Origin of the sequence: uncultured Paracoccus sp. (assembly GCF_947496875.1) — a bacterium.
GTDB lineage: Bacteria > Pseudomonadota > Alphaproteobacteria > Rhodobacterales > Rhodobacteraceae > Paracoccus.
In genome coordinates, this window is the sequence record NZ_CANMEH010000001.1 from 227250 (window position 1) to 454826 (window position 227577).

At 66.7% G+C, this 227577-nt stretch carries 217 protein-coding genes, 1 tRNA gene and 3 pseudogenes (2 of these 221 running past the window's edge); 126 read left to right on the forward strand and 95 right to left on the reverse strand.

What is annotated here, in order from left to right; all coding sequences use genetic code 11:
* The 3 genes in view from zwf to pgi are tightly spaced (at most 50 nt apart) and all read left to right on the forward strand, a layout consistent with a single transcriptional unit that may run on beyond the window.
* Positions 1–1358, forward strand: partial view of a glucose-6-phosphate dehydrogenase gene (gene zwf, locus Q0938_RS01065; protein WP_299358238.1) — the 3' portion only. Its footprint begins 94 nt before the window's first position; the window shows 1358 of its 1452 coding nt (coding positions 95–1452); its start codon lies off the left edge, out of view; its stop codon occupies positions 1356–1358.
* Between the two features lie 7 nt (positions 1359–1365).
* Positions 1366–2037, forward strand: a complete 672-nt coding sequence (gene pgl, locus Q0938_RS01070; protein WP_299358240.1) for a 6-phosphogluconolactonase — start codon at positions 1366–1368, stop codon at positions 2035–2037.
* A 50-nt stretch (positions 2038–2087) separates the two neighbouring features.
* Positions 2088–3743 carry a glucose-6-phosphate isomerase gene (gene pgi / locus Q0938_RS01075; protein ID WP_299358242.1) on the forward strand — a complete coding sequence of 552 codons (1656 nt, stop codon included), beginning with the start codon at positions 2088–2090 and terminating at the stop codon, positions 3741–3743.
* Positions 3744–3781: 38 nt separating this feature from the next.
* Here pgi and Q0938_RS01080 read toward each other — a convergent pair whose 3' ends face one another.
* Together Q0938_RS01080 and Q0938_RS01085 are read right to left on the reverse strand one after the other, a co-directional pair.
* Entirely contained in the window at positions 3782–4750 is a 969-nt protein-coding gene (locus tag Q0938_RS01080; RefSeq protein WP_299358244.1) for an alpha/beta hydrolase, read from the reverse strand.
* Between the two features lie 22 nt (positions 4751–4772).
* Positions 4773–5057 carry an SCP2 sterol-binding domain-containing protein gene (locus Q0938_RS01085; protein WP_299358246.1) on the reverse strand — a complete coding sequence of 95 codons (285 nt, stop codon included), beginning with the start codon at positions 5055–5057 and terminating at the stop codon, positions 4773–4775.
* Between the two features lie 107 nt (positions 5058–5164).
* Here Q0938_RS01085 and Q0938_RS01090 point away from each other — a divergent pair, with 107 nt between their 5' ends.
* Genes Q0938_RS01090 through fdxA form a run of 4 tightly spaced genes read left to right on the forward strand, consistent with a single transcriptional unit; the run spans position 5165 to position 9557 of the window.
* The gene (locus Q0938_RS01090; protein ID WP_299358248.1) at positions 5165–5689 is read left to right on the forward strand and encodes a hypothetical protein; all 525 of its coding nucleotides are present in this window, start codon (positions 5165–5167) and stop codon (positions 5687–5689) included.
* Positions 5689–8811: a helicase-related protein gene (locus tag Q0938_RS01095; protein ID WP_299358249.1), complete on the forward strand. Its 3123-nt coding sequence runs from the start codon at positions 5689–5691 to the stop codon at positions 8809–8811. The genes Q0938_RS01090 and Q0938_RS01095 overlap by 1 nt, the downstream gene beginning before the upstream one ends.
* A gap of 27 nt (positions 8812–8838) precedes the next feature.
* Positions 8839–9186, forward strand: coding sequence for an RNA-binding S4 domain-containing protein (locus Q0938_RS01100; RefSeq protein ID WP_299358250.1), 348 nt, complete (start codon positions 8839–8841; stop codon positions 9184–9186).
* Between the two features lie 32 nt (positions 9187–9218).
* Complete coding sequence (gene fdxA / locus Q0938_RS01105) at positions 9219–9557, forward strand: ferredoxin FdxA (RefSeq protein ID WP_299358251.1); 339 nt, start codon at positions 9219–9221, stop codon at positions 9555–9557.
* Positions 9558–9635: 78 nt separating this feature from the next.
* On the opposite strand, the gene Q0938_RS01110 is transcribed toward fdxA, so the two are convergent.
* Both Q0938_RS01110 and Q0938_RS01115 read right to left on the reverse strand, forming a co-directional pair.
* Positions 9636–10337 carry a hypothetical protein gene (locus Q0938_RS01110; RefSeq protein WP_299358253.1) on the reverse strand — a complete coding sequence of 234 codons (702 nt, stop codon included), beginning with the start codon at positions 10335–10337 and terminating at the stop codon, positions 9636–9638.
* Between the two features lie 47 nt (positions 10338–10384).
* The gene (locus Q0938_RS01115; RefSeq protein ID WP_299358255.1) at positions 10385–10849 is read right to left on the reverse strand and encodes a hypothetical protein; all 465 of its coding nucleotides are present in this window, start codon (positions 10847–10849) and stop codon (positions 10385–10387) included.
* Between the two features lie 142 nt (positions 10850–10991).
* Here Q0938_RS01115 and Q0938_RS01120 point away from each other — a divergent pair, with 142 nt between their 5' ends.
* The 10 genes and pseudogenes from Q0938_RS01120 to Q0938_RS01165 all read left to right on the forward strand — a co-directional run bounded on the left by Q0938_RS01120 (position 10992) and on the right by Q0938_RS01165 (position 20439).
* Complete coding sequence (locus tag Q0938_RS01120) at positions 10992–11729, forward strand: cytochrome c biogenesis protein CcdA (protein WP_299358257.1); 738 nt, start codon at positions 10992–10994, stop codon at positions 11727–11729.
* Between the two features lie 189 nt (positions 11730–11918).
* Positions 11919–12410 (forward strand): sulfur oxidation c-type cytochrome SoxX, encoded by a 492-nt coding sequence (soxX, locus tag Q0938_RS01125; protein ID WP_299358259.1) that lies wholly within the window; start codon positions 11919–11921, stop codon positions 12408–12410.
* 42 nt (positions 12411–12452) lie between these two features.
* Entirely contained in the window at positions 12453–12947 is a 495-nt protein-coding gene (gene soxY / locus Q0938_RS01130) for a thiosulfate oxidation carrier protein SoxY (RefSeq protein WP_299358261.1), read from the forward strand.
* Positions 12948–12992: 45 nt separating this feature from the next.
* Complete coding sequence (soxZ, locus tag Q0938_RS01135; RefSeq protein WP_299358263.1) at positions 12993–13322, forward strand: thiosulfate oxidation carrier complex protein SoxZ; 330 nt, start codon at positions 12993–12995, stop codon at positions 13320–13322.
* Between the two features lie 122 nt (positions 13323–13444).
* The gene (soxA, locus tag Q0938_RS01140; protein WP_299358702.1) at positions 13445–14308 is read left to right on the forward strand and encodes a sulfur oxidation c-type cytochrome SoxA; all 864 of its coding nucleotides are present in this window, start codon (positions 13445–13447) and stop codon (positions 14306–14308) included.
* Between the two features lie 93 nt (positions 14309–14401).
* On the forward strand, positions 14402–16096 hold the full coding sequence (gene soxB, locus Q0938_RS01145) for a thiosulfohydrolase SoxB (protein ID WP_299358265.1): 1695 nt from the start codon (positions 14402–14404) through the stop codon (positions 16094–16096).
* Positions 16097–16143: 47 nt separating this feature from the next.
* Complete coding sequence (soxC, locus tag Q0938_RS01150) at positions 16144–17469, forward strand: sulfite dehydrogenase (RefSeq protein WP_299358267.1); 1326 nt, start codon at positions 16144–16146, stop codon at positions 17467–17469.
* 412 nt (positions 17470–17881) lie between these two features.
* Positions 17882–18460, forward strand: a pseudogene (locus Q0938_RS01155) (cytochrome c); the annotation flags it as partial.
* 102 nt (positions 18461–18562) lie between these two features.
* Complete coding sequence (locus tag Q0938_RS01160; protein WP_299358269.1) at positions 18563–19489, forward strand: MBL fold metallo-hydrolase; 927 nt, start codon at positions 18563–18565, stop codon at positions 19487–19489.
* Between the two features lie 2 nt (positions 19490–19491).
* A complete protein-coding gene (locus Q0938_RS01165; RefSeq protein ID WP_299358271.1) occupies positions 19492–20439 on the forward strand; it encodes an MBL fold metallo-hydrolase in 948 nt (315 codons plus the stop codon).
* 110 nt (positions 20440–20549) lie between these two features.
* Here Q0938_RS01165 and Q0938_RS01170 read toward each other — a convergent pair whose 3' ends face one another.
* The 3 genes from Q0938_RS01170 to Q0938_RS01180 all read right to left on the reverse strand — a co-directional run bounded on the left by Q0938_RS01170 (position 20550) and on the right by Q0938_RS01180 (position 23494).
* Positions 20550–21608, reverse strand: coding sequence for a YeeE/YedE family protein (locus Q0938_RS01170; RefSeq protein ID WP_299358273.1), 1059 nt, complete (start codon positions 21606–21608; stop codon positions 20550–20552).
* Positions 21609–21791: 183 nt separating this feature from the next.
* Entirely contained in the window at positions 21792–22211 is a 420-nt protein-coding gene (locus Q0938_RS01175; RefSeq protein ID WP_299358275.1) for an OsmC family protein, read from the reverse strand.
* A 101-nt stretch (positions 22212–22312) separates the two neighbouring features.
* Positions 22313–23494 (reverse strand): deoxyguanosinetriphosphate triphosphohydrolase, encoded by a 1182-nt coding sequence (locus Q0938_RS01180; RefSeq protein WP_299358277.1) that lies wholly within the window; start codon positions 23492–23494, stop codon positions 22313–22315.
* Positions 23495–23580: 86 nt separating this feature from the next.
* Between Q0938_RS01180 and Q0938_RS01185 the strand changes: the two genes are divergently transcribed.
* From Q0938_RS01185 to Q0938_RS01195, 3 genes are all read left to right on the forward strand, one after another.
* Positions 23581–23907 (forward strand): iron-sulfur cluster assembly accessory protein, encoded by a 327-nt coding sequence (locus tag Q0938_RS01185; protein ID WP_299358279.1) that lies wholly within the window; start codon positions 23581–23583, stop codon positions 23905–23907.
* A 3-nt stretch (positions 23908–23910) separates the two neighbouring features.
* On the forward strand, positions 23911–25176 hold the full coding sequence (locus Q0938_RS01190; protein WP_299358281.1) for a hemolysin family protein: 1266 nt from the start codon (positions 23911–23913) through the stop codon (positions 25174–25176).
* Between the two features lie 256 nt (positions 25177–25432).
* On the forward strand, positions 25433–26137 hold the full coding sequence (locus Q0938_RS01195; RefSeq protein ID WP_299358283.1) for a fumarylacetoacetate hydrolase family protein: 705 nt from the start codon (positions 25433–25435) through the stop codon (positions 26135–26137).
* Between the two features lie 126 nt (positions 26138–26263).
* Here Q0938_RS01195 and Q0938_RS01200 read toward each other — a convergent pair whose 3' ends face one another.
* The 13 genes from Q0938_RS01200 to Q0938_RS01260 form a co-directional block, all read right to left on the reverse strand.
* A complete protein-coding gene (locus Q0938_RS01200) occupies positions 26264–27583 on the reverse strand; it encodes a TRAP transporter large permease (protein ID WP_299358285.1) in 1320 nt (439 codons plus the stop codon).
* Entirely contained in the window at positions 27580–28083 is a 504-nt protein-coding gene (locus Q0938_RS01205) for a TRAP transporter small permease (protein ID WP_299358287.1), read from the reverse strand. The genes Q0938_RS01200 and Q0938_RS01205 overlap by 4 nt, the downstream gene beginning before the upstream one ends.
* A gap of 51 nt (positions 28084–28134) precedes the next feature.
* Positions 28135–29157 (reverse strand): TRAP transporter substrate-binding protein, encoded by a 1023-nt coding sequence (locus tag Q0938_RS01210; RefSeq protein WP_299358289.1) that lies wholly within the window; start codon positions 29155–29157, stop codon positions 28135–28137.
* On the reverse strand, positions 29154–30470 hold the full coding sequence (locus Q0938_RS01215; protein WP_299358291.1) for a lyase family protein: 1317 nt from the start codon (positions 30468–30470) through the stop codon (positions 29154–29156). The genes Q0938_RS01210 and Q0938_RS01215 overlap by 4 nt, the downstream gene beginning before the upstream one ends.
* Before the next feature lies 1 nt (position 30471).
* Positions 30472–31329, reverse strand: coding sequence for a 3-keto-5-aminohexanoate cleavage protein (locus tag Q0938_RS01220; protein WP_299358293.1), 858 nt, complete (start codon positions 31327–31329; stop codon positions 30472–30474).
* Positions 31330–31338: 9 nt separating this feature from the next.
* Complete coding sequence (locus Q0938_RS01225) at positions 31339–32043, reverse strand: protocatechuate 3,4-dioxygenase subunit alpha (protein WP_299358295.1); 705 nt, start codon at positions 32041–32043, stop codon at positions 31339–31341.
* Between the two features lie 2 nt (positions 32044–32045).
* Positions 32046–32768 (reverse strand): protocatechuate 3,4-dioxygenase subunit beta, encoded by a 723-nt coding sequence (pcaH, locus tag Q0938_RS01230; protein WP_299358297.1) that lies wholly within the window; start codon positions 32766–32768, stop codon positions 32046–32048.
* A complete protein-coding gene (gene pcaC, locus Q0938_RS01235; protein WP_299358299.1) occupies positions 32765–33184 on the reverse strand; it encodes a 4-carboxymuconolactone decarboxylase in 420 nt (139 codons plus the stop codon). Before pcaC ends, pcaH begins: the two co-directional genes overlap by 4 nt.
* The gene (gene pcaD / locus Q0938_RS01240; protein ID WP_299358301.1) at positions 33171–33965 is read right to left on the reverse strand and encodes a 3-oxoadipate enol-lactonase; all 795 of its coding nucleotides are present in this window, start codon (positions 33963–33965) and stop codon (positions 33171–33173) included. Before pcaD ends, pcaC begins: the two co-directional genes overlap by 14 nt.
* Positions 33965–35134 carry a 4-hydroxybenzoate 3-monooxygenase gene (pobA, locus tag Q0938_RS01245; RefSeq protein ID WP_299358303.1) on the reverse strand — a complete coding sequence of 390 codons (1170 nt, stop codon included), beginning with the start codon at positions 35132–35134 and terminating at the stop codon, positions 33965–33967. The genes pcaD and pobA overlap by 1 nt, the downstream gene beginning before the upstream one ends.
* 326 nt (positions 35135–35460) lie before the next feature.
* Entirely contained in the window at positions 35461–36867 is a 1407-nt protein-coding gene (locus Q0938_RS01250; RefSeq protein WP_299358305.1) for an AI-2E family transporter, read from the reverse strand.
* 101 nt (positions 36868–36968) lie between these two features.
* A complete protein-coding gene (locus tag Q0938_RS01255; protein WP_299358307.1) occupies positions 36969–38201 on the reverse strand; it encodes a saccharopine dehydrogenase family protein in 1233 nt (410 codons plus the stop codon).
* Positions 38202–38279: 78 nt separating this feature from the next.
* A complete protein-coding gene (locus Q0938_RS01260) occupies positions 38280–39380 on the reverse strand; it encodes a carboxynorspermidine decarboxylase (RefSeq protein ID WP_299358309.1) in 1101 nt (366 codons plus the stop codon).
* A 204-nt stretch (positions 39381–39584) separates the two neighbouring features.
* Between Q0938_RS01260 and grxC the strand changes: the two genes are divergently transcribed.
* From grxC to Q0938_RS01275, 3 genes are read left to right on the forward strand one after another with little or no spacing between them, the layout of a single operon-like run.
* Positions 39585–39845 (forward strand): glutaredoxin 3, encoded by a 261-nt coding sequence (gene grxC, locus Q0938_RS01265; RefSeq protein WP_299358311.1) that lies wholly within the window; start codon positions 39585–39587, stop codon positions 39843–39845.
* 3 nt (positions 39846–39848) lie between these two features.
* Complete coding sequence (locus Q0938_RS01270; RefSeq protein WP_299358313.1) at positions 39849–40760, forward strand: carbon-nitrogen hydrolase family protein; 912 nt, start codon at positions 39849–39851, stop codon at positions 40758–40760.
* Positions 40757–41206 carry a MarR family transcriptional regulator gene (locus tag Q0938_RS01275; RefSeq protein WP_299358315.1) on the forward strand — a complete coding sequence of 150 codons (450 nt, stop codon included), beginning with the start codon at positions 40757–40759 and terminating at the stop codon, positions 41204–41206. The genes Q0938_RS01270 and Q0938_RS01275 overlap by 4 nt, the downstream gene beginning before the upstream one ends.
* A 19-nt stretch (positions 41207–41225) precedes the next feature.
* Here Q0938_RS01275 and ubiG read toward each other — a convergent pair whose 3' ends face one another.
* Positions 41226–41969, reverse strand: coding sequence for a bifunctional 2-polyprenyl-6-hydroxyphenol methylase/3-demethylubiquinol 3-O-methyltransferase UbiG (gene ubiG, locus Q0938_RS01280; RefSeq protein WP_299358317.1), 744 nt, complete (start codon positions 41967–41969; stop codon positions 41226–41228).
* A gap of 51 nt (positions 41970–42020) precedes the next feature.
* On the opposite strand from ubiG, the gene pip reads away from it, so the two are divergent.
* The 5 genes from pip to infB all read left to right on the forward strand — a co-directional run bounded on the left by pip (position 42021) and on the right by infB (position 48657).
* The gene (gene pip, locus Q0938_RS01285; RefSeq protein ID WP_299358704.1) at positions 42021–42995 is read left to right on the forward strand and encodes a prolyl aminopeptidase; all 975 of its coding nucleotides are present in this window, start codon (positions 42021–42023) and stop codon (positions 42993–42995) included.
* Positions 42996–43192: 197 nt separating this feature from the next.
* The gene (rimP, locus tag Q0938_RS01290) at positions 43193–43852 is read left to right on the forward strand and encodes a ribosome maturation factor RimP (protein ID WP_299358319.1); all 660 of its coding nucleotides are present in this window, start codon (positions 43193–43195) and stop codon (positions 43850–43852) included.
* Positions 43853–43855: 3 nt separating this feature from the next.
* Positions 43856–45484, forward strand: coding sequence for a transcription termination factor NusA (gene nusA, locus Q0938_RS01295; protein WP_299358321.1), 1629 nt, complete (start codon positions 43856–43858; stop codon positions 45482–45484).
* Positions 45485–45500: 16 nt separating this feature from the next.
* On the forward strand, positions 45501–46136 hold the full coding sequence (locus Q0938_RS01300; RefSeq protein WP_299358323.1) for an RNA-binding protein: 636 nt from the start codon (positions 45501–45503) through the stop codon (positions 46134–46136).
* On the forward strand, positions 46126–48657 hold the full coding sequence (infB, locus tag Q0938_RS01305; RefSeq protein ID WP_299358325.1) for a translation initiation factor IF-2: 2532 nt from the start codon (positions 46126–46128) through the stop codon (positions 48655–48657). The genes Q0938_RS01300 and infB overlap by 11 nt, the downstream gene beginning before the upstream one ends.
* Before the next feature lie 191 nt (positions 48658–48848).
* Here infB and Q0938_RS01310 read toward each other — a convergent pair whose 3' ends face one another.
* The 4 genes from Q0938_RS01310 to Q0938_RS01325 all read right to left on the reverse strand — a co-directional run bounded on the left by Q0938_RS01310 (position 48849) and on the right by Q0938_RS01325 (position 51797).
* Entirely contained in the window at positions 48849–48977 is a 129-nt protein-coding gene (locus tag Q0938_RS01310; protein WP_299358327.1) for a hypothetical protein, read from the reverse strand.
* Between the two features lie 143 nt (positions 48978–49120).
* A complete protein-coding gene (locus Q0938_RS01315; protein ID WP_299358329.1) occupies positions 49121–49543 on the reverse strand; it encodes a (deoxy)nucleoside triphosphate pyrophosphohydrolase in 423 nt (140 codons plus the stop codon).
* 44 nt (positions 49544–49587) lie between these two features.
* Positions 49588–50949: a bifunctional glutamate N-acetyltransferase/amino-acid acetyltransferase ArgJ gene (gene argJ, locus Q0938_RS01320; protein ID WP_299358330.1), complete on the reverse strand. Its 1362-nt coding sequence runs from the start codon at positions 50947–50949 to the stop codon at positions 49588–49590.
* 8 nt (positions 50950–50957) lie between these two features.
* Positions 50958–51797, reverse strand: a complete 840-nt coding sequence (locus Q0938_RS01325) for a peptidylprolyl isomerase (protein ID WP_299358332.1) — start codon at positions 51795–51797, stop codon at positions 50958–50960.
* Positions 51798–51989: 192 nt separating this feature from the next.
* On the opposite strand from Q0938_RS01325, the gene secA reads away from it, so the two are divergent.
* Entirely contained in the window at positions 51990–54695 is a 2706-nt protein-coding gene (gene secA / locus Q0938_RS01330; protein WP_299358334.1) for a preprotein translocase subunit SecA, read from the forward strand.
* Here secA and Q0938_RS01335 read toward each other — a convergent pair.
* Complete coding sequence (locus Q0938_RS01335) at positions 54667–55002, reverse strand: glycosyltransferase (protein WP_366942717.1); 336 nt, start codon at positions 55000–55002, stop codon at positions 54667–54669. The genes secA and Q0938_RS01335 overlap by 29 nt on opposite strands.
* A 184-nt stretch (positions 55003–55186) precedes the next feature.
* On the opposite strand from Q0938_RS01335, the gene Q0938_RS01340 reads away from it, so the two are divergent.
* The 3 genes from Q0938_RS01340 to Q0938_RS01350 all read left to right on the forward strand — a co-directional run bounded on the left by Q0938_RS01340 (position 55187) and on the right by Q0938_RS01350 (position 57451).
* Entirely contained in the window at positions 55187–55669 is a 483-nt protein-coding gene (locus Q0938_RS01340; protein WP_299358336.1) for a YsnF/AvaK domain-containing protein, read from the forward strand.
* A gap of 39 nt (positions 55670–55708) precedes the next feature.
* Entirely contained in the window at positions 55709–56566 is an 858-nt protein-coding gene (locus tag Q0938_RS01345; protein ID WP_299358338.1) for a YsnF/AvaK domain-containing protein, read from the forward strand.
* A 156-nt stretch (positions 56567–56722) separates the two neighbouring features.
* Positions 56723–57451, forward strand: coding sequence for a Crp/Fnr family transcriptional regulator (locus Q0938_RS01350; protein WP_299358340.1), 729 nt, complete (start codon positions 56723–56725; stop codon positions 57449–57451).
* Here the strand turns inward: Q0938_RS01350 and Q0938_RS01355 are convergent, their stop codons facing one another.
* Together Q0938_RS01355 and Q0938_RS01360 are read right to left on the reverse strand one after the other, a co-directional pair.
* Positions 57452–58351, reverse strand: coding sequence for an extensin family protein (locus tag Q0938_RS01355; RefSeq protein WP_299358349.1), 900 nt, complete (start codon positions 58349–58351; stop codon positions 57452–57454).
* Positions 58351–59934, reverse strand: a complete 1584-nt coding sequence (locus tag Q0938_RS01360; RefSeq protein WP_299358352.1) for a L,D-transpeptidase family protein — start codon at positions 59932–59934, stop codon at positions 58351–58353. Before Q0938_RS01360 ends, Q0938_RS01355 begins: the two co-directional genes overlap by 1 nt.
* A 192-nt stretch (positions 59935–60126) precedes the next feature.
* On the opposite strand from Q0938_RS01360, the gene Q0938_RS01365 reads away from it, so the two are divergent.
* Positions 60127–60957, forward strand: coding sequence for an oxepin-CoA hydrolase, alternative type (locus Q0938_RS01365; RefSeq protein WP_299358354.1), 831 nt, complete (start codon positions 60127–60129; stop codon positions 60955–60957).
* A gap of 24 nt (positions 60958–60981) precedes the next feature.
* On the opposite strand, the gene Q0938_RS01370 is transcribed toward Q0938_RS01365, so the two are convergent.
* Positions 60982–61743 carry a GntR family transcriptional regulator gene (locus Q0938_RS01370; protein ID WP_299358356.1) on the reverse strand — a complete coding sequence of 254 codons (762 nt, stop codon included), beginning with the start codon at positions 61741–61743 and terminating at the stop codon, positions 60982–60984.
* 327 nt (positions 61744–62070) lie between these two features.
* Here Q0938_RS01370 and Q0938_RS01375 point away from each other — a divergent pair, with 327 nt between their 5' ends.
* From Q0938_RS01375 to Q0938_RS01385, 3 genes are all read left to right on the forward strand, one after another.
* A complete protein-coding gene (locus Q0938_RS01375; protein ID WP_366942723.1) occupies positions 62071–63189 on the forward strand; it encodes an MFS transporter in 1119 nt (372 codons plus the stop codon).
* 194 nt (positions 63190–63383) lie between these two features.
* Positions 63384–63980 (forward strand): ribonuclease HII, encoded by a 597-nt coding sequence (locus Q0938_RS01380; protein WP_299358708.1) that lies wholly within the window; start codon positions 63384–63386, stop codon positions 63978–63980.
* 86 nt (positions 63981–64066) lie between these two features.
* Positions 64067–65236: a site-specific DNA-methyltransferase gene (locus Q0938_RS01385; RefSeq protein WP_366942718.1), complete on the forward strand. Its 1170-nt coding sequence runs from the start codon at positions 64067–64069 to the stop codon at positions 65234–65236.
* Between the two features lie 139 nt (positions 65237–65375).
* Here Q0938_RS01385 and Q0938_RS01390 read toward each other — a convergent pair whose 3' ends face one another.
* The 10 genes from Q0938_RS01390 to Q0938_RS01435 form a co-directional block, all read right to left on the reverse strand.
* Positions 65376–66383, reverse strand: coding sequence for an alkane 1-monooxygenase (locus Q0938_RS01390; RefSeq protein WP_299358360.1), 1008 nt, complete (start codon positions 66381–66383; stop codon positions 65376–65378).
* A 459-nt stretch (positions 66384–66842) separates the two neighbouring features.
* The gene (locus tag Q0938_RS01395) at positions 66843–68054 is read right to left on the reverse strand and encodes a cysteine desulfurase (RefSeq protein WP_299358362.1); all 1212 of its coding nucleotides are present in this window, start codon (positions 68052–68054) and stop codon (positions 66843–66845) included.
* Positions 68051–68641, reverse strand: coding sequence for a YIP1 family protein (locus tag Q0938_RS01400; RefSeq protein WP_299358364.1), 591 nt, complete (start codon positions 68639–68641; stop codon positions 68051–68053). The genes Q0938_RS01395 and Q0938_RS01400 overlap by 4 nt, the downstream gene beginning before the upstream one ends.
* Positions 68638–69132: a hypothetical protein gene (locus Q0938_RS01405; protein ID WP_299358366.1), complete on the reverse strand. Its 495-nt coding sequence runs from the start codon at positions 69130–69132 to the stop codon at positions 68638–68640. Before Q0938_RS01405 ends, Q0938_RS01400 begins: the two co-directional genes overlap by 4 nt.
* Positions 69133–69134: 2 nt before the next feature.
* Positions 69135–70499, reverse strand: a complete 1365-nt coding sequence (locus Q0938_RS01410) for a SufD family Fe-S cluster assembly protein (RefSeq protein WP_299358368.1) — start codon at positions 70497–70499, stop codon at positions 69135–69137.
* Positions 70499–71254, reverse strand: a complete 756-nt coding sequence (gene sufC, locus Q0938_RS01415; protein ID WP_299358370.1) for a Fe-S cluster assembly ATPase SufC — start codon at positions 71252–71254, stop codon at positions 70499–70501. The genes Q0938_RS01410 and sufC overlap by 1 nt, the downstream gene beginning before the upstream one ends.
* A 159-nt stretch (positions 71255–71413) precedes the next feature.
* Positions 71414–71734, reverse strand: a complete 321-nt coding sequence (locus tag Q0938_RS01420) for a heavy metal-binding domain-containing protein (protein WP_299358711.1) — start codon at positions 71732–71734, stop codon at positions 71414–71416.
* Between the two features lie 47 nt (positions 71735–71781).
* The gene (sufB, locus tag Q0938_RS01425; protein ID WP_299358373.1) at positions 71782–73320 is read right to left on the reverse strand and encodes a Fe-S cluster assembly protein SufB; all 1539 of its coding nucleotides are present in this window, start codon (positions 73318–73320) and stop codon (positions 71782–71784) included.
* A 2-nt stretch (positions 73321–73322) separates the two neighbouring features.
* Entirely contained in the window at positions 73323–74372 is a 1050-nt protein-coding gene (locus Q0938_RS01430) for a cysteine desulfurase family protein (protein WP_299358374.1), read from the reverse strand.
* Complete coding sequence (locus Q0938_RS01435; RefSeq protein WP_299358376.1) at positions 74369–75643, reverse strand: bifunctional phosphopantothenoylcysteine decarboxylase/phosphopantothenate synthase; 1275 nt, start codon at positions 75641–75643, stop codon at positions 74369–74371. The genes Q0938_RS01430 and Q0938_RS01435 overlap by 4 nt, the downstream gene beginning before the upstream one ends.
* Positions 75644–75767: 124 nt before the next feature.
* Between Q0938_RS01435 and Q0938_RS01440 the strand changes: the two genes are divergently transcribed.
* Positions 75768–77282 (forward strand): YifB family Mg chelatase-like AAA ATPase, encoded by a 1515-nt coding sequence (locus Q0938_RS01440; RefSeq protein ID WP_299358378.1) that lies wholly within the window; start codon positions 75768–75770, stop codon positions 77280–77282.
* Between the two features lie 153 nt (positions 77283–77435).
* Here Q0938_RS01440 and clpX read toward each other — a convergent pair whose 3' ends face one another.
* The gene (gene clpX / locus Q0938_RS01445; protein ID WP_299358380.1) at positions 77436–78701 is read right to left on the reverse strand and encodes an ATP-dependent Clp protease ATP-binding subunit ClpX; all 1266 of its coding nucleotides are present in this window, start codon (positions 78699–78701) and stop codon (positions 77436–77438) included.
* A gap of 154 nt (positions 78702–78855) precedes the next feature.
* On the reverse strand, positions 78856–79482 hold the full coding sequence (locus tag Q0938_RS01450) for an ATP-dependent Clp protease proteolytic subunit (RefSeq protein ID WP_299358382.1): 627 nt from the start codon (positions 79480–79482) through the stop codon (positions 78856–78858).
* Between the two features lie 148 nt (positions 79483–79630).
* Between Q0938_RS01450 and pth the strand changes: the two genes are divergently transcribed.
* Both pth and Q0938_RS01460 read left to right on the forward strand, forming a co-directional pair.
* Entirely contained in the window at positions 79631–80377 is a 747-nt protein-coding gene (pth, locus tag Q0938_RS01455; protein ID WP_299358384.1) for an aminoacyl-tRNA hydrolase, read from the forward strand.
* Positions 80377–80763 carry a DUF2237 domain-containing protein gene (locus Q0938_RS01460; protein WP_299358386.1) on the forward strand — a complete coding sequence of 129 codons (387 nt, stop codon included), beginning with the start codon at positions 80377–80379 and terminating at the stop codon, positions 80761–80763. The genes pth and Q0938_RS01460 overlap by 1 nt, the downstream gene beginning before the upstream one ends.
* 112 nt (positions 80764–80875) lie before the next feature.
* On the opposite strand, the gene Q0938_RS01465 is transcribed toward Q0938_RS01460, so the two are convergent.
* From Q0938_RS01465 to Q0938_RS01505, 9 genes are all read right to left on the reverse strand, one after another.
* Positions 80876–81592, reverse strand: a complete 717-nt coding sequence (locus tag Q0938_RS01465) for a hypothetical protein (RefSeq protein WP_299358388.1) — start codon at positions 81590–81592, stop codon at positions 80876–80878.
* A 96-nt stretch (positions 81593–81688) separates the two neighbouring features.
* A complete protein-coding gene (gene trpB, locus Q0938_RS01470) occupies positions 81689–82915 on the reverse strand; it encodes a tryptophan synthase subunit beta (RefSeq protein ID WP_299358390.1) in 1227 nt (408 codons plus the stop codon).
* A gap of 29 nt (positions 82916–82944) precedes the next feature.
* Positions 82945–83388: a GNAT family N-acetyltransferase gene (locus tag Q0938_RS01475; protein WP_299358392.1), complete on the reverse strand. Its 444-nt coding sequence runs from the start codon at positions 83386–83388 to the stop codon at positions 82945–82947.
* Complete coding sequence (locus Q0938_RS01480; RefSeq protein WP_299358393.1) at positions 83385–84026, reverse strand: phosphoribosylanthranilate isomerase; 642 nt, start codon at positions 84024–84026, stop codon at positions 83385–83387. Before Q0938_RS01480 ends, Q0938_RS01475 begins: the two co-directional genes overlap by 4 nt.
* Positions 84023–84499: a LapA family protein gene (locus tag Q0938_RS01485; RefSeq protein WP_299358395.1), complete on the reverse strand. Its 477-nt coding sequence runs from the start codon at positions 84497–84499 to the stop codon at positions 84023–84025. Before Q0938_RS01485 ends, Q0938_RS01480 begins: the two co-directional genes overlap by 4 nt.
* A gap of 97 nt (positions 84500–84596) precedes the next feature.
* Positions 84597–84881, reverse strand: coding sequence for an integration host factor subunit beta (gene ihfB / locus Q0938_RS01490; RefSeq protein WP_299358397.1), 285 nt, complete (start codon positions 84879–84881; stop codon positions 84597–84599).
* 169 nt (positions 84882–85050) lie between these two features.
* The gene (rpsA, locus tag Q0938_RS01495; RefSeq protein WP_299358399.1) at positions 85051–86730 is read right to left on the reverse strand and encodes a 30S ribosomal protein S1; all 1680 of its coding nucleotides are present in this window, start codon (positions 86728–86730) and stop codon (positions 85051–85053) included.
* 216 nt (positions 86731–86946) lie between these two features.
* Positions 86947–87540 carry a (d)CMP kinase gene (locus tag Q0938_RS01500; RefSeq protein WP_299358401.1) on the reverse strand — a complete coding sequence of 198 codons (594 nt, stop codon included), beginning with the start codon at positions 87538–87540 and terminating at the stop codon, positions 86947–86949.
* A gap of 89 nt (positions 87541–87629) precedes the next feature.
* A complete protein-coding gene (locus Q0938_RS01505; RefSeq protein WP_299358403.1) occupies positions 87630–88802 on the reverse strand; it encodes an FAD-binding oxidoreductase in 1173 nt (390 codons plus the stop codon).
* A gap of 158 nt (positions 88803–88960) precedes the next feature.
* Between Q0938_RS01505 and Q0938_RS01510 the strand changes: the two genes are divergently transcribed.
* Complete coding sequence (locus Q0938_RS01510; protein ID WP_299358405.1) at positions 88961–89344, forward strand: NADH:ubiquinone oxidoreductase subunit NDUFA12; 384 nt, start codon at positions 88961–88963, stop codon at positions 89342–89344.
* Positions 89345–89375: 31 nt separating this feature from the next.
* Complete coding sequence (locus tag Q0938_RS01515) at positions 89376–89870, forward strand: DUF2155 domain-containing protein (protein WP_299358407.1); 495 nt, start codon at positions 89376–89378, stop codon at positions 89868–89870.
* On the opposite strand, the gene aat is transcribed toward Q0938_RS01515, so the two are convergent.
* The 9 genes from aat to Q0938_RS01560 form a co-directional block, all read right to left on the reverse strand.
* Positions 89858–90511: a leucyl/phenylalanyl-tRNA--protein transferase gene (gene aat / locus Q0938_RS01520; protein ID WP_299358409.1), complete on the reverse strand. Its 654-nt coding sequence runs from the start codon at positions 90509–90511 to the stop codon at positions 89858–89860. The genes Q0938_RS01515 and aat overlap by 13 nt on opposite strands.
* Positions 90512–90566: 55 nt before the next feature.
* Entirely contained in the window at positions 90567–91913 is a 1347-nt protein-coding gene (gene accC, locus Q0938_RS01525; protein ID WP_299358411.1) for an acetyl-CoA carboxylase biotin carboxylase subunit, read from the reverse strand.
* A 1-nt stretch (position 91914) separates the two neighbouring features.
* Complete coding sequence (locus Q0938_RS01530; RefSeq protein WP_299358413.1) at positions 91915–92466, reverse strand: acetyl-CoA carboxylase biotin carboxyl carrier protein subunit; 552 nt, start codon at positions 92464–92466, stop codon at positions 91915–91917.
* Positions 92467–92511: 45 nt separating this feature from the next.
* The gene (locus Q0938_RS01535; protein ID WP_299358415.1) at positions 92512–93510 is read right to left on the reverse strand and encodes a lauroyl acyltransferase; all 999 of its coding nucleotides are present in this window, start codon (positions 93508–93510) and stop codon (positions 92512–92514) included.
* 1 nt (position 93511) lies between these two features.
* Complete coding sequence (locus Q0938_RS01540) at positions 93512–94447, reverse strand: DMT family transporter (RefSeq protein WP_299358417.1); 936 nt, start codon at positions 94445–94447, stop codon at positions 93512–93514.
* A 79-nt stretch (positions 94448–94526) separates the two neighbouring features.
* Positions 94527–96548, reverse strand: coding sequence for a transketolase (gene tkt, locus Q0938_RS01545; RefSeq protein WP_299358419.1), 2022 nt, complete (start codon positions 96546–96548; stop codon positions 94527–94529).
* A 198-nt stretch (positions 96549–96746) separates the two neighbouring features.
* Positions 96747–97721: a tyrosine recombinase gene (locus Q0938_RS01550; protein ID WP_299358421.1), complete on the reverse strand. Its 975-nt coding sequence runs from the start codon at positions 97719–97721 to the stop codon at positions 96747–96749.
* Positions 97722–97863: 142 nt separating this feature from the next.
* Complete coding sequence (locus Q0938_RS01555; protein ID WP_299358423.1) at positions 97864–99630, reverse strand: hypothetical protein; 1767 nt, start codon at positions 99628–99630, stop codon at positions 97864–97866.
* 28 nt (positions 99631–99658) lie between these two features.
* A complete protein-coding gene (locus tag Q0938_RS01560) occupies positions 99659–99883 on the reverse strand; it encodes a hypothetical protein (RefSeq protein ID WP_299358425.1) in 225 nt (74 codons plus the stop codon).
* A gap of 137 nt (positions 99884–100020) precedes the next feature.
* Between Q0938_RS01560 and Q0938_RS01565 the strand changes: the two genes are divergently transcribed.
* Entirely contained in the window at positions 100021–100557 is a 537-nt protein-coding gene (locus Q0938_RS01565; protein WP_299358427.1) for a shikimate kinase, read from the forward strand.
* Positions 100554–101654, forward strand: coding sequence for a 3-dehydroquinate synthase (gene aroB / locus Q0938_RS01570; RefSeq protein WP_299358429.1), 1101 nt, complete (start codon positions 100554–100556; stop codon positions 101652–101654). The genes Q0938_RS01565 and aroB overlap by 4 nt, the downstream gene beginning before the upstream one ends.
* Positions 101655–101657: 3 nt before the next feature.
* Here the strand turns inward: aroB and Q0938_RS01575 are convergent, their stop codons facing one another.
* The 4 genes from Q0938_RS01575 to edd form a co-directional block, all read right to left on the reverse strand.
* On the reverse strand, positions 101658–103304 hold the full coding sequence (locus Q0938_RS01575) for a CTP synthase (protein WP_299358431.1): 1647 nt from the start codon (positions 103302–103304) through the stop codon (positions 101658–101660).
* A 154-nt stretch (positions 103305–103458) separates the two neighbouring features.
* Entirely contained in the window at positions 103459–104058 is a 600-nt protein-coding gene (gene secG / locus Q0938_RS01580; protein WP_299358433.1) for a preprotein translocase subunit SecG, read from the reverse strand.
* A 119-nt stretch (positions 104059–104177) separates the two neighbouring features.
* A complete protein-coding gene (gene hisA / locus Q0938_RS01585) occupies positions 104178–104894 on the reverse strand; it encodes a 1-(5-phosphoribosyl)-5-[(5-phosphoribosylamino)methylideneamino]imidazole-4-carboxamide isomerase (protein WP_299358713.1) in 717 nt (238 codons plus the stop codon).
* A 184-nt stretch (positions 104895–105078) separates the two neighbouring features.
* The gene (gene edd, locus Q0938_RS01590) at positions 105079–106881 is read right to left on the reverse strand and encodes a phosphogluconate dehydratase (protein ID WP_299358715.1); all 1803 of its coding nucleotides are present in this window, start codon (positions 106879–106881) and stop codon (positions 105079–105081) included.
* 204 nt (positions 106882–107085) lie between these two features.
* Between edd and Q0938_RS01595 the strand changes: the two genes are divergently transcribed.
* From Q0938_RS01595 to Q0938_RS01610, 4 genes are all read left to right on the forward strand, one after another.
* A complete protein-coding gene (locus Q0938_RS01595) occupies positions 107086–108366 on the forward strand; it encodes a glycerate kinase (RefSeq protein WP_299358435.1) in 1281 nt (426 codons plus the stop codon).
* 99 nt (positions 108367–108465) lie between these two features.
* Positions 108466–109758 (forward strand): adenylosuccinate synthase, encoded by a 1293-nt coding sequence (locus Q0938_RS01600; protein WP_299358437.1) that lies wholly within the window; start codon positions 108466–108468, stop codon positions 109756–109758.
* On the forward strand, positions 109758–109964 hold the full coding sequence (locus Q0938_RS01605) for a DUF2842 domain-containing protein (RefSeq protein ID WP_299358439.1): 207 nt from the start codon (positions 109758–109760) through the stop codon (positions 109962–109964). The genes Q0938_RS01600 and Q0938_RS01605 overlap by 1 nt, the downstream gene beginning before the upstream one ends.
* The gene (locus tag Q0938_RS01610; protein WP_299358441.1) at positions 109961–110623 is read left to right on the forward strand and encodes a thiamine diphosphokinase; all 663 of its coding nucleotides are present in this window, start codon (positions 109961–109963) and stop codon (positions 110621–110623) included. Before Q0938_RS01605 ends, Q0938_RS01610 begins: the two co-directional genes overlap by 4 nt.
* A 21-nt stretch (positions 110624–110644) precedes the next feature.
* Here the strand turns inward: Q0938_RS01610 and Q0938_RS01615 are convergent, their stop codons facing one another.
* The 3 genes from Q0938_RS01615 to Q0938_RS01625 form a co-directional block, all read right to left on the reverse strand.
* Positions 110645–111571, reverse strand: coding sequence for an ABC transporter permease (locus tag Q0938_RS01615; protein ID WP_299358717.1), 927 nt, complete (start codon positions 111569–111571; stop codon positions 110645–110647).
* Positions 111572–111647: 76 nt separating this feature from the next.
* Positions 111648–112655 carry an ABC transporter permease gene (locus Q0938_RS01620; protein ID WP_299358443.1) on the reverse strand — a complete coding sequence of 336 codons (1008 nt, stop codon included), beginning with the start codon at positions 112653–112655 and terminating at the stop codon, positions 111648–111650.
* Between the two features lie 210 nt (positions 112656–112865).
* On the reverse strand, positions 112866–114566 hold the full coding sequence (locus Q0938_RS01625) for a peptide ABC transporter substrate-binding protein (protein ID WP_299358445.1): 1701 nt from the start codon (positions 114564–114566) through the stop codon (positions 112866–112868).
* A gap of 250 nt (positions 114567–114816) precedes the next feature.
* Between Q0938_RS01625 and Q0938_RS01630 the strand changes: the two genes are divergently transcribed.
* Together Q0938_RS01630 and Q0938_RS01635 are read left to right on the forward strand one after the other, a co-directional pair.
* Positions 114817–116655 (forward strand): ABC transporter ATP-binding protein, encoded by a 1839-nt coding sequence (locus Q0938_RS01630; protein WP_299358447.1) that lies wholly within the window; start codon positions 114817–114819, stop codon positions 116653–116655.
* 86 nt (positions 116656–116741) lie between these two features.
* Positions 116742–117908 carry a M20 aminoacylase family protein gene (locus Q0938_RS01635; RefSeq protein ID WP_299358449.1) on the forward strand — a complete coding sequence of 389 codons (1167 nt, stop codon included), beginning with the start codon at positions 116742–116744 and terminating at the stop codon, positions 117906–117908.
* A 69-nt stretch (positions 117909–117977) separates the two neighbouring features.
* Here the strand turns inward: Q0938_RS01635 and lpdA are convergent, their stop codons facing one another.
* The 5 genes and pseudogenes from lpdA to Q0938_RS01660 form a co-directional block, all read right to left on the reverse strand.
* A complete protein-coding gene (lpdA, locus tag Q0938_RS01640; protein ID WP_299358451.1) occupies positions 117978–119369 on the reverse strand; it encodes a dihydrolipoyl dehydrogenase in 1392 nt (463 codons plus the stop codon).
* Between the two features lie 48 nt (positions 119370–119417).
* On the reverse strand, positions 119418–119990 hold the full coding sequence (locus Q0938_RS01645; RefSeq protein ID WP_299358719.1) for a DUF924 family protein: 573 nt from the start codon (positions 119988–119990) through the stop codon (positions 119418–119420).
* Positions 119991–120047: 57 nt separating this feature from the next.
* A pseudogene (locus Q0938_RS01650) lies at positions 120048–121247 on the reverse strand (MFS transporter); the annotation flags it as partial.
* Positions 121241–122302 (reverse strand): tRNA preQ1(34) S-adenosylmethionine ribosyltransferase-isomerase QueA, encoded by a 1062-nt coding sequence (queA, locus tag Q0938_RS01655; protein ID WP_299358453.1) that lies wholly within the window; start codon positions 122300–122302, stop codon positions 121241–121243. The pseudogene Q0938_RS01650 and the gene queA, both read right to left, overlap by 7 nt.
* A gap of 80 nt (positions 122303–122382) precedes the next feature.
* A complete protein-coding gene (locus Q0938_RS01660) occupies positions 122383–123069 on the reverse strand; it encodes an HAD-IA family hydrolase (RefSeq protein ID WP_299358455.1) in 687 nt (228 codons plus the stop codon).
* Positions 123070–123177: 108 nt separating this feature from the next.
* On the opposite strand from Q0938_RS01660, the gene glmU reads away from it, so the two are divergent.
* The 3 genes from glmU (at position 123178) to Q0938_RS01675 (ending at position 127023) form a co-directional block, all read left to right on the forward strand.
* Positions 123178–124521: a bifunctional UDP-N-acetylglucosamine diphosphorylase/glucosamine-1-phosphate N-acetyltransferase GlmU gene (glmU, locus tag Q0938_RS01665; protein WP_299358457.1), complete on the forward strand. Its 1344-nt coding sequence runs from the start codon at positions 123178–123180 to the stop codon at positions 124519–124521.
* A 1-nt stretch (position 124522) separates the two neighbouring features.
* Positions 124523–126340 (forward strand): glutamine--fructose-6-phosphate transaminase (isomerizing), encoded by a 1818-nt coding sequence (gene glmS, locus Q0938_RS01670; RefSeq protein WP_299358459.1) that lies wholly within the window; start codon positions 124523–124525, stop codon positions 126338–126340.
* A gap of 104 nt (positions 126341–126444) precedes the next feature.
* Positions 126445–127023 carry a phosphatase PAP2 family protein gene (locus Q0938_RS01675; RefSeq protein ID WP_299358461.1) on the forward strand — a complete coding sequence of 193 codons (579 nt, stop codon included), beginning with the start codon at positions 126445–126447 and terminating at the stop codon, positions 127021–127023.
* Positions 127024–127077: 54 nt separating this feature from the next.
* Here Q0938_RS01675 and Q0938_RS01680 read toward each other — a convergent pair whose 3' ends face one another.
* Positions 127078–127614 carry a hypothetical protein gene (locus Q0938_RS01680; protein WP_299358463.1) on the reverse strand — a complete coding sequence of 179 codons (537 nt, stop codon included), beginning with the start codon at positions 127612–127614 and terminating at the stop codon, positions 127078–127080.
* A gap of 129 nt (positions 127615–127743) precedes the next feature.
* Here Q0938_RS01680 and moaA point away from each other — a divergent pair, with 129 nt between their 5' ends.
* The 28 genes from moaA to aroA all read left to right on the forward strand — a co-directional run bounded on the left by moaA (position 127744) and on the right by aroA (position 156065).
* Positions 127744–128772 (forward strand): GTP 3',8-cyclase MoaA, encoded by a 1029-nt coding sequence (gene moaA / locus Q0938_RS01685; protein ID WP_299358721.1) that lies wholly within the window; start codon positions 127744–127746, stop codon positions 128770–128772.
* A gap of 158 nt (positions 128773–128930) precedes the next feature.
* On the forward strand, positions 128931–131840 hold the full coding sequence (gene uvrA, locus Q0938_RS01690) for an excinuclease ABC subunit UvrA (RefSeq protein WP_299358465.1): 2910 nt from the start codon (positions 128931–128933) through the stop codon (positions 131838–131840).
* Positions 131841–132006: 166 nt separating this feature from the next.
* Positions 132007–132372 (forward strand): NADH-quinone oxidoreductase subunit A, encoded by a 366-nt coding sequence (locus Q0938_RS01695; RefSeq protein WP_299358467.1) that lies wholly within the window; start codon positions 132007–132009, stop codon positions 132370–132372.
* A gap of 74 nt (positions 132373–132446) precedes the next feature.
* The gene (locus Q0938_RS01700) at positions 132447–132989 is read left to right on the forward strand and encodes an NADH-quinone oxidoreductase subunit B family protein (RefSeq protein ID WP_299358723.1); all 543 of its coding nucleotides are present in this window, start codon (positions 132447–132449) and stop codon (positions 132987–132989) included.
* A gap of 5 nt (positions 132990–132994) precedes the next feature.
* Positions 132995–133642 carry an NADH-quinone oxidoreductase subunit C gene (locus Q0938_RS01705; protein ID WP_299358469.1) on the forward strand — a complete coding sequence of 216 codons (648 nt, stop codon included), beginning with the start codon at positions 132995–132997 and terminating at the stop codon, positions 133640–133642.
* On the forward strand, positions 133642–134880 hold the full coding sequence (locus tag Q0938_RS01710; RefSeq protein ID WP_299358471.1) for an NADH-quinone oxidoreductase subunit D: 1239 nt from the start codon (positions 133642–133644) through the stop codon (positions 134878–134880). Before Q0938_RS01705 ends, Q0938_RS01710 begins: the two co-directional genes overlap by 1 nt.
* Positions 134881–134930: 50 nt before the next feature.
* On the forward strand, positions 134931–135806 hold the full coding sequence (gene nuoE / locus Q0938_RS01715; RefSeq protein WP_299358474.1) for an NADH-quinone oxidoreductase subunit NuoE: 876 nt from the start codon (positions 134931–134933) through the stop codon (positions 135804–135806).
* Between the two features lie 7 nt (positions 135807–135813).
* Positions 135814–136569, forward strand: coding sequence for a hypothetical protein (locus Q0938_RS01720; RefSeq protein ID WP_299358476.1), 756 nt, complete (start codon positions 135814–135816; stop codon positions 136567–136569).
* The gene (locus tag Q0938_RS01725) at positions 136566–136796 is read left to right on the forward strand and encodes a DUF5337 domain-containing protein (RefSeq protein WP_299358478.1); all 231 of its coding nucleotides are present in this window, start codon (positions 136566–136568) and stop codon (positions 136794–136796) included. The genes Q0938_RS01720 and Q0938_RS01725 overlap by 4 nt, the downstream gene beginning before the upstream one ends.
* Before the next feature lie 13 nt (positions 136797–136809).
* Positions 136810–138105, forward strand: coding sequence for an NADH-quinone oxidoreductase subunit NuoF (nuoF, locus tag Q0938_RS01730; RefSeq protein WP_299358480.1), 1296 nt, complete (start codon positions 136810–136812; stop codon positions 138103–138105).
* A 16-nt stretch (positions 138106–138121) separates the two neighbouring features.
* On the forward strand, positions 138122–138583 hold the full coding sequence (locus tag Q0938_RS01735) for a TM2 domain-containing protein (protein WP_299358481.1): 462 nt from the start codon (positions 138122–138124) through the stop codon (positions 138581–138583).
* A gap of 119 nt (positions 138584–138702) precedes the next feature.
* Positions 138703–139125: a DUF5333 domain-containing protein gene (locus Q0938_RS01740; protein WP_299358483.1), complete on the forward strand. Its 423-nt coding sequence runs from the start codon at positions 138703–138705 to the stop codon at positions 139123–139125.
* A gap of 71 nt (positions 139126–139196) precedes the next feature.
* Positions 139197–141230: an NADH-quinone oxidoreductase subunit NuoG gene (nuoG, locus tag Q0938_RS01745; RefSeq protein ID WP_299358485.1), complete on the forward strand. Its 2034-nt coding sequence runs from the start codon at positions 139197–139199 to the stop codon at positions 141228–141230.
* 5 nt (positions 141231–141235) lie between these two features.
* A complete protein-coding gene (locus tag Q0938_RS01750) occupies positions 141236–142027 on the forward strand; it encodes a hypothetical protein (RefSeq protein WP_299358487.1) in 792 nt (263 codons plus the stop codon).
* 18 nt (positions 142028–142045) lie between these two features.
* Positions 142046–143110, forward strand: coding sequence for an NADH-quinone oxidoreductase subunit NuoH (nuoH, locus tag Q0938_RS01755; RefSeq protein ID WP_299358489.1), 1065 nt, complete (start codon positions 142046–142048; stop codon positions 143108–143110).
* 3 nt (positions 143111–143113) lie between these two features.
* Positions 143114–143290: a hypothetical protein gene (locus Q0938_RS01760; RefSeq protein ID WP_299358491.1), complete on the forward strand. Its 177-nt coding sequence runs from the start codon at positions 143114–143116 to the stop codon at positions 143288–143290.
* Position 143291: 1 nt separating this feature from the next.
* Positions 143292–143783, forward strand: coding sequence for an NADH-quinone oxidoreductase subunit NuoI (gene nuoI / locus Q0938_RS01765; RefSeq protein ID WP_299358493.1), 492 nt, complete (start codon positions 143292–143294; stop codon positions 143781–143783).
* Between the two features lie 65 nt (positions 143784–143848).
* Positions 143849–144256 carry a carboxymuconolactone decarboxylase family protein gene (locus tag Q0938_RS01770; RefSeq protein WP_299358495.1) on the forward strand — a complete coding sequence of 136 codons (408 nt, stop codon included), beginning with the start codon at positions 143849–143851 and terminating at the stop codon, positions 144254–144256.
* The gene (locus Q0938_RS01775; protein ID WP_299358497.1) at positions 144253–144855 is read left to right on the forward strand and encodes an NADH-quinone oxidoreductase subunit J; all 603 of its coding nucleotides are present in this window, start codon (positions 144253–144255) and stop codon (positions 144853–144855) included. Before Q0938_RS01770 ends, Q0938_RS01775 begins: the two co-directional genes overlap by 4 nt.
* Positions 144856–145049: 194 nt before the next feature.
* A complete protein-coding gene (gene nuoK / locus Q0938_RS01780; RefSeq protein WP_299358499.1) occupies positions 145050–145355 on the forward strand; it encodes an NADH-quinone oxidoreductase subunit NuoK in 306 nt (101 codons plus the stop codon).
* 6 nt (positions 145356–145361) lie between these two features.
* Positions 145362–147551, forward strand: a complete 2190-nt coding sequence (gene nuoL, locus Q0938_RS01785) for an NADH-quinone oxidoreductase subunit L (RefSeq protein WP_299358501.1) — start codon at positions 145362–145364, stop codon at positions 147549–147551.
* Position 147552: 1 nt separating this feature from the next.
* Positions 147553–149100, forward strand: coding sequence for an NADH-quinone oxidoreductase subunit M (locus tag Q0938_RS01790; protein ID WP_299358503.1), 1548 nt, complete (start codon positions 147553–147555; stop codon positions 149098–149100).
* Between the two features lie 10 nt (positions 149101–149110).
* On the forward strand, positions 149111–150604 hold the full coding sequence (nuoN, locus tag Q0938_RS01795) for an NADH-quinone oxidoreductase subunit NuoN (RefSeq protein ID WP_299358505.1): 1494 nt from the start codon (positions 149111–149113) through the stop codon (positions 150602–150604).
* Between the two features lie 88 nt (positions 150605–150692).
* Positions 150693–151433 (forward strand): biotin--[acetyl-CoA-carboxylase] ligase, encoded by a 741-nt coding sequence (locus tag Q0938_RS01800; protein ID WP_299358725.1) that lies wholly within the window; start codon positions 150693–150695, stop codon positions 151431–151433.
* A 1-nt stretch (position 151434) separates the two neighbouring features.
* Complete coding sequence (locus Q0938_RS01805; RefSeq protein WP_299358507.1) at positions 151435–152214, forward strand: type III pantothenate kinase; 780 nt, start codon at positions 151435–151437, stop codon at positions 152212–152214.
* Entirely contained in the window at positions 152207–153880 is a 1674-nt protein-coding gene (locus Q0938_RS01810; protein WP_299358509.1) for a ribonuclease J, read from the forward strand. Before Q0938_RS01805 ends, Q0938_RS01810 begins: the two co-directional genes overlap by 8 nt.
* Before the next feature lie 70 nt (positions 153881–153950).
* Positions 153951–154646 carry a tRNA (guanosine(46)-N(7))-methyltransferase TrmB gene (locus Q0938_RS01815; protein WP_299358511.1) on the forward strand — a complete coding sequence of 232 codons (696 nt, stop codon included), beginning with the start codon at positions 153951–153953 and terminating at the stop codon, positions 154644–154646.
* Positions 154647–154733: 87 nt separating this feature from the next.
* Positions 154734–156065, forward strand: a complete 1332-nt coding sequence (gene aroA / locus Q0938_RS01820; protein WP_299358513.1) for a 3-phosphoshikimate 1-carboxyvinyltransferase — start codon at positions 154734–154736, stop codon at positions 156063–156065.
* Positions 156066–156096: 31 nt separating this feature from the next.
* Here aroA and Q0938_RS01825 read toward each other — a convergent pair whose 3' ends face one another.
* The 3 genes from Q0938_RS01825 to Q0938_RS01835 form a co-directional block, all read right to left on the reverse strand.
* A complete protein-coding gene (locus tag Q0938_RS01825) occupies positions 156097–157023 on the reverse strand; it encodes an AEC family transporter (protein ID WP_299358516.1) in 927 nt (308 codons plus the stop codon).
* A 99-nt stretch (positions 157024–157122) separates the two neighbouring features.
* Positions 157123–159018, reverse strand: coding sequence for a propionyl-CoA synthetase (locus Q0938_RS01830; RefSeq protein ID WP_299358518.1), 1896 nt, complete (start codon positions 159016–159018; stop codon positions 157123–157125).
* Positions 159019–159144: 126 nt separating this feature from the next.
* On the reverse strand, positions 159145–161427 hold the full coding sequence (locus tag Q0938_RS01835) for an NADP-dependent malic enzyme (protein WP_299358519.1): 2283 nt from the start codon (positions 161425–161427) through the stop codon (positions 159145–159147).
* 122 nt (positions 161428–161549) lie between these two features.
* On the opposite strand from Q0938_RS01835, the gene Q0938_RS01840 reads away from it, so the two are divergent.
* From Q0938_RS01840 to upp, 4 genes are all read left to right on the forward strand, one after another.
* Positions 161550–161951, forward strand: a complete 402-nt coding sequence (locus tag Q0938_RS01840; protein WP_299358521.1) for a cytidine deaminase — start codon at positions 161550–161552, stop codon at positions 161949–161951.
* 150 nt (positions 161952–162101) lie between these two features.
* Positions 162102–163280 (forward strand): phosphopentomutase, encoded by a 1179-nt coding sequence (locus Q0938_RS01845; RefSeq protein ID WP_299358523.1) that lies wholly within the window; start codon positions 162102–162104, stop codon positions 163278–163280.
* Between the two features lie 40 nt (positions 163281–163320).
* Positions 163321–164286: an adenosine deaminase gene (locus tag Q0938_RS01850; RefSeq protein ID WP_299358525.1), complete on the forward strand. Its 966-nt coding sequence runs from the start codon at positions 163321–163323 to the stop codon at positions 164284–164286.
* A 55-nt stretch (positions 164287–164341) separates the two neighbouring features.
* On the forward strand, positions 164342–164980 hold the full coding sequence (gene upp / locus Q0938_RS01855) for a uracil phosphoribosyltransferase (protein WP_299358526.1): 639 nt from the start codon (positions 164342–164344) through the stop codon (positions 164978–164980).
* 218 nt (positions 164981–165198) lie between these two features.
* Here the strand turns inward: upp and Q0938_RS01860 are convergent, their stop codons facing one another.
* From Q0938_RS01860 to Q0938_RS01870, 3 genes are all read right to left on the reverse strand, one after another.
* Positions 165199–166236, reverse strand: coding sequence for a hypothetical protein (locus Q0938_RS01860; protein WP_299358527.1), 1038 nt, complete (start codon positions 166234–166236; stop codon positions 165199–165201).
* A gap of 246 nt (positions 166237–166482) precedes the next feature.
* Positions 166483–167388, reverse strand: coding sequence for an RNA polymerase sigma factor RpoH (gene rpoH, locus Q0938_RS01865; RefSeq protein ID WP_299358528.1), 906 nt, complete (start codon positions 167386–167388; stop codon positions 166483–166485).
* Between the two features lie 56 nt (positions 167389–167444).
* The gene (locus Q0938_RS01870) at positions 167445–168479 is read right to left on the reverse strand and encodes an RluA family pseudouridine synthase (protein WP_299358529.1); all 1035 of its coding nucleotides are present in this window, start codon (positions 168477–168479) and stop codon (positions 167445–167447) included.
* Between Q0938_RS01870 and Q0938_RS01875 the strand changes: the two genes are divergently transcribed.
* Positions 168478–168819 (forward strand): DUF6476 family protein, encoded by a 342-nt coding sequence (locus Q0938_RS01875; protein ID WP_299358530.1) that lies wholly within the window; start codon positions 168478–168480, stop codon positions 168817–168819. The genes Q0938_RS01870 and Q0938_RS01875 overlap by 2 nt on opposite strands.
* A gap of 17 nt (positions 168820–168836) precedes the next feature.
* Here the strand turns inward: Q0938_RS01875 and Q0938_RS01880 are convergent, their stop codons facing one another.
* Positions 168837–169130, reverse strand: a complete 294-nt coding sequence (locus Q0938_RS01880) for an accessory factor UbiK family protein (protein ID WP_299358531.1) — start codon at positions 169128–169130, stop codon at positions 168837–168839.
* A 174-nt stretch (positions 169131–169304) separates the two neighbouring features.
* On the opposite strand from Q0938_RS01880, the gene lgt reads away from it, so the two are divergent.
* The 7 genes from lgt to Q0938_RS01915 all read left to right on the forward strand — a co-directional run bounded on the left by lgt (position 169305) and on the right by Q0938_RS01915 (position 174652).
* Positions 169305–170177: a prolipoprotein diacylglyceryl transferase gene (gene lgt / locus Q0938_RS01885; protein ID WP_299358532.1), complete on the forward strand. Its 873-nt coding sequence runs from the start codon at positions 169305–169307 to the stop codon at positions 170175–170177.
* A complete protein-coding gene (locus Q0938_RS01890; protein WP_299358533.1) occupies positions 170174–171232 on the forward strand; it encodes an SAM-dependent methyltransferase in 1059 nt (352 codons plus the stop codon). Before lgt ends, Q0938_RS01890 begins: the two co-directional genes overlap by 4 nt.
* Positions 171216–171980, forward strand: a complete 765-nt coding sequence (pgeF, locus tag Q0938_RS01895; RefSeq protein WP_299358534.1) for a peptidoglycan editing factor PgeF — start codon at positions 171216–171218, stop codon at positions 171978–171980. The genes Q0938_RS01890 and pgeF overlap by 17 nt, the downstream gene beginning before the upstream one ends.
* Before the next feature lie 272 nt (positions 171981–172252).
* Positions 172253–172327 (forward strand) — tRNA-Gln (locus tag Q0938_RS01900).
* Entirely contained in the window at positions 172327–173415 is a 1089-nt protein-coding gene (locus Q0938_RS01905) for a DUF6538 domain-containing protein (protein ID WP_366942719.1), read from the forward strand. Before Q0938_RS01900 ends, Q0938_RS01905 begins: the two co-directional genes overlap by 1 nt.
* A complete protein-coding gene (locus Q0938_RS01910) occupies positions 173355–173822 on the forward strand; it encodes a hypothetical protein (RefSeq protein WP_299358536.1) in 468 nt (155 codons plus the stop codon). Before Q0938_RS01905 ends, Q0938_RS01910 begins: the two co-directional genes overlap by 61 nt.
* A 95-nt stretch (positions 173823–173917) precedes the next feature.
* Positions 173918–174652: a hypothetical protein gene (locus tag Q0938_RS01915; protein WP_299358537.1), complete on the forward strand. Its 735-nt coding sequence runs from the start codon at positions 173918–173920 to the stop codon at positions 174650–174652.
* Here Q0938_RS01915 and Q0938_RS01920 read toward each other — a convergent pair.
* Both Q0938_RS01920 and Q0938_RS01925 read right to left on the reverse strand, forming a co-directional pair.
* Complete coding sequence (locus tag Q0938_RS01920) at positions 174630–174872, reverse strand: hypothetical protein (protein WP_299358538.1); 243 nt, start codon at positions 174870–174872, stop codon at positions 174630–174632. The two genes, Q0938_RS01915 and Q0938_RS01920, sit on opposite strands and share 23 nt — an antisense overlap.
* A 276-nt stretch (positions 174873–175148) precedes the next feature.
* The gene (locus Q0938_RS01925; RefSeq protein ID WP_299358539.1) at positions 175149–175865 is read right to left on the reverse strand and encodes an FCD domain-containing protein; all 717 of its coding nucleotides are present in this window, start codon (positions 175863–175865) and stop codon (positions 175149–175151) included.
* A gap of 80 nt (positions 175866–175945) precedes the next feature.
* Here Q0938_RS01925 and Q0938_RS01930 point away from each other — a divergent pair.
* Positions 175946–176695 (forward strand): annotated as a pseudogene (locus Q0938_RS01930) (sulfite exporter TauE/SafE family protein).
* 299 nt (positions 176696–176994) lie between these two features.
* Positions 176995–177555 (forward strand): hypothetical protein, encoded by a 561-nt coding sequence (locus tag Q0938_RS01935; protein ID WP_299358540.1) that lies wholly within the window; start codon positions 176995–176997, stop codon positions 177553–177555.
* Between the two features lie 257 nt (positions 177556–177812).
* Here Q0938_RS01935 and Q0938_RS01940 read toward each other — a convergent pair whose 3' ends face one another.
* Positions 177813–179288, reverse strand: coding sequence for a PLP-dependent aminotransferase family protein (locus tag Q0938_RS01940; RefSeq protein WP_299358541.1), 1476 nt, complete (start codon positions 179286–179288; stop codon positions 177813–177815).
* Positions 179289–179430: 142 nt separating this feature from the next.
* On the opposite strand from Q0938_RS01940, the gene Q0938_RS01945 reads away from it, so the two are divergent.
* The 9 genes from Q0938_RS01945 to pta all read left to right on the forward strand — a co-directional run bounded on the left by Q0938_RS01945 (position 179431) and on the right by pta (position 188946).
* The gene (locus tag Q0938_RS01945) at positions 179431–180441 is read left to right on the forward strand and encodes a TRAP transporter substrate-binding protein (protein WP_299358542.1); all 1011 of its coding nucleotides are present in this window, start codon (positions 179431–179433) and stop codon (positions 180439–180441) included.
* Positions 180442–180528: 87 nt separating this feature from the next.
* Positions 180529–181089: a TRAP transporter small permease gene (locus tag Q0938_RS01950; protein ID WP_299358543.1), complete on the forward strand. Its 561-nt coding sequence runs from the start codon at positions 180529–180531 to the stop codon at positions 181087–181089.
* On the forward strand, positions 181089–182429 hold the full coding sequence (locus Q0938_RS01955) for a TRAP transporter large permease (protein WP_299358544.1): 1341 nt from the start codon (positions 181089–181091) through the stop codon (positions 182427–182429). Before Q0938_RS01950 ends, Q0938_RS01955 begins: the two co-directional genes overlap by 1 nt.
* Positions 182430–182442: 13 nt before the next feature.
* The gene (locus tag Q0938_RS01960) at positions 182443–182940 is read left to right on the forward strand and encodes a universal stress protein (protein WP_299358545.1); all 498 of its coding nucleotides are present in this window, start codon (positions 182443–182445) and stop codon (positions 182938–182940) included.
* Positions 182941–182952: 12 nt separating this feature from the next.
* Positions 182953–183345, forward strand: a complete 393-nt coding sequence (locus tag Q0938_RS01965) for a nuclear transport factor 2 family protein (RefSeq protein WP_299358546.1) — start codon at positions 182953–182955, stop codon at positions 183343–183345.
* Positions 183346–183378: 33 nt separating this feature from the next.
* Positions 183379–184764, forward strand: a complete 1386-nt coding sequence (locus Q0938_RS01970; protein WP_299358547.1) for an FAD-binding oxidoreductase — start codon at positions 183379–183381, stop codon at positions 184762–184764.
* Between the two features lie 12 nt (positions 184765–184776).
* The gene (gene xsc / locus Q0938_RS01975) at positions 184777–186558 is read left to right on the forward strand and encodes a sulfoacetaldehyde acetyltransferase (protein ID WP_299358548.1); all 1782 of its coding nucleotides are present in this window, start codon (positions 184777–184779) and stop codon (positions 186556–186558) included.
* Between the two features lie 300 nt (positions 186559–186858).
* Positions 186859–187872 (forward strand): putative sulfate exporter family transporter, encoded by a 1014-nt coding sequence (locus Q0938_RS01980; RefSeq protein WP_299358550.1) that lies wholly within the window; start codon positions 186859–186861, stop codon positions 187870–187872.
* Positions 187873–187875: 3 nt separating this feature from the next.
* Positions 187876–188946: a phosphate acetyltransferase gene (gene pta / locus Q0938_RS01985; RefSeq protein WP_299358552.1), complete on the forward strand. Its 1071-nt coding sequence runs from the start codon at positions 187876–187878 to the stop codon at positions 188944–188946.
* A gap of 344 nt (positions 188947–189290) precedes the next feature.
* Here the strand turns inward: pta and Q0938_RS01990 are convergent, their stop codons facing one another.
* From Q0938_RS01990 to Q0938_RS02005, 4 genes are all read right to left on the reverse strand, one after another.
* A complete protein-coding gene (locus Q0938_RS01990) occupies positions 189291–190400 on the reverse strand; it encodes a TRAP transporter substrate-binding protein (protein ID WP_299358554.1) in 1110 nt (369 codons plus the stop codon).
* A 78-nt stretch (positions 190401–190478) separates the two neighbouring features.
* Positions 190479–191798 (reverse strand): TRAP transporter large permease subunit, encoded by a 1320-nt coding sequence (locus Q0938_RS01995; RefSeq protein WP_299358556.1) that lies wholly within the window; start codon positions 191796–191798, stop codon positions 190479–190481.
* Entirely contained in the window at positions 191795–192352 is a 558-nt protein-coding gene (locus tag Q0938_RS02000; protein WP_299358557.1) for a TRAP transporter small permease subunit, read from the reverse strand. Before Q0938_RS02000 ends, Q0938_RS01995 begins: the two co-directional genes overlap by 4 nt.
* Before the next feature lie 164 nt (positions 192353–192516).
* Positions 192517–193293 carry an IclR family transcriptional regulator gene (locus tag Q0938_RS02005; protein WP_299358559.1) on the reverse strand — a complete coding sequence of 259 codons (777 nt, stop codon included), beginning with the start codon at positions 193291–193293 and terminating at the stop codon, positions 192517–192519.
* Positions 193294–193453: 160 nt separating this feature from the next.
* Between Q0938_RS02005 and Q0938_RS02010 the strand changes: the two genes are divergently transcribed.
* The 8 genes from Q0938_RS02010 to Q0938_RS02045 all read left to right on the forward strand — a co-directional run bounded on the left by Q0938_RS02010 (position 193454) and on the right by Q0938_RS02045 (position 203542).
* Entirely contained in the window at positions 193454–195052 is a 1599-nt protein-coding gene (locus Q0938_RS02010; RefSeq protein ID WP_299358561.1) for a choline dehydrogenase, read from the forward strand.
* A gap of 414 nt (positions 195053–195466) precedes the next feature.
* Entirely contained in the window at positions 195467–197062 is a 1596-nt protein-coding gene (locus Q0938_RS02015; protein WP_299358563.1) for an ABC transporter substrate-binding protein, read from the forward strand.
* Positions 197063–197096: 34 nt separating this feature from the next.
* Positions 197097–198071 (forward strand): ABC transporter permease, encoded by a 975-nt coding sequence (locus tag Q0938_RS02020; RefSeq protein ID WP_299358727.1) that lies wholly within the window; start codon positions 197097–197099, stop codon positions 198069–198071.
* Positions 198068–198952, forward strand: coding sequence for an ABC transporter permease (locus Q0938_RS02025; protein ID WP_299358565.1), 885 nt, complete (start codon positions 198068–198070; stop codon positions 198950–198952). Before Q0938_RS02020 ends, Q0938_RS02025 begins: the two co-directional genes overlap by 4 nt.
* A complete protein-coding gene (locus Q0938_RS02030; RefSeq protein ID WP_299358567.1) occupies positions 198952–199947 on the forward strand; it encodes an ABC transporter ATP-binding protein in 996 nt (331 codons plus the stop codon). The genes Q0938_RS02025 and Q0938_RS02030 overlap by 1 nt, the downstream gene beginning before the upstream one ends.
* Positions 199944–200939, forward strand: coding sequence for an ABC transporter ATP-binding protein (locus Q0938_RS02035; RefSeq protein ID WP_299358569.1), 996 nt, complete (start codon positions 199944–199946; stop codon positions 200937–200939). Before Q0938_RS02030 ends, Q0938_RS02035 begins: the two co-directional genes overlap by 4 nt.
* A gap of 48 nt (positions 200940–200987) precedes the next feature.
* Complete coding sequence (locus Q0938_RS02040) at positions 200988–202634, forward strand: amidohydrolase (RefSeq protein ID WP_299358571.1); 1647 nt, start codon at positions 200988–200990, stop codon at positions 202632–202634.
* Positions 202634–203542: a GTP-binding protein gene (locus Q0938_RS02045; protein ID WP_299358573.1), complete on the forward strand. Its 909-nt coding sequence runs from the start codon at positions 202634–202636 to the stop codon at positions 203540–203542. Before Q0938_RS02040 ends, Q0938_RS02045 begins: the two co-directional genes overlap by 1 nt.
* 646 nt (positions 203543–204188) lie before the next feature.
* On the opposite strand, the gene Q0938_RS02050 is transcribed toward Q0938_RS02045, so the two are convergent.
* The 5 genes from Q0938_RS02050 to Q0938_RS02070 all read right to left on the reverse strand — a co-directional run bounded on the left by Q0938_RS02050 (position 204189) and on the right by Q0938_RS02070 (position 209415).
* Positions 204189–205385, reverse strand: coding sequence for an MFS transporter (locus tag Q0938_RS02050; RefSeq protein ID WP_299358575.1), 1197 nt, complete (start codon positions 205383–205385; stop codon positions 204189–204191).
* A gap of 333 nt (positions 205386–205718) precedes the next feature.
* A complete protein-coding gene (locus Q0938_RS02055) occupies positions 205719–206519 on the reverse strand; it encodes an enoyl-CoA hydratase-related protein (protein ID WP_299358577.1) in 801 nt (266 codons plus the stop codon).
* Positions 206516–207403: an acyl-CoA dehydrogenase family protein gene (locus Q0938_RS02060; RefSeq protein ID WP_299358579.1), complete on the reverse strand. Its 888-nt coding sequence runs from the start codon at positions 207401–207403 to the stop codon at positions 206516–206518. The genes Q0938_RS02055 and Q0938_RS02060 overlap by 4 nt, the downstream gene beginning before the upstream one ends.
* Complete coding sequence (locus tag Q0938_RS02065) at positions 207400–208569, reverse strand: acyl-CoA dehydrogenase family protein (RefSeq protein WP_299358581.1); 1170 nt, start codon at positions 208567–208569, stop codon at positions 207400–207402. Before Q0938_RS02065 ends, Q0938_RS02060 begins: the two co-directional genes overlap by 4 nt.
* Positions 208570–208644: 75 nt before the next feature.
* A complete protein-coding gene (locus Q0938_RS02070) occupies positions 208645–209415 on the reverse strand; it encodes an IclR family transcriptional regulator (protein ID WP_299358583.1) in 771 nt (256 codons plus the stop codon).
* A 184-nt stretch (positions 209416–209599) separates the two neighbouring features.
* Here Q0938_RS02070 and Q0938_RS02075 point away from each other — a divergent pair, with 184 nt between their 5' ends.
* The 15 genes from Q0938_RS02075 (at position 209600) to Q0938_RS02140 (ending at position 224207) form a co-directional block, all read left to right on the forward strand.
* Positions 209600–210820: a CoA transferase gene (locus tag Q0938_RS02075; RefSeq protein WP_299358585.1), complete on the forward strand. Its 1221-nt coding sequence runs from the start codon at positions 209600–209602 to the stop codon at positions 210818–210820.
* Between the two features lie 13 nt (positions 210821–210833).
* A complete protein-coding gene (locus tag Q0938_RS02080) occupies positions 210834–212000 on the forward strand; it encodes an acyl-CoA dehydrogenase family protein (protein ID WP_299358587.1) in 1167 nt (388 codons plus the stop codon).
* A gap of 31 nt (positions 212001–212031) precedes the next feature.
* A complete protein-coding gene (locus Q0938_RS02085) occupies positions 212032–213306 on the forward strand; it encodes an acetyl-CoA hydrolase/transferase C-terminal domain-containing protein (protein ID WP_299358589.1) in 1275 nt (424 codons plus the stop codon).
* Complete coding sequence (locus tag Q0938_RS02090) at positions 213299–214474, forward strand: CaiB/BaiF CoA-transferase family protein (protein WP_299358591.1); 1176 nt, start codon at positions 213299–213301, stop codon at positions 214472–214474. The genes Q0938_RS02085 and Q0938_RS02090 overlap by 8 nt, the downstream gene beginning before the upstream one ends.
* Complete coding sequence (locus Q0938_RS02095) at positions 214475–214930, forward strand: MaoC family dehydratase (RefSeq protein ID WP_299358592.1); 456 nt, start codon at positions 214475–214477, stop codon at positions 214928–214930.
* Positions 214930–215787: a CoA ester lyase gene (locus Q0938_RS02100; protein ID WP_299358594.1), complete on the forward strand. Its 858-nt coding sequence runs from the start codon at positions 214930–214932 to the stop codon at positions 215785–215787. Before Q0938_RS02095 ends, Q0938_RS02100 begins: the two co-directional genes overlap by 1 nt.
* Positions 215788–215821: 34 nt before the next feature.
* Positions 215822–216406, forward strand: coding sequence for a TRAP transporter small permease (locus tag Q0938_RS02105; RefSeq protein ID WP_299358596.1), 585 nt, complete (start codon positions 215822–215824; stop codon positions 216404–216406).
* Positions 216403–217686, forward strand: coding sequence for a TRAP transporter large permease (locus Q0938_RS02110; protein ID WP_299358598.1), 1284 nt, complete (start codon positions 216403–216405; stop codon positions 217684–217686). The genes Q0938_RS02105 and Q0938_RS02110 overlap by 4 nt, the downstream gene beginning before the upstream one ends.
* A 40-nt stretch (positions 217687–217726) precedes the next feature.
* A complete protein-coding gene (dctP, locus tag Q0938_RS02115; protein WP_299358600.1) occupies positions 217727–218827 on the forward strand; it encodes a TRAP transporter substrate-binding protein DctP in 1101 nt (366 codons plus the stop codon).
* Between the two features lie 116 nt (positions 218828–218943).
* On the forward strand, positions 218944–220230 hold the full coding sequence (locus Q0938_RS02120) for an MFS transporter (RefSeq protein WP_299358602.1): 1287 nt from the start codon (positions 218944–218946) through the stop codon (positions 220228–220230).
* Entirely contained in the window at positions 220227–220682 is a 456-nt protein-coding gene (locus Q0938_RS02125; protein ID WP_299358604.1) for a MaoC family dehydratase N-terminal domain-containing protein, read from the forward strand. The genes Q0938_RS02120 and Q0938_RS02125 overlap by 4 nt, the downstream gene beginning before the upstream one ends.
* A gap of 3 nt (positions 220683–220685) precedes the next feature.
* Positions 220686–221432 (forward strand): nitroreductase, encoded by a 747-nt coding sequence (locus tag Q0938_RS02130; protein WP_299358606.1) that lies wholly within the window; start codon positions 220686–220688, stop codon positions 221430–221432.
* A 647-nt stretch (positions 221433–222079) separates the two neighbouring features.
* Complete coding sequence (locus Q0938_RS02135) at positions 222080–222760, forward strand: cupin domain-containing protein (RefSeq protein WP_299358608.1); 681 nt, start codon at positions 222080–222082, stop codon at positions 222758–222760.
* Between the two features lie 302 nt (positions 222761–223062).
* Positions 223063–223623 carry a DUF6538 domain-containing protein gene (locus Q0938_RS19345; protein ID WP_366942720.1) on the forward strand — a complete coding sequence of 187 codons (561 nt, stop codon included), beginning with the start codon at positions 223063–223065 and terminating at the stop codon, positions 223621–223623.
* Between the two features lie 422 nt (positions 223624–224045).
* Positions 224046–224207, forward strand: a complete 162-nt coding sequence (locus Q0938_RS02140; RefSeq protein ID WP_299358610.1) for a hypothetical protein — start codon at positions 224046–224048, stop codon at positions 224205–224207.
* 239 nt (positions 224208–224446) lie between these two features.
* On the opposite strand, the gene Q0938_RS02145 is transcribed toward Q0938_RS02140, so the two are convergent.
* The 4 genes in view from Q0938_RS02145 to Q0938_RS02160 are tightly spaced (at most 31 nt apart) and all read right to left on the reverse strand, a layout consistent with a single transcriptional unit that may run on beyond the window.
* The gene (locus Q0938_RS02145) at positions 224447–225322 is read right to left on the reverse strand and encodes a DUF1989 domain-containing protein (protein ID WP_299358612.1); all 876 of its coding nucleotides are present in this window, start codon (positions 225320–225322) and stop codon (positions 224447–224449) included.
* Positions 225323–225336: 14 nt separating this feature from the next.
* Positions 225337–226044, reverse strand: a complete 708-nt coding sequence (locus tag Q0938_RS02150; RefSeq protein WP_299358614.1) for a GntR family transcriptional regulator — start codon at positions 226042–226044, stop codon at positions 225337–225339.
* A gap of 31 nt (positions 226045–226075) precedes the next feature.
* The gene (locus tag Q0938_RS02155; RefSeq protein ID WP_299358616.1) at positions 226076–226459 is read right to left on the reverse strand and encodes an ectoine synthase; all 384 of its coding nucleotides are present in this window, start codon (positions 226457–226459) and stop codon (positions 226076–226078) included.
* A gap of 14 nt (positions 226460–226473) precedes the next feature.
* Positions 226474–227577 carry the 3' portion of an amidase family protein gene (locus tag Q0938_RS02160; RefSeq protein ID WP_299358618.1) on the reverse strand. It continues 219 nt past the right edge of the window, so only the last 1104 of its 1323 coding nucleotides appear in the window; the start codon falls outside the window, past its right edge — the gene reads right to left on this strand; the stop codon is at positions 226474–226476.

The following is a 227577-nucleotide window of genomic DNA, read 5'->3' on the forward strand; positions in this document are numbered from 1 at the left end:
TCCGGCGCTTCGTGGCCGGGCAGATGCCGGACGACGCCCGGATCATCGGCAGCGCCCGCACCCGCATGGAGGCCGGCGAATTCCGCGATCAGGTCCGCGCGGCCATTGCCGCGCATGATGGCCCGCGCATCGATCATCCGCAGCTCGACGCGTTCCTGCAGCTCCTCGACTACGTTCCGCTGGACGCGGGGGCGCCGGATGGCTGGGCCGATCTGCGCGGCCGGCTGCGGCCCGATGTGGTGCGGGCGGTGTATTTCTCGGTGGCGCCATCGCTGTTCGCCACGCTCGTGCAGGGGATGTCCGAACAGGGCCTGGCGGACGCGGACACGCGGATCGTCGTCGAAAAGCCCTTCGGTCACGATCTGGCCAGCGCCCGCGCACTGAACGAGATGCTGTCGCAGCATTTTTCCGAGGCCCAGATCTACCGGATCGACCACTATCTGGGAAAGGAGACGGTGCAGAACCTGATGGCCGTCCGCTTTGCCAACATCCTGCTGGAACCGCTGTGGAACGCCCACTACGTCGACCACGTCCAGATCACGGTGGCGGAAACCGTGGGGGTTGCGGGGCGCGGCGGGTATTACGACGATGCCGGGGCGATGCGCGACATGGTCCAGAACCACCTGATGCAGCTGCTGTGCCTGATCGCGATGGAGCCGCCGGTCCGCTTCGATCCCGATGCGGTCCGCGATGAGAAGCTGAAGGTGCTGCGCGCCCTGGCGCCGGTCGCCCCCGACGACATCGTGCGGGGCCAGTACCGCGGCGCCGGCGCCATCGCCGGTTATGCCGAAGACGTCGACAACCCCGACAGCCGCACCGAAAGCTTTGTCGCGCTGAAGGTGCGGCTGGTCAACTGGCGCTGGCAGGGCACCCCGTTCTACCTGCGCACCGGCAAGCGGCTGCGCGCCCGCGCCAGCGAGATCGCCATCGTGTTCCGGATGCCGCCGCATTCCATCTTTGACACGCCCGAGCTGCCGCGGGCCAACGAACTGGTGATCCGCCTGCAGCCGGACGAGGGCATGGACCTGAAGATGATGATCAAGGAACCGGGGCCCGGCGGCATGCGCCTGGTCCCGGTGGCGCTGGACATGTCCTTTGCCGAGGCCTTGGGCGAGGATGGGGTGGACCTGCCCGACGCCTATGAACGCTTGATCATGGACGTGATCCGCGGCAACCAGACCCTGTTCATGCGCGGGGACGAGGTCGAGGCCGCCTGGGCGTGGACGGACCCGGTGGTCGACGCGTGGGCGGCGGGAACGGCGCGGCCGGAGCCCTACGACCCCGGCTCTGCGGGGCCTGATGCGGCCACGCAGCTGATGCAGCGCGACGGACGCCGCTGGCGCGACATGCGGAACTGAGGACGGGATGAAACTGATCGAATACCCCGACCGGGAGGCGCTGGTGCTGGCCCTGTCCAACGACATCGGCGGCCGGCTGCGGCAGGGGCTGAAATCCGACGAGCAGGTCACCCTGTGCCTGCCGGGCGGCACCACGCCTGAACCGCTGCTGTCGCAACTGGCGGCGCTGGCGCTGGACTGGGACCGGGTGGTGGTGTTTCCGGGCGACGAACGGTGCGTGCCGCCGGATGACCCCCGCTCGAATGCCGGCCTGCTGCGCCGCCATCTGCTGCAGGGCGAGGCCAGCGCCGCACGGCTGATCCCGCTGTGTTCGGGTGCGGACGCGCCCGAACAGCAGGCGGCGCAGGCCAGCGAGCAGTTGACGCCGGTGCTGCCCATCACCGTGCTGCTGCTGGGCATGGGCGAGGACATGCACATCGCCAGCCTGTTTCCCGGCGGCGAGGGCACCGAGGCTGCCTTGGCGGCGGATGCCCCCCCCGTGGTCGTGGTCCGGGCCGATGCCGCAGCCGAACCCCGGCTGACCCTGACAGCGCCGGTGCTGAAGGGCGCGCTGGACATGCATCTGATGATCTTCGGCGCGGCAAAGCGCGCCGCGCTGGACCGGGCCGCGCGCCTGTCCCCGCGCGAGGCGCCGGTTCGCGCGGTCTGGGGCGACCTGATCGTTCACTGGGCAGAATAGCGGTCGGGCGGCAGGCTTGCCCGACGGCCCGCACTGACAGGAGAATGGCGATGACCACATGGGACGATCTAGCAGCGCATCGCCGCGATACGGCGCATCGGCGGATCGAGGCGCTGTTCGAAGCCGAACTGGATCGTGCCACCTGCCGGGCCACCCCGGCATGCGGGATGGTTCTGGACTGGTCCAAGACCGCGCTCGACGACCGCGCGGTCGACCTGCTGCTCGACCTGGCGCAAGTGGTGCCGGCCCGGCGCGACGCCATGTTCGCGGGCGAGCGGATCAACGAGACCGAGGATCGGGCGGTGCTGCACACCGCCCTGCGCCGCCCGGCCGGCCCCGATCGCGGGCCGGTCATCGTCGATGGACGCGACGTGATCCCGGGGGTGGAGGACACGCTACAGCGGATGCGCCGCTTTGCCGATGACGTGCGCAGCGGCCGTGTCGGCGGTCAGGGCGGCCGCTATACCGATGTGGTGAATATCGGCATCGGCGGGTCCGACCTGGGACCGGTGATGGCGACGCTGGCGCTCGCCCCCTATCACGACGGACCGCGGGTCCATTTCATCTCGAATATCGACGGGGCCGACGCCCATGACACCCTGCAGGGGCTGGACCCGGAGCGGACCCTGGTGATCGTCGCGTCAAAGACCTTCACCACGGTCGAGACGATGACGAATGCGGCGACGGTGCGGGCGTGGATGGAGCGGGTGGTGCGGCATCCGGCCGGGCAGTTCGCGGCCGTGTCGTCAGCGCTGGGGCGGACGGCGCAGTTCGGGATCGATGGCGACCGGGTCTTCGGCTTCGAGGACTGGGTCGGCGGGCGGTATTCGGTCTGGGGCCCGATCGGGCTGTCGCTGATGCTGGCGATCGGGCCGGACCGGTTCGACGCGTTCCTGGCCGGCGGGGCGGCGATGGACGCGCATTTCCGGAGCGCGCCGCTGGCCGAGAACATGCCCGTGATGCTGGCGCTGGTCGGCATCTGGCACCACCAGATCTGCGGTTATCCGACCCGTGCCGTGCTGCCCTATGATCAGCGGCTGCTGCGGCTGCCCGCCTATCTGCAGCAGCTCGAGATGGAATCGAACGGCAAGCGGGTGGCGATGGACGGATCCGATCTGCCACGCCCGTCGGGCCCGATCGTCTGGGGCGAGCCCGGCACCAACGGCCAGCATGCCTTCTATCAGCTGATCCACCAGGGCACCGCGGTCGTCCCCTGTGAGTTCATGGTGGCGGCGAGGGGGCATGAGCCGGAACTGGACCATCATCACAAGCTGCTGGTCGCGAACTGCCTTGCCCAGTCGCAGGCGCTGATGCGCGGCCGCTCGCTGGAGACGGCCCGGTCCATGATGGCCGCAAAGGGCTTGGACGGCGCCGAACTGGACCGGCAGGCGCGGCATCGGGTGTTCCCCGGCAACCGACCGTCGACCACGCTGATGTTCCCCCTTCTGACCCCGTTCACCCTGGGCGCGATCGTGGCGCTCTACGAGCATCGGGTGTTCGTCGAGGGGGTGATCCTGGGCATCAACAGCTTCGATCAGTGGGGTGTCGAACTGGGCAAGGAGTTGTCCATTGCCATCGCCCCGCTGCTGGATGGCGAAGCGTCCGCCGGTCAGGACGCATCGACGGCGCGCCTCGCGGCCCTGATGCGGCAGATGCGGGACCGGCCCGTCGACCCGTCCGGCCCGTCAGACCGCGCGCCCGGCTGACCTGCGACTCCCCGCCCGCATTCCCGTCAAAAGCTGCGTCAGCCATCGCCTCCGGAGAAATGGTCAAGCGCCGCCTGCATGAAGCGGTCGCGGCGGTCTGGTGTCTCGAACATCACCTCGTGGCGCGCGCCCGGAACCTCCAGCAGGCGGGCCGCCGGCCAGCCCGCCACCCGGGTTCGGATCGCGGCCGGCGACACCACCCGTTCGAGGCCGCCCAGCGAGACCAGCACGCCCCGCTCGGGGGTCGGCATGTCCGCTGCGGGAACCGCCTGCAAGCGCGCGCATTCCGCCAGCGCCGCCCCCAGCCAGCCATAGCTGGCCCCGCCCAGGGTCAATTCGGGCCAGGCCACGGCCTCGGCCACCAGCCGTCCCCAGCTTTGCCCGTCGCCGGTCAGCAGGTTGTCGTTGAAGGCGCAGTCCAGCACGAAACTCCCGCGTCCGCCCGTCCCCGGCGCGGGCATCCCGCTGCGGCCCAGCCGACCGGCCGCCAAGGCGAGGCCGTTCGCCACGGTGCGGGTCAGGCGGCGCGGCACGATGCCCCACATGGGCGCGGAAAACACTGCCGACCGGACCGGCAGATCGTTCAGCAGGGCGGCAAGCCCGATCGCGCCGCCCATCGAATGGGCCAGCAGGTGCCACGGTTGCGGCAGGTCCATCTCATGGGCGGCCACGACCATCTCGACCACGTCGCGCTGGTAATCGGAAAACGCCACCACATGCCCGGGGCGCGGGTCCGCCTGCAGCCGGTCCGACATGCCCTGGCCGCGCCAGTCGATGCCGAGGACCGCGAAGCCGTGCGATGCGAAGGCCGCGCCGATCGCTGCGTATTTCTCCAGATACTCGGTGCGGCCGGGAAACAGGAAGATCGTGCCGCGCCGCTCCGGTCTCGCTTCGTCCGGGGACCAGCGGGCCATGCGCAGCCGCACCCCGTCCTCGGCCCGTGCCCAGAAGGCGCGGGCCGGGGCGGGCGGGTCGCCCGGCAGCCGATGGAACGAGGCTGGCGTCACGACGCGCTGCGGGCTGTCGGGATCAGGACAGGGCGGCGCCCAGCTTCATCGCCACGGGCAGATCGCCGTCCACCTTCAGCTTGCCGGACATGTACGCCATTGTCGCATTGGTCGTCCCGTCCAGGATGCCCTCGAATGTCTCGCGGCTGGCGGTCAGCGTCACCTCTGCAGCCTCGTCACCGGGGCGGGCGCCGTTTTCGTCGATGATGATCGATCCTTCGCCCTCGATGATGAACTTGGCGGTCGAATCGAAGCTGCCGAGCTTCTGGTTCAGTGCCGCGACGGCTCCGTTGACGACATCGCTCATTCAAGTCTCCCTACGTGCTTTCGCTGGCACAGCGCGCGGCGAAAAGTTACACCCCCCTTATGCGCGGGCTTACCCTCCGGTTCCATCCTGTCGTCGCGGCACTGTTAATGGCGTGGTCGGTGATGGCGTCGGTGACGGTCGCTTCGGCGCAGTCGCCGGACCAGATGGATGACCTGTTCGCCGAACTCGCCCAGACCGAGGGCGAGGGCTGGGCCGCGGCCGAAAGCGACATCCTGCGGGCATGGTCCCGGTCCGGGTCGGCCACGGCGGATCTGCTGCTCAAGCGCGGCTATGCGGCGCTGGACGCCGGCGACACGGCGGCGGCGATCGGCCACTTCACCGCGCTGACCGACCATGCGCCCGACTTTGCCGCGGGCTGGGCCGCGCGGGCCGAGGCGTTCTACCTGGCCGACCAGCTGGGCCCGGCGGCGGCCGACCTGGCCCGCACCCTGCAGCTGGAGCCGCGCCACTGGCCCGCCCTGACCCAGCTTGCCGCGATGCTGGAACAGACCGGCGCCGACCGGCGCGCCCTAGCGGCCTATCGGCAGAGCCTGGAGATCAATCCCCACCAGCCCGAGGCCGAGGACGGCGTCGCCCGCCTGACCAGGGCGGCGGAAGGGCTGGGCATCTGATGGCCGGCACGATGAGCGCGGCGGTGCCGCAGGCCCGGGTCACGGCGGTGCTGGGGCCCACCAACACCGGCAAGACCCATTATGCGATCGACCGGATGCTGGCGCATCGCACCGGGGTGATCGGCCTGCCGCTGCGGCTGCTGGCGCGCGAGGTCTATGACCGGATCGTCAAGGCGCGCGGCCCCTCGGTCGTGGCGCTGATCACCGGCGAAGAGCGCATCGTTCCCGAACGCACCGCCTACTGGATCGCCACCACCGAGGCGATGCCCGAGGTGCTGGCCGATTTCGTCGCCATCGACGAGATCCAGCTGGCCGCCGATCCGGAACGCGGCCACGTCTTCACCGACCGGCTGCTTCACATGCGGGGGCTGCACGAAACCCTGCTGCTCGGGTCGGACACGATGCGGCCGGCCATCGCGGCGCTGGTGCCGGGCGTGCAGTTCATGCGCCGCGACCGGTTTTCCACCCTGACCTGGGCGGGGTCCAAGAAGCTGTCGCGGATGCCCGCGCGCTCGGCGATCGTGGGGTTCAGCGTCGACGACGTCTATGCCACCGCCGAGCTGCTGCGCCGGCAGAAGGGCGGCTGCGCGGTGGTGATGGGCGCGCTCAGCCCGCGGACCCGCAACGCCCAGGTGGCGATGTACCAGGCCGGCGAGGTCGACTACCTCGTCGCCACCGATGCGATCGGCATGGGGCTGAACCTCGACATCCGGCATGTCGCGTTCGAGGCGGTGCACAAGTTCGACGGCCGCCGGATGCGGCCGCTGTTTCCGCACGAGCTGGGCCAGATCGCCGGCCGCGCCGGGCGCCATACCGAACCGGGCACGTTCGGCGTCACCGGCGAGGCGCAGCTGCTGGACGAGGGGCTGATCGACGCGATCGAGAACCACCGGTTCCAGCCGATCAGCCGTCTGGTGTGGCGCAATTCCGCGGTGGAATTCGGCACCGTCGACCGGTTGGTCGCGTCGCTGGAACAGCCATCGGGCAGCGAATGGCTGGGCCGCGGCCGCGAGGCCGACGACCTGCACGCGCTGAAGGTGCTGCGCGAGCTGCCCGAGATCCGCGACCGGATCACCCATCCGCGTGACGTCCGGCTGCTCTGGGATGTGTGCCGGGTGCCGGATTTCCGCGGCATCTCGCCGGCCGAACACACCACGCTGCTGACCCGGATCTTCGGTTTCCTGCAGGACGGCGGCATCCCCGCGGACTGGATGACGCGGGCCATCGCCCGGATCGACCGCACCGAGGGGGATATTGACGCGCTGTCCAAGCGGCTGTCCTATATCCGAACGTGGACCTATGTGGCGCAGCGCAGCGGCTGGGTCCGCGACGAAGGCCATTGGCGCGAAGAAACCCGCGCAGTAGAAGACCGCTTGTCCGACGCGCTGCACGCGGCGCTGACCCAGAGATTCGTGGACCGGCGCACCTCTGTCCTGCTGCGCCGGCTCAAACAGAAGGAGAGCCTGGTGGCCGAGGTGACTGACAAGGGCGAGGTGACGGTCGAGGGCGAGTTCGCCGGACGCCTGGACGGGTTCCGGTTCCGCACCGACCCGGCGGCGACGGGCGACGAGGCCCGGATGCTGACCCGCGCCGCCTACGAGGCGCTGCGCCCCGAGTTCCACCTGCGGGCCGACCGGTTCTACAACGCGCCCGACACCGAACTGGACTTCACCGAGCAGGGCGGGCTGATGTGGGGCAGCGCGGCGGTCGGCAAGCTGGTCAAGGGCAGCGATGCGCTGAAACCCGAGGTGCAGGTCTTCGTCGATGAAGAGGCCGGGCCCGACATCGCGGACAAGGTGCGCCGTCGCCTGCAGCATTTCATGGATCGCCGGATCGCCGCCGGGTTCGAGCCGCTGATCACCCTGCGCGACGACGAGAGCCTGAGCGGGCTGGCCCGCGGCGTCGCCTTTCGGCTGGTCGAGGCGCTGGGGGTCCTGCCCCGCGACAGCGTCGCCGCCGAGATAAAGTCGCTTGATCAGGACGCCCGTGGCACCCTGCGCAAGCACGGGGTCCGGTTCGGCCAGTACACCATCTTCCTGCCGGCGCTGCTGAAACCGGCGCCGACGCGGCTGCGGCTGCTGCTGTCGGCGCTGTGGGACGGCGCCGACGAATTCCCGGAAAGCCCGCCCCCCGGGCTGGTCACGATCCCCAACTTGCCCGACGTGCCGCGCCGCTATTACACCCTGTCCGGCTATCACCCGGCGGGCGAACGGGCGATCCGCATCGACATGCTGGAGCGCCTGGCCGACCTGCTGCGCGGCCAGGACAGCCGCGGCGGTTTCGAGGCGACGCCCGACATGCTGTCGATCACCGGCATGACCCTGGTGCAGTTCGCCGACCTGATGGGCGGACTGGGCTACCGGGCCGAACGGAACGAGCGCCCGAAGACAAAGGCCGCGGCGGCAGAACCCGCGCCGGCGCCGGCGGCGGAACCCGCCGCATCGGACGCGCCGATGACCGAAGAGGAAAGCGTGCTCGCCGCCGAGACCCGGGCCCGCTGGGAAGCCGAGCAGGCCGAGCGCCGCGCCGCCGAGGCCCGCGCCGCCGAGGCGGCCGAAGCCGAGGCCCGTCTGGCCGCCGCCGCTGGCGGAGAGGACGGACCCCTGGTCGTGAGCGATGCGGCCGGTGAAGCAGCTGCCGGTCCGGGCGACGAGACCGGCGCGGCGCCCGACACGGCGCAGGATGCAGCCCCGGCCGAGACCGAGACCTTCTTCGTCTTCACCTGGGCGCCGCGCCCCCGCGGCGGCCCCCGCCGCCATGCCGGTGACGGCGAAGGTCGGGGCGGCCGCCGGCCGCAGGGGGGACGATCCGGCGAAGGCACGGCTCAGGACGGCGCGGCCGCTGCGCCGCGCGAGGGGCAGGGCCGACCGGGGCCACGCCCGCGCCGGCCGAAAACGGCAGAGGGCGGGGCCGGCCCCGACCGGTCGAACAAGCCGCATGACGGTTCCTCGCGCGAGGCGGCGCGCTCCGGCGGCCCGGGCAAGGGGCCCAAGGGCAAGGGCCCGCGCAAGGGAAAGCCGGAGGGCGCGCGCAGTTTCGAGGCGCATCCCCCCCGCCCCGAAAAGCCGGTCGACCCGGCCCATCCGTTTGCCGCGCTCGCCGCGCTGAAGAACAAGACGTGAGCGGCCGGCGGGCGGGAACCCGGTGAGGTGACGGGCAGCCGCGATACCCCATCCCCCGACGCCGGGGCCGAGGCCATCCGGCTGGATCGCTGGCTGTACCACGCCCGCGTGTTCAAGACCCGCACCCTCGCGGTCGAACGGATCTGCAAGGGCGGGGTGCGGCTGAACGGCCGCCCCTGCCAGAAACCGGGGCAGTCGGTGCGCCCGGGCGACGTGGTCACGGCAGCGGTCCCGGGCGGTGTCCGGGTGCTGCGGGTGCGCGCCCCGGGCGAACGCCGGGGCCCCGCGGCCGAGGCGCAGCTGCTGTTCGACGACCTCACGGCCGAGGCCCCGACGCCGGGCGGGGCGCTTGAACCGCCCAGCCCGAAGGTCTAGGTGCAGGGCGACCGGGAAAAAGGGATGCCCTCATGACCTATGTCGTCACCGACAACTGCATCATGTGCAAGTACACGGATTGCGTCGAAGTGTGCCCGGTGGACTGCTTCTACGAGGGCGAGAACACGCTGGTCATCCACCCCGACGAGTGCATCGACTGCGGTGTCTGCGAACCGGAATGCCCTGCGGACGCGATCCGCCCGGACACCGAGCCGGAGATGGAAAGCTGGGTCGAGTTCAACCGCAAGTACTCGGAACAATGGCCCGTCATCACCCGCAAGAAGGATCCGCTGCCCACGGCAGAGGAGATGGACGGGGTGGCCGGCAAGCTGTCCAAGTATTTCTCCGAGGCGCCGGGCGAAGGCGACTGAGCTTGGCGCAGGCGGGGATGCGGAAAAGGCCCGGCACAGGCCGGGCCTTTGTCGGTCACGGGGTGTGATGCGGGCGAATCAGTCGGCCGCGGTGTCCACCAGGGCGGTCAGCATGCTGTTCACGCCGGCCATCGATTCGCCGGGATAGATGTTGTGGCCGATGGTGATCTTGCCCGGCTCCGCGACGGTCTCGTAGACGAAGACCGTGTAGGGGCAGAATTCGATGTTGGTGATGTCGGCTTCCATCGCCTTGCGCGACTCGATCGCCGAGCAGAAGCTGAACACGTCGGCCTGGGTATAGAGATCCTGCGCGCCGCCGATGTCACCCTTGGTCCGCGAGAGCATCTCGCCGACGTGACTGGTGCTGTCGATGACCAGCCCGGCATTGGTGATGGCCTGTTCGACCGAGAAGGCGACATCATCGAACGCGCCGTCCACCACCTTGCGGTAGGAGTTTTCCCCCGCACCGCCAGCGGCCGGTCCGTCTGTCGAGGCCGCCGCGGCGGCATCTCCGCCGTCCGTCACCGGCGCGACGCTGCCGTCCGCCGGCGCCGCATCCGCCGAGGCCGCGTCGGTTTCCGCGGCGGCGGCGTCGCCGGAAGCTGCGGAGTCGGCCGCAGCGGCACCGCCCGTTTCGGCCGCCGGCATGGCGGCAGTGTCCGCGGCCCCGGATGCGTCGGCGGGCTTGGCCGCCGGTGTGCTCTGCGCCGCGGCAGAGGTCGCGCCGACTGCCAGCAGGGTGCACAGGGCCAGTCGGCTGATGGTCAGAGAGAAGGTCATGGTCGTCCTTTCGTGCTCAGGGGTAATGGTCGCGACATCGTGTCGCATCAGTCTGCTGCCGGACTGGCCGACGGGGCCGGTTCGGCCGGTGCTGTTTCGGGCGAGGCCCCGGCCGCGGCGGACGGGGCAGGGGCATCGGGATCCCACCCGGCCTTTTCCAGCAGCTCGTCCAGCAGCACCCAGAAGAACTCGTCGCCGGCATAGCCGACCAGCCTGCCCACCTCGGTGCCCTCGTCGGTCAGCACGAAGGTGGGCGTGAAGGTCGGCGGTCCGCCGGTCAGGGTGGTGCCCTCGGGCAGCGGCGCGCGCAGATCGGTCCGCTTCAGCGGCGCGGCCGCCCCTTCGCTGGTTTTGGGATAGATCGGTCCCACTTCCTCCAGCCAGCGGGCGCAATAGCTGCAGCCGTCCTGTTCGAACATCAGCAACTCCAGGTGATCCGCGCCCAGGGCGGGGGCACCGAGCCCCAGAAGGGCGGCACATGCAAGCAGGGGACGGAAACGGCGGAGGGGCATGGGCAGTCCCGATTGACGATGGCGTGTCTGTGACGCAGCTTGGGGCGGTCGGGTCGGAATGTGTACCGCCTAACGCTGGTGCCGATCCGCCAACGTGTCAATCCACCCGCCGGTTTCAGACGGGTCGATCAGGGATCAGACCATGTTCGAGATTTCCTATGGCGGCGCCATCCTGGCGGGGCTGCTGTCGTTCCTGTCGCCCTGCATCCTGCCGATGGTGCCGTTCTATCTTTGCTATCTGGCCGGTGTCTCGATGCAGGAACTGCGCGCGGATGGCGGGTTGCAGCCGGGCGCCCAGGGGCGGCTGGTGCTGGGCGCGATCGCCTTCGCGCTGGGGGTGACGACGATCTTCGTCCTGATGGGGCTGGGGGCCACCGCGCTGGGGGGGCTGTTCGCGCAGTACCGGACCCAGGTCTCGTGGGTGGCCGCGGCGATCCTGTTCACCTTCGGCCTGCATTTCCTGGGGATCGTGCGGATCCCGCTGCTGTACCGCGAGGCGCGGCTGGACAGCACGGCCGAGCCGACCTCGATCCTGGGCGCCTATCTGATGGGGCTCGCCTTCGGCTTCGGCTGGACCCCCTGCGCCGGCCCGGCGCTCGCCGCGATTCTCTACATGGCCAGCCAGTCCGGCAGCCCTTGGCACGGCGGCACGCTGCTGCTGGTCTACGGGCTGGCGATGACCCTGCCATTCGTCCTCGCGGCGTTCTTCGCCCGGCCGTTCCTCGGTTGGGTCGGCCGGCACCGGTCGCTGCTGGGCCACGTGGAAAAGGCGATGGGGGTGATGCTGATCCTGTTTGCGATCCTGATCGTCACAGGCTCGGTCAACCGGATCGCGCAGGCGATGCTGGACCTGGGTGACTGGTCAGCTGTGACGCTCTGATCGGGGCGTGCGCGGTACCGCACGCAGAGGCATGTTGACAACCGGGCCGGGTTTGCGCCCTGTTTGAAGGATGCCGGACGATCGAAGCGGGGTGGAAAAAAACCGCCGTCGTGCCGGATTTCCGCATGTGAGGCGTTGCTTCACGTCGGAATGTTTGCATATTTGACGTGAATAAGGGAGGGAAACCGCATGCAACGACCTGCCACCATGCCGCTGACGCTGGCAGCCATGATCCTTGCCGCGACTGCTGGTGCAGGCCTGGCCGCAGACCCACCGGCCCCGTCGGACCTCACCTGGAACGAGGGTGCGATCGACCAGTCGCTGACCGGCCAGCCCGGCGACCCGGCGGCGGGCGCCGAGGTGATGACCACCAACGCGCTGGGCAACTGTGTTGCATGCCACCAGATCTCGGCGATGCCGGATGTCCCGTTCCAGGGCGACATCGGCCCGATGCTGGATGGCGTCGCCGGCCGCTATACCGAGGCACAGTTGCGTGGTATCGTTGCCGACGCAAAGAAGACCTTCGAGGGATCGATGATGCCCGGCTTCTACAAGGGCGAGGGATTCATCCGACCCGGTGACGGTTATACCGGAAAGGCGGCCGAAGAGCCCCTGCCGCCGATCCTGACCGCCCAGCAGGTCGAGGACGTCGTCGCTTACCTGGTCACCCTGAAAGAATGATGATCCACGCCCCGCGTGGTGACGAGATCTGAGGAGAACATGATGGAATTGAACAGACGCAAGGCGATCGCACTGGGTGCCGGTGGTGCAGCGGTCGTGGCCTTCGCCGGCTCGGCGCTGGCCCAGGCGGCGACCGATGCGGCCGCCCCTGCCGCGGACGCCGCGGTCAACACGGCAGCAGCCCCGCAGACCGAGGCGAAGACGGTCGAGCAGTGGATCGAGGAATTCACCGGCGGTGCCGAGGTGACCGAGGGTGGGATCACCCTGACCGCGCCCGAGATCGCCGAGAACGGCAACACCGTTCCGATCGAGGTCGATGCCGAGGGCGCGTCCGAGATCCTGGTGCTGGCGACCGGCAACCCGACCCCCGGTGTCACCATCACCAAGTTCGGCGAGGCCGCAGGTTCGCGCAAGATCGCGACCCGCATCCGCCTGGCCGAAACTCAGGACATCACGGCGATCGCCAAGATGGACGATGGCAGCTTCAAGCAGGCGACCTCGAACGTGAAGGTCACGATCGGCGGCTGCGGCGGCTGATCGCGCCAGTCTCTGGCATCTGCAACGATTTTCAGGAGTTAACACATGGCCGAAAACGTCAAACCCCGTGTGAAGGTGCCGAAATCGGCATCCGCCGGCGAGGTGATCACCATCAAGTCGCTGATCAGCCACCCGATGGAATCGGGTCAGCGCAAGGGACCGGACGGCAATCTGGTCCCCCGTTCGATCATCAACCGCTTCACGGTCGAACTGAACGGCAAGAACGTCATCGACATGCAGCTGGAACCGGCGATCTCGACGAACCCCTATATCGAATTCGACGCCAAGGTCGACGAGGCGGGCGAGTTCAAGTTCACCTGGTACGACGACGACGGGTCGGTCTACGAAGAGACCGCCGAGATCGAGATTTCCTGACGAATTGCGCCGGGCCGCCGCCGTTGACGGCCCGGCACGCCGCCGATCAAGCTGAACAACAAAGCCAGACAAGGCAGGGGGGAACCGCAATGACCATGATCGAACGCGCTCGGAAGCGCCGGATGCACCGCAACCTCGTCGCCGGCGCCGTGGCCGCGACCCTGTCGTGGACCGTGGCACCCGGTGCCATCGCCGATCCCGTGGACGAGCCGACGATCGAGGTGAATGGCGGCGAGTTCAGCCTGCCCACGCGGGTCGAACCGGCCGACCACGTCAAGGACGCCCTGCCCGAGGTGATGTCGGGCTGGCTGTTCCGGGATGCCGACACCCGCGCCATGCAGCTCGACGATTTCGAGAACCAGGGCATGATCTTCGCCGACAGCGGCGCCGAGGCCTGGGACACCGTCGAGGGCACCGAGGGGAAATCCTGCGCCAGCTGCCACAACGACATCGAGTCGATGAAGGGCGTGCGCGCCTCGATGCCCAAGATGAACGAGGCCGGCGACGACCTGTGGTCGATGGAGAACTTCATCAACGACTGCCGCGTGAACCGCATGGGCGCCGAGGAATGGGCGTGGAACTCGCAGCCGATGAAGAACATGACCGCGGCAATCTCGGTCCAGTCGCGCGGCCTGCCGATGGATGTGGCGATCGACGGTCCTGCCCAGTCCTGGTGGGAAAAGGGCAAGGAAATGTACTACACCCGTTTCGGCCAGCTGGAAATGTCCTGCGCGAACTGCCACGAGGACAATTACGGCAACATGATCCGCGCCGACCACCTCAGCCAGGGCCAGATCAACGGCTTTCCGGTTTACAGGCTGAAGGATTCCAACGTGGTGTCGATCCATCAGCGCTTCGTTGGCTGCGTCCGCGACACCCGCGCCGAGACCTTCAAGGCCGGATCGGAAGAGTTCCGGGCGCTGGAGCTTTACCTCGCCTCGCGCGGTGAAGGCCTGCCCATCGAGGGCGTTTCCGTCCGGCACTGACCGGACCATCATCAGGATCAGCAAGGGCGGGCCCACCGGGTCCGCCTGAAAAGTAGACTGCGTCCCCCGGCGCGGCCCTGAAAGGTGTACGCAATGATAAGCAAACGTGAATTCCTGCAGGCAACACTGGCCACCACGGCCCTGTGGGGGCTGTCGGGCTATGGCAACTGGGGCCGTCTGGCCGCCCAGCAGGCGCTCACCCAGGACAAGCTCCTCGAATTCGACAGCTTCGGGAATGTCACCCTGATCCATGTCACCGACATCCACGCCCAGTTGAAGCCGGTCTATTTCCGCGAGCCCGAGGTGAACCTGGGGGTGGGCGACGCCAAGGGGCGCCCGCCGCATGTCACCGGCAACGACTTCCTGCAGATGTTCAACATCGCCCCGGGGTCGCCCGACGCCTATGCCCTGACGCACGAGGATTTCGTCGCCCTGGCCGGGACCTATGGCCGGATGGGCGGGCTGGACCGGGTCGCCACGGTCGTCAAGGCGATCCGCGCCGAGCGTCCGGACAGCATCCTGCTGGACGGTGGCGACACCTGGCAAGGTTCCTTCACCTCGCTGAAGACCAAGGGCCAGGACATGGTCAACGTGATGAACGCCCTGGGCGTCGAGGGGATGACCAGCCACTGGGAATGGACCTTTGGCACCGACCGGGTGATGGAAATCGTGGAATCCCTGCCGTTCCCGTTTCTGGGCGCCAACATCTTCGACGCGGAATGGGACGAGCCGGCGTTCGAACCCTACAAGGTCTTCGAAAAGGGCGGGGTCAGGATCGGGGTGATCGGTCAGGCCTTCCCCTACATGCCGATCGCCAACCCGCGATGGCTGTTCCCCGAATACAGCTTCGGGATCCGCGAGGAACGGATGCAGGAGGTCGTCAACGAGCTGCGCGAGAGCGAGGGCGTCGACCTGGTCGTCTGCCTGTCGCACAACGGGTTCGACGTCGACTACAAGATGGCGAGCCGGGTCGCCGGCATCGACGTGATCCTGACCGGGCATACCCATGATGCGGTGCCCGAGCCGGTGCTGGTCGGGGAAACCATCATGATCGCCTCGGGATCGCACGGGAAATTCGTCAGCCGGATCGACCTGGACGTGCGGGACGGCAAGATGATGGGCTTCCGCCACAAGCTGATCCCGATCTTCTCGGACGTGATCACCCCCGACGCCGACATGGCCACGCTGATCGACAAGGAGCGCGAGCCGTTCAAGGCGGAACTGGAAGAGGTCATCGGCAAGACGGAGTCGCTGCTCTACCGGCGCGGCAACTTCAACGGGACCTGGGACGACCTGATCTGCGACGCGATCATGGAGGAACGCGACGCGCAGATCGCGCTGTCCCCCGGGGTGCGCTGGGGCACGTCGCTGCTGCCGGGCGACGACATCCGGCGCGAGGACATCCACACCGTCACCTCGATGACCTACGGGAAGGTCTACCGCAACGAGATGACCGGCGAGACGCTGAAGACGGTGATGGAGGACGTGGCCGACAACCTGTTCAACGCCGATCCCTACTATCAGCAGGGCGGCGACATGGTGCGGGTCGGCGGCATCTCCTATGCGATCGACGTCACCAAGCCGATCGGCGAGCGGATCTCCGACCTGACGGTGACCGCGACGGGCGAGGCGATCGATCCGTCCAAATCCTATACCGTCGCCGGCTGGGCCAGCGTGAACGAGGGGACCGAGGGTCCCAAGATCTGGGACGTGGTGGAAAGCTATGTGCGCAAGAAGGGCACGATCAAGCTCGAGCCGCGGACGACCGTGACCGTGACCGGGATCTGACGATGGCCCCGGACAGCGAAATGACATCTGCAACGACGAGGTCCGACATGACCGACCGACCTATAGGGTCCGCCAGGACCGAAAGTCCGATCACGCCGGACGCGCTGAAGAACGGCAGCCGGCGCCGTTTCCTGACCACGACGCTGGCGACCGGGGGCGCCCTGGCGACCACCGCGCTGGTCCCGGCGACCGCCCGCGCCCAGGGCGAGCCCGATCCGCTGATCACCGAGGTCCAGCCCTGGGCCAGCGGGTTCGGCGACGGCGTGGATGAGACGCCCTACGGCTTGCCGATCCATTTCGAGGACCACGTGGTCCGCCGCACGGTCAGCTGGCTGACCGCCGACACGATCTCCTCGATCAACTTCACCCCGATCCACGCGCTGGACGGCACCATCACCCCGCAGGGCTGCGCGTTCGAGCGCCACCACTCGGGCGCGATCGAGCTGAGCAAGGCCGATTACCGGCTGATGATCAACGGCATGGTCGAGAAGCCGCTGGTCTTCACCTACGAGGATCTGGAACGCTTTCCCCGCCAGAACGTGACCGCCTTCCTGGAATGCGCCGCGAACTCGGGGATGGAATGGGCCGGTGCGCAGCTGAACGGCGCCCAGTTCACCCACGGCATGATCCACAACATGGAATACACCGGCGTGCCGCTGCGGCTGCTGCTGGAAGAGGCCGGGATCAAGCTCGAGGCCACCTGGGTGCTGGCCGAGGGCGCCGACGCCTCCTCGAACGCCCGCAGCTTCCCGCTGGAAAAGATGCTCGACGACGTGCTGGTGGCGTTCAAGGCCAATGGCGAGGCGCTGCGCAAGGAACATGGCTATCCCGTCCGCCTGGTGGTTCCCGGCTGGGAAGGCAACATGTGGGTCAAGTGGCTGCGCCGCATCGAACTTGGCGACCAGCCGTGGGAAACCCGCGAAGAGACGTCGAAATACACCGATACGCTGGCCGACGGCACGTCGCGCAAGTGGACCTGGGTGATGGACGCCAAGTCGGTGGTCACCTCGCCCTCGCCGCAGGCGCCGATCACCCACGGCAAGGGGCCGCTGGTCATCACCGGCATGGCATGGTCCGGCCGCGGCGGCATCAAGCGGGTCGACGTCACCGTCGACGGCGGCAAGACCTGGAAGGAGGCGCGGCTGGTGCCGAACGCCAATCCGATGTCGCTGCACCGGTTCTACCTGGAACATGACTGGGACGGATCCGAGATGCTGGTCCAGTCCCGCGCGATCGACGAGACCGGCTATGTCCAGCCCACCAAGGACGCCCTGCGCGGCTTCCGGGGTCTGAACTCAATCTATCACAACAACGCAATCCAGACCTGGCTGGTCAAGGCGAACGGAGAGGCGGAAAATGTCGAGATTTCCTGAGATCGCACTGAGCTTCGCCCTGGCCGCCGCCATGCTGACGCCGGCGGCTGCCCAGGATACTGCGATCCCGGTCGACCCGGCCGAGGCCGCGCAGGCGGACGTCACCGTCGCCCCGCCCGAAGTCGCGTCGGATCTGGCCGAAACCCCCGCGGGGGACGAGCCCGCGCCTGACGCCCCCGCTGCCGCCGAGCCGGCCGAGGCGGTCGACGCGGCCCCCGACGTCGCCCCCACGCCGGGTGCCTCGGCCGCGTCCGACACCACCGTCCAGCAGGAAGGCGCGGGCGAGATCCCGGTCGAGGCCGAGCCCGAGACCGTGGCAGAACCCGGTGCCGACCAGGCCGATGCCGAGCCGGCCGCCGAGGATGGCGAGGCCGCCGAGACCGGAACCGCCTCGGCCTATCCCGGCGCCGGCATGGTCCACCAGCTCGGCCGCGAGGCGCTGCCCGAAGAGGTTGCGGCGTGGGACACCGACGTCCGGCCGGACGGGCAGGGCCTGCCCGAGGGGTCGGGCGACGTGGAAACCGGCGAGACGCTGTTCGCCGACTACTGCGCCTCGTGCCACGGCGACTTTGCCGAGGGCGTCGACAACTGGCCCAAGCTCGCCGGCGGCATGGACACGCTGGACCGGGAAGACCCGCTCAAGACGGTCGGCTCGTACTGGCCGTACCTGTCCACCGCCTGGGACTACGTGCATCGCTCGATGCCGTTCGGGTCGGCCCAGATCCTGACGCCGGACGAAACCTACGCCATGGTCGCCTACATCCTCTATTCGAACGACCTGGTCGACGACGACTTCGTCCTGAATCGCGAGACCTTCGCCGAGGTCGAACTGCCGAATGTCGACGGCTTCATCGAGGACGACCGCGACACCGTCGAGCTGCCGGAGTTCACCAAGGAAGCTTGCATGGAAAACTGCAAGGAGACGGTCGAGATCACCCGGCGCGCCACGATCCTCGACGTCACACCGGGGTCTCCGGATGACGCGGATGCGGGTGACGACGCCCCGATGATGGACTAGCATCGGACACTACCCTGCAGGGCGCGGCAAGGCCGCGCCCTTTGCATATGGGCCGACTGACAGGAGGAGTTGAGGATGAAGATCACCCGCCGCTTCGTGCTGGCCGCCGCCCCGGCCACGCTGGCCCTGGCCGCGCTGCCGCTGACCGCCCGCCGGGGCTGGGCCGTGACGACGCTCGTACTGGGCGATCTGCGGATCGACAGCGTGTCCGACGGCTGGATGGAACTGCCCGCAGATTTCACCACCGCAGGCATCCCCGAGGACTCCCGCGACGAGGTGATCGCCCAATTCGACCTGCCGACCGAGGGGATGGTGGAAAGCCCGCTGAACGTCACCCTGCTGCGCCAGGGCGACCGCGTGGTGCTGTTCGACGTCGGCTCGGGCCCCGACTTCATGCCCACCGCCGGCAAGCTGACCGAGGCGCTGGACGCCGTCGGCATCGCGCCCGAGGACGTCACCGACGTCGTCTTCACCCACGCCCATCCCGACCACCTGTGGGGCGTCCTGGACGAGTTCGACGAGCCGCTCTTCGCGAATGCCGCCATGCAGATGGGCCGGGCCGAACACGAATACTGGTCCGACCCGCAGATCCTCGACACGATCCGCGAGGACCTGCAGTCCTTCGCGGCCGGTGCCTCGCGCCGGATCGAGGTGCTGGGCGACAGCCTCACCCTGTTCGAGGACGGCGCCGAGGTGATCCCCGGCGTCACCGCCGTCGCGACCCCCGGCCACACGCCGGGCCACATGTCCTTCGCGATCGGGACGCCAGAGCAGGGCGTCTTCGTGACCGGCGATTTCGTCACGACGCTGCTGGGCTTTGCCCGGCCGGATATCGGCGCCGGCACCGACTCCGATCCCGAACTCGCCGCCCAGACCCGTGCCGCGATGCTCGCCCGGCTGGCCGAGGAGAAATGGCCGATCATCGGCTATCACCTGCCGGATGGCGGGATCGGCCGCGTCGAAGCGGATGGCGAGGCCTACAAGTTCGTCGCCGAGGGCTGACGATGCGCACCACCCTGATCCTGCTGGCCGGCCTGCTGCCCGGCATCGCCTTCGCCGACGACACCCCCGACAAGTACCCGGACTCGGTGCTCTACGACAAACCGGTCGAGGTCGCGCCGGGCGTCTACAGCGCCATCGGCGCGACGCAGCCGCCCACCTACGAGAACGCCGGGCACAACAACAATCTCTCCTTCGTCGTGACCGGCGACGGCGTCGTGGTGATCAACGGCGGCGCCTCGTGGAAACTGGCCGAGGCGCTGCACGAGGAGATCAAGGCGGTCACCGACCAGCCCGTCAAGCTGGTCATCAACGAGAACGGCCAGGGCCACTCGATGCTGGGCAACAGCTACTGGGCGTCGCTGGACGTGCCGATCCTCGCCCATGAGGACGCGGCCAAGGATTTCCTGCAGCACGAGGGGCCGAGCGGGCTCGAGTCGCTGAAATCCTACGCGCGCGAGAATGCCGAGGGCACCAGCATCGTCCCGCCCACCGAGACGTTCAGCGACCGCAAGGACATCGAGATGGGCGACACCCGGATCGAGGTGCTGCATCTCGGCCCGGCCCATTCGCCGGGCGACACGCAGGTCTGGCTGCCCGACCAGAAGGTCCTGATCGCCGGCGACATCGCGTTCAGCGAGCGCATGCCGCCGATCTTCGAGGGCACCTGCACCAGCTGCTGGATCGAGACCTTCGAGGGGCCGCTGGCAGAACTGGGCGCCGAAAAGGTCATCCCCGGCCACGGCCAGCCCACCGACATGGCGACGGTCCGGCACGGCACCGTCGAGTATCTGGAGGATCTGCGCGCCAAGATCGCCGAGCATCTCGAGAACGGCGGCGATCTGGCCAGCGCCTACTACGTCGACCAGTCCGCGTGGGAGGATCTGGACACGTTCGAGGAACTGGCGACCAAGAACGCCGGCGTCGTGTTCTCGGAAATGGAATTCGAGTAGGCGGCCCTCGAAAAGACGGGCAGGAAGCGGCCTCGACCGCTTCCGCCTTCCCGCGCAGACGATTCACGCGCGGCTGGTCTTCCCGGTCCCGACCGGATCAGGACGCCGGATCAGGAGGCGGGGGCCGCTCCGCGATCCAGCAGCCAGTCTGTGGCAATGCCGCCGACCCACATCGCGGTCAGGGCAACCCAGGCGGTTCCGGCGAACAGCGAGCTGCCGCTGACCCCGTTGCCGATGGAACAGCCGCCCGCCAGCATGCCGCCGAAGCCCATCATGCAGGCGCCCAGCATCGCACGGCGCGTGTTGGTGGTGTTCTCGAATGTCTGGAACTGCAGCTCGCGCGCCAGCGCCGCGGCGATGAACGACCCGATGAACACGCCCGGCACCAGCCCCACGTCGAAGCTGAATCCCTCGCCGGGGACCAGGAACAGCATCAGCGTGTTCGCCGACGGCCCGGTAAAGGTGATCGAGGTGACGCTGACCGGATCGAACGAGATCTGCGACATGCTGTAGGTCAGGAAGAACCCGGCCGCGACCATCACCCCGACGCCGGCGCCAAAGATCAGCCGGGACGGCGCGATCCGGTTGCGCCGCGCCACGTACAGCGCCAGCGCCGCGGTGAACAGGCCGAGGTAAAGCCCGCTATGGGGGGGCAGGCCGATGGCGGTCATCACGTTGACATTGCGCCCGCCGGGCGTGGTCCACAGGGTGGCCAGCCAGGTCCGGAACGGGGCCAGCCAGCCATGCAGCGCCATCTGCGCGAATACCGCAAAGATCAGTCCGGACAGGATCGACCGCAGGTTGCCGGTCGCCGCCAGGACCAGCAACCGGCCCGGGCAGCCGCGCGCCATGATCATCCCGGCGCCGAAGATCAGCCCGCCGATGATCGCGCCGCTCCAGCTGCCGGGAACCGCCATCATCCGCGCCTCGGCGGGGTTGAACCAACCCATCAGGGCGGCGCCCTGCACCCACACCGCCGCCGACGAGAAGGTCAGCAGCCACACCGCCATCCGCGGCCCGAACCGTCCCCGCGAGAATTCGACGGTCGCCGCCCGCAGGCAGAAGGCCGAGCGCTGTGCGGCGGCACCGAACAGGATGCCGACGAAAAGTCCGAGCGACACCGCCGTCAGCGGCTCGCCGATCCGGTCGGTAAGGAGGGTCAGGTCCATGGCGCGTTCCAGGGTCAGGATGCGGAACTGCAGGTTGTCGCATCCCCACACTTAACAAGGGAGCACGCGCCTGCAAACCGCCGATCCGGCGGTCCCGGCCCAGCGGCGCATCGTCGCACCCTCGCCGCACGGGCGAAATCGCCCGTCGCGGATCGCCCTTGCTGCCCCCTGACCGGCCCGGCGCTAGCCGACGGTCAGGTCCATCGTCACCTCGGCATTCAGCAGCTTGCTGACCGGGCAGCCGGTCTTGGCCCGCTCGGCCGCCTGGCGGATCGCGTCGTCATCGCCCTGCCCGGACACGCGGGTGGTCAGATGCGCCTTGGTGATGGTGAACCCGCCGCCCTTCTGTTCGATCGTCACCGCGGACGAGGTCTCGATGCTGCCGCCGCTGACCCCGGCCTCCTCCAGCTCCTTGGACAGCGCCATGCTGAAGCAGGCGGCGTGGGCCGCGCCGATCAGCTCCTCGGGGTTGGTGCCCTTCTCGTTCTCGAACCGGTTGCTGAACCCGTAGCGGGCGTCCAGCACCCCGGATTCCGTCGAGACATGTCCGGTGCCGTCCTTGATTCCGCCCTGCCACCGTGCCGATCCGGTTCTGGTAAACATCGCAACCTCCCTGCGTCTGGTTCGACCGCCAACGCGCGGCCCGGGCACCGGGTTCACTTTCGCGGGCCTCGCCCGCCGCTCACCCCGACAGACGCTCCGCCTCAGCGGACCAGCCGCTCGTATTCCTTGATCGCGAAGCGGTCGGTCATCCCGGCGACGTAGTCCAGCACCAGCCGGGCCCGGGCGGTGTCGTCGCGCGCCGCCAGCGCCTCGGCCTGCCAGTCCGCGGGCAGCAGCCCTGGGTCGTCCATCAGCAGCGGGAACAGCTGCTGCAGGATCGCGGTCACCCGGGCGCGTTCCTCCATCACGCTGGGGGCGCGGTACATGCGGACGAACAGGAACGACTTGATCGCCCGCAGGTTCTGGAACAGCGGCTTGGAAAACCGGATGATCGGCCCGTCCATGCCGCGGATGTCGGCGGCGCTGCCGGGCTGCAGGGCGGCGATCCGCTGCCGCGCCACGGCGATCACGTCCTCGACCATCAGCCCGAACACACGGCGCAGCGCCTCGTGCCGGCGCCGCATCGGCCCCAGCCCCGGATACAGCCGATCGACTTCGGCAAAGGCATCGCCCAGCACCGGCAGCCCGGCCAGCTCGGCCTCGGTGAACAGCCCGGCGCGCAGCCCGTCATGCAGGTCGTGGTGGTTATAGGCGATGTCGTCCGCCACCGCCGCCACCTGCGCCTCGGGGCTGGCATTGCCGTCCAGCTCCAGGTCCCAGGCCGCATTCACCTCGGCCAGCGCATAGGGCAGGGGATCGGCTACCGCCTCGCCGGCCGCGCCCTTCCCGACCACCGGGCCATTATGCTTGGCGATCCCTTCCAGCGATTCCCAGGTCAGGTTCAGCCCGTCGAAATTGGCGTAATGCCGTTCCAGCCGGGTCACGATCCGCAGCGCCTGGGCGTTGTGGTCGAACCCGCCGAACGGCGCCATCAGCGCCGCCAGCGCCTCCTCGCCGGTATGGCCGAACGGCGGGTGGCCCAGGTCATGGGCCAGCGCCACCGCCTCGGCCAGGTCGGTGTTCAGCCCCAGCGCCCCGGCGATGGTGCGCGCCACCTGCGCCACCTCGATCGTGTGGGTCAGCCGGGTCCGGAAATAATCGCCGCGGTAATCGTCGCCATCCTGTTCGACGAACACCTGGGTCTTGTGCTTCAGCCGGCGAAAGGCGCTGGAATGGATGATCCGGTCGCGGTCCCGCTGCCACGGGCTGCGAAACGTCGACAGGCTTTCGGGAAACAGCCGGCCGCGGCTGTCGGCCGGATCAGAGGCATAGGGAACGGTCATTCAGTCTCCCGGACCTTGACGCTTCCTTGCGACGGCCCGGCACCAAGCCTATATTTGCGGCTGCGTCATCGAAACGGGAACGCCCCATGAACCTGCCCCCCAAGGTCACGCCGCGCGCCTTCGACCGGCTGGCCCTGATCAACGCCGACGCGGCCGAGGCTCAGGCCCTGCGCGTCGCGGTCGAGGGCGGCGGCTGTTCGGGGTTCCAGTACGACATCCGCATGGACCAGCCCGCCGCCGACGATCTGGTGATCGAGGGGCAGGGGCAGAAGGTCCTGATCGATCCCGTGTCGCTGCCGTTCCTGGCCGGCGCGACCATCGACTGGTCCGAGGAACTGATCGGCGCCCGCTTCGTGATCGACAATCCCAACGCCGGATCCTCGTGCGGGTGCGGGACCTCGTTCTCCATCTAGACAATGCTCCTCGAAATCCTGCTGATCCTCGTCCTGACCGTCATGAACGGGCTGCTCGCCATGTCCGAACTGGCGGTGGTGTCGTCGCGCTCGGCCCGGCTGCAGGGGATGGCCGAACGGGGCCACAGGGGCGCCCGGGTGGCGCTGGACCTGATGGCCGAACCGGGCAAGTTCCTGTCCGCCGTGCAGATCGGCATCACCCTGGTGGGCGTCATGACCGGCGCCGTGTCGGGGGCCACCCTCGGCGTGCGCGCCGCCGCCATGCTGGCTGCCATGGGGGTGCCCTATGCGGTGGCCCAGACGCTGGGCGTCGGGCTGGTGGTCGCCGCCATCACCGGCCTGTCGGTGATCGTCGGCGAGCTGGTCCCCAAGCAGATCGCCATGTCCAATCCCGAAGCCATTGCCGCGCGGGTCGCGCCCGGGATGCGGACCCTGGCCCGGGTCGCCGCGCCGCTGGTCTGGGTGCTGGATACGACCGGGCGGCTGCTGCTTCGGCTGCTGGGCATCGGCACCAGGTCCGACCGGTCGATCACCGACGAAGAGGTGCGGATGACCATCGCCGAGGCGACCCAGGCCGGGGTGCTGATGGAAGGCGAGCGGGGGATGATCGCCGGGGTCATGCGGGTGGCCGACCGCACCGCCCGCGCGATGATGACCCCGCGCCGCGATGTCGAGATGATCGACGTCAGCGACAGTTTCGAGACGATCCTGGAAAAGGCCCGCGCGGCGCGGTTTTCCCGCCTGCCGGTGACCGATGGCAGCGCCGACGAGATGCTGGGCGTGGTTGCGCTGCGCGACCTGATCGGGGTGACCGAGCCCGACCTCAAGGCGCTGCTGCGCGAGGCGCCGACCGTGCTGGATGCGGCCGACGCGCTGTCGGTGATCGAGATCCTGCGCAACACGCCGTCGCGCATGGTGCTGGTCTATGACGAATACGGGCATTTCCAGGGCATCATCACCGCGATGGACCTGCTCGAGGCGATCACCGGCGACTTCGTTGACCCGGACGGCGACGAACCCGACATCGTCCAGCGCGCCGACGGATCCTGGCTGGTTGCCGGCAGCGAAAGCGCCGACGAGTTCGCGGGCGAGACCGGCTTTCCGGTGCCCGAGGGCGACTTCAACACGGTGGCCGGGATGGTGCTGTCGATCATCAACCGGATCCCCCGCACCGGCGAGGTCTTCACCCATGAAGGCTGGACCGTCGAGATCGCCGACATGGACGCGATGCGGATCGACCGGCTGATTGTCAAGGCGCCGGCCGCCTGACCGCAGCGGACCGCCCCGGACCGCCCCGGACCGGGGCCGCCTGATCGGGGCGCCCCTCCGGATGCCGCCCGCCCCGATGCCGTCCCGGTGCCGCCCGTCCCGATGCCACCCGTCCCGTTGGCATCCGCCCGATGGGGTGGCGGCCGCGGACCCGCACCGGACCGCGCGGCGTTGTCTGCCGCCGGTCCCGATCCGCCCTCGACAGCCCCCGCCGCTCTGTGGTCTGTCTGGCGCCGGATCATCGGAAAGGCATGACATGACCGACACCCTCTTTCCCGCGCCGGACTGGCCGCGCATCGCCGTGCAGGACGCGCAGGGCAGCTTTCCCGTCCGCCGCGTCTTCTGTGTCGGGCGCAACTATGCCGCGCACGCGGCCGAGATGGGGAACGAGGTCGATCGCGCCGCGCCGTTCTATTTTACCAAATCGGCCCTCGCGGTGCTGCCGTCGGGACGCAGCGTCCCCTATCCGCCCGGAACCTCGGACTATCACCACGAGATGGAATTCGTCGTGGCCCTCGGCGGGGCCGCGTTCCGGGTCACGCCCGACCGGGCCATGGACGCGGTGCTGGGCTATGCCTGCGGGCTCGACATGACCCGCCGCGACCTGCAGGCCCGGGCCAAGGACAAGCGCCACCCTTGGGACTTGGCCAAGGACGCCGAGAATTCGGCGGTGATCGGCCCGATCACCCGCAAGGACCGGTTCGGCGCGATCGCCGACCAGTCGATCCGGCTGACGGTGGACGGGGAACTGCGCCAGCAGGGGAAACTCTCGGACATGGTCTGGTCGGTGCCCGACCTGATCGCCGACCTGTCGCGCTATTACCACCTGCAGCCGGGCGACCTGATCTTCACCGGCACGCCGTCCGGGGTGGGCGCGGTCGACCCCGGCGCGGTGCTGCGGGGCGAGATCGACGGGCTTGCGCCGGTCGAACTGACCCTCGGTCCGCCCGAAGCGTCCTGAAAACGGACGGATGGTCCGAAAATCGGGCGGAACAATGCATGAAAACTGCATGAACTGTGCATGAACATCGCCTTTTCCGTGCCATCCTGATCAGCCGCCGGCCGCGCGCCTGCGGCTGCCGCCGGGTCAGCCGGACCCGCCCACCAGCGCCAGGGTAATCGCCGGAAACGCGATCAGCAGCGCGATCCGGATCATGTCGCTGATCAGGAACGGCAGCACCCCGCGAAAGCTCTCGATCATCGGCACGCCCTTGGCCAGGCCGTTGATCACAAAGACATTCATCCCCACCGGCGGGGTGATCAGCCCGACCTCGACGACCACCACGGCGAGGATCCCGAACCAGATCAGCGTGTCTTCCCGGCTCATCCCGAAATCGAGCCCGGCGACGATCGGATAGAAGATCGGGATGGTCAGCAGCAGCATGGACATCGAATCCATGACGCACCCCATCGCCAGATACAGCCCCAGAATCGCCAGCAACACCATCACCGGCGACAACCCCCCCTCGATGATCGCCTGCGACGCCAGCATCGGCGTCTGGGTGGCGGACAGGAAGGCGTTGAACATCTCGGCCCCCAGCATGATCAGGAAGATCATGGCGGTGGTGCGGGCGGTGCCCTGCAGGCACGCGATCAGCCCCTCCAGCCGCATTCCGCCATGCAGCACCGCCAGGACGAACGTCCCGAACGCGCCGACGGCCGCCCCCTCGGTCGGGGTGAACCAGCCCCTGTACATGCCGACGATCACCAGCGTGAAGATCAGGATGATCGACCATGTCTCGCGCAGCGCCAGCAGCCGTTCGGACCGGCCGGCCCGGGGCGCCGCGGGACCGGCTGCGGGGTCGTAGCGGACAAAGATCGCGACGGCGAGCATGTAGCCCAGTGCGGCCAGAATCCCCGGCACCATCGCGGCCACGAACATCTTGGCGATGCTCTGTTCCGTCATCAGCGCGTACAGGACCAGGATGACCGAGGGCGGGATTAGGATGCCCAGCGTTCCGCCGGCGGCCAGCGATCCGGTCGCCAGCGCCCCCGAATAGTTGTAGCGCTTCATCTCGGGCAGCGCGACCTGCCCCATCGTGGCGGCGGTCGCCAGGGACGATCCGCAGATGGCGCCAAAGGCGGCACAACCGCCGATCGACGCCATGGCCAGCCCGCCGCGCCGGTGCCCCAGAAACGCCGCGGCGGCGCGGAACAGCGCCCGGCTCATCCCCGCATGGCTGGCGAACTCGCCCATCAGCACGAACAGCGGGATGACCGACAGCGAATAGGTCGAGAACTGGTAGTAGGTCGAGGTTTTCAGATAGGCGAGCAACGGCATCCAGCCATTGACCAGCCCATAGCCGACGATGCCCGTCGCCAGCATCGCCACGCCGATCGGGATCCGCACCGCCATCAACGCCAGCAGCACCCCGAACCCGGTCAGCCCCGCGGCGATCCCCGTCACCTCCGCGCGCCCCTCAGATGGCCGATCATGGTGAAGAAAGTCGTGACGATCAGCAGCAGCATCGCCGGCATGATGATCGTGAAGCTCCACCAGGTGGGCAGGCGCAGCACCATGGAATTCTCGCCAAAGCTGCGAAACTCCATCGCGCCGTGGAACATCCGCCAGGTCAGCAGCAGCGCGATCAGCAGGTAGATCAGATCACCCAGCGCCTCCAGCAGATGGTTGGTGCGCGCCCCGGCCTTCATCGTGAAGAAATCAACCACCACGTTGCCCGAGGAAATCTGGCACCAGGGCAGGAAGCAGAAGACGGTGATCGCCGAGCCGATCTCGACCAGCTCGAAGTCGCCGGGGATGGGCGCCCCCAGCAGGGTGCGCCGGGTCACGCTGAACACCGTCATCAGCATCATGGCGACCAGCACGGCGCCGCCCACCACGGCGACCCACCGGCACAGGGCGACCAGCCAGCCGGGCACCGGGACCGGGTGGGCATGTTCGGTCAAGGATCCGGCCTGCGCCATGTCGCCCTGCGTCCTGCTCCCTTGGCTTCGGCCCTACTGCGACGAAGTTTCCAGCATGGATTTCGCGTCGTCCAGCATGGCCTGGCCGTCCAGGCCCTGTTCGGTCATCGCCTCGACCCACGCGTCGACGACCGGCTGGGTGGCCTCGCGCCACGGGTCCAGCTGGTCTGCGGGGATCACGTTGATCTTCGCGCCCGCGTCCAGGTACTTCTGCCGTTCCTCCGCCTCGGTCCGGTCGAACGCCTCGCCGGCCAGGCGCGCCAGGTTGTCGCCCGAATTGTCGTCGATGACCTGTTTCAGATCGTCGGGCAGCCCTTCGTACTTGGCCTTGTTCATCACCAGCGCCATGACAGCCGTCGACATGCCGCCATTCTCCGACCCGATCTCGGAATGCGCGTTGGTGATCTCCTCGACGCGCAGCGAGCCGACGACCTCCCACGGGATCTGGGCCCCGTCGATCACGCCGGTGGTCAGGGCCTGCGCCACCTCGGGCACCGGCATGCCGACCGCGGTCGCCCCCAGCGCGTTCAGCGCGTCGGTCATCGCTCGGGACGGTGCGCGGATCTTCTTGCCCTTCAGGTCGTCCATCGTCTCGATGGGCCCTTCGGTCATGTGGAACTTGTAGCCGGCAGGTGCGTGCAGCACCAGCGGATGGACCTGGCCCAGCTCGTCGCCAAGGTACTTTGCCTGGAACTCCTGCAGCGCCATGGTGGTCTGCAGCGCCGTGCCTGACATGAACGGCAGCTCGTAGACCTCGGCAATCGGGAACCGGCCCGGGGTGTAGCCCAGCAGCGTCCAGGCCACGTCCACGATCCCGTCACGGGCCTGATCGAACAGCTGCGGCGGCTTGCCGCCCAGCTGCATCGACGGGAACAGCTGCACGTCGATCCGCCCGCCCGACTGCTCCTCCACCGCCTGCTCCCACGGCACCAGCACCTCGGTGTGCATCGGCGCCTCGGCGGACAGGAAGTGGTGCACGCGCAGGGTGACGTCCGCGGCATTGGCCGCGCCCGTCATCGACAGCGCCGCCACCGATGCGATCAGAAAATGCTTCATGGGATCTCCTCCGTTGAACCTGATTGCCGGGCGTGGCGCGGGGCCTCGCCCAGATATGCCTGCGGCCGCAGGGTTTCGGCCCAGTCGGTCTGCGGCACTAGCCGCGACAGCGCGCCGGCCAGGGTCATGGCGCGGTCGCCGTCCATTTCCCGCAGCGCCTGTCCCACGATATCCAGCGCTGCAGCGCGGGGCATGCTGCGCGACAGCGCGAAACCCGCGGCCTCGGCCATCATCGCGCCGCGGTCCTGGGCAAAGCTCGCAGCGATCCGGTCGGGTTTCGGCACCAGCGTCGCGGCCAGGTCGCGGGCCAGCCGCAGGGCCGCGCCGGTGCGGTCCAGCATGTCCGGCAGGGTCAGCCATTCGATCCCGAGCGCGGATCCGTCGCGTTCCAGCGCGTGGATCAGCGCCTGGTGCAGGGTGCCGACCGCACCGGCGTTCAGCCGGGCCAGGCTGACCAGGGCCTCGGCCGCGACCGGGTTCGATTTCTGCGGCATGGTCGAGGACCCGCCGCCGGTCCCCGCACGGACCTCGCCAATCCCGGACTGGCCCAGCAGGATCAGGTCCAGCCCCATCTTGCCGAGGCTGCCTGTGACCAGCGACAGCCAGCCGCCCAGTTCGGCGATGCCGTCCCGGCAGGCGTGCCAGGGCAGGTCGGGGGCCGACAGCCCCAGCTCGGCCGCCAGGGCCTGTCGCGTCTCGGCCATGCGATACCCCAGCGCGGCGCCGGTTCCAGCCGCGCCGTGCAGCGACACGGTCAGCAGCCGCGGCGTCAGGTCATCCAGCCGGTCGAGATGGCGCGACAGCGGTGCCGCCCAGATCGCCAGCCTGGCGCCGAGGGTGGTGGGGGCGGCGATCTGGAACCGGGTGCGAGCGGGAACCGGCAGGTCGGCGTGGTGCGTCGCCTGATCCTGCAGCACATCGCGCAGATCACGGATCCGGTCGCGCAGAACGGGCAGGATCGCCTTCAGTTGCAGCGCCAGCGCGGTGTCGGTGATGTCCTGCGAGGTGGCCCCGAAATGGGCATGCTGCCCATGCGGGCCCGCCGCCTGCCGCAGCGCCGCGATCAGTGGCTGTGCGGCGATGCCGGCGCGGGCGACATCATCGGCCAGCGCTGCGGGATCGGGCTGCAGCGCCGCCGCGGCCTGCGCGATCGCCTCTGCCGCGGCGGCTGGGATCAGCCCCATCCGGCCCTGGACCCGCGCCAGGGCCGCCTCGACCCGCAGCATCGCGCCGAGCATTGCCCGGTCGTCCAGCAACGCCGCGATCGCGACATCGCCGTAGAGCTTGCCGAGCAAGGGTGGGGTTCCCCGCATGTCAGGCCGCCGCCAGTCCCAGGATCGAGCGGGCCTGTGCAGGGCTGGCGACGGGGCGGTCGTATCTCTCGCACAGCTCGACCGCGCGCTGCACCAGCGCCGCGTTCGACGGCGCCAGCGTGGTGCGGTCCAGGCGCACGTTGTCCTCCAGACCGGTACGGGCGTGACCCCCCGATGAAATCGCCCAGTCGTTCAGCACGATCTGGTTGGCCCCGATCCCGGCCGCGCACCAGGGCGCGTCGGCGCCGAACAGCCGCCGGACCGTGTGGATGTAATAGTCGAACACGTCGCGGTCGGCCGGCATGGCGTTCCTGACCCCCATGACGAACTGCACGTAGGGGGTGCCGGCAAGGCGGCCGTCGTCGGCCATGATCTTGGCCTGCAGGATGTGGGACAGGTCGAACGCCTCGATCTCCGGCTTGACGCCGTAGCTCAGCATTTCCGCCGCCAGCCAGTTCACCAGATCGGGCGGGTTCTCGTAGACGCGGGTCGGAAAGTTGTTCGACCCCACCGACAGCGAGGCCATGTCCGGACGCAGCGGCAGCATCCCGCCGCGCGCCTTGCCGGCGCCCGACCGGCCGCCGGTGGACAGTTGCACGATCATGCCGGGGCAGTGCCGTTCGATGCCCTCCTTCAGCCGCGCGAAGCGCTCGGGATCGCTGGTCGGCTGCCCTTCGTCGTCCCGCACGTGGCAATGGGCGATGCTGGCCCCTGCCTCGAACGCCGCCTGCGTGGACTCGATCTGCTCGGCAATCGTGATCGGCACGGCGGGGTTGTCGGCCTTGGTCGGCACGCTGCCGGTGATCGCCACGCAGATGATGCAGGGCTTGCCCGCGACGGGCTGTCCGGTGTCGGTCATGGTTGCCCCTCAGATGTCAAAGAACACGGTTTCGCCGTCGCCCTGCAACCGGATGTCGAATCGATAGACCGGCAGATCCCCCCGCAGGGAGCGGCTGGCGATCAGGGTGGCGCGGCGGTTTTCCCACTCGATCAGGTTCAGCACCGGATCGGCGGCGTTCGCCTCGGCCTCGTCGCCGAAATACATGCGGGTATTCAGGCCGATATTGATGCCCCGCGCAACGATCCACAGGTTCAGATGCGGCGCCATTGGCGCGTGCGATTCGTCCGCCCGGCCCTGCCAGTCGGGATGCGTGTCGCGCACTGCCTCGGACACGCCCGAGGTCATCTTGCGGCGCGCCCTCACTGGGCCGGGCTTGATCGTGTCGAACCCCCATTCGCCCGTCTCGAAATCGGTGATGACCCGACCCCAGCCGCGAAAGCCGTCCTCGACCTCGCCCCCGCCCTCGGGATGCGCGTAGATCCCGTCGGCGTTCGCCTGCCAGATCTCGATCAGCACGTCCTTGACCGGGCTTCCGGTGCCGTCGGTCACCACCCCTTCGACCCGGATGCGTTCGCCGCGGGCGTTCGGTCCGGCGATGTCCCACCCCAGTTCACGGCGGAAAATGGCGAAGCCCGCCGCACCCGGCGCCAGCCCGATGTGGACATAGGGGCCGGCGGTCTGCGAGGGCGTTTCCCTGAGCCGATGCGGTGTGTTGAAGCCGCTGGGTGTCATTCTCAGTTCCCCTCCAGCCGGTTCTCGAACAGCGTCGACCGGCGGCCGCGCAGAACGATGTCGAACCGATAGGCGATCGCGTCCAGCGGCACGGTCGCGTTCAGGTCCAGCCGGGCGATCAGCCGGTCGATCGCGTCCGGATCGGGAATGGTATTCACGATCGGGCAATGCGGGATCAGCGGGTCGCCCTCGAAATACAGCTGGGTGATCAGCCGCTGGGCAAAGCCGCTGCCGAACAGCGACAGGTGGATGTGGGCGGGCCGCCAGCTGTTCACCCAGTTGCGCCACGGATAGGCGCCCGGCTTGACGGTGCGGAAGAAGTAGTAGCCGTCCCCGTCCGTCAGGGTCCGCCCGCAGCCGCCGAAATTCGGGTCGATTGGCGCCAGATAGCTGTCCTTGCGGTGGCGATAGCGGCCCCCGGCATTGGCCTGCCAGATTTCCACCAGCGTGTTCGACACCGGGCGCGAATCCTCGTCCAGCACCCGACCGTGAACGATGATGCGTTCGCCGACCGGGTCGCCGGTCGTGGCAAAGTTCTTGATCAGGTCGTTGTCGATCGGATCGATGTCGTGCTGGCCGAACACCGGTCCGGTGGTCTCGGAGAGCGATCCCAGCAGGCTGATCAGGCTGAACCGCGGTGACCGGGAGACCGAGGTCTTGTAGTCGGGGGTGAGCGCCGGCGGATGGATCGTACGGTCCCGCTGATAGTATTCGGCAGGTTTCATCCCCCATCCTCCATGTCCGCATAGGTCTGGCGGGCAATCTTCAGCGCATGATTGGCTTTCGGCACCCCGCAATAGATCGCCACATGCTGAAAGCATTCCAGAACGTCGCGCTGGCTGGCGCCGGTGCGCGCCGTGGCCCGGATATGCATCGGGATCTCGTCGAAATTGCCCATCGCGGCCAGCAGCGCCAGCGTCAGCATCGATCGTTCCCGGAGCGATATGCCGTCGGATGCCCAGACCGTACCCCAGGCAGCCTGGGTGATCAGGTCCTGGAACGGAGCGTCGAAATCGGTTCGGGCAGCTTCGGCACGGTCGACATGGGCGTCGCCCAGGACCGCGCGCCGGATGGCGGTGCCCCGATCCTGCCGGTCCTTGTCGTGCCCCGCGGCAGGGGGCGCAGGATCAGCCCCGGACATGATCGACCTCGGTCATGAAGCGCATCAGCAGGTCGGCGAAACGCTGCGGCGCCTCGACACAGGGCAGGTGGCCCACGCCCTCGATGACATCCATCCGCGCGCCGGGGATCAGCCGCGCGGTTTCGCCCACCAGATCGGGCGGGGTCGAGCCATCCATGCTGCCGGCGATCATCTGCACGGGCAGCGTCAGTCCGGCGGCCTCGGCCCGCAGGTCGGCCCCCGCGATCGCGGCGCAGCAGCCGAGATACCCCTCGACCGGCTGGCGTTCCAGCATCCGCTGCCACGGCGCGGCCTGGCCGCTGGCCCGGAAGCCGGGCGAAAACCAGCGCTCCATTGTCGGGGCCGAGATCGCCTCGATGCCGCCGTCCCGGATCGCGGCCATGCGGTCATCCCACAACTGCGGCGTGCCGATCCGGGCGGCGCTGTTGGAAATCACCAGCCCGCGCAGCAGATCGCCGTGGCGCGCGGCCAGCGCCAGTGCGATCAGCCCGCCGATCGACAGGCCGACGAAGATCACGTCGCGCAGCCCAAGCTGGCGGATCAGGCCGGCCGCGTCGTCGGCCAGCCGGTCGATCGCATAGGGCCCGGGCGTGGTCTGGGTCAGGCCGTGCCCCCGCTTGTCATAGCGGACCAGCCGCAGCCCGGTGGGCAGCAGCGGCAGCACCGCATCCCACAGCCGCAGGTCGGTGCCGAGCGAGTTGGCAAAGACCAGCGCCGGCCCGTCCTGCGGCCCGGCGTCGGTATAGTGGACGCCCAGCCCGTCGATCACTGCATGTCGCATCAATATGGCAGCCCCACATAGTTTTCGGCAAAGGCCCGCTGCTGCGCTTCGTTGTCGCGCAGGAACGAGATCTCGGCCGCCTGCATCTTCAGGTCGAACTCGCTCTGGTAAGGATAGCGGTGAAGCAGCGAGCTGAACCACCAGGAAAACCGCTCGGCCTTCCAGACCCGCAGCAGGGCGCGCTCGGAATAGCGGTCAAGCGCGTCGTCGTCGCCGTCCCGGTAATGATCGCGCAACCCGTGATACAGGTAATGGACGTCGGACGCCGCGGTGTTCAGCCCCTTGGCGCCGGTGGGTGGCACGATGTGGGCGGCATCGCCGCACAGGAACAGGCGGCCCCAGCGCATCGGCTCGGTCACGAAGGACCGCAGCGGCGCGATCGACTTCTCGATCGCCGGCCCGGTCACCAGCCGCTCGGCCGCCTCGTGCGGGATGCGCCGCTTCAGTTCCTGCCAGAAGGCCGCGTCGGTCCAGTCCTGCGGATGATCGCTGAGCGCGCACTGGATGTAATAGCGCGACAGGTTGCGGTTGCGCATCGAACACAGCGCAAAGCCGCGTGGCGAACTGGCATAGATCAGCTCGTCATCGACCGGCGGGGTCTCGGACAGCACCCCCAGCCAGCCGAACGGATAGGTCTTCTCGTATTCCCGACGCACGCTCAGGGGAATGGTTTCCCGACTGACCCCGTGGAACCCGTCGCACCCGGCCACAAAGTCGCAGTCGATCCGCACCGGCGCGCCATGCACCGACAGGGTGACATGCGGGTGTGCGCTGTCGGCATCGTGGATCACCACCTGTTCCGCCTCGAACAGGATCGGCGCGCCAGCCGCGCGGCGTGCGTCGTACAGATCACGCGTCAGCTCGGTCTGCCCGTAGACGATCACCGGCTTGCCCGTCAGCGCGCGGAAATCGACGTGGAACATGTCACCCGCGAACGCGATCCGGGTGCCGTCATGGACGAAGCCTTCGGCATGCAGACGATCGGCGACGCCGGCCTGTTCCATCAGGTGGACCAGCCCGGTCTCCAGGACCCCCGCGCGGATCCGGCCCAGCACATGGTCCCGGGTCTTGCGTTCGACCACGACGCTGTCGATCCCCTGACGGTGGAGCAACTGCCCCAGCAGCAGACCCGACGGCCCGCCGCCGATGATGGCGACCTGTGTACGCATGTGCCCCCTGTGACGGTGAAAGGATGGGACATGGACTCCAGCAGGTAAAGGAAATTAGCGGGCCTGATACGTGACTGTTGAGGCAGGTCGTGAGGACCATACCGGAGCCCGGCGCCCGCTTTCGGGCTTGGAGGAGTTCGCCTGCGCAGCATTGCAGGCGGGCGCGTTGCCAACGAGATCGCCGCCGCACGGACGGTGGGCTGCCGATTGGCATCGTCTCTGCGCATGCCGGTGACAGACCCAACTGGACCGACGATCGGCCACCCCGAACCGCCGAGGGCGTTGAAGGTTCGACGATCTGCCCTCGCGACAGCCCGCACGGCCGATCAGGCGCGGGGCACCGGCGATGTGTCGGGCGGCTCCTCTACGGCCTCGGCGGTCAGCACCGTGGCGTCGGCCGAGTCCGCGGCGTGGTCGCCGGCCTCGACGATGTCGCGGGCGCTGTCCTCGTCCTCGTCCTCCAGCGCCGGGGGGGCTTCGCCCGCCAAAAAATTCCCCAACTTCTCCATGCCGGGGATGTGTTCGCACAGCACCCGCACGACCACGAGCACGGGAACCGCCACGACCATCCCCAGCACCGACCACAGCCACGCCCAGAGGGCAACCGTGGCGAACACCACCACCTGGTTCAGCCGCAGGCGGTTCGAGACGAAAAGCGGAGTGACGAACTGCCCTTCCAGCGAGGTCAGCGCCAGGAAGGTCAGGCCGATCATCATCGGATACCACAAGTCGTCATAGACCAGCAGCGCCACCACGGCGCCGGTCACGGTGCCCAGCATCGCGCCGATGTAGGGGATGTAGTTGAGCACGAATCCCGCGATTCCCCACAGCAGCGGGTTCGGCATGCCCCAGGCCCACATCGCCAGTCCGATCGCGACGCCCAGGCCCAGATTGATGATCGTGATCGAGCCGAGATACCGGCCCAGGCTGTCCTCGATCTCGCGCAGCGCCAGGTAGGCGTGGCGCTTGTCCTTCATCGAGTCGAAGCTTTGCACGATCTTCAGGTACATCAGGTCGCCGGAGCTGAGGAGGAAGAACAGCAGCACCAGCGTGAAGACGATCTGGCTGATGATCTCGGGGCCCAGCGTCACCAGCTGCTGCATCGTGGTGGGGCCCGCCGTAGCATCGACCTTGACCTCGATGTCCTGCTCGGTCCGTACCGTGCCGTCCGGCTCGGGGACTGCCGGGGTGGTCGTCATGGTTGCCGAGGCAGCAGGACCGTCGGAGGTCTCGACCACCGTCGTCGCGGCGTCGTTGGTGGTGACGCGGGTTGCGGGGGCGTCCTCGCCATCCTTCGTATCGCCATCGGCAAGCTCGTCGATCTTGGCGGCCGCTTCCTCGATCCCGCGGAAATTCTCGCGGATCGCCTGCATCCGCTCCTCGAGCCGCGCACCGATCTGGTCGCTGCTCTGGACCAGTGACCCGATCGGACCCGAGATGGCATAGCCCAGGCTGATCACCGTCAGCAGCAGCCCGAAGGTGACGATCACCGCCGCACCGGACGGTCCGATCCCGACCCGTGACAACAGTCGCCGGAACGGCACGAACACGAAGAACAGCAGCAGCGCCAGCGTCGCAGGCATCAGAAACGCCCGCGCCTCGGCCAGAAAGCCGAAGGCCAGGATCACGAAGATGCCGACAACCGCCCAGCGGGGAACCGACGGCCGCGCCCGCGACCTGTCGGGCGATCTCCCGGGAAACAGTGAAACCGCCTTGTCTTCGCTCCGCGCCACGCCGCCATCTTCCGTGCTGTCCGTTGGCGCCGAACGGGCAGGAGGCAGCGGGGTTCCCGTCCTGCGCCTACAAGTTTAACTGAACGCTGCGCGAAATCCGGTCAGATCGGGTGGTCGCCCCTGGCGTCGATGACGCGACTGGGCAGCCCCATCTCGCCCAGCAGGTCGAGGAACGGACGCGCGGGCAGGTCCTCGACATTGACCATGCGCTTCACGTCCCAGGTGCCGCGTGCGATCAGGATGGCCGCGGCGACGGGCGGCACGCCGGCGGTATAGCTGATCCCCTGGCTGCCGACCTCGTCGAAGGCATCCCGGTGGTCCGCGACGTTGTAGATGAAGACCTCGGCCGGCTGCCCGTCCCTGGTCCCCTTGACCAGATCGCCGATGCAGGTCTTGCCGGTATAGTCCGCGGCCAGGCTGGCCGGATCGGGCAGAACCGCCTTGACGACCTTCAGCGGCACGACGCTCTGGCCTTCGGCGGTCGTCACGGGATGCTCTGACAGGAGGCCCAGCGACTTCAGCACCGTGAACACGTTGATGTAGTGCGGGCCGAACCCCATCCAGAACCGGACATCGGCCTGGCTGTAGCGGGCCGACAGGCTGTGGATCTCGTCATGCCCGGACAGATAGGCGGTCTGGGTCCCGACCACCGGCAGGTCCCACTGGCGGCCGACCTCGAACATCCGGTTTTCCTGCCACGCGCCGTCCTGCCAGGAATAGACGGTCCCGGTGAACTCGCGGAAATTGATCTCGGGGTCGAAATTCGTGGCGAAGTAGCGGCCGTGACTGCCTGCGTTGATGTCGACGATGTCGATCGAGGTGATCTCGTCGAAATACTCGTCCTCGGCCAGACGGGCATAGGCATTGACGACGCCGGGATCGAAGCCTGCCCCCAGGATCGCCGTCACGCCCGCCCTTTCGCAGGCCTCGCGCCGCTTCCATTCATGGTTGGCGTACCAGGGCGGCGTTTCGCAGATCTTGTCCGGCTCTTCGTGGATCGCGGTGTCGATATAGGCCGCACCCGTGTCGATGCAGGCGGCGAGAACCGACATGTTGATGAAGGGCGAGCCGACATTGATGACGATCCGGGCCCCGATCTGGCGGATCAGCCCGATCAGCGCGTCCGTGTCGGTCGCGTCCAGCGCATGGGTGGTGATGGTCAGGCCCTGCGCCCGTCCCTTGTCGCGGATGCTATCGACGATGGCGTCGGCCTTGTCCCGGGTCCGGCTGGCCATGTGGACGTCGCCGAATTCGGCCGACCACTGCGCCACCTTGTGGGCGGTCACCTGGGCGACGCCCCCGGCACCGATGATGAGGACGTTGGGCTTTTCCACCGCAGCGGTCTCCTTCTTCTCAGGGCAAGTCTGGCTTTTCAGGGCAGGTCCGGGCTTTTCAGGGCCGGTCTGGACGGATCAGGACAGCGCGTCCCGGTAGTCATCATAGCCGAAGGTGCGCAGCGTGCGGATGGTCCCGTCCTGTTCGCGGACGCAGATCGCCGGCATCGCGACCCCGTTGAACCAGTTCTTCTTGACCATCGTATAGCCGCCCGCATCCTCGATGCTGATCCGGTCGCCGATGTGCAGCGGCCGCGCGAATCGCGCGTCGCCGAAGACATCGCCCGCCAGGCAGGATTTTCCGGCGATCTGATAGGCGTGGGCGCCGGTCTGCGGCAGCCGCGCGTCCTGGCGGTAGATTAGCAGGTCCAGCATGTGCGCCTCGATGCTGGAATCGACGATCGCGACCTCCTTGCCGTTGTTCAGGATGTCCAGCACCGTCACCTCCAGCGTGGTGGTGCCGGTGATCGACGCCTCGCCGGGCTCCAGGTAGACCTGCACCCCGAACCGGTCCGCGAACCGCGCCAGCCGGTCGGCCAGATCGTCCAGCGGATAGCCGTCGCCGGTGAAATGGATGCCGCCGCCCAGACTGACCCAGTCGAGCCGTTCCAGGACCGCGCCGAACTCGGACTCGATCCGGTCGAGCTGGGCGCCGAACAGGTCGAAATCGGCGTTCTCGCAGTTGTAGTGGATCATCACCCCGTTGATACGGTCCATCGCCCGTTCCAGCCGGCTCAGATCCCATTCCCCCAGCCGGGAAAAGGGCCGGGCGGGGTCGGCCAGGTCGAAGCCGCTGGTCGAGAAGCGGGGATTGAGCCGCAGGCCGCGGGCGATGCCCGAGGCCCGGTCCGCGAACTGGTCCAGCTGCCCCAGGCTGTTGAAGATGATCTTGTCGGCATAGCCCACCGCCTCGTCGATCTCGTGATCGGCCCAGGCGACCGAATAGGCGTGGGTTTCGCCCCCGAACTTTTCGCGCCCCAGCCGCAGCTCGTTCAACGAGGACGAGGTGGTGCCGTCCATGAACCGGGCCATCTGGTCGAACACGCCCCAGGTCGCAAAGCACTTGAGCGCCAGCAGGGTCTGCGCGCCCGACCGCTCGCGCAGGCGCACCATCTTGTCCATGTTGGCCTGCAACCGGTCCCGGTCGATCAGGTAGAACGGGGTCTGCGGGTCGGACATGGGCGAAGCCTCGGGCAGGCAAGGGAAAGTCGCGATATAGGGGCGGCGCACCGGTGCCGCAAGCAATCCTGTCCGCGCCGCGCCGGCGGGGCCGTGCGACAGGGGCCTGCACCGGCGATGATCGCTGCGTCGCGCGCGACGCCACGCTCTGGACCCTCGCGTACCCCGACCCCATGTTGCACCCCACGCAACAAGGAGAGACCCATGACGGCCCGTGTCGAGATCTATGCCACCCAGAGCTGCCCCTATTGCTACCGCGCGCGCGGCCTGCTGGACCGCAAGGGCGTGCAGTACGAGCTGATCGACGTCGGCCGGGCTCCGGAACGGCGGGCCGAGATGACCCAGCGCGCCAATGGCCGCCGCACGGTCCCGCAGATCTTCATCGACGGACAGTCGATGGGCGGGTCGGACGAGATCCATGCCCTAGATCGCGCCGGCAAGCTGGATCCGCTGCTGGGCCTCTAGGCCGTGGCACTGCCAGCCGATCCCGCCGGTGGGTCCAGCGTCCTCACGGCCGCGCTGGTCCAGCTCACCGTGGGGGACGACCCCGAGGCCAACCTGCCGGTCACGCGCGACCTGGTGTCGGCCGCGGCCGGGCAGGGGGCGCAATTGGTCTGCACCCCCGAGGTGACCAACCTGCTGACCCCCGATCGCCGTCGCCAGGCAGCGTTGCTGTGCCGTGAGGACGCCGATCCCACGCTGGCCGCGTTGCGCGATGATGCCGCCCGGCTGGGCGTGTGGCTGTCGATCGGGTCGCTGGCGCTGAAGCCCGACGATCCGGACGACCGGCGCTTCGTGAATCGCAGCTTTCTGATCGGCCCCGCCGGCGACATCGTCGCGCGCTACGACAAGATCCACATGTTCGACGTGACCGTCTCGGCCACCGAGAGCTATCGCGAAAGCGCCGCCTTTCGCCCCGGCGACCGCGCGGTTGTGGCCCGCGGCCCGGTGCCGATAGGCGTCACGATCTGCTACGACGTGCGCTTTGCGCATCTGTATCGCCGTCTGGCCCGGGCCGGCGCCCGGATCCTGACGATCCCGGCGGCCTTCAACGACACCACCGGGGCCGCGCACTGGGAGGTGCTGCTGCGCGCCCGCGCCATCGAGACCGGCTGCTTCGTCCTGGCCGCGGCGCAATGCGGGACCCACCCCGCCCCGCACAGTCCGGACCGGCGACCCCGGCACAGCTACGGCCACTCGATGGCGGTCGCGCCGTGGGGCGAGGTGTTGGCCGATGGCGGGACCACACCCGGCGTCACCATCGTGCCGCTGGACCTGGGCCGCGTCGACGACGCCCGCCGCCGCGTGCCCGCCTGGCGGCACGATCCGGTGATCCACGGACCGGACCTCACCGTGCCCGGCGCGCCGCGGCGCGGATGACCGAGGACGCGGCCACGCGGGCGCTGGCTGCGGCCCTTTTCGCCGAGCTGATGAACAGCGAGCAGCTGGCGCGCAGCATGGTCACCCGGGTGCTGCCCGGCGGCATGCAGCTGTCGCATTTCTCGGTCCTGAACCTGCTGGCGCATCTGAATGGCGAACGCACCCCGGCAGAGCTGGCCCGCGCCTTTCACGTCACCCGCGGTGCCATGACCAACACCCTGGCCCGGCTGGAATGGGCGGGCTACGTCCATATCCGTCCCGATTGGGACGATGCCCGCCGCAAGTTCGTCGCGATCAGCCCGACCGGGCGGGCGGCACGCGACGCGGCGCTTGCGGCGCTGATGCCGCGCCTCGCCGGGATCGTGCACGACCTGGGACCGGACGAGGTGCGTGCCGCCCTGCCGGTGCTGCGCCGCCTGCGCGAGCGGCTGGAGGACGAGATCTAGCCAGGCGCAGCCCCGTCGGTCAGGACCGGATGCCGGTCATGAGATAGTTGACTGACAGGTCCCGCCGGGACAGCGACCAGTCCCAGCGCACCGGGTTGAAGACCATGCCGGCGCGGTCCACGACCCGTGTGCCGGCTGCGTCGAGCATCGCCGCAAGCTCATCGGGGCGGATGAAGCGGCGCCAGTCATGGGTACCCCGCGGCAACCAGCGGATCACCCACTCCGCGGCAACAATCGCCGCGGCAAAGCTTTGCGGGGTGCGGTTCAGGGTGGACATGATCAGCATCCCGCCCGGCCGCAGCAGCCGCGTGCAGGTGGTCGCGAACTCCTGCGGATCGGCCACATGCTCGACGATCTCCAGCGCCAGCACCACGTCGAAGGACAGGTTTTCCGCCAGCAGGGTTTCCGCCGCGTCGGCGCGATAGTCGATGTCCAGCCCCGACTGATCCGCATGCAGCCGCGCCACCGCGATGTTGCGGTCGGCCGCGTCGGCGCCGGTCACCGTGGCCCCCAGCCGCGCCATCGGTTCGGTCATCAGCCCGCCGCCACACCCGATATCCAGCAGCCGGATCCCGTCGAACGGCCGGGCCCCGTGCAGGTCGCGCGAGAATTCGGCCGCGATCTGCCCGGTGACATAGTCCAGCCGGACAGGGTTCAGCATGTGCAGAGGCTTGAACTTGCCGGCCGGGTCCCACCACTCGGCCGCCATCTCCTGGAACTTCTGCACCTCGGCGGGATCGATGCTGGACTGCGTGTTCGCCATAGTCTTACCCCTCGGCTGGCCTGTCATGCGGGGACCATGTATACCGGCAGCATGGATCGGCCGTCAGGGCAAATCGTTGCACCGTCTTCCCCCGGGCGGCTTCATCCGCTGGTGGAGCCGTTTGCCCGACGGATGATCGCCGTCGGCGACGGTCATGAACTCTATGTCGAATCCTGCGGCAATCCGCAGGGGCGTCCGGTGATCGTCCTGCATGGCGGGCCGGGCGGCGGCTGCAGCCCGCTGATGCGCCGCTTCTTCGATCCGGACCACTGGCATGTCGTCCTGTTCGACCAGCGAGGCTGCGGACGCTCGCGGCCCCATGCCGAGGTGACGGCGAACACCACGGCGCACCTGATCGCCGACATCAACCGGATCATGGACGAGCTGGGTCTCGGCCCAGCCGCCCTGTTCGGCGGCAGCTGGGGGGCGGCGCTGGCGCTGGCGTTCGCACAGGCGGCGCCCGATCGGGTCAGCGCCCTGGTGCTGCGCGGCGTCTTCCTGGGCCGGCAGGAGGAACTCGACTGGTTCTACGGCGGCGGGGCAGGGCGGTTCTGGCCCGAGCTATGGGCCCGGTTCCGCGAAGCCATTCCCGAGGACGAGCGGGGCGACCTGATCGCCGCCTACAACCGGCGACTGTTCAGCGGCGACCGGGCGACGGAAACCCGGTTCGCGATCCCGTGGCTGGCCTGGGAAAACGCGCTGGCCGGTCTGGACAACCCGACCACCTGCAGCGCGCCGCCGGATTATGCCCGTGCATTCGCGCGGCTGGAAAACCACTATTTCGCCCATGGCTGCTTTCTGGACGAAGGTCAGTTGCTGGCCGGACGCGACCGGATCGAGCATCTGCCCGCCGTCATCGTGCAGGGACGCTATGACATGGTCTGCCCGCCGAAGGCCGCGCATGAGCTGGCGAAGGGCTGGCCCCGCTGCGACCTGCGCATGGTCCCCGCGTCGGGCCACGCGCTGAACGAGCCGCGGATCATGGCCGAGTTGGTCCGGGTGGTGGACCAGATGGCGTCGAGCTAGGCGAAATCATCGGGCACCGGCGTCGTGCAATGGCGATGGTTCGTTCGCATTCCTGTTGCACCTGAATGAGACCTTGCAAAGGTCGAGGGGCAGGTCTATGTGACCTCGTGACAGCGGCGCAGGCTTCCACCCCCTGCCCATCCGACGAACGACGCACGGGCCGCTACGGGCCCGTTTTTCATTTCTAGGATCGGATCATGCCCGACCTCATTGCAAAGACCGCCATCGACCGCCGCCTCGCCGAGATCATCCAGCCGGTGATCGAAGATCTGGGGTTCGAACTGGTGCGCCTGCGCCTGCAGGGCGGCAAGACCGCGACGCTGCAGATCATGGCGGACCGGCCCGAGGGCGGCATCAATGTCGACGACTGCTCCGACATCTCGGTTGCGGTCAGCGCGACGCTGGACGTCGAGGACCCGCTTGAGGACGCCTATCACCTGGAGGTGTCCAGCCCGGGGATCGACCGGCCGCTGACCCGGCTGAAGGACTTCGCCACGTTCGAGGGCTATGACGCCCGGCTGGAAACCAACCAGCCGATCGACGGCCGCAAGCGGTTCAAGGGCGTCCTGGCCGGCGTCGAGGGCGACGAGGTCCTGCTGAACATCACCGAGGGCGGCGAGGTGCAGACCATCGGCCTGAACTTCGACCTGCTGTCCGATGCCAAGCTGCTGCTGACCGACGAACTGATCGCGATGATGCTGAAGACCCGCAAGGAGGCAGGGACCCTGCCCGAGGGCGCCGAGGGGGGCGCGGGGATCGGCGACGGGCGGATGACCGATCTGGACGATGCCGCCTTCGACGGCGTCGAGACCGAAACCGACGAAGACGGCGACGACGCCGACCTGCTCAAGGAGTGATTGATGGCCATCACCTCTGCCAACCAGCTTGAACTGCTGCAGACCGCCGAGGCAGTCGCGCGCGAGAAGATGATCGACCCCGATCTGGTGATCGAGGCGATGGAGGACAGTCTCGCCCGTGCGGCCAAGTCGCGCTACGGCGCCGAGATGGACATCCGGGTCAAGATCGACCGCAAGACCGGCAATGCCCGGTTCACCCGCATCCGCACCGTGGTCGAGGATGACGCGGTCGAGAACTATCAGGCCCAGGTGACCGCCGAGCAGGCGCGTCCGTATCTGGACGATCCCAAGGTCGGCGACGAGATCGTCGACGAGGTGCCGCCCGTCGAGCTGGGCCGGATCGCCGCGCAGTCGGCCAAGCAGGTGATCCTGCAGCGGGTCCGCGAGGCCGAGCGCGACCGCCAGTACGAGGAATTCAAGGATCGCGCCGGCACGATCATCAACGGGATCGTCAAGCGCGAGGAATACGGCAACATCATCGTGGACGTCGGCCGCGGCGAGGCGATCCTGCGCCGCAACGAGAAGATCGGCCGCGAGAGCTATCGCCCCAACGACCGAATCCGCGCCTTCGTGAAGGACGTGCGCCGCGAGACGCGCGGGCCGCAGATCTTCCTGTCGCGCACCGACCCGCAGTTCATGGCCGAGCTGTTCAAGATGGAGGTGCCGGAAATCTATGACGGCGTCATCGAGATCAAGGCGGTCGCCCGAGACCCGGGCAGCCGCGCCAAGATCGCGGTGATTTCCTACGACAACTCGATCGATCCGGTCGGTGCCTGCGTCGGGATGCGGGGCAGCCGCGTGCAGGCCGTGGTGGGCGAGCTGCAGGGCGAGAAGATCGACATCATCCCGTGGTCCGAGGATCAGGCGACGTTCCTGGTCAACGCGCTGCAGCCGGCCGAGGTCGCCAAGGTCGTCGTCGATCCCGACGCGACCCGCATCGAGGTCGTGGTCCCCGAGGAACAGCTGAGCCTGGCCATCGGCCGGCGCGGCCAGAACGTCCGGCTGGCCAGCCAGTTGACCGGCCTCGACATCGACATCCTGACCGAGGAGGAGGAATCCAAGCGCCGGCAGGCCGAGTTCAACGCCCGCACCCAGCTGTTCATGGACACGCTGGACCTGGACGAGTTCTTTGCCCAGCTGCTGGTCGCCGAAGGGTTCACCAACCTGGAAGAAGTCGCCTATGTCGAGCAGGGCGAGCTGCTGGCGATCGACGGCGTGGACGATGGCACCGCCGAGGAACTGCAGGCCCGGGCCCGCGACTATCTGGAGGCGCAGAATGCCAAGGCGCTGGAGAACGCGCGCGAGCTCGGCGTCGAGGACAGCCTGATCGGGTTCGAGGGGCTGACCCCGCAGATGCTCGAGGCGCTTGCCAAGGATGACGTCAAGACGCTGGAGGACTTCGCGACCTGCGCTGATTGGGAACTGGCCGGTGGCTGGACCAGCCAGAACGGGCAGCGGGTCAAGGACGACGGCATCCTGGAGCCCTTCGGCATCTCGCTGGAAGAAGCGCAGGACATGGTGATGACGGCCCGCGTCATGCTGGGCTGGGTCGACCCCGACGAGTTGCACCCGCTCCGCGACGATGCGGGCACCGAGGAGACCGCCGAAGCCAACACGGAGGCCGGGGTGTAACGCCCCGGATCATGGCGTGACGCGCGGGGGTCGGGACAAGGACCGGGACGTGGCCGAGCGGCGCTGCATCGTCACCGGTGAGGTGCAGCCAAAGGCCGGACTGATCCGGTTCGTGGCCGATCCGGACGGGAATGTCGTGCCGGATCTGGCCGAACGGCTGCCCGGGCGTGGATTCTGGGTGACGGCGGACCGGTGGGCATTGCAGAAGGCGGTCGACAAGGGGCTTTTTTCCCGCGGCGCGAAGGCCCATGTAAGGGCACCTGACGATCTGGTCGCCGGGCTCGAGTCGGCGCTGGCGCGACGGGTCGTGGAACTGATCTCGCTGTCGCGCAAGGCGGGCCATGCGGTGGCCGGATTCGAGAAGGTCAAGGACTGGCTGGCAGCCGGCCGCGCCAAGGTCCTGTTCCAGGCCAGCGACGGGTCGGAGCGCGGCAAGGGCAAGCTGTGGACACCCACCGGCGGACGCTGGTTCGGGTGCCTGACCGCTTCAGAATTGGGTTTGGCTTTCGGCCGCGCGCATGTCATACACAGCGCGCTTGCGCCAGGGGGCCTGACCGACAAGGTGATACGGGACGCCGCACGACTGAAAGGTCTGCGCGGGCATGACGGCATTTCGATTGCCGGGAAGGATTCGAGAGCGGATGAGCGATAAAGACGGAAAGAAACCACTGGGGCTTGGCAGCGGGCGCTCGGGTCAGGTGAAGCAGAGCTTCAGCCACGGCCGGACGCATAACGTGGTGGTCGAGACCAAGCGCAAGCGCGTCGTGGTGCCCAAGCCGGGCAGCGCGGGTGCGGCGGGCGGTCCTGCGCCGCGGCCGAATTCGCCCGCAGCCGTCGCGTCGGATCCGTCCAAGCGTCCCGCCGGGATTTCCGAGGCCGAAATGGAGCGCCGGCTGAAGGCGCTGGCCGCGGCTAAGTCGCGTGAAGTCGCCGAGAACGCTGCCCGCGCCGCCGAGGAAAAGGCCCGCGAGGAAGAACGTGAGCGCCGCCGCGCCGAAATCGAGGCCAAGGAGCGCGAGGATCGCGAGCGCGAGGAAGCGCTGCGGGCCCGCGCCGAGGAAGAGGCGCGCAAGGCCGAAGAGGCCCGCGTCCGCGCGCAGAAAAAGGCCGAGGTCACCGCCAAGCCCGCGCAGGCCGGCCCCGCCGACCGCGCCGCCGTCGAGGCGACGGCCGCGCGCGCCGAAACCAAGGGCGTCACGACGGCCCGCCGTCCCGCGGAACGCGACCGGCCCGATGCCGATCGTGATTCGCGCAGCAAGGCGCGCGGCGACTCGCGCCGCGAGGGCAAGCTGTCGCTGACCCAGGCGCTAGCAGGCGGCGAGGGCGGGCGGCAGCGGTCGCTCGCCGCGATGAAGCGCAAGCAGGAAAAGGCCCGGGCGAAGGCGCTAGGCCAGGCGCACCGGGCCGAGAAGCAGGTGCGCGATGTCCAGTTGCCGGAAACCATCGTGGTCAGCGAGCTCGCGAACCGGATGGCCGAACGGTCAGCCGACCTTATCAAGGCGCTGATGAAGATGGGAATGATGGTCACCGCCAACCAGACCATTGACGCCGACACTGCCGAACTGGTGATCGAGGAATTCGGCCACCGCTCGGTCCGGGTGAGCGATTCCGATGTCGAACAGGTGCTGCACACCGAAGATGACGCGCCCGAGAGCCTGCAGACCCGGCCGCCGATCATCACGATCATGGGCCATGTCGACCACGGCAAGACGTCGCTTCTGGACAAGATCCGTCAGGCCAACGTCGTCGCCGGCGAGGCGGGCGGGATCACCCAGCATATCGGTGCCTACCAGGTGAGGACCGAAAGCGGCGCGCTGCTGACGTTCCTGGACACACCCGGTCACGCGGCCTTCACCTCCATGCGGGCGCGCGGCGCCAACGTGACCGACATCGTGGTGCTGGTCGTGGCTGCGGACGACGCGGTCATGCCGCAGACCGTCGAGGCGATCAATCACGCCAAGGCGGCGAACGTGCCGATGATCGTGGCGATCAACAAGATCGACAAGCCCGCGGCCAACCCGCAGAAGGTCCGCACCGACCTGCTGCAGCACGAGGTCGTGGTCGAGGCGATGTCGGGCGACGTGCAGGACGTCGAGGTGTCGGCCCATACCGGGCAGGGGCTGGACGAGTTGCTGGAAGCCATCGCGCTGCAGGCCGAGATCCTGGAACTGCGCGCCAACCCGGACCGCGCCGCGCTTGGCGCGGTGATCGAGGCCAAGCTGGACGTGGGACGCGGCCCGGTCGCGACCGTTCTGGTCCAGAACGGCACGCTGAAGCAGGGCGACATCTTCGTTGTCGGCGAACAGTGGGGCAAGGTCCGGGCGCTGATCGACGACAAGGGCGAGCGGGTGTCCGAGGCAGGGCCGTCGGTCCCGGTCGAAGTGCTGGGCCTGAACGGAACGCCCGAGGCGGGCGACGTGCTGAACGTCGTCGAGACCGAGGCACAGGCCCGCGAGATCGCGGACTACCGGTCGCAGGCCGCCAAGGACAAACGCGCAGCGGCCGGTGCGGCGACGACGCTGGAGCAGCTGATGGCAAAGGCCAAGGCCGACCAGACAGTGGCCGAACTGGGTGTCGTCGTGAAGGCGGACGTGCAGGGCTCGGCCGAAGCAATCGTCCAGGCGCTGGAGAAGGTCGGCAACGAAGAGGTGCGTGTCCGGGTGCTGCATTCGGGCGTGGGCGCGATCACGGAAAGCGATGTTGGCCTGGCCGAGGCGTCGAATGCCCCGGTGATCGGCTTCAACGTGCGGGCCAACGCGCCCGCGCGCAATTCGGCCAACCAGAAGGGGGTCGAGATCCGCTACTACTCGATCATCTACGATCTGGTGGACGACATCAAAGCCGCGGCCTCGGGGCTGCTGTCCGCCGAGGTGCGCGAGAACTTCATCGGTTATGCCGAGATCAAGGACACCTTCCGCGTCACCGGCGTGGGCAACGTGGCCGGCTGCCTCGTCACCGAAGGGGTGGCGCGGCGTTCCGCCGGCGTCCGTTTGCTGCGCGACAACGTGGTGATCCACGAGGGCACGCTGAAGACGTTGAAGCGCTTCAAGGATGAGGTCCGCGAGGTTCAGTCCGGGCAGGAATGCGGCATGGCGTTCGAGAATTACGACGACATCCGCAAGGGCGATGTCATCGAGATCTTCGAGCGCGAAGAGGTCGAGCGGAAGCTGTGACATCTGCCGCCTGGTCGGCGCCGCGGTCGAGACCGGACCAGTTCTGCCAATGAAACGACGCCCGCGCGATCTACGCGGGCGTCGTTCGTTCCGCTTGTGGTGAAAGGCTCCGGGCGGATCCGGAATGCTCGACGACACGTCTCCCGATCGGTGGGAAACGGGCTCAGCCGAGAGCCAGCACCCCGCTCACCTCAGCGGCTGACCGGCTTGCCCTGATAGGTCTGCTGACCCACGCGCACGACGATGTTGCCGTTGCCCAGATCGGTTTCGAACTGCCCCTGAATGGAGATGCAGCTCCCGACCGTGATTGTTCGAATCATGATGTCCCCTCCGCTTTTTATGCCTCAAGTATGATCCGATCATCGCGCCAGGAAAGTTGAGAACTGCCTAATCGGGCGCCCCGACTGCCCTCCCGCGCAGCATTTTGGCCGAGTGTTGCGTCAGGGGCACAACCGCTGGTAGATCACGGCAGCCAGTCGCGCAGGATGGGAACCAGCGGCACGTCTGCCGGCGGCATCGGATAGTCGCGCAGCCGTTGCGCGCGAACCCAGGCCAGCGCCTGACCTTCCTGCCCGCGGGGCACCCCCGACCAGCGGCGGCAGGCGAACAGCGGCATCAGCAGATGCACATCGTCGTAGGCGTGGCTGGCGAATGTCAGCGGGGCGAGGCATGACTGCCAGGTCTGGATTCCCAGTTCCTCGTCCAGTTCGCGGATCAGGGCGGCTTCCGGGGTCTCGCCGGGATCCACCTTGCCGCCCGGAAATTCCCACAAGCCCGCCATGTCCTTGCCCGGGGGACGCTGCGCCAGCAGCACCCGCCCGTCCGCGTCGATCAGCGCCACCGCCGCCACCAGCAGCAGGCGTTTGCCGGGCGCTGGATCAGGCACCGCAGCCGTCTGTCGGTCCTGCGCCCCGCCGAGGACAGGGCTGCTCACGAGCGGTAATCGGCGTTGATGTCGATGTAGCGGTGGGTCAGGTCGCAGGTCCAGACGGTGCGCGAAAACCGCCCCAGCCCGAGATCGATGCCGATCACCAGCCGGTCGTTCCGCATGTAGGCGCTTGCCGCGGCCTCGTCATAGCTCGGCGACCGCCAGCCGTTTTCGGCCAGCACCATGTCGCCGAAGCGGATCGACAGCCGGTCGCGATCCGCCTGTGCACCGGACTTGCCGACGGCGGCGACCACCCGGCCCCAGTTCGCGTCCTCGCCGGCAATCGCGGTCTTGACCAGCGGCGAGTTGGCGACCGCCATGGCGACACGATGCGCGTCGTGGCGGGACACTGCCCCGGTGACCCGCACCTCGACAAACTTGGTCGCCCCTTCGCCGTCCATGACGACCTGCTGCGCCAGATCGCGCATCACCTGCCCTAGCGCGGCCGAAAACTCCCGCGCGGGCCTGGCGCGCAGGTCGGTGATCGGGCGGGCGGGGGACGTGCCGGTCGCCGCCAGGATCAACGCGTCGCTGGTCGAGGTGTCGCTGTCCACGGTGATGGCATTGAAACTGTCGTCCAGCTGCCGGGACAGCATCCGCTGCAGCAGCTTGGGGGCGATCGCCGCATCCGTGAACAGATAGACCAGCATCGTCGCCATATCGGGCGCGATCATCCCGGAGCCCTTGGCGATGCCGACGATGCGGATCGGACCACCGTCGCCCTGCAGTTCGGCCGCGGCCCCTTTCGGAAAGGTGTCGGTGGTCATGATCGCCCGGGCGGCCCTGTCGATGCCGCCGGGGTCCAGACCCGCCACCAGATCATCGACGATGCCGGTGATGCGCTCGGCGGGCAGCGGCTCGCCGATCACCCCGGTCGAGTTTGAAAACACGCGCTTGGCCGGGATGTCCAGCGCCTGCGCCACCGCGGCCGTCACGCTGTCCACCGCATCCTGCCCCTGCGCGCCGGTAAAGGCATTCGCGTTGCCGGAATTGACGATGATCGCGGCACCCTGGTCCGCGATCTGCGTGCCCCTCAGCTTGGCCTGGCAATCCAGGATGCAGGCGGCCCGCGTCGATGAGCGGGTGAAGGCGCCAGCGATGGCGGTGCCGGGCGCCAGCCGCACCAGCATCACGTCGGTGCGTCCCTGGTAGCGGACCCCCGCCGCGCCGGCGGCGAACGCCACGCCATCGATTGCCGGCAGGTCGGGAAACCGTTCAGGGGCAAGCGGCGACACGATGACCTGCTTGACCGGGGTGGCGCCCTTGGCGGGCGCGCCCGTGTCCGGCTTCGCCTTCTTGTCCTTGCGGTCCTTCTTGCCGGCCTTGCCCGCCTTCTTGTCGGCTTTCTTCCCGTCCCTGGCCATGGCCTGCCTCACTTGTTGAGCATGTCCGTCTTGTTCAGCAGCGAAGCATCAAGGTCCGGGGTCTTTTCGACCGTCGCCTCGGCAGTCAGGCGCTGGATCTCGGCCTCGACCCGCTCGCGGCGGATCTGCGTCGCCAGCTGGTCGCGCACGGCGTCGAACTCGGGCGGCTGCTGGACGCGCTGGTCGATCAGCTTGACCACGTGCCAGCCGAACTGCGACTGCACCGGGGCAGATACCGCCCCCTTCTCCAGCGCGACAACAGCGTCGGCAAACGGCTTGACCATCTGGTCGGGGGTGAACCAGCCCAGATCGCCCTTGTTCTGGCCCGAGCTGTCGGTCGACTTCTCCGCGGCGAGGGTGCCGAAATCGGCGCCCTTGCCCAGCTCGTCGACGATCGCCTGCGCCTCCTCCTCGGTCGCGACCAGGATATGCGCGGCATTGTATTCGGTCTTGGGCGCGGCATCGGAGCCGTACAGCCGGTCATAGGCGGCCTGCAGTTCTTCCTCGGTGGGCTCGGGCGCGGCCACCCGTTCCAGCGCGGCACCGGCCAGATACGCGCGACGATCGATCTCGATGGCGGCGGTGTCGCGGGCGGTCATGGTGCTGGCCCCCAGCTGCGACACGGCGGTCTGCCGGATCATCTGGTCCAGCATCAGATCCCACAGCGCCTTGTCCGGCATGCCGCCGGTCTGCTGCTCGTTCAGGGATGACCGCATGGCGATCATCTGGCCCAGGGTGATCTCTTCGCCATTCACGGTGGCAACCACGGTTTCGGCGTCCTGCGCCAGGACAGGGGTGGCCAGCGGGGACGCGCACAGGGCGATTGCGGCAAGCATCGGACGGATCATGGGTTTCCTTTCGGGCATGGCGCGCATGACGGGCAGTTGACCCGGCGCCGGCGTTGACAGGGCAGCGGGTGGGGCATACATCCGGCGCAACCGAAATCTGCGCGCCCGCCGCCGCTTTTCCGGCCTGTGATAGGGCAAGGGCCTCGGTGCGGGCAAGTGGCAACACCTGCGCGTTCCCCGACGAAGGACATCATGCTCGGCATCGGCAATCTGGCGAAAATGGTCTTCGGCACCCCGAATGACCGCAAGGTGAAATCTGTCCGGCCGCTGGTGGCGCAGATCAATGAGCTGGAGGTCCAGTTCCAGGCGCTGTCCGATGACGACCTGATCGGGAAAACCCGCGAGCTGCAGGGGCGCGCGCAGTCTGGCGAACCGCTGGACAGGCTGCTGCCCGAGGCGTTCGCGAATTGTCGCGAGGCCGCGCGCCGTGCCCTGGGCCTGCGCGCCTTCGACACGCAGCTGAAGGGCGGGATCTTCCTGCACCAGGGCAATATCGCCGAGATGAAGACGGGCGAGGGCAAGACCCTGGTGGCGACCTTTCCCGCCTATCTGAACGCGCTGGCCGGCAAGGGCGTCCACATCGTCACCGTCAACGACTATCTGGCCAAGCGCGATGCGGAATGGATGGGCAAGGTCTTCAGCCATCTTGGGATGACCACCGGCGTGGTCTACCCGTTCCAAGGGGACGAGGAAAAGCGCGCCGCGTACAAGGCCGACGTGACCTATGCCACCAACAATGAGTTGGGCTTCGATTACCTGCGCGACAACATGAAGGCGACGATCGAGGAAATGACCCAGCGCGGCCATTTCTACGCCATCGTGGACGAGGTCGACTCGATCCTGATCGACGAGGCGCGCACCCCGCTGATCATTTCCGGCCCCAGCCAGGATCGCAGTGAACTGTACAAGGTGCTGGACCAGTTCATTCCCGAACTGACGGAAGAGCATTACAAGCTGGACGAAAAGGCCCGCAACGCGACCTTCACCGAGGAAGGCAACGAGTTCCTGGAAACCCGCCTGCAGGAGGCGGGGGTCCTGCCCGAGGGGCAGACGCTGTACGATCCGGAATCCACGACAATCGTCCACCACGCCAACCAGGCGCTGCGCGCGCACAAGCTGTTCCGCCGCGACCAGAACTATGTCGTGAAGGACAACGAGGTCGTGCTGGTTGACGAATTCACCGGACGAATGATGGCGGGACGGCGTCTGTCCGACGGGTTGCACCAGGCGATCGAGGCCAAGGAGGGCGTGGACATCCAGCCCGAGAACGTCACCCTGGCCAGCGTCACGTTCCAGAACTATTTCCGTCTATATAACAAACTGGCGGGGATGACCGGTACGGCCGTCACCGAAGCCGAGGAATTCGCAGAGATCTACAAGCTGGGTGTCGTCGAGGTTCCGACCAACCGCCCCATCGCGCGTGTCGATGAACATGACCGCGTGTATCGTACTGCTGCCGAAAAATACGCCGCCGTGCTGGAGGCGATCAAGGAAGCGCATGGCCGCGGCCAGCCGATGCTGGTGGGCACCACCAGCATCGAAAAGTCCGAGATGCTGTCCGAGATGCTCAAGGCCGAGGACATCCCCCACAACGTGCTGAACGCTCGTCAGCACGAACGCGAGGCCCATATCGTGGCCGAGGCGGGCAAGCCCGGTGCCGTGACCATCGCGACGAACATGGCCGGTCGGGGGACCGACATCCAGCTGGGCGGCAATGTCGAGATGAAGGTCATGCAGGCGCTGGCCGAGAACCCCGAGGCGCATCCGGATGAACTGCGCGCCCGGATCGAGGCCGAACACGCCGCCGACCGGCAACGGGTGCTGGACGCCGGGGGGCTGTTCGTTCTGGCGACCGAGCGCCATGAAAGCCGGCGCATCGACAACCAGCTGCGCGGCCGGTCCGGCCGGCAGGGCGACCCCGGGCGGTCGCTGTTCTTCCTGTCGCTCGAAGACGACCTGATGCGGATCTTCGGATCCGAACGGCTGGACAAGGTCCTGTCCACGCTGGGCATGAAGGAGGGCGAGGCGATCGTCCACCCGTGGGTGAACAAGTCGCTGGAACGCGCCCAGGCCAAGGTCGAGGCGCGCAACTTCGACATCCGCAAGCAGCTGCTGAAGTTCGACGACGTGATGAACGACCAGCGCAAGGCGATCTTCAGCCAGCGCCGCGAGATCATGGAATCGGCCGACGTGGGCGAGATCACCGCCGACATGCGCCACCAGGTCATCGATGACCTGGTCGATACCTACATGCCGCCGCGTGCCTATCCGGAACAATGGGACCTGCCGGGGCTGAAGGCCGCGGTCGTGGAGCGGCTGAACATGGACCTGCCGATCCCCGACTGGGGCAACGAGGACGGCGTGGACCAGGAGAGCCTGCGCACCCGCCTGGTCGAGGCGACCGACCGCTACATGGCCCAAAAGGCCGAACAGTTCGGCGTGGACAGCATGGCGCAGATCGAGAAGCAGGTCCTGCTGCAGCAGATCGACGCGAAGTGGCGCGACCATCTGGTGACGCTGGAACATCTGCGCTCGGTCGTCGGCTTTCGCGGCTACGCGCAGCGTGACCCGCTGTCGGAATACAAGACCGAAAGCTTCCAGCTGTTCGAATCGCTGCTGGACGGGCTGCGCGGCGACGTGACCCAGAACCTTGCCCGGATCCGGCCGCTGACCGACGCCGAACGCGAGGCGATGATGCGACAGTACCAGGACCAGGCCTCACGCCAGCAGGAGAAGCTGGAGCCAAAGCACGACGAGGCGCAGGCGGGCGGGGCGTCGGCCGCGGTCCCCGGATTCGATCCGGATGACCAGGCCACCTGGGGCAACCCGTCGCGCAACGACCCGTGTCCCTGCGGATCGGGCGCCCGGTTCAAGAACTGCCACGGCCGGCTGAGCTGACGGGGCAGGGCGCGGTGGCAGGGCCCTTGGCGCCGCGCTGCCTCAGTTGCCCACCCGCAGCCGGCCCGCCAGCGCGGCGGCCAGCAACGCGGCGAAGCGGGCAAACGATGTCGCGGGTGGTATCGGTCGAGCCGTCGTCCGAGACCACCAGCCGCCACCGTGGCAAGGTCTGCGCCGTCAGGCTGTCAAGCTGCGCACCCAGGAACCGCGCGCCGTTATAGCTGCCGAGTGCTATCATGACGCTGGCGGAGGCATCGGGGGTAGCGGGGGGCATGGTGTGCAACTGGGGCAGGTCAGGACAATACATGGGCCTGCGCTAATCAATCCGGGCAGCACTTGCCAGCCGCCGCGCCGAGGCGGGGGAAGAGGCCGGGAAACTCGTCCCGGGCGATCGAAACTTGGAACCTTTGGGCGAAGGTCCGGGTTGGATGGGCAGCGCAGGGAAATGTGATCCTGCCGGTTGACGATCATCTGTTTTTCGAGGAGCGGCCATGCCCGATGTCAGCGACGACAAAGGTCTTCCGGACACGGGCATGGCCGCCTCCGAGCGTCCTGACGGGGATCGCCAGACCTTGGAGATCGCGCAGGAATTCGCCAGTGTCGGCGTGGTTCGGGAAGAGGTCGGCTCCGTCCGCGTCAGAACCGTCACGGACGTGTTCGACAGCGTCGTGCCTGTCACCCTGCGCGCCGAGGCGATCGAGGTGACGCGGCACAGGATCGACCGCGAAGTCGACGCCGCGCCAGAGCCCAGGATCGAGGGCGAGCTGACCATCATCCCGGTGGTCGAAGAGCGCGCCGTCGTTGTCACTCGTCTGTTCGTGACGGAAGAGATCCATATCCGCCGCAAGGTGGAGGAAGAAACCGTTGAACTGCCGGTCAGCCTGCAGCGCCAGCGCGCCGTCGTCGAACGGTTCGACCCGGACGGCGCGCCCAGGCCCGCCCAGCCCGGGGATGAACCGGATGCGACCAGCTGATCACACGACACCCCTCTAGTAACGATTGGAAAGTTAACAATGGCTATGGAACATGTGTATGAATCCGGTTCGAACCGCAGCCTGTCGGCGATGTTCGACACGCGCGCCGAAGCGGATCGTGCGGTCTCGCGTCTGCGCGAAGTCGGCATTGCCGATGTCGTTCTGACCGGCGAGGACAACCCCGGTTACGGCGCGACCAGCCGTGCCGACACCACCCGCGACGACGATCGCGGCTTCTTCGAATCGATCGGCGATTTCTTCTTTCCCGAAGAGGACCGCCACACCTACGCCGAGGGTCTGAACCGCGGCGGCTTTCTCGTGACCGTGTCCAACGTCCCCGCGGAGCTGTATGACCGTGCCCTGGACATTCTGGACGACGAAGGTGCCATCGACCTGGACGCCCGCGAAAGCGAGTGGCGGTCGGAAGGCTGGGCCGGTGTGCAGACCTTCGGATCCGAGCGGGCCGATCTGGACCGCCGCGACGTCACCGGCGACGAACACATCGACGTCGTGGAAGAGCGGATGTCCGTCGCCAAGCGGGAAACCGACGCCGGTCGCGTCCGGGTCCGGTCCTATGTGCGCGAGGTTCCGGTCGAGCAGGAGGTCGAACTGCGCAGCGAAAGCGTCAACATCGAACGTCATCCGGTCGACCGCCCCGCCGGCGCCGATGCGTTCGAGGAGCGCAGCATCGAGGGCCGCGAATACCGCGAAAGCGCCGTCGTGCAGAAGGACGCCCGCGTCGTCGAGGAGATCGACGTGCACAAGGACGTCGAGTCGCATACCGAAACGGTGCGCGACACGGTTCGCAAGACCGAGGTTGAGATCGAGGATGATCGCGACACCGTGGATCCCACGATCAATCCCGGGGTCACGGGCCGTGACGACATCAACCGCTGAGCACGCGGCGTGACCGGATTTCAATGACCAGAGACAGGGCAGCCTCTCGGGGCTGCCCCTTTTTTTGGCGGTGCGCCGCACGACCGTCCCCGCAGTCCCCGACGCGTCGTGCGTCGGAAACCAGGCAGCGGCCATAGAGCAGAACGAGACACGCGCATGGCATTGACGGAGTACTTCATCCGGTTCCTCCAGCGTCGAGATGTGCTGCAGCCCGAGGACCTGGAACGGCTGAAGAGCATTCCGACAACCATACGGCGCTACGAGTCGGGCGAAGAGGTCGTGCCGGCGGGCAACCGCCACCGCAGCTGCATGATGCTGCGCGGCATGACCGGACGGGTGCACAGCCTGCCGGGTCGATGCGCCACGAAGGCGATTACCGCGCTGCATGTGCCGGGCGACTTCGTCGATCTGCACAGCTTCGTGCTGAAGGGGCTGACCCATGTGGTGGTGGCGTTCGGTCGGGCCGAGGTCGAGTTTGTCGACCACAAGGACCTGCGCGCCATCACCGAGGACTTCCCCCACCTCACCCGCATGCTGTGGATGGCCACCGCCATCGACGCGGCGATCCATCGGCAGTGGCTGGTGGCCAGCGCGTCGCTGCGGGCCAGTCCGCACCTGGCCCATCTGCTGTGCGAACTCTACACCCGGATGTCGCTGGTCGGGGCCGCGCGCGACGGGAACATGTCGCTGCCCTTGCTGCAGCGTGAACTGGCCGACACGCTGGGCTATTCGCCGATCCACATCAATCGCGCCGTCCGGGACCTGCGCGACCGCAAGCTGGTGCGCTGGCAGGGAACGGAAATCGAGATCCTGAACTGGGACGGTCTGGTGCAGCTGGCGCGGTTCGACCCGACCTACCTGGAAATCGAACGCCAGCGGCGGTGATCACTGGCACAGGCGATAGCCGCCGTTGCGCTGCTTGATGTCCAGGTGCAGGTGGTCGTCATGCGCCGCATTGGACCCCGGCCCCAGAACGGTGGTGAACTCGACGCAGGCGGTGGCCTGGACGGCAGCCTGGAACACCGCGGGCAGGTCGCCGTGATCCTGCCGGGGCGCGATCTGCAGCGGTTCGGCATCGGCGAACCGGAACCCGGCGATATCGATGGCGTTGCCGAATGCATGCTCGGACTGGCGCGCCGTGCTCTCGGTCCCGATGACCGGACGGCAGTCATAGGTCGTTCCCAGCATCATCCCTGACAGCCGCGGTGCACCGGGCAGGCGCGACGCCGCCGGCAGCACGAAGTCGCGGGTCCAGTGGGCCAGGGCGCGTGCGGTGTCGCAGCGCATCTCGGCGCCGCCGTCCAGCGTGATCCCCGGCAGGATCTCGGTCAGGTGCAGGGGACGCTGGATACCGCAGTCCCTGTCGTCCGGGTCGGTGACCGGCGCGCTGTCGCGGTACCGGGCGCCGAGCATGGTCAGTTCCAGCTTGCAGGCCGCGAGGTCGAAATCGCTTTCCCGCAGCAGTTCCGGCATTGGGGGGCCGACGGGGACCGTCTCGATCGGGGGTGTGAGGGCAAGGCCGGCGGGCTGGGCCGGCGGTGTCGAGAGATCGGTCGCGTCGGGTGCGGATGGGGCGAGCGGCGTGGGCGCTGGCGACGGCGCCGAAGGTTCGAGCTCCGGTCGGGCAGGCGGGCGCTGTGCCGGGACCCGCACCGGCGGGGGCTCGTCTGCCGGGCGCTCGGGCGGTGGCTGCTGCGCATGTGCGGACATCCCCAGCGTGCTGCTGAACAGCAGCATAAGCAGACCGGCACGGAATGATCCCCCGCCGGTGCCTGTCCGCTGCATCAGCGGCTCAGCGTCGGCGTGTCCGGCATTTGCAGGCCTTCACCCGACCGTCCTGCCGGGTCTTGCGGTGTGTAAGTGGCTGGGGGCTGCACCTGGACCGGCTGCTGGTTTGCCGGCACCGGCGTGGCCGGCACAACGGTCAGCTGCGTCGCCGCGGGCGGCAGCACAAAGCCGCTTGTGGTCTGTCCGTCCATTCCGGTCCGCCCCTCGCTGCCGCTCAGCTGATCGAGCGGCAGCACAGCAGCTTCGGCCGGCGGAGGCAAGTCGGTGCCATCGGTTGCAGTACGTGACGGGTCAGTTGTGGTCGCCGTCATCGCCGCGCGACGCAGCGGGTTCATGCCTGGCCGCTGCGCCCCGAGCAGAACCGGCGCGTCCGCCGCCTGCGAGTCCGCGGCCGGCATGGCGCCGCTGGCCGAGACACCCGAGGCCAGGGCCTGTGCGACGGCGGCGTCGGTCCCGGTGAGAGGGCCGGTGGCGTCCGCAGCTGCGGTGAGCGGCTGCGGGTCCGGCTGCGACGCCGTCCCCGCCGCGGCGCTGCCGACGATCGTCGCGGCCGCGCCCGCGACATCTGCAATGCGAACCCCCGGCGGCAGGAATTCGACGATGGTCGTGCCGGGCTGGACCATGTGTGCCAGTTCCTGCGCGTCCCAGTTCGTCAGCCGCACGCAACCGTGCGATTCCTGCACGAACAGGCGCGACGGGGTCGCGGTGCCATGGATCCCGTAGGTCGGCTGGCTCAGATCGATCCAGACATTCCCGACCGGACCGTTCGGACCCGGCGGCACGACCAGCACCTTGTCGTTGTCGCCCTGCTTGAAGTTCTTGTTCGGATCGTAGGTATAGGTCGGATTCAGGGCGATGGCCGTGACACTGTGCGTACCGTGCGGCGACGGCGTCGCATCGGACCCGATCGTGGCGGGGTAGTCGACGACCATCCTGCCGGCCGCATCATAGGCCGCCACGCGATGCGCGTCCTTGTCGATGAGGATACGGGCGACCTTGGCCTTCAGCGGTTTCGCGGGAACGGTCACCCGGATCGTTTCGCCGGGCACAAAGGCGGCTGCGGGGTTCAGCTGGGCCAGGAACTTGTCGTCCATGTGGAACCGCTCGGCCAGCCGTTCGACCACCGAGGTGTAGCCCTGTGTCTCCATCGCCGCCTTTTCGGCGTAATCGGTGGGGATGTGGTCGACCAGGTCCTGCGCGTCGGCCTCGGTGATGGTGTAGTCCATTGTCATCGGGGCAGCGGCATGGGCGTGCAGCAATTGCCAGATGGTCGGATCCATCATCCCGTCCATGGGCAGCCCGTGTCCCCGTTCGAACGCCAGGATCGCGCTTTCGCTCATCCCGCCCTTGAACCCGTCAACGACACCCGGCGACACGCCCGACCGGTCCAGCAGGATCTGCACCTTGGCGGTCAGGGCCGACTGCCCACTCGGCAGGTCGCCGCCTGCATATTGGGCGGCCTCGATATCCTGCGACATGATCTGGACGCGTCCCGATTGTGCAGCGCCCTGCGACGGGGACAGCGCGATAAGCGTGCCCGACGCGACAAGGCCGAGGATGAGGGAGCGGGACGACGTCATTATGCCTCCGGGGAACGAACTGGATTGCCGCATGTCATGTGTCTGCGGGATCACCCGGTCAGGCAAGGCAGGCGTATTCACTTAAGGTTGAATCGCTCGGCAGTTGTGTCCGGGACAGCTGGCGATACGGGCTTGCAGGCGCTGCGCCTTCGGGGCGATGGTCCGGGGACACCGATGGACCAGGGGACCGGCATGAGCACGCATTGCGAGATCCAGGACAAGGGCGACCGGCTGGTTGTCATCAACCGCAATGCGGCCCGCCGCAATGCGCTCAGCCCGGATTTCACCGCCGGGCTGCGCAGCGCCCTGGCGCAGGCGACGGCAGCGCCGCGGATCGCGTCGGTCATCGTGACGGGAGAGGGCGGGTTCTTCTGCGCCGGCGGCGACCTGACGGTGCTGCAGAACGCGGGCCAGATGACCGAGGCGCAGCGGCGCGGGCGCATCGCCGATCTGGCACAGCTGATGCGCGAGGTCATGGGCTGCGCCCGGCCGGTGATCGCGGCGGTGGACGGGGGCGCTGCCGGTGCCGGGTTCTCGCTGGCCTTCGCCTGCGACCTGATCGTGGCGGCGCGCGACGCGAAGTTCACGGCCGCCTACGTCAATGCCGGGCTCGTCCCGGATGGCGGCCTGACGGGCAGCCTGATGGCGGCCCTGCCGCCGGCGCTGGCCAGCGAGATCGCACTGACCGGGCGCCCTGTCGGTGCCGAACGTCTGCACGCGCTGGGCGCGATCAATGAGCTGACCGAGCCGGGGCAGGCGTTGGAGGCGGCGAACGCACTTGCCGACAGGCTGGCCCAGGGACCGGCCGAGGCGCAGGCTTCCATCAAAAAGCTGATGGTGGGGGCACGGGCCCAGTTGATGGAACAACAGTTCGAGGCAGAGACCCCGCACATGGCGCGCGCGCTTGCCGGATCCGAGGCGGCCGAAGGGATGGCCGCGTTCCTGACCAAGCGTCCCGCCGAATATGCCCGTCTGCGCCTGGCGGCCGGAGGCGGCGCGGCACCTTCCGAGACCGCGAACTGACCCGCCCTGCCATGGGACGACAGCTCAGGGGCTGATCGGAACCCTGCGGCCCGGCGTCAGCGTGTGCTGGACGTAGGTGACTGGCCGCATGCCCATCCATGCGCAGGTGAGAAAGCTCAGCACCGGGCTTGCCGCGTCGGCCCCCATGTATTCGGCACAGCCGGCATCCCCCGCGGTGGTCGCATCGACCACGGTCTCGATCCGGTCGAGATTGACGTTCCCGACCAGCCATTCATTCGCGCCGATGGTCTCCAGCACCTCCTGCGTCAGTTGCTGCGCCACCGGCTGCCGTGTCCAGCGCCGCTCGTGACATGTGGGCAGGTCGTCGGAATACATCATCGCCTTGGATTCCAGAACCGTCTCGTCCCTGTCCAGCAGCAGCGCACGGGCAATCGCATCGGGCGGGCTGACCCAGCCGCTCTCAAGCAGGCGATAGCCGTAAACCCCGCCCGCCCGCTCGATGTGGTGGCGCATCAAATGGTCGAGATCCGGACCGGGTGCGGTGTAGATATTCTCGGCGACGCGCGTCCCGACCTTTCGCCGCCGGATCAGGATGCCGCGGGCGGCCAGTTCGGTCAGGGCACGGTTCACCGTCGCACGTGCGCAGCCCAGCTCGGCGGCCAGCTGCTGTTCGGTCGGGATCAGCTCGCCGACCCCATAGCGTTCGGTCCGGATGCGATGCAGCACTTCGTTCATCACCGACTGCCAGGTCGTGTGACGGCGGGATGTCTCCGTCCCGCCGGCAAAGATCGCCGTCCTCACCCGTTCGCGTTCATTCGCCGTCATGAGGTCCCGCGATCTGAGAGTGCTTGGAGTGCCTGGAACATAGTGGGCGTGCGCTCACTCAACAGATGTCCATTTCGTCAGGGTTGCGACCATATCTGGGTGCGCCGGCACAGCGGATCAACCATGCGGCGCAGGCTGGGGTGGCCCTCGGCCTCCCTGGGACGTTGACAATCCTGCTGCGGCGGCGCCCTTTCGGGCCATAGCATCCCAGGCCGCCTTGCAAGTAGATCGACCGTGCCCCCGACCCTGAGCAGTCCCGCCGCAGCCCTCCGTCCCGCCGCTTCGACCACCGCCTGGTCGGTGCTGTGGGCGATCAGCTTGTGTCACATGATCAACGACGTGATGCAGTCGCTGCTGTCGGCGATCTATCCGCTGCTGCGGGCCGAGTTCGACCTGTCCTATGCGCAGGTCGGCATGATGACCTTCGCGTTCCAGGTCACCGCGTCGATCCTGCAGCCGGCGGTCGGCCTGGTCACCGACCGGCATCCGATGCCGCGATCGCTGGCAGTGGGGATGCTGGCGACCTTCAGCGGGGTCGCGCTGCTGTCGCAGGCGCCCAGCTATGGCTGGTTGCTGGTCGGGGCGATGCTGATCGGGTCGGGATCGGCGGTCTTTCACCCGGAAAGCTCGCGTGTCGCCCGGATCGCGTCCGGCGGACGGTTCGGCACCGCGCAGTCACTGTTCCAGCTGGGCGGCAATGCGGGCCAGGCGGTGGGTCCGCTGCTGGCGGCGTTCCTGGTGGTGCCGCTCGGGCGGCCGGTGATCGGCTGGGTGGCCCTGTTCGCCCTGGCCGGCGCGGCAACCCTGTGGCGGGTCGGCGCCTGGGCCGAGGGTCGCAGGCGCGCGTCGGTCGCCACGACCCCGCCCCGGCCGGCGCTGGCGCGGCGCCGGATCGTCGGCGCGATCGCCGTTCTGGCGCTGCTGGTGATGACCAAGAACTTCTACACGGCCAGCCTGTCCAGCTACTACACGTTCTTCCTGATCGAGAAGTTCGGGCTGAGCGCGCAGGCGTCGCAGGTCATGCTGTTCCTGTTCCTGGGGGGAATGGCCGCCGGGGTGATGCTGGGCGGCATCGTCGGCGACCGCGTGGGTTCCCTGACGGTGATCTGGGTGTCGATCCTGGGGATTCTGCCGCTGACCCTGGCGCTGCCGCATGTCGGCCTGATCCCGACGGGTATCCTGTCGGTGCTGATCGGGCTGATCCTCGCCTCTGCGTTCCCGGCCATCGTCGTCTATGCGCAGGAACTCGTCCCCGGACGGACCGGGCTGATCGCGGGGCTGTTCTTCGGCTTCGCCTTCGGCATGGGTGGTGTGGCCGCGGCGCTGCTGGGCCGGGTCGCCGACGTGCGGGGGATCGAGTTCGTGTACCAGCTGTGCGCGTTCCTGCCGCTGCTGGGCCTCACGACCATCCTGCTGCCGCGCCGGCGCGATCTCGTCCCTCGCTGATCCGGCCGCTCGTAGGTGGTCTGGTCCGGACGCGCCGGGGTTCCGGCGGCCCGTGGGGCAGGGTAGGGTGCCGGTGTGATCCAGGGATTGGCACGCACATGAAAGACCTGTTCGGGCCTCAGCTGCACGATCCCCTGCCTCGACCGCGGGCCCGGTCAGGGCAGAAATGCGGCCTGCGCCACGAACGCGAGGCGATGGCCGACGGGGCGATGCTGGTCTGCGGTGTCGACGAGGTCGGGCGCGGTCCGCTGGCGGGTCCGGTCACGGCCGCGGCGGTCATCCTGCCCAGCCGCGGGGTTCCGCGCGGGCTGGACGATTCGAAGAAGCTGACAGCCGCCGCGCGGGACCGTCTGGCCGCCCGGATCATGGACAGTGCGATCTGGGCCGTGGCCCACGCCAGTGTCGCCGAGATCGACGAGCTGAACATCTACCACGCCGCCCATCTGGCGATGTGCCGCGCGGTCGCGGCGCTCGGCGCGCGCCCCTGCGTGGCGCTGGTCGACGGCAATCGCATTCCCCGCGGGCTGGGCGTGCCGGCCCGCGCCATCGTCGGCGGCGACGCGCAAAGCGCATCGATCGCGGCCGCCTCGATCCTCGCCAAGGTGACGCGCGATCGGATCATGGTTGATTTCGCGCAACAGCACCCCGGCTATGGCTGGGAGGTGAATGCCGGTTACCCGACTCCGGCCCACAAGAAAGCCCTGCGGGAACTGGGTGCGACCCCGCTCCATAGACGCGGGTTTGCCCCAGTCTACCAGATGTTGTGTAAAGAGCAAAGCCTAACTCCCTGATCTAATTAAAGATTTGACCGGGAATCGCCCGTGACTCATCATCCGGGGGCACAAGATCGGCACCAGACCGACGACCCGAGGCAGTGATGACAGACAGCGTTCCGAACCCACACGACCTTTCCGCGGCCATCCCGCCCGACCCCCGCCGCGCGGGACTGAGCAGGCTTCCGCTGGACAGCATCCTAGCCGGGGACTGCATCGACCAGATGCGGTCCTTGCCGGAATCCAGCATCGATCTGATCTTTGCGGATCCGCCCTATAACCTGCAGCTGCGCGGCGACCTGCACCGCCCCGACAATTCGCGGGTGGATGCGGTCGACGAACAGTGGGACCAGTTCTCCGGCTTTGCCGCCTATGACAAATTCACCCAAGACTGGCTGGCCGCGGCACGGCGGGCGCTGAAGCCGCACGGAGCCATCTGGGTCATCGGCAGCTATCACAACATCTTCCGCGTCGGCGCCGAACTGCAGAACCAGGGATTCTGGATCCTGAACGACGTGGTCTGGCGCAAGTCGAACCCGATGCCGAACTTTCGCGGCAAGCGGCTGACCAACGCGCACGAGACGCTGATCTGGGCGTCAAAAACCGAAGGCGCGAAATACACCTTCAACTACGACGCGCTGAAGTCGCTGAACGAAGGCGTGCAGATGCGTTCGGACTGGACGCTGCCGATCTGCACGGGGGGCGAACGGATCAAGGGTGCCGATGGCACCAAGGCCCACCCGACCCAGAAGCCCGAAAGCCTGCTGCACCGCATTCTGGTGGGCACGACGAATCCCGGCGACGTGGTGCTGGACCCGTTCTTCGGCACCGGCACCACGGGTGCGGTCGCCAAGATGCTGGGACGCCACTGGATCGGGATCGAACGCGAGGAGCGTTATCGCGAGGTGGCGCTGCGCCGGCTCGCGCGCGTGCGGCGACTGGACGCCACGGCGCTTGCCACCACGACAGGCAAGCGCGCCGAACCGCGGATCCCCTTCGGCCAGGTCGTCGAGCGCGGCATGCTGCGCCCGGGTGAGGAGCTGTGGTCGTTCAATGCGCGCCACAAGGCCAAGGTCCGCGCCGACGGGTCGCTGATCGGAAACGACGTCAAGGGGTCGATCCACCAGGTCGGTGCCGCGCTGGAGGGCGCGCCCAGCTGCAACGGCTGGACCTACTGGCATTTCCGGCGCGAAGGCCGGATGGTCCCGATCGACCTGCTGCGCCAGCAGATCCGGGCCGAGTTGTCGGACAGACCCGCCGGCCTTTCCGACTGACAGCATTCCCAGTTCGCCGAGGTCCTGCAGCCGCGGTTCGGCCGCAGCGCAGGACGAACTGCCCCGTCGTGCCCCGGCACGACGGGGTCTTTTCATGGATTGGTGTCAGCCGCCGTCCGGGCGTGACGCGGCGGCTGGGTCAAAGCGCGCCGCGGGGCAACGGCAACTCGCCACGGTCATAGGCCGTCCAGTCGGTTACACCGGGATAGAACTGCCGCCGCCAGGCGCGCACGCGCGGGTTCATCCGCCGGCGCCACAGCCCGGGGATCATCGCGACGAATGTCATGAGCGGATAGCCGAACGGCAGCTGCGGCGCCTCGTCCGCGCCATAGGTCTGCAGCAGCGGAAAGCGCCGGTCGGGCTTGTAGTGGTGATCCGAGTGGCGCTGCAGGTTGATCAGCAGCCAGTTCGACGCAGTGTGGCTGGTATTCCAGCTGTGCCGCGGCAGGACGTGTTCATAGCGGCCGCCGCCGAAATGCAGGCGGGTCAGCCCGTAATGCTCGAGATACCAGACGGGCCGCCCGGCCCGGGCCAGCAGGCGCCGTTCGGCGCGCCAGGCGGATCGGGGACAATCCAGCAGGACCCGCGGAAAGAACCGCCAGAAGCTTTCGTCATAGCGGGCCGACACGGCATCGCGCGGGGTGCCGACCCAGGCGTGGTGGACCAGCAGATGCTCGGACCGGAAATGCGCATAGAGGGTGGAGGCCAGCAGCAGATCGCCCATCCAGCGTTCCCAACGGGGGCGCTGGTGCAGCAATTCGTGGGCATAGACGATGCCGATGGTCCCCGACATCACCCCGATCCCGAAGAACAGGCCGATCTTTTCCCACCCGGTCAGATGGCCGGCGTGGGTGACGAACCAAATCGCGCCAAAGATCACCGTGGCCTGGATCGGAAACCAGATCGCGGTGATCGCCCGATGCCAGAACAGATGGTAGGCCGAAGTCTCGGGGTCGAGGTTGGCCTTGTTCAAGCCCAGTACCGCGTCGAGTCCCGTGACAGGGTACCAGGCATAGGCCGGCATCAGGACAAACCACCACTCGCCCCGCCACGCCGCGATGATCGCCAGCGGCACGAGCCCGAGCGACATCCAGAAGGGCAGGGCGGAACGGGCGTGGCGGACCATGCGGAAATCTTGAAGCAGCATCGCGGCCTGTCCAGCAGCTCTGCGCGGCAGCATCTTGCCCAGCCCGCGGCGATTGGGCACAAGGGCAGGGCGTCGCCTCACGTGGCGAAACTGGTAAACGCAGCGGACTTCAACGGAGTGCCCGCGCGGAAACGCGCGGTGCAGAACGGCTCAAATTCGGGGAAACCTCACGGGTCGCGCCGGTGGCAATCCCGAGCCAAGCCCCTCGGCCGGCGCGCCGATGGGAAGGTGTAGAGACTAGACGGGCCGCAGCTGCCGGCCGCCCCGAGACCAACCGGCGCCGCGGCGGTCATGCTGAAGGGATAGTCCAGCCCACGAACGCCGCGCCTGCGGCGGCGGCGGAAGCCGAAGTGGGACGAAAATCCGCCGCCTTCGGGCTTCCCGGTTCGATCCCGGGCGTGAGGACGCAAATACCCGAATTTTCGGGCCGCAGCGGGGCGCAACGACGCGGCCCGGCGATCAGCCGAACAGTTCGCGGCAGAAGGACAGCCCGTCGATGAGGGCGTCGACCTCGTCCATCGTGTTGTACATGGCGAAGCTGGCCCGGGCCGATGCGCTCAGCCCGTAATGCTGCATCAGCGGCATGGCGCAATGTGTGCCGGCCCGCACCGCGATGCCGCGCTTGTCCAGCACGGTCGCGATGTCATGTGCATGCGCCCCCTGCATGGTCAGCGAAAAGATCGCCGCCTTGTCCGGCGCGTCGCCCTGCACGTCAACCCAGTTCAGTTCGCGCAGCCGGGCGCGGGCATGGTCGCGCAAGCCGCGTTCATGGGCGGCGATGTTCTCCATGCCGAGGTCCATCAGGTATTCCAGCGCCGCGCCAAGCCCGATCTGGTTGACGATGCCGGGGGTGCCGGCCTCGAATCGCAGCGGCGGGTCGGCGTAGCTGACCGCGTCGCGCGACACGTCGCGGATCATGTCGCCGCCCCCCATGAAGGGCTGCATCTCGGCCTGCCGGTCGCGGGCGATCCAGATCGCCCCCGATCCGGACGGACCGTAGAGCTTGTGACCCGTGATCGCATAGAAGTCACAGCCGATCGCCGCGATGTCGACGGGCATGTGCACCGCCGCCTGGCTGCCATCGACCAGCACCGGCACATCGGTACCGCGGCAGATTGCCGCCACGTCGACCACCGTCCCGGTGACGTTCGACATGTGGGTCACGGCCACCAGACGGGTGCGCGGCGTGATCGCGGAAAGCATCTTTTGGGCGGGCAGGCTGCCGTCCGCTTCCGGTTCGACCCATTTCAGCACGACCCCCTGGCGTTCCCGCAGGAAGTGCCAGGGCACGATGTTGGCGTGATGTTCCAGAACGCTCAGCACGATCTCGTCGCCTGCCTGTAGACGTGGTGCGGCCCAGCCGTAACTGACCAGGTTGATCCCCTCGGTGGTGCCCGAGGTAAAGATCACCTCGTCCTCGTGCGGGGCGTTCAGGAAACGTGCGATCGTGGTCCGCACAGCCTCGTACCGTTCGGTCGCCAGGTTGGACAGGTAATGCATGCCGCGATGGACATTGGCGTATTCGCTGCCATAGGCGCGGCTGATCGCGTCGATCACGACCTGCGGCTTCTGGGCGCTGGCGCCACTGTCCAGATAGACCAGCGGGCGACCGTTCACCTGCCGCGACAGGATCGGGAAATCCGCACGCACCTTGTCTATATCGAAGCTCATGCCGGTCCCTCCGGAAGGATGCCGAGCATCGCGGCCATGACGCTGAGCACGAAACCGGCGACGAACACCGTTCCCAGCAGTCCGACCGCGACGATAAGCGGGCTGCGAAAGCCGTGCACGGCCCGGGTCATCTGCACGGCCAGAACGAAGTAGAGCGCGAAGGTCAGCAGGCCAACCAGCCCGCCCAGCGGCGGCACCAGGACGGTCAGCAGCAGCTGCGGGATCTGGATCGCCAGCATCGCGATCTCGATCCAGGCCGTCGCCAGCAGCGCGTCGGTAAACCCGCCGGTGCCACCAAATATCTTGCCGACCCGTGCCATCAGCACCGCAAAGAGGCCCGCCGCCGCGACCTGCAGCGCCGCCATCACGATGGGCTGGCCGGCCAGGTCCGACATGGCGCCGGGTTCCGGGGGCGGCATGATCCGCAGCACCAGCCAGGACAACACGGCGCCCACCGATGCCGCGACGAGAATGGCTTGCCAGCTTTCCCGTGGCGTGGCGCCGGTCTGGCGCAGCGCTGCCAGCGCCGCGGCCGGATCGCGCAGGCTCAGCAGGATCAGTTCGATGAGTCGCGAAACAAGGGTCATGGCGGCGCACCATGACCCAGCGCGCGCAGGTTGACCAGCCAGAAGCCGAGGAACGCCAGACCCGCCGCGGCGCGAACGGCGGTCAGCGGTCCGCCCGCCCCGGATACCGCCTGCACCATGCCGGCCAGCAGCATCAGCGGCATCACCATTGCCATGGCCCAGATCAGCGCCAGCCGTGCGTCCCGTCCGGTGCCCCGCCACCCCGCTGCGTGGCCGACGAGAGCGGTCAGCCCGGCCAGCGCGTAGACCAGCAGCGGCATCATGAACATCGTCCCCATCAGCGCGCCACCCAGCCGGGCACCCAGCGGGATCGACGGATCGATCCGGGCCGCCTGGGCATGGGCCGGCCACTGCGCCAGGAAATACATCGCCAGTGTCCCGATCAACAGCGCCATCAGGCCCGACTCGCCCATATCGCGCAGGCTGCGCACGGTCTGCACCGGGGCACGCCAGCCGGCCACCAACCGCGGCACCAGCCCGGGGGCGGCCAAGGTCAGGCCGTTCCGACCGCCGGCCCGGATGCGAGAGCGTGGCGGTTCAGCCAGCCTTCCAGCCGCTCCGAGATCTCGACCCGCAGCTCGTCGTCCTCGACCTCGGCCAGCGCATCGGCGAGGAACGACAGCACCAGCAGGACGATGGCGCGATCCCGCGAGATGCCGCGCGACCGCAGATAGTAGAGCGCGGTGGGATCGATGGCGCCAGTGGTGGACCCGTGGCTGCAGCGCACGTCATCGGCATAGATTTCAAGCTCCGGCTTGGCGAGGAACTGGCTGTCCTCGTCCAGCAGCAGCGCCTGGCTGATCTGGTAGCCGTCGGTCTTCTGGGCACCGGGTTGCACCAGGATCTTGCCCTGGAACACGCCGACAGCGCCGTTCTTCAGCACCTTCTTGAACACCTGCCGGCTTTCGCAGCGCTCGGCCCGGTGGGTCACGAACACCGTGTCGTCATGGTGGAACGGACCGGCGGCGCCATCGCCCAGCACCGCACCGGCCACGTGGGCGACGCTGTCGTCACCGGCAATGTCGACCACCGTCTCGTGCCGCATCAGGCTGCCGTTCAGCGACAGCACGAAGGATTTCAGCGACGCGGCCTCGGCCACGCGTCCGAACAGGTGGCTGACCGCGACGCGATCGACCCCGGCCCGGATGGCCGCGATGTGATGCAGGCGCGCGCCAGGTGCCAGATCGGCCTCGATCAAGGCATTGCTGCGGGCCCCGGACATGCCGGTCTCGATCAGGGTCAGTTCGGCCCCGGCGTCGACCTTGATGACGTGATGCAGCATGACATCGGCGGCCGGGTCGCTGCGGCGATAGATCAGATGCACCGGACGGGGCGCCGTGCCGATCACCCGGATGGCCAGACCATGTCGGGCCACGGCGGTGTTCATGGCCGCAAAGGGCCGGGGCACTGGCGATTGGCCGGCCTGTTCCAGCGTTCCGTAGATGTCGGCGACCCAGTGGTCCGGCTGCGCGTCGGCCTGATCCAGCCGTTCGATCTGCACGCCGTCCAGCGCGCCCTGGTCCGAGGCGGCCGCGTCCAGCACACCGTCGACAAAGATCAGCCGCAGCCGGTCGACATGGTCGAACATCTCGAACTCGTCACCGTTCAGCGCGACAGCGGCGGGTGCATCGGCATTCAGCAGGGCCGGGTCGGTATAGCGCCAGTATTCGTCCCGGGGGCGGGGCAGGCCCATCGACCGGAACCGCTGCGCCGCATCGGCGCGTGCAGGGGCGGTGCAGCCGCCCTGCGGGACGTCCAGATCGGCCCTCGGGGTGTGCGCAGAGGGGCGGCCTCCGACAATGTCGGGCGTGACCTCGTCCTGGGTGACCTGGGTCGTGCGGGTAGCCAGTTCCACCATCACGCGCCCTCCGCCACGATGTCCGCATAGCCGTTCCGCTCGACCTCGAGCGCCAGTTCCGGGCCCCCGGTGCGAACGATCCGGCCGTCCGCCATGATGTGGACGACGTCGGGGCGGATGTGGTCCAGCAAGCGCTGGTAGTGGGTGATGACCAGAAAGGCCCGGTCGGGCGCGCGCAGGGCGTTCACGCCGTCGGCCACCAGCCGCATCGCGTCGACGTCCAGACCCGAATCGGTTTCATCCAGGATGCACATGCGGGGTTCCAGCATCGCCATCTGAAGGATCTCGTTGCGCTTCTTTTCGCCGCCCGAGAATCCGACGTTGACCGGGCGCTTCAGCATGTCGGCGTCAATATCCAGCGCCTTGGCCCGTTCCCGGACCAGGCGCAGGAAATCACCCGAGGACAGCTCGTCCTCGCCGCGCGCCTTGCGCTGGGCGTTCATCGCCGTGCGCAGGAACGTCATGTTGCCCACGCCCGGGATCTCGACCGGGTACTGGAAGGCCAGGAACAGGCCGGCGGCGGCCCGCTCCTCGGGCTCGCTTTCCAGCAGGTCCTTGCCGTCCAGCGTGGCCTCGCCCTGCGTCACCACGTAGCCGTCGCGGCCCGACAGAACATAGGAGAGTGTGGACTTGCCCGACCCGTTCGGTCCCATGATGGCGTGGACCTGACTGGCCGGGACCGAGAGGGTCAGACCCTTCAGGATCTCCTTGTCCTCGTCTTCCAGCTTCACGTGCAGATTGGTCACTTCCAGCATTGGTCCGTCCATTCGGTTGACCCGCAGACATGCGGGGAAATTGTTGATCCGGCTGCAGCATCGCCGCAGGTTCGGCGGATCGGGTCGGTCTTCCGCAGCGGCGCCATACTTAATCCGCCCGGCCGCCGTGATCCAGCGACGCGCCCCGATTTCCGCCGGTCAGCCGGCCCCACCCAGGCTGACGGCCGTGCCGGACGCCGACACCATCAGCATGTTGTTGATGACCTCATAGTCCAGATCGACCCCGACAACGGCATTGCCGCCGAGATCACGGGCCCGGTCCTGCATCTCTCCGATCGCCGTCTGGCGCGCCTCGGCCAGGGCCTGCTCATAGGCGGACGACCGGCCACCGACGATGTCGCGGATGCCCGCGAAGATGTCCCGGAAGATGTTCGCCCCCAGGATGGTCTCGCCCGTGACGATGCCGTGATAGGCGGTGATGCGCCGGCCCTCGACGGTCGGCGTGGTCGTGACGACCATCACCGCGGACCCGCCGTCCGATGCGGGCCGGCTGCCCCAGGGGTCACTCATCCGACGGAGCCTTCCAGGCTGATCGCAACCAGGCTCTGCGCCTCCATCGCGAACTCCATCGGCAGCGCCTGCAGCACGTCCCGGCAGAACCCGTTGACCACCAGTGCCACGGCCTCCTCCTCGTCCATGCCCCGGGCCCGGCAATAGAACAGCTGGTCCTCGTCCACCTTGCTGGTCGTGGCCTCGTGCTCGACCCGACTCGAGGTATTCTTGACCTCGATATAGGGCACGGTGTGGGCCCCGCACTTGTCGCCGATCAGCAGGCTGTCGCACTGCGTGTAGTTGCGGCTGTTGGTCGCCCGCGGGTGCATGCTGACCAGGCCGCGATAGGTGTTCTGGGCTCGTCCGGCGGAAATGCCCTTGGACACGATCCGCGACCGGGTGTTCTTGCCCAGATGGATCATCTTGGTCCCAGTATCGGCCTGCTGGGCGTTGTTGGTGATGGCGATCGAGTAGAACTCGCCCTGACTTTCCTCGCCACGCAGGATGCAGGACGGGTATTTCCAGGTGATCGCCGATCCTGTCTCGACCTGCGTCCACATCACCTTGGCCCGGGCCTCACGGCAGTCGGCACGCTTGGTGACGAAGTTGTAGATGCCGCCCTTGCCCTCCTCGTCACCGGGGAACCAGTTCTGGACGGTCGAGTATTTGACCTCGGCATCCTCCAGGATCACGATCTCGACCACCGCCGCGTGCAGCTGGGCCACGTCGCGCTTGGGCGCGGTGCAGCCCTCAAGATAGCTGACATAGCTGCCCTTGTCCGCGATGATCAGGGTGCGTTCGAACTGGCCGGTGTTTTCGGCATTGATGCGGAAATAGGTGCTCAGTTCCATCGGGCAGCGGACGCCCGGCGGGATGTAGACGAACGAGCCGTCGGAAAACACCGCGCTGTTCAGCGTGGCAAAGTAGTTGTCCGACTGCGGTACGACGCTGCCCAGGTATTTCCTGACCAGGTCGGGATAGTCGCGGATGGCCTCGCTGATCGGGCAGAAGATCACGCCGGCCTTGGCCAGTTCGTCCTTGAAGGTGGTGCCCACGCTGACGCTGTCGAACACCGCATCGACGGCGACGCGGCGCCCTTCGGCGGGGGTGGCGCCTGCGCCTTCGACCCCGGCCAGGATCTCCTGTTCCTTCAGCGGAATGCCCAGCTTCTCATAGGTCGCCAGCAGCTTGGGGTCGACCTCGTCCAGCGATTTCGGCCGGACCATCATGCTCTTGGGGCGGGCGTAGTAATACTGGTCCTGATAGTCGATGTCCGGATAGTTCAGCATCGCCCAGCGGGGCTCGGACATGGTCTGCCAGCGCCGGAACGCGGCCAGGCGCCATTCGGTCATCCACTCCGGCTCTTCGTTGCGCTCGGAGATCAGGCGGACGATGTCCTCGGAAATGCCCTTGGGGGCATACTCCATCTCGATCTCGGTATCCCAGCCGTACTTGTACGTCCCCATGTTGGCGACGGTCTCGACCGTTTCCCGATCGACGCCTTCGCGCACGTCCAGTTCGGGGGCGCGTTCGGCGATGTCCAGTTGGGCCATGGTCAGATCTTTCCCTGTTTGCTGCGCCAGCGGCCGTGGGCGGTGAGCCAGGCCTCGGCAAAGCCGTCCAATTCCTCGGCGGTCGTGTCCCGGCCGAACGACACGCGCATCGCGCATGAGGCATCGACCTCGGGCACGCCCATCGCGCGCAAGACCCCGCTCGGCCGGACCTTGCCCGACGAACAGGCCGACCCCGCCGACACCGCATATCCGGCCAGGTCCATCTGCATCACCTGCGTCTCGCCCTTCCATCCCGGGGTCAGGATCGCAAGGGTCTGCGGCAACCGGCGCGCGTTGCGCCCCAGAAACATAGCGTTTCCATCAGCAATTTCCAGAGCGTTCTCCAGACGATTGCGCAGTTCCGTCTGACGATCCGCGATTCCGGACGCAAGATCGTCCTGCGCGGCCGCCGCAGCCGCCGCAAAGCCGGCGATCCCGACCAGGTTCTCGGTTCCGGCACGCCGGCCCTGTTCCTGCCCGCCGCCGCGTATCCGCGCCTCGACCTCGGTGCCCCGGCGCAGGATCAGCGCACCGACGCCCCTGGGCCCGCCCAGCTTGTGCGCACTGACAAAGCCGGCCTCGATCCCCAGCCAGTCGAACGCAAACGGGATCTTACCGAAGCCCTGCGTCAGGTCACTGACAGCCAGCCCCTGCGGCAGATCCTGGATCACCCCTGTCTCGCTGTTGGCCAGCTGCACGGTGGCCGACGCGGGCGCGGGCACGGTCACATGGCCATCCCCGTCGGTGGTCAAGGTTTCGTCGCACCAGGCACGGACGCAATCATGTTCGACACCCGCGCAGGCCAGACCCCGCCCCGCCAGGATCAGCGCGGCGGACTCGGTCGCGCCCGAGGTAAAGATGATCTCGGCCGATGCGGCGCCGAGCGCCTGCGCAACCGTGTCGCGGCAGCGTTCCAGCAGCATCTTGGCCGCGCGTCCCTCGGCATGGACGCTTGACGGGTTGCCGGTGACATCCATCGCGTCGGCCATCGCGGCCCGGGCCTCGGGACGCAGCGGCGCGGTGGCGTTCCAGTCGAGGTAGACCCGGCTCACCGGGCCCCGTCCTGCAGCGCGTCGGCGATGCGATCCGCCAGCCGTCGTGCGACCTTGACCTTGGTCATCCGCGGCCAGGCCTCGGCGCCGGACTCGGTGACCATGGTGATGGCATTCTCGTCGCCGCCCATGATCCCGGTTTCGGGGCTGACGTCGTTCGCCAGGATCCAGTCGCAGCCCTTTCGGCTGCGTTTCGCCGTCGCGTTCGCCACCACGTCGTCGGTTTCGGCGGCAAAGCCCACGACAAGGCGCGGCCGTTGCGCCGCCCGGCTGATCCACGCGAGGATGTCGGGGTTTTCCGCCATCTGCAGGCTGGGCGCGCCGCTGCCATCCTTCTTCACCTTGCGGTCCGCGGCATTGGTGACGTGCCAGTCGGCCACGGCCGCGGCCATCACCGCCGCGTCGGCGGGCAGCGCCGCCTGGACCGCCTCGTGCATCTGACGGGCCGTCTCGACCCGGACGACGTCGACACCTGAGGGAGGCGGGGACGTGGCGGGTCCGGTCACGAAGGTGACCCGGGCGCCCATGTCGCGCAAGGCTGCGGCGATGGCCGTCCCCTGCGTTCCCGACGAGCGATTGGCGATGTAGCGGACCGGATCGATCGGTTCGTGGGTCGGGCCCGACGTGACGATGACGTGCCGCCCGGCAAGTCGGCGCGGGGCAGGCGGGATGATCACCGACTCGGGGGGCAGGCGCAGCGGCGCGGAGGCGTCGGTCAGGGCCGGTGCGGGCGGGCCGAGCAACTCACCCATCGCCTGCATGATCGCCTCGGGTTCGGCCATCCGCCCCTCCCCCCATTCTCCGCAGGCCATCCCGCCCTCGTCCGGGCCGACCATGTCGATGTCGTCGTCGGCGAGGATGGCGCGGTTGCGCCGGGTCGCCGGGTGGTCCCACATCCGCACGTTCATGGCCGGCGCGATCAGCACCGGCGTGTCCGTCGCCATCAGCAGGGTCGAGGCGAGATCGTCCGCCAGGCCGTGCGCCATCTTGGCCATCAGGTCAGCGGTGGCCGGGGCAACGACGATCAGGTCGGCGGATCGGGACAGCTCGATATGCCCCATTTCGGCCTCCCGCGTCAGATCGAACAGCTCGCTGTGGCAGGGCGCATTCGACAAAGCCGAGAGGGTCAGCGGCGTCACGAACTGCGCCCCGCCGCTGGTCAGCACGGTGGTGACCGATGCGCCCGCCTTGCGGATCAGTCGGACCAACTCGGGTGTCTTGTAGGCGGCGATGCCGCCGGCCACGATCAGCAAGATCCGCTTGCCCTGCATGCTGATGATCCCTCCCCAACGGTTCGTCCCTACCTAAGCCGGGCCGGTCGGACAGACAAGAAAGCCCCGTTAACGCGCGATTAAGCGGGCTGCGTTAACCCTCGGCACGCAGCAGGGGGCGTGGATGGTTGCGATCGCCTATACGGTGGCGTTCGAGGGGGTCGAGGCGCGCCTGGTCGAGGTGCAGGCATCGGTCAGCCCGGGTCTGCCATCCTTCGGAATCGTGGGGCTGCCGGACAAGGCGGTCAGCGAGGCCCGCGAACGCGTGCGGGCGGCATTCGCCGCGCTGTCGATCGCCATGCCGTCGCGCCGTGTGACGGTGAACCTGTCGCCGGCCGACATGCCAAAGGAAGGCTCCCATTTCGACCTGCCAATCGCACTGGCGGTGCTGGCGGCGCTGCAGATCCTGCCGGCAGAGGAACTCGAAGGCGTGGTGTCGCTGGGCGAGCTGTCGCTCGACGGGCGTCTGGTGTCGGTCGCCGGGGCGCTGCCCGCCGCCATGGCCGCCGTCGAGGACGACCGCGCGCTGATCTGCCCGCGGGCCTGCGGGGCAGAGGCGGCGTGGGTGGCGGCGGTGACGGTGCTGGCCCCGGCGACGCTGCGGCAGGTCGTGGACCATCTGACCGGCCGCGCCCCTCTGCAGCCGGCCCGGGCGGGCGAGGTGGCGGCGCCGGATCGGCTGGCCGATCTGGCCGACGTGCGCGGGCAGGAGCGTGCCTGCCGGGCGCTGGAGATTGCGGCCGCCGGTGGTCATCACCTGCTGATGACTGGGCCGCCGGGGTCCGGCAAGTCGATGCTGGCCGCGCGACTGCCCGGGATCATGCCGGCGCTGACCCCGGCCGAGGCGCTGGAAACCTCGATGATCCATTCGCTGGCCGGGGTGCTGGCCGACGGCGGCATCTCGCGTGCCCCGCCGTTCCGCGAACCGCATCATACAGCCTCCATGGCGGCGATCGTCGGAGGGGGTCGTGCGGCGCGACCGGGTGAAATCAGCCTGGCCCATAACGGCGTCCTGTTCCTGGACGAACTGCCCGAGTTCTCGCGTCCGGTGCTGGAAACCCTGCGGCAGCCGATCGAGACGGGCGAGGTGGTGGTGGCGCGCGCCAACGCCCATGTGCGCTATCCCTGCCGCTTTCTGCTGGTCGCGGCCGCCAATCCCTGCCGCTGCGGCCATCTGGCCGATCCGGCGCGGGCCTGCAGCCGGGCGCCTTCCTGTGGAGCCGACTACATGAGCCGCATCTCGGGACCGCTGATGGATCGGTTTGACCTGAGGATCGAGGTGCCGGCCGTGTCGCTGGCCGACCTGGAAGCCCCCGCGACGGCTGAGCCGTCCGCGAGCGTGGCCGCGCGTGTCGCGGCGGCCCGCGCGGTGCAGTCGGACCGCTTTGCCGATCACCCCACGATGCGCGTGAACGCCGACGCGAGCGGCAATATGCTGGAGCAGATCGCCCGCCCGGACGACGAGGGCAGGGAGCTGATCCATCGCGCGGCGGACCGCCTGGGCCTGACGGCCCGCGGCTATCACCGGGTCCTGCGCACCGCCCGCACCATCGCCGATCTCGACGGCTCGGACTCCGTGCAGACCCGGCACCTGGCCGAGGCGATCAGCTTTCGCCTGCCATTCGTTGTGGGGGGATGAGGGCGGCCGAGACGCGCCCTGCGGCGCCGCCCAAAGGCGATCCGGGCGACGCCGCGCCGGACGATAGCCCGGCTCAGCGGCAACCGCGGCCGTTCCCTCGAACATCGCCGCGGGCACGGACCGCCCGCGACAGCCTGTCGAGTGGACGCTCCGTCAGCCCGCCGAGGCGGCTTCCTTCTTGGTGTCGCTGTGGATCAGGAGCGGCTTGGCTGCGGGGTTGTCGACCGCCTCCTCGTTCACCACCACCTCGTTCACGCTGTCCATGCCGGGCAGTTCGAACATGGTGTCCAGCAGAATGTCCTCCATGATCGACCGCAACCCGCGGGCGCCGGTCTTGCGCTTGATGGCCCGCTTGGCGATCGCCTTCAGCGCATCGTCGGTGAAGGTCAGCTTGACGTCTTCCAGATCGAACAGCCGCTGGTACTGCTTGACCAGCGCGTTCTTGGGCTGGGTCAGGATGATGATCAGCGCCTCTTCATCCAGGTCGGTCAGCGTGGCGATCACCGGCAAGCGGCCGACGAATTCGGGGATGAGGCCGAATTTCAGCAGGTCCTCGGGCTCGAGCTCCTTGAACAACTCGCCCACGCCCCGGTCGTCGTTTTCCTTGACGACGGCGCCGAACCCCATGGTCGTGCCCTTGTTGCGCTGGGCAATGATCCGTTCCAGACCGGAGAATGCGCCGCCGCAGATGAACAGGATGTTGGTGGTGTCGACCTGCAGGAATTCCTGCTGCGGATGCTTGCGCCCGCCCTGCGGGGGGACCGAGGCGACGGTGCCCTCCATGATCTTCAGCAGCGCCTGCTGCACCCCTTCGCCCGACACGTCGCGGGTGATCGACGGGTTGTCCGACTTGCGGGTGATCTTGTCGACCTCGTCGATATAGACGATGCCGCGCTGGGCACGTTCGACGTTGTATTCCGAGGCCTGCAACAGCTTCAGGATGATGTTCTCGACATCCTCGCCGACATAGCCGGCCTCGGTCAGCGTCGTCGCATCCGCCATCGTGAACGGGACGTCCAGTATGCGGGCCAGGGTCTGCGCCAGCAGCGTCTTGCCGCAGCCGGTCGGGCCGATCAGCAGGATGTTCGACTTCGCCAGTTCGATGTCGCTCTTGGTGCCGTGGTTCAGGCGCTTGTAATGGTTGTGGACCGCGACGGAGAGCACCCGTTTCGCGTGTTCCTGACCGATCACATAGTCGTCGAGCACCGCCATGATCTCGCGCGGTGTGGGCACGCCCTCGCCGGATTTCAGGCCTGACGACTTGGTCTCTTCCCGGATGATGTCCATGCACAATTCGACACATTCGTCGCAGATGAACACGGTCGGTCCGGCGATGAGCTTGCGCACCTCGTGCTGGCTCTTGCCGCAAAAGCTGCAGTAGAGCGTGTTCTTGCTGTCGCTGCCGGGCTGGTTGGCCATGGTCAGTTCCTCGTCCTTCGTGCCTGCGGCCCGGGACAGGGCCGGCAGTTGCCACGGGCGACAGAAGCGCCGCCGCGCGGGTTTCCCCATGTTAAGTTCGGGGGGAGGTGGTCACAATCCCCAAACGCCTCGCATTGGAACCGTCGGAGCCGGGTCAGCTTTCGGGAACTGCCTTGCCGCGGGGTTCCAGGATGTCGTCCAGCAGCCCCCACTCCTTCGCCTCTGTCGGCGACATGAAGCGGTCGCGGTCGAGTGCCTTCTCGACTTCGTCCAGGGTCCGGCCGGTGTGCTGAACATAGATCTCGTTCAGCCGACGCTTCAGCTTCTGGGTCTCTTCGGCATGGATCAGCAGGTCGGCCGCCTGGCCGCGGAACCCGCCGGACGGCTGGTGGATCATGATCCGGCTGTTGGGCAGCGAGTAGCGCGCGCCCTTTTCACCGGCCGCCAGCAACAGCGACCCCATCGACGCCGCCTGGCCGATCACCAGGGTCGAGATGCGGGGCCGGACATACTGCATCGTGTCGTAGATCGACAGCCCTGCGGTCACCACGCCGCCAGGGCTGTTGATGTACATGCTGATGTCCTTGGACGGATTTTCCGCCTCGAGGAACAGCAGCTGGGCCGAGATCAGCGTGGCCATTCCGTCGTGGACGGGACCCGCGACGAAGATGATGCGTTCCTTCAGCAGGCGTGAAAAGATGTCATAGGCACGTTCGCCCCGGCTGGTCTGTTCGACCACCATCGGGACAAGCGTGTTCATGTAGTGTTCGTGAAGATCCATCTGCGCCCCTGTCATCATCCACCCGGGGGCTGATCTGTCCCCGGCCCTGCCCGTCCACGTCCACTAGGGGCGAAAGGTTGACAGAGTCTTAGTAACGCGCGACGCCCGCCGCAAGGGATGGGGTCGCATGCGAGCAAGGGGATCGTCCATGCAGTTGATCGTCGGACTGGGCAATCCGGGGCAGAAATATGCCCGCAACAGACACAATGTCGGCTGGATGGCGATCGACCGGATCGCGCTGGACCACGGCTTCGCGCCTTGGCGCCCCAGGTTTCAGGGGCTGATCGCCGAGGGCCGTCTGGGCGACGTGCGGGTGACGCTGCTGAAACCCCAGACGTTCATGAACCTGTCCGGCCAGTCGGTGGGCGAGGCGATGCGCTATCTGAAGCTGACGCCCGCCGATGTCACGGTGCTGCATGACGAGCTGGACTTGGCCCCCGGAAAATGCCGGGTCAAGACGGGGGGCGGTCATGCCGGCCACAACGGCCTGCGGTCGATGCACCAGCATATCGGCGACGCGTATCGCCGGGTGCGGCTGGGGATCGGCCATCCCGGCCGCAAGGAACTGGTGACGTCGCATGTCCTGTCGGATTTCGCCAAGGCGGATGCGGACTGGCTCGAGGATCTGCTGACCGGCGTATCGGACGGGGCGCCGGCGCTGGCGGCAGGCGACGATGCCCGGTTTGCGGCCGCGGTTTCGGCCCGGACGGCCCCGCAAGGCCGGGGGACGGATGGACGGGAGGCACAAGATGGCCGGCCGCGCGCCGCGCCGTCGGCGTCCGCGTCGGTCGCGGCGGCCGATCCCGCCCCCGCCGGGCCTGCACCTGCCCAGTCACCCAGCGACATGGCAGGCAAGCTGAGCGCACTGCGCGCGCTGTTCGGAGGAAAGTCCTGATGGATCCGTCACTCAACGTGCTGGGCGAGCGGCTGCAGAGCTGTTCGACGGCGCCGCTCACCGGCTTCTACCGCAACGGATGCTGTGACACGGGCCGCGAGGATCAGGGCAGTCACACGGTCTGCGTGATCGTCACCGCCGAATTCCTGGCCCTGTCCAAATATCTGGGCAACGACCTGTCGACGCCGCGTCCCGAATACCGTTTCGAGGGCCTGAAGCCCGGGGACCGGTGGTGCCTGTGCGCCGGCCGTTTTCTGCAGGCGGCGCAGGAGTTTGCCGCACCCCAGGTGGTGCTGGAAGCAACCCATGCGCGGGCGCTGGAGATCGTGCCGCGTGAACTGCTGCTCGCGCACGCAGTCGGACGCGAGGGCGGGTCAGGGCAATGAACTCGCGCGGGACGGCGCGCCTGCAGGGGTGAGGGCGCCCATCCGCATGCTTGACCGGCCGTCCAACGAGAACGGCCCCCGATCTCGGCGGCCGTTTCCTTGCGGGGGGCGCTCAGTTGCCCGCGCCGGACCCGTCCGAGCCATCGGCCCCGTCGGCGCCATCCGCACCGTCGGACCCATCAGCGCCGTCGGTGCCAGCATCACCTGCACTGTCACCGCCGTCGGCTCCGTCGTCTCCGGACGATCCGTCAGTGTCGCCCGCATCGGAATCCCCGGCATCGGTCCCTGAGTCGGTGTCGCTGGCGTCGGTGTCGCCCGCGTCAGTGCCAGCATCGCCGGCATCCGCGTCACTCGCGCTATCCGATGAGTCGGCAGCGACGCCCGGGTCCGTTCCGGTTGTTCCGGTGTCGGTCGTGTTGCCCGTGACACCGACCGCGGATGCACCGGTGGGAGAGCTCTTGTCGCTCTCGTCGGTCTGATCGATGACCAGCTCGCCATCCCGTTCGACCAGCTTGCCCGAGGCGGTCTGGTAGACGAGTTCCATCGGCCGGCCGTCGCGCAGGGCGGTGACCGTCAGCAGGCTGCCTTCGCGGCTGATCCTGATGTCGGTGAAGCCCTGTGCCAGCAGGGTCTCGGCGATGGTCTGGTCATTGGCGTTCTGCGGAAGATCCGTGACGATCACGGGCTGCACCACCACGACCTGCGCAGGTGTCGTGGTGGTTTCTGCCGGGGGGGTCAGGGCAGCTTGCGCGAAAGCGCCGGTCGCTAGGGCACTCAGGGCAAGCGCCTTGGTGCCGACCAATACGAACTTCATGGAATGTCTGGACATCGGTTCACCTGCAAAATTGTTGTGCAGGACAACCCGGGGACAACAGCGAAGTTGCGTGGCTCACGGTAAGTTGGGCGGGCCGCGACCGCCGCCCGATCAGCCGTCGATCTTCACGCCGAGATGGCGGGCCACCGTAAAGATGTCCTTGTCGCCGCGACCGCACATGTTCATCACGATCAGATGTTCGGCCGGCAGCTCGGGTGCGATCTTGGCGACATGGGCCAGGGCATGGCACGGCTCCAGCGCCGGGATGATGCCCTCGGTCTCGCAGCACAGCGTGAAGGCGGCAAGCGCCTCGGCGTCCGTGATGCTGACATAGTCGGCGCGGCCGGCATCCTTCAGCCAGGCGTGTTCCGGTCCGATCCCCGGATAGTCCAGGCCGGCGCTGATGGAGTGGCCTTCCAGGATCTGCCCCTCGTCGTCCTGCAGCAGGTAGGTGCGGTTGCCATGCAGGACGCCGGGCCGGCCGCCGGTCAGGCTGGCGCAGTGCTGCATGGTTTCGTCGACGCCCTTGCCGCCGGCCTCGACGCCGATGATGCGGACGCTGCGGTCGTCGAGGAACGGGTGGAACAGCCCCATGGCGTTCGACCCGCCGCCGATTGCCGCGATCAGGGTGTCGGGCAACCGGCCTTCGCGCTCCATCATCTGTGCCTTGGTCTCGCGCCCGATGATCGACTGGAAATCGCGCACCATGGCGGGGTAGGGGTGCGGTCCCGCGACCGTCCCGATGCAGTAGAACGTGTCGCGCACGTTCGTCACCCAGTCGCGCAGCGCATCGTTCATCGCGTCCTTCAGCGTGCCCCGCCCGGACCGGACCGGCACCACCTCGGCGCCCAGCAGGCGCATCCGAAACACGTTCGGCTGCTGCCGCTCTACATCGTGGGCGCCCATGTAGACCACGCATTTCAGGCCGAAGCGCGCGCAGACCGTCGCGGTCGCCACCCCGTGCTGGCCGGCGCCGGTTTCCGCGATGATCCGGGTCTTGCCCATGCGGCGGGCCAGCAGGATCTGCCCTAGGACGTTGTTGATCTTGTGGCTGCCGGTGTGGTTCAGCTCGTCCCGCTTCATGTAGATCGTGGCGCCGCCCAGACGCTCGGTCAGCCGTTCCGCCTTGTATAGCGGCGACGGGCGGCCGACGTAATGCGTCCACAGATCGTCCATTTCCGCCTTGAACGCCGGGTCGGTCTTGGCGCGCTCGTATTCAGCCTGCAGCTGCAGGATCAGCGGCATCAGCGTCTCGCTGACGAACCGCCCGCCATAGATGCCGAAGCGGCCCTGTTCGTCCGGTCCGTTCATGAAGCTGTTGATCAGGTCGTCGGCCATCCCAGTCCCCCAAGCTGCCCGGACGCGGGCTAGAGCGGCTTCTTAAATCCGATATGCGAGGCGGTAAACCCGAGCCGATGGTAGAACCGGTGGGCCTCGCCCCGCGTCCGGTTTGTCGTTAGTTGCAGAAGCCGGCATCCCGCGGCCCGGGCGCGGGCTTCGGCATCCTGCATCAGCGCATCGCCGACGCCGTGGCCCCGCAAGTCCGCGGCCACGCGCACGCCCTCGATCAGGGCGCGTCGCGCCGCCTGCAGGGACAGGCCGTCGATGAAGGTGATCTGGTAGCAGGCGATGACCCTGTCGTCGCGCTGGCCGACGATCAGCAGGTTGTCCGGCTGCGTGGCGATCCGGTCGAAGGCCGCGAGATAGGCGCCCATGTCGCCGTCCTCGCGGTTGCGTCCCAGCACGTCGTCGCGCAGCAGGGCCACGATTGCCGGCACATCGCTGCGTCCTGCCTCGCGCCAGTGGGTCATGCCGCCGCCGCGGCCGCCACGAAGGCACGGATCAGGTCGGGATCCTTGACGCCCGGCGCCGATTCCACCCCCGATGACACATCCACGCCCGGCGCACCCGTCAGCCGGACCGCCTCGGCGACGTTGTCGGGGGTCAGCCCGCCGGCCAGCATCCACGGCTTCAGCATCCGCCGCCCGGCCAGCAGGCGCCAGTCGAAGGACAGCCCGTTCCCGCCGGGCAGCGCCGCACCGGGCGGCGGCTTGGCGTCGATCAGCAGCAGATCCGCGACCACGCCGTAGTCGAGCAGGGCCGCCAGGTCCTGCGGATGCGCCACGCCCACCGCCTTCATCACCGGCAGCCCAGCACGGGCGCGGATCTCGGCCACCCGCGCCGGGGTTTCCTGGCCGTGCAGCTGGATGATGTCCAGCGGCACCGTTTCCAGCACCGCATCTAGGGCGGCGTCGTCGGGGTTCACGAACAGGCCCACGCGGGCGAGCCCCTCGGGCATGTCGAGGGCGAGCGCGGCGGCGCGTGACGGGTCCAGGTTGCGGGGCGACCGGGGGAAGAACACCAGCCCGGCATAGCGCGCCCCGGCAGCGGCAGCCGCGGCGACGTCCTGTGGCCGGGTCAGCCCGCAGATCTTGACAGCCGTGTTCACCTGCGGGCGGGCAGCATGTCCGGGCTCCGCGCGGTCGTCACAGCCGGGGACGGTGTCGCGGTTGCGGGCGCCAGGGGCGGCAGTGCCGCAGGCGGCGGAACATCGGCAGCGTGACGGGTGCCCGCGCGTTGTCCGTCGAGGATTGCCAGAACGTCGTCGTTGGGTGCGGCAAAATGCGCGCGCAGGGCGCCGGTTTCCCGTTGCGCGGCCGCCAGCGCCTGTGCGCGGCGGGCCGCGGCTGTCCGGATGCGCGATTCCCGCAGCCATTCCCAGATCAGCCCCAGTACCATTCCGATGGCCAACGTCAGGAAGATCAGCAGGAACAGCGGCATCGTCACCGTCCAGCCGCCGCCCAGAAACTGCGCGAGGTTGGCGGGGAACAGACCCACGGTGACGGGGGCGCGGTTGGCAAGGGCGACACCGATCAGCACCAGGGCCAGCACGATCAGGAGCAGCAGGCGAAGGGTGCGCATCGGTCGGATCCTCACTGGCAGATGGGCGCTGAGCGGTTGGGTGCGGGCACAGCCCGCCTCGCGGCAATCTGACCTATCGGGGCCCGGGCATCAACCGTCACCGATCCTCGTTCAGACGGTCGCGCAGCAGCTTTCCGGTCTTGAAGAAGGGGACGTGCTTTTCCTCGACCTCCACCATCTCGCCGGTGCGCGGGTTCCGCCCTTGGCGGGCATCGCGCCGCTTGACTGAAAACGCGCCGAAACCGCGCAGCTCGACGCGGTCGCCACGCGCCATCGCCGAGATGATCTCCTCGAACACGGTACCGACGATCTTTTCCACGTCGCGGTGCAGCAGATGCGGGTTCTCGTCCGAGATCTTCTGTATCAATTCGGACCTGATCATCGACACCCCCGGACATCTGCAGGCCCGCGACCAGACCCAACTGCTGGTTTTCCAACGCAGACCGCCGGGATTGGTTGCACGCAAGCTGATGGGCACAGCAGCAAATGCGAACGAAAAACGCCGCCCCGTCGGGGGCGGCGTGATGGTGACGCGATGTGACCCGACGGGCTCAGCCGCGGTTCTTCAGCGCAGCCCCCAGTATGTCGCCGAGCGAGGCGCCCGAGTCGGACGAGCCGTACTGGTCGATCGCTTCCTTCTCTTCGGCGATCTCGCGCGCCTTGATCGACAGGCCAAGACGCCGGGTCTTGGTGTCGATGTTGGTGACGCGGGCATCGATCGTGTCGCCGACCTGGAAGCGTTCGGGCCGCTGGTCCTGGCGGTCGCGGGCCAGGTCCGATCGGCGGATGAACGACTTGACGCCGTTGTACTCCACCTCGATCCCGCCTTCCTCGATTGCGGTGATGGTGACCGTCACGATCGAGCCGCGCTTCACGCCGTCGACCGCCTCGGTCATCGTGTCGTTTTCCAAGGCCTTCACCGACAGGCTGATACGCTCCTTGTCGACGTCCACTTCCTGGACGGCGGCACGGACGACATCGCCCTTGCGGTAGTTCTGGATTGCATCCTCGCCGCGCTGATCCCAGGACAGGTCGGACAGATGGACCATGCCGTCGATGTCGCCCTCGAGGCCCACGAACAGACCGAACTCGGTGATGTTCTTGACCTCGCCCTCGATCTGGGTGCCGGCCGGGTGGGTTTCGGCGAAGACTTCCCACGGGTTGCGCATGGTCTGCTTGAGACCCAGCGAGACGCGGCGCTTCTGCTCGTCGATCTCCAGCACCATGACGTCCACCTCCTGCGAGGTCGAGACGATCTTGCCGGGGTGCACGTTCTTCTTGGTCCAGGACATTTCCGACACGTGGACCAGACCTTCGATCCCCGCCTCGAGCTCCACGAAGGCGCCGTAGTCGGTGATGTTGGTGACGCGGCCCTTGTGGACGCTGCCGATCGGGAACTTCTCGGACACGGTATCCCAAGGGTCGGCCTGCAGCTGCTTCATGCCCAGGCTGATTCGATGGGTTTCCTTGTTGATCTTGACGACCTGCACCTTGACGGTCTCGCCGATCGACAGGATTTCCGACGGGTGGTTGACCCGGCGCCATGCCATGTCGGTGACGTGCAGCAGCCCGTCCACACCGCCCAGATCGACGAACGCACCGTATTCGGTGATGTTCTTGACGACGCCGTCGACCACCTGGCCTTCGTGCAGGTTGGCGATGACCTCGGCCCGCTGTTCGGCGCGGCTTTCTTCCAGGATGGCGCGGCGCGACACGACGATGTTGCCGCGGCGACGATCCATCTTGAGGATCTGGAACGGCTGCTTCAGGCCCATCAGCGGGCCGGCGTCGCGCACCGGGCGCACGTCCACCTGCGAGCCGGGCAGGAACGCCACGGCACCGCCGAGGTCGACGGTGAAGCCGCCCTTGACGCGACCGAAGATGGCGCCCTCGACCCGGTCTTCCTTGGCGTAGGCCTGTTCCAGACGGTCCCACGCTTCTTCGCGGCGGGCCTTCTCACGGCTGATGCTGGCTTCGCCGCGGGCGTTTTCGACGCGGTCCAGATAGACCTCGACCTCGTCGCCGACCTTCAGCTCCGCCTCTTCGCCGGGACCTGCAAATTCCTTCAGATCGACACGGCCTTCCATCTTGTAGCCGACGTCGATGATGGCCTGCCCCGCCTCGATGGCGAGAACCCGGCCTTTGACAACCGAACCTTCGTTCGGGGTGTCGATCTCGAGGCTGTCGTTCAGGAGGGCCTCGAATTCCTCCATGGATGCGTTTTTCGCCATGTGGCGGTGATGTCCTTTGCGTTGCTATACGGGCCTGGCGGTTGGCTCCGCCGGTCGGTGGGGTCTCTCGTGAACGCCAAAAGGCCGCGGCTGACGCCCGACCCGTTGCAAAGCGGCCTGTTGTGGCCTTGTCGCCCGAAAGACTTGCGCGGGCCTATAGCTGTGAAACGCGCGGCTGGCAAGCCGTGGCGCGGGTTTGACGACCGCGACGCCTGTTCAGCTGCGGCTGGCCAGGGCGCGTTCGACCGCCGCCGTCGCTGCCGCGACGGCCTCCGCGATCGTCAGGGTGGTGGTGTCTAGGGTCAGCGCGTCGCTGGCCGCGCGCAGCGGGGCTGCGTCGCGGGCCCGGTCCCGGGCGTCCCGTTCGCGCAACTGCGCCAGTATCTCGGCGGGATCGGCGCCAAGCTCCGCGGCGCGGCGGCTGGCCCGGGTTTCGTCGTCGGCGATGACGTAGAGCTTCACCGGCGCATCGGGGCAGATCACCGTGCCGATGTCGCGCCCGTCCAGGATCGCGCCCGGTTCCTGCAGCGCAAAGTGGCGCTGGAAATCGATGAGCGCGGCACGCACGTCCGGAATCGCGGCCACGCGTGACGCGGCCTGGCCGGCCTCGGCGCTGCGCAGGTCGGGACGGGTCAGATCCTCGCTCCGCAGCGACTGCGCTGCGGCCACCGGATCGCCCCCCTTCATCCCGACTGCCCGGTAGAGCAGGCCGGTATCCAGATGCGCGAAGCCAAAGCGCGCCGCCAGCGCCCGGGCGATCGTGCCCTTCCCCGCAGCGGCGGGGCCGTCAATGGCGATGGTGAAAGACATGGCAGACTCCGGCTGATGCTGGGGCGATCAGTTGCCACATCGTGCCGTCCCGGGAAACCCGCGGCGACAAAAGTCGCCCGCCGCGGCGATCACACGATCGCGGCCTCGGTCATCGGCTGCCCGTCCAGCACGCGCTGCATCCCGAGCGCGGACAGGTCCAGCGTTACCCAGTCGCCGTGCACGATCTGCTCGGCGATGCCACGTCCGACGGCGGGGGCCTGCTGCAACCCGTGGCCCGAAAATCCGTTGGCATGATAGAGGTTGGGCACCTGCGGGTTGCGGCCGAGGATGGCGTTCTGGTCCAGCGTGTTGAATGCATAATGGCCAACCCACCAGCGCCGCATCCTGGCCTGCTCGAACCCCGGTGACCGGTGATAGAGCGCGGGCCAGATCTCATCCTCGAACAGCTGCAGGTCGGGGTCGAAATCATCGGGGGCGCAGGGGCCGTCGGTCGCGGGGACGGTCGCGGTCAGCCACTGGTTGTACTCGGGCCGGAAATAGATGCCGGAGGGGTCGATCACCAGCGGCGCGTCCGGGTGGCGGGCCATCGGGGCGTCCACGATAAACACCGTTCGCTTGCGCGGCTCGACCGGGATGTCCAGCCCGACGGTCCGCATCAGGATGGCGGCGCGCGGGCCCGTGCAGTTGACGAACACCTGCGCGGTGCGCCGGCCGCCGGTTTCCAGCACGGCGGCCGTGATGCGGGCGCCGTCGCGTTCGAGCGCCGTGACCCGATCTCGGACCCAGCGCACGCCGGCGGCACGGGCCGCGTTCCTGAACCCGTTCAGCAGGCCCATGTTGTCGAAAAAACCCTCGTCCCGGGACCCGAACGATCCTGCGGTGATGTCGTCCAGCGCCATCCACGGGAACCGGGCCCGCAGCGCCGCCCGGTCCAGGACCTGCGTCGACGCGCCCAGTTCGCGCTGCATGGCTGCCAGGTTTTCCATGACCTGCGCGCCGGTGTCGCTGGTGGTCAGGAACAGGTAGCCGTTTTCCTTGAAGCCCAGATCGGCAACTTCGCCGGCGGGACCGATGTGACGCGCGAAGTCGCGGATGAAATCGACGCCGAACCGGCTGATCTCGACATTCACCCGATCCGAAAACTGCATCCGGATGCCGGATGCCGCCAGGGCCGTCGAACTGGTTGCATAGCTGGGATCGGGCTCGATCACTTCGATGTCCAGGGTGGGGTCGAGCCGGCTGAGCCAGAACGCAACCGACGCCCCCATGACGGCACCCCCTGCGATCAGCACGTCGACCATGGCGCAATCCTTCGCTCGTACCCGTGCAGCGTTGGCGCAGCGCGGCGGGTCAGGCAAGGGGCAGCAACCCGTCCCGGCCATTCGTCACGTGGCAAGATGCTGGACCTCGGCCCGTCTTTCGGCGATACCCGGGCCAGCACTGCGCAAGGATCACGCCCATGTCGCTCAAGTCGATCATGCATCGCCTGCTGACCTGGTGGAACGGCCAGACCCTGAACACCCAGGTCTGGACCGCGATCCACGGCGAGAAGGTCGGAGAGGACGAGCAGGGCAACATCTATTACCAGAAGGATGGCGGCCGCCGGCGCTGGGTCATCTACAACGGTGAGTCGGAGGCGAGTCGCGTCAGCCCGGACTGGCATGGCTGGCTGCACTTCACCTTCGACGAGATCCCCTCGCAGGTGCCGCTCGCGCGCATGCCTTGGCAACAGCCGCATGTGCCGAACCTCACCGGCACGCCGGGCGCCTATCACCCCGCCGGGTCTCTGGTCCGGTCAGAACCTGTGGTTCGCCGGGATTACGACGCGTGGCGGCCGGAATAGGCCAACTGCGGTGACCCGTTGGCGGACACGAATGCTGGCGCTTGCGGCTGCGGCGGTGCCGGGCTGGGGTGGCGCCGTGGCGCAGGATGCGCCGCCGGACATTCCGGTGACCCGCGCGGGTGGCGCGCTGCTGCGCGGTCTGGACAAGATTGCCGGGACCGCGTCCGATCTGCAGCTGGCGGTGGGGCAGAGCGTGGATTTCGGCAGGCTGACGGTGCGGCTGGGCGAGTGCCGGCAACCGGCGGACGATCCGGACTCGGACGCGTTCGCGCAGATGACCATCCTGGACCGGAAGACCGGTCAGACCGCATTCGCGGGCTGGATGATCGCGTCGGCACCCGCGCTGTCCGCGCTGGACGATGCGCGCTACGATATTTGGGTCGTGGCCTGCAACGACGGCCGCGCGGCGGATCGGCCGGAACTTGTCTATGAACCCGACACCACGCCACAGCCCGATGATGTGGGCGAGGGCGGTCCGGACGCTGAAGAAGCCGTCGCCGACCCGGCCGAGGATCAGCCGGACTGAACCCCAGTCCCCTCCAGACGGCGCAGCAATGCCGCCGCATCCGACAGGGGGCGGGCGCGGAAATCCGCGACACGGGTCAGCGCCCGGCGCAGCTGGGCCTGATAGCTTGCGCGCGGGATCTGCTGGCCGCCCATGCTCGCCAGATGCGGGGTCAGGTACTGGGTGTCCAGCAGGGTGAAACCGCAATCGGCCAGGTGCTGCGACAGCCAGAGCAGCGCCATCTTGGACCCGTCCCGCTGACTCGAGAACATGCTTTCCCCGAAGAAGGCACCGCCCAGCGTCACGCCGAACAGGCCCCCCGCCAATTGGCCCTGATGGTAGACGGCCAGCGCATGCGCATGTCCGGCCCTGTGAAGATCGGCGTAGAGCCTGGCGAGCGGCGCATTGATCCAGGTCTCGGACCTGGCGGCGCAGGCGTCGACGATCGCGTCGAAATCGGGCGAGGCGTCGGCGGTCCAGCCGCCCCGTCGAAGGCTGCGGCGCAGCGATCGCGAGGCATGGATGCCGCCCACCGGCAGGATGCCGCGAAATGGTGGATCGTACCAGTGCAGCTGCGGATCTGCGGCGCTGTGCGCCATCGGGAACACGCCTTGGGCGTAGCCCGTCAGCAGTTGCGCAGCAGTCGGGACGCGGTAGTCCATCACACCGCGGCGGCGCCGCGTGGCGCCGCCGCCGCGCGGTTCACCGTCATTCGCATCACGTCAGGTTCTTGGCCAGCCAGCGTTCCAGCCAGTGGATCGAATAGGTCCCGGCCTTGATCTCGGGGTCGCGGAGCAGGCGCCGGAACAGCGGCACGGTCGTGTCCACGCCATCGACGATCAGTTCGCCCAATGCGCGATCCAGGCGGGCCAGCGCCTCGGGCCGGTCGCGGCCATGGACGATCAGCTTGCCGATCAGCGAATCGTAATAGGGCGGAATCGTGTAGCCGTCATAGATCGCGGAATCGATCCGAACGCCCAATCCGCCCGGTGCGTGGTATTGCGTGACCCGGCCCGGGCAGGGGGTGAAGTTCGGCAGCTTCTCGGCATTGATCCGCACCTCGATGGCGTGCCCGCGCACCGTCAGGTCGTCCTGCACCAGCTCCATCGGCAGACCGGCGGCAACGCGGATCTGTTCGCGCACCAGATCGACGTCGAAGACGGCCTCGGTGACCGGGTGTTCCACCTGCAGCCGGGTGTTCATCTCGATGAAATAGAACGCGCCGTCTTCGAACAGGAATTCGATCGTGCCGGCCCCGGCGTAGCCCAGCTTGGCCATCGCGTCGGCGCAAGTGCGGCCGATCCGCTCGCGCTGCTCGGCGGTGATGGTCGGCCCCGGCGCTTCCTCGAGAACCTTCTGGTGGCGGCGCTGCAGGGAACAGTCGCGTTCACCCAAGTGGACGGCCTTTCCCTGGCCGTCACCGAAGACCTGCACCTCGATATGCCGGGGCTTCTGCAGGTATTTCTCGATATAGACGTCCGGGTTGCCGAAGGCCGCCTTGGCCTCGGCCCGGGCGGTCCGGAACGCGACGTCCAGGCCGGCGGCATCCTTGGCCACCTTCATCCCGCGCCCACCCCCTCCGGCGGTCGCCTTGATGATGACGGGATAGCCGATCTCCGCGGCGATCTCGCGGGCGTCCTCGACGCTGTCGACGCCGCCTTCGGATCCCGGCACCACCGGGATACCCAGTTCTGCCGCAGTTTCCTTGGCGGTGATCTTGTCGCCCATGATCCGGATATGCTCGGCGCGCGGGCCGATGAAGGTCAGCCCGTGGTCCTCGACCATCTGCACGAACTGCGCGTTCTCGGACAGGAACCCGTAGCCGGGATGGATCGCCTGCGCGCCGGTGATCTCGCAGGCCGAGATGATCGCCGGCATCGACAGATAGGACGACATCGATGGCGGCGGACCGATGCAGACGGATTCGTCGGCCATCCGCACATGCATCGCGTCGGCGTCGGCGGTGGAATGCACGGCGACCGAGGCGATCCCCATCTCGCGGCAGGCGCGGATGACGCGCAGGGCGATTTCGCCGCGGTTGGCTATCAGGATCTTGTCGAACATCTCAGTCGACGATCATCAGCGGCGTGCCGAATTCCACCGGGGTCCCGTCCTCGACCAGGATGCGGCGAACCGTCCCGGCCCGGGGGGACGGGATGTGGTTCATCGTCTTCATCGCCTCGACGATCAGCAGGGTGTCGCCCTCGGCGACCTGCTGGCCGATGCTCACGAAGGCGCTCACGCCCGGTTCCGGGGACAGGTAGGCGGTTCCGACCATCGGCGACGGCACCACGCCGGGCAGACTGGCCGGGTCGCTGCCCGGGCCCGGTGCCGTTTCCCCCGGGCCTGATCCGGCAGCGGCATTTTCACCGGGGAACGTCGCGGCGGGGGACGCCTGCGCCGCGGCCGGCTGGCCATGCACGAGCTGCGCGAACGGGGCCTGCATCGCCTGGGTCGCGGCGCCCTGCTTGGACAGCTGGACGGTCAGGCGGTCGTTCTCGCCGTACTCGCGCTTGACGGACAGCTGGACCAACTCGTTCCGGTTCAGAAGCTCGGCCAAGGCCTGGATGAAGGCGACGTCGCCCTCGTGCTGCTTGCCGTCTTTGTTGTCGCTCATCGGGATCTCTGCCTCGTGCCGTTCTGCGGATGCGGCGGTGGCCGCTTATAGCGCCTCGTCCGGCGCAAGGGAAATCGTTTCCGGACCGCCGCCGGGACCGTCCGCGATCCCCCCATCGCCGGCCTCGCGGGCCGTGCTGCTGCCGGCATCCTTGCGCGGCTTCCAGCGACGGTGGATCCAGAACCACTGGTCCATATGGGCGCGGATCAGGGTTTCCAGGTCGTCGTTCAGCGTCTGCATCATCACCGCGGCGTCGCCGTGCGGGACCGGGTGGCCGACCCGGACCGAAAAGCTCAGGCCATCGGCCTGCCGGATCCCCGCGATCGGGATCAGCGCGGCGCCATAGCGCAGCGCCAGTTCGGCCGGGGTCAGCACGGTCTCGGTCGGCAGGCCGAAGAACTGCAGGGTCTGCCCGTGCCGATCGAACTGGTCGAAGCCCAGGCACAGCAACCCGCCGCCGCGCAGGAACCGGATCATCGCCGCCAGTCCGGCCCGCCCGCGCGGGAACACGGGTTCGGCGATGGCCTTGATCGCGGGCACATAGTGCCGGTTGAACGCGGCATTGTTCATGGGGCGGTAAAGCCCGCCCACCGTCCAGCCGCGCCCCACCAGCGCCGCCCGCACCGCGTCGAAATTGCCGAAATGCCCGCAGGCAAGGACCACCGGCCGCCCCGCCGCGACGGCCTGTTCCAACGCCGGCAGGCCGGGCCCGGTCAGCGGCTCGCTGGCCTGCAGGCGCCGGGTGAAGCCCGCGCCGGAATAGATCTCCATGACCGAGCGGCCGGCATTGTCGGGCACGGCGCGGGTCAGTCGCTGCACCTCGCGCGGGCTCAGGTCAGGACGGGCCAGCGCCAGATTGTCGCGGATCCGGCGCCGCCAGCCGGCGAGCGGCGCGGCCAGATGCGCAAAGATCCACCCCATCGCGGGAATGCGCCGCCGATAGGGCAGCAGCCGGACCATCCGGATGATCGTGATGAACAGCAGGCTGGCCGCGCGGTCGGTCAGCGGAATGCGTGCGGAAGGATTGTCAGGCTGCTCTGCCATCTCAGGTCGCCGCTTGCATCGCATGTGCCTCGCGCATCCAGACATAGATACCGGCCGCCACAATGATCGTCGCACCCAGGATCGTCCACCCGTCCGGAACCGCCCCGAAGAACAGCCATCCCCACAGCCCCGCCCAGACCAGCCCCGTATAGCCGAACGGCGCCACCGCCGCCGCCTCGGCCAGCGAAAAGGCCTTGATCAGCAGCGCCTGCGCGACGGTTCCCAGCAGGCCGATGGCGACAAAGGCCCAGATGTCCCCGGGCTGCACCGGCTGCCACACGAAGGGGGCGGCCAGCGACGCGCCCAGCGTGGCGACCCCGGTCGACCACAGGATCGAGGTGGCGGTGCTGTCGCCACGAACCATCCGCGTCATCACTGCCCCCGCGGCATAGCTGACGGCCGCCAGCAGCGGCAGCACCGCGGCAGGGTGGAACACGCCGGCTCCGGGCCGGATCACGATCAACGCGCCGATCAGCGCCGCGAGAATCCCGAGAATGCGCCGGATCCCGATCCGCTCGCCCAGGAACACGGCGGCGGCCAGCGTGATGAGCACCGGGTTGATGTCCATGATGGCGGTCGCCTCGGCCAGTCCGACATGCTGCAGCGACGTGAAGAAAAGCCCGATGGCGGCCAGCTGCATCAGGCCGCGCCCGACCTGCAGCAGGGGTGAGCCCGAGCGGGCGACCCGGCGCAGTCGCGGGCCCAGCACGGCCAGGACGATGACAAGGTTCACCGCCATGCGGGTCCAGATCACCTGGGCCGGGTGATAGTGCGCGGTCAGATGCTTGCCCGTGGCATCCATCAGGGTGAACAGCAGGACCGACCCGAGCAGCAGCAGGATGCCGGTCGATTGCGCCGAGCGGGGCGCACGGGCGGTCCTGCCGCTTGCGCCCGCTGTGTGCCCCATCAGGGCCGTGGCCCGTGGCAGCGGACGCATCAGATACCGGGCGCCGATCGCAGGCCACGCAGCCGGGACGCCGCGGCGTCGCGCCGCTGGCCCGCGTCGGATGTCGGGATCAAAGCAGCGCCTTGACCCGGGCCACTGTCGCTTCCGGCGTGATCCCGAACTCCCTGTACAGCCGGTCGGCCGGGGCCGATGCGCCGAACCCCGTCATCCCCACGAACCCCGCGCGCCGTTCGGCCCCGCGTTCGCCCAGCAGCAACCAGTCCCAGGGCTGGCGCACCGCCGCCTCGATCGCGACCCGCACGGGCCCTTCCGGCAGGACCTCGGCGCGGTACGCCTCGTCCTGGTCGCGGAACAGTTCCATGCAGGGGACCGACACCACCCGGGTCGGCACGCCTTCGGATTCCAGCGCCTCGGCCGCGGCCAGCGCGATCTCGACCTCGGACCCCGAGGCCATCAGGATCGCCTGCGGCGCGGCAGACGCCTCGCGCAGAACATAGGCGCCGCGTTCCGACAGGTTCGCGTCGGTGTGCTCGGTCCGGACCAGCGGCAGGTTCTGGCGGGACAGGGCCAGGATCGATGGGGTCGAGGTCGAGGTCAGCGCGATCTCCCACGCCTCGGCCGTCTCGATCAGGTCGGCAGGGCGGAAGGTCAGCGTGTTCGGGGTGGCGCGCAGCAGGGCCAGATGCTCGACCGGCTGGTGCGTCGGCCCGTCCTCGCCCAGACCGATGGAATCGTGGGTCATGACATAGACCACCGGGACGCCCATCAGCGCCGACAGCCGCATTGCCCCGCGGGCATAATCGGTGAACGCCAGGAACGTGCCGCCATAGGGGCGGAACCCGCCATGCAGGTACAGCCCGTTCATCGCCGCGGCCATGCCGTGTTCGCGGATCCCGTAATGGACATAGCGGCCCAGCCGGTTCTCCGGGGAGAACACCCCCAGATCCTTGGTGCGGGTGTTGTTCGACCCGGTCAGGTCGGCGGAGCCGCCCATCGTTTCGGGCAGGATCGGGTTGACGACCTCCAGCACCATCTCGGATGCCTTGCGGGTGGCGACCTTGGGCCGGTCGGCGCAGGCGCGGCGTTTCAGATCGGAAATCGCGGCCGCCAGCCTGTCCGACGTCTGGCCGGACACCCGTGCAGCGAACGCGTCCCGCTGATCGGAAGGCAGGGCATCGACCCGCGCCGCCCAGGCCTCGCGCTCGGCGCTGCCGCGGGCGCCAAGTTCCCGCCAGCGGCCGACCAGTTCCTCGGGCAGCTCGAAATCGCCGTGATCCCATGCATAGGCGAGGCGGGTCGCTGCGATCTCCTCTGCGCCGAGCGGCGAGCCGTGGACACCGGACGTGCCGCCCTTGCCGGCCGAGCCGAACCCGATGATCGTCTTGCAGGCGACCAGCACCGGACGACCGTCGTCCTGTCCTGCGTCGGTCAGGGCGCGATGGATGTCGGCGGGGTCGTGGCCGTCGCAACGCAGCGTGCGCCAGCCCGACGCCTCGAACCGCTTGATCTGGTCGGTCGAGTCCGACAGTGACACCGCGCCGTCAATCGTGATGTCGTTGTCGTCCCACAGCACGATCAGCCGACCCAGCTTCAGATGTCCGGCCAGGGCGATGGCTTCCTGGCTGATCCCCTCCATCAGGCAGCCGTCCCCGGCGATGACCCAGGTCCGGTGGTCGCACAGATCGGCCCCGAACTCTGCCCGCATCTTGGCCTCGGCCATGGCAAAGCCGACGGCAGTCGCCAGACCCTGCCCCAGCGGGCCCGTCGTCGTTTCCACCCCGTCGGCATGGCCGTATTCCGGATGGCCCGCGGTGATCGCCCCCCACTGACGAAAGTTGCGGATCTGGTCCAGGCTCATCTGCTCGAAACCGGTCAGGTGCAGCAGCGAATACAGCAGCATCGAGCCGTGCCCGGCCGACAGGATGAACCGGTCCCGGTCGAACCAGTTCGGCGCCGCGGCATCGAATTTCAGGTGCTTGCCCCACAGCACCGTGGCCACATCCGCCATGCCCATGGGCATCCCCGGGTGGCCGGAATTCGCGGCCTGCACGGCGTCCATCGCCAGCACCCGGATGGCGCTGGCCAGGCTCCAGTGATCGGGGTCGGCCTGTCGATGCGCGGTCAGATCCATGGCAGCGGTCCTTGATGGGGCGGGGATGGCCTCTGATAGGCAGCGGTCCGGCGGGTTGCAAGCGGACCGCCGCGGCCGCCGCTCGCTGCCGGCGGAGGGCCAGAAACGGATGCCGCCGCGGGTCCGAGTACGACGCCTTGACCCCTGAAATCACGTCAGAGCGGATCGCCGCCCCAGTGGGCGGTCGACCCGACGGGCCTAGTCGCCGTCGGCGAGTGGGTGGTGTTTCAGGACCAGGTCGCGCATGCGCTGGTCCAGCACATGGGTGTAGATTTCCGTCGTACCCAGGTCGGCGTGACCAAGCAGCATCTGGATCGACCGCAGATCGGCCCCCCCGTCCAGCAGATGGGTGGCGAATGCGTGGCGGATCACATGCGGGGTCACCCGGTCGGGCGGCAAGCCCGCGGCGACCGCAATGCGCCCGAGCAGCGCGTGCAAGCCCTGTCGCGTCATGTGGCCCGCCGCGCCGCGCGCCGGGAACAGCCAGCGCCCCCCGGCCCCGCGCACCAGCCGCCCCAAGGGCGTGTCGGGTCCGGCCGCATCGCGCGCCGCGATCCAGCAGTCCAGCGCCCGCTGCGCCGGGCGGGTCAGGGGAACCATTCTTTCCCGGCCGCCCTTGCCGCGGATCAGCAGCAGCCTGGGCCGCCCGCGACAGCTGTCGATCGGCAGGCTGACCAGTTCGCTGACCCGCATGCCGGTGGCGTAGAGCAGTTCCATCGCGCAGACCGTTCGGGCCCGGTTGGTCTCGCCCGGCTCCAGCGTCGCGGCGGCGTCCAGCAGCGCCGTGACCTCGGTCTGGCTCAGCGTGCGGGGCAGGCGCTGGACCCGGCCCGGGCCGCTGATGCGGATGGCCGGGTCATCGTTGCGCCAGCCCTCGTCCAGGGCAAAGCGGCAAAGCTGCCGGATGGACGACAGCCGTCTGGCGCGGGTCGCCCGCGACAGGCCGAGCGCGTCGCAGCGTGCCAGGTAGTCCTCGATATCATCCCGCACCATGCCTTGCAGGGTCAGGCCGCGCTCGTTCAGGAACGACAGAAAGTCGCGCAGATCACGGCCATAGGCGAGGATGGTGTTCCGCGCCGCGCCCGCTTCGGCCGCCTGCGCGTCAAGAAAGGTCGCGACCCGTTGCAGATCGGCTACGGAGGCCAAACGGCCGCTCTGGGCCGCAGGGCTCATCGATCTGAGGGGCGTGGCGGCCGGACCCCACCTGAGCAGCTCTCGGCGTCCGGGCTGCGCCCGCAGCGGGGCCACAGAGCTTCGCTGCGTTCCACCCCAGTGCGTGAAGGCCCGGCCTTCCCTGGCCCCCGGTGCCGGCGCTTCATTGCCGGGCCGCCGGAAGTGTCGGCAGCAGCATCAGTTCGACCGCCGCCTGGCGCGCGGTGGCCTCGTGCCCCAGTGCGCTCAGTGCGGCCAGTCCGCGCGCCGCGCGCCCCAGATCGCTGTCGAGGCCCGCGTCCACATCAGCCATCGCACCGAGCAGGGCACGGCCTGATCCGGAGGCCTCCTGACCCTGGACCGCATCTGTCCCGACCGCGCCCTGAGCTGGCGCGTCCGCCCCGTCATCGAACGCCGGTGCAAGGGCGGCGGCGCGCCCCCCCGGATCGTTGTCCGGCAACGGCATTGGCGGCGACCCCGCGGCAAAGCCGGCGAGCCATCGCGGGAAGCTGGGTGTTCCGGCCGGCGGCTGCACCGGAAGGCCTGCGAGCAGGCGCAGCGTGACCGTGGGGGCCGCCGCCCCGCCGGCAGGGGGCTTGGCCGGCAGACGGTCGGCGATCATCCCCGCCAGCTCCGGCGCCAGACCCGCGGCCGCAAAGCGCGACAGGGCGGCCGGCAGGACCGTGTCCAGCGTGGTCTGGTCCCCGGCGTCCAGCGCCGCGATGACGGCCTGCAGCGCCGCGGCCCGGTCCCAGACGCCGCCAGATGCCGCCGGCCGCTGTTCGGAATAGATCTCGTGCAGTTGCCGGGCTGGCAGCAATCCGGCCCGCGCCAGGCGCTCGGCAGCCTCCAGACGGGGTTTCCAGCCGCCATTCTCGCCGAGATCGGCCCACGCATAGATCAGCGGCAGCGATGGGGTCGGAAGTGGTTGCCCAACCGATTCGTAGAGACGGAAGACCAGCGGCGACGGTTTCGGCGGCGGCGGCAGGTCCTCGCTTTGCTCGGCATAGGCGTCGTCGAGAAAGCGGGCCAGCAGCGCGGCGGTGCGCGGGTCGACCAGACCCAGCGGCTGAGCGCCGTGCAGCGCCACAGCCGCGGCAGCCCAGTCGCCATTCAGCGCCAGGCAATAGATCCGCGTCGCCATGTCCTGCACCAGTCCCGGACGCTGGGACAGCGCCGCACAGGCCTGCGCATCCTCGCCGGTCAGCAGGTCCAGATCGAAGCTGCGCCGGAACAGCTGGGGATTGCCGGGGCCGGCAGCCTGCAGCAGCGCGCGGGCCGCGGGCAGATCGCCCTGGTCGATCAGACGGTCGACCCGGGCCAGCAGCAGTCCGCCCTGCGGCAGGTTGCGGGGCGGCGGGACCTCGAGCTGGGCGGTCAGGATCCGGCGCAACATCTTTCTCAGCGCCGGCAGCCGCATGTCGGTCCGGGCCAGGGCGTCGGCCACCGCGTCCGCGGTCATGCCCTGCCACAGACCGGGCGAAAGCCCGGCGGCCTGGGCCGACTGGACGCCGGCGGCGTCCGGGTTTCCCTGCCCCAGTCGGGTCACGGTCACCGGCGGGGGGGTGGCGCTGCCGGCGACCCCGGGCTGCTGGCTCGCCCCGGGGCGCGGCGGGATGGCGCCGGTGGGCTGTTGCCCGCCATCCGCTGCAGGCAGCGGCGCCTGTGGCGCGCTGCCGGTGCCAGGCTGGCCGTCCGACGCGGGCGCACGGCGGCGGGCGGCATCGGGCGGCACGCCGTCGCCCGGGCGCCAGCCAGAGGTGGTGTTCGGGGGCGGTGCCTTGCCGGTCAACCAGTCGTTGGCGGACAGCGGCGCCTGCGCCAGTCGGCCGGGTGGCTGCGCCGCGTCGGTGACCAGCGATCCCGCGCCCTCGGCGGCCGTGGATGCCGGCCACGCTGCCAGAAACAGCAGCATCGCTGCGTTGGCCATGCGACCAGGTCGTCCACGGGTCCCGCGATCAGTCCGCACCGTCAGCTCCCTGTGTCGGCTCCGTGGCACCGGCCTGCGTGGCAGATGTTGGCGTGATCGGTGCAGCCGGGGCAGGGGCAGGGTCCGCCAGGTCCAGTTCGACGGGAACGCGGATCTCGACCGGATCGGCGTCCATGTCACCGAAATACGCGTAGCCGGCCAGCCCCAGCAGGGCCAGTCCGAGCAGGATCACCAAAACCCGCAATAGCCGCATTCGACTGTCCCAACACCGTTCAACCGCCGGTCTGCACGCCGGCTGTGCGGAATTATAGATGGCAATTCCCGAAACTTCACGCCATTCAGACAAACCGGCGTGAACCTGCCGGCACGAGGGGAGAACAGGACGGAGAGATGAGGCGCAGCATCGTTCTGATCGGCCTCATGGGGGCGGGGAAAAGTGCGGTCGGCGCCGAACTGGCCCGGCAACTGTCCGTCCCCTTCGTGGATTCGGATGCGGAGATCGAGGCCGCCGCAGCGATGAGCGTGGCGGAGATCTTTGCGCGGGACGGCGAGGCATTCTTTCGTGACCGCGAGCACCGCGTTCTGGCGCGGCTGCTGGACGCGCCGCCCAGGATCATTGCCACCGGGGGCGGGGCGTGGATGCAGGCGCTGAACCGCGCCCTGATCGGCAGGACCGGAATTTCGGTCTGGCTGGACTGCGATCTGGAAACCCTGTGGCGGCGCGTGCGTCATCGCCCGACGCGCCCGCTGTTGCAGACCCCTGACCCCCGCGCCACCCTGGAACGGCTGCTGGCCGAGCGTGCCCCGGTTTACGCCACCGCTGATGTGAGGGTCGCCGTGGGGCCGCACGACAGCATCCAGGCGACCGCAGCCCGGGTCCTCGACACCCTTCGCCAGACACGGCCCGAACTGCTGGAGCCCGCATGACCGCCATCGAAACCGTCACCGTCGAACTGGCCGAGCGGTCCTACCAGGTCCGGATCGGATCCGGGCTGGTCCGGGATGCCGCCGTGCATCTGCAGCCGCTGCTGGCCCGTCCGCGGGTTGCCATCCTGACGGACGAGACGGTGGCGCGGCTGCACCTGCCGTCCCTTGCCGCGGCGCTGGACTCGGCCGGAATCGGGACGACTGCGCTCGCGCTACCGGCCGGCGAGGCGACGAAATCTTGGGGCCAGCTGGAACGCGCGGTGGAATGGCTGATCGACCAGCGGGTCGAGCGGCGGGATCTGGTGATCGCGCTGGGGGGCGGCGTCATCGGGGATCTCGGCGGATTCGCCGCGGCGATCCTGCGGCGCGGGGTGCGGTTCGTGCAGATCCCCACGACCCTGCTGGCCCAGGTCGACAGTTCCGTCGGCGGCAAGACCGGGATCAACTCCCGGCGGGGCAAGAACCTGATCGGCGCCTTTCACCAGCCCAGCCTCGTGCTGGCGGATACCGACGTGCTCGCAACCTTGCCGGACCGGGATTTCCGGGCAGGATACGGCGAGGTCGCGAAGTGCGGCCTGCTGGGGGACGCAGAGTTCTTTGCCTGGCTCGAGGAAAACGGGCCGGGGCTGCGCGACGACCCCTCCGCACTGCAGCAGGCGGTCGCGCATGCCGTCCGGATGAAGGCCGACATCGTCGCCCGCGATGAAACCGAACAGGGCGATCGGGCCCTGCTGAACCTGGGCCACACCTTCGGCCATGCGCTGGAGGCGGCGACCGGCTATTCCGGGCGCCTGCTGCATGGCGAGGCGGTGGCAATCGGGTGCGCGCTTGCCTTCGACCTGTCCGCCCGCATGGGGCTTTGCCCGCAAGAGGAACCCTCGCGCGTCGCGGCGCATCTGGCCGCGATCGGCCTGCCGGTCCGCCCTGACGACGTTCCGGGCAGCCTGCCGGATGCCGATGCGCTGATCGCACTGATGGGCCAGGACAAGAAGGTGGTGGACGGGCAACTGCGCCTGATCCTCGCACGTGGCATCGGCCATGCCTTCGTCACGGATCGGATCGACATGGCCGCGCTGCGCGACGTGCTGGCGGCCTGACCGTCAGACCATCCGTTCCAGATCCTTGGCCGCGCGGACGAAATCGCGGAACAGCGGCGCGGGCGCGAACGGCTTGGACTTCAGTTCGGGATGTGACTGCACGCCGATGAACCAGGGGTGATCGCGCACCTCGACCACTTCCGGCAGGCGGCCGTCCGGTGACATGCCGGAAAACCACAGGCCGTGCTGTTCCAGCCGGTCCCGATAGGCCGCGTCTATTTCATAGCGGTGACGGTGGCGGTCCTCCATCTCGGTGGCGCCGCCATAGACCTCGGCGACCTTCGACCCGGGGGCCAGATGCGCGGTATAGGACCCCAGCCGCATGGTCCCGCCCTTGTCGTCGGTAATCTTGCGCTGAACCGTCGAGTTCCCCTTCACCCATTCCTTCAGGTGATAGACGACCGGGGTGAAGCGGTCCGCGCCGGCTTCGTGGTCGAATTCCTCGGACCCCGCGTCGGCAATGCCCGCCAGGTTGCGCGCGGCCTCGATCACCGCCATCTGCATCCCCAGACAGATGCCCAGATAGGGCACCTTCTTCTCGCGCGCGTATTTCGCGGCCGAGATCATCCCTTCGGTCCCGCGTTCGCCGAACCCGCCGGGGACCACGATGCCGTGATAGCCGTCCAGCAGATGGATGCCCTCTGCCGTTTCCAGCTTTTCGGCGTCGATCCAGTCGGGCCGGACCCGGACCCGGTTCGCCATCCCCCCATGCGTCAGCGCCTCGGAGATGGATTTGTAGGCGTCCTCGAGCTGGGTATACTTGCCGACGATCGCGACCCGCACCTCGCCTTCGGCGTTGGTCAGCCGATCCATCACGTCTTCCCAGCGGCGCAGGTCGGGCCGGGGGGCAGGGCTGATGCGGAAGGCGTCCAGCACGGCCCGGTCCAGCCCGGCCTGATGATAGGCCATCGGCGCCTCGTAGATGGACTTGAGGTCATAGGCGGGGATCACCGCATCCGGGCGGACGTTGCAGAACAGCGCGATCTTGGCGCGTTCGCGGTCCGGGATCGGCTGTTCGGACCGGCAGACCAGCACGTCGGGCTGCAGTCCGATCGAGCGCAGTTCCTTGACGCTGTGCTGCGTCGGCTTGGTCTTCAGCTCGCCGGAAGCGGCCAGATAAGGCAGCAGGGTCAGGTGCATCAGGATGCACTGCCCGCGCGGGCGGTCATTGGAAAACTGGCGGATCGCCTCGAAGAACGGCAGCCCCTCGATATCCCCGACCGTGCCGCCGATCTCGCACAGCTGGAAATCGACCTCGTCCTCGCCGATCGCGAGGAAATCCTTGATCTCGTTGGTGACGTGCGGGATCACCTGGATCGTCTTGCCCAGATAGCCGCCACGGCGTTCGCGTTCCAGCACGTTGGAATAGATCCGGCCGGCGCTGATCGTGTCGGTGCGCCGGGCGCTGACGCCCGTAAACCGCTCGTAATGTCCCAGGTCCAGGTCGGTCTCTGCGCCGTCGTCGGTGACGAATACCTCGCCATGCTCGAAGGGGCTCATCGTCCCGGGATCGACGTTCAGATAGGGGTCGAGCTTGCGCAGCCGCACCGTATAGCCGCGGGCCTGCAGCAAGGCCCCCAGCGCCGCCGAGGCAAGCCCCTTGCCCAGCGAGGACACGACGCCACCGGTGATGAAGATGTAACGCGCCATGGAGCCCCCGTGATGATCTCAGCACTGCGAAAAACGGCCCGAACGGCCGGCATCACGGGAGCCGGGACATACCCGACTTTCCGCGATCCCGCAACGGACCACATGGGACCGGAATGCGGACCGGACCGCAGGCTTCGTCCGGCGCTTTCGGTAATCAGTTCGTCTCGGCCGGCGCGGTCAGCGGAACCCTGACGGTCCGTCCGGTCCCGTCGCTGGCAGGAGGCGTGTCGCCGACCGGGACGGTCCGCGTGGTACGGCCGGCTGCGGGGGCCGCCTCTGCGTCCGCCGGCGCCGAAGCAGCCGCGGAAGGGGCGGGGGCAGGAGCGGGCGTCGTGATGTCGGCAGGCGGTGCGACCGGCGCGGGCGCCGCGGCAGCGGCCGGCGGAGTCGCAGGCGCGGCACCGGGCGGCAGCACAGGCTGTCCGACGCCGGGCGGCGGCGCATAGTCAGGTACGGCGGGCAGCCCGGTCGCAGGCGCGTCGGTTGTTTCCGCCGGGCTCGCCAGCCGGTCCATCACCGATCCATCTGCCGAATTGCGCGCCGCGATGACGGTCAGCGCAATGGACGTCACGAGAAATGCCCCGGCCAGAAGCCAGGTCGCGCGGGACAGGGCATTGGCGGCCTGGCGCCCGGTCATGACACCACCGCCACCCCCGCCAAGGCCAAGACCGCCGCCTTCGGACCGCTGCAGCAGCACCACGCCGATCAGCAGCACGGCGAGGATCAGATGCACGGTAAGAACGACGTTCTGCACGGGACGGGCCTTTCTCGCGGGACGCGCCTATCTAGTCGCGCGCGAAGTTGAAGGCAAGCAAGGCCGTTCGGGGCATGGCAGTGGCCTGCCGCACGGACCGGCGCACCGTCGGACGGGCCTCACGCCAGCGCCGCCAATGCCTGTTTCAGGTCGATCGCGCCGTCATAAAGCGCACGGCCGGAAATCGCGCCGGCAATCACGCCGGTGTCGCGCAGCGCGATCAGGTCGTCCAGGGACGACACCCCCCCGGACGCGATGACGGGAATGCTGACCGCCCGGGCCAGCTCCTCGGTGGCGGCGACGTTCGGCCCCTGCATTGCGCCATCACGATCGATGTCGGTGTAGATCAGCGCGGCCACCCCCGCATCCTGGAACCGCCGGGCCAGATCGGTGGCCATCACCTCGGTTTCCTCGACCCAGCCGCGGGTGGCAACGCGGCCCTGCCGGGCGTCGATCCCGACGGCCACGCGCCCCGGAAAGGCCGCGGCCGCATCGGTCACAAGGCCGGGGTCCTCGACCGCCACTGTGCCCAGGATGACACGGGTTATCCCACGGTCCAGCCACGCTTCGATCGTGGCCATGTCGCGGATGCCGCCGCCGAGTTGGACGGGAACGTCGACGGCGGCAAGAATCGCGTCGACCGCGTCGCCATTGACCGGTCGGCCGGCAAAGGCGCCGTTCAGATCCACGAGATGCAACCACCGCGCCCCGGTGGCAGCAAAGCTGCTGGCCTGCGCGGCGGGATCGGTGCCGAACACGGTCGCGGCGTCCATGTCGCCGCGCAGCAGCCGGACACAGGCGCCATCCTTGAGGTCGATTGCCGGGTACAGGATCATCAATGCCTCCGTCATGTTTGCAGGTCATTGCCATAGCGCCGCTGCAGGGGAAAGCGGCCAACCTGCTAGGGCCGATGAGCCGGACCTGAAAGCCGAACTGAGGCGGCCCGCCGGACCGGTCGCCGCATCTGCGGGGCCGGCCTTCTTCGCGCCGGGGCAGAAGTTGCGACGGGATCCGCGAGCGTCAGACGACCAGGCCCGCCCCCTCCTCGGCTGGCCGGGCATGGGCGCGGAACGCCGCGAACAGCTCGCGCCCCATGCCGTGGGCGTTGCGCGCCGGATCATGCGTCGCGGGGGTCCGGCTCAGGAAATCGGGTTCGAGACAGTCGAGACGCCCCGACACGGCGTCCACGCGGACGACGTCCCCGTCCCGCAGGCGGGCCAGCGGCCCGCCGGTCGCGGCCTCGGGCGAGACGTGAATGGCCGCAGGCACCTTTCCCGACGCCCCCGACATCCGTCCATCCGTGACCAGCGCGACCCGCAGGCCACGGTCCAGCAGCACCGACAGGGTGGGGGTCAGGCTGTGCAATTCGGGCATGCCGTTGGCCCGGGGCCCCTGAAAGCGGACCACCACGACGGTATCCTGCGTGAACTCGCCGGCCTGGAAAGCGGTCCTGACGGCGTCCTGGTCGTCGAAGATGCGGGCCGGCGCCTCGACCACGTGCAGATCGGGCTTCACGGCCGAGACCTTCGTCACGGCACGGCCCAGATTGCCGTCCAGCATGTGCAGCCCGCCGGTGGCCGCGAACGGATCGGCATGGGGGCGCAGGATGCGATCGTTCAGGCTGTCGCGGGTGCCGGCGACCCAGTGCAGCCCGTCATCGCCCAGCCGCGGCTCGGCCGTGTAGCGGTCGAGCCCGTCCCCCGCCACCGTCCGGACGTCATCGTGCAGCAGCCCCGCGGACAGCAGCTGACCGATCAGGAACCCCAGCCCGCCCGCCGCATGGAAATGGTTCACGTCCGCCAGCCCGTTGGGATAGACCCGGGCGAGCAGGGGCACCGCCTGGCTGATGTCGTGGAAATCCTGCAGGGTCAGGATGATTCCGGCGGCGCGGGCCATGGCCGGCAGGTGGATCACCAGGTTCGTCGACCCGCCCGTGGCCATCAGCCCCACGATCCCGTTCACGAAGGCCCGTTCGTCCAGCACCGTGCCGACCGGCAGCCAGTCATTGCCCAGCCGGGTGATCGCCGCAGCCCGCGCCACCCCGGCGACGGTCAGCGCGTCGCGCAGCGGGGTGTTGGGGTTGACGAAGCTGGCGCCGGGCAGGTGCAGGCCCATGAACTCCATCAGCATCTGGTTGCTGTTCGCGGTGCCGTAGAAGGTGCAGGTGCCGGGGCTGTGATAGCTGGCCATTTCCGCAGCCATCAGCGCCGAACGGTCGACGCGGCCGGCGGCAAACTCCTGTCGCACCCTGGCCTTCTCGTCATTGGGCAGGCCGGACGGCATCGGGCCGCCGGGCAGGAACACCGCGGGCACGTGGCCAAAGGTCACCGCAGCGATCACCAGCCCGGGCACGATCTTGTCGCAGATGCCCAGCCAGACCGCCGCGTCGAACGCGTCATGCGACATCGCCACCCCGGCGGCCAGCGCGATGACGTCACGCGAGAACAGCGACAGCTCCATCCCCGCGCGCCCCTGGGTCACCCCGTCGCACATCGCGGGGACGCCGCCCGCCACCTGTGCCGTCGCGCCGGCGTCGTGCGCCGCCTTGCGGATCAGGTCGGGGTACCGCTCATAGGGCTGATGCGCCGACAGCATGTCGTTGTAGGCGGTGACGATCCCGATATTGGGGCGTGCGGTCCGGGCCAGATCCAGCTTGTCTGGCATCGCTGCATAGGCGTGGGCCTGATTGCCGCAGGACAGGTGGGCCCGACGGGGGCCGTCCTCGGCGGCGCGGGCGAGCCGGTCGAGATACGCCCCGCGGCTGTCGGCCGAGCGTTCGCGAATCCGGTCGGTGACCCGTGCGATCGTGTCGTGCAGCATGATGGCTCCCCTTCAGCGCCCTGGTTGGAAGGATAGGGCGTTAGCGGTAACGCTGCAACGCTGGGCCGAATGGCTAAGGGGAACGGAAGGGCCGACCGCAGTTGGCGTCGCCTAGGGCAGCTTGCCGGGGCGGCGAAACGGTGGCGTGATGGGTCCGGGGGCGGACATGTGGGCGTCGCCGCGCCGGATAGCTGTTGGAGAGACTGAATGGACCCTGCCACGCTGCTGCGCCGCCTGTTCGATCGGGCGGTCGAGGTCGCCGACCCGATGCGCTTTGTCGCGGCGCATCTGCCCGCCCGCCGCCCTGGCCGCGTCGTGGTGGTGGGCGCGGGAAAGGCGAGCGCCCGCATGGCGGAGGCGGTCGAGGCGGTCTGGGGTCCTTGCGAGGGGCTCGTGATCACGCGCCATGGTCATGGCCGCCCGACGCAAGGGATCGAGATCGTCGAGGCCAGCCATCCGGTGCCGGACGCCGCGGGTGCGGCCGCGACGAACCGGATGCTTGAAATGCTGCAGGGGCTGGCCGCGGACGATCTGGTGCTGGTCCTGATTTCAGGCGGTGCATCGGCCCTGCTGACCGCGCCAGCCGGGGCGATGACGCTCGCCGAGAAACAGGCGCTGAACGCAGCGCTGCTGGCGTCGGGCGCGCCGATCGACCGCATGAACGTGCTGCGCAAGCATCTGAGCCGGGTCAAGGGCGGGCAGCTGGCGGCCGCGGCCGCGCCCGCGCAGGTCGTGGCGCTGATCATCTCGGACGTGCCGGGCGACGATCCGGCGATGATCGGGTCGGGGCCGACCGTGGGCGACCCGTCCACCGCGGCCGATGCGCTAGAGGTTGCCCGCCGCTGGCAGATCGAGCTGAGCGAGGCCGCGGCGGTCGTGCTGCAGCGTGGCAGCGGGGTCATCGCCCCCGACGATCCCCGACTGGCCCGCGTCAGCAATCACATCGTCGCGGCCCCGGCACAGTCGCTGCAGGCGGCCGCCGATCTTGCCGTGGAACTGGGCTGCGAGGTGCAGATGCTTGGCGCCGATCTGGGCGGCGAGGCGCGCGAGGTGGCGGCCGATCACGCGCGCCTGGCGTTGCAGGCCCGGCGTGGCAGGAATGGGGGCACGCGCCCCCTGGTGATCCTGTCCGGCGGTGAGCTGACGGTGACACGGCGCGGGGACGGCATCGGCGGGCCGAACGCGGAATACGCGCTGGCGCTGGCCTTGGCGCTGGACGGCGCGGACGGAATCCATGCGATCGCCTGCGACACGGACGGGATCGACGGTGCGGCCGAGGTCGCCGGCGCCCTCATCGGTCGGGACACGCTTGATCGGGCCCGCCGGCTGGGCATTGATCCGCAGGACGCGCTGGCCCGCAACGACGCGCATGGCTTCTTCGCCGCGCTGTCGGACCAAGTGGTGACGGGACCGACGCTGACCAATGTCAACGATTTCCGCGCCATCCTCGTCCGCGGCCCGGACGCGGGTACCGACGCGCCGGCCTAGACCACCGGCCCTCGCCCCGACAGCGCGCGGCCGAACCGCCTTTCCCCCGTGGCGCGGGGTGGCTATACCCCGGGCGAAACGGGTCAGGGAAGCGTGCGAATGGCGAATGTCGTGGTGGTCGGTGCCCAGTGGGGCGACGAGGGCAAGGGCAAGATCGTCGACTGGCTGTCGGAAAGGGCCGACGTGATCGCGCGATTCCAGGGCGGTCACAACGCCGGTCATACGCTGGTGATCGGCGATCAGGTGTTCAAGCTGTCCTTGCTGCCTTCGGGGATCGTGCGGCCGGGCAAGCTGGCGGTGATCGGCAACGGCGTCGTGCTGGACCCGTGGGCGCTGTTCGCCGAGATCGACCGGCTGAAGGGGCAGGGGGTCGCCGTGACGACCGACAACCTGATCATCGCCGAGAACACGCCGCTGATCCTGCCGCTGCACCAGGATCTGGATCGCCTGCGCGAAGAGGCCGCGGGCAAGGCCAAGATCGGGACCACCGGCCGCGGAATCGGTCCCGCCTACGAGGACAAAGTCGGGCGGCGCACCATCCGGGTCGCCGATCTGGCCGACGACCAGACGCTGGAAACCCGGCTGGACAGGCTGCTGGCGCATCATGATCCGCTGCGCCACGGGCTGGGCGCGCCGGCGATCGACCGTGCCGAACTGACCGCCCGGCTGAAGGAGATCGCCCCCAAGCTGCTGCCCTATGCCCGGCCGGTGTGGAAGATCCTGGCCGACGCCCGCAAGTCGGGCCGCCGCATCCTGTTCGAAGGCGCCCAGGGATCGCTGCTGGACATCGATTTCGGCACCTATCCCTATGTCACCTCCTCGACGACGACATCGGGGATGGCCGCGTCGGGCACCGGCATGGGGCCGTCGGCCATCGACTTCGTGCTGGGGATCGTCAAGGCCTACACGACCCGCGTGGGCGAAGGCCCGTTTCCGACCGAACTGACCGACGACACCGGCCAGCGGCTGGGTGAGCGCGGGCATGAATTCGGTACCGTCACCGGACGCAAGCGCCGCTGCGGCTGGTTCGATGCGGTTCTGGTGCGGCAGACCTGTGCGATTTCCGGCGTAAACGGGATCGCGCTGACCAAGCTCGACGTGCTGGACGGGTTCGACCGGCTGAAGATCTGCGTGGGCTATGACGTGGACGGGCAGCAGTACGACCATCTGCCGACGGCGGCGGCGCTGCAGGCCCGCGCCGTTCCCGTCTATGAAGAGATGGAGGGGTGGTCCGGCTCGACCGAGGGGGCGCGCAGCTGGGCCGACCTGCCCGCCGCCGCGATCAAGTATGTGCGCCGCATCGAGGAGCTGATCCAGTGCCCGGTGGCGCTGTTGTCGACCAGTCCCCAGCGCGACGACACGATCCTGGTCACCGATCCGTTCGCCGACTGATGGACCAGCGCAGCCGCAAGCGCTGGGCGCTGTTCCTGCTGCTGGTCTGGCTGCCGGTCTATCTGGGCCTCGCCTGGTGGGCGCTGAACTGGATACATGACCGCTGGGGCCGATTGCCGATCTGGGCAGAGGTGCCGATCTACGTCGTCGCGGCGTTCCTGTGGGCGGTCCCGTTCCGCGGCATCTTCCGCGGCACCGGCCGGTGAACCCCGTTCTCACCTCGACCCGCGGGGTGACTCTGTTCGGCGGGGGCGAGGTGCGGGCCGAGGATGCGGCGATGGCGCTGGCGCTGGCGCCGGTTGCAATGGCCGCCGACAGCGGGGCCGATGCGGCGCTGGGGCTGGGGATCGTGCCGGCGGCGGTGGTCGGCGATTTCGACAGCATCACCGATGCCGCCCGGGCGGCCATCCCGGCTGACCGGCTGCACCGCGTCCCGGATCAGGACAGCACCGATTTCGACAAATGCCTGATGATGCTGCGGGCGCCTTTCGTGCTGGCGGTCGGATTTGCCGGGCCGCGGACCGACCATCTGCTGGCCGGGCTGACGACCCTGATCCGTCATCCGGTTCCGCGGGCCTTCGTGATCGGGGCCGAGGACGTGATCTTTGTCGCACCGCCCGTTCTTGGCTTGGATCTCCTGCCCGGAACCCGGGTGTCGCTGATGCCGTTCGGGGCGGTCGAGGGGCACAGCACCGGGCTGCGCTGGCCGATCGACGGGCTGACGCTGACCCCGGCAACGCGGATCGGAACCTCGAACGAGGCGACGGGACCGGTGCGGCTGCAGACCACCGGCCCCTGCCTGGTGATCCTGCCAAAGGATCAGCTGCGCGCCGCGCTGGACGGGTGCGGCATCCTGCCGGACTGACCGCGGCCCGGTTCCGAAGGCTCAGCGGCCGCGAATGCGCGGGTCCATCGCATCGCGCAGCCCGTCACCGATATAGTTGACGGTCAGCACCGTCAGCGAGATCAGGACGCCGGGCAGGATCACCCGCCACGGATACATCTGCATCTGCTCGATCGCGTCGTAGAGCAGCCGCCCCCAGGTCGGAAAATCCGGCGGGAACCCCAGTCCCAGGAACGACAGCGCCGATTCCGTGATGATGGCGGTCGCGATGCCCAGCGTCGCCGCGACCACGATCGGCGACAGCACGTTGGGAAGGATGTGCCGCATGACCATGCGCCGGTTCGGTGTCCCGATCGAGCGGGCCGCCAGGATGAACTCCCGCTCCTTCAGGCCCAGCACGTCGCCGCGGACGATGCGTGCCGCCTGCATCCAACTGGTCGCGCCGATCGCCGTGACGATCAGGACGAACGTGCCCATGCCGGGCCCCAGCACCTTGCCCAGCGGTTCGCGGAACAGCGTCACCATCAGCAGCAGCAGCGGCAGCAGGGGCAGCGCCAGGAACAGTTCGGTGACCCGCATCAGCGGGGCGTCCAGCCTGCGGAAGAAACCCGACAGGATCCCGATCAGGCTGCCCAGGGTGACCGCGATCGACATGGCGGTCAGTCCGACGGCCAGCGAGACCTGCCCGCCCTTCATCAGTCGCGCCAGCATGTCCCGGCCCAGCTGATCGGTCCCCAGCGGATGCGCCGCCGTGAAGCCCTGGTTGCGTGCCCTGATGTCCACATAGGTGGGATCGATCCGCCACAGGTAGGGGCCGACCGTCACGAACAGCACGATGCCCCAGAACAGCACCAGCGCCACCATCGCGCCCCGGTGCCGCCGGAACTGGCGCCACACGTCGCGCCACTGGCTGCGGCTGGCGGGGGTGGGCGCAACGTCGGTCACCGGATCGTCCGGGGGCAGCGCCATCCCGGCGGGGATCGCGGCATTCGCGGCCGATTCGCGGATCAGTTCGGCCCGGTCGCGGGCGGTCTGGGCGGCAGCGTCAGTCATAGCGGATCCGCGGGTCGAGGATGCCATAGACAATGTCGGCGATCAGGGTGAAGGTCACGATCAGGATCGCGAAGATGAAGGTCAGCGTCAGGACCATCGGGATGTCGTTGGCGTGGATGGCCGAGATCAGCAGCTGCCCCAGCCCGTTCACCTTGAACACCTGTTCGGTGATGATCGCGCCGCCGAATACCGCCGGCAGTCCCAGCGCGATCACGGTGACGACCGGGATCAGGCTGTTGCGCAGCACGTGCTTCAGCACGACGGTGCGTTCCGACAGCCCCTTGGCGCGGGCGGTGCGCACATAGTCCTGCCCGAGATTGTCGAGCATCGAGGCCCGCATGAAACGGCTGATCTGGGCGGCGTTGTAGAGGGCCAGCACCGTGACCGGCATCGCCATCTGCCGCACCTGCCGCAGGAAGCTGTCCCAGTCGGTGACCCGGTGCGTGGTGTCGTAGATCGACGGGAACCACTGAAGGTTGACCGCGAACACGATGATGAACACCACGCCGGTAAAGAAGGTGGGCATGGAAAACCCCACCATCGAGACGAAGGTGCCCAGCTGGTCGAACCAGCTGTACTGGCGATAGGCGGACAGGATGCCGATCGGGATCGCGATCAGGATGCCGATCAGGTAGCTCATGCCCACCACGGTCAGCGTCTGTGGCAGCCGCTCGGCGATCACGTCGAAGACCGGACTGCGCGACTGAAAACTGATGATCCGCTGGCCACCGGAGCCGAGTTGCGTGCCAAAAGCCTGGTTGATCCAGTGCAGCGGCTCGACCCAGAAGAACTGCTTCAGCCACAGCACATAGCGGATGTACCACGCCTGCCCGAGACCCAGGGCCTCGCGCATCCGTTCCTTGACCTCCGGCGGGACGGTCAGCGGCACGTCGCCCAGCGGATCGCCCGGCGACGCCTCGAGCAGCAGGAAGATCACCAGCGAGATGAAGAGCAGCGTCGGGATGGCCAGAAGGATCCGGCGGAACGCAAAGGTCAGCATGGGGCGGCAGGGCCTCTGTGCGGATCGTGGATGCGGCCGTGACCGCGGGTCAGGTATCGTTCGGCAGTTGGCCGGCCAGTTGGCGTGGGCGGGCAATGGGTGCCCACGCACAGGCTCGTACCTCGGGACGCGCCGGGTGCTGCGATCAGGCGGACAGCAGGTGAGGGGCCCGGCAGAACACGCCCGCCGGACACCGCCGTCATGTTCTGGTCACTGCACGCGGTGCCAGTCCGATGCGTTCCACAATTCGCTGTCCCAGACGTTCAGGACCACGCCGCCCAGCGTATTGGAGTGCGCCGACACCCGGCCGCGGTCGATCAGCGGAACCACGACCATGCTTTCCTTGGTGATCATGTCGTTCAGCTTCTTGGCGATCTCGCCGCGCTTGTCCATGTCGGCGGTCTTGCCCATCTCGGCGACCAGAGCGTCATATTCCTCGTCGCAGTAGCGGTTGACGTTCTCGCCCTGCCACTGGGTTTCGGGACGGGGGGCCTTGTCGCAGGTCCACTGCGCCAGATACGGCTCCGGGTCGGTGCCGTCGAAGTTGTTGGCGTACATCTCGACGTCGGCATAGAATTTCTGGAACGTGTCGGGCGACCCGGCATCGCCGCCGAAGAACACCGATCCGTCAACCGTCTTCAGCTCGGTCTCGACGCCGATTTCGGACCACCACTGCTTGATCAGCGCCTGGAAGTCCTGCCGGACCGGGTTCACCGACGTCTGGAACAGCAGCTGCAGCTTGCGACCGTCCTTTTCGCGGACGCCGTCGCCGCCGACCGTCCAGCCGGCTTCCTCCAGCAACGCCTTCGCGCCTTCGACGTCCTGGGTCAGACACTCGGTGTTGTCGGACGCGAACTGCTCGGGCGCGGGCACGATGTTGCAGGTGGGCCGCCCCGCCTCGCCATAGCCGATCTCGTTCAGCAGGTTGCGGTCGATCGCCATGGACAGCGCCCGGCGCACCCGTTCGTCCGACAGGATCGGGTGCGGGTGTTGGGTGGTGGCCCGCTCGCCCTCGGGAAGGGAGGAGGACGGGTCGGTCATGTTCATCTCGATCCGCTCGACCAGCGTGCCGAAATCGACGACGAACTGTCCCTTGCCCCCGGCGATCATCTGCTGCTGGACCTCGGGGCTGACCTGGGTGTTCCAGGCATAGTCGAACTCGCCGGTTTCCATCACCGACCGCGCCGCCGCGGCCGCGTCGCCGCCGCCCTTGACCATGGCGGTGGCAAAGGCCGGTTTCGCCGGGTCGCGATAATTCGGATTCGCCTCCAGCGAGACGACGTCGTTGGTGCGGAACTCGGTCACCCGGAACGGGCCGGTGCCGACCGGATTGAAGTTCTGGTCCGTGCAGGTCGACGCCGCGGTGCCCAGGCAGTCCTGGAACTGCGCCTTCTGCAGGATCGGGGACTGGGCGCCGACAAAGGCCATGTACGGGTTGGGCTTGGGTTCCTTGAAGGTCACCTTGACGGTCTGCGGATCGACCGCCTCGACCTTGTCGATGCCCTGGTACCGGGACAGCTGCGCGCAACCGCCTTCCGGGTGCATGCAGTATTCGGCCGTGAAGACCACGTCATCGGCGGTGACGGGCGACCCGTCCGACCACTTCAGGTCCGGCTTCAGTTTCCACGTGACCGAGGTCATGTCCTCGGCAAAACCGCCATTTTCCTGGGTCGGGATCTCGGTTACCAGACGCGGATAGACCTCACCCTTGTTGTCGAACCCGGCCAGCGGTTCGAGCACCAGGCTGGAAACCTCGACGTCCTTGGTCCCCGACGACAGATACGGGTTCATCGTCGAGACGGCCTGGGAATAGATGATGTTCACCTGCCCGTCCGTGCCGCGTTCCGCCTGGGCGGCCGAGGCCAGCGCGATGCTGGCGACCGCGCCGAGCAGCATGGTCTTTCGTGTCATGTGGTGCTCCTTGTTGGGGGTTTCCGCGGGCTTCTTGAACCGGCGAACCGGCCGGACCCTGTCGGCGATCCTGGGGGGCGCATTGACGTCCTGCATTCCCCTTTGTGTGTCGGATATCCGGCGCAGAATGGAAGAAGCTTTCGTTGCGGCGGCCAAAAACGCAAGCCGGTTTTGTTGTTGCAAACGAAGCTTTCCGACTTAGCCTGCGTCCTCTGCCGAACAGTGCGCCGGCGGGCGGCGAGGGGGTCAGATGATGGATGACGCAACGCCGCTGGTGTCGATCCGGGGGCTGCAGGTCATCTTTCAGACCCGGGATGGTCCGGTCACCGGTGTGCAGGAGATCAGCTTCGACATCCGCCCGGGCGAATGCGTCTGCGTCGTGGGGGAATCCGGCTCGGGCAAGTCGGTCAGTTCGTTGTCGCTCATGCGGCTGGTCGAATTCGGCGGCGGCGAAATTGCCGCGGGACGGCTGATGTTCGACCCGGGGCAGGGCGGGATGATCGATCTGGCAACCCAGCCGCCTCAGGTGATGCGCGGCATCCGTGGCAACCAGATCGGCATGATCTTCCAGGAGCCGATGACCTCGCTGAACCCGGTCTTCACCGTGGGCGACCAGCTGGCCGAGGGGCTGACCGTGCATCGTGGCATGACCCGGACGCAGGCCCGCGCCCGCGCGCTGGAGCTGCTGCGCGAGGTGCGCATCCCCGAACCGGAACGGCGGCTGGACCAGTACCCGCATGAATTGTCCGGCGGCATGCGCCAGCGGGTGGTGATCGCGATGGCCATGGCCTGCCGGCCGCGGCTGCTGATCTGCGACGAGCCAACCACCGCGCTGGACGTGACCATCCAGGCCGAGATCCTTGCCCTGATCGACCGGCTCAAGCGCGACACCGGCATGGCGGTCCTGTTCATCACGCACGACATGGCGGTGGTCGCGCAGATGGCCGATCGGGTCGTGGTCATGTACCGCGGCAACAAGGTCGAGGAAGGCAGCGTCACCGAGATCTTCGAGAACCCCCGCGAGGACTACACCAAGGCCCTGCTGGCGGCCGTCCCGCGGCTGGGCGAGATGACCGGCCGCCCCGCACCCGAGCCGATGCGGCTGATGGGCGATGCCGGTTCGGTGGCGCCCCGGCCGATCCTGTCCGCCGACCCGCGACCGCTGCTGCAGGTGCAGAACCTAACGACCCGGTTCCCGGTCAAGGGCGGCATCCTGCGGCGCACCGTGGCACAGGTCCATGCGGTCGAGGATGTCAGCTTTACCCTGAACGCCGGCGAGACCCTGTCGCTCGTGGGCGAATCAGGCTGCGGCAAATCGACGACAGGCCGGTCGATCCTGCGCCTGGTCGAGCCGACATCGGGTCAGGTGCGATTGGGGGAGACGGACATCCTGGGATTGTCGCCGTCGCGGCTGCGCAAGGCGCGTCAGGACATGCAGATGATCTTTCAGGATCCGTTCGCCTCGCTCGACCCGCAGATGCGGCTCTTCGACCAGATCGAGGAGCCGATGCTGAATTTCGGCATCGGCACGAGATCGGAACGCCACGACCGCATCGCCGCCCTGTTCGACCGGGTGGAACTGCCGCGCAGCTTCATGCGGCGTTTCCCGCACGAGATGTCCGGCGGCCAGCGCCAGCGGATCGCGATTGCCCGCGCCCTGGCCTTGAACCCCAGGCTGATCATCGCGGACGAGGCTGTCAGCGCACTCGACGTCTCCGTGCAGGCACAGGTGCTGAACCTGCTGATGGAACTGCAGCAGGACATGGGCATCTCGATGCTGTTCATCAGCCACGACATGGCTGTCGTCGAACGGGTCAGCCATCTCGTCGCGGTCATGTATCTGGGCCGGATTGTGGAAATCGGCACCCGATCGCAGGTGTTCGAAAATCCCCGGCACAGCTATACACGGCAGCTGATGGCCGCCGTCCCGGTCGCCGACCCGAGGCAGCGGAAGATCAGCGAGGATCTGACCTTCACGCCGATCCCGTCGCCGATCCATCCGGTCGACCATGTGCCGGCGCCCTCGACCTACGCCGAGGTGGCGCCCGGACATCGCGTCCTTATCGATCCGCTCACCCATCAGGTCTAGCTGTGTCTGACTGCCGGATTGCCGCCTCGCGCGCGCTTGCAGCGGGACGGCTGTCGCGGCACGGTGGCGCGGAAGGAGAGACTGAAATGCCCGTCAAGAACCGCATGGCCGAACTGCTGCCCGAGATCACCGCATGGCGGCAGGATTTCCACCGCCATCCCGAACTGATGTACGAGGTTCACCGGACCGCGGGCCGGGTGGCCGAGCTGTTGCGCAGCTTCGGCCTGGACGAAGTGGTCGAAGGCGTCGGCCAGACCGGTGTGGTCGGTGTCATCAGGGGACGGTCCGATCGCAACGGTCGGGTGATCGGGCTGCGCGCCGACATGGACGCCTTGCCGATCAACGAGATTACCGGGCGGGACTATGCCTCTGGCACCCCCGGGGTCATGCATGCCTGCGGACATGACGGGCATACCTCGATGCTGCTGGGCGCGGCCAAGTACCTGGCCGAGACGCGCAATTTCGACGGCATGGCCGTGCTGATCTTCCAGCCGGCGGAAGAGGGCGGGGGCGGCGGGTTGGCCATGGTGAATGACGGTCTGGTCGACCGGTGGGGCATCCAGGAATTCTACGCCATGCACAACATGCCGGGATTGCCGACCGGCAGTTTCGCCATCCGGGACGGCGCCATGATGGCCGCGGCGGACCAGTTCGACATCGTCGTGACCGGCAAGGGCGGTCACGCGGCGAAGCCCAACGACGGCATCGACACGACCCTGGTTGCCGCGCAGATGATCGTCGCCCTGCAATCGATCGTCTCGCGCAACGTCGACCCGCTGAAAAGCGCCGTGCTGTCGGTCTGTGTCGTTCAGACGGACAGCACCGCCCACAACGTCATCCCGCAGGTCGTCCGGTTGAAGGGCACGGCCCGCAGCCTGGACGCGCAGGTGCGCGACCAGCTGGAGGAAGGCGTCAGCCGGGTCGTGCAGGGGGTCGCGGCCGCCTATGGCGCCACCGCCGAGGTCGATTTCAGGCGGGGCTATCCGGTCACCGTGAACGATCCCGACGCGATGCAGCATGCCGCGCAGGTCGCCCGGCAGGTGGCCGGCGATGTCGATCTGACGGTCGAACCGATGATGGCCGGCGAGGATTTCAGCTACATGCTGGAAAAGCGACCGGGGGCCTACATCTTCCTGGGGAACGGCGACTCGGCCATGCTGCATCACGGCGCCTATGATTTCGACGACAACGCGATTCCGTTCGGGTCGAGCTGGTACGCGGAGATCGTCGAGGCGCGAATGCCCGTGGCCTAGGGCAGCAGGGCAGAACCCGCCCAAGCACCTGCCACGACTGGCGGCCGGGGGCGCCGAGCCAACCTTGGTTCAGAAATGGACGGCGCGGCCGTAGGCGTCCAGAACCGCCTCGTGCATCGTCTCGGACAGGGTGGGATGCGGGAACACCGTTTCCATCAGCTCGGCCTCGGTGGTTTCCAGCGTCTGCCCGATCGCATAGCCTTGGATCAGTTCGGTGACCTCGGCGCCCACCATGTGGGCGCCCAGCAGTTCGCCGGTCTTGGCATCGAAGACCGTCTTGACCATGCCCTCGGGTTCGCCCAGCGCGATCGCCTTGCCGTTTCCGATGAAGGGGAACTTGCCGACGCGGATCTCGTGACCGGCCGCGCGCGCCTTTTCCTCGGTCAACCCCACGGATGCGATCTGCGGATGACAGTAGGTGCAGCCGGGGATCGACTGCGGGCGGACCGGGTGCGGCTTGCCGCCGGCGACCAGTTCCGCCACCATGACGCCCTCGTGGCTGGCCTTGTGGGCGAGCCAAGGCGCCCCGGCGACGTCGCCGATCGCGTAGATCCCGTCGACGCCGGTGCGGCAGTATTCATCCACGACGATGTGGGTGCGATCGATCTTCAGCCCGACCTCCTCGAACCCGCAATCCTCGACATTGCCGACGATCCCCACGGCAGAAATCACCGTGTCGAATTCAAGCTTCTCGGTCTTGCCGTCCGCCTCGATATGCGCGGTAATCTTGTCCTTGGCGCGGTCCAGCTGCTTCACCGACGCCTTTTCCATGATCGTCATGCCCTGCTTCTGGAACTGCTTCCGGGCAAAGGCGGCGATCTCGGCGTCCTCGACGGGCAGGATGCGGTCCATCACCTCGACGACCGTCGTCTTCGCACCGAGCGTGTTGTAGAAGCTGGCGAACTCGATGCCGATCGCGCCCGATCCGATGACCAGCAGCTTCTTGGGCATATGCGGGGGCACCAGCGCGTCGCGATAGCTCCACACCAACTCTCCGTCGGCCTCCAGCCCGGGCAGGTTGCGGGCCCGCGCGCCGGTGGCAATCACGACGGTTTTCGCCTCGATGTCGTCCTGGCCCTTTTCGGTCCGGACGGACACCTTGCCCGGCGCCGTCACCCGGGCCTGTCCGGCGATCACCGTGACCTTGTTCTTCTTCAGCAGATGCGCAACCCCGCCCGACAGCTGCTTTGCCACGCCCCGCGACCGCTTGACGACGGCGTCGAGATCATAGCCGATCCCCTCGGCCTTGAGCCCGAACTCCTTGGCGCGCTCCATCAGGTGAAACACCTCGGAGGAGCGCAGCATCGCCTTGGTCGGGATGCAGCCCCAGTTCAGGCAGATCCCGCCCAGCTCCGCGCGCTCGACCACCGCGACCTTCAGGCCCAGCTGCGCGGCCCTGATCGCGCAGACATAGCCGCCCGGCCCCGATCCGATCACCACCATGTCGAATGACTGCGCCATGTTGTCCCCGTCTGAACCGAACCTCGCCCGACTGGAACTGTTGCAGGGTCAGTCCAGATCGGCAAGGTCCAGCTTGCCCGAGACAAGCGCGCCGTAACCGCCTGCCTCCATCACCCGCTGTTCGTCGGGCGTGGGGGTCCGGCCCAGGGCCTCGTTGCGCCACGGAAAGCGCCCGAACCGTGCGATGGTGTCGCGGTGCAGTTGCGCGTGCCGCAGATTTTCACCGGGCATCCGCTCGGCGAACAGCGCCACCGCCCGATCCTGCAGCGCCAGATCCTCGGCGTGCTCGTAGGGCAGGTAGAAGAACTGGCGGGCAGGTTCGCCAGTCGCCAGATCGTACCCGTCCGCGATGGCCCGGTCGGCAATCGACTGCGCCAGGTCGTCGGTCGCGAACGCGCGCGGGTCGCCCCGGAACATGTTGCGCGGGAACTGGTCGGTCAGGATCAACGCGGCCAGGGCTCCCTCGGGCGTGTCGGCCCACTCGTCCGCCAGACGCCGGGCCTCCTGCCAGGCGATCATGAACCGGCTGCGGATTTCGTCGTCAACAGCGTCGCTCTGCACGTACCAGCCCTTGGGGCCGACCTCGTCCAGCCAGAAACGGTTGATTTCGTCAGGGGTCATGCGGAACTCGGCTGCTGGATCGGTGGGGCCGTCGCCGGCCTCGGACAGGGCGGTCTCGACGGCCAGGGTGGTGGCCGAGGGCGACAGCACGGCGAACGCCCCGGTATCGGCAGGGGCCGGCGCCGCCCGTTGGGTCATACGCCAGGCCGCATAGCCGGACAAGCCGGCCAGCAGGATGCCCATGTACATCCAGAATCCGTCCGGGCCCACCGCCGACATCAGCCAGCCGGTCAGGATCGGCCCGAAGAACGACCCGCCCCCGTTGATCAGCAGCAGCCCGGCCGAGGCCGCGGCCATGTCCGCGGCCTCCAGAAAGTCGTTGGTATAGGCGATCAGCAGCGAATAGACCGGGTTCGCCACCCCGCCAAGCAGCGCGGCGGCCACCAGATAGCCCCAGATCGTCGTGTCGGTCACGATCACCGTTCCAGTGACGATCGTGCCGAACACCGCCAGCGCCATGATCAGCACCCGCCGGTCCATCCGGTCCGAAATCCAGCCGATCGGGTACTGGAACAGCAGCCCGCCCAGCCAGATGGCGGCGACAAAGGCCGAGATGTCGCGCACGCTCAGCTGCATCACCGAACCCCAGACCGAGGCCATGCCCAGCAGCGCCGCAAACACGCCCCCCATCAGGAAGATGCCGATGCACCCAAGCGGCGACGCGCGATAGAGCCGCGCGATGCTCATCGGGGCGATCGTCTCGAACCGCGGCGCCGGGGTCGAGGCCAGCAGGATCGGGGTGAAGGCCAGCGACACCAGCACCGAGGGAATGACGAACAGCAGCCATCCACCGGGGTCGCCGACGTTCATCAGCAGCTGCGCGGTGACCAGGCCCAGCATCTGCACGATCATGTAGGTCGACATGGTCTGGCCGCGATTCTCGTTGGTAGCGCCCGCGTTCAGCCAGCTTTCGGCGGTGATGTAGACGCCGCAGAACGAGAACCCGATGAGGAAGCGCAGCAGCGCCCAGATCATCCAGTTGGGCGCGGCGGCATACAGGATCAGGACCGCCGAGATCAGCGAGCCGAGCGCCGCAAAGACCCGCACATGCCCGACCCGCTGGATCAACCCGGGCACGACCAGGCTGCCTGCGACGAACCCGCCGAAATAGAACGCCATGACCAGCGCCATCCGGTTCGTGGGAATGCCCTCGATCCCGCCGCGGATCCCCAGCAGCGTGCCCTGCATTCCGTTGCCGACCATCAGCAGCAGGATGCCCAGCAGCAGCGGCCAGGCCGATCGCATCACCGTCAGCATGAGGCCTCCGGAATCAGCAGCGAGGCGTCGCCGTAGCTGAAGAACCGATAACCCTGTGCGATCGCGTGCGCGTAGATGCCGTCGATGCACTCCTTTTCCATCAGGGCGGAAACCAGCATCAGCAGGGTGGATCTGGGCAGGTGGAAATTCGTCATCAGGGCATCCGTCACCCGGAACCGGTAGCCGGGATAGATGAAGATTTCTGTCATGTCGTCATAGGGGTGGACGATTCCCCGCTCGTCCGCGGCGGTTTCGATCAGCCGCAGCGCGGTGGTGCCCACCGGAATGACCCGCCGGCCCGCGGCGCGCGCCGCATTGATCGCCGCCGCGGCATCCGCCGTGACCTGGCCTCGTTCCCCGTGCATGCGATGCGTCGTCACGTCATCCACCTTGACCGGCAGGAAGGTTCCGGCGCCGACATGCAGCGTCACCGTGGTCGTCTCGACACCCCGGTCCTTCAGCCGGTCCAGCAGCGGCTGGTCGAAATGCAGGCTGGCGGTGGGCGCGGCGACCGCCCCCGACTGCCGTGCCCAGACCGTCTGATAGTCCGTCCGGTCCTGGGCGTCGGGCGGCCGCATGGCGGCGATGTAGGGGGGCAGCGGCATGGCGCCGACGCGCTCAAGGGCCGTGTCCAGCGCATCCGCACCGACACCGAAACGCAGCGTGAGGTCGGTCTCGGTCACGCCCGTGACCTCGGCCGACAGCTCCGCGTCGAACCGGATGACCTCTCCGGCGCGCAGCTTTCGCAGGGGTCTGGCAAGTGCCCGCCACTGCCCGTCCGCCGTGGGCTCCAGCAGCGTGACCTCGACGCGCGCCGTCACCTCGCCCTGCGCCGTGGCGCGGGTGCGGCTGCCGCTCAGCCGGGCGGGAATCACCCGTGTGTCGTTCAGGACGAGCAGGTCACCAGGGCGCAGATGATCCGGCAGATCGGCAACGCTGGCGTCGGTGATGGCGCGTCCATGTGCGACAAGCAGCCGTGCCGCGCTGCGCGGCCGGGCGGGACGCGTCGCGATCAATGCTTCGGGCAGGTGGAAGTCGAAGTCGGACAGCTGCATCCGGGGCTTGTCGGCGCGCTGCCCGGGCAGGTCAAGCCGGGGGCGGTCACGGCGCCGTGCCCGCCGCGGCTGGGCGACCGTCAGCCGACCGGCACGGCCAGCCAGCGATCGGCCAGCGCCGGCAGTGCCGCGAAATCCGGCAGCAGGTGGTCCGGCTTCAGTCGCTCGATCCCGCTCCCTTCGGGTCCGAAGCCGACAAGGGCCACGCGCACGCCCGCAGCGCGCGCGGTCCGCACGTCGGTTTCGGTGTCGCCCACCAGGAAAGATCGTACGATCTGGCCGCCGGCCCGATCCACGGCGGCCCGGTAGGGTGCCGCATCCGGCTTGCGCACCGGCAACGTGTCGGCCCCGATCATGGCGTGGAACCGGTCGCGCACGTCCAGCGCGCGCAGCAGCCGTTCAGCAAGGTCGGCGGGCTTGTTGGTGCAGACCGCAAGACGGAACCCGGCCCGCTGCAGCGCGTCCAGCGCCGGCAGCACCCCGTCATACAGGCGTGTGTGGCGCGCGATGTCGGCCGCATAGAACTCGAGCAGCCGGGGATAATCCGCATCTTCGGCATCCGGCGGCAGGATGGTGTCGGCGGGGATCCGCGCATAGCCCGCCCGCAGCATCGCCCGGCCGCCGTGAAAGGCAATCCGCGCGTCGGCGACCGGGTCCAGCAGATCGTCCAGCCCGCGCGAGCGGAAGCAGCCGTTCGCGGCGGCCACCAGGTCGGCGGCGGTATCGGCCAGGGTGCCGTCCAGATCGAAGACCACCGTTCCCGTCATCAGCCGAAACCTTTCGTCAGAGCTTGTGACCGCTGCAGCCCTTGCCGCGGCCGTCGCGGCGTAGGTAGAACGCGCCAGCCGAAACATGAACCGGGAATTGGGGCAGACATGACGGAAAGCTCGGTCGCATTGATCGTTCTTGCGGCGGGGCAGGGCAGCCGGATGCTATCGGACCTGCCCAAGGTGCTGCATCGCCTCGGGGGTGTCCCGCTGGTCGGGCATGCGCTGGCGGCGGGCCGCAGCGTCGATCCCGATCGGGTTGTGGTGGTCGCGGGCCATGGCGCCGAGGCGGTGACGCGGGCCGTTGCGCGGCTCGACCCCGACGCCCGAGTGGCGTTGCAGCCCGAACAGCTGGGCACCGGCCATGCGGTGGCGCAGGCGCTGCCCTTGCTGGAGGACTTCGACGGCAGGGTGCTGGTGCTTTATGGCGACACGCCGTTCGTTGCGCCCGAGACGCTTGCGGCGCTGGCGTCCCACCCGGCCGATGTCGTCGTTCTGGGATTCAACGCGGCCGATCCGGGTCGATACGGCCGGCTGGTCGTACGGGATGGCGCGCTGGACCGGATCGTCGAGTTCAAGGATGCCGATCCGGCCACCCGGCAGATCACCCTGTGCAATTCCGGCGTGCTGGCAATGGACGCGGCCCTGCTGCGCGAATTCGTCGGTCGCCTGGGCAACGACAACGCTGCGGGGGAGTACTATCTGACCGACGTTGTCGGGCTGGCCCGGGCCGAGGGCCGCAGTGCCGCCGTGGTGACGTGCGACGAGGCGGAGACGCTGGGGATCAACACCCGCGCCGAACTGGCTGCGGCCGAGGCGCAGTTCCAGCAGCGCCGGCGTGCCGAGGCGCTGGAGGACGGCGTCACGATGTCCGATCCCGCAACAGTCTGGTTTGCGCTGGACACGGTGGTAGGGCGCGACGCGGTGATCGGCCAGAACGTGGTGTTCGGGCCGGGCGTCACCATCGAGAGCGGTGCCGAGATCCTGCCGTTCTGCCACCTGGAAGGCTGCCACGTCTCGTCAGGCGCAACCGTCGGGCCCTTTGCCCGCCTGCGGCCCGGAGCCGAGCTGGGCGGGGACGTTCATGTCGGCAATTTCGTCGAGATCAAGAACAGCGTGCTCGATGAGGGCGTCAAGGTCGGCCACCTCACCTATCTCGGCGATGCATGGGTGGGCGAGCGCGCGAATATCGGGGCGGGCACGGTGACCTGCAACTACGATGGAGTCGGCAAGCACCGGACGGAAATCGGTCCGGACGCGTTCATCGGATCGGACACGATGCTGGTCGCGCCGGTGCGGATCGGCGCGCGGGCGATGACCGGGTCGGGTTCGGTCATCACCCAGGACGTGCCTGACGACGCCCTGGGTTTGGGGCGGGCCAGGCAGGTGGTGAAGCCGGGGCTCGCCGCAAGGATCATGCAGGCGCTGCGCGCCGGAAAGGAAACGACCTGAGATGTGCGGTATCGTCGGAATCCTGGGCAGGAACCAGTGCGCCCCGCAACTCGTCGAGGCGCTGAAGCGGATGGAATATCGCGGCTACGACAGTGCCGGCATCGCGACGGTGGACGACCGGGGCGTGCTCGATCGTCGCCGCGCAGTGGGCAAGCTGGTCAATCTGTCCGACCTGCTGGTCAAGGCGCCGCTGGAGGGCAAGGCGGGCATCGGCCACACCCGCTGGGCAACGCACGGGGCAGCCACCGAGGGCAATGCCCATCCGCATCGGCACGGCGCCGTCGCGGTGGTCCATAACGGCATCATCGAGAATTTCCGCGAACTGCGCGCCGAACTGGCGGCGCAGGGGATCGTCGCCCAGTCCGAAACCGACACCGAGACGGTGGCCCTGCTGACCGGCCACTACATGGACCAGGGGATGAACCCGGTGCAGGCGGTGCGGGCGACGCTAGCCCGGCTGCGCGGCGCCTTTGCGCTGGCCTTCCTGTTCGAGGGCGAGGGCGACCTGATGATCGGGGCGCGCAAGGGATCGCCCTTGGCGGTCGGGCAAGGCGACGGCGAGATGTATCTGGGATCGGATGCGATCGCCCTGGCGCCGTTCACGGACCGGATCACCTATCTGGAGGACGGCGACCACGTCGTGCTGAGCCGCGCGACCGCGCAGATCTTTGACAGCGAAGGTCGGCAGGTGAACCGCGGCGCGGCGCGGATCGACATTGGCGCGACCGCCATCGACAAGGCCGGCTACCGCCACTTCATGGCCAAGGAGATCGCCGAGCAGCCGGGCGTGCTGGGCGATGCGCTGAGCCACTACGTGAAGGATGGCCGGATCGTGCTGCCCGACGCGATCGATTTCAGCCGGGTCGATCGGCTGACGATGATCGGGTGCGGCACGGCGTTCTATGCCGCCTCGGTGGCGAAGTACTGGTTCGAGCAGTTGGCCGGGTTGCCCTGCGATGTCGATGTCGCGTCCGAGTTCCGCTATCGCGAGCCGCCGCTGTCGCCGTCCAGCTGGACGATCTGCGTCAGCCAGTCGGGCGAGACCGCGGATACGCTGGCGGCGCTGCACTATTGCCGCGGCAAGGTCGCGCAGACCGTGGCTGTGGTGAATGTCGGCACATCGGCGATCGCGCGGGATTCGGACATCGCGCTGCCGATCCTTGCAGGGGTCGAGGTCGGGGTTGCCTCCACCAAGGCCTTTACCTGCCAGCTGGCGGTGCTCGCGGTCCTCGCGCTGAAGGCCGCGGCGGACCGGGGCCGGCTGGATCCGGCGGCGTTGCAGGGCCACCTGGACGACCTGCTCGCCGTGCCGGCGCTGGTCAGCCAGGCCGTGACGGCAGGCGAGGATTGCCGCAGCCTGGCGGACTGGTTGTCCGAGGCGCAGGACGTGCTGTTCCTGGGGCGCGGCGCCCTCTATCCCATCGCGCTGGAAGGCGCGCTGAAGCTCAAGGAAATCAGTTATATCCACGCAGAAGGCTATGCCTCGGGCGAGCTCAAGCATGGCCCGATCGCGCTGATCGATCGCAATGTCCCCGTCGTGGTGCTGGCGCCCAGCGATCCCTTGTTCGAGAAGACGGTGTCGAACATGCAGGAGGTGATGGCCCGTCACGGGCAGGTCTTGCTGGTGTCCGACGCGCAAGGGATCGAGGTGGCCGCAGAGGGGACGCATGCAACGCTGACGATGCCGTCGGGCGGCGGGGTGTTTGCGCCGATCGTCTATGCGGTGCCGATGCAGTTTCTGGCTTATCACACCGCCGTCGCCAAGGGCACCGATGTCGATCAGCCCCGCAACCTGGCGAAGTCGGTCACGGTCGAATAGGCGCTGGCGCACCCTGCCTTTCCGAACTGCCGGGTGGCCGGTTCGACGCTGGTGAGGCTGCTCCACGCCCGGCAACTTACCCGCGCCGCTTGCGTTGACCCGGCATGGACCAGAACATCATCGAAGACATCCACGACGCGGACGTGGCCATCGCCGTCCAGGCCGGCCGGTATCGCGACAATCCGGCGGTGGAGGCGGCCGGCGAGGCCAGCGAGATCGCCGACCAGCCGCCCGCCTTCACCCTTGCCGCAGCCGCGGTCGCGCTCGGCCTTGCAACGGGTCGTCCGCGGCTGATCGAGGGCGGCGCGCGGACGCTCGCGGCGCTGTTCGTGGCCACGCGGATCAAGTCGGCGATCAAGTCCCGCGTGGTGCGGACCCGCCCGTACAAGCTGCTGGATGAGGGGGAGTACGAGACAGGGCTGAGCGGACCCGACGAACGCGACTACAACTCGTTCCCTTCGGGACACACGGCCGATGCCGTGGCCGCGGCGCGCGCGGTGTCACGGGTTGCGCCGGACCTGGCAGTTCCGCTGTACTTGGGCGCGGCGGCGATCGGGGCGATCCAGATCCCGCGGGCCACCCATCACCTTGCCGACGTGGTCGCCGGCGCCGCCGTCGGCCTTGTCGCCGAGGCGCTGGTGGACGGCGGCGTCCGCCTGGTGAAACGCGGGCTGAACGACTGAACCGGGGTCTGTTACCCGGTCCGTATCGGTCCAGCCGTCAGGTCAGCCACGGCGTCAGGCGCCCCAGACCTCGATCTCGGGCAGGTCGGTCAGGCTGGCGCCGATCATCTGCAGGGCCGGCAGGGAGACCTGGCTGCCGGCCGTTGGCGGCCCGTCCAGCGGGATCAGGTCGACATTGGCGGACTTGCCGGTGGCCGGGTTGACGATCCGTCCCTTGCCGGGCGCGCGAACCAGCGGCGTCTTGATCCAGAACCCGCTTTGCGCGGCGTCGCCCAGCGAGGCGATCGTGGTTCCCAGCTTCTGACCCGACCCGCCGGCGCTGGCGGCCTGCGCCTTCTCGGCGGCCGTGGTGGTATCCAGCTGTGCCACGGTCCTCGCTGCGGGCTGCGGCAGGCTGCCGGATTGCGGCGGCGTGGCGATCAGCACGGCATCGCCGTCCGCGGTCGGTGCGGCGACGATGGTGGTGCCTTCGCTGGTCGTCACCTGGCTGACGACGGGGCGCGGCGCCGGGGTGGTGGGGGATGATCCCAGCTGGTCGCAGGCGGCGATCGCCATCACGGGCAGGATCAGGCTCAGTCGAAGGAACGTCATGGCGAGGCCTCTTGCTAGCTGTCCAGCAGGCTTGCCACGCGCCCGGCCCCCCGTCCATCCGTCCCCGCATGCCGGCGCGCGCGTCAGGCGACGCTTGTGCCGATCAGGCCACGCCCCTATCTTGCCCGGATGAACGCGCCCACGCCCCAGATTGCCCCGCGCGCCACCCCGTTGATCGATCCGTTCGCTCGGCCGATCACCTATCTGCGGGTTTCCGTCACCGATCGCTGCGATTTTCGCTGCACCTACTGCATGGCCGAGCACATGCAGTTCCTGCCGAAAGCCGAGCTGCTGACGCTGGAGGAGCTGGAGCGGCTCTGTGGTGCCTTTGTCGATCTGGGCGTCCGCAAGCTGCGCATCACCGGTGGCGAGCCGCTGGTGCGCCGGAACATCATGTCGTTCTTCGAGGTGATGTCTCGCCGGCTGGGACAGGGTCTGGACGAACTGACGCTGACCACCAACGGTAGCCAGCTTGGCCGCTTTGCCCGGCAACTGGCGGATTATGGGGTGCGCCGGGTCAACGTGTCGCTGGACACGCTGGACCACGACAAGTTCGCGGCGATCACCCGCTGGGGGCGGCTGCCGCAGGTCCTGGACGGCATCGCGGCAGCCAAGGCTGCCGGGCTGCGCGTCAAGATCAACACCGTGGCGCTGAAGGGTTTCAACGAGGATGAGCTGTTCTCGCTGCTCGACTGGTGTGCGGGCGAGGGTCACGACCTGACCTTTATCGAGGTCATGCCGATGGGCGATATCGGGGGCGAGGATCGGCTGGACCAGTACTGGCCGCTGTCCGATTTGCGGGCACGGCTTGCCGAGCGCTTCACCCTGACCCCGCTGGCCGAACGGACCGGGGGGCCGGCCCGCTATGTGCGGCTCGAGGAAACCGGGCAGAAGATCGGCTTCATCACCCCGCTGACCCACAATTTCTGTGAAAGCTGCAACCGCGTGCGCGTCACCTGTACCGGCGAACTGTTCATGTGCCTGGGGCAGGAGGATCGCGCCGACCTGCGCTCCCCCCTGCGCGACAGCCCCGGTGACGAGCGGCTCAAGGATGCCATTCGGGCGGCGATCGCCCGCAAGCCCAAGGGCCACGATTTCGATTACTCCCGCGGCGTGGGCGGAAAGATGGCCCGGCACATGAGTCACACCGGCGGCTGAGCCGTTACGGACCGGGCTTGGCGGGCTCGGGTATCGCCACCATTCCGCTTTGCCCCGCGACGGAACCCATCTCCGCAGTTCCAGCTTTGTTCCGAACGGGCAGTTGTCTTTCCGCGCCCCATGCCTATCTGATGCGCTTGTCCCGAAAAGGCCGGCCCATGGAACAGAAGTTCATCGAGATCCGCGGCGCGCGTGAACACAACCTCAAGGGCGTGGACCTGGACATCCCCCGCGATCGGCTGGTGGTGATCACCGGCCTGTCCGGATCGGGCAAGTCCAGCCTCGCCTTCGACACCATCTATGCCGAGGGCCAGCGCCGCTATGTCGAAAGCCTGTCGGCCTATGCCCGGCAGTTCCTGGACATGATGGGCAAGCCGGACGTCGACCACATCAGCGGCCTGTCGCCGGCGATCTCGATCGAGCAGAAGACCACCTCGAAGAACCCGCGCTCGACGGTCGGCACCGTCACCGAGATCTACGACTATCTGCGGCTGCTGTTTGCGCGCGCCGGCACGCCCTATTCGCCGGCGACCGGATTGCCGATCGAGGCGCAGCAGGTGCAGGACATGGTCGACCGGGTGATGGCCCTGCCCGAGGGGACCCGCGCCTATCTGCTGGCCCCGATCGTACGCGACCGCAAGGGCGCCTATGAAAAGGAGCTGCTGGACCTGCGCAAGCGCGGCTTTCAGCGGGTCAAGATCGATGGCGCGTTCCACGAACTGGACAGCCCGCCCGCGCTGGACAAGAAGTTCCGGCACGACATCGACGTGGTGGTCGATCGGATCGTCGTGCGCGAGGGGCTGGAGACCCGGCTTGCCGACAGCTTGCGCACCGCGCTGGACCTGGCCGACGGGATCGCGGTGCTTGAAACGGCGCCCGCCGAAGGGGAGCCCGAGCGGATCACCTTCAGCGAGAATTTTGCCTGTCCGGTCAGCGGCTTCACCCTGCCCGAGATCGAACCACGGCTGTTTTCGTTCAACGCCCCGATGGGCGCCTGCCCGGCCTGCGACGGGCTGGGGATGGAGCTGTTCTTCGACGAGCGGCTGGTCGTGCCGGACACCGGGCTGTCGCTCGCCCAAGGGGCGCTGGCACCCTGGGCCAAGTCCAAGTCGGCCTATCTGACCCAGACAGTGAACGCGCTGGCCACCCATTACGGGTTCGACCGCCGCACCCCGTGGCGCGACCTGCCCGAACAGGTGCAGCAGGTGTTCCTGCACGGGTCCGGGACGGACGAGATCCGCTTCCGCTTCGACGATGCCGGCCGCATCTACGAGGTGACGCGCAGCTTCGAGGGCGTGATCCCGAACCTCCAGCGCCGGCTGCGCGAAACCGACAGTACATGGCTGCGCGAGGAGTTCGAGCGCTACCAGAACAACCGTCCCTGCCATGTCTGCGACGGGTATCGCCTGAAACCCGAGGCTCTGGCCGTGAAGGTCGGGACGCGCCATATCGGCGAGGTTGTCGCCCTGTCGATCCACGAGGCGCTGGCCTGGGTGAACGAGGCACCGGCGCAGCTGTCACGACAGAAGTCCGAGATCGCGGCCCCGATCCTCAAGGAGATCCGCGAGCGGCTGGGCTTCCTGGTCAATGTCGGGCTCGACTATCTGACGCTGAGCCGGGCGGCCGGCACGCTGTCCGGGGGGGAAAGCCAGCGGATCCGCCTCGCCAGCCAGATCGGCAGCGGCCTGACCGGGGTGCTCTACGTGCTGGACGAACCGTCGATCGGGCTGCACCAGCGCGACAACGACCGCCTGCTGGAAACGCTGAAGGGGCTGCGCGACGCCGGCAACAGCGTCATCGTGGTGGAGCATGACGAAGATGCCATCCGCCACGCCGACTACGTCTTCGACATGGGGCCTGGGGCGGGCGTGCATGGGGGCACGGTGGTCAGTCAGGGAACCCCCGACCAGATCGCGGCCGACCCGGCCAGCCTGACCGGCCAGTATCTGTCCGGCGCCCGCGAGATCCCGGTGCCGCGGGAACGACGGACCGGCAAGGGCAAGCTGGTCACCGTCGAGGGGGCGACCGGCAACAACCTGAAGGACGTGACCGTCGGTTTTCCGCTGGGAAAGTTCGTTTGCATCACCGGCGTATCGGGCGGTGGCAAGTCGACGCTGACGATCGAGACGCTGTTCAAGACGGCATCGATGCGGCTGAACGGCGCCCGCCAGACGCCCGCCCCTGCGCGGGCGATCAAGGGGCTGGAGCATCTCGACAAGGTCATCGACATCGACCAGCGTCCGATCGGCCGGACGCCCCGGTCGAATCCGGCCACCTATACCGGCGCCTATACCCATATCCGCGACTGGTTCGCCGGCCTGCCCGAATCCAAGGCGCGCGGCTACAAGCCGGGCCGGTTCAGCTTCAACGTCAAGGGCGGCCGTTGCGAGGCCTGCCAGGGCGACGGCGTCATCAAGATCGAGATGCACTTCCTGCCCGACGTCTATGTCACCTGCGAGACCTGCAAGGGGCAACGCTACAACCGCGAGACGCTGGAGGTCGAGTTCAAGGGCAAGTCCATCGCCGACGTCCTGGACATGACCATCGAGGAGGGGCAGGCGTTCTTCAAGGCGGTGCCGTCGATCCGGTCCAAGATGGACGCGCTGATGCAGGTGGGGCTGGGCTACGTGAAGGTCGGCCAGCAGGCCACCACCCTGTCGGGCGGCGAGGCGCAGCGGGTCAAGCTGGCCAAGGAACTGTCCCGCGCCTCGACCGGCAAGACGCTGTACATCCTCGACGAACCGACGACGGGCCTGCATTTCGACGATACGCGAAAGCTGCTCGAAGTCCTGCATTCGCTGGTCGATCAGGGCAACACGGTCGTCGTGATCGAACACAATCTCGACGTGATCAAGACCGCCGACTGGATCATCGACATCGGCCCCGAGGGCGGTGACGGCGGTGGCGTGATCGTCGCCGAGGGAACGCCGGAGGAGATCGCGGCTGTCCCGGAAAGCCACACCGGGCGTTACCTTGCCCCTCTGCTGGCGGAGGCCGAGCGCCGGCACGGGCCGGTCGCTGTCCCGCAGCCGAACCGCAAGCCGCGCCGGAAGATCGCGGCAGAGTGAGGCAATCGGGACCGCGGTGCAGCGGTCCTGATCGCATGCGACATAAGGTGACATCGCGGGGTGCCGGGCCGGCTCTCATTGACCCTGCGGCCCCGCGGGTCTAAACGGGCAACAGCCAATCCACCCGCGGCGGCGCCCCGGCCCCGCGACGTCAGGGAGATGCCGCGTGGACTATATTCTGTCCGAATATCTGCCTGTGCTTGTCTTTCTCGGCATGGCATCGGCGCTGGCGATCATCCTGGTGGTCGCTGCCGCCGTGATCGCGGTGCGCAATCCCGATCCCGAAAAGGTCAGCGCCTACGAATGCGGCTTCAACGCGTTCGACGATGCGCGGATGAAGTTCGACGTCCGGTTCTATCTGGTGTCGATCCTGTTCATTATCTTCGACCTCGAGGTCGCCTTCCTCTTTCCCTGGGCTGTCAGCTTCATGGGCCTGTCCGACGTCGCATTCTGGTCGATGATGGTGTTTCTGGCCGTGCTGACCGTGGGCTTTGCCTATGAATGGAAGAAGGGGGCCTTGGAATGGGCGTGATGGACAAGGGCGAACGCACCGGAACCGGCCCGGCGCATCACGGCGGCCATCCCACCGGGGTGCAGTCCGGCCTGATGTTTCCCGACGGCGTGCAGACCGGCCCGAACACGGCCGGACCCGACCGCGAGGTCGCGACCCAGGCGTTGAACCGTGAACTGCAGGACAAGGGCTTCCTGCTGACCACGACCGAGGACATCATCAACTGGGCGCGGAACGGATCGCTGCACTGGATGACGTTCGGGCTGGCCTGCTGCGCGGTCGAGATGATCCACGCCTCGATGCCGCGCTATGACCTGGAACGGTTCGGCACTGCACCCCGCGCCTCGCCGCGGCAGTCGGACCTGATGATCGTGGCCGGCACGCTGACCAACAAGATGGCGCCGGCGCTGCGCAAGGTCTATGACCAGATGCCGGAACCGCGCTACGTGATCTCGATGGGGTCCTGCGCGAACGGCGGCGGCTATTACCACTACAGCTACTCCGTCGTCAGGGGCTGCGACCGGATCGTCCCGGTGGACATCTATGTTCCGGGCTGTCCGCCCACCGCCGAGGCGCTGATGTACGGCGTCATGCAGCTGCAGCGGCGGATCCGCCGGACCGGCACGTTGGTGAGGTGAGCGAGATGGCGGTTTATCCCGATCTGGACACGCTGGCCGAACTTGGTGACCTGATCACGATGCGGCGCAAGAACGACGTGCTGTCCACGAAGATCGAGTTCGGCGAACTGACCCTGACCGCGAATGTGGGCAGCATCCCGGCGCTGGCCGGGTTCCTGCAGACCGACCAGACCTGTCGGTTCACGACGCTGGTCGACATCACCGCCGTGGATCATCCGAACCGCTCGGCCCGGTTCGACGTGGTATGGCACCTGCTGTCGATGTACACGAACCAGCGGATTCGCATCAAGGCAGCGGTCCGCGAGGACGAGCTGGTGCCGTCGCTGACCCGCGTCTATCCCTGCGCCAACTGGTTCGAGCGCGAGGTGTTCGACATGTTCGGCATCATGTTCTCCGGCCACCCGGACCTGCGGCGCATCCTGACCGATTACGGGTTCCAGGGTTTCCCGTTGCGCAAGGATTTCCCCACGACCGGCTATGTCGAGGTGCGCTATGATGACGGTGAAAAGCGCGTGGTGTACGAGCCCGTGAACCTGACGCAGGAATACCGGCAGTTCGACTTCCTGTCTCCGTGGGAAGGGGCCCGCTACGTCCTGCCCGGCGACGAGAAAGCCCCGGCGACCCTGGGCGTGACCGCGGAAGGGAAGAAGTGATGGACGGCGACATCCGCACCAACGCCTATGACGACGGCAGCACCGACCTGCTGGATGGCGAACAGCGCATCCGCAACTTCAACCTGAACTTCGGACCCCAGCATCCGGCCGCGCATGGCGTGCTGCGCCTCGTGCTGGAACTGGACGGCGAGGTGGTGGAGCGCGCCGACCCGCATATCGGCCTGCTGCATCGCGGCACCGAAAAGCTGATGGAGTCGCGCACCTACCTGCAGAACCTGCCGTATCTGGACCGGCTGGACTATGTCGCGCCCATGAACCAGGAGCACGCCTGGTGCCTGGCGATCGAGCGGCTGACCGGGGTCGAGATCCCGCGTCGCGCCTCGCTGATCCGGGTCCTGTACTCCGAGATCAGCCGCATCCTGAACCATCTGCTGAACCTGACGTCGCAAGCCATGGACGTCGGCGCGCTGACCCCGCCGCTGTGGGGTTACGAAGAGCGTGAGAAGCTGATGATCTTCTACGAGCGGGCGTCCGGAGCGCGGCTTCACGCGGCCTATTTCCGCCCGGGCGGGGTCCACCAGGACCTGCCGCCGGCGTTGCTGGACGACATCGACGACTGGGCCGTCGCATTCCCGCGCGTCGTCGACGATCTGCACAGCCTGCTGACCGAGAACCGGATCTTCAAGCAGCGCAATGTCGACATCGGCGTCGTCAAGGAACAGGACGTGCTGGACTGGGGCTATTCGGGCCCAATGGCGCGCGGATCGGGCCTGGCCTGGGACCTGCGGCGCAGCCAGCCCTACGAGTGCTACGACGAGTTCGAGTTCGAGGTCCCGGTCGGAACCAACGGCGACTGCTACGACCGTTACCTGATCCGGATGGAGGAGATGATCCAGTCCACCAGGATCATCCGCCAGGCCGTGGCCAAGCTGAAGGCCGAGCCCGCCGGCGACGTGCTGGCCCGCGGCAAGCTGACGCCGCCGCGCCGGGCCGAGATGAAGCGCGACATGGAAAGCCTGATCCACCACTTCAAGCTGTACACCGAGGGCTTCAAGGTGCCTGCCGGAGAGGTCTATGCCGCGGTCGAGGCGCCCAAGGGCGAGTTCGGCGTCTACATGGTGAGCGACGGCACGAACAAGCCGTACCGCGCCAAGCTGCGGGCCCCGGGCTATCTGCATCTGCAGTCGATCGACTGGCTGACCCGCGGCCACATGCTGGCCGACGTGGCCGCGGTGATCGGGTCCATCGACATCGTCTTCGGCGAGATCGACCGGTGAGCGGCGCGTTCCCTTTCCCCGTTCCGCATGCCAGTGGAGATCCTGCGTAGATGCTGCGCCGTCTTGCGAAAGAACAACCCGAGTCATTTGCGTTCACCTCCCGGAACCTCGCCTGGGCCCATGCGCAGATGTCGAAGTTTCCCGAGGGGCGGCAGCGCTCGGCGATCATCCCGCTGCTGTGGCGCGCGCAGGAACAGGAAGGCTGGCTGACCCGGCCGGCCATCGAGTACGTCGCCACCCTTCTGGACATGCCGTATATCCGGGCGCTCGAGGTCGCGACATTCTACTTCATGTTCCAGCTGCAGCCTGTCGGCCGCATCGCCAATGTCCAGATTTGCGGCACCACGACCTGCATGATCTGCGGTGCCGAGGATCTGGTCGCGTTTTGCAGGACCCGGATCGCGCCGACGCCCCACACCGTGTCGGCCGACGGCAATTTCAGCTGGGAAGAGGTCGAGTGCCTCGGCGCCTGCTCGAACGCGCCGATGGTGCAGATCGGCAAGGACTATTACGAGGATCTGACGGTCGAGAAGCTGTCGGCCCTGCTGGATGCGCTCGCCGCCGGCCAGCTGCCGGTGCCGGGCCCGCAGAACGGCCGGTTCTCGTCCGAGCCCAGTGGCGGCCCCGTGGCGCTGCGGGACACCCAAGGGGGCGAAGAGAACAACGCCTCGGTCGCGCTGGCGCTCAAGCAGCGCGACACGGTCAAGCGGATCGACGGGTCCGAGGCGCCGATCCTGACCCCCTGGCGGCGACAGCCCGACACGGATGAGGGCGATGGCGACGATAACGAGCCGGAACCGTCGCGCGGACGGCCGGCAGACGAAACCGGGGTGACCGTCCAGGAAGCCGCCGGCACCTCCGCCGCGCGGCCGCGGTCCAAGCGCGAGCCCGCCGGGGCGCCCGCCGACGCCAAGGACACCGAATAGGATCGCCATGACACAGGACATCTGCAAACGGAATTGCTGGATCGCCGGCGCGGCACTGGGCCTGCTGATCCTTGTCCTGAGCTGGACGGGCATGGGACTCGCGGGCGCACTGTTCCTGGCAATCATTGCCGGGGCGCTGTTCGGTGCGTTGCTGGTGTGGCTGGTCTGCAGTGGCGATAGGGGCTCCGCACCGGATCTGGTCGCGAGCGAGCCCGCGACGGCCGGCGGCGGGTCGGCCCCGGGCGGCAGGACATTGACGATCGACAGGGACGAGGATCCGGGGCCGGCCGAGACGGTGCTGATGGGAACGGCGCAGGCACCCGTGATACCGGTCGGGCAGCCGGCACCGCCGCGATCGATCGTGGCAGGAGCCACCCGGGATCAGACGCTGTCGCACGGCGCCGTCCGGGCTGCCACGGGGGGTGGTCAGGCGCCGACATTCGGCACCACCCAGGGCAATACCGCGGGGGCGTCCCCGGGACATACCGCTCAGGACTCGTCCGAGCCCGCGCCGGTGGCGGAGGACAGCCCGCTGGAGGACACCCGGGCGGTCATGGATGACCTGTCTGAATCGCAGGACCATAGAATGCCGGGTGAATCGGTGCGCTCGGCCGAACCCGGCGGCGTGCAGGACCAGCGGCCTCCCCGTGGACCGGACATGGAAGACCTGAACGACCCTTCCACGGTCGATGACGCGACCGGATTCTCCGAGGGCGAAGATTCCGGCGCCTACCGGGCGACCGACGCCGGGCCGCGGCCATGACAGGGCGCGGGTCACAGGACGACAGCGCCCAGATGCGACTGGTCGGGGCTGTCATCGCGCTGACGATGATCCTGTGGCTTGTGGCCAACTGGGCTGGCCGGCAGCTTGGCTGGCCGAGCCACTACGCCTTTCTGGCCGACATGGCCGCGATGGGGGCACTGATCTGGTCGCTTCTGGTGGTCTGGCGGATCTGGCGCCGGCGCACCGGCAGCCCGCACCAACAATAGGACGACGACGCGCATGCTGAGCGATCAGGACCGGATTTTCACCAACCTCTACGGCATGGCCGACCGCAGCCTGCAGGCCGCGCGCAGCCGCGGCCACTGGGACGGCACTGCCGACGTGATCGCGCGCGGCCGCGACGCGATTGTTGACGAGATGAAGAAATCCGGGCTGCGCGGGCGCGGCGGTGCGGGCTTTCCCACCGGCATGAAATGGTCGTTCATGCCGAAGGAAAGCGACGGCCGGCCGTCCTATCTGGTCATCAACGCCGACGAATCGGAACCTGCGACCTGCAAGGACCGCGAGATCATGCGCCACGATCCGCATACGCTGATCGAGGGGGCGCTGATCGCCGGCTTCGCGATGGGGGCGCACACCTGCTACATCTACATCCGGGGCGAATACATCCGCGAACGCGAGGCGCTGCAGGCGGCGATCGACGAATGCTATGATGCGGGGCTGCTGGGCCGCAACGCGGCCGGGTCGGGCTGGGACTTCGACCTGTTCCTGAGCCACGGCGCGGGCGCCTATATCTGCGGCGAGGAAACCGCGCTGCTGGAAAGCCTGGAAGGCAAGAAGGGCATGCCCCGGATGAAGCCGCCCTTCCCGGCCGGGGCGGGGCTGTACGGCTGCCCCACGACGGTCAACAACGTCGAATCCATTGCCGTCGTGCCCACGATCCTGCGCCGCGGGGCCGAATGGTTCGCCAGTTTCGGGCGGCCGAACAACGCCGGGGTCAAGCTGTTCGGTCTGACCGGGCACGTCAACACGCCCTGCGTGGTCGAGGAAGCGATGTCGATCCCGATGCGCGAACTGATCGACAAGCATGGCGGCGGCATCCGCGGCGGGTGGAAGAACCTCAAGGCGATCATCCCCGGCGGCGCGTCCTGCCCGATCATCCCCGCGAGCCAGTGCGAGGACGCGGTCATGGATTTCGACGGAATGCGCGAGCTGAAGTCGTCCTTCGGAACGGCCTGCATGATCGTGATGGACAACTCGGTTGACGTGGTGAAGGCGGTCTGGCGGCTGTCCGCATTCTTCAAGCATGAAAGCTGCGGCCAGTGCACGCCCTGTCGCGAGGGCACCGGCTGGATGATGCGGGTGATGGAGCGTCTGGTTCGTGGCGAGGCCGAGATCGAGGAAATCGACATGCTGCTGGACGTCAGCAAGCAGGTCGAAGGCCACACGATCTGTGCGCTTGGCGACGCCGCAGCCTGGCCGGTCCAGGGCCTGATCCGGCACTTCCGCGAAGAGATCGAGGACCGCATCAAGGCCCGCCGCACCGGCCGGATGGGCGCGATGGCGGCGGAATGATCCGGGAGGCCGCGGCGTGAAAGGCAAGATCCTGCACATCGACGATGCCAGCGGCGAGGGCGTGATCTCGACCGAGGACGGTGCGCGCTATCGCTTTTCCGCGCCGGATCTCATGGGGGCCGGCGAGATCGCGCGTGCGGGCGCGGCCGTCGATTTCGCCGTCGCCGGCGACCGGGCGGTCGAGGTCTATCCCGATCCCGGGCCGGCACATGTGGCCGTGCGGCGCGGGGACAAGAACAAGATCGTCGCCGCCTTGCTTGCGTTCTTCCTGGGTGCGTTCGGGGTTCACAAGTTCTACATCGGCGCGAACCTTGCGGGCGTGATCATGCTGGTCAGCTCGGGGTTGGGCTTCCTGCTGTTCTTTCTGCCGAATGCGGTAATGGGCCTGATCTCATTCATCGAGGGGATCATCTACCTGACCCGTTCGGACGAGCAGTTCTACGAGACCTACGAAGTCGGGCGAAAGGCGTGGTTCTGATGGTCCGGCCCGGTCCGATCTGCCGCAACATCGCTCACACGGGGCTGACGCAGCCGTGTCGGGCCATTGCCGTTCGGCTCCCGTATCCTGTCGCCTTTGGACCGGCGAAGGAGAAGACCATGACAAGGGTGAACCGGGCGGCACGTCGCCTCGCGGCGGCGGTGATCGCCGTCGGACTTGCTGCGACCTCGGCCGCGGCGCTCGAGCCGCTGTCGACCGAGCGCTACATCAATGACCGGCTGATCGCGGCGCGGATCGCCGACCGGATCCGGCGGGAGTGCCCCAGCATCGACGGCCGGATGATCTATGCGTTCCAGCAGGCACGGGCATTGCAGAGATACGCGCTGGACAAGGGTTATTCCAAGCAGCAGATCGACACGTTCCTGGACAGCAAGTCGGAACGTCGCCGCATCTATGCGATTGCCGAGGACTACCTGGCGCGCAAAGGTGTCAGTGGGGACGATCCCGCGAGCTTCTGCCGTCTGGGTCTGCAGGAGATCGCCGACGGATCGGTCGCCGGGTCGCTGCTGGTGGCGAAGTGATGGCCGAAGACCGGCAGAACGGTAAAGGGCGGCTGGCCGGTTGCGGCCGGGCCAAAGCGTAAGGCAGGCAGATGAGCGACAAGCGCACCATCAAGATCGATGAAAAGCTGATCGAGGTCGATCCGAACCTGACCTTGATCCAGGCCTGCGAACACGCAGGGATCGAGATCCCGCGCTTCTGCTATCACGAGCGGCTGTCGATCGCCGGCAACTGCCGCATGTGCCTGGTCGAGATCGTCGGCGGCCCACCCAAGCCCGCCGCCAGTTGCGCGATGCAGGTCAAGGATCTGCGCCCCGGTCCGGATGGCGCGCCGTCCGAGATCCGAACCAACAGCCCGATGGTCCGCAAGGCCCGGGAAGGGGTGATGGAGTTCCTGCTGATCAACCATCCGCTGGACTGTCCGATCTGCGACCAGGGCGGCGAATGCGACCTGCAGGACCAGGCGATGGCGTATGGCGTCGATTTCAGCCGCTATCGCGAGCCCAAGCGCGCCAATGCGGAACTGGACCTGGGGCCGCTGGTCGAAACCCACATGACCCGCTGCATCCACTGCACCCGGTGCGTCCGCTTCATCACCGAGGTGGCCGGGATCGCAGAGATGGGCCAGACCGGGCGCGGCGAGGATGTAGAGATCACCAGCGTTCTGACCACGACGCTGGACACGAACCTGCAGGGCAACATCATCGATCTGTGCCCGGTCGGGGCGCTGGTCAGCAAGCCGTATTCCTTCACGGCCCGGCCGTGGGAGCTGCGCAAGACCGAGTCGATCGACGTGATGGACGCGCTGGGATCGTCGATCCGCGTCGACACCAAGGGGCGCGAGGTGATGCGCATCCTGCCCCGCAACCATGACGACGTGAATGAGGAATGGATCAGCGACAAGACCCGGTTCGTCTGGGACGGGCTGCGCCGGCAGCGGCTGGACCGGCCCTATATCCGCGAGAACGGCCGTCTGCGCCCCGCAAGCTGGCCCGAGGCGCTGGACGCAGCAGCAACGGCCATGAAGGGTCGCAAGGTCGCCGGGCTGATCGGAGACCTGGCCCCGGTCGAGGCGGTCTATGCGCTCAAGCAGCTGATCGAGGCGATCGGCGGGACCGTGGAATGCCGTACGGATGGCGCCAAGCTGCCGGCAGGGAACCGGTCGGGCTATGTCGGGACCGCGGCGATCGCTGACATCGATCAGGCCCGGATGATCCAGCTGATCGGGACCGATCCGCGGACCGAGGCGCCGGTGCTGAATGCCCGCATCCGCAAGGCCTGGATCCAGGGCGCCCAAGTGGGCGTGATCGGTCCTGCGTCGGACCTTACCTATGGGTATGCCCTGGCCGGACCCGGGCGCGAGGCGCTGGCACAGCTGTCCGGACGCACCACTAGCGACGCCACGCGGGACAAGCCGAGCCTGGTGATCGTGGGGCAGGGCGCCCTGCGCGGCGACGATGGCGCGGCCGTCCTGGGCCATGCGATGCGGCTGGCGCAGAACTCCGCCTCGGGGTTGCTGATCCTGCACACGGCCGCGAGCCGCGTCGGCGCCATGGACGTGGGGGCGGTGACCGAGGGCGGCATGGATGCCGCGCTGGACGGGGCCGAGGTGGTCTGGTCGCTGGGCGCCGACGAGGTCGAGATCACCGCGCGCGACGCCGGCGGGCCGTTCGTCATCTACCAAGGCAGCCACGGGGACCGTGGCGCGCATCGGGCCGACGTGATCCTTCCGGCCGCGTGCTACACCGAGGAAAACGGTCTGTTCGTGAACACCGAGGGACGGCCGCAACTCGCCCTGCGGGCGAATTTTGCGCCGGGCGAGGCCAAGGAAAACTGGGCGATCATCCGGGCATTGTCGCCGTTGCTGGGCAAGACCCAGCCTTGGCAGACCCTGGCCGAGCTTCGCGGGGCATTGATCGAGGACGTGCCGCATCTGGCCCGGATCGACGAGGTCCCGGAAAATGCCTGGCAGCCGGTCGAGGTCGGACCTCTGGGCAGCGGCGACTTCCAGACCGCGATCCGGGATTTCTATCTTTCGAACCCGATCGCACGAAGCTCGGTGCTGATGGGGCAGCTTTCGGAAATGGCGGCGGCGCGTTCTGCCCGCGCCCTGGCGGCGGAGTAATCAAGATGGCCATTCGTTTTGCCCGTACCCTGTTGCCCGCGGCGGCGCTCGCCACCGCGCTGGCCGGATGCACCGATCCCGGGCCGGATGCCTCGCAGCTGCGCCCGTCCGGCAAGCCTGACCAGCTGGACGTGGCCGTGCTGCAGGATACCCCGAACGGGGCCCAGCTGACCCGCGGCCGCATCTCGACCAAGTCGGGCGACATCCTGATCCTCGAGCCGGATGGCAGTGTCAGCGAGGTGGCCCTGGACAGCCCCAGCGGCCGCGACGCCTTCGACGTCTCCGAGGCCGAGCTGGCGGCGCTGGCCGTCAACCTGGGAATCGACCTGTCCGCGGCACCCGCCGATATCGATCTGGGCCCATCGTCCGGCAGGACGATCCGGCGGGGTCCGACCGCTCAGGAAAAGGCACTGGAGGAGTTCGCCGCGCGGACCCGGCCGGCGCTGCCGACCTTTCCGCCCGGCTTCAAGGCGGACCCCGAGGTATTCATCGGAACCAGGGTCGAGACGATCAAGGGCGACACCCGCGGCTCGCTGGTCGAGGTGACGGCGAACCTCAGGGACGGGGTGGACGCGGACGTGGCCTTCGCCTATGCCACATGCGCGCTTGCCGGGTGGGCCAAGGGCGAAGGGCGCCAGTACGCGCGCCACATCCGCACCCTTCAGGCAAACCGGAACGGCAAGCTGCTGATCGGATCGGTCTTCACGCTGTCCGGTGACAAGCCCATGGGTCTGCGGGTCATGGAGACGCGCGATACCCTGCAGGAATGCGAAGCCCGCGGCATCCCCGCGGCGTGAACCAAGGGAGCGACGAGAATGGCTGAATTCCTGGCATCTCCCCTCGGCGTCACGCTGATCATGCTGGCGCAGGGGCTTGCGATCATCGCCTTCGTGATGATCTCGCTGCTGTTCCTCGTCTATGGCGACCGCAAGGTGTGGGCGGCGGTGCAGATGCGCCGCGGCCCCAACGTGGTGGGTCCTTGGGGCCTGCTGCAGTCGGTGGCCGACGCGCTGAAATACATCGTCAAGGAAATCGTGATCCCGGCCGGGGCCGACAAGTTCGTGTTCTTCCTGGCGCCATTCCTCAGCATGATGCTGGCGACCCTGGCGTGGGTCGTGGTGCCGTTCGCGCCCGGCTGGGTGATGGCCGACATCAACGTGGGTATCCTGTTCATCTTCGCCGTGTCCTCGCTCGAGGTTTACGGCGTGATCATGGGTGGCTGGGCGTCCAACTCGAAATACCCGTTCCTCGCGTCGCTGCGCTCTGCGGCGCAGATGATCTCCTACGAGGTCAGCCTGGGGCTGATCATCGTCGGGGTGATCATCTCGGCCGGCACCATGAACCTGACCGGCATCGTGGAATCCCAGCGCGGCGAATACGGGCTGTTCCACTGGTACTGGTTGGCGCATCTGCCGATGCTGGTCCTGTTCTTCATCAGCGCGCTTGCAGAAACGAACCGGCCGCCTTTTGACTTGGCCGAGGCTGAATCGGAATTGGTCGCCGGGCACATGGTCGAATATTCCTCGACGCCCTACCTGCTCTACATGGCCGGCGAGTATATCGCGATCTGGCTGTTGTGCGCGCTGATCTCGCTGCTGTTCTTCGGCGGCTGGCTGTCGCCGATCCCGGGCCTGCCGGATGGGGCGATCTGGATGTTCCTGAAGATGGTCTTCTGGTTCTTCATGTTCGCCATGGTGAAGGCGATCGTGCCGCGCTATCGCTACGATCAGCTGATGCGTGTCGGCTGGAAGGTGTTCTTGCCGCTGTCCCTGGCCTGGGTGGTGCTGATCGCCTTTCTGGCGCGCTATCAGGTGCTGGGCGGGGCCTGGGCGCGCTGGGATCACATGGTGCCCATCGGCGCAACCCTAGTCGGAGGATAAGTCATGACCACGAACGAACTCGCCACCGCGATCGCCAACGCCACCGAAACGGAAAAGGCCACGCTGGCCCAGTTCGTCACCGAGGCGATGATGCAGGGCGAGCGCGGGGACGCTGACGCCACCAAGCGGCTGGTCGTCGGCGCGATGGATCGCTTTGCCGCGGAACACGGAGCCGCCTGAGATGGCATTCGATCTCGCCCGCGCCACCAAGTATTTCCTGCTGTGGGACTTCATCAAGGGCTTCGGGCTGGGGATGAAGTACTTCGTCTCGCCCAAGGCGACGATCAACTATCCGCATGAAAAGGGCCCGCTGTCGCCGCGCTTCCGGGGCGAGCACGCGCTGCGCCGTTATCCGAACGGCGAGGAACGCTGCATCGCCTGCAAGCTGTGCGAGGCGATCTGCCCGGCGCAGGCGATCACCATCGATGCCGAGCCGCGCGAGGATGGCAGCCGCCGCACCACCCGCTACGACCTGGACATGACCAAGTGCATCTATTGCGGTTTCTGCCAAGAGGCCTGCCCGGTCGATGCGATCGTCGAGGGACCGAACTTCGAGTTCGCCACCGAGACGCGCGAGGAGCTGTTCTACGACAAGGCCAAGCTGCTGGCCAACGGCGACCGGTGGGAGGCCGAGATCGCCCGCAACCTGCAGCTTGATGCGCCATACAGATGAGCGGGACGGGTCCGGACCCGTCAGCCGCGTTGCGACCGAGTCAGACGAGCCAGGTGGGGTGAACCATGAGCGACGCGTTTTCCAAGATGTTTTCCCAGATGCTCGCGTCGGGGCAGGAAATGGCCCGGGCGTTCAATCCCAAGCTCGAGAACTTCGACATGCGGGCCTTCGAGAAGATGATCCCGACCATGTCGGCCGAAATGATGGAGATGTGGTTCGGGCGCACCTTCAACCGTGAAGGGCTGGACGCGAAGACGCGGATGCTGCTGACCATCGGCGCGCTGACGGTCCAGGGCGCGATGGCCGAGCCGCAACTGCGGCTGGCGGTTCGCCATGCCCGCCAGGCCGGCGCCACCCCCCGTGAAATCGCCGAGACGATCTGGCAGATGAGCATGTTTGGGGGGATGCCGGCGATGCAGAAGGCGCTGAACATCGCGCAGTCCGTCTTTGCCGAAGAGGACGCCGAGAAATGATCGTCTTCGCGTTCTACCTGTTCGGACTGTCCGCGGTGATTGCCGGGTTCATGGTCGTGATCTCGCGCAACCCGGTGCATTCGGTCCTGTGGCTGATCCTGGCTTTCCTGTCCGCATCGGGTCTGTTCGTCATGCAAGGGGCGGAGTTCGTCGCCATGCTGCTGATCATCGTCTATGTCGGCGCAGTCGCGGTGCTGTTCCTGTTCGTCGTGATGATGCTGGACGTCGATTTCGCGGAACTGCGGGGCGAGCTCGCCGGGTACCTGCCGCTGGGATTGCTGATTGCGGTGGTGATGCTGGCGCAATTGGCCTTCGGTTTCGGGGTTTGGGAATCATCCGAAACGGCCGCTGCTGCCCGCGCGGCGCCGATCATCGAGAACACGCTGAACACCCACGCGATCGGGACCGTGCTCTACGATCGCTATCTGCTGCCCTTCCAGCTTGCGGGGCTGATCCTGCTGGTGGCGATGATCGGGGCAATCCTGCTGACGCTGCGTCACCGCAGGGACATCAAGCGGCAGGACGTGCTGCAGCAGATGTGGCGCGACCCGGCCAAGGCCATGCGGATGACCAACCCGCGACCCGGCGAGGGGCTGTGACGCACAGGGCTGGGGGGCGCATTCGTGCCGGCGGCGATCTGGCGGCCACATGTCGCGGGGCTGTCACGCAACAGGCCGCCGGATCGGGTGGCAGTCTGACTGGTTCGTGATAAGGAGCCAGCAGTGATGACCGGCCCGCGGGCAACGCGGGTTCGACTCGGAACCGGACAACGAACCGGAAGGGACGAAGGCTGATGATCGGACTGACACATTACCTTGTGGTGGGGGCGATCCTGTTCGTCACCGGCGTGTTCGGGATCTTCGTGAACCGCAAGAACGTCATCGTCATCCTGATGTCGATCGAGCTGATCCTGCTGGCGGTGAACGTGAACTTCGTCGCCTTCTCGGCGCATCTGGGCGATCTGGCCGGCCAGGTTTTCACGATGTTCGTGCTGACCGTCGCCGCGGCCGAGGCGGCGATCGGGCTCGCGATCCTGGTCGCCTTCTTCCGCAATCGCGGCACCATCGCGGTGGACGACGTGAACGTGATGAAAGGCTGACCGGGAATGGAACAGATCATCCTCTTTTCGCCCATGGTCGCCGCACTGATCGCTGGGTTCGGATGGCGCGTCATCTCGGAACGCGGCGCCGAGATCCTGACCACGGGCGTCCTGTTCCTGGCGTGCGTCCTTTCCTGGATCGTCTTCCTGACCTTTGACGGCACGGTTCGCCACATCCCGGTGATGGACTGGATCGTGACCGAGGGCTTTGCGGCCGAATGGTCGATCCGGATCGACCGGCTGACCGCCATCATGCTAATCGTGGTGACCACCGTCTCGGCGCTGGTTCACCTGTATTCTGTCGGCTACATGGCGCACGACGACAACTGGACCGAAGACGAACATTACCGCGCCCGGTTCTTTGCCTATCTGTCGTTCTTCACCTTCACCATGCTGATGCTGGTGACCGCCGACAACCTGCTGCAGATGTTCTTCGGGTGGGAAGGCGTGGGGCTCGCCTCGTATCTGCTGATCGGCTTCTACTACAAGAAGCCCAGCGCCAACGCCGCCGCGATGAAGGCCTTCATCGTGAACCGGGTGGGCGATTTCGGCTTTCTGCTGGGCATCTTCGCGCTGTTCTGGCTGACCGGGACCATCCGGTTCGACGAGATCTTCGCGCAGGTGCCGCAAATCGCGACCACCGAGGTGCCGTTCCTGTGGACCACATGGAACGCCGCGAACCTCGTCGGCGTGCTGCTGTTCATCGGCGCCATGGGCAAGTCGGCACAGCTCGGCCTGCACACCTGGCTGCCCGATGCGATGGAGGGCCCGACGCCGGTGTCGGCCCTGATCCATGCCGCGACGATGGTGACCGCGGGCGTGTTCCTGGTCTGCCGGATGTCACCGCTGTACGAGTTTGCCCCCGATGCGCGCAGCTTCATCGTCTTCATCGGCGCGGCGACCGCGTTCTACGCCGCCACGGTCGGTCTGGTGCAGAACGACATCAAGCGCGTGATCGCCTATTCGACCTGTTCGCAGCTGGGCTACATGTTCGTGGCCGCCGGTGTCGGCGTCTATTCGGTGGCGATGTTCCATCTTCTGACCCATGCCTTCTTCAAGGCGATGCTGTTTCTCGGCGCGGGGTCGGTGATCCATGCCATGCACCACGAGCAGGACCTGCGGAACTATGGCGGGCTGCGCCACAAGCTGCCGCTGACCTTCTGGGCGATGCTGATCGGCACGCTGGCGATCACCGGGGTGGGCATTCCGCTGACCACGATCGGCTTTGCCGGCTTCCTGTCCAAGGACGCGATCATCGAAAGCGCCTTTGCGTCGGAACGGGCCTATGCGTTCTGGCTGCTGGTGATCGCGGCGATGTTTACCAGCTTCTACAGCTGGCGGCTGATGTTCCTGACCTTCTGGGGCGCACCGCGCCCGCAGAAGGTCTGGGATCCCGAGGTCAAGGAAGAGGAAGAGGTCCAGACGGCGGAGGCCGCGCAGGATCACGGCCAGGGCCATCATGACGGTCTGCACGCCTATGAGCATGCGCATGAAAGCCCGAGAACCATGACGATCCCGCTGGGAGTGCTGGCGATCGGGTCGATATTTGCCGGGATGGTCTGGTACCAGGATTTCTTTGGCGACAGGGTCGAACAGTTCTTCCACATGCCGGCTGCGGCGCATGGCGAGGCCGCCACCCATGGCGAGGACACTGCCGCGCCCGCCGAGGCGGCAGCCGACCACGGCACGGCCCCCGTCGCGTCCGAGGGAGACGACCACGGTGCAGCCGCCGCGGTGGCGGCGCCGGTCGGGGGGGCAATCTACATGCACCCTGACAACCAGGTGCTGCACGATGCCCATTACGTTCCCGCCTGGGTCCGGATGTCGCCGTTCATCGCGATGGTGATCGGGTTTGCCGTCGCGTGGCTCATGTATATCCGTCAGCCGGCACTGCCCGCCCGGATCGCGCGGACCCAGGCCCCGCTGCATCGCTTTCTGCTGAACAAGTGGTATTTCGACGAACTCTACGACGCGGTCTTCGTGCGCTCGGCCCGATGGCTGGGACGGGCGCTGTGGCATGGCGGCGACGGGCGTACCATCGACGGGGCGATCAACGGGCTCGCCATGGGGCTGATCCCGCGGGTGACCCGGTTCGCGGGCCGGGTTCAGTCCGGCTATCTGTTCCATTATGCGTTCGGGATGGTGCTGGGCCTGCTGGCCCTGCTGGTCTGGGTGATGATGCGGGGCATGCACTGAGATGACGTATCTGCTGTCGATCATCACCTTTCTGCCGATCGTCGCCGCGATCATCCTGGCGCTGTTCCTGCGCGATGACGACGACGCCGCGGCCAACAACGCCCGATGGACCGCCCTGTTCGCGACCACGGCGACGTTCATCCTGTCCTGTTTCGTGCTGGCCGGGTTCAACCCCGCGGACACCGGCTTCCAGATGGTGGAGGATCGCCCCTGGATCATGGGGCTGCGCTACAAGATGGGCGTGGACGGGATCTCGATCCTGTTCGTCATGCTGACCACGTTCCTGATGCCGCTGGTCATCCTGTCCACGTGGGAGGTCACGCAGCGGGTGAAGGACTACATGATCGCCTTCCTGGTGCTGGAAGGCCTGATGATCGGCGTCTTCACGGCACTCGACCTGTTCCTGTTCTACCTGTTCTTCGAAGCCGGGCTGATCCCGATGTTCCTGCTGATCGGGATCTGGGGCGGCGCCAACCGGATCTACGCCTCGTTCAAGTTCTTCCTGTACACCTTCCTCGGCTCGGTCCTGATGCTGGTCGCCATGGTCACGATGGCCAACCTGGCCGGCAGCACCGACATTGCGACGCTGCTGGAATTCGATTTCCCGAGCGGGCCGATCCCGATGTTCGGCACCAGCCTGAGGGGCGGACTGCAGACCCTGCTGTTCCTGGCGTTCCTGGCAAGCTTTGCCGTCAAGCTGCCGATGTGGCCGGTCCACACCTGGCTGCCCGACGCCCATGTGCAGGCGCCCACCGCGGCATCGGTCCTGCTGGCCGCGGTCCTGCTGAAGATGGGCGGCTACGGTTTCCTGCGCTTTTCGCTGCCGATGTTCCCCGAGGCCTCCGCCATCGCCCAGCCGGTGATCTTCTGGCTGTCCGCCATCGCGATCGTCTATACCTCGCTGGTGGCGCTGGCCCAGACCGACATGAAGAAGCTGATCGCCTATTCGTCGGTTGCCCACATGGGCTACGTGACGCTGGGGATCTTTGCGGCGAACCAGCCCGGCGTCGACGGGGCGATCTTCCAGATGATCAGCCACGGCTTCGTGTCCGGCGCGCTGTTCCTGCTGGTCGGCGTGATCTATGACCGGCTGCACACGCGCGAAATCGACGCCTATGGCGGGCTGGTCAACCGCATGCCGATCTATGCGCTGATCTTCCTGTTCTTCACCATGGCCAATGTGGGGCTGCCGGGAACCTCCGGGTTCGTCGGGGAATTCCTGACCATCCTGGGCGCGTTCCGGGTCAACACCTGGGTCGCGCTGGTGGCGACATCGGGTGTGATCCTGTCGGCCGCCTATGCGCTGTGGCTCTATCGCCGGGTGACGCTGGGCGAGCTGGTCAAGAGCAGCCTGATGACGATGACGGAAATGACGGCGCGTGAACGGTGGATCTTTGCCCCGCTGATCGCGATGACCCTGTTGCTGGGCGTCTATCCGCGGGCCGTCACCGACATCACCAGACCTGCCGTCGCGGCGCTTCTGAACGACTATCACGCCAGCCAGCCTGCCGCGGCGCCCGTCGGGGTCGTGGCCGAGGCAGGGCACTGAGGGGGCGCGCATGATTTCGCTGGATATCTGGACCATCCTGCCCGAGGCCATGCTGGCCCTGTTCGCGCTGACCGCGCTGGTGGTCGGGGCGTTCGCCGGAAAGGATGCGCAGGGCCGGGCGATCCTGTGGCTGACCGTCGTCGCATTGCTGATCGCAGCCTTCGCGATCGGGCAGAATGATCGCGTGCCGACCGCGGCGTTTTTCGGCATGTTCATCGACGACGGCTTCGCGCGTTTCGCAAAGATCGTGGTGCTGATCTCGGCCGCCGCCGTCCTGGCGATGAGCGTCGACTATCTGGATCGCCAGCGCATGCTGCGCTTCGAACTGCCGATCCTGGTGGTTCTGGCGGTGCTGGGCATGATGGTGATGGTGTCGGCCGGCGACCTGCTGACCATCTACATGGGGCTGGAGCTGCAGTCCCTCTCGCTGTACGTGGTCGCGGCGATGCGGCGCGACAGTGCCAGGTCGTCCGAGGCGGGGCTGAAGTATTTCGTCCTCGGCTCCCTCAGTTCCGGCATGCTGCTCTACGGCGCATCGCTGGTCTACGGCTTTGCCGGCACGACAAACCTCGCCGCGATCGCGACCGTGGTAACCGCCGGCGAACTGCCGCTGGGGCTGCTGTTCGGTCTCGTGTTCCTGCTGGTCGGGCTGGCGTTCAAGGTGAGCGCGGTGCCGTTCCACATGTGGACCCCGGACGTCTACGAGGGCGCGCCTACTCCGGTCACGGCGTTCTTTGCCACCGCACCCAAGATGGCCGCCATGGCGCTGATTGCGCGGCTGGTATTCGGGGGCTTCGGCAATGTGGTGGCCGACTGGGCGCAGATCGTCGCGGTTCTCGCCGTGCTGTCGATGTTCCTGGGGTCGATCGCCGGGATCGGGCAGCGTGATATCAAGCGCCTGATGGCGTATTCGTCCATCGCGCATATGGGGTTCGCGCTGGTCGGGCTGGCCGCGGGCACCGCCCTCGGCGTGCAGACGATGCTGCTCTACATGGCGATCTATGTGGTGATGAACGTCGGCGCCTTCGCCTTCATCCTGTCGATGGAGCGGAACGGCCGCCCGGTCACGGCCCTGACCGACCTGAACCTGCTGGCCCGGACCGAGCCTCTGAAGGCGGCGGCGATGATGATCGTCCTGTTCAGCCTGGCCGGGGTTCCGCCCTTCCTCGGGTTCTTCGCCAAGTACGGCGTGCTACGCGCCGCGGTGGATGCGGGTCTGGGCTGGCTGGCGATTCTGGGGGTGATCGCATCGGTGATCGGTGCGTTCTATTACCTGCGCATGGTCTACTACATGTATTTCGGGTCCGACCGCGACGGTGTCCTGATCAGCCGAATGGCAGCACCGCAGTGGCTGGCCCTGGTCGGATCGGCCGCGGTCATCACCCTGGGCGCGATCAGCATGCTGGGGGTGGACGAAGCTGCGGCCCGGGCGGCGGCGTCGCTGGTCACACCGGACAGCCCGGTGGGCGACCCCGTTGCGGTTGCGACGGCCCGCATTGACTGAACGTCAGATCGTCGGCCGGTCTGAGGTCGACCAGGCAGAACCACTCGCGGCACCCGCCAGGCCCGCACGACCCGGCTGGCCGGCCGGGGTGACGCGCCATGTGCTGGACGAGGTGGACAGCACGAACGCGGTGGCGATGCGGATGGCACCGACCCTCGCAGGCCCCGCCTGGATCATGGCACGGACCCAGACGGCTGGCCGTGGCCGGCGCGGCCGGGCCTGGCTGATGCCACAAGGCAACCTCGCCGCGACCTTCATCTTCACGCCCGAAGCGCCCGCCGACAGGGTGGCACAGCTGAGCTTTGTCGCCGCCGTCGCACTGCACGACACGCTGCGGCAGGTCGTGGGCCCAACGCAGCGCCTTGCGATCAAGTGGCCCAACGATGTGCTGCTGAACGACCGCAAGGTGGCCGGCATCCTGCTGGAAAGTGTCGGCGCGGGGCAGCGGGTCCGGGCCGTCGCGATCGGCGTCGGCGTGAACCTGGCCGCGGCGCCCGATCCGGGGCTGCTGCAGGACGCGACGGTGCCGCCGGGTTCGGTGCACGCGGAAACCGGCGTCGTGATCACGCCCGACGACTGTCTGGACCTGCTGGCCCAGGGCTTCGACAGGTGGCTGGCGGCGTGGCAGACGCATGGCTTTACCTCGGTGCGCGCCGCATGGCTGGCCCGTGCGGCCCGGCTGGGGCAGACCATCACGGCCCGCTGCGGCCCGTCCACCCACGCCGGCCGTTTCGACGACATCGACGATACCGGCGCACTGATCATGACGACCCCGGCGGGACGACAGGTGATCTCGGCCGCCGACGTTCACTTTCCGCAAGAGGCCTGACGTGCTGTTGTGCATCGACACCGGCAACACCAACAGCGTGTTTTCGATCTGGAACGGCACCGAGTTCATCGCCCACTGGCGCATCTCGACTGACAACCGGCGGACCGCCGACGAATACTTCGTGTGGCTGTCGTCGTTGATCGCCCTGCACCGCCTGGACGTGACGATCGACGGCTGCATCGTCAGTTCGACGGTGCCGCGCGTCGTGTTCAACCTGCGTGTGCTGTGCAGCCGGTATTTCAATCTGCGACCGCTGGTGGTCGGGCGGCCCGACTGCCTGCTGCCGGTGGCGCCGCGGGTGGACGAGGGCGCGGTGGTCGGGCCGGACCGGCTGGTCAACACCTGGGCCGCGTTCGACCGCTATGGCCCCGACCTGACCGTGGTCGATTTCGGCACCGCGACCACCTTCGACGTGGTGGATGACGACGGGGCTTATATCGGCGGGGTGATCGCCCCCGGGGTGAACCTGTCGCTCGAGGCGCTGCACATGGGGGCGGCGTCGCTGCCCCATGTCGACATCAGCAAGCCGCAGGCGGTCATCGGCACCAACACCGTCGCCTGCATCCAGTCGGGGGTGTTCTGGGGCTATGTCGGCCTGGTGCGGGAAATCTGCGCGCGGATTGCGGGCGAACGCGACCGAAAGATGAAGGTGATTGCAACCGGTGGCCTGGCGCCGTTGTTCGACCAGGCAGAGGATCTGTTCCACAGTTGGGACGACGATCTGACGATGCACGGGCTGCGGCTCATCCACGATCACAACAGGGAGATGGGCAATGTCTGAACGCCTGATCTACATGCCGCTTGGCGGCGCGGGCGAAATTGGGATGAACGCCTATGTCTATGGCTACGGCGCGCCCGGCCGGGAGCGGCTGATCCTGGTCGACCTGGGTGTCACCTTCGGCGACATGGACGGCTCACCGGGCATCGACCTGATCATGGCCGATCCCGGCTGGCTGGTGGACAATCGCGACCGGCTGGAGGCCATCTTCATCACCCACGGGCACGAGGATCATGTCGGCGCGCTGGGGCTGCTGTGGGGCCGCCTGAAGGTGCCGGTCTATGCCCGGAAGTTCACGGGCGCGCTTGCGCGGATGAAGCTGGAAGAGAGCGGCCAGCCCACCGATCAGCTGCGCATCGTCAGCCCGCGCCCTGAGGTAGTCGAGGCGGGGCCGTTCTCCGTTCAGTTCATGCCGCTGAGCCATTCAATTCCGGAAAGCTCCGCCCTGATCATCGACACGCCGGCGGGCCGGATCGTGCACACCGGCGACTTCAAGCTCGACGGCACGCCGGTCGTGGGTGAGCCCTTCGACCCGATCCTGTGGCACGACATCGCCAACGAGGTGCCGGTCCGGGTGCTCGCCTGCGATTCCACCAACGTGTTCAGCCCGAATCCGGGCAGGTCCGAGGCGTTGCTGGCCAATCCGCTGCTGGATTTCGTTATGGCGCAGAAGCAGATGGTGGTGGCGACCACGTTCGCGTCCAACATCGCCCGGTTGAAGACCCTGGCCGAGGCGGGGCAGGCGGCAGGGCGCAAGGTGTGCCTGCTGGGCAGGGCGATGCGCAAGATGGTCACCGCAGGGATCGAGACCGGGATACTGACGAACTTCCCCCAGGTGATCGGCCCCGAGGAGGCAGCTGAACTGCCGCGCAACAAGGTCATGCTGATCGTCACCGGCAGCCAGGGCGAGCGCCGCGCCGCGTCGATGCAGCTGTCCATGGGCCGCTATCTGGGGCTCGAACTCAAGGAAGGCGACAGCTTCCTGTTTTCCAGCCGGACCATTCCGGGCAACGAACGCCCGGTGATCCGCATCATGAACAACCTGAGCCGCCGCGGCGTCGACGTCTATGACGCCGATGACGGTGTCTATCACGTTTCGGGTCACGCGAACCGCCCCGATCTGGAAACCATCCACGATCTGCTGAAACCCGACATCCTGATCCCGATGCATGGCGAACACATGCATCTGCGCGAACATGCGAAGCTGGGCGCCGCCAAGGGCATGGCGACCGCCGTCGCGGAAAACGGGACCATGCTGGACCTGACCGGGCCCACCCCGCGCGTGGTGGACGAGGTGGCGACCGGGCGGCTGTATCTTGACGGCACCCTGCTGATCGGGGCCATGGACGGGGTTGTTCGCGACCGCATCCGCATGGCCCTGAACGGCCACGCCACGGTGTCGATCATCATCGACGAAAACGACGATCCGCTGCCGGACGCGTGGGTCGAGACGATGGGGTTGGCCGGGCAGGGTCGGGCCGGGATCCCGCTGGCCCGCCATGTCGAATCCGAACTGGCCGACTTCCTCGACCGTGCCGATGCGCGAACCATCGGGGACGACAAGCGGCTGGAGGAAAGCATTCGCAAGATCACCCGCCAGGTCACCACGGAAGAGATCGGCAAGCGACCCGAGGTCAAGGTGGTCATCAGCCGTCTCGCGGCAGAGTAGGGCAGGCCGCGCAGGGCCCATCGCCCGGCGTCGCTTGACCTTTGCGGCCGGGCGCGGCATCGCCCGGTCCATGACCGATTTCGATCCAGTTCCGCCGCGCCGAAACTTCTACGGACGTCGGCACGGCAAGACCCTGCGCCACAGCCAAAAAGGCTATCTGGCCGAGGATCTCGGCGCGCTGCGCCCGCGCGGCATCACGGTGCAGGACAATCCCGATAGGGAACTCATCGACCCTACGGCGATCTTTGGCGATGACCGGCCGCTGTGGCTGGAAATCGGGTTTGGTGGCGGCGAGCACATGGTCCACATGGCCGCGCGAAACCCCGGCATCCGATTGATCGGGTGCGAGCCATTCATCAACGGCGTGGCCATGCTGCTGGGCAAGATCCGGGCGGCAGGGGTGACGAATGTCAGCGTCCACCCGGGCGACGTGCGCGACCTGCTGGACGTGCTGCCCGATGGATCGATCGATCGCGCCTTTCTGAACTATCCAGATCCGTGGCCCAAGGCGCGCCACCACCGGCGCCGGTTCGTGACCCCGGAACATCTGATCCCGCTAGCCCGGGTCATGCGATCTGGCGCCGAGTTTCGCGTTGCGACCGACGTTCCCGACTACATGCGCCAGACGCTGGAAGAGGTTCCGGCGGCCGGGTTCACGCTGACCGGGACCAGTGACACGCCATGGGGCGACTGGCTGTCGACGCGGTACGAACAGAAGGCGCTGCGCGAGGGCCGCACGCCAGCTTACGCGACATTCCACCGGTGAGTGACCTCGGCCGGGCGCCACGCGCCGGGGCATGGCGCACCGGACCACCGGGCGATATGACCGCGCCATTCTGAAGAGGAAGCCGCCATGTCCCACGCTGACCAACCGATGCCCCTGTCCGCCCGCCGGTCGGGGCCGCTGTCCGGACAGGCGCTTGTCCCCGGGGACAAGTCGGTCAGCCATCGGGCGCTGATCCTGGGCGCGCTGGCCGTGGGGGAAACCCGCATCACCGGATTGCTCGAAGGCAAGGACGTGCTGGACACGGCGGCCGCGATGCGCGCCTTCGGCGCCCGGGTGGACCGGACCGGTCCGGGCGAATGGTCCGTCCACGGGGTGGGCGTCGGCGGGTTCGCCGAGCCGGAGCAGGTGATCGACTGCGGCAACTCCGGCACCGGCGTACGGCTGATCATGGGGGCGATGGCGACGACGCCGATCACCGCGACCTTCACCGGCGACGCCAGCCTATCGCGCCGGCCGATGGGGCGGATCACCGAGCCTCTGGCGCTGTTCGGCGCCGAGATAACGGCCCGTGACGGCGGTCTGCTGCCAGTCACGATCCGTGGCGCGGTCGATCCGCTGCCGATCCGGTATCACACGCCGGTCGCCAGTGCGCAGATCAAGTCGGCGGTGCTGCTGGCCGGCCTGAACGCACCGGGCGAGACCGTCGTGATCGAGGCAGAGCCGACCCGCGACCACACCGAACGGATGCTGACCGGCTTCGGCGCGCAGGTCCGCACCGAGGTCACCGACGAGGGCCGGATGATCACCTTGTATGGTCAGCCGGAGCTGCGGCCGCAGACGGTGGCGGTGCCGCGCGACCCGTCCTCGGCCGCCTTCCCGGTGGCTGCGGCGCTGATCGTGCCCGGCTCCGCGATCCGGGTCCCCGGCGTCAGCCGGAACCCGACTCGTGACGGGTTCTACGTCACCTTGGCCGAGATGGGCGCCGACCTGACCTGGGAGAACGACCGCGACGAGGGCGGCGAGCCGGTGGCGGACCTGATCGTGCGCCATTCGTCCCTGCGCGGTGTCGAGGTGCCGGCGGAACGCGCCGCCAGCATGATCGACGAATTCCCGATCCTGTCCGCCATCGCATCGCTGGCGACGGGGCGAACCGTCATGCATGGCGTGGGCGAACTGCGCGTCAAGGAAAGCGACCGGATCGACGCCATGGCCCGCGGGCTGGAGGCCAACGGTGTCACGGTCGAGGAAACCCGCGACAGCCTGACGGTTCATGGGCGCGACACGGTCGCGGGCGGTGCGACCGTCGCCACCCATCTGGATCACCGCATCGCGATGAGCTTTCTGGTTCTGGGACTGGCCAGCGAGGCGCCGATCACCGTGGACGATGCCGGACCCATCGCCACAAGCTTTCCCGACTTCCTGCCGCTGATGCGGGCGCTGGGGGCCGACATCGGCTGATTTCCTGCGCCACCACAGGCGCGGGGGGCACTCAGCCCAGCACGGACAGGGCGAACAGCACCACGACCGGCATGATGGCTGCGGCGAGCAGGGTCTGCAGCGCGATGATCGACGCCATCAGCCGCGCGTCGCCCCCCATCTGGCGCGACAGGATGAACGAGGAGGAGGCGGTGGGCAGGGCGTGAAAGATCATCGCAACCACCGCCGCCTCGTGCCGCAGCCCGGCGAGCAGGCATAATCCCAGGGTGATCAGGGGCAGCAGGCCGAACTTGACCGCCGAGGCGCGCAGTACCGGATCCAGGTCCCGGCGCAGGCTGCCCAGCTGCAGGGCGGCCCCGACGCACAGCAGCCCCATCGCCAGTGCCGCCTGACCCAGCGCCTTCAAGCTGGCATCCAGCCCGGACGCGAGGCCGATCCCCGTCTGCTGCAGGCCCATCCCGATGACGCAGGCCAGAACCAGCGGGTTGGTCGCCACCTGCCGGACGACACCCCACCAGCCCGGACGGGCGTCACCATATCGGCTGAACACCAGAACGCTGAGGATGTTGACCGTCGGCACGATCGCGGCGTTCGCCACGGCGGCCAGGGCGGTCCCCTGCGCGCCGTAAAGCCCGGTCGCGATCATCACGCCCACATAGTTGTTGAACCGGATCGCGCCCTGAAAAATCGACGTGAAGGCCGGGTCGGTGCCCCCGAACAGGCGGCGGCCCAGGATGACCAGCGTTGCCGTGACCAGAACCGCGCCGATCAGCACCGCAAAGATCGCCCCGACAGGAACCGCCCGCATGTCCGCCGTGGCCAGCCCGTGCACGAACAGGGCCGGCAGAAGGACGTAGTAGCTGAGCCATTCGGCCGGCGCCCAGAACGTGTCCGGCAGCATCTGCCGGTGCCGCAGGACCACGCCCAACGCGATCAGCAGCGCGGCGGGTGCCAGCGCCGAGAGGACCTGTGACAGCACGTCGTCTTCCTTTCTGCCGTGCCGTCATCCGCGTCCGGCCCTCGCCCCAACGGGTCACCCGATGGGGCGAGTTACCCCTTTGCGCCTCCAAGAATCCGGTCAGCCGGCTGCGGGGTAGCCCCTGGATTTCAGCACCTGCGCAATCTCGTCCAGCACCGCCGGTTCGTCGATGGTGGACGGCGGCTTGAAGTCCTCTCCGTCGGCGATCTTGGCCATCGTGGCGCGCAGGATCTTGCCCGATCGGGTCTTCGGCAGACGGTCGACGACGATCGCCGTCTTGAACGCCGCGACCGGTCCGATCTGGTCGCGGACCATGCGGACCACATCCTTGCAGACCTGGCCCGGGTCGCCCGTCATGCCCTTTTTCAGGCACAGGAAACCCATCGGCATCTGGCCCTTCAGCGGGTCGGCCACGCCGATCACCGCGCATTCCGCCACGGCCGGGTGACCCGACAGGACCTCTTCCATCGCGCCGGTGGACAGGCGGTGGCCGGCGACGTTGATGACGTCGTCGGTGCGCGCCATGATGTAGAGGTAGCCGTCCTCGTCCAGATAACCCGCGTCGCCCGTCTCGTAATGGCCGGGATAGGTCGTCAGGTAGGATTTGCGGAACCGGTCATCGGCATTCCACAGCCCGGGCAGGGTGCCGGGCGGAAGCGGCAGACGGACCGTGATGGCGCCCAGCGTGCCGGGCGGCACCGGCTGGCCGGCCTCGTCCAGGACCTGGACGTCATAGCCCGGCATCGGGACGGAGGGGCTGCCCCGCTTGATGGGCAGTTTCTCGATCCCGAACGGGCTGGCGGCGATGGCCCAGCCGGTTTCGGTCTGCCACCAATGGTCGATCACCGGGACGCCCAGCTTTTCCTCGGCCCATGCGACGGTGTCGGGATCGGCCCGCTCGCCGGCAAGGAACAGCGCCTGCAGGCTGCGCAGGTTGTAGTCCTTGATCAGCTCGCCTTCCGGATCCTCGCGGCGCACGGCGCGGATGGCAGTGGGCGCGGTAAAGAACGACTTGACCTTGTGGTTCTGGATCACCCGCCAGAAGGTGCCGGCGTCGGGCGTGCCAACCGGCTTGCCCTCGAACACGACCGTGGTGGCGCCGGCGAACAGCGGTGCATAGCAGATGTAGCTGTGGCCCACGACCCAGCCCACGTCCGAGGCGGCCCAGAACACGTCGCCGGCGTCGATGGCGTAGATGTTCTTCATCGACCAGTTCAGCGCCACGACATGGCCGCCGGTGTGACGCACCACGCCCTTTGGCTGGCCCGTGGTGCCCGAGGTGTACAGGATGTATTGCGGGTGATTGCCGTTCACCGGCACGCAGTCTGCCGGCTCCACGCCGAACTGGAAGCTGTGCCACGCGACGTCGCGCCCCTCGATCAGCTGCGCGACTTCCTGCTCGCGCTGGAAGATGACGCAGAACTCGGGCTTGTGGCGGGCCTCGTCGATGGCCCGGTCCAGCAGCGGCTTGTAGTGGACGACCCGCCCGGGTTCCAGCCCGCAGGACGCGGCGATGATCGCCTTGGGGGTGCAGTCGTCGATCCGCACCGCCAGCTCGTGCGCCGCAAAGCCGCCGAAGACGACGGAATGGATCGCCCCCAGCCGGGCGCAGGCCAGCATCGCCTCCAGCGCCTCGGGAACCATGGGCATGTAGATGATGACGCGGTCGCCCTTTTCGATGCCCTTGGCGCGCAGCGCCCCGGCAAGGCCGGCCACGCGGGACTGCAGTTCGCGGTAGGTGATCCCACGGTACGAGTGGGTGATCGGGCTGTCGTGGATGATCGCCAGCTGATCGCCGCGCCCGGCCTCGACATGGCGGTCGACCGCGTTCCAGCAGGCGTTCAGAACCCCGTCGGCGAACCATTCGTACAGGGGCGCGTTTTCGTCGAACAACGCGCGGCTGGGGGGCGTCACCCAGTCAACCTGCGCCGCCGCCTCCATCCAGAAGCCTTCCGGATCACGCTGCCAGTGTTCGTAGGTGTCCTTGTAAGCCATGCGCTGCCCCTCCTCCAAAGGCACCAATCTGTTAGGCCCCCCGGTCCGGTCCCGCAACACTGTTAGCGGTCGCTGCGACCGAGAAGGGCGCGGCAACCCGGATCGCGGATCGCCCCAAGGCCGCCGTCAGCCGTAATGGGCGACCGGCGTGCCTGCGAGCGCCGAGATGTTCAGCAGCCCGCGTGTCGTGATCGAGGGCGTCACGATATGGGCGCGATTCCCCATCCCCATCAGGATCGGCCCCACCTCCAGCCCGTCGGCGCGGGTCTTGAGGATGTTGCGGACGCCCGACGCCGCGTCGGTGCCGGCAAAGACCAGCACGTTCGCGACCTCGTTGCCAAGGCGCGACTCGGGCATGATCCGGTCGCGCACGGCCGGATCGAGCGCTGCATCCACATGCATCTCGCCCTCGTAGATGAAGTCCACGTTGCGTGCGTCCAGGATAGCCAGGGTGTCCCGCATCTTGCGCCCCGAATGGGTGTCGAGATTGCCGAACTGCGAATGGCTGCACAGGGCGATGCGCGGGGTCAGGCCGAACCGGCCGACATGCCGGGCACAGCCGATCACGGTGGCGGCGACCTGTTCCGGGGTCGGATCGTGGTTCACCTGGGTGTCGGCGATGAAGATCGGCCCCTGTTCCAGGATCATCATCGACAAGGCGCCGACCGGGTTCAGCCCGTCACGGCCCAGCACCTGCCGGATGTAGTCGAGATGCCAGCTGTACTGCCCGAATGCGCCGCAGATCAGGCTGTCGGCCTCGTTGCGATGAACCATGATCGCGCCGATGGCGGTGGTGTTGGTGCGCAGGATCGCCCGCGCCACGTCGGGCGTCACCCCGCGCCGGGCCATCAGGCGGTGATAAGTTTCCCAGTAGTCGCGATAGCGGGGATCGTCCTGGGGGTTCACGATCTCGAAGTCCTTGTCGGGCCGGATCGGCAGACCCGCACGTTCGCAACGGGTCGCGATCACGTCGGGACGGCCGATCAGGATCGGCACGTCGGTGGTTTCCTCGAGCATCGCGTTCGCGGCGCGCAGCACCCGCTCGTCCTCACCCTCGGCAAAGACGATCCGGCGGGTCACCGTGGCCGCCGCCTGGAACACCGGCCGCATGATCAGCGCCGAACGGAAGACCGAGCCGTCCAGCTGGCGCTTGTAGGCGTCGATGTCGGGCAGGGGGCGGGTTGCGACGCCCGATTCCATCGCCGCACGGGCGACCGCGGTCGCCACCACGCCGATCAGTCGCGGATCGAAGGGTTTGGGGATCAGGTAGTCGCGGCCAAAGCTCAGCCGCTCGCCGCTATAGGCGGCGGCGGCCTCGGCGCTGGTGGTGGCGCGGGCCAGTGCCGCGATCCCCTCGACGCAGGCGATCTGCATCGCGTCGTTAATCTGGGTGGCGCCTACATCCAGCGCGCCGCGGAAGATGAAGGGAAAGCACAGGACGTTGTTGACCTGATTCGGATAGTCGCTGCGACCGGTGGCGATGACCGCCCGCGGGGCCACGGCCTGGACGTCCTCGGGCATGATCTCGGGCGTCGGATTGGCCAGGGCGAAGACGATCGGCTCGGGCGCCATGCGTGACACCATGTCGGCGGTCAGCACGCCGGGACCCGACAGGCCCAGGAACAGGTCGGCGCCGTCGATCACCTCGTCGAGCGTCCGCAGGTCCGTCGCCTGGGCGAACGCGGATTTCTGCGGGTTCATGTCGACGTCGCGGCCTTCGTGCACCAAGCCGTGGATGTCGCACAGCCAGATGTTCTCGCGCGGGACCCCCAGCTTGATCAGCATGTTGAGGCAGGCGATGCCTGCCGCCCCGCCCCCGGTGGACACGACCTTGATCGTGGCGAAGTCCCGGCCGGTCACCCGCAGCGCGTTGGTCGCCGCCGCGCCGACGACGATGGCCGTGCCGTGCTGGTCGTCGTGGAACACCGGGATCTTCATGCTGTCGCGGCACAGCCGTTCGACGACGAAACAGTCGGGTGCCTTGATGTCCTCCAGGTTGATGGCGCCAAAGCTCGGTTCCAGTGCGCGGACGATGGCGGCCAGACGCTCGGGATCGGTTTCGTCCAGTTCGATGTCGAAGCAGTCGATATTGGCGAATTTCTTGAACAGGACCGCCTTGCCTTCCATCACCGGCTTGGACGCCAGCGGCCCGATATTGCCCAAGCCCAGAACCGCCGTCCCGTTGGTGACCACCCCAACCAGATTGCCGCGCCCGGTGAAGCGGGCGGCGCAAGCGGGGTCGGCCTTGATCTCCAGGCAGGCTTCCGCGACGCCGGGCGAATAGGCGCGGCTTAGGTCGCGGCCGTTGGCCAGGGGCTTCGTCGCCCTGATCTCCAGCTTGCCCGGGCGCGGAAATTCGTGATAATCCAGCGCCGCCTGTCGCGCATTGTCCTGCCGCCGGTCGTCCATCGCGTTCTCCCTCGCCCTTTGTGCTCAGGGTTACCGATGATCCCGGGCCTGTCCAAGGCTTGTTGCATCCCGGGCACCGCCCCGGCACAGTCGCGTCATTCGAAATCGGAAGGACCGCACCGATGTCCCTGATCGATGCCGCGCGCGAGGTGCGAGAAACCGCCTACGCGCCCTATTCGGGGTTCAAGGTGGGTGCGGCAATCCGGGGTGCGTCCGGCAATGTCTATCGCGGCTGCAATGTCGAGAACGTTGCCTATCCCGAAGGGACCTGTGCCGAGGCTGGCGCGATCGCGGCGATGGTGGCGGGCGGCGAAACCGAACTGATCGAGGTCTGCGTCATCGCGGACAGCCCGCATCCGGTGCCCCCCTGCGGCGGGTGTCGGCAGAAGCTGGCGGAATTCGGCCGCGCCGATGTCCCGGTGCTGCTGGCGACGGTCGCAGGCGAGACGCTGGGAACCACCATCGGCGAATTGCTGCCGGGACGTTTCGAGGTCGCACACATGGCCGGCGTCGACGTCGACTGACGGTGACCGTTCACATGGAAGTCAGCGCGATCAGTGCCGCGCGGCGGCTCGGACGACTGCTGCAGTGAACGCGGTTACCCCTGCCGGACCTTGCCCCCGAACGAATGACGTGATCCCTGCGGCTTGTGTCCACAACGGGGATGGTCATCGATGACGCGGGCCTTTCTGATCGTCATGGATTCGCTTGGGATCGGGGGGGCGCCGGACGCGGATCGCTTCTTCAACGGGGATCGGCCGGACACCGGCGCGAACACGCTCGGCCACATCGCTATGGCGCGGCGGCTGCACATGCCCCATCTTGACAGGCTGGGACTGGGGGCGGCCCTGCGTCTCGCCAGCGGTGTCGAGGCGCCCGGGCTGGGGGCCGCGCCGCAGGGGTTGTGGGGCGCCGCAACAGAGGTCTCGCTCGGCAAGGACACCCCGTCGGGCCATTGGGAACTGGCCGGGGTGCCGGTGCCGTGGGCGTGGCATCATTTTCCCGACACCAGCCCTGCCTTTCCAGATGAGCTGACCCGGCGGATCTGCGCGCTGGCCGGGACCGACGGGATCCTGGGCAACTGCCACGCCCCGGGGACCGAAATCGTCGACCGTATGGGCGAGGAGCACCTTCGGACCGGCTGGCCGATTTGCTACACCTCCGTCGACAGCGTGCTGCAGATCGCGGCGCATGTGGACCGGTTCGGCCTGGACCGTCTGCTGGAGCTGTGTCGGAACCTGGCGCCGTTCGTGCACGCGATGCGGGTCGGACGGGTCATCGCGCGGCCGTTTGCGGGCACGCCGGGCCGGTTTGCCCGCACCCCCGACCGGCGCGACTTTGCCATCGCACCGCCGGGCGACACGATTCTGGATCTGGCCGTCGCCGCCGGGCGGACAACCCACGCGGTCGGCAAGATCGGCGACATCTTCAGCCAGCGCGGGATTGGACGGGTGCACAAGGGGCGATCCGACGCCGATCTGGCGTATCAGCTGATCGGCCTCGCGGACACGGCCGAACCGGGTAGCCTGACCTTCGCGAACTTCGTCGAGTTCGACACCGATCACGGACATCGCCGCGACGTCGCCGGCTACGCCGCCGCGCTGGAGTGGTTCGACGGGGTGGCAGGTCGGTTGCTCGGTCGGATGCGGCCGGGCGATCTGGTCCTGTTTACCGGTGATCACGGCAACGATCCAAGCTGGACGGGCACGGATCATACCCGGGAACGGGTGCCGGTCCTGGGCTGGGGCGTCGGCACGCGTGCCATCGGACAGGTGGCCTTTGCCGACGTCGGCGCCTCGATCGCCGCGCATCTGGACATCCCCCGGCCTGCCCACGGGACCAGCTTTCTGTGAGGCCCCGCACGGTTCCCCAGCGACTCACCGGATCCCTGCCATGACGCTGAAGAAGATCGAGCTGCACCTGCATCTGGAGGGCGCGGCACCGCCATCCTTCATCCGGGGCCTGGCGGCCCGTGATGGCGTCGATCTGCCCCGCATCTTCGATGCGCAGGGCCGCTATATCTATGCAGGCTTCGCCGATTTCCTGCGTGTCTACGAGGCTGCGACCGCGCTGATCCGCACCCCTGCCGATTATGCGCATCTGGTCGGCGTGGCGCTGGAACAATGTGCCGAGCAGGGCGCGATCTATGTCGAACTGTTCGTCTCGCCCGAGTTCTGCGGCGGGGCGGATCTGCCCGCCTGGCGCGATTACCTGGCCGCGATGACCGAGGCGGCGGAGGTTCTGGGCGCGCAGGGCGTGGACAGCCGCGCCATCGTGACCCCGATCCGCCATCGAGGATCCGAGCGGGCCCGCTGGTCGGCGATCTGCGCGGCCGAGACCGCGGGCGGCTGGGTCACCGGTTTCGGCCTCGGCGGGGACGAAACGGTCGGGCGTCCGCAGGATTTCGCGTGGTCCTTCGACTGCGCACGCGAGGCGGGCCTGGGGCTGACCTGCCACGCCGGTGAATGGGCGGGCCCGCAGTCGGTGCGAGACGCATTGGCCCTGGGCGTCACCCGTATCGGCCATGGCGTGCGCGCGATCGAGGATCCGGCACTGGTCGCGCGGCTGGCAGAGCAGGCGATCACGCTGGAAATCTGCCCGGTATCGAACATCGCGCTGGGCCTTTACCCCGACTGGCGGTCGCACCCCATTTCCCGGCTGGCCGACGCGGGCTGCCGGGTGACCGTGTCGACCGACGACCCGCCCTTCTTTCACACCACGCTGACGCGGGAATACGACCGGCTCGCGGAAACCTTCGGCTGGACCGAGGCCGAATTCACCGCGATGAACCGCTGGGCGGCCGAAGCCGCATTCTGCGACGATGCCACACGGCAGCGCTTGCTGGCAGCGCTTGGCTGAGCCGCGGCGGTGGGGCATTCAGGACCACCGTGACCCTGCAGACGAGGGACCATCCATGACTGCCACCCCGCATCTGACCATCGTCGATCACCCGCTGATCCAGCACAAGCTGACCATCATGCGTGACAAGCGCACCTCGACATCGGGGTTCCGCCAGCTGCTGCGCGAAATCAGCCTGCTGCTGGCTTACGAGGTGACCCGCGAACTGGACCTGACCACGACCGAGATCGAGACACCGCTGTGCCGGATGCAGGCCCCGGTGCTGGAGGGCAAGAAGCTGGCCCTGATCTCGATCCTGCGGGCGGGCAACGGCCTGCTGGACGGGATCCTCGAGCTGATCCCTGCCGCACGGGTCGGGTTCATCGGGCTTTACCGCGATCCGGTGACGCTGCAGCCGGTGCAGTATTACAGCAAGGTGCCGGCGGATCTGAACCTGCGGATGGTGATCGTGGTCGATCCGATGCTTGCGACCGGCAACAGTTCCGCGGCCGCACTGACCCAATTGAAGGCCGCCGGGGCCAAGAACCTGCGATTCCTGTGCCTGCTGGCGGCGCCCGAGGGGGTCGCACGGATGCGGCAGGCCCATCCCGACGTGCCGATCTATACCGGCGCGCTCGACGAACGGCTGGACGACCACGGCTACATCGTGCCGGGTCTCGGCGACGCTGGCGACCGGATGTTCGGGACGAAATAGGCGTTTCGACCCGTGTGCGCGGGAACGCCGCACCGCAAGACGCCGGATCAAAGGACAGGACGAGGCTCGAGCTTGCCCGGTCGTCCAGTTGGAGATGGCGGAATTCCGGTCTTGCTACGGGACCGTGGCGGCCCCCAGCAGCTTTCAGCGGGCAGTGCGGTGCCAGTCTGCGCAAGATGCGCGCGGCCGGACAGCAGCTTTCGGGTGAATGAACTGCGCTAGGGCTCCATGGCCGTGTCGCAGATGCGCTGCAGTTGGACCCACTCGCCCTCGGTAAGGACCGGCTTTTCGGGGGGCGCCATCCGGAACGGGTCAGCCTCGATCAACGTCAGGACCGCCTCGCCACTCGGGTCCAGCGACCGTGCGTAGGGGCTGCTGGGCACGCCGACGCTGGCAAGGCGTTCCAGCAGCGCGTCGTCATCGCTGGGCCGCGGCGGGGCAGACGCCAGCAGCACCTCGCCATAGCCGTCCAGGGCGTCGTCGGGCAGCAGGCCGGTCGTCAGCAGCGAAACGGCCGCCCCGAAGCCAGCAAAGGTCAGGGCGGCGGCCATGGGATCCTGTTCCTCGGCGACCAGCTGGGCGGCCACGACGTGGCCCAGCGCGGCATGGGGCGCGGGCTGTCCGATGATCAGGTCGTCGCCCAGCACGATCAGCTTTCCCGGCAGGGCGCGGGCGCCCCGCAATGTGCTCGGCAGCACGACGACCCGGCTGTCGGCCCCGGTGACACGCCGGGCCAGCCGGTCCAGCACCGCCGAACCCGCGGCCCGGCTGCAGGGCGCCCCGGTGGTCTCGGTCAGTTGCGTAAGGACCTGACGGCCGACCGCCTCGCGCTGTGCGGGCGGGGCAATCAGCGCCGCGTGGCGGACCGCAGCGCCCGGCAGCCATGCGAGCCCCCCGAGCACCAGCACCGCCGCCGCCGCCACAAGCAGCCCGCCCCGCAGCCGGCCCGGCCGCGGCCGGCTGGCCTGGATCGCCGTGTGCACCTTCTCGATGGCCGAGATCATCAACTCGTCGTCGATCTCCAGGATCTCGTCGGTGGCCGGCACGCCGGGCGCAAAGATCGCCGGCTTCTGCCCGGGATTCAGGCGGGTCACCGCGGGCAGGGACCAGTGCGACAGCGGCTGGTCCGACTTGGGATCGGTCAGGATCAGCGTGGCGTCACCAACCGACACGATCACGTCGCGCACCGCTTCCTGTGGAGCCTCGCGCCAGACACCCGACGCCTCCAGCCGCTGGAACGCGCTGAGGGCGGTCACGGCGAGGCTCCGGTCGAAAAAGCCGATCCGGCGCAGCCTGTGCAGCACGGGATAGCGCAGGCACGGCGCAGGAATCGCGCGCCGCGACCGTCCCCGAGCGTCATGCTGCCCGCTCCGTCATCGACATCCTCACCATAGGCGAGGCAAAGGTCTGCTACAAAACGGCATGGGTCAACAAGGACGAAGGACCCGCTGGCGCAGCTGTGATCGGCACCGATCTGTATCGGCCCGAAACTCGCGCGCGAGTCAATAGTCCTGCGCGATCGCCATGCCCTTGTCGCGGGCAAGGTTGCGCATTCGCTCCTGCAGTTTTTCGAAGGCGCGAACCTCGATCTGGCGAATGCGTTCGCGGGACACGTTGTAGCGCGTCGACAACTCTTCCAGCGTCAGCGGCTCGTCCCGCAGCCGGCGTTCCATCAGGATGTCGCGTTCACGCTCGTTCAGCACGTCCATCGCGGCGGTCAGCATCGAGCGGCGCGCCTCGAGTTCGTCCGCTTCGGCGAAATCGGCCGCCTGGTCGGCGCTTTCGTCTTCCAGCCAGTCCTGCCACTGCGCCGTGGAATCGCCGTCGGCCGAGCCGATCGTCGCGTTCAGCGACGCATCGCTGCCGGCCAGACGCCGGTTCATCTCGATGACTTCCTGCTGGGTGACGCTCAGATCCTTGGCGATCTGGGCGACATTCTCCGGCCGCAGATCGCCTTCCTCCAGCGCCCCCAGCTTGGCCTTGGCCTTGCGCAGATTGAAGAACAGCTTCTTCTGGGCGCTGGTGGTGCCCATCTTCACCAGGCTCCACGACCGCAGGATGTATTCCTGGATCGAGGCGCGAATCCACCACATGGCATAGGTGGCCAGGCGAAAGCCCCGTTCCGGATCGAACCGCTTGACCGCCTGCATCAGTCCGACATTCGCCTCGGAGATCACCTCGGCCTGGGGCAGCCCGTAGCCGCGATAGCCCATGGCAATCTTGGCAGCCAGGCGCAGATGCGAGGTCACAAGCTTGTGCGCGGCCTCGGAGTCCTGATGGTCCACCCAGGCCTTGGCCAGCATGTACTCCTCCTCAGGCTCCAGCAGCGGAAACTTGCGGATTTCCTGAAGATAGCGGTTCATCCCCTGTTCGGGGCTGGGGGCAGGCAAGCCGGTGTAGTTAACCATGACGGTCCTCTGGGCCACGGGGCCCATTCATGCGCGCGGAAAGGTAGGGAACGCGATCAGCCGGGGATGGTTCCGGCCCGCAGTACCGTAAGCAGCCCCGCCATGTCGGGTGGCAGCGGGCTTTCGAACGCGAGCCATGTACCGGTCACGGGGTGGGCAAAACCCAACCGCGCCGCGTGAAGGGCCTGTCGCGGGAACGCCGTAATTGCAACTGCGGCATCGATTCCCAACGCCTTGACCGATGGTTTGCGCGATCCGCCATAGACGGGATCGCCGATCAGCCCCAGCCCGCAATGGGCCATGTGCACGCGGATTTGGTGGGTGCGCCCCGTTTCCAGCCGGCATTCCACCAGCATCGCGGCGGGGGGCGATCCGAACCGCTCGAGCATGCGGGCGCGGGTCACGGCATGACGGCCGCGGTCGCGGGTGACAGCCTGCCGCTGGCGATCCGTCGGGTGGCGCGCCAGCCGGGTGGTGACGCGCAGCACGCCGCCGGGTTCGAAGGCGACGCCGGGCAGGCCCCGCAATCGCGCATCCGCGGGGTCGATGATGCCGTGGGCAAGGGCGAGATAGGCACGGTCCGCGCTGTGATCCGCGAACTGGCGGGCGAGGCCCTGATGGGCGCGGTCGGTCTTGGCCGCCACCAGCAGACCGGAGGTGTCCTTGTCGATGCGGTGGACGATTCCCGGCCGCGCCGCGCCGCCGATGCCCGACAGGGAACCGGCGCAATGCGCCAGCAGGGCGTTCACCAGGGTGCCCGACGCGCTGCCCGGCGCCGGGTGGACGACCATGCCGGCGGGCTTGTCGATCACGATCAGGTCGGCGTCTTCGTGGACCACGTCCAGCGCGATCGCCTCTGGCCGCGTCTCGACCGGTTCGGGGTCGCCGATGCGGATGCGATAACACTCGCCTGCCGCCACCCGCGCCTTGCCGTCCTGCACGACCCCTGCGGGACCGTGCACCGCACCCGCGCTGATCAGCCGTGCCAACCGGGATCGCGACAGGGCCGCCGCGTCTGGCGCGGCCACGGCCAGCGCCTTATCAAGCCGCGTGGGCGGATCGTCGGGAATGGTCAGGAACAGGTCGGGCATGACGCAGGACGATACGCGTGAGGTCGTTGGGACGGAAGGGCAGGGCGCGCCCAGGGGGGCAGCCGATCAGCAGGTGCCGGAGCTTCGCTGGCTGCGCCGCCTGGTGACGGCGCTGGCCGCGACGATGGCGCTGGGCATGCTGGCAGTCGCCGGCATCCTGTGGCTGCGCCTGTCCGCGCCGTCGCTGCCCGCCCTGCCGGCTGATCTGCAACTGCCGGCAGACGTCACGCCGGCGGCGGTCACCTTTGCCCGCGACTGGACGGTGGTGGTCAGCGAAACGGGCGACATCCTGCTGTTTGCGCGCGACGGATCGTTGCACCGGCGGGTGCCGGGGCGTTGACGCCGGGAGGCAGCTGCTCAGCCGACCGGCGGCTCGTCATGTGAACCGTCACCGGCGTCGGCTGCCGCGGGTTTCGTCTTGTCGAGTTCTTCGATCCGGGCGCGCAGTTCGGCGTTCTCGGTCCGTGCCTTGATCGCCATCTCGCGCACCGCCTCGAACTCCTCGCGGGTGACGAAGTCACGCTCGGCCAGCCAGCGGTCGACCCAGCCCTTGAACGCGGTTTCGGCCTCGTCCTTCGCGCCCTGGGCCACGCCCACCGCGTTGGTCATCAGGCGCGACAGATCGTCGAACAGGCGGTTCTGCTGAGTCATTCCGGGGTCCTTGCACGAAGATTGCCGTTTGCGGTCCTATATGGCCCTAGGGCGAGCTCGCTTCAATGTGCCGGGCGCCGGCGTTGACTTGCCCGCGCCCACCGTCCAAGCCTGCCGCGGCGCAAATCGCCGTCATATCCGGCCGACGGCACCAATCCCGAGATCGACTGTCGCATGATCCCCTTTCCCGACATTTCGCCTGACATTTTTTCGATCACCATCGCCGGGCGTGAATTCGCGCTGCGCTGGTACGCGATGGCCTATCTTGTCGGCCTGCTGCTGGGCTGGCGGATCATGGTCGCGCTGATGCGGCGCCCCGGACTGTGGGGCGGGCAGGCGCCGATGCGCCCCGGTCAGGTTGAGGAACTGCTGACCTGGGTCGTCGTCGGCGTCGTTCTGGGCGGGCGGCTGGGCTTTGTCCTGTTCTACGAGCCCGGATACTATCTGGCGCGGCCGACCGAGATCCTGCGGGTCTGGCAGGGCGGCATGTCCTTTCATGGCGGGTTCCTGGGCGTCTTGGTGGCCGCGTGGCTGTTCGCCCGCCGCAACGGCATCGCGCCCCTCCGCCTGGCCGACGCGCTCGCCGTGGCCACCCCGGTGGGGCTGGGACTGGGCCGCATCGCCAACTTCATCAACGCCGAGCTGTGGGGGCGCCCCACCGACCTGCCTTGGGGCGTGATCTTTCCCGGCGAGGCCGCGCAGGCCTGTGCAACGGCGCTCGGCCCCTGTGCCCGCCATCCCAGCCAGCTCTACGAGGCCGCGCTGGAGGGCGTCCTGCTGTTCGTGGCCCTGCTGTGGCTGGTGCGGCGCGGCGGGCTGCGGCGGCCCGGCCTGGCGCTGGGCGTGTTTCTGGCGGGTTACGGGCTGGCGCGCTTCATCGTGGAGTTCTTTCGTCAGGCCGATGCGCGGTTCATCACCCCCGACAATCCCTGGGGCCATGTTCTGGGCGGCCCGGTATGGGGGATCAGCATGGGTCAGCTGCTGTCGCTGCCAATGATCCTCGCCGGGCTGAGCTTCGTCTGGCTTGCCGGGCGCGCGCGGCGGTGACGCCGCTCGCAGAGTTGATCATCCGTCGGATCGCACGGGATGGGCCGATGCGGCTGGATGACTTCATGCAGACCTGTCTGCTGCATCCCGAGCACGGCTACTACACCACGCGCGAGCCGTTCGGGACGGCAGGCGATTTTACCACGGCGCCCGAAATCAGCCAGATGTTCGGGGAACTGGTCGGGCTGGCCCTGGCGCAGACCTGGATCGATCAGGGCGCGCCGAAGCCCTTTGCGCTGGCGGAGCTTGGCCCCGGCCGAGGCACGCTGATGGCCGACATGCGGCGGGCGATGGCCCGGGTGCCGGGTCTGACCGACGCTGCACGGATCACGCTGGTCGAGGCGTCGGCCCGGCTGCGGCAGATCCAGAGCGCGCGCCTTGGTCCGGTCTCGCATTGCGGCGGCGTCGATGAGCTGCCCGAGCTGCCACTGTTCCTGGTTGCCAACGAGTTCTTCGACGCCTTGCCGATCCGCCAGTTCGTGCGGGTCGACGGGGGCTGGGCCGAACGCATGGTGACCGTTTCCGAGGGCGCGCTTGCACTGGCCCTGGCGCCGCCCGTCCCGCTGCCGCGCGACGGTGCGCCGGGCGAGGTGTGGGAGGATCGGCCAGCGGCCGCAGCGATCATCGCCGCGATCGCCCGCCGGATCGTGCGCCATGGCGGCGTGGCCCTGATCATCGATTACGGCACCTGGGACGGGTACGGCGACAGCCTGCAGGCGCTGCAGCGTCACGGCCGCGCCGATCCACTTGACCGTCCCGGAGAAGCGGATCTGACCGCGCATGTGGATTTCGCCCCGCTGGCCGCCGCCGCGGTCGCGGAAGGCGCGGCGGCGTCGGCCCCGGTCCCCCAAGGGGCGTGGCTGCGCATGCTGGGGATCGAGGCCCGGGCCGCGCGTCTGACAGCCGCGGGAGATGCCGGTGCGCAGACGGCGCTTCACCGCTTGACCCATCCGGCCCAGATGGGTCACCTGTTCAAGGTGATGGCCATCTGGCCGCCCAAAGCCCCGCCGCCGCCCGGTTTCGCCGTGTTGGAGAGTGATGCAGCCCGCGCTTGAAATCCTGACCCACCCGGCGCTTGCGCCGCTGCGCCACGGGTTCTTCACCCGCAAGGGCGGTGCCTCGTCGGGCCTATTTTCGGGGCTGAACTGCGGGCGCGGGTCGTCCGATCAGCGTGACGCGGTCAGCATCAATCGCCTGCGGGTGGCCGAGGCGATGGGCGTCCCGACCGACCGGTTGGCAACCGTTCACCAGGTCCATTCAGCCGATGTGGTCACGGTCGGCCCGGGCGATGATCTTGCGGCGGTCTGCACGACCGCGGCCGACGCACTGGTCACTGCAACGCCGGGCATCGCCCTCGCCGTCCTTACGGCGGACTGTCAGCCGGTCTTGCTGGCTGATCCCGATACAGGGGTGATCGGGGCGGCTCATGCAGGATGGCGGGGCGCGCTGGACGGGGTTCTGGACGCAACCGTCGCCGCCATGCAGGCCGCGGGGGCCGAGCGGATCCGGGCAGTGATCGGTCCGTCGATCAGCCAGCGGGCCTACGAGGTCGGCGACGAGTTCATGGACGTGTTCCTGGCCGATGATCCCGCGAACGGCCGGTTCTTCAGCGGCGGCCCGGCCGGCCGGCCGCTGTTCGACCTGCCCTCCTACGGCCTGGCGCGGCTGCGGGGCCTTGGCGTCGACGCGGACTGGTGCGGTCACTGCACCTACTCCGATCCCGCCCGGTTCTTCAGCTATCGACGGGCGACGCATGAGGGCGCCGCGGATTACGGCCGACTGATCTCGGCGATCGCTCTGTAGCGGACAGGGTTCCGCAGGCGCGTGAACGCAGACCGTCGCACGGCGGTGAGCTCCGCGTGATTTTGGCGGGTAGCGCCCCACGTTGTCGGATGGCGGGCCGGCCGCGGTTGCGAGAGCGGGGCGTCGGACGAGGTGTGCAACGCCGGTCGGGTTTCGAACCGCTCGGCGATCCATTCCGTCGCTAACCCCCCGGCGCGCCACGTCAGAGAACTCCGGCCGGAAAAATCCCGCTTGCGCCCTGTGTCCCGCTTGGCTAAACCCCGCCGCACGGTTGGGGCGTGGCCAAGTGGTAAGGCATCGGTTTTTGGTACCGTGTACCGTAGGTTCGAATCCTACCGCCCCAGCCATGAAAACCGAAAAACCACGCCAAAACAGCCGGGTAAGTGCCGTCCGCACGGCCCGTGTGTCACACCCGCCGCAAACTGTGACACATGCTGTGACACATGCACGGCGCGGCCGGCGCCGGGCACCCGGCTTTCGCCGCCCCGCCGGACCCTATCTCCAGCGCCGCGGCCGGACCTTCTACTTCCGCAAGCGCCTGCCGCTGCCCCTCGCAAAAAAATGCGGCCGGGCGTTTCTGTGTTTCTCCCTGCGAACCCCTCTCCTTCCCGAAGCGATGATCCGCGCCGCGCGGCTCCTCGCCCTACTCAGGGAAGAAGAGGCTCAGCTCATGGCCCGACTGACAGGCGACCATCTCGGCGCCGAAGCGATCGATCTCATCCTGGCCCGGATGTGCCGGGACATGCTGTCCGCCATCATCGCGGACCAGGACAGCCGCGACGCCCTCGATGACGACGAGATCGACCGGCGCATCGAGGCCGCGCAGGAGAAGGAAGCGCGGCTGAAGCGGGCGGCGCGGCGCAACGACTTCGACGAGATCGCCCCGGCGCTGCACGACGCGGCCGACCGGATCGGGCTGGACCTCCCGGAACTGCGCGCCGATCTCGGCCGCCGGGCGATCGAACTCGTCCGGGAGATCTGCCGGGTCGAGGCGCGGTCACTCGATGGCGACGACGCGAGCAGCGCCGCGAAAGCGGTCGCCGAACGCCTGGGCGCTCCCTCGGTCGAGGCGCTCATGGCCGATCCGGTGCACATCTCCGCGGCCTGGGCGCAGGCGCTGAAGAACTATCCCACGCGGAGCATGAAGGGGAACATCGACGCGCCGGCGAAGCTGCTGCTGGAGTATTTCGGCGATATCCCGGTCTCGGCGATCTCGGTGGCAGAGCAGCGGGAGTTCTTCGCATGGATGGCCGGCTGCCGAAGGATCACGGCAAGAAGCATGGCAAGAACCGCTACACCTCGGTCGGGATCGAACGGACGAAGCAGGAGGAGATCGACGCGGCCGACGCCAGGGACGCCGCCGCGATCGCGGCGATGCGGGCCCGGTCCGAGCTGTCCGATATCGAGAAGCGGGCGCTGCTGGCCGAGCAGCTGACGCCGCGGCTTTCGCTGGAGACGCTGAAGCGAAACCGCAACGGCGTGAACCGGATCTTCAAGGCAGCCAGGACGGATGGCGGCCCCGCGGTACCCGAGGCCCTGTCCTACCGCGAGATCGAGCGGATCGCGACGACGCGCCCGGAGCAGGACGACCTGCATGTGCGCGTCACCCGGCCCAAGTTGCGTCTGCCCTGGACCGAAGAGCGGCTGGCGGCCTTCCTGACCTCGCCCCTCTTCACCGGATGCTGGTCAGCGCAGCGCCGCTGGATGCCCGGCCCGGTGATCATCCGGGACGCGACCTACTGGGTGCCGCTGATCATGCTGACGCTGGGGACGCGGATCGAAGAACCCGAGTTCGGCGATGTCGGTGACGACATGGGCGACGGCGGCTTCTGGGACGCCTGAGCGTCCGCCCCACAACAGGAGAGGGCCAGCATCGGCCCTCTCTTCACCCGAGGGGCCATTCGAGGCTCATCGGAGGAAAATCGGAGGAAAACGACATGACGATGACGAACAGGACGATGTGCAGCACGGCGATTGCCGCGGTTCTGAGCCTTCCACTGGCGCTCGGCCCCGTCTGGGCCCAGCAGTCACAGGAGAATGGCCAGGCAGGCGAGGCGACAACTCAGTCTCAGGACACTGCCTCCACTCAGAACGGAGAGCAGACTGCAAAGAACGCAGAACAGTCCGCAGAGGCCGAGTCGTCTCAGGACATGGGGCAACAACAGGCCCGGGAACAGTCATCGCAATCGGCAGCTGGCGCGAGTGGTTCGGCCAGCAAGGCCCCGGACACGCTCGTGGCAACCGTCGGCGAAGCCGAGATCCGCGGCTCGGACGTAATGATGGTGATCGGCATGTTGCCGCCACAGCTGCAGTCACAGTCGCCGCAGATGCTGGTCCCGATCGCGCTGGAGCAGCTCATCCTTCGCGAACTCGCCCTCGAGAAAGCCCGCGGTCAGAACCTGGCCGAGGATCCTGAGGTCATCGCATTGGTCACGGGCGCCACGCAGACGGCCGAAGATGACGCGATGGTGCAGGTCTGGCTTGATCGGGAGCTGGCCAAGGCGGTGACCGACGAGGCCGTGCAGACGTCCTATGATGAAGCGAAGGCATGCCGAGTTCTTGGTCGAGAGAGCAGTGGCAGCAGGCGTCGGCAGGTACAATACTTGATGCGACTTTCGCGTGGGAGCCGGGCATCAACCCTCATGTCAATCAGCTTTCAGTTGCGATGCTGAACGCCATTGCTGCGCCCAGCAAGACCTCGAGCATGGGCGCAAAGCCGCAGATCGCAGCGCAGGCCACGATGCGTGATAGACGTGAACACATCACGAACGCCTCTGGTGCGCCGACATCACCTATCTGCCGATGCGCTACGCTGGAGGCCAACTTCTGCGACGAGGTGCTGAACGAAGCGGTCCACCGCTTCGGCGCGCCAAGATCGCCGATCCTCAACATGCCGCTGAAGAACCCGTTGCCCAGCCGACTTGAGCGGAGATCGTCCGGTGTGTCCTTCTGTCCTTCTGTCCTTCGTCTGGTCCAGGGTCATCTCGTGAAAAGCTGTTTTCGGATCATCGCACAGCGGCATCCGCACCATCGACAGCGATCCAGGGACTTCGCGTTTCAACTGCACTCATGCTTGTCCACGGAGGACCATTCTGGAGCGCCCGACATTTGCTCGGAGAGGGCATCGGGCCAGGGCGACTCCTCGGCCGTTGACGTAGGTCTGGGCCATCACCGCGCTTCATTTCCTTCTTTGGTTGCGGCGGCCTCCGGGAGTCCCATGTCGATGCTGACGGCATCCAGATGCTGTGCCATGGACTGGTACGCCGCCGTCGCGTCTCTGGCCGCGATCGCCTCGATCACGCGAGCGTGCTGATTGCTATGCACCTGGGTGAACTCGGCGACGCCGACGCGACGGTAGGTGCGGTCCCATTCCCTCTGCCAAACCGCCCGGCAACGTGCGCTCGAGAAGTGGCGCAGGAGCGCGATGAGGAGCGGATTGCGGGCTACCTGCGCGATTGCCTGGTGGAACGCGTCATCCGCCCGCTCGCAGGCAGCACGGTCTCGCGCCGATCGACCTTCTTCGACGCGCCGGCTCAGGAGGGCGAGATCGTCGTCGACACGGCGAAGCGCTGCCGCGGCGGCCACCTGCGGCTCAAGCAGGCGTCGCGCATCCATCAGCTCCGCCGGCGTCGTCGCCTCGAGCAACAGGGTGTCCTTCACCGGACGTCCGAGCGGCGCCCGCCCGCGGAAGGTGCCTTGGCCGACATGCCGCCAGATTTCGCCCTGGACCTCGAGTGTCGCGAGAGCCGCGCGCAGCGTCTCGCGGCTGCACCCGATCAAGTTCTTCAGCATACGCTCGGGCGGTAGGCGGTCGCCCGGCGCGGGCGCCCAATCCTCGAGAACGCGCCACAATCTTTCTCGCGCTTCATGCTTGTTCGTTCGCACGCGCAGGCCTCCACTTCGGGCCAATTTGCAGACCAATCCTGCTCTCTGGCAATAGGTGCCGGTTACTTCCGGAGGCGCCAATGCTTTCTGTCATTATTCTCACGATCGCCGGCCTTCTGGCGGGCGGACTGAACGCAGTCGCCGGCGGCGGCACGTTCCTGAGCTTTCCCGCCCTTGTCTGGCTGGGCATCCCGCCGATCATGGCGAATGCCACCGCGACGCTGACGGCCATGCCCGGCTATATCGGCAGCGCCTAAGCCTACCGGCATGACCTCACCGCTGAGGGAACGCTCCGCCTTCCCGCCATCATCCTCGTGGCCATTGCTGGTGGACTGGCCGGCGCAGCGCTTCTTCTGTTGACTCCGGGGGAGGCCTTCGTCAGGATCGTTCCCTGGCTGCTCCTGGCGGCGACTTGCCTCTTTGCCGCCGGTCCGCAGCTCCTCGCGGCCGTCCGCTCTCGCGGCAACGGCGCCGCGGGATCGCTCCTGTCGGCAGCCGCCATCCTCGGGGTCTCGATCTACGGCGGCTACTTCAACGGTGGGCTCGGCATCATGCTGCTCGCCGTTCTGGGACTGATCGGGTTCACCAATCTGCATGGGATGAACGGCCTCAAGAACTTGCTGTCTGCGATCCTGTCCGTCGTTTCCGTCGCGACCTACGCCACTGCCGGACTCATCGCGTGGGACTCCGCCCTCATCCTCGCCGTCGCGACCACGATCGGTGGCTATCTGGGCGCCTGGCAGGCGCGGCGAATCCAGCGCACCGACCTATTGCGCACCGCCATCGTCGCGGTCGGGGCGGCCATGACAGTCGTCTTCTTCGTCGTCTGACGCTTGAAGGATCAGCCCGTTCGATTTGTCATGGAGATCTGCATCGAAGGCCCGAGCTGGCGTTATCCGTCGAGGTGTCCGGATCGTGCTGCCTTCCGGACTGGGCCGCCATCCGTGGCAGATGCGATCGAGGGAGGACGGGGAACCGGAGCCGATCCGGGGAAACGGGATCGAGGAAAAACTTCCCCGCGTCGCCGGCGCGGACCACCTCGAACAGCTCCTCGTACCCGTCCGGCCCCACGGCCCAGAACAGCCGGGGCCACGATCTGAGAATGCCAGCGACCTTCCTGTAGGCGTTCTTGGCCACCTTTGTTCGCGGGTTCCTGCTCCAATGGAGGGATCGCGCCGAACCTGGTCATGTCGGCGATGAGCTGGTCTACCTCCCTCCTCGTCTTCTTGACCTCGCCCGCAACCAACTCGGTACCCCGATCCTCGTCATATCCCATGAGGTCGAACTGCCAGGCTGCCTTGGATTGAGGGCCGACCTGCGATTGCGGCCAGTGGTACGCGTCGATCAGCCGTGCGAGGGCGCCGATCGTGATGATCGGCTCAAGCCAGAGGTGGACTTTCCTCGAGCCTGCGATCCAGCTATCTACCCACAGGATCTGCTATTTTGTCTTGGCCATATCCGAGGAGAAGAATCCGGACGCCTCGTGCACATAAGCCGCTTCGATCGCACGCATGAACCAGTGCGCATCGAATTCGCTCATGCTGTCGAGGTTTTTCCTGACGAACCCTTCTGGCTTCGCGGCTCGCAGAAGGAAGGCAACCAATTGGAGAAGAGGTTTGCGGCGAATTTGTTTCTCTCTTGTCCAAGCATCTCCACCAACAAAAAATCGCCAGCCCCGTTCTTTGAATGACGCCGGCGCAGCCCGTCAGCAAGTTGTTCAAATAGTCAGTTTGCTGACAAATTGACCCATCTGTCGCGTCATCATGCTTGTCGCGGCGATACTGACATGGCAATCTTGGCACGGGGACGGACCTTTCAGATGAAACGGGCGCAAGCCAATGCGCGTGGGAGCCGCCGGAAAATTCGACACGGCTTGTGAGATGCACCACAACCTGAATGACTCTTTAGCTTGAAGTCGTATACCTGCTCGCGGACTGTCCAAGAGCCTCATCGCAGCCGCGCAGCCGCGCGCCCGATGAGTTCGACACCTGTAGCGATGTTGGTTTCCGTGATCGACGAGTAACCCAAACGAAAAAAGGGACAGGGCAGACGCGGCGTTTCGAAGAACGCGGCACCTGCTTCTATCAATACGCTTTCGGCCCGCAGCTCTCGACTAAGTTTATCACTGTCGAGCCCCTCATGACCTCGAATCCAGATGCTGGATCCGCCTTGGCGCGCCGCCCCGGCGATTGTCAGATGAGCTACGTCTTGCAGCGCTTTCACCAGCGTCGCGCGGCGCTCGGCGAAAATTCGTCTGAGTTTGACGATGTGCGCATCATAATGCCCGTAGGCGAGGAAGTAGGCTGTGATCCGCTGCAGGTGCCCCGGCGGGTGACGCAGCATGACCGCTCGCAACTCGCGTGCTCTGGCGATTAGCGGGGCCGGTCCGACCATGTAACCTATGCGAAGACCTGGGAACAGAGATTTCGAAAAACTGCCCACGTAAATTACCCGCCCATCTTGGTCGAGCGATTTGAGGGATGGCTCCGGCGGCGCCAGATACGACATTTCGAACTCGTAGTCGTCTTCAATGATCAAAAAATCACGCTCCGTCGCCAATCTGAGCAACTCGCGCCGGTTGACCAGGGGCATAGTGATCCCGGTAGGAATGTTGTGGCTGGGGGTGACCATGACCAGCCGCGCCTCGGGGGGCAGGTCCGCCGGGTCAAGCCCCTGAGCCCTGATCCTCTGGAAGTGCACGGGGCAGCGGGCGCGCCGCAGGATCTCGGCGAAGTCGGGATAGCCCGGCTCCTCCATGACCGTGAGACGGTCGGGCGCCGCCAGCAGTTCGACGGCCATGTAGAGCGCGTTCTGTGCGCCGAGGGTGATCAGGACGTTTTCGGGCTGCGCGCTTATGCCTCGCCTCGGCAGCGTATTGGCGCAGATAAAGTCTACCAGAAGTGGGTCATCTTGCCCGTACTGATCCGCGGCGAGCTCTGAGAAGTCGTGTCGGGCCGTCGCCTGCCGAACGCATTCGCGCCATGCACTTAGATCGAACAGCGATGGATCAGCCTGACCATAGATGAACGGGTAGCGGTAGTTCCGCCAATCTGCGGGTTTGTGGATAACCCGCCGTCGTTGTGGTGCTTGCGCCAGCCAGTCTGACCAGCTGACGCAAGATCGTCCCTCAGGATTACTTTGCGGTTGTATGCGACGATGCGGAACCGTCTCAGCTACAACAAATCCAGAGCGCGGGCGAGCCTCGATATACCCCTGAGCAACGAGCTCCTGATAGACCAGGGTGACAGTCAGCCGGGAGATTCCAAGATGCCGTGCCAGCTCACGACTTGACGGCAACTTTGTACCGGGCGCGTAACGGCGATCAAGGATCAGCCGCACCAACGCGGCAGACAGTCGTCCCTGAAGTGTGACCCCGAGGCTCTCGTTCAGGAAGATCGAGTCGGGAGAAATGCCATGCTCCATGTCTGTCCTCTTCCGGCGTGCGCTTCGCCGCAGCTTCGGAACTGGACCTATGCTTAGCATAAACTGGCGATATGCTCACTTCCCTAAAACTGTCATTGACGGATCTCATCCGGCCGAGGGAGCAGCCGGGGAGGGAGGACACATGACCATTCTGTCGAAGAAGATGCGCAGCGTTGCCGCTGCGGCGGTGCTGGCGCTGACTGCTGTACCGGCGCTGGCAACGGAGTTTAAGGTTGCCGTGGGCGATGGAGCAGGCGGCTCGCAGGAGGCGCTGGGGGCCGCGTTTGCAGCCGCGCTGGCGGAGCAGTCTGGTGGCAAGCACAGCGCCAAGCTGTTCCTGAACGGTCAACTCGGCGACGAGCAGGACACTGTCAGCGCCGCTGCGACCGGCACGTTGGATTTTTCCATCCTCGCCATCAACAACATCACGCCCTTCTCACCCGAGGTTGGCACCCTGACGCTGCCGTATGTGATCATGTCGCAAGAGGATGCGGAGAAGATCACTCAGGGTGAGATCGGACAGGAGCTGATCGACAAGACGATCGAGAATGCGGGCGTACGCATCATCGGCTGGGCATATTCCGGGTTCCGAGTGTTGTCGAATTCGAAGAAGCCCGTCTCGACCGTGGCCGACCTGCAAGGACTGGTTGTTCGCGTTCCCAAGAACGAGATCATGATCGAGACCTACAAGTCCTGGGGTGTCAATCCCACGCCGATGGCGTGGAGCGAAACCTTTGCCGCGCTGCAGCAGAAGGTCGTGGACGGTCAGGACAACCCCTATCTGACCATCTATGCCATGAAGTTCGATGAGGTCCAGAAATACATCACGAACTTGCGCTACATCTTCTCCATCGAGCCACTGATCATCAGCGAGCAACTGTTCCAGTCTCTCAGTGCCGAGGAGCAGGAGCAGGTCCTTGAGGCCGGTCGTATCGCTACCCAGGCATCGTCGGAGTTCCTGAAGACCGAGGAGGCCAAGATCAAGGAGGAACTGGTTTCGCGCGGTATGGAGATTTCCGATCCGGCGAACGACGAGCAAGAATTCATCGAGCTCGCGACCAGTACCGTCTGGCCCAAGATGATCGACAGTGTGGGCGGTAAAGAGGCCCTTAATAGGGTGCTAACCGAACTCGGACGCGATCCGGTTCAGTAATCCTGATTTGGTTGGCTCGCAGCCTGATTGGCTGCGGGCCAGGTCCCAACAACCCGCACCGCAACGCTGCTGCCTTGGAGGCAACGGATGGAACGCTTATGGCGTCATCTTGACCGGCTTGAGAGCTACGCATGCCAGTTGCTGTTGGCCGTGTTCGTTACGCTTCTCTTCGTGCAGATCATCGCGCGCCAGCTGTTTGGCTTTTCCATCACCTGGATCGAAGAGCTGTCGATTGTTCTTTTCGTGTGGTTTGCGTATTTCGGCGCAAGTTATGCGGCCCGTATCGCCGCCCATAACCGCGTGTCTTTCCATCTGAACGCACTGCCGCGCAGGACGGCCAGAATCATCGAGGCGATAGGAGATCTGTTCTGGGTCGCGTTCAATGTTGTCTTCATATGGTACGCGATAAGCTTCATCAGCTTGCTGAAGCCGTTCGTCAAACTTCAGACGCTCGGCTGGCAGATGAAATGGGTGTACGCCGTTCTGCCCGTAGCGTTTGCCTTGATGACCATTCGTATCCTCCAGGTCAATTACCTCAAGCTGGTGCGCGGAGTGGATCCGCGAGATCCCGACCAAGTGGAGGTCGAGGAATTGCTCGAACTGGCAGGCGATGACGACGCGGAAGCCCATTCACGGAGGATCCACTGATGAACGGTCTTCTGATCGAAATTCTATTCGGCAGCTTCTTCGGTCTCATGCTGCTCGGTGCGCCGATAACGGTCGCGCTTGGTGTGTCGGCGCTGGCGTCGATGCTGTATCTCGGGGACAACCCGATCAAGATGGTGCAGATGGCCTGGTCATCGGTGGGTTCGTTTCCGCTCATGGCATTGCCGAGCTTCATCCTGGCGGGCGCGCTGATGGAAGCAGCCGGACTGTCGCGGCGACTGATCGCCGTCGCAGAGACGCTGGCAGGCTCGTTCACTGGCGGCTTGTCGGCTGCAACGATCATGGCGTGCCTGTTCTTCGGTGCGATTTCGGGATCGGGGCCGGCAACAACTGCCGCAGTCGGCATGCTGATGATCCCGGCGATGGCGCGACAAGGCTATGGCCGCGGTTATGCTGCTTCCGTCACCGCCGCGGCGGGAGGTCTGGGAATAATCATTCCGCCGTCCATTCCGATGGTCATCTATGGGATTTCGGCAATGGGACTGCAGGCTCCTCCCGCCGCGGTCGAAGCACACGGCACGTTCCAGTCAGTCTCGATATCGAAGATGTTCATCGCGGGCTTCCTTCCGGGGCTGGTAATGGCGGGCGGTCTGCTGATCATGAACTACATCCGGTCGCGGATGCGGGGATTTCACGGCTCCGATAAGCCTTTCTCGCTTCGCGAGGTGATGTGCGCCAGCTACAGGGGCTTCTGGGCGCTGATGGCCCCGATTGTGATCCTCGGCGGCATCTATTCCGGTTTCTTCACACCGACCGAGGCAGCCATCGTCGCGATATTTTATACGCTTGTCGTCGGTGCGGTGATCTATCGCGAACTGGACCTGAAGATGGTCGTCACGGCGCTTGAGACGACAACCTGGCTTTCTGGCCGAGTGCTGATGGTGCTGTTCACCGCGACGATCTTCGGGCGGATCCTTGTCGAAAACGATGTGCCGGGGGCCATCGCGGGCGGGATTCTGTCCTTGACCGACAATCTCTATCTGATCTGGGCAATGGTGATCGCGATGCTCTTGATCGTCGGCATGTTCATGGAAACCTTGGCAGCGATCATGATCCTGGTGCCGGTTATGCTTCCCGTCGCGTACATGATGGGGATCGATCCGATCCATTTCGGCATTGTCATGCTCTGCACCTTGTCGGTTGGATTCCAGACTCCGCCTCTCGGCGAGAACCTCTTCATCGCTTCCGGCATCTCCGGGGTCTCGATCGAACGGATCAGTCTGCGGGCCATCCCGTTCGCCCTCGCCAGCGTGTTCGCGATCTTCGTAATCGCAGCGTTCCCCGAAATCTCGCTGTGGCTGCCTCGCGCCATGGGTTATTGAACGAGGTTCCACAATGGCCCCTGTCACGCCAATAAGAACCCTGCTTTATGCCACGGACCTCTCGGATGGATCGGTTCATGCCCTCCGCTACGCGGTGCATCTGGCGGACGCTCTGGACGGACGCCTGCACCTCCTCCACGCACTTGAGCCCATTTCAGCGGAGGCGAGGATCACTCTGCAGAGCTACGTGACCGACCCTGAACTGTTGGCGCAGGCCACGACCCGGCGTGCAGAACTGGCGCGCCAGATGATGGCCGAGCGGCAGCACGAGTTCTGGGTGGAGGTTGGTGAGGACGCCGCAAGGCTGCGCGATCGTATAGCGGACATTCAGGTGCTTGAGGGTAACCCTGCCGACGTCATCCTCCGCCATTCGGTCCAGATTTCGGCTGACCTCGTTCTGATGGGCAGTCACGAGCACGGCTTCAACCATACCTTCCTGGGGCGGATTGCGCAGCGCGTGTTGCGACGCTCGCGCATTCCAACGCTCATAATCCCGTATCCGGACAACTGAAAGGACTCCACTATGAACACCAGGCTGGGCGCCGAACACCTGAAGGCAACATTCGATGCCTTCAACCGTCACGACATTGATGGGGTGATGACCCATTTCTCGGATGATTGCGTATTCTACACGGTCGCCGGCGACCATGTGTACGGCAACAAGGTGGTCGGCCGAGATGCCATCGCAAAAGCCTTCGAAGGTGTTTGGACATCGATGCCGGATGTTGAATGGGCCGACCATGAACATTTCGTGTCGGAGGACGGCACCCGCGGGGTCAGCCAATGGACCTTCCGCGCCACGAATCCGGACGGATCACGAACCGAGGTTCAGGGCGCCGACCTCTTTCGGTTTCGTGACGGCAAGATCGTCGAGAAGCAGGCAATTCGCAAGCAGCGCCCCCCCGTTTCGGCTTGATTGCCTCCAGTCCACCCGTTTTTCGAGGACGCCATGCAGACCATCGAACCGCGTCGTGAAGCTAAACCTTACGATCCCCATTACGATCCGCTGACGGCAAAGACGATCGGGGCGGGTTGTGATTATGCACCCACCTATTGGATCGGCACGGCCGGTCCCCCGCCGGAAGATGACGGCCGCGTTCGCGGCGGCATGGATGTCGACGTGGCGATCATCGGCTCCGGTTACACGGGCCTCTCAACCGCGATTCACCTTGCCCGTGACCACGGAATTCACGCACACGTACTCGAGGCTCACGGGACGGCTTATGGCTGCTCCACCAGATCCGGGGGGCAGGCACAGATTTCGTCTGGTCGTCTGAAGCGGAGCCAGTGGATCCAGCGCTGGGGCCTCGATGCTGCCAAGCGTATGCACAATGAGGTCGTCGAGGCATTCGAGCTGTTCCGCAGCTTGATCGATGAGATACCTTGCGATCCCCAGGACGGCGGACATTTCTACCTCGCTCACCAGGCCAGCCAGATCCCGACACTGGAGAAGGAGGCGGCGCTTCTGCGCGAAACATTCGGCTATGGCGCACGTGTCATGTCCCGCGAGGAGGTACATTCGACTGTCATCCGCGACATGGAAGCGCACGGCGGGATGTACGAGCCGGACGGGATCGGCATCCATGCGGGGAAGCTTGCCTTCGGGTACGCACGACTCGCGCGGGAGCTTGGCGCGAAGATTCACACCGACAGTCCCGTTGAGCGCTGGGAGATCGTGAACGGTGTTCATCATTTGCGCACCCCGGGAGGCACGGTCCGGGCCCGACGAGTTGCCGTGGCCACCGCGGGATATGCGCAACGTGGCCTGCACGGGCGACTGAAGGACCGCCTGATGCCGATCATGTCGAACAGCATCGTGACACGGGTGCTCACGGAAACAGAGTTGGCAGAAGTCGGCGCAAAGAAGCTGTCGCCGATCACCGACACCCGGACATTGCGGCACTACTATCGCTTGCTGCCCGACAATCGCCTTCAGATCGGATCACGGGCCGCGATCACCGGGAGGGATGCTGCTAATCCCAAGCATCTGGCTGCCCTGCTGGAGGGAATGGCACGCAAGTTCCCGGTCCTGCGCGGAATAGAGCTGGATTACAGTTGGTGGGGCTGGGTGGACGTCAGCCACGACATGATGCCGCGCATCACTGGGATGAACGATATGCCCGGCGCATTCTATGCCATGGGTTATGGCGGCAACGGCGTGATGTATTCCGCCCAGGCGGGACGACGCATGGCTCAACTCGTGGCTGGCAAAAAGCTGCCGGACGTTCCGATTTTCAACTCCGAGCTTCCTCACGAAGGCTGGAAGACGCCGTTCCGGCGTCTGGGTCAGTGGGGTCTCTACCATTATTATCACTTTCGCGACGAGCGCCAATAAGGAGACAGCGCCATGAAGATGACGACCGAAGAGGCTTTCGTCAAAGTCCTCCAGATGCACGGGATCGAACATGCGTTCGGTATTATCGGCTCGGCGATGATGCCGGTTTCGGATCTGTTCCCCGAGGCGGGAATCACGTTTTGGGACTGTGCTCACGAGACGAACGCGGGTCTGATGGCAGACGGCTTCACCCGATCCACCGGGAAGATGTCGATGGCCATTGCCCAAAACGGCCCCGGTGTGACCGGCTTTGTTACCCCGATCAAGACCGCTTACTGGAACCACACGCCGCTGCTGCTGGTCACGCCCCAGGCGGCGAACAAGACCATCGGTCAGGGGGGGTTCCAGGAGATGGAGCAGATGCGGCTCTTCGCCGACGCGGTTGCCTATCAGGAGGAGGTCCGGGATCCTTCCCGCATTCCGGAGGTCCTGAACCGCGTCATCATGCAGGCGTGGCGCAACTCGGCCCCAGCGCAGATCAACATCCCTCGTGACTTCTGGACCCAGGTCATCGACGTTGACCTGCCTCAGGTGGTCGCGTTCGAGCGTCCGGCGGGAGGCGAGCAGGCGGTATCTGACGCCGCGAAGCTTCTGTCGGAGGCGAAGTTCCCGGTGATCCTGTCGGGTGCCGGCGTGGTACTGTCGGGCGCGATCCCCGACGTGGTGAAGCTGGCCGAGCGGCTGGATGCGCCGGTCGCCTCGAACTACCAGCATAATGACAGCTTTCCGGGCAGTCACCCGCTGGCTGTAGGGCCGCTGGGCTACAACGGGTCCAAGGCCGCGATGGAACTGATCGCCAAGGCTGACGTGGTTCTGGCGCTTGGGACCCGGCTCAATCCCTTCTCGACCCTGCCGGGTTATGGCATCGATTACTGGCCAAAGGACGCGAAAATCATCCAGGTTGACATCAATCCCGACCGGATCGGCCTGACGAAAAAGGTTACTGTGGGCATCATCGGCGACGCCGGGAAGGTAGCCCGCGGGATCATGGCACAACTATCGGACGGAGCGGGCGACAATGGCCGGCAGGACCGCCGCGACCTGATAGGACAAACCAAGTCGGCATGGGCCCAGGAACTGTCGAGCCTCAACCACGAGCAGGATGACCCTGGCACGGAGTGGAACGCCGAGGCCCGCCAGCGCGATGCCGAACTGATGAGCCCTCGCCAAGCCTGGCGAGCGATCATGCAGGCTGTCCCGCAGGATGCCATCGTTTCCTCCGACATCGGCAACAACTGCGCGATCGGCAACGCCTATCCCACATTCGAGGCAGGGCGGAAGTATCTCGCCCCAGGCCTGTTCGGTCCGTGCGGCTACGGATTCCCGGCGATCCTCGGCGCCAAGATCGGCAATCCGGACACCCCGGTGATCGGCTTCGCCGGAGATGGAGCCTTCGGGATCTCGATGAACGAGATGACCGCTTGCGGCCGCGACGACTGGCCTGCGATCACCATGGTGATCTTCCGCAACTATCAATGGGGCGCCGAGAAGCGGAACACGACGCTGTGGTACGACAACAACTTCGTAGGCACGGAACTGGACCGTGACACGTCCTATGCCGGGATCGCCCGCGCCTGCGGACTGGAAGGCGTTGTCGTCCGCACGCCCGAAGAACTGACCCATGCTCTGCACGAGGCGGTCGAGCGGCAGATGAGCCAACGGCAGACCACTTTCATCGAGGTGCTGTTGAACCAGGAACTCGGTGAGCCTTTCCGACGCGATGCGATGAAGAAGCCGGTCGTCGTGGCCGGGATCGATCCGGCGGACATGCGCCCGCAGCAGGGCGCAGCCTAACCGGTCGCCGGGCGCGGCACTCCTCCCTCTGTCGCGCCCGGCAATTCCGTTCTCAGGCCCGCTTCGGGCCCCGCTCAACTGGCCAGGGTCCTCGCGCGTCCGGGCCGCCCCGCGCCCCCTTAGGATTTCCAAGATGGAGCTTTCCGCCTCCTCGAATGTGCCGTTTTCCGGCCGGCTCTCCGCTCGCCACCACGCCTGGAGATGCACCGCCCTGGAGCACGTCGATCCTGAAGTCCGATCTCTCCCAACCGCCTGCCTCGCCGCGCACCGGCCTCTCGCCGGTTCTGCGAGGTACAGTTGATGGCGATGTCTGCTCTGCTTCCCGGCAGGCCGGCCGATCTCTTTCCCGGCTTTGCGGTCTCGGCCCTGATCGCCGCGACGGCGCAGTTCCTGTCCGAGCACTACGGCGCGCCGGCCATGCTGCTTGCGCTGTTGCTTGGGCTCGCCTTGAACTTCCTGGCCGAGGACGGGACGAAGACTGCGCCCGGCATTGCCGTGACCGCCCGCACTGTGCTGCGACTCGGGGTGGCACTGCTCGGGGCTCGGATCTCCGTGGACATGCTGGCTCAGCTCGGCTGGCCGTTGGTGCTGCTGGTGGTCGGCGGGGTGATCGCGACAATACTGTTCGCGCTGCTTGCGGCGCGAGTGGTCGGCCGTCGGTGGCGCTTCGCGCTGCTGACCGGCGGCTCGGTGGCCATCTGCGGCGCCTCGGCGGCGATGGCGATCGCGGCGGTGCTGCCGCGGCATGAGCGTTCCGAGCGGGACCTTGTCTTCACTGTGCTGGCGGTGACGGTGCTGTCGACTGTCGCCATGGTCCTGTATCCGATGCTGTCCGGAGCGTTTGGCTTTGACGACCGCACGGCGGGGGTGTTCCTTGGCGGCACCATCCATGATGTGGCGCAGGTGGTCGGCGCCGGATTCTCCATCAGCCCCGAAGCGGGCGAGACGGCCACCCTGGTGAAGCTGATCCGGGTGTCGATGCTGGCACCGGTTGTGCTGGCCTTCTCGGTCATCATCCGTGCGCAAGGGCTGGCGGACAACGCGGGGGGCGCGAGCCCGCCGCTGCTGCCCAGTTTCGTCGTCGGCTTCTTGATTCTGGCGGCGGCGAACTCTCTGGGGCTGATCCCGGCCGTGCTGGCCGAGGCCGCGGGGACGGTGTCACGCTGGTGCCTGCTGATCTCCATCGCGGCGGTGGGCGTGAAGACCTCGCTCGGCAAGATGCTCGAGGTCGGCAGCGGCGCGATCGTGCTGCTTGTGATCGAAACGCTGTTCCTGGGCACCTGGATTCTCCTGGGCCTCCATCTGCTGAGGTGAGACGTGAACCCGCTCGACCGCATTATCGAAACTGCCCGCGCCCGCCGCGCCCATATCATCCTGCCCGAGGGCCGCGATCCCCGCGTGCGTGAAGCCGCCGCCCGCGTTGTCGCCGAAGGCATCGCCCGTATCACGCTGTTAGACGGCGAGGCGCCCGGCGCAGCCAGCATCGACAGTGCGACTGCGCTCGACCTCCCCGAACTCGCCGCAACCTGGCACGACCTGCGCAAGGGCAAGGGGCTGACAGCCGAGGCCGCGCTTGACGAGGTGCGCGATCCCATCCGCCAAGCTGCGATACGGGTGCGGTTGGGTCAGGCGGACGGCACTGTCGGCGGCGCGGTTGCGACCACTTCCGACACAGTCCGCGCCGCCTTGCAGGCGATCGGCCGCGCGCCGGGCGTGCGGATCGTGTCGAGCTTCTTTCTGATGCTTCCGCCTGAGGGCAGGGCGCCCCGGACTGAAACCAGCATGGGCTCGCCCACCGACTCTGACGCGGCAGCGGATGCGGGCACGCACACGGGCCGCAATGTCGAGGATGCGATTACCGTGGGCGTCAGAGGTCTTGCCGCCGATCCCCTGAAAAGCGGAATGATATTTGCCGATTGTGGGTTGGTGATTGCCCCGGACGCCGCGGAGCTCGCCGACATCGCGATCGCCGCCGCTGGTTCCTGCCAGCGTCTGCTGGAGCAGACGCCGCGGGTCGCCCTGCTGTCGTTCTCGACCGCCGGGTCGGCAGAGCATCCGAGCCTCGGCCGCATCCGTGAGGCGCTCGCCCTCGTCCGAGAGCGAATGCCGAAGCTGGAGATTGATGGTGAACTGCAATTCGACGCTGCGCTCGACGAGGAGGTCCGGGCGAAGAAGGCGCCGCGAAGCAGGCTGACCGGCCCGGCCAACGTTTTTATTTTCCCGGACCTCGCCTCGGGAAATATCGGCTACAAGATTGCCCAAAGGCTCGGAGGGCTGACCGCCGTCGGGCCGATCCTCCAAGGTCTCGCCCGCCCGGCAAACGACCTCTCCCGCGGTTGCTCAGTGCAGGACATAATCGCAGCAGTTGCGGTTACTGCCGTTCAGTGACGCGAGGCCGAGTCGAAAAGCGAAGTCTCTCGTTCCACGCCGGTTTCTACTGTGCAGCGGGGATGTCTCTAAGCCAGGCAACGAGCACCAGTCCTCAACGCTCCGCTTACGGCGGTTCCGAATGTCTTTTTTCGCCGACGCAGTCGTATAGGTGTAGGTTTAGGCGCACCATTCCCCGGCACGCGGCGAATCGGGACATTGTGTGCGGTTGAATGGAAGCGCTGAAATAAAGTTCGCACGGCCGCTTACATCTTAGAAGCGGAAAAGCGTCTTGCGGCATGAAGGGTCGCCGAACAATATCGGCGACCCTCCTTTGTGTGTTGCCGCGGGCGGGTTCCTGACGGCTACTCTGCAGCGTTGTTCCGCACCTCTGCCGCGCCGTTCACGACTTGCGATTGAAGCTCCAGAACACGTGAGTGGTAGGGATACACAAGTTCGGCAAAGTCCGACTGAGACTTGTAGACCCGAGCAAAGAACTCATCGCCGCCAATATATTCCTGAACGACGTCGTTCTGCGCCTGGATGAAGAGGTCGTAATATTCATCCGGCGTGTCGAGAACATTGATGCCCCCCTCCTCGTACTCGCGGACGGCGAGCGCATTTTCGTGGAGGTTCACCGCGTTTGTCATCGCGACGTTGGCGAGCGCCGCGGCCTCGATGATCGCTTTCAAATCGTCCGGAAGCCGCTCCCAGAGCGAACCGTTGATCAGCAACTCGCCAACATCAGTTTGCTGATGCAGGCCCTGCAGGTAATAGTACTCCCAGATATTGCTGAGGCCCAGGTTCCTGTCATCCGCCGGCCCGATCCATTCGGCCGCGTCGATCGTGCCGCGCTGCGCGGCGGGCACAATGTCACCGCCTGGCATGGCCACAGCTGGCACGCCCATCGCGTTGTAAGTCTGGCCTGCGATGCCCGGGGGAGCGCGATACTTGATGCTCCGAAACTCCTCCATATCCTCGAACGGCCGCGAGAACCACCCAAGCGGGTCTGGTCCCATGGGTTGCACCAAGAAAGGTACCACATCCAGACCCATCATATCCTGAACCAGTTCCGTGTATAGATCCCGACCCTCACCGCTATAGTACCAGGACATGAGCGTCGTCTGATCCATGCCCGTGCTGGCAGGTACATTTGAGAACAGCACAAACGCCGAATGCTTGCCTGACCAGTAATGTGGCCAGGCATAGCCCGCGTCGATCACGCCGTTGGCGACGGCATCGAGAATCTCGAAGGCCGAGACCTCCGCCCCATCCGGTAGAACCTCGATTTGCAAGCGTCCGCCGGACATTGCCTCGGCTCGAGCAGCAAAGTCTTCGGTGAGCTTGAAATAAAGACTGGAATTGGGGACGGCTGTCTGGATGTTGATGGTATAAGTCTCATCCTGCGCACTTGCGGCGCCAGTCGCGAAGAGCGCAACTGTGAAACCCAATGATGCTTCCCTGAGAAACTTCATAGACATTCTTCCTCCTGTTTGTGCGTTCGATAGATGAACTTTTGGTATGCGTGCCATCCTCCTTCAGATCTTTGCCCGTCAATTTGCCAGCGTCCGCGGAAGCCAGAGGACCAGTTCGGGAAAAGCCACCAGAAGCAGGACTACGATCAACTGAAGCACGACAAACTGGCTCATCCCAACGTAGATGTCTCCCATCCTCCATTGCGGCACAACACCTTTGAGAAAATAGGCGGACAGTGCCATTGGAGGGGTCAGCCATGAAGTCTGGAGGGTCACGGCTACAAGAATGCTGAACCAGAGCGGGTCATAGCCCATCTCGATCATTGTGGGGAGGAAGATGGGCACGATCACCAGTACGATCGGTATCCATTCAAGCGGTGAGCCGAGCACGAAAACGATGCCCAAGATAATCAGAAGCATCACGTTGGGTGAGAAGGGCAGCCCGATAAGAAAGTCCGTCAACAATCGCGCGCTGCCGAGGCGGGAGAAGACCGCGCCGAAGAAGTTGGCAGAACCAAGAAGAAACATGATCATCGCCGACATGATCAGCGTATTGTAGACGCAGCGCTTGAAAGACGACCAACTCATACTCCGATAGAGGACTGCGAGTACCAGCGAAGCGAACGCGCCGCTTGCCGCCGCGTCCGTCGGGGTGGCAATTCCAGCGATGATGACACCAAGCGTAAACGTGATGACGACCATCACTGGCAAAACCCCAAACAATAGTTCCTTGAGCTTCTCGCGCGTCGTCGTTTCGCTCATTTCGCCAGTGGTGACCGGCGGGCCGAGGGTCGGGTTGATGTAACTGCGGACCAGGGTGTAGGCGATGTAGACCAACGAGAGCAGCAGGCCGGGAATTATGGCTGCGGTGAAAAGATCAGTTACGGGCACACCCACAACGGGCCCCATGACGATAAGAAGGATGCTCGGCGGGATCAAAACGCCAAGGGTGCCGCCCGCAGCGATCGCACCGGCCGACATGCGGATGTCATAGCCGGAAGACTGCATGATGGGTGCAGCCATAACCCCGAGTACCGTGACGGAGGCGCCAACTATACCGGTGGCAGCCGCAAAAATTGTCGCCACCAGAAGGACGACGAGGTACAGTGCACCGCGTATCCGGCCCAAGAGCAGACGCAGCGCCTGAAACATGCGTTCCATCAAACCTGATTGTTCGAGTACAAAGCCCATGAACAGGAATAGCGGTATCGCCGCCATCGTCGTGTTCCGCATGAGGGAGAAGAACTGGAACTGCATAAGCGATACAACCCGCTCGCCCATGCCGAACCAGCCGAATACCAGAGAGATGAAGATGAAGGTAAATGCCATTGGGTAGCCGGTAAGAATCCCAATGAATGCGAAGGCGAGTGCGATCAGCCCAAGTACAGGTTCGCTCACGTGTGTCCGCCTCGTTCCTGAAACGGACGATTGGAGAGAATGCTGAAAAAGCTCTTGAGCAACTCTGAGACTCCCTGGATCAGCAATAGTGCGCCTGCGATGGGCATTACAGTTTTTAGAGGGTAGATGATCGGCATCAGGGGACTGGTCGGTATGCGCTCACCCTGCTTCCAAGAGGTCACGGCATAGTCGAAGGTTGTTGCGGTGAAGAAGTACATCGCCGGAAAAAACAAGAAGAGCGTGAAGACTCCGTCGATTATTCCTTGCCAGCGGGGAGACAGGACGTTGAATAGAAAGTCCGCACGGACGTGTTTGTCGAGGCCCAGTGTATAGGCCGCTCCCAGCATGAAAAGCGCTCCGTAGAGCATAAAAGTCGCATCGTAGGCCCACATCGTCGGTCTGTTGAACACGAACCGGGCGACGACTTCCCATATGAGCGCACCAATCATTGGCACGATAAGCCAAGCCGCCGCTTTACCCACGACCATCGCCGGCATGTCCAGGATGTTTGCAGCACGCCGCAGCCGGCGCTCCTGCACGTCGCTTATTGCCATTCACGGCTCCTTCACTCGCGCGCAACTTTGCAGGCCACCCGTAGTGGTTCTCTCAGTGAACACCCGGTGGACTGACGGAAAACGAGACCGTTGGGCTCATCCAGCAGCAACTTAGTGCGATTCGCAACGGTTATTATCCCGGCGCTGGCGACAAGGTTTGCTGCTCAGTCCCTGAGCATGAGGCTCGACAGATTATCGGCAGCGGCGCGCAATTGCGGCAGGAACGTCAGGGCGTGCGAGAGGTCAAACCGCTGTGTCGGCGCATGGAACGACAAGGTGGAGGCCAGTCGTCCGTTGCTCTCGAGGATCGGCACAGCAACCGCGACCATGCCCGAGATGAATTCCTGATCGTCGGTTGCGTATCCGAGCCTGCGGATTTCCGCTATTTCGGCCCGGAGGCGAAGTTGGTCGGTGATCGTAGCTGGTGTATGGCGGTTGAGATCGGCCGCCGATGCAAAGCTCTCGAAATGTCGTCCAGTTAGCGAGCTGAGATACATCTTGCCGCTGGCCGTGCAGTGGAACGGTACCCGCGTTCCGATGGGCAGCTGGATACGCAACGGCCATTCCGTCTCGACCCGCTCGACGTAGATCATGGCCGTCCGGTCGGGCAGTGCCACATTACAGGTCTCGCCGATTTCGGAGGCCAAGCGTGTAAGGACTGCAATGCGGGCAGTGCGAACACGGAGCGATGACATGATGCCGCCGGCAAGTTCTCGTACTCGACGCCCCGGGGTGTAGCTCCGCCCGTCGATGTCGCGCTGCAGGTATCCCGCCTCCTCCAAGGTGGCGAAAAGCCGGTGAATGGTCGGCTTCGGCAGACCGAGCGTTTCGTTCACCATCGTGGGTGTCACGGGCACGCCAACCCGGGCGACTTCCTCCAGAACGAGGAGCAGGCGCAGGCTCGGGAGCGAGGTAGCCTGGTCGTCGTCGGAATGAGGCATGGCGTCTCTTGATCTCAAATGTGCTGTGCAGAAGTGCCACACATACTGCGGAACGGAAAGTTCGGGCATTCGGCAGAGTCTGCAAATGGATCAATGAGACTTGCGGTCTCATATTTCTCCATGGTATTCAGGTTCATCCAGTTGGACAGGGGACTCTGTAATGGATGTCTTGACAGCCGATTACGTTGTCGTTGGCGCAGGTTCTGCAGGCTGCGTCTTGGCCAATCGGCTCAGCGCCAACCCATCCGTGCGGGTCGTTTTGCTCGAAGCGGGCGGCCGCGACTGGAACCCGTGGATCCACATCCCGGTGGGATACTTCAAGACGATGCACAATCCAGCGGTGGATTGGTGCTACAGGACCGAGCCGGACGAAGGACTGAATGGCCGCCAGTTGGACTGGCCGCGCGGAAAGGTACTGGGAGGTTCGTCGTCCCTCAACGGTTTGCTGTATGTACGCGGACAGCCGCAGGACTACGACCGCTGGCGGCAGATGGGAAATGTCGGATGGGGATGGGATGACGTCCTGCCGCTGTTCAAGCGAGCAGAGGGGCAGGAGCGCGGCGCTGACGAGTACCACGGCGCGGATGGACCGCTCACGGTTTCCGACATGCGTCTGTCGAGGCCGATTTGTGACGCCTGGGTGTCCGCCGCCCAGAGTGCCGGCTACAACTTCAACTCCGATTATAACGGGGTGAGTCAGGAGGGCGTCGGATACTTCCAACTCACCGCCCGGAACGGGTGGCGCTGTAGCGCCGCGGTTGCGTATCTCAATCCGGCCCGCAAGCGCCCTAACCTTCGCATAGTGACACGCGCGCATGTTACCCGAGTGATGATAGAGGGTGGACGAGCCACGGGCGTGGTCTATCGCGAGAAAGGTGGTGCGGAGCAGCAGGTTTTCGCGGGCGCGGAGGTCGTTCTTGCATCAGGCGCAATCGGTTCGCCCCAATTGCTGATGCTGTCGGGCGTGGGAGACGCAGGACATCTGCGTGAGCAAGGGATCAGCGTTGTCGCCGATCTGCCCGGTGTGGGGCGGAACCTGCAAGATCACCTTCAGGCGCGTCTCGTGTTCAAGTGCAACGAAAAGACGCTGAATGATGAGGTCCGTAGCTTGTTAAATCAGGCCGGCATCGCGCTCAGATATGCGATTTCGCGTTCGGGGCCGATGGCAATGGCGGCGAGCCTTGCCACCGGTTTTCTGCGCACCTCCGAAAACCTCGAGACGCCTGACATTCAGTTCCATGTGCAGCCCTGGTCTGCCGATAGCCCCGGAGAGGGAGTGCACCCGTTCTCAGCTTTCACCACATCCGTTTGCCAACTGCGGCCGGAGAGCCGGGGAGAGATCCGGCTCAAATCTTCGGACCCCAAGACGTATCCGGCGATCCGTCCCAACTACCTGGCGACGGACACAGATCAACGCACAATAGTGGAAGGGATCAGGATTGCCCGCCGCATTGCGGGTATGGAGCCTCTTAGGTCGAAGATCACCGAGGAGTATCGGCCTGGCTTGGCCGCGCAAACAGATGACGAACTGCTTGAGTGGGCCCGCAATACTGCCACAACCATCTATCACCCGACCGGAACTTGCAAGATGGGCTCTGGGCGCGATTCGGTGGTTGACGCCCGGCTTCGCGTCCGTGGTATCAATGGGCTGCGGGTGGCCGACTGCTCCATCATGCCCGAGATCGTCTCAGGCAATACGAACGCTCCGGCAATCATGATCGGCGAGAAGGCAAGCGATCTGATTATTGAGGACAGGTGAGCGCCGAATTCTGTTGTGATGCCAAGCACAAATTTGCCGTTGCAGCTGGAATCAGCGGGCTGACGTCCGCTGTGACAAACCGGCAACTGATGTAAGGATAAACCAACGAAGCCCCAATCAAATGCCCATTACTAAGGCCCAATTATTGGTGAAGAAAAGGGGCTCCGACAGATTGATAGATTGAGCCCGCAGGCGGAGTCACGGTCGGGCCAGTAACGATACAAAAGCAACTATTCCGGGTTTCGCATGGGATTATCAAATGACGTGCGCTCGGTAGCGGGCTTAATTTCCCCTCTCCGGAGTTGACATGATCACGGACGAGAGTAGGCTTACCATGTCGCCCGCGTCCTGAGCGGGTGAGTACGGCAGTTTCGCCCGCATTCGCTTGGTGATCTTAACTCAGAGGTTTGAAGCATGACTCCGACAACCATGATTTCACGCCGGAAGCTGCTCATTACGACGGCGATGGCCACGCCCGTGATGGTGTTGGGCGTGCCGTTGTTGGCTCAGGAGCCGCAGCGAGGCGGAACTCTTGTCCAGCTTGTGGAGGATACTCCGCGGCACTTCAATCCTGCTGTTCAATCTGGGATTGCGACCGGCGAGCCTGGGACGCAGATCTTCGCCTCGCTCTTGCGCTTTGACGAGGGTTTCGAGCCGCAGCCCTACCTTGCTGAAAGCTGGGAAATGTCCCAGGATGGCCTGAAAGTGACCGTTACTCTGGTCGAAAATGCGACTTTCCATGACGGCGAGCCGATTACATCCGAAGATGTAGCGTTCTCGATTGAGACAGTAAAAAAATACCACCCATTCACTGCAATGTTTGCGCCTGTCGATTCCGTCGATACGCCTGATGCGCGAACCGCGGTCATAAACCTTGGCCGACCGCATCCGGCGATCTATCTTGCGATGTCATCCCAGCTGCTCTCGATCATTCCGAAGCACATCTACGGTGATGGGCAGGATATCCCGTCTCATCCGCGTAATACCGAGAACGTGGTCGGATCGGGTCCGTTCAGGTTGACTGAGTTCAACCGCGGACAGAACTACATCCTTGAACGGTATGAGAACTTTTTCATCAAAGAGCGACCTTATCTTGACCGCATAGTCACGCGGATCATCGAAGATTCCTCGGCGCGGGCGATAGCAATGGAGAATGGCGAGGCTCAGCTCACCGCGTTTGAGTCAAACCCTCGCGACATCAAGCGCATGGAGGCAAACCCCAATCTCGAGGTTACATCAGAAGGATACGCCGGGATTGGTCCGCTGGTTTGGCTCGCCTTCAACACTAAGAAAGCCCCGCTTGACGACAAGCGTGTTCGTCAGGCAATTGCCTGCGCGGTAGACCGAGATTTCATCGTAAACGCACTTCTGCTTGGAACGGCAGCACCAACACTGAATGGTATCCATCCGGGCAGTCCCTTCTACAATCCGGACGTTGATCCATATGCATTGGATCTGGATAGGGCGAACGCCCTCCTCGACGAAGCTGGTCATGCACCCGACGCGAATGGGACGCGGTTCAGCCTCGTCATCGACTACGGTTCGGAGCCCACCAAACCGATGGCCGAATATATCCGGCCTGCGCTGAAAAAGATCGGGATCGACGTATCGGTCCGGTCGGCGCCGGACTTCGCGACCTGGGCGCAGCGTATCTCGAATTATGATTTCGATATGACTTGGGACACAGTGTTCAATTGGGGCGATCCTGTTATCGGCGTAAACCGAACTTATCAGAGCAGTAATATTAGGCCGGGAGTGATTTGGTCAAACACACAGCAATATGAAAGTCAGAAGGTGGACGAAATCATCGCCGCCGCAAACGTTGAGAACGATCCCGAGAAACGGAAGCAGCTCTACTTTGATATGCAGGAGATCTTAAATGACGATCTTCCACTCTATCCGGTATATACGGTCCCGTATCACACGATCAACTCGACGCGGGTCGGTAATCCGCCGCGAGGAATTTGGGCGACGTGCGCACCTTTGGATCGCGTATTTCTGAAGTCGTGAAACTTGGCCGGGATTCGAGAGAGGCGACTTGGAGATGATGTTCACTATCCTCCAGAAAGTAGCTTATTCAGGCCTCCTCCTTCTTGCCGTGATAGTGCTGAACTTTTTCCTGCTTCACGCGGCGCCGGGGGATGTAGCTGACACGATTGCACAGAGCATGGGTGGTGCAGATGCCGAAACCATGGAGCGCATCCGAGCGGACTACGGCCTCGATCTCCCGTTGTGGCAGCAACTTTTGGAATACGTGACCGGTGTGCTGCACGGCGATCTGGGGTACTCGTTCTTCTTCAATGTTCCCGTCACCGAGCTTCTGTTGGAACGTTTACCAGCAACATTGTTACTGGTCATTACAGCACAACTTCTCGCGCTCACTGTCGGGGTTCTGCTGGGGGTGATCTCCGCAAGGCGTCCTAACGGGCTGGCCAGTCACTTTGTAACACTTCTCGCTCTGTTCGGCTATTCTGCTCCCGTATTCTGGACCGGGATCATGCTCTTGATAGTCTTTTCATTGATGGTTCCCATTTTTCCTGTTGCAGGCATGTCCGACGCGACCTTGACAGGTGGATGGTGGGCCCACGCCGTGGATGTGGCGCATCACCTCGTTCTGCCGGCGATCACGTTGGCCTCGATTTTTCTCGCGCTCTATTCGCGTCTATGTCGAGCCTCGATGCTCGAAGTGCTCGGATCCGACTATATCCGCACGGCCAAGGCAAAAGGTCTAAGCGAGGGGCAGGTCGTGGTGAAGCATGCGCTCAAAAACGCACTGTCGCCGGTCGTCACGCTGGCCGGTCTCCAGTTTTCCGCTGTCGTTTCCGGCGCCGTATTGGTGGAAACGGTTTTTTCTTGGCCTGGGCTTGGCACGCTCGCGCTGCAGTCCATCATCGCGCGCGACACGCCGACGATCCTCGGGATTCTTTTTTTCTCATCTTTAGTCGTAGTAGTGGTGAACCTGATTACTGATATGGTGCTTCGCTTGATTGACCCGCGCATTCGAACAGGCGTGGCATGACGGACTTCGCCACTCCCGTGCCGCCCGAGATCGAACAACCGCGCGCGCCTCTGGCCGAGACAACGGAAATGTTCCTGCACAATCATGCGGCGGTCGCAGGTCTGATTGTGCTTGTGCTGGTCGTCTTGGCCGCGATTTTCGGACCGAGCCTTTATGGAGTTGACCCGTACGAGATGGTCTGGGCACCGTTTACGCCTCCGGGGTCAGAAGGTTATCTGCTGGGAACAGATTATCTCGGTCGCGACCTCCTCGCCGGAATACTTGCCGGAGCGCGCGTCTCGCTGACGATCGGCATGGCGGCGGCGATCATGTCGGTCTTTATAGGCATCACAATCGGCGCAGTGGCCGGCTTCTTTCGGGGCTGGGTAGAAGAAGTATTGATGCGAGTCACCGAGTTCTTCCAGGTCCTCCCCACGCTGCTTTTCTCTATGGTGATCGTGTCGCTTTTCGGTGCATCCCTTCCGGTCATCACTGTCGCCATTGGCCTCGTGAGTTGGACCGCGGTCGCGCGAATCACGCGGGCCGAATTCATGCGAATTCGTGAACTTGAGTATGTTATGGCTGCGCGCGCAAGTGGTGCTGGCAATTTCAAACTGATCTTTCGTGTCGTGCTGCCGAATGCGTTGCCGCCGATCATTGTGCAGGCTGCGCTTATGGTCGGGACAGCGATCCTGTTTGAAGCGGGACTGAGCTTCCTCGGCCTCACAGATCCGAATGTCGTAAGTTGGGGGCAGATCATCGGCTCGAACCGCCCATATATCCTGGATGCGAACTACACAGTGACACTGCCCGGCCTCGCGATCTTCGTAACTGTACTCGCGATTAGCCTCGTTGGCGACGGGCTGAACGACGCACTCAATCCGCGGCTTAGGGCTCGCTGATGCCTCCCGATCCAATCCTCGAAGTAAAAGGTTTGCGGGTGGAGCTGTCTACGCGAAGTGGCACCGTTCCGGTCCTCGACGATCTCAGTTTCTCGATCGACGCTGGTGAAACGCTTGCCTTTGTCGGAGAGAGTGGCTGCGGTAAGTCGATGACCGCCCTCGCCGTTATGGGTCTCGTCCCACATCCGATCGGCCGGATCGCCTCCGGTTCGATCCGGCTCGCAGGGGAGGATCTGACGAGAGTGCCCGAAAAGCGGATGCGCGCCGTGCGCGGCAATGACGTATCAATGATTTTCCAGGAGCCTATGACGGCGCTCAATCCGGTATATACCGCTGGAGAGCAGATTGCGGAATCTCTCCGCCGGCATCAGGATATGGGCCGCCGCGCCGCGTGGGAGCATGCGATAGAAATGCTGGCCGCTGTCGGAATTCCGGATCCCCGCGGGCGCGCCAGCGCGTATCCGCACCAGATGTCTGGCGGGCAGCGCCAACGCGTAATGATCGCGATGGCGCTTGCCTGTCGCCCCAAGGTGCTCATTGCGGATGAACCTACGACGGCCCTCGACGTGACGGTGCAGGCGCAGATTTTTGAGTTGCTTAAGGACCTCCGGCGCGAGACCGGGACGGCGCTGATTCTGATCACGCACGACATGGGCGTCGTGGCGGAGATGGCCGAGCGGATGATCGTGATGTATGCAGGTCGCAAGGTCGAAGACGGCATGGTGACCGATGTCATCGCAGAACCGAAGCATCCGTATACGCGCGGCCTCATCTCCTGCGTGCCGCATCTCGCGGAGGTACTGACTGAGGAGCGCCCAGATCTGACCGAGGTTCCCGGCGTCGTGCCGCCACTGACGCAGTTTGGACGTGATATGTGCTTGTTCTCCTCCCGCTGTCCACTGGCGGACGATAAGTGTTGGGAAGAAAGACCTCCCGAGCGGCGGTTCGGCGCTGGTCACGTCGCGGCATGCTGGCATGCAGAGGAGGTATCATGACGCCCCCCCTGCTTTCCGTCAAAGACCTGACGGTGCGCTTCAAGGTTCGTGGCGCTGCGCCGTTCCGCGAGGCGGCTTACCTCACGGCAGTAGACGGAGTGACATTCGACGTTGCGCGCGGAGAGTCGCTCGGAATTGTGGGAGAGTCAGGCTCGGGCAAATCCACTACTGCCCTCGCGATTGCGCGGCTGATCACGCACCATTCTGGGGAAGTCCGGCTCGACGGGGAGGACCTTCTGGCACTCAAAGGAGGAGATCTGCGCCGCGCCCGTCGAAAGTTTCAGTTCATTTTTCAGGACCCGTATTCCAGCCTTAATCCGCGTAGGCGTGCGGCTGAGATCGTGACTGAGCCGCTGGCGTCGATAGGCTTGGTGCCCAAGGGCGACCGCAGGAAGTTGGTGGACGATCTTTTCGAGGCGGTTGGCCTTCGTCCCGAGCAGCAGAACCTGTTTCCGCACCAGTTCTCCGGGGGTCAGCGGCAGCGGATCGGCATCGCTCGCGCATTGGCACCGAACCCCGCACTCGTGATCTGCGACGAAGCTGTCTCGGCTCTGGACGTGGCCGTTCAGGCCCAAATTCTTAACCTCCTGCGGCGTCTTCAGCGCGAACGCGGTCTGACTTATCTGTTCATCTCGCACGATTTGGGTGTCGTGCAGCATATGTGCGATCGCATCGCAGTTATGTATATGGGAAAGATCGTGGAGTTCGCGGACCGTCTCTCTCTCTTCAATTCGCCGCTTCACCCTTATACCTGCGCGCTCCTTTCGGCCGTTCCCAGCGTCGATCCGGATCGGCGGGCGAGAACAAAGCGGATTCTGATCACCGGCGAGCCGCCGAGCCCAACATCTCCACCACCCGGTTGTCGGTTCGCCTCAAGATGCCCCGTCGCCGAGCCCCGCTGCAAAACGGAACCTCCACCACTGCGAGAGGTCCGGGAGGGGCATCGCGTCGCGTGCCACCTGGTGGGAGACGACGCACGCGCGCCGGTCTGAGCTGGCGGGCGGGCCACACAGGGGGACGAAGCTGAGTAGGAGCATGACATGACCAAGGCAATACGGGTGCTTCGAGCCCGTAAGATCGTCACGATGAACGGCTATCTTCCTGAAGCGACTCATGTAGCGATCAGTGACGGACGCATCCTCGGCGTTGGCGGGCCGGAGGTCCTGGAAACGTTCGGAACGGCAGATCTGGACGATAGCTTCGCCGGTAAAGTCTTGATGCCCGGTTTTGTAGAGGGGCATTGCCACGCAAAAGAGGGCGGAATGTGGGATTTCCTGTATGTGGGTTTCCTGCCGCGCCATGATCCGGACGGTAAGCTGTGGCCAGGGGCCGACAGCATGGAGGCGGTCGTGTCCCGTTTGAGAGAGGCGTCTGACGCGATGGAGGATCGGGAGGCTCCGCTCTATGCTTGGGGCTTCGATCCAATATATTTTGATGGCGTGCGGATGTCGCTTGCGGATATCAACCGGGTGTCGGACACGCGGCCGATCGTCGTTATGCATTCCAACGGTCACGTAATCAACGTGAATTCCGTCGTGCTGGATCGCGCCGGAATCGGTCGCGAGACGAACGTTCACGGGGTTATCAAGGATCCTTACGGAGATCCAACCGGGGAGCTGGCAGAGACAGCGGCGAAATACATGGTATTCCGGGTTACGGGTGATCCCTTTTTCGCCGGGGTCCGCGCGAAGGATCTGGCACGGTTCGCCCAGTCAGCCGCAAATTGCGGCGTGACCACTGCGACTGACCTCTTCGCCACATTCAGCGACGAGAGCCTCGAGGCCTATCGCACTGCCACAGCCGCACCTGATTATCCGCTGCGCGTCCTGCCTGCGATGAACGTCATCGACCGCCCTCCCGAGGAAGGTATTGCAGTCCTGCGGGCTGCCATGAAGGGCAACACCGATAAACTGATTTTCGGTCTCTGCAAGGTTATGACAGACGGTTCGATTCAGGGAATGAGCGCGCGGATGAAATGGCCGGGGTACCATAACGGCGCGCCGAACGGTGTATGGAACCTCGCTCCCGAGCAACTGACTGAGATCGTTTTAGCATATCACGCCGCAGGAGTGCATCTACATATGCACGTCAACGGTGACGAGGCGTCAGAACTGATGCTCGACGCGATTGAAGCGGCGCTGATTGCTGCTCCGCGGCCCGATCATCGGCATACGCTTCAGCACTGCCAGATGGCGGACGAGGCGCAGTTTCGGCGAATGAAGGCGCTTGGACTCTGTGTCAATCTTTTCTCCAACCACATCTATTATTGGGGCGACCAGCATCGCGAAATAACAATGGGTCCGGACCGCGCCGCCCGGATGGACGCCTGCGCCACCGCCGAACGCTTGGGCGTGCCATTCGCGATCCATTCGGACGCGCCGGTGACTCCACTCGGGCCGCTATTTACGGCATGGTGCGCGGTAAATCGCCTAACGGCGACAGGCCGGGTACTTGGGCCGCGGGAGCGAATTTCTGTCGATTCCGCCTTACATGCGATCACGCTGGGCGCGGCCTATACCATCGGCATGGACCATCTCGTTGGCTCGATCGAGCCTGGCAAATTCGCCGACTTTGCGGTCCTGGAGAGCGATCCACGCCAGATCGAACCTCAGGCTCTGCGGGATGTTGTCGTGTGGGGCACCATCGTTGGGGGTGTACCGCAGCGTGCTGCGGGACGGGACGATTGATGGCTGGGGCTACGCGCGCGTTCACAGTCATCGGCGGTTTTCTCGGTGCTGGAAAGACGACGCTTGTAAACCGTATCTTGGCAGAGGCGGATGGTGTCCGCTACGCGGTGATGGTCAATGACTTCGGGAGGGTGAACGTCGATGCGAGTCTGATTGCCGAGCATGACGGTCGCACGATGGCGTTGACCAACGGGTGCGTCTGCTGCTCGCTGGCGGATGGGTTCATCACCACAATGCTACGCCTCATGAAGGATCCAGAGAGCTTTGATCATGTTATAGTCGAGGCGAGTGGCGTCGCCTTGCCCGATCGGATAATGGACCTCGCCCGGTTGGAACCTGCACTCGCCCCAGACGCCATTATCGTCCTTGTCGATGCCGAAACACAGGCCGCGCGGCTGGACGATAGACATGTGGGTGAAGTCGTCGCGGCCCAAATCGAGAGTGCGGACATCATCCTCGTCACGAAACTGGATCTCGCCGGGCCCGGGGCACTCGCTGCCGCCGAGAAGGCAGTGCGCAAGCTCAACCCGACTGCCGCCATCCTCGCTGGCGATCCGGCTGAATTTCATGTTAACGGTCTCCTCGGAACGGGAGCAGCTATCTGCGCCGAGGCCGGCCGTCGTGACGTTCATGCTGGCTTTCACACCTTAACACTTACTGCGAACGAGCCCGTCTCGCACACGGAGTTCGAGCGCTTCACCGCCGCGCTCCCGAACTACGTAATCCGCGGGAAGGGTCATATTTATTTTTCTGGTTCCTCAACTGGTTTCTTGTGGCAACGCGTGGGCGCAAGAATGGGCATAACAAACACGGGGGGCCTGGGAGAAACCTCGGAGCTTGTGCTGATCGGAACAGAGCGCCTTACGGGTTTGCAAAATATCCCGACGGTGATGAAAGTTGCGATTTAGCTGTTTGGGATATTATTAGCGCAGTCCGCTGCTTAAAAATGGACGTCGGGCGCGGCAGCTAAAACTACGATATTTGTGTCATTCTTTGCGTAGCTGAGTCGGAATCATCCGGGCTTTGTGGGCCCTTGTGAAAACTGCGGAGCAGGACAGCTGCTCAGGGACTTGAGGCTCCTGGCAGTTGTCCTTCCTAACAACGATCCAGATCGTATCACGTGTACCTCGCTTCGATTGGCCGGCGCGATCGACCTGCTCGTCGACAACTCGGGACGGTTTTCGTGGCGGCTTTGTGGCAGAGGAGATATCTTTCGTAGGGAAGATCCGCTAATCAGCACCACTGTCCAGCCGGTAAGCATGCCGGTGCTCCTGCGATCCTCGATTGCCCAGATCCAGCGTGGAACCGAGCGCGATGAATAAGAACAGCAGGAGAAAGTCGTGCAAGAGTCTCGTTCTTGCCGTGCGCGGTTCGGCGGCGTGCCACGCAACTCCGCGCTTGCGGCAGGCTTTGTTACAAGGCGGCGCCGAGGTTCTGGACCGCTGCAACCTCACCAGGGTTGAAGCACGCCCTTGAGTTAAGGATGACCAGATCCGCTGCGCCGGGCCATCAGGACCGTCCCGGCACAAACAGGCAGGATCCGGCTTTCTCGGATCAGCTGGGCGCAAGGCGCGGTCGGGTGAGAGCCAGGAACACGGCGACCGCCAGCGTCACCAGGCCCACAGCGCCGAAGCCAGTCGCAAAGCTGCCGGTCACACCGATGATCGCCGCTATCGCGGGCGGGCCCACCACCACGCCGAAGAAAGTGAAGAACAGCGTCCCGCCGGTCATCATCCCCGCCATGCCGGGCGGGGAAAGCCGGGCGACCTCGGCGAGGAAGACGCCGTTCCAGCCGATGGCGGTTGCGCCGGACGCCACTGCGACGAGGATGACGATCCACAGCGCCCAGTCGGGGCCGGTCAGAGCCATGCCCCCCATGCAGGCGGCCATGACGATGCCCAGCAGGCTCAGCATGGTCCGCGGCCGCACATGGCGGTCGGCCAGCCAGCCCCAGAGCAGGCGCCCGAGCACCCCCGCACCTTGCGCGAACGCCATGACGATGCCGGCCAGGACGTAATCCATCCGGTAGACCTCGGTCAGCCAGATGACCATGTAGGTCGTCACGGACAGCTGCACGGCGCTGTAGAAGAACGAGCAGAAGGCGACGTCGCGCAGCGCCGGACGCTCCAGGATCAGCCGCAGCGGCGCCAGCACGTCGCGCCTGCGCCGGTGTGCCGGCCGGTCATGCAGCCCGGCGGCGTCCAGCGCATTCCGCACTGGCTGGCTCAGCGCGGCCATGCCGACGCAGAGGGCTGACACCATCATCAGCGCCGCCTGCCATCCCCAACTTGCGACCACCGGCGGCACGATGATCCCCGCCATCGCGCCGCCCAGCGGCACCCCCGTCTGCTTGAACGAGAAGGTCAGGCCCATGCGGTGCGGCGGGGTGGTCCGCGCCAGCAGATGCGAGCTGGAGGGCGTGATCGGACCATAGCCGAGGCCGATCACCAGCGCGCCGAGGGCCATCCACGCCAGCACGCCCGTGGCGGTCAGCTGCAGCCCGGCCGCGCAGAACAGAAGCGCGATCTGGCTGACCCGGACCGGCCCAAACCGGTCGATCAGACTGCCGCTGGCCAGGGACGAGATCATCGCACCCGAGTAGACCAGCCCGATGAACACGCCCGCGAGCTTGGCGGGATAGCCTGTCGCCAGCGCCGCCTGGGGCGCCAGCACGGGCACGGTCACTGCGGCCATGGATGCCAGCGACTGGATCGCCAGCGTGACCAGCAGGGGAAGCAGGGAGGTCTTCAACAGTCCAACTCGGCGAGGGTTCGGAGCCGCGGCGTGCTCGGGTAGAAGCTTTCGGCGTATGTGAGCCATCGCCTGAGGGTCGACTCCTTATTGCCGGCCTGTTGATGACAGCGCATCCGCCCGGAAGCGGCGGTGCGCTCGGCAACCTTTTGCGTCATCTGGGACTACTCCCAAACTGCACCGTCCACGCTCGGACTTGGATCGAAGCAAATGTTGAGGTGGCGGTTACCACGGTTTCCGCGATCGATCGGGCGCGAAGATCGCCGGCTTCAACATGGCAGGAGCAGCGCTGTCATCCGCCATCTGCGGCTCCGTGAAGTCAGCCCACAGCGCTCACGTCCCTAAAAACTTTGGCGTCCGCTTCTCAAGAAGGGAGTCTACAGCTTCTCGCTGGTCTCGGGTGTGCTGCACGATGGCCTGGAAACTCGCGGCAAGATCCAGCGCCGCTTCAAGAGGCAGCGTAGGCGATTGTCGCAACAGCCGCTTGTTGAGTCTGATGCTCTGCGGCGCGAATGCAGTGATACTGTTTGCCAGCCGCATCGCTGTCGGTATCAGATCATCAGGCTCGGTGACATGCGTGACAAGTCCCCAAGAAAGCGCCTCTTGCGCGTCAAGCGTGCGACACGTCATCGCCAGCTCGATTGCCCTCGCGTAGCCGATCACACGTGGAAGATACCACGCCCCACCGTCGCCAGACACAAGACCGACGCGCAGAAAGCTTTCAGCGAATCGCGCCGACGTCGACGCGACACGAATGTCACACATCGCGGCGAGATCCATGCCTGCGCCGATTGCATGCCCGTTCACGGCGGCAACCACCGGAACGTCGAGCCCTGCAAACAGGCGCGGCAGTTGCTGAATATGCCTGCGATAGGCTTCCTGCATCTCCAGTGGAGATCCCCTGAACATCGGATGGTCGCCATCCCGCATCTCCTTCACGTTGCCGCCCGAGCTGAAGGCATCTCCCTTGCCAGTCAGCACGATGCAGCCAAGATCCGCGTCGTCGTTAGCGCCTTCGAGAAACGCCACAAGGGCGCCGATCACGTCGCCGGAAAGCGCGTTGCGTGTATCCGGGCGATTGAGGACCAGGTGCGCGATCGCGCCGTCGCGCTCTATCTGAACGGCGTCATTCATGCGATAATCCTCGCTTCGTCGGTTAGATAAGGCCAGAGACCCTTGGATTCGGAGCAAGCGGCGCGCCCAAGCGAAAGATTGCAGGCAGCTTGCCGGCCCCATTCGTCGCGCCATGCCCAAAGGCTGCGCGTGTAACGCTGCAGTTCGTGCTCCTGAGTGAATCCAATGGCGCCGAAAACCTGGTGGGATGTAGCGGCGATGACCGTCGCGGCGACCCCGGCCTGCGCCTTGGCGGACAGCCGGAGCAGTTCACTGCCGCGGCCTTCATCCTCGGCCTCCAGCGCGGCAGCCAGAGCGGCTTCGGTCACGGCAAGCTCGCTCCCCGCTTCTGCGAGTGCGTGCTGAGTGGCTTGGAATTTCGCAAGAGGCCGGCCGAACTGCACGCGCGTGCGCGCATAGTCGGCCGTAATCTCTACGACCTTCGCCATCGCCCCGGTCATCAAGGCCGTGTGCAGAAGCATCCCTTTAGCCGCGATATGCCTGGGGATGGGGATGTTCTGCCCACGGACAGAAAGGACTGGCATCCGCGGTTGTGACGTCTTGTCGGCCTCCGGCGAGTAATCTGGAGTTGGATGAACAAGAGCGACGTCACTGTCCAGGCCGAGGCCCAGTTCCGTTCGCAATACGGGCGTCAAAAGCATTTCGACGATTGGTACCGGAGCGGCGTGCCAGCCGCAGCGCCAAGCAACGGTGGCGGCCTCTGTCATGCGGCAGCCGAAGCCGCCCTTTTCTTCGGGAGCCAGCACCAAGTGCAGCCCTGCTTGGGCCATCTCCGCGCGCAATTCGTCCGGAAGGCTTGGCGCCTCAGACGCTGCCGGATGGGACAGCCGCCCACTTAGCAGACGTGTCAGCATGTCGTCCAACATTCGTGCAACCTGGCTCATCGCAGCCCCATCTCCTTTGCTACGATACCCTTGAGGATTTCGCGCGTGCCGCCCCGCAAGCTGAAGCTGGGCGCGCTGAGGATCGCCGTCGCCAACGCCCCCTGCGTGGGCTCCCCCGCTTCGAAGACATTGATGTCAAGAATGCGACGCGCGACCTCAGGGATCTCCTGCTCAAGCGCCGTTCCAAGATCCTTCATGATCGGGGCCAATGCGCCAACGGCTTGGCCTGAAGAGATACGCCTGTTGATCAACAGCGAAAGCTGCCGGATCGCCGTCAGCCGCCCTACAAGACGGCCGATTTCGGACGCGCCCAGCCGATCGGGATTTTCGCCCACCAGTTTCGTCATCACTGACAGCAGGCCGAAGGTGGACAGGAACCGGTCAGGGCCACTGCGCTCGAAGGCGAGTTCCTCGTTTACCAGTTGCCAGCCCTGGCCCTCGGTCCCTAACAGGTGATCAATCGGAACGAAGGCGCCGTCGAAGGTGATCTCGTTAAGCTCCTCCTCTCCACGCATGTCACGTATCGGACGCACAGAGATGCCGTCGGTTTGCATAGGTATGACAAGCTGCGACAGTCCGGCATATCGATTGTCATCATCGCGCGGCGACGTGCGGCACAGCGCAATGATGTAATCCGCGTGCTGGGCGTTCGTGGTCCACACCTTCCGGCCATGGACTCTGTATCCTCCGTCTACCCTGACTGCGCGGGTGCGAATTGAGGACAGATCCGAACCGCTGTCCGGTTCGCTCATGCCGATGCCAATAGTGCATTCGCCCGATGCGATACGCGGCAAGATGGCGCGCTTGATTGCGTCGGTTCCGTTTCGCATGATTTGTGGCCCGCTCTGCCGGTCGGCGATCCAGTGCGCGCCCTGTGGGGCACCCGCGGCAAGAAGCTCCTCACAAACCACGTAGCGTTCGAATGCGGACCGCTCATGACCGCCGAATTCGCGAGGCCAGGTCATTGCAATATAGCCAGCTTCCGCGCAGCTGCGCGAGAACTCGCGGCTGAACGTCGTCCAGGTCTGCCGCCCGGGGAGGATCGTGCCGCGCGCGATCTGGTCGGCGATGAAGGCGCGCACCTCGGTGCGCAGGGTCGCTTCGTCGATGAGGGGGCGCGACGTTTCCTCATCGGCGAAGCGTGGGAAAAGATGGGGAAGACTCATTGGCGCGGGCCGGCGTCTGCGACTGAACGGTTCCTCATGATCTCTTTCCTTTCTGGCTCGATTTCCGTCCGGCTCTCAGTCGACGAGGCGACGCAGATTCGGCACCTGCTTTCTGAAGTAGTCCTCCCCGCAGTGGCGGGTGATCGCACGATGGATTTCGGCCGCGGTTTCGTCCATTCGTCTCTCGATGCGGAACAGTGGCCCCGCCACGGTGACCGAGAAGATCCGGCCGCTAAAAGCAAGCGGCACAGACACTCCACCGAGGTCAGGGCTGTAGGCAGAGGCGCTGCGGAACCATCCTCGTCGCAGCGAGGCGGAGATGCTCTGCTCGACCTCCTCCACGCTCATCGGGGTGCCCTCGCCGAATCTCTCGAACACGGCCTTGCGCAGGATCGCCGTCTTTTGGGCGGCGGTCATCTGGCTCATGATCGCTTGGCCCGAGGCTGTGGCGTGGATCGGAACGCGTCTTCCCGGCTCGGCGGTATAGCGCACGGCGTGCGCTGACTGGATCACCGAAAGCAGGACGGCCTGTTGACCGCTTGGCGCGGCGATCCAGACCGTCTCGCCGATGGCGTCTGCGAGATCGCGAATCAGCGCAAGCGCCGCTTTCGGCAACGGCTCGGCGGCCGCCACGTCCTGGGCAAGCGCCAGCCAGCGGCTGGTAGGATAATAGCCGCCGCGCGGCTTCGGCTCGTACAGAAAGCCGCGCTCCACCAGCGTCTGGATCAGGTTGAACGTGCTGGACCGGGGCCAGCCGAAATGTGCCGACAGATCCGCGAGGCTCGCCGTCTTCTGCTCGCGAGCGAAATACTCCAGCAGATCGAGGACGTTGGCGGCCTGCTTCACCAAAATTGGCCACTCCTGACGAAAGCATGGTCCATGTAGGTGGACATCCAATACCTGCCTTCCACGGTTCGCCGCTATTTGTAGTTGACACATGCCATGTTCGGACATGTATGTTCAAGGGGGGAGATATTAAGTCTCTATATATGGACTTAAGCATTTATTGCTTTGAGCAGGAGGAAACGCTTTGGGACCCCTTTCGGGCTTGCGCATCATCGACATGTCTTCGGTGCTGATGGGACCTTACGCGACCCAGATGCTGGGAGACTTCGGCGCCGACGTGATCAAGGTCGAGGCGCCGGACGGCGATCTGGTCCGCCAGATCGGCCCCGGACGCCACGCCGACATGGGGCCGCTGTTTCTCAACGCCAACCGCTCTAAGCGCTCGATCACGCTCGACCTCAAGCGGCCCGAATGCCGCGATGCACTGCTACGCCTGTGCGAAGGGGCGGACGTCCTCGTCTACAACGTGCGGCCCAAGGCGATGGCGCGGCTGGGCCTCTCCTACGAGGCGGTCGCGGCCGTCAATCCGGGCATCATCTACGCCGGCATGTTCGGCTATTCGCAGCACGGCCCATACGCCGACCGGCCAGCCTATGACGACCTAATCCAGGGCGCCTCCACGATCCCCTACCTGTTCTCGCGGGTGAACGAGGGCAAGCCGCGCTACGTGCCCTCAGCTGTCGCGGACCGGGTCGTCGGGCTGGTCGCGGCCAGCGCCATCCTCGCCTCGGTTGTCGAGCGGAACAGTAGTGGCAAGGGTCAGCGGGTGGACATCCCAATGTTCGAGACGATGGTCTCGTTCGTCTTGGGCGACCACATGGGCGGTCTGACATTCGAGCCGCCGCTCGACCACGGCGGTTATGCCCGCCAGCTGTCCGCCGACCGTCGTCCCTACCAGACCAAGGACGGGCATATCTGCGCGCTCATCTACAATGATGGCCACTGGCGACGCTTCTTCGCGGCCATCGGCCGCCCCGACATGCCGCAGGCCGATCCCCGCTATCGAGATTTCGTCTCGCGCATGGCCCACATCAACGAGGTCTATAGCGAACTTGCCCAAATCTTCCTGACCCGAACCACGGCCCAGTGGATGGAGCTTCTGGAGAAGGCCGACGTTCCGGCCATGCCGATGTATGACTTCGAGGGCGTGCTGAACGACCCGCATCTGGCCGCGACTGAGTTTTTCCGCACCGTCGAGCATCCCAGCGAGGGCACCATCCGCCAGATGGACGTGCCCGCCCAATGGTCGCGGACGCCCGCGGTGCCGGAACGACTGGCCCCGCGTCAGGGCGAGCATGGCGCCGAGATTTTGCGTGAGGCCGGCTTCTCGGACGAGGAGATCGCGGCACTTGGCGGGATGGAACCGAGCAAAGGCGCCGCGGCGCAAGCCGCCGCAGTGGTTTGAGAGGATAACCGGAATGAATTTCGATCTGACCGAAGAGCAGGAAGCAATCCGCGACGCTGTCGCCGCCATCTGCGCGCGTTTCGATGACGACTACTGGCTGACCCGCGACCGCGATGGCGGTTTCCCGCACGACTTCTACGAGGCGCTGGCGCGGGAGGGCTGGCTGGGCATCTGCACACCCGAGGAGCATGGCGGCTCGGGCCTCGGCATCACCGAGGCCGCGCTGGTGATGCGCACCATCTCAGAATCCGGTGCGGGCATGACTGGCGCCTCTGCCGTCCACATCAACATATTCGGGCTGAACCCCGTCGCCGTCTTCGGGAACGAGGAACAGAAGGCCCGCATGCTGCGGCCGATGGCCGAAGGGCGCGAGAAGGCCTGCTTTGCCGTCACCGAGCCCAACACCGGCCTGAACACGACGCAGCTGAAGCTGCGGGCGGTGAAGACGGGCGACCGCTACGTCGTCAACGGCCAGAAGGTGTGGATTTCGACCGCGCAGGAAGCAGATCGCGTCCTGCTGCTGGCGCGCACCACGCCGCTGGAAGAGGTGGAAAAGCCTGCGCGCGGTCTCAGCCTCTTCTACACCCGCTTCGACCGCGAGCAGATCCGGGTGCGGGAAATCGACAAGATGGGCCGCAAGGCTGTTGATTCAAATGAGCTTTTCTTCGACGACTTCGAGATCCCCGAAGCCGATCTCATCGGCGAGGAAGGGCGCGGCTTCGAATACATCCTGCACGGGATGAACCCGGAACGGGTGCTGATCGCGGCCGAGGCCGTGGGGCTGGGCATGCTCGCGGTGCAGCGAGCGGCGAAATACGCGAAAGAGCGGATCGTGTTCAACCGGCCCATCGGCCAGAACCAGGCGATCCAGCACCCGCTGGCGAAGTGCTGGGCCGAGCTTGAGGCCGCCTGGATGATGGTGATGGCCGCCGCCTCACAATACGATCGGGGCCTGCCCTGCGGGGCCGCCGCCAACGCGGCCAAGTATCTGGCCGGCGAGGCGGGGTTCAGGGCCTGCGAGACGGCCGTCATGGCCCATGGCGGCTTCGGCTACGCCAAGGAATACCACGTCGAGCGTTATCTGCGGGAGGTGTTCATTCCCCGAATCGCGCCGATCAGCCCGCAGCTCTGCCTGTCCTACCTGGCCGAACGCGTCCTCGGGCTGCCGAAATCCTACTGACCGCGCGACAGCCTTAGGGAGGGACCCGCCGATGTCGAAGCTGCCGAAGCCCGTCACGGCCGCTGCCGCCGACCTGTCCAGCTGGCTGCGGGACGGGGACCGGGTACTTGTCGGCCAGGGGACCGGCGAGCCGGCCACACTGACGCGCCTGCTGGGCGAGGCGGCGCGGGAGCGCAGCGATCTGACCGCCATCATCGGGGCGACGCTGGGCGAGCTGCCGGGGGCCGCGAATGGGCTGCGCTTTGAAAGCTACGGCGCGATGGGAACGGCGACGCGGCTGCCCGAAGCATCCCTGACGGTGGTTCCCCTGCACTATGCGCAGTTCGTCGCGCGCATCGGCGATGGCCGCATGCCCTGCGACGTCGTTCTGATCCAGCTTTCGACGCCTGACGAGCGCGGCCACGCCTATCTTGGCATGGGAGACCTGCACCTGATCGACGCGGCCCGTCGCGCCCGGGTGGTGATCGCGGAGATCAACCCGCATACGCCGCGCACGCCCGGCACCCTCTGGCCCAGCGACGTGCCGGTCCATCTGGCGGTCGATGCCCAGGCCGCGCCGCTCGCCCCCACTGCGAGCGAGGCCAGCAAAGCGGACCGGGATATCGCTGGCCATGTCGCGAGCCTTGTCCCCGACAGAGCCGTGATCCAGCTGGGCATCGGCCGACTGCCGAACACGATCGCCGAGGCGCTGCGGGACCACCGCGACCTCGGCCTGCACTCAGGCGTCCTGACCGATGGAGGCGCGGCGCTCATCAGGGCCGGCGCGCTAACCAACGCCGCCAAGGAGATCGACGCGGGCGTTTCGGTAGCCGGCGTCATTATCGGGGGACCCGTGCTTCTCGACCACGTGCGACAGGACCCCGCCATCGAAATTCGCCCGACTGCGCACACCCATTCCACCGCGGCCATCGCGAGGCTCTCGCGCTTCGTCGCCATCAACTCGGCGATCGAGGTCGATCTCACCGGCCAGATCAACGCCGAATCCGCAGCCGGTCGCCGGACCGGCGGAACGGGCGGGCAGGTGGACGTCACCCGCGGCGCGCAATGCTCGCCCGGGGGCAGGGCGGTCGTCGCGCTGCCGTCAACGGCGCGTCGGGGATCGATCTCGCGGATCGTGCCGCGCGCCTCCAGCGTCACGGTCGCGCGGGCCGACGCCGACACGATCGTCACCGAATGGGGCGTGGCCGAGCTTGCCGGCCACCCCGTGGACGAGCGCGCGCGGCGGATGATCGAGATCGCCGAGCCCCGATTCCGCGAGGAGTTGTCGCGTTACTGGCATGACGAGGGGAGGCATCGTCATGGCTGAGGGTGGTCCGCTGCGCGGCATCAGGATCGTTGAGATGGTCGGCATTGGCCCGGCGCCCTTTGCCGCCATGATCCTTGCCGACCTGGGGGCAGAGGTCATCCGCATCGACCGCCCGACCCCATCCGGGAACGGCATCCCACGGCCGCCGCGCTTTGACCTCGTGGCGCGGGGCCGCCGGGCGGTGACGCTGGACCTAAAGCGCCCCGAAGCGGTCGCCTGCGCCCTCGATCTGGTGGCCGCGGCCGACGGGCTGATCGAGGGCTTTCGCCCGGGTGTGATGGAGCGGCTGGGCTTGGGGCCGGAGCCCTGCCGGGTCCGGAACCCGCGGCTGGTCTATGGCCGGCTCACCGGCTGGGGTCAGGACGGGCCGCTGGCCCTGCGCGCCGGGCACGACCTCAACTATCTGGCGCTCACCGGCGTTCTCGACATGATCGGGCGCGCGGGCGAACCTCCGGTGCCGCCGCTGAACCTCGTCGCCGATTATGCGGGCGGCAGCCTGATGCTGGTGGCGGGGTTGCTCGCCGCGCTGGTGCGGGCGCAGCGCACCGGCGAGGGGCAGGTGGTCGATGCCGCGATGGTCGATGGCGTCGCGCTGCTTGCGACGGCGATGACTGGACTGCACGCTTCGGGCCTTCACAACGGGCCGCGTGGCACGAACCTGCTGGACGGCGGGGCACCGTTTTATGATGTTTATCGCTGCGCGGACGGGGAATACCTCTCGGTCGCGCCGATCGAGGTGAAGTTCCGCGCAATTTTCCTGAAGGGACTTGGGTTCGATCCGGCCAGCTTCCCGGACATGAACGACCAGGCCTCGTGGCCACAAGCGCGGCACCTCATCGGCGCGCGCTTGGCCGAGCGGCCCCGCGACGAGTGGTGCGCCCTATTTGACGGGCAGGACGCCTGTGTTGCGCCAGTACTGAGCCCGCGAGAGGCGCCTGATCACCCTCACAACGCAGCCCGTCGCACGCATGTACTGATCGACGGAATCGTGCAGCCAGCACCGGCGCCGCGCTTCGCAATGACGCCGACGCAACTGCCACTGCCTCCCGAAAACGATCCCGGCGCTGATGGAGTCGAGATTCTCGAAGATTGGGGCATCGCCACCGCACAGATCAAGAAACTGATCGACACCGGCGCACTCGGCCCGGCGGTAAAAGGAGAAGGTTAAATGGCTGGACTTCATTTCGAAGAGTTCGTCGTGGATCGGCATTTTCGCCATCCACTCACGCGCACGGTGAACGAGGCGGACAACACGATGTTCAGCCTGATGACGATGAATCCGCAGCCTCTACACATCGACGCTCACTTTTCAGCTGGCACGGAGTGGGGCCAACCGCTGTTCAACTCCCTGATGACCCTCGCCATCATGATCGGCATGTCGGTCCAGGAACTGACCCTGGGCACGACGGTCGGTAACCTCGGAATGAGCGACGTGCGCTTTCCGAAGCCCGTCTTCCACGGTGATACCCTGCGCGCTGAAACGCGCGTTATCTCGGTTCGCGAAAGCAAGTCGCGTCCTGATGTTGGTATCGTGGAACTCGAGCACACTTGCCTCAATCAGCGTGACGAAGTGGTTGCGACCTGTCGACGCGCCGCCATGATGTGGAAGCGGAAGGACGGCTGATGCGCTCCTTTCTCTTCGTTCCCGGCGACAACGCCCATAAGTTCCAGCGCGCCCGCGAAGGCGCCGCAGACGCGCTGATCCTTGACCTCGAGGACTCCGTCGCCACCAGCCAGAAGGACGCGGCGCGCGCGATTACGCGCGACATGCTCTCCGCACAGCGGAGCGCGCAGTCGCTCTTCGTCCGCGTCAACGCGCTCGATACCGGGCGCACGCTCGGCGACCTGGCAGTGGTTATGCCCCTGCACCCGAACGGAATCGTGCTGCCGAAATGCTCGTGCGCGGCCGACGTCGCGCAGCTTTCGCACTATCTCGACGCGTTCGAGGCCGCCGCGGGCCACGAGGTGGGCGCGACCCGGATCGTCGGCGTCGCCACGGAGACGGCCGAGTCGATCTTTGCCTTGAGCGGCTACAAGGACGCCAGTCCCCGGCTGTGGGGCATCATGTGGGGCGGCGAGGATCTGGCCGCCTCGCTGGGCGCGACCGAAAACAACATCGACGGGGCGTTCACCGGCCCGTTCCTTCTTGCCCGCAACCTGTGCCTGATCGGGGCGGCGGCGGCGGGGATCGTCGCGATTGATACGGTGAGCACCCGAATCAAGGACCTGGAGCATGTCGAGGCCGAGGCGCGGGCCGCCCGGCGCGACGGCTTCGGCGCCAAGGCCGTCATCCATCCGAGCCATGTGGACATCGTCAACCGCGCCTTCACCCCCACGGAGGGAGAGATGGAATGGGCGCGCCGGGTCGTTGAGGCGTTCCGCGTCGATCCGCAGGCCGGCGTCGTGACCATAGACGGGCGGATGATCGACAAGCCGCACGAGCGCGCGGCGCGAAAGATCCTGGCAGCTGTCGGGCGCTGACCGCAGACAGAACGGGAGGGGAGGCCCGGAACCGATGCTAAGTCCCACGGAAGAAAAGACCGATACCGGACTCTCGGCGATTGTCGCACGTGCGGAAACCGCTCTGGTGTTCCTGTCGGGGGTGTCGCTGGCGGTGATCATGGTGGTCGTCGTTGCCGACGTCACCATGCGCTACGCTCTGCGCAGCCCCTTGGGCTGGAGCTATGACCTGATCGGCACCTACCTGATGGTGTGCGTGTTCTTCTTTGCGCTGTCCGACACGCTGCATCATCACGGCCATATCGCCATCGACATCTTTGCTCCCAGATTGCCGCGCCGATTCATTCATGTCTCGCTGGCGATCGGATACGGCGCATCGGCGCTGCTGCTCGCGATGATCGCGTGGCAGGCTTGGTACCGCACGGCTGCCGCCTGGAACGCCAACAACCTGATCAGCGCCACGGTGCCGTGGCCGACATGGCCGTCCTATTTCATGGTTCTCGTGGGTTCGGCACTGATTACCATGCGCAGCGGGCTGCGTGGCGTCACCCACGCGGCCTCTTTCGTGACCGGGCGCGAGTTGGCTGACCTGCCGCCCCCGCCTATTACCGCCTCCAGCGAATCGGAGCATGGCGTATGACCGTCACGATCGTCCTTCTGATCCTCGTCTTCTTCCTGGTAATCGGGCTGCCGGTTGCGCTGGCAATGGCGGTCTCGGGCGCCGCCGGCCTCTACATGCTGGGCGGGATGCAGTTCCTGACCGGCATCCTGCGCACCTCACCGCTGTCCACGGCAAACAGCTACGAGATCATCACGATCCCGATGTTCATCCTGATGGCCGAGTTCGTCATCATCTCGGGCGTCGCGAACGACCTCTTCCGCTCGGCCAGCGTCTGGGTTGGGCGGCTGCGCGGCGGCCTTGCGATGGCGACGGCGCTGGCCGGCGCCGGCTTCGGCGCGATCTCTGGGTCGTCCACGGCGGCGGCGGCAACGCTCGCCTCGACCTCAATGCCGGCGATGCTGCGCGAGGGCTACGACCCTAAGCTGGCGGGCGGCGTCGTGGCCATCTCCGGCACGCTGGCAATGCTGATCCCGCCCTCGATCGCGCTGATCCTCTATGGCATCATCGCCGATGTCGCGATCGGCGACCTTCTGATCGGCGGTGTCATCCCGGGTCTGATCGTGACCCTGGCGATCATCCTGACAGTCGCCTTCCTCGTGCGAATTGACCGCGAGGCCGCACCCGCGGGCCGGGCCTACACGATGTTCGAAAAATTTTCCTCGCTGAGAACGGTCGGCCCGATGCTGATCCTGCTCATTGCCGTCAGCGGGTCGATCTATTCCGGCTTCGCCACGCCCACGGAAGCGGCCGGCCTCGGCGCCTTCGTCGCCATGCTGATCGCCGTATGGGAGCGGAAGCTGACGCTCGCCGGTTTCTGGCACGCCCTGCGTTCCACCGCGCAGACGAGCTGCATGATCCTGTTCATCATCCTCGGTGCGCATGTATTCGGCTATTTCCTGACGCTGTCTCGCGTGACCAACGATCTGAGCATGTGGGTCGGTGCGCTGGAGATGTCGCCGACGATGATCATGATCATCATTCTGTTCAGCTACCTCATCCTCGGCTTCTTCATGGACCAGGTCGCCATTCTGATCCTGACCGTTCCCGTCATGCTGCCCATCGTCATGCAGCTCGGCTATGATCCCGTTTGGTTTGGCGTCATCGTGGTCGTCACCGCCGAGGTCGGGATGGTCACGCCGCCGATGGGCATGAACGTCTTTGTCGTCGCCAGATACACGCGACGACCGCTGGGTGAGCTATTCCGGGGCGTCATGCCCCACGTCTGGGCGCATCTGATCGTCATCGCCCTGATGCTCGCCTTCCCCGCGCTGATCCTGTGGCTGCCATCGACGATGTGACGAAACCTGAAAGCAACAACCAAAACTGGGAGAAATGGTAATGAAACTGAACGCTCCACTTACCACTGTAGCGCTTTGCAGCACGGCGGCGCTGGTGTCCGGGACGGCTTCGGCAGAGACGCTGCGCGTCGCCGACAGCTTTCCCGTTGGCCACTACATCGCCGAGAACATGACCAAGGTCTGGATGGACAAGGTCACCGAACTGACGAACGGCGAAATCGAGTTCGAGTATTATCCGGCCGAGCAGATGGGCAAGTCGAAGGACTTGATGTCACTTGCCCAGACTGGCGTGGTCGACATCGGCTATGCCGGGGTGTCCTATCTCGCCGACAAGCTGCCGCTTTCGGCCGTGGGCGAGTTGCCGGAGTCCTTCACCCAAGCCTGCGACGGCACGAATGCCTTCTGGAGCATTGCCAAGCCTGGCAGCGTTCTTGACCAGGCGGAGCTCGCCCCGCTGGGCGTGCGGATGCTGCTGGTGATGGTGCTTCCCCCTTACCAGATCATGACGGCAAGCAAGGAAATCACCGGCGCGGCAAGCTTACAAGGGCTGAAGCTGCGCGCGACCGGCGGCACGAAGGAGATCGCGGTCGAACTGCTGGGCGCCACGCCGATTGCGATCCCGGCCCCTGAGACGCGCGAGGCCCTGTCCCGCGGCACCATCGACGGCGTGCTCTTCCCCCATTCAAGCGCCTTGCCCTACGGTCTGGCGCCCGAGCTGAGCTGGGGCACGCAGGACATGAACTTCGGCTCGTTCGTGGCAAGCTACGTCATCAGCGAGGACCGCTGGCAGCAGTTGTCACCCGAGGTTCAGAAGGCGATGACCGATGCGGCGGAGGAGGTTATCCCGTCGGCTTGTGCTATCGCCGAGGATCTTGACCTTCAGGACAAGCAGGAGATGGCCGACGAGGGGGTGACCTTTGTCTCGCTGCCGGACGCCGACAAGGCGAAGATCGAGGCGGATCTCGCGGGGATCGGCGAGCGCTGGGCCGCGGATCTTGATGCCCGTGGTCTTGCCGGCTCGGAAATCCTGACCGCCTTCCGCGAGGCGCTGGCGAGCGAGACCGGTGGCGACGCGCAACCCCCGGCTCAGACTGCCACCGCCGCCGAGGCGCCGGCCGCCGACGCCGCCGAGAGCCAGTAAGGCATACCCCCTTCGATCGCCCGGCCACGTGCCGGGCGACCTTCCCCGAGTGGCGAACAGTCTCCTTGTCAGAGAATATCTCCCTTGAAGCGCCCTCCGGGCGTTCGGTCGCGATCATGGCGGGCATCGTCGTGGCTACGGGTTTCCTGTTCAACTTCGTCGCCCGGGGCGTCATCGACACCTTCATGGTATTCATCCTGCCGCTCGAGGCCGAGTTCGCGTGGAGTCGCTCGACCCTGACCGGCGTCTATTCGGCCTACCTGATAGTTGCAGGGCTCGTGTCACCACTCGCCGGCACGCTGGTCGACCGGTGGGGGCCGCGCTGGACATATGGGTTGGGGCTGATCGTTCTCGCCGGAGGAATGGGCGCTGCGTCGATGACGACCGCGCTTTGGCAGATCTATCTTTTCCACGGCATCTGCGGGGGCATCGCGGCGGCGTGTCTGGGGATCGTGCCGGCGGCGGCGCTGATCGGGCGCTGGTTCGACCGAAAGCTGAGCCTCGCCATCGCGTTCGCCTATGCCGGTTTCGGCTCGGGCATACTCGTCATCGTGCCGCTGACGCAGGGGCTGATCGATGCCGATGGCTGGCGGGCCGCCTACCGATCGCTGTCGCTCCTCCTTGCGGCTCTTCTGCCCGTACTGCTGATCCTTCCTTGGGGGCGGATCGCGCGCGGAAACCCAGTGTTGATGGCTGGACGACACGCCTCGGCGGAGGAAGGCGACGGCTCGACGACGCCATCCCCGTCCGCTGCACGCCGGCAAGGATGGACGATCGCATCGGCGGCGCGCACGCCTGAATTCTGGTTGTTGGTGCAGTGCTTCTTCTTCACGGCGTGCTCCACCTACAGCGTCGTGGTCCAGACTGTGAGCTTCCTGGTGGACGAGGGCTATCCGCCGCTCAAAGCAGCCTTTGCGTTTGGCGCCTCAGGCATGCTGTCGGTCGTCGGCGTACTCTGCTCCGGATGGCTGGCGGCGCGGCAGGGCTTTCGCTTTACGGTCACGCTGTCATTCACCGCAACCTTGATCGGCATTCTTGCCCTTCTGTGTTTTTCCTTCGCCCCGGTCGGGCCGCTCGTGCTCGTCTACGTGCTGGCATTCGGCGTCAGCCAAGGCGCGCGCGGACCCGTGATCTCGACCCTCTCGGCCCGGATCTTCGCGCGTGGTCAGGTCGGGGCGATTTTCGGCACGATATTCATGACGATGTCGTTCGGCTCGGCACTCGGGGCGTGGATCACGGGGTTCCTGCACGATCTGACCGGCGACTACCGTGCAGCCTTCCTGTTTTCGGCTGCGAGCGTACTCGGGGCCGTCTCGCCATTTTGGTATTCGTCGCGCCTGCGAAATCCGGCGCCCCTGCCGTGGCCCAAGGTCACCGTAACACAAGGAAAGACCAACACATGAAGTTGCTTGGAGAAGGGTTTTGTTGGGACGAGCTGAAGGTGGGAGATAAATTCCGCACCTTCGGTCGTACGATCACCGAAACGGATATTGTGAATTTTGTGTCCGCTGTTGGCATGCTTGAGTCGCTGTTCCTCGACGCAGAGTACCGCAAGCTTCATTCCGCCATAAACGGGAGACCCGCGCCCGCAGCACTCGTCTATGCGCTTGCCGAAGGCATGGCGCTCAACGCGACGGGGCAGGGCACCGGTCTTGCGTTTCTACATATGGAGCTGAACGTCGAGGCCCCGGTGCTCGAAGGAGACACGATCCACGTCGAGATAGAGGTGATCGAGAGTCGCCCCGCCAAGAGGAACAACCGTGGCCTCGTCCGCACCAGGAACAGCGTAATGAACCAGCGTGGCGAGACGGTCATCACATATACGCCACTGCGACTTATGGCCGGCAGCGAGTGACGCATGAGTGACGCCGAAGAGATCGTATTGAGGGCGGTCACAGAACGACGCTCCGTTCGCGCTTTTCGGCCCGAGCCAGTGCCGCGGGACACCGTGGAAAGGATCTTGCGTGCCGCCGCTCGCGCTCCGTCGGGCACGAACATACAGCCATGGCAGGTCTTAGTGCTGACCGGTCGGGCGTTGCAGCAGTTTGGACGGCAGCTATCAACGCACGCGCTGTCGGGCGCGGCACCCGAGCGGGAATATTCATACTATCCGAACTGCTGGCGCGAGCCCTATCTTGGCCGTCGGCGCAAAGTGGGCTGGGACCTTTACAGCGCGCTTGGCATTGCAAAAGGCGACCGCGCAGCAGCAGCACGCCAGCACGCACGCAACTATGCCTTTTTCGGCGCGCCTGTCGGCATGATTTTTACGATGGACCGCGACATGGAGATCGGAAGCTGGCTGGACTTGGGGATGTTTCTGCAAAACATCATGGTCTGCTCACGAGCGGTCGGGCTCGACACCTGCCCGCAGGCAGCCTTTTCACAATACGCAGTGACAGTAGCGCGTCTGCTCGACATTCCCGCCGAGCGCCAGGTCATCCTCGGCATGGCACTGGGTTGCGCCGATCCCACAGCCCCGGAGAACAACTTCGAGACCGAGCGCGAAGAACTCGCCAGTTTCGCTCGCTTTCTCGAAGACCTGCCTGTCTGTGAGATCAAACCTGAGAAACATGGCCCCGACGAAGAGCGGTGGCGCGCACTCTGACGGCGATGACAGTGGAGGTGGAATATCGAGATACTGCGCCTGACCGCGATGATCGTTGCGCTGTTATTGCGCTCAGTCGTTCCGCCATGCTGAGCACGGGAAGCCTGGTGCGCCTGTTGGAGTGGGAGGCGGCGCCTCTCGCTGCCCTGCATCGGCGACGGCGCGCCGAACAGCAGGGTTGCGAAAGGCTTCTCGATCTCCCTTCTGGCAGCATCCAGAGGTCACTGGAAAGCGCCTTCGACAGCGTCCTGCGGTAAACTTCATACGGCGAAGCGAACGTCGTCGACGCGCGGATCCCTGGAGAACTCGTACGTGGCATTCTTCTGTTCAGGTGAGCGACCTTCTCAGCGGGCCTCTGTCGGCGGATCTGCGCACAGGACGGCAGCTGTCTGCCTGGCGGCAACGAGGATCTCACGATCCAAGCCGTTTTCGCACCGGTGGCGATGGGGCAGCTTGTCGGCGGCGAACGCAGCGTGCTCGGATCGATTGCCGGCGCGCCGGCCGAGATCGAATGCGCGCTTGGTGTGCTGAGCGGCGCAACACCGCGATCGAGACAATGCCACGAAGCGGGCCGACGAGGCCTGCCGAAGGACGAAATCCGGTAACATGAAGTTACAGATGGATTTGAACCACGGGAGCAAGCAGCGATGCGCATCAATGAAGACCTGAGCCGCCCGGTCATCGTCCATGCGGCCGGGCTCGACTGGATCCCCAGCCCCGCCGCGGGCGTCGACCGCAAGATGCTCTACCGCGAGGGCGACGAGGTGGCCCGCGCCACCTCGATCGTGCGCTATGCGCCGGGCAGCGCCTTCCCGCCCCATGTCCACAGCGGCGGCGAGGAGATCCTGGTCCTGGACGGCACCTTCCAGGATGAGCACGGCGACTACCCGGCGGGGAGCTATTTCCGCAACCCGCCGGGCACCGCGCACACGCCGGCGGCCGCGGACGGCTGCACGATCTTCGTAAGGCTCTGGCAGTTCCGCGAAGGCGACGACGCGCAGATCGTCCGTCAGCCCGGCGAGGGAGACGCGGCGCCGCTGCGTGACGGGGCGAACGCCGCGCGCGTCCTCTTCGAGGATGCCGCCGAGCAGGTCTCGATCGAGGAGTGGGAGCCGAGTGCATCCGTCACGGTGCCGAACGAACGAGGACTCGAGTTCCTCGTGCTCGCCGGAAGCCTTGCTGCCGAGGATGAGAAACTGGTTGCGCAGAGCTGGGGACGGCTTCCGGCCGGCAAGGCGCTGAGGGCCGCGGTGGATCCGGAAGGCGCGCGGATCTGGATGAAGCAGGCCCCGCTTCAGCATGCCGACGTACTGCAGATGCCCGAGTGATCCCGGACAGGTGTCCGTTTCATGGTGCCTTGGCAGCTCTCGCGCTGCTTGGTCGGTTCGGTATCAACTGCTCACGCGGACATGGCGTCGGGTGACACGCCATGTCCTACACGTCGATGATTTCCGTCTGGCAGTGATTGACACCATATTAAGAGATTGCTAATTTATACTTGAGAATCAATTAGTTAGCATAGAATCATACCGCCCCAGCCATTAAAACCGAAAAACCACGTCAAAACAGCCGGGTAAGTGCCGTCCGCGCAGGCCGTGTGTCACACCCGCCGCAAACTGTGACACATGCTGTGACGCATGCACGGCGCGACCGGCGCCGGGCACCCGCCCTTCGCCGCCCCGCCGGACCCTATCTCCAGCGCCGCGGCCGGACCTTCTACTTCCGCAAGCGCCTGCCGCTGCCCCTCGCAAAAAAATGCGGCCGGGCGTTTCTGTGTTTCTCCCTGCGAACCCCTCTCCTTCCCGAAGCGATGATCCGCGCCGCGCGGCTCCTCGCCCTACTCAGGGAAGAAGAGGCTCAGCTCATGGCCCGACTGACAGGCGACCATCTCGGCGCCGAAGCGATCGATCTCACCCCCGCCGCATGCTCGAGAGAAAGTCGGAAATGCTGGTGTCGTCCGTTCTCAGGCTTGCCGACGGTTTGCTTGGCGATCGCCGACCGCGACCATGCCGGCCTGCCAAGGCGTCGGAATGACCGCTCATGGTCCATCTCCGGCGGACGCGGCTCGGGACCGTCCGAGATTATAGCTCTGGATGCTGGTGCGCGGCCGGCGCGATCTGCCCACATCGCAGGGGCAGATGGCACACGGGCGCGATCAGGCGGGTGGCCCGCACCTCGTCCAGCTGCGTGAGTTGCAGCGTGCCAGGCCGGACCCGCTGGTCCTGATCTGCAATCGCCCGCGCCACGCTGAGCGCGGGCCATTCGCCGATTGTCTCCACCTTGACCAGGCCAAGGCTGTTCCAGCGGCCGTCGAGCGGCGGGTGGATGGTGTCGCCTGCGGCGATCGTCTCGCGCCAGACGTAGCGGTGACGGCACTCGGAGACATATGGAGCATGTGATCCTCACCAGTTGCGGAAAACGACCCGCCCTCAGAGAACCGAGACCCAGGTCGGTCCGGCGCTGGCGGCGTGTCACACACGCACGCCGACAACGCAGGAAAGACATAAAGTCAGGAACTGGCGTTCCTTCATAGAGATCCAGAAGGCGAGGCTCCTCAGCGTTTCCGCTGACAGGCCGCAAACACCGTGGAGAGAGGCCGCGATCTTCGGATCGATGAACCTCCTTCTGGGCTATCCATCATTTCCGCTTGGGCGCGTCGCGCTGATGAACGTAGCGATGCTGCATCCCCCGACGCAATCTTTTAATCAGAACCGCGTGGTGGCCGATGGCTCGGTTGATGGAGCCCATGCGTCGATCAACCCGCCCAGCGGATGACCGGCCATGATGCGCGGAGGAGGGGTGGGCCGTGGCGATCGGCGCTATGTGATCTCAGCGACCCTCGCTCCCGCTCTTGTCAGATGAAAGGCGACTACTGGTTCTCGAAGAAGAGCCTGGCATGCGCTTCACAGCCAATTTAGTCGCGAGGAGCTTTGGGGGCACGACATTTGACGGCAGCCTCGAGACCGACCGTGCATTGCCGCGCACCCGCAGTGCCGTGGGCGACGTGACGGCGATCAAACGTTCGGGTCCAAGGCGACCCCGTGGCTGCGATCATAGCCGTTCACGGCCGGCGGCTCCCAGCCCTCCGGCAGGCGGTCCGCACGGTAGATGTCCACGTACATCTCGTTGCAGATCGCCAGATCCGAGGAGTGCGTCGTCGAACAGTCGCCGCCCGGACACGCGGACAAGACCCCCAGGAGATCGATCTCGGCGAACATCTCCAGGTAATCGCCCACCCGCACGGGCGAAGCCTTCATGAAGTATTGCCCGGTGTCGCGCAGGAAGCCGGTGCACATGAAGACGTTCAGCACGTCATGCACGTAGGGTTCAGCTTGCCGCAGGGGCAGGCCGGTGGCCTCGGCGAGCGCCCGCGTCAGGTTCGAGTGGCAGCAATGGTGATACTGCCCGCCGCCCGAAAGCAGGTTGTTGGTGTAGGGATCGCAGCGGGTGCCGATCACGTCGTGAACGCCCCCACCGAACGCGTCAAAGCCATACCAGTCCAGGGTGTCATGGGTGATCGTCGCCATGGGTCGCAGGTAGGGAAAGCTCGAGAACATCTGGTCCCCCAGGCCCAGATGGGTGCCGTTGAGCGCCCGTGTCTTTCCGGAATAGAAGCGTTCATCGATATTGTCGGCGTTGAACAGGTTCAGGTCGCCCACCTGCGGGCCGGCCACCGAAATCCGGAAGAAACATCCCTGTGGCACGTGGAAGCTGGCGGCATCCCGAGGCGGGATGGTGACACGTTCGATCAGTGTCAGGTCGCCTCGCACGGCCTCGTAGCGCGCGAGATCGGGGCGCGGCAGGCGCCCGACCGGATAGCAGACCACCGGAGCGACAGCCCTGCGCGCCTCGGCATCGGCAGGTGCGGGGGAATTCGAGAGGGTCTTCAAGGCAGGCTCCTTGTTCAGGATGTTTGGTCTTCTCGGGCCATATCGGGATCGAAGATCGCGTCCGGGCGGCGAACGGTCCGCGCGCGGATGATTTCAAGGATGCGTTGCTCGGATTCCAGAAGGTAGATCTGCAGCGCACGCGCAGCCTCGGCGCGCTTGCCGTCGCAAATCAGCGTGCAGATCTCGACGTCGCGCATCACCCAGGGCAACTGGAAGGCGCGGGCATCGCGCTCGTAGGAGAATGTGAGCCGGGCCTGCGCCGCGATGGTCGAGAACAGGTCGTCCAGCCGCGGCGAGCCGATCATCTGCACGATCCGCCGGTGCACTGCCAGCGAGAGCGTCCCGACATGATCCCACTCCCCGCCAAGCGCTGCACGTTGCAACTGGTTCGCGGCCTCCACCAGGGCGTCGATCCGGGCGAGGTCTGCCTGCGCCGCGCAATAGACGCCCCGCAGCTCGAGGGTGGTGCGGATGGCGTAGATCTCACGCACATCGGCGGCCGTCAGCCTGCGCACGGTGGCCCCGTGGTTGGCCCGGTGATCGATGAGTCCCTGCGCCTCGAGCGTACGGAAGGCTTCGCGCAGAGTGTTGCGGGAAACGTTGAGACGGAGCGAAAGGCTCTGCTCGCGCAGGGGCGTGCCCGGGGGCAGCACGCCCATGACGATCTCTTCGCGCAGGGCATCCGCCGCGGTCTGCGCGAGATTGACCTTTCCCTCTTCCATCGTTGTCGCACTCCGGCGCCCTGGCTGCATGTCAGTCAGCGGCGTAGCTGCCGTCGGCCGCGTGGGTTTCCGTCCCCTTCAGCGGCGGTGTGAAGGTGCACAGCAGCCGCAGGTCGCCCTTGGTGGCGCGCAGGATATGCGGGTCGTGCTTGTCCAGTGCGTAGAGCGTGCCAGGACGGATCGGAAACACCTCGCCGGTGGCGAGATCGACAAGTTCGCCCTCGCCTTCGAAGCAGTAATTTGTCTCGAAGTGGTTCTTGTAGTGCAGGCGCAGCTCGGCGCCCTCGAAGACGCGCGTCTCGTGGACGGACACATCCATGCCGTCGTCGCGCACGATCAGACGGTTCGATTCCCAGCCGGGACCGGAGGCATGGCGCGGGGTGCCGGTCACGTCGTCGGCCGTGATGACAATCATGAGGTGACTTCCTTTCAGATCTGGAGGGGAGACAGGTCGGCGAAGATCGATGCCAGCAGCCCGGCCTGCGCAAGCAATTCCGCGTCGCCCCCACGGGTCCCTGTCAGCATGATGCCGGTCGGCAGCCGGGCAAGCGGCAGGCTGATCGAGGTCAGGTCGAGGCGGTTGGCGGACTCGGTCAGGGAAAAGACTCGGCTGTTGACTGCCAGGTAACGCTCCATATCGGCGAGAAGCGCGTATTCCGGCGCCACCATCGGCGTCGTCGGCGCAAGGAAGCCGTCGAAACCCGCAAGCTCCGCATCGAACCGGCGCCGGCAGTCCTGCAGCGCCGAGCTGGCGGTGGCATAGCGATGCGCGGGGACTTCGGCGCCTTGCCGGATGCGGCCGCCGACCAGCGGATCGTAGGCGTCGAACCGCGCGGCGAGGCGTTCGGCATGGATGGCATACGCCTCTGCGGCGATGATGCCGCCTGACCCGCTGATCATCGCGGCTTCAGCCAGAGTTGGCAGATTCACCGTCTCGATGCGGACGTCATGGTCCTGCAGGGCCGCGACGCAGGCGTCAAACATCGCACGGACCGGCGCCTCGGTCTCCATGGTCGCCAGATCTGCCGGGATGGCGTAGCGCAGCGGGCGCGGCGAGGGGGTTGCGGGCAGCGTGTCGCCGACAAGCACGCGGTCGGCGTCGCGGATGGTAGCAAGATCAGCCGCAAGCAGGCCGGGCACATCGAAGCTGCGCGACAGCAGCTGCATCCCGGCACCCGGATAGCGGCCCATGCTGGGCTTGAAGCCGAAGCAGCCGCAGAATGCCGCAGGGATCCTGACCGAGCCACTGGTATCCGAGCCCAGTGACAGATCCGCCAGTCGAGTTGCCGCGGCAACCGCCCCGCCCGAAGTCGAGCCGCCCGCCACCCGGCTCCCCGTTGGGTCGAGGGGCGTGCGCGGGGTCCCGAAACGGCTGTTCACACCCAGCGCGCCATAGGCGAATTCGGTCATGTTGGTCTGGCCCAGCAGCACGGCACCCGACGCCCGCAAGGCCGCAACCACCGGCGCGTCATCTGACGCCGGCGCATCGCCCTGTGTCGAAGCCGAGGCCGATGAGGTGACCCACCCTCCGAC

Excerpts from the sequence above, each read along its gene's own strand:
- Q0938_RS01945 (WP_299358542.1), top strand. The coding sequence starts at position 179,431 with ATGACCATTCTGTCGAAGAAGATGCGCAGCGTTGCCGCTGCGGCGGTG.
- Q0938_RS01920 (WP_299358538.1), bottom strand. The coding sequence starts at position 174,872 with ATGTTGAGGATCGGCGATCTTGGCGCGCCGAAGCGGTGGACCGCTTCG.
- Q0938_RS01815 (WP_299358511.1), top strand. The coding sequence starts at position 153,951 with ATGACCGATTTCGATCCAGTTCCGCCGCGCCGAAACTTCTACGGACGT.
- Q0938_RS01095 (WP_299358249.1), top strand. The coding sequence starts at position 5,689 with ATGGCCGGCACGATGAGCGCGGCGGTGCCGCAGGCCCGGGTCACGGCG.
- Q0938_RS01110 (WP_299358253.1), bottom strand. The coding sequence starts at position 10,337 with ATGACCTTCTCTCTGACCATCAGCCGACTGGCCCTGTGCACCCTGCTG.
- Q0938_RS02025 (WP_299358565.1), top strand. The coding sequence starts at position 198,068 with ATGACGGACTTCGCCACTCCCGTGCCGCCCGAGATCGAACAACCGCGC.
- soxX (WP_299358259.1), top strand. The coding sequence starts at position 11,919 with ATGCAACGACCTGCCACCATGCCGCTGACGCTGGCAGCCATGATCCTT.
- Q0938_RS01185 (WP_299358279.1), top strand. The coding sequence starts at position 23,581 with ATGAACCTGCCCCCCAAGGTCACGCCGCGCGCCTTCGACCGGCTGGCC.
- Q0938_RS01955 (WP_299358544.1), top strand. The coding sequence starts at position 181,089 with ATGAACGGTCTTCTGATCGAAATTCTATTCGGCAGCTTCTTCGGTCTC.
- Q0938_RS01645 (WP_299358719.1), bottom strand. The coding sequence starts at position 119,990 with ATGACCCCTGACGAAATCAACCGTTTCTGGCTGGACGAGGTCGGCCCC.
- pcaC (WP_299358299.1), bottom strand. The coding sequence starts at position 33,184 with ATGTCCGGGGCTGATCCTGCGCCCCCTGCCGCGGGGCACGACAAGGAC.
- Q0938_RS01675 (WP_299358461.1), top strand. The coding sequence starts at position 126,445 with ATGGACCAGAACATCATCGAAGACATCCACGACGCGGACGTGGCCATC.
- hisA (WP_299358713.1), bottom strand. The coding sequence starts at position 104,894 with ATGATCCTGTACCCGGCAATCGACCTCAAGGATGGCGCCTGTGTCCGG.
- Q0938_RS01360 (WP_299358352.1), bottom strand. The coding sequence starts at position 59,934 with ATGACGTCGTCCCGCTCCCTCATCCTCGGCCTTGTCGCGTCGGGCACG.
- lgt (WP_299358532.1), top strand. The coding sequence starts at position 169,305 with ATGATCCCCTTTCCCGACATTTCGCCTGACATTTTTTCGATCACCATC.
- moaA (WP_299358721.1), top strand. The coding sequence starts at position 127,744 with ATGAACGCGCCCACGCCCCAGATTGCCCCGCGCGCCACCCCGTTGATC.
- Q0938_RS01905 (WP_366942719.1), top strand. The coding sequence starts at position 172,327 with ATGAAAACCGAAAAACCACGCCAAAACAGCCGGGTAAGTGCCGTCCGC.
- Q0938_RS01340 (WP_299358336.1), top strand. The coding sequence starts at position 55,187 with ATGCCCGATGTCAGCGACGACAAAGGTCTTCCGGACACGGGCATGGCC.
- Q0938_RS02135 (WP_299358608.1), top strand. The coding sequence starts at position 222,080 with ATGCGCATCAATGAAGACCTGAGCCGCCCGGTCATCGTCCATGCGGCC.
- Q0938_RS01600 (WP_299358437.1), top strand. The coding sequence starts at position 108,466 with ATGGCGAATGTCGTGGTGGTCGGTGCCCAGTGGGGCGACGAGGGCAAG.
- Q0938_RS01880 (WP_299358531.1), bottom strand. The coding sequence starts at position 169,130 with ATGACTCAGCAGAACCGCCTGTTCGACGATCTGTCGCGCCTGATGACC.
- Q0938_RS01365 (WP_299358354.1), top strand. The coding sequence starts at position 60,127 with ATGAGCACGCATTGCGAGATCCAGGACAAGGGCGACCGGCTGGTTGTC.
- Q0938_RS01595 (WP_299358435.1), top strand. The coding sequence starts at position 107,086 with ATGGACCCTGCCACGCTGCTGCGCCGCCTGTTCGATCGGGCGGTCGAG.
- Q0938_RS01310 (WP_299358327.1), bottom strand. The coding sequence starts at position 48,977 with ATGATTCGAACAATCACGGTCGGGAGCTGCATCTCCATTCAGGGGCAG.
- Q0938_RS01225 (WP_299358295.1), bottom strand. The coding sequence starts at position 32,043 with ATGACACCCAGCGGCTTCAACACACCGCATCGGCTCAGGGAAACGCCC.
- Q0938_RS02005 (WP_299358559.1), bottom strand. The coding sequence starts at position 193,293 with ATGCCTCATTCCGACGACGACCAGGCTACCTCGCTCCCGAGCCTGCGC.
- Q0938_RS01260 (WP_299358309.1), bottom strand. The coding sequence starts at position 39,380 with ATGTCCGACCCGCAGACCCCGTTCTACCTGATCGACCGGGACCGGTTG.
- Q0938_RS02015 (WP_299358563.1), top strand. The coding sequence starts at position 195,467 with ATGACTCCGACAACCATGATTTCACGCCGGAAGCTGCTCATTACGACG.
- Q0938_RS01790 (WP_299358503.1), top strand. The coding sequence starts at position 147,553 with ATGACGTATCTGCTGTCGATCATCACCTTTCTGCCGATCGTCGCCGCG.
- Q0938_RS02100 (WP_299358594.1), top strand. The coding sequence starts at position 214,930 with ATGCGCTCCTTTCTCTTCGTTCCCGGCGACAACGCCCATAAGTTCCAG.
- grxC (WP_299358311.1), top strand. The coding sequence starts at position 39,585 with ATGACGGCCCGTGTCGAGATCTATGCCACCCAGAGCTGCCCCTATTGC.
- Q0938_RS01705 (WP_299358469.1), top strand. The coding sequence starts at position 132,995 with ATGGCGGTTTATCCCGATCTGGACACGCTGGCCGAACTTGGTGACCTG.
- Q0938_RS01485 (WP_299358395.1), bottom strand. The coding sequence starts at position 84,499 with ATGCGCACCCTTCGCCTGCTGCTCCTGATCGTGCTGGCCCTGGTGCTG.
- Q0938_RS01910 (WP_299358536.1), top strand. The coding sequence starts at position 173,355 with ATGCGGGCCCGGTCCGAGCTGTCCGATATCGAGAAGCGGGCGCTGCTG.
- Q0938_RS02130 (WP_299358606.1), top strand. The coding sequence starts at position 220,686 with ATGAGTGACGCCGAAGAGATCGTATTGAGGGCGGTCACAGAACGACGC.
- aroA (WP_299358513.1), top strand. The coding sequence starts at position 154,734 with ATGTCCCACGCTGACCAACCGATGCCCCTGTCCGCCCGCCGGTCGGGG.
- rpsA (WP_299358399.1), bottom strand. The coding sequence starts at position 86,730 with ATGGCGAAAAACGCATCCATGGAGGAATTCGAGGCCCTCCTGAACGAC.
- glmU (WP_299358457.1), top strand. The coding sequence starts at position 123,178 with ATGACGGAAAGCTCGGTCGCATTGATCGTTCTTGCGGCGGGGCAGGGC.
- Q0938_RS01275 (WP_299358315.1), top strand. The coding sequence starts at position 40,757 with ATGACCGAGGACGCGGCCACGCGGGCGCTGGCTGCGGCCCTTTTCGCC.
- infB (WP_299358325.1), top strand. The coding sequence starts at position 46,126 with ATGAGCGATAAAGACGGAAAGAAACCACTGGGGCTTGGCAGCGGGCGC.
- Q0938_RS01810 (WP_299358509.1), top strand. The coding sequence starts at position 152,207 with ATGTCTGAACGCCTGATCTACATGCCGCTTGGCGGCGCGGGCGAAATT.
- Q0938_RS01190 (WP_299358281.1), top strand. The coding sequence starts at position 23,911 with ATGCTCCTCGAAATCCTGCTGATCCTCGTCCTGACCGTCATGAACGGG.
- Q0938_RS01335 (WP_366942717.1), bottom strand. The coding sequence starts at position 55,002 with ATGTATTGTCCTGACCTGCCCCAGTTGCACACCATGCCCCCCGCTACC.
- Q0938_RS01775 (WP_299358497.1), top strand. The coding sequence starts at position 144,253 with ATGATCGTCTTCGCGTTCTACCTGTTCGGACTGTCCGCGGTGATTGCC.
- Q0938_RS01410 (WP_299358368.1), bottom strand. The coding sequence starts at position 70,499 with ATGGTGGAACTGGCTACCCGCACGACCCAGGTCACCCAGGACGAGGTC.
- soxC (WP_299358267.1), top strand. The coding sequence starts at position 16,144 with ATGACCGACCGACCTATAGGGTCCGCCAGGACCGAAAGTCCGATCACG.
- Q0938_RS01635 (WP_299358449.1), top strand. The coding sequence starts at position 116,742 with ATGCCCGTCAAGAACCGCATGGCCGAACTGCTGCCCGAGATCACCGCA.
- pobA (WP_299358303.1), bottom strand. The coding sequence starts at position 35,134 with ATGCGTACACAGGTCGCCATCATCGGCGGCGGGCCGTCGGGTCTGCTG.
- Q0938_RS01950 (WP_299358543.1), top strand. The coding sequence starts at position 180,529 with ATGGAACGCTTATGGCGTCATCTTGACCGGCTTGAGAGCTACGCATGC.
- Q0938_RS01505 (WP_299358403.1), bottom strand. The coding sequence starts at position 88,802 with ATGGTCGACGTGCTGATCGCAGGGGGTGCCGTCATGGGGGCGTCGGTT.
- Q0938_RS01160 (WP_299358269.1), top strand. The coding sequence starts at position 18,563 with ATGAAGATCACCCGCCGCTTCGTGCTGGCCGCCGCCCCGGCCACGCTG.
- ihfB (WP_299358397.1), bottom strand. The coding sequence starts at position 84,881 with ATGATCAGGTCCGAATTGATACAGAAGATCTCGGACGAGAACCCGCAT.
- Q0938_RS01990 (WP_299358554.1), bottom strand. The coding sequence starts at position 190,400 with ATGAAGTTTCTCAGGGAAGCATCATTGGGTTTCACAGTTGCGCTCTTC.
- xsc (WP_299358548.1), top strand. The coding sequence starts at position 184,777 with ATGAAGATGACGACCGAAGAGGCTTTCGTCAAAGTCCTCCAGATGCAC.
- Q0938_RS02035 (WP_299358569.1), top strand. The coding sequence starts at position 199,944 with ATGACGCCCCCCCTGCTTTCCGTCAAAGACCTGACGGTGCGCTTCAAG.
- pcaD (WP_299358301.1), bottom strand. The coding sequence starts at position 33,965 with ATGCGACATGCAGTGATCGACGGGCTGGGCGTCCACTATACCGACGCC.
- sufC (WP_299358370.1), bottom strand. The coding sequence starts at position 71,254 with ATGCTGGAAGTGACCAATCTGCACGTGAAGCTGGAAGACGAGGACAAG.
- pip (WP_299358704.1), top strand. The coding sequence starts at position 42,021 with ATGGATCGGCCGTCAGGGCAAATCGTTGCACCGTCTTCCCCCGGGCGG.
- Q0938_RS01175 (WP_299358275.1), bottom strand. The coding sequence starts at position 22,211 with ATGTTTACCAGAACCGGATCGGCACGGTGGCAGGGCGGAATCAAGGAC.
- soxA (WP_299358702.1), top strand. The coding sequence starts at position 13,445 with ATGCACCGCAACCTCGTCGCCGGCGCCGTGGCCGCGACCCTGTCGTGG.
- Q0938_RS01195 (WP_299358283.1), top strand. The coding sequence starts at position 25,433 with ATGACCGACACCCTCTTTCCCGCGCCGGACTGGCCGCGCATCGCCGTG.
- Q0938_RS01980 (WP_299358550.1), top strand. The coding sequence starts at position 186,859 with ATGGCGATGTCTGCTCTGCTTCCCGGCAGGCCGGCCGATCTCTTTCCC.
- pgeF (WP_299358534.1), top strand. The coding sequence starts at position 171,216 with ATGCAGCCCGCGCTTGAAATCCTGACCCACCCGGCGCTTGCGCCGCTG.
- Q0938_RS01500 (WP_299358401.1), bottom strand. The coding sequence starts at position 87,540 with ATGTCTTTCACCATCGCCATTGACGGCCCCGCCGCTGCGGGGAAGGGC.
- secA (WP_299358334.1), top strand. The coding sequence starts at position 51,990 with ATGCTCGGCATCGGCAATCTGGCGAAAATGGTCTTCGGCACCCCGAAT.
- Q0938_RS01550 (WP_299358421.1), bottom strand. The coding sequence starts at position 97,721 with ATGAGCCCTGCGGCCCAGAGCGGCCGTTTGGCCTCCGTAGCCGATCTG.
- Q0938_RS02040 (WP_299358571.1), top strand. The coding sequence starts at position 200,988 with ATGACCAAGGCAATACGGGTGCTTCGAGCCCGTAAGATCGTCACGATG.
- soxZ (WP_299358263.1), top strand. The coding sequence starts at position 12,993 with ATGGCCGAAAACGTCAAACCCCGTGTGAAGGTGCCGAAATCGGCATCC.
- glmS (WP_299358459.1), top strand. The coding sequence starts at position 124,523 with ATGTGCGGTATCGTCGGAATCCTGGGCAGGAACCAGTGCGCCCCGCAA.
- rpoH (WP_299358528.1), bottom strand. The coding sequence starts at position 167,388 with ATGGTTAACTACACCGGCTTGCCTGCCCCCAGCCCCGAACAGGGGATG.
- Q0938_RS01385 (WP_366942718.1), top strand. The coding sequence starts at position 64,067 with ATGACAGACAGCGTTCCGAACCCACACGACCTTTCCGCGGCCATCCCG.
- Q0938_RS02045 (WP_299358573.1), top strand. The coding sequence starts at position 202,634 with ATGGCTGGGGCTACGCGCGCGTTCACAGTCATCGGCGGTTTTCTCGGT.
- Q0938_RS01440 (WP_299358378.1), top strand. The coding sequence starts at position 75,768 with ATGGTTGCGATCGCCTATACGGTGGCGTTCGAGGGGGTCGAGGCGCGC.
- Q0938_RS02085 (WP_299358589.1), top strand. The coding sequence starts at position 212,032 with ATGTCGAAGCTGCCGAAGCCCGTCACGGCCGCTGCCGCCGACCTGTCC.
- Q0938_RS01850 (WP_299358525.1), top strand. The coding sequence starts at position 163,321 with ATGACGCTGAAGAAGATCGAGCTGCACCTGCATCTGGAGGGCGCGGCA.
- nuoK (WP_299358499.1), top strand. The coding sequence starts at position 145,050 with ATGATCGGACTGACACATTACCTTGTGGTGGGGGCGATCCTGTTCGTC.
- pgl (WP_299358240.1), top strand. The coding sequence starts at position 1,366 with ATGAAACTGATCGAATACCCCGACCGGGAGGCGCTGGTGCTGGCCCTG.
- nuoG (WP_299358485.1), top strand. The coding sequence starts at position 139,197 with ATGAGCGACAAGCGCACCATCAAGATCGATGAAAAGCTGATCGAGGTC.
- Q0938_RS01370 (WP_299358356.1), bottom strand. The coding sequence starts at position 61,743 with ATGACGGCGAATGAACGCGAACGGGTGAGGACGGCGATCTTTGCCGGC.
- Q0938_RS01215 (WP_299358291.1), bottom strand. The coding sequence starts at position 30,470 with ATGCGGGGAACCCCACCCTTGCTCGGCAAGCTCTACGGCGATGTCGCG.
- nuoI (WP_299358493.1), top strand. The coding sequence starts at position 143,292 with ATGGCATTCGATCTCGCCCGCGCCACCAAGTATTTCCTGCTGTGGGAC.
- pth (WP_299358384.1), top strand. The coding sequence starts at position 79,631 with ATGCAGTTGATCGTCGGACTGGGCAATCCGGGGCAGAAATATGCCCGC.
- sufB (WP_299358373.1), bottom strand. The coding sequence starts at position 73,320 with ATGGCCCAACTGGACATCGCCGAACGCGCCCCCGAACTGGACGTGCGC.
- Q0938_RS02150 (WP_299358614.1), bottom strand. The coding sequence starts at position 226,044 with ATGGAAGAGGGAAAGGTCAATCTCGCGCAGACCGCGGCGGATGCCCTG.
- Q0938_RS01325 (WP_299358332.1), bottom strand. The coding sequence starts at position 51,797 with ATGATCCGTCCGATGCTTGCCGCAATCGCCCTGTGCGCGTCCCCGCTG.
- Q0938_RS02030 (WP_299358567.1), top strand. The coding sequence starts at position 198,952 with ATGCCTCCCGATCCAATCCTCGAAGTAAAAGGTTTGCGGGTGGAGCTG.
- Q0938_RS02105 (WP_299358596.1), top strand. The coding sequence starts at position 215,822 with ATGCTAAGTCCCACGGAAGAAAAGACCGATACCGGACTCTCGGCGATT.
- Q0938_RS02090 (WP_299358591.1), top strand. The coding sequence starts at position 213,299 with ATGGCTGAGGGTGGTCCGCTGCGCGGCATCAGGATCGTTGAGATGGTC.
- nuoH (WP_299358489.1), top strand. The coding sequence starts at position 142,046 with ATGGCTGAATTCCTGGCATCTCCCCTCGGCGTCACGCTGATCATGCTG.
- Q0938_RS01395 (WP_299358362.1), bottom strand. The coding sequence starts at position 68,054 with ATGAGCTTCGATATAGACAAGGTGCGTGCGGATTTCCCGATCCTGTCG.
- Q0938_RS01840 (WP_299358521.1), top strand. The coding sequence starts at position 161,550 with ATGTCCCTGATCGATGCCGCGCGCGAGGTGCGAGAAACCGCCTACGCG.
- Q0938_RS01115 (WP_299358255.1), bottom strand. The coding sequence starts at position 10,849 with ATGCCCCTCCGCCGTTTCCGTCCCCTGCTTGCATGTGCCGCCCTTCTG.
- Q0938_RS01435 (WP_299358376.1), bottom strand. The coding sequence starts at position 75,643 with ATGCAGGGCAAGCGGATCTTGCTGATCGTGGCCGGCGGCATCGCCGCC.
- lpdA (WP_299358451.1), bottom strand. The coding sequence starts at position 119,369 with ATGGCGCAGTCATTCGACATGGTGGTGATCGGATCGGGGCCGGGCGGC.
- Q0938_RS01165 (WP_299358271.1), top strand. The coding sequence starts at position 19,492 with ATGCGCACCACCCTGATCCTGCTGGCCGGCCTGCTGCCCGGCATCGCC.
- Q0938_RS02140 (WP_299358610.1), top strand. The coding sequence starts at position 224,046 with ATGAACCTCCTTCTGGGCTATCCATCATTTCCGCTTGGGCGCGTCGCG.
- aat (WP_299358409.1), bottom strand. The coding sequence starts at position 90,511 with ATGGACTACCGCGTCCCGACTGCTGCGCAACTGCTGACGGGCTACGCC.
- Q0938_RS01535 (WP_299358415.1), bottom strand. The coding sequence starts at position 93,510 with ATGGCAGAGCAGCCTGACAATCCTTCCGCACGCATTCCGCTGACCGAC.
- Q0938_RS02055 (WP_299358577.1), bottom strand. The coding sequence starts at position 206,519 with ATGAATGACGCCGTTCAGATAGAGCGCGACGGCGCGATCGCGCACCTG.
- Q0938_RS01090 (WP_299358248.1), top strand. The coding sequence starts at position 5,165 with ATGGCGTGGTCGGTGATGGCGTCGGTGACGGTCGCTTCGGCGCAGTCG.
- Q0938_RS01400 (WP_299358364.1), bottom strand. The coding sequence starts at position 68,641 with ATGACCCTTGTTTCGCGACTCATCGAACTGATCCTGCTGAGCCTGCGC.
- Q0938_RS01375 (WP_366942723.1), top strand. The coding sequence starts at position 62,071 with ATGATCAACGACGTGATGCAGTCGCTGCTGTCGGCGATCTATCCGCTG.
- clpX (WP_299358380.1), bottom strand. The coding sequence starts at position 78,701 with ATGGCCAACCAGCCCGGCAGCGACAGCAAGAACACGCTCTACTGCAGC.
- accC (WP_299358411.1), bottom strand. The coding sequence starts at position 91,913 with ATGTTCGACAAGATCCTGATAGCCAACCGCGGCGAAATCGCCCTGCGC.
- Q0938_RS02010 (WP_299358561.1), top strand. The coding sequence starts at position 193,454 with ATGGATGTCTTGACAGCCGATTACGTTGTCGTTGGCGCAGGTTCTGCA.
- trpB (WP_299358390.1), bottom strand. The coding sequence starts at position 82,915 with ATGGCCGACGACCTGATCAACAGCTTCATGAACGGACCGGACGAACAG.
- Q0938_RS02080 (WP_299358587.1), top strand. The coding sequence starts at position 210,834 with ATGAATTTCGATCTGACCGAAGAGCAGGAAGCAATCCGCGACGCTGTC.
- Q0938_RS01085 (WP_299358246.1), bottom strand. The coding sequence starts at position 5,057 with ATGAGCGATGTCGTCAACGGAGCCGTCGCGGCACTGAACCAGAAGCTC.
- Q0938_RS01450 (WP_299358382.1), bottom strand. The coding sequence starts at position 79,482 with ATGGATCTTCACGAACACTACATGAACACGCTTGTCCCGATGGTGGTC.
- Q0938_RS01870 (WP_299358529.1), bottom strand. The coding sequence starts at position 168,479 with ATGCCCGACCTGTTCCTGACCATTCCCGACGATCCGCCCACGCGGCTT.
- nuoE (WP_299358474.1), top strand. The coding sequence starts at position 134,931 with ATGCTGCGCCGTCTTGCGAAAGAACAACCCGAGTCATTTGCGTTCACC.
- Q0938_RS02125 (WP_299358604.1), top strand. The coding sequence starts at position 220,227 with ATGAAGTTGCTTGGAGAAGGGTTTTGTTGGGACGAGCTGAAGGTGGGA.
- Q0938_RS01620 (WP_299358443.1), bottom strand. The coding sequence starts at position 112,655 with ATGCTGACCTTTGCGTTCCGCCGGATCCTTCTGGCCATCCCGACGCTG.
- Q0938_RS01830 (WP_299358518.1), bottom strand. The coding sequence starts at position 159,018 with ATGGCTTACAAGGACACCTACGAACACTGGCAGCGTGATCCGGAAGGC.
- Q0938_RS02060 (WP_299358579.1), bottom strand. The coding sequence starts at position 207,403 with ATGAGCCAGGTTGCACGAATGTTGGACGACATGCTGACACGTCTGCTA.
- Q0938_RS01555 (WP_299358423.1), bottom strand. The coding sequence starts at position 99,630 with ATGGCCAACGCAGCGATGCTGCTGTTTCTGGCAGCGTGGCCGGCATCC.
- Q0938_RS01725 (WP_299358478.1), top strand. The coding sequence starts at position 136,566 with ATGACAGGGCGCGGGTCACAGGACGACAGCGCCCAGATGCGACTGGTC.
- Q0938_RS01970 (WP_299358547.1), top strand. The coding sequence starts at position 183,379 with ATGCAGACCATCGAACCGCGTCGTGAAGCTAAACCTTACGATCCCCAT.
- Q0938_RS01530 (WP_299358413.1), bottom strand. The coding sequence starts at position 92,466 with ATGAGCGACAACAAAGACGGCAAGCAGCACGAGGGCGACGTCGCCTTC.
- Q0938_RS01740 (WP_299358483.1), top strand. The coding sequence starts at position 138,703 with ATGACAAGGGTGAACCGGGCGGCACGTCGCCTCGCGGCGGCGGTGATC.
- Q0938_RS01170 (WP_299358273.1), bottom strand. The coding sequence starts at position 21,608 with ATGGACCTGACCCTCCTTACCGACCGGATCGGCGAGCCGCTGACGGCG.
- Q0938_RS01615 (WP_299358717.1), bottom strand. The coding sequence starts at position 111,571 with ATGGCGCTGCCCCCGGACGATCCGGTGACCGACGTTGCGCCCACCCCC.
- pgi (WP_299358242.1), top strand. The coding sequence starts at position 2,088 with ATGACCACATGGGACGATCTAGCAGCGCATCGCCGCGATACGGCGCAT.
- Q0938_RS01845 (WP_299358523.1), top strand. The coding sequence starts at position 162,102 with ATGACGCGGGCCTTTCTGATCGTCATGGATTCGCTTGGGATCGGGGGG.
- nuoL (WP_299358501.1), top strand. The coding sequence starts at position 145,362 with ATGGAACAGATCATCCTCTTTTCGCCCATGGTCGCCGCACTGATCGCT.
- Q0938_RS01460 (WP_299358386.1), top strand. The coding sequence starts at position 80,377 with ATGGATCCGTCACTCAACGTGCTGGGCGAGCGGCTGCAGAGCTGTTCG.
- fdxA (WP_299358251.1), top strand. The coding sequence starts at position 9,219 with ATGACCTATGTCGTCACCGACAACTGCATCATGTGCAAGTACACGGAT.
- nuoN (WP_299358505.1), top strand. The coding sequence starts at position 149,111 with ATGATTTCGCTGGATATCTGGACCATCCTGCCCGAGGCCATGCTGGCC.
- Q0938_RS01465 (WP_299358388.1), bottom strand. The coding sequence starts at position 81,592 with ATGTCCAGACATTCCATGAAGTTCGTATTGGTCGGCACCAAGGCGCTT.
- soxB (WP_299358265.1), top strand. The coding sequence starts at position 14,402 with ATGATAAGCAAACGTGAATTCCTGCAGGCAACACTGGCCACCACGGCC.
- ubiG (WP_299358317.1), bottom strand. The coding sequence starts at position 41,969 with ATGGCGAACACGCAGTCCAGCATCGATCCCGCCGAGGTGCAGAAGTTC.
- Q0938_RS01220 (WP_299358293.1), bottom strand. The coding sequence starts at position 31,329 with ATGACCGACACCGGACAGCCCGTCGCGGGCAAGCCCTGCATCATCTGC.
- upp (WP_299358526.1), top strand. The coding sequence starts at position 164,342 with ATGACTGCCACCCCGCATCTGACCATCGTCGATCACCCGCTGATCCAG.
- Q0938_RS01565 (WP_299358427.1), top strand. The coding sequence starts at position 100,021 with ATGAGGCGCAGCATCGTTCTGATCGGCCTCATGGGGGCGGGGAAAAGT.
- Q0938_RS02095 (WP_299358592.1), top strand. The coding sequence starts at position 214,475 with ATGGCTGGACTTCATTTCGAAGAGTTCGTCGTGGATCGGCATTTTCGC.
- queA (WP_299358453.1), bottom strand. The coding sequence starts at position 122,302 with ATGCAGCTGTCCGACTTCGACTTCCACCTGCCCGAAGCATTGATCGCG.
- aroB (WP_299358429.1), top strand. The coding sequence starts at position 100,554 with ATGACCGCCATCGAAACCGTCACCGTCGAACTGGCCGAGCGGTCCTAC.
- tkt (WP_299358419.1), bottom strand. The coding sequence starts at position 96,548 with ATGGATCTGACCGCGCATCGACAGGCCGACCCCGATCACTGGAGCCTG.
- uvrA (WP_299358465.1), top strand. The coding sequence starts at position 128,931 with ATGGAACAGAAGTTCATCGAGATCCGCGGCGCGCGTGAACACAACCTC.
- Q0938_RS01510 (WP_299358405.1), top strand. The coding sequence starts at position 88,961 with ATGTCGCTCAAGTCGATCATGCATCGCCTGCTGACCTGGTGGAACGGC.
- Q0938_RS01960 (WP_299358545.1), top strand. The coding sequence starts at position 182,443 with ATGGCCCCTGTCACGCCAATAAGAACCCTGCTTTATGCCACGGACCTC.
- Q0938_RS01835 (WP_299358519.1), bottom strand. The coding sequence starts at position 161,427 with ATGGACGACCGGCGGCAGGACAATGCGCGACAGGCGGCGCTGGATTAT.
- Q0938_RS01965 (WP_299358546.1), top strand. The coding sequence starts at position 182,953 with ATGAACACCAGGCTGGGCGCCGAACACCTGAAGGCAACATTCGATGCC.
- nusA (WP_299358321.1), top strand. The coding sequence starts at position 43,856 with ATGGCCATCACCTCTGCCAACCAGCTTGAACTGCTGCAGACCGCCGAG.
- pcaH (WP_299358297.1), bottom strand. The coding sequence starts at position 32,768 with ATGAAACCTGCCGAATACTATCAGCGGGACCGTACGATCCATCCGCCG.
- Q0938_RS01700 (WP_299358723.1), top strand. The coding sequence starts at position 132,447 with ATGTTTCCCGACGGCGTGCAGACCGGCCCGAACACGGCCGGACCCGAC.
- Q0938_RS01540 (WP_299358417.1), bottom strand. The coding sequence starts at position 94,447 with ATGCGTCCGCTGCCACGGGCCACGGCCCTGATGGGGCACACAGCGGGC.
- soxY (WP_299358261.1), top strand. The coding sequence starts at position 12,453 with ATGGAATTGAACAGACGCAAGGCGATCGCACTGGGTGCCGGTGGTGCA.
- Q0938_RS01940 (WP_299358541.1), bottom strand. The coding sequence starts at position 179,288 with ATGGAGCATGGCATTTCTCCCGACTCGATCTTCCTGAACGAGAGCCTC.
- Q0938_RS01660 (WP_299358455.1), bottom strand. The coding sequence starts at position 123,069 with ATGACGGGAACGGTGGTCTTCGATCTGGACGGCACCCTGGCCGATACC.
- Q0938_RS01560 (WP_299358425.1), bottom strand. The coding sequence starts at position 99,883 with ATGCGGCTATTGCGGGTTTTGGTGATCCTGCTCGGACTGGCCCTGCTG.
- Q0938_RS01515 (WP_299358407.1), top strand. The coding sequence starts at position 89,376 with ATGCTGGCGCTTGCGGCTGCGGCGGTGCCGGGCTGGGGTGGCGCCGTG.
- Q0938_RS01475 (WP_299358392.1), bottom strand. The coding sequence starts at position 83,388 with ATGACCCACTGGCGCGAGGCAGGACGCAGCGATGTGCCGGCAATCGTG.
- Q0938_RS01345 (WP_299358338.1), top strand. The coding sequence starts at position 55,709 with ATGGCTATGGAACATGTGTATGAATCCGGTTCGAACCGCAGCCTGTCG.
- Q0938_RS02065 (WP_299358581.1), bottom strand. The coding sequence starts at position 208,569 with ATGAGTCTTCCCCATCTTTTCCCACGCTTCGCCGATGAGGAAACGTCG.
- Q0938_RS02110 (WP_299358598.1), top strand. The coding sequence starts at position 216,403 with ATGACCGTCACGATCGTCCTTCTGATCCTCGTCTTCTTCCTGGTAATC.
- Q0938_RS01915 (WP_299358537.1), top strand. The coding sequence starts at position 173,918 with ATGACGATGACGAACAGGACGATGTGCAGCACGGCGATTGCCGCGGTT.
- Q0938_RS01875 (WP_299358530.1), top strand. The coding sequence starts at position 168,478 with ATGACGCAGGACGATACGCGTGAGGTCGTTGGGACGGAAGGGCAGGGC.
- Q0938_RS01180 (WP_299358277.1), bottom strand. The coding sequence starts at position 23,494 with ATGACCGTTCCCTATGCCTCTGATCCGGCCGACAGCCGCGGCCGGCTG.
- Q0938_RS01350 (WP_299358340.1), top strand. The coding sequence starts at position 56,723 with ATGGCATTGACGGAGTACTTCATCCGGTTCCTCCAGCGTCGAGATGTG.
- Q0938_RS01625 (WP_299358445.1), bottom strand. The coding sequence starts at position 114,566 with ATGACACGAAAGACCATGCTGCTCGGCGCGGTCGCCAGCATCGCGCTG.
- Q0938_RS01120 (WP_299358257.1), top strand. The coding sequence starts at position 10,992 with ATGTTCGAGATTTCCTATGGCGGCGCCATCCTGGCGGGGCTGCTGTCG.
- Q0938_RS01605 (WP_299358439.1), top strand. The coding sequence starts at position 109,758 with ATGGACCAGCGCAGCCGCAAGCGCTGGGCGCTGTTCCTGCTGCTGGTC.
- Q0938_RS01355 (WP_299358349.1), bottom strand. The coding sequence starts at position 58,351 with ATGCAGCGGACAGGCACCGGCGGGGGATCATTCCGTGCCGGTCTGCTT.
- Q0938_RS01720 (WP_299358476.1), top strand. The coding sequence starts at position 135,814 with ATGACACAGGACATCTGCAAACGGAATTGCTGGATCGCCGGCGCGGCA.
- Q0938_RS01210 (WP_299358289.1), bottom strand. The coding sequence starts at position 29,157 with ATGAAGCATTTTCTGATCGCATCGGTGGCGGCGCTGTCGATGACGGGC.
- Q0938_RS01380 (WP_299358708.1), top strand. The coding sequence starts at position 63,384 with ATGGCCGACGGGGCGATGCTGGTCTGCGGTGTCGACGAGGTCGGGCGC.
- dctP (WP_299358600.1), top strand. The coding sequence starts at position 217,727 with ATGAAACTGAACGCTCCACTTACCACTGTAGCGCTTTGCAGCACGGCG.
- Q0938_RS02120 (WP_299358602.1), top strand. The coding sequence starts at position 218,944 with ATGGCGGGCATCGTCGTGGCTACGGGTTTCCTGTTCAACTTCGTCGCC.
- rimP (WP_299358319.1), top strand. The coding sequence starts at position 43,193 with ATGCCCGACCTCATTGCAAAGACCGCCATCGACCGCCGCCTCGCCGAG.
- Q0938_RS01420 (WP_299358711.1), bottom strand. The coding sequence starts at position 71,734 with ATGGTCGTCACGACCACGCCGACCGTCGAGGGCCGGCGCATCACCGCC.
- Q0938_RS01770 (WP_299358495.1), top strand. The coding sequence starts at position 143,849 with ATGAGCGACGCGTTTTCCAAGATGTTTTCCCAGATGCTCGCGTCGGGG.
- Q0938_RS01390 (WP_299358360.1), bottom strand. The coding sequence starts at position 66,383 with ATGCTGCTTCAAGATTTCCGCATGGTCCGCCACGCCCGTTCCGCCCTG.
- Q0938_RS01575 (WP_299358431.1), bottom strand. The coding sequence starts at position 103,304 with ATGGCGCGTTACATCTTCATCACCGGTGGCGTCGTGTCCTCGCTGGGC.
- Q0938_RS02020 (WP_299358727.1), top strand. The coding sequence starts at position 197,097 with ATGATGTTCACTATCCTCCAGAAAGTAGCTTATTCAGGCCTCCTCCTT.
- Q0938_RS02155 (WP_299358616.1), bottom strand. The coding sequence starts at position 226,459 with ATGATTGTCATCACGGCCGACGACGTGACCGGCACCCCGCGCCATGCC.
- Q0938_RS01630 (WP_299358447.1), top strand. The coding sequence starts at position 114,817 with ATGATGGATGACGCAACGCCGCTGGTGTCGATCCGGGGGCTGCAGGTC.
- Q0938_RS01710 (WP_299358471.1), top strand. The coding sequence starts at position 133,642 with ATGGACGGCGACATCCGCACCAACGCCTATGACGACGGCAGCACCGAC.
- Q0938_RS01750 (WP_299358487.1), top strand. The coding sequence starts at position 141,236 with ATGGCCATTCGTTTTGCCCGTACCCTGTTGCCCGCGGCGGCGCTCGCC.
- Q0938_RS02000 (WP_299358557.1), bottom strand. The coding sequence starts at position 192,352 with ATGGCAATAAGCGACGTGCAGGAGCGCCGGCTGCGGCGTGCTGCAAAC.
- Q0938_RS01760 (WP_299358491.1), top strand. The coding sequence starts at position 143,114 with ATGACCACGAACGAACTCGCCACCGCGATCGCCAACGCCACCGAAACG.
- nuoF (WP_299358480.1), top strand. The coding sequence starts at position 136,810 with ATGCTGAGCGATCAGGACCGGATTTTCACCAACCTCTACGGCATGGCC.
- Q0938_RS01680 (WP_299358463.1), bottom strand. The coding sequence starts at position 127,614 with ATGACGTTCCTTCGACTGAGCCTGATCCTGCCCGTGATGGCGATCGCC.
- argJ (WP_299358330.1), bottom strand. The coding sequence starts at position 50,949 with ATGGCCAGGGACGGGAAGAAAGCCGACAAGAAGGCGGGCAAGGCCGGC.